The following is a 226,613-nucleotide window of genomic DNA, read 5'->3' as shown; positions in this document are numbered from 1 at the left end:
CGCGCCTGCTGCACAAATACCGCTGGATCGCCTATATCGGCCTGCTGATCATTCTCTACGTCGCTGTGAACATGCTGCTCGGCGGCGCAGTGCAGCAGTTTCCCGACCATTTTGCCTTCCTGGCGCCCTGGTTCGGGCCGGACGGCCACTGACGCTTGTTAGGGGGGAAACGTGGCCGGTCGCCTTGCTCCGGCCGACCGGCGGTTTGCTTCTGTGCCGAAGCGTGCTATTGCGCCGCGCGAAATGGCTCGAAGCCGCGCCCGTAGATCGAAATGCAGAGCCTGAGGCTCAATCCTCGATCTCGCCCTCACCTCTTGGAAAACAAAGTTTATGTCCGCCCCACGCGTCAGTTTCGTCAGTCTTGGATGCCCGAAAGCGCTCGTCGATTCCGAGCGCATCATCACGCGGCTCCGCGCCGAAGGCTACGAGATCGCGCGCAAGCATGACGGCGCCGACCTCGTCGTCGTCAACACCTGCGGCTTCCTCGATTCCGCCCGCGACGAGTCGCTCAACGCCATCGGCTCCGCCCTTTCCGAAAACGGCCGCGTCATCGTCACCGGCTGTCTCGGCGCCGAGCCGGAGGTCATCCGCGAGAAGCACCCCAATGTGCTGGCGATCACCGGCCCGCAGGCCTATGAGAGCGTGATGGCGGCTGTGCATGAAGCGGCTCCGCCCAGCCACGATCCCTATGTCGATCTGTTGCCGCCGCAGGGCGTGAAGCTCACCCCGCGCCACTACGCCTATTTGAAGATCTCCGAGGGCTGCAACAACCGCTGCACCTTTTGCATCATCCCGGCGCTGCGCGGCGATCTTGTCTCGCGCCCGGCCGCGGACGTGCTGCGCGAGGCCGAAAAGCTCGCCAAGGCCGGCGTCAAGGAGATCCTCGTCATCTCGCAGGACACCAGCGCCTACGGCGTCGACATCAAGTACCAGACGTCGATGTTCGGCGATCGCGAGGTGCGGGCGAAATTCCTCGACCTCGCCGAGGAGCTCGGCAAGCTCGGCATCTGGATCCGCATGCATTATGTGTACCCCTACCCGCATGTCGCCGATGTCATTCCGCTGATGGCGGAAGGAAAGATCCTTCCCTATCTCGACATTCCCTTCCAGCACGCCTCGCCGCAGGTGCTGAAGAACATGCGCCGCCCAGCCCATGGCGAAAAGACGCTGGACCGCATCCGTGGCTGGCGCGAGGTCTGCCCGGATCTCGCCATCCGCTCGACCTTCATCGTCGGCTTCCCCGGCGAGACCGAAGTCGATTTCCAGATGCTGCTCGACTGGCTGGATGAAGCCAAGATCGACCGCGCCGGCTGCTTCAAATACGAGCCGGTCAAGGGCGCGCGCTCCAACGATCTCGGGCTCGAGCAGGTGCCGCAGGAAGTCAAGGAAGCGCGCTGGCACCGCTTCATGCAGCGCCAGCAGAAGATCTCGGCAACGCAACTCGCCAGGAAGGTCGGCATGCGCCTGCCGGTGCTGATCGACGAGGCGCATGGCGCATCCGGCAAAGGCCGCACCAAATACGACGCGCCGGAGATTGACGGCTCCGTGCACATCCAGTCGCGGCGGCCGCTGCGGGCCGGAGAGATCGTCACGGTCAAGATCGATCGCGCGGATGCGTACGATCTTTATGGCTCGGCGGCCTGACAGCTTGCGCGAAGCTGACATTTCCAATGAAAAAGGGCGCCCCGGGGGCGCCCTTTTCCGTTTCGGTTCCGCGACTTGCCGTTTATTGCGGCAGCTTGTCGTCGATGCCTTTGACGTAGAAATTCATGCCGAGCAGCGTGGCGTCGTCGGCAACCTCGCCGTCCTTCAGCCAGGGCGAGCCGTCCTGCTTGGACACCGGGCCAGTGAAGGGGTTCCAGCCGCCGGCGATCTTCTTCTCGGTCGCCTCGGCCATCGCCTTCACATCGTCAGGCATGTTGGTGTAGGGGGCGAGCTTGACCGCGCCATCCTTAATGCCCAGCCACACATTGTCAGGCTTCCAGGTGCCGTCGAGCGCCGCCTGCACGCGGCTGATATAGTACGGGCCCCATTCGTCGGTCAGCGAGGTCAGCTGCGCGTGCGGCGCGAACTTGATCATGTCGGACGACTGGCCGAAGCCATGCAGCTTGCGCTCCTCGGCGACCTGCAGAGCGGCGGTCGAGTCGGTGTGCTGGACGATGATGTCGGCGCCCTGGTCGAACAGCGCCTTGGCGGCATCGGCTTCCTTGCCCGGGTCGAACCATGAGTTCACCCACACGATCTTGACCTTGAAGTCGGGATTGACCGACTGCGCGCCGAGCATGAAGGAATTGATGCCCATCACCACTTCCGGGATCGGGAAGGAGACGATGTAGCCGGCAAGGCCCTTCTTCGATTCCTTGGCCGCGATCTGGCCGAGCACGTAGCGGCCTTCATAGAAACGGGCGTTGTAGATGCCGAGATTGTCGCCGGTCTTGAAACCGGTGGCATGCTCGAACATCACCTTGGGGAACTTCTTGGCGACCTTCACTTCGGCATCCATGAAGCCGAAGGAGGTGCCGAAGATGATCTTGCAATTCTCGCGCGCCAGGCGCTCGAAAGCGCGGTCGGCGTCCGGGCCTTCCGACACGTTTTCGAGATAGGCGGTCTCGACCTTGTCGCCGAGCGCCTTCTCGACCTCGAGCCGGCCCTGGTCGTGCTGATAGGAGTAGCCGAAGTCGCCGATCGGACCCGTGTAGACCCAGCAGGCCTTCAGCTTGTCGGCGGCCTCGGCGGTTGCCGCCAGCGACAGGGCCGCGGTCGTGGTGATCAACGCAATAAGCAGTTTTTTCATTGTGTTACCTCTCTGAGTTAAGCCTTGGAGCTTCCCGTCTTTTTGTTGTTGTCAACGATCCGGAACAAATGGCTGCCCCAACGAAGCCGGCGTGTTCATCATGGTCAGCCGCTTGTTGCGCGAGATTAGAACGAGAACCACGATGGTTGCCAGATAGGGCAGCGAAGAAAGAAACTGCGAAGGCACCGGAATGCCAAAAGCCTGTGCATGAAGCTGGCCGATCCACACCGCGCCGAAGATATAGGCGCCGGCCAGCACCCGCCACGGGCGCCAGGAAGCGAACACCACCAGCGCCAGCGCGATCCAGCCGCGGCCAGCGCTCATGTTCTCCACCCATTGCGGCGTGTAGACCAGCGACAGGTGGCCGCCGGCAAGGCCGGCGCTGGCGCCGCCGAAGATCACGGCGAGATAGCGGTAGCGGATGACCTTGATGCCGAGCGCGTGCGCCGAGGTATGGCTGTCGCCGATCGAGCGCAGCGTAAGCCCCGTGCGTGTCCTGAACAGGAACCACATCACCGCCGCGGTCAGCGCGATCGAGATGTAGAACACCGGATCCTGGCCGAAGATCAGCTTGCCGACGATCGGGATCGAGCTGATCCCGGGAATGTCGAGGTTGGGCAGCCTGACGCCCGGCTGGCCGACGAAGCTGGTGCCGATCATGCCAGAGAGGCCCAGGCCAAGCAGCGTCAGCGACAGGCCGGTCGCCACCTGGTTGGTCGCGAGCGACAGCGTCATGACGGCGAACAGCAGCGAGAACAGCGCGCCGACGATAATTGCGGCAAGCAGGCCGATCCACGGCGATCCGGTCAGATACCCTGCGCCGAAACCGCCCACGGCGCCCATGATCATCATGCCCTCGACGCCGAGATTGAGCACGCCGGAGCGCTCGACCACCAACTCGCCGATCGCCGCGATCAGAAGCGGCGTCGCCGCGGTCGCGATGGTCAAAAGGATATTGACGGTGATGTCCATCAGCGGGCCTCCCCGAGCTTGGGCGCTGCTTCGAGCGCCGCGCCCTTCGGCTTCGTCAGCGCCATGCCGATCAGGCGGATGCGGTAGTGGATGAGCGTGTCGCAGCCGAGCACGAAGAACAGAAGCATGCCCTGGAAGACCCGCGCCACCTTGTCGGAAATGCCGAGCGCGCTCTGCACCGCCTCGCCGCCGAGATAGGTCAGCGCCAGCACCAGGCCCGCCGCGACGATGCCCAGCGGATTGAGGCGCCCAAGGAAGGCGACGATGATGGCGGTGAAGCCGTAGCCGGGCGAGATCACCGGCTGCAGCTGGCCGATGGCGCCGGACACCTCCGAGATGCCGGCCAGACCGGCCAGCGCCCCGGACAGAAGGAAGGCGAAGAACACCATCTTGTTGAAGCCGAAGCCGGCAAAGCGCCCTGCCCTCGGGCTTGAACCCAGCACGCGGACCTCGAACCCTTTCAGCATGCGGCTCATCATCAGCCAGATCGCTACCGCGGCGACCAGCGCGAAGACGAAACCCCAATTGGCGCGGCCGGCATCGGGCATCAGCTCAGGCAGCACGGCGGAATCGCCGAACTGGATGGTTTGCGGGAAGCCGTGGCCTTGCGGATCGCGCCACGGGCCGCGCACCAGCCAGTCGAGGAAAAGCTGCGCGACATAGACCAGCATCAGGCTGGTGAGGATCTCATTGGTGCTGAAGCGCGTCTTCAAAAGCGCCGGGATCGATGCGTAGAAGGCGCCGCCGACCATGCCCAGCAAAAGCATCAGCGGGATTACCAGCGGGCCTTCGAATTGCGGGAACAACACCGGGATGATCGAGCCGAAGATCGCGCCGAAAATGAACTGGCCTTCGGCGCCGATGTTCCAGATATTGGCCTTGTAGCAGACCGACAGGCCGACCGCGATCAGGATCAGCGGCGCTGCCTTGATCGCCAGCTCATGCAACTGCCAGACCTGGCTGATCGGCTCAACGAAATAGATCTCGAAGGCGTTGAGCGGATTGACGCCGAGCAGCGCAAACATGATGGCGCCGGCAATGATCGTCAGCGCGAAGGCGATGAAGGGCGACAGCATCGAGAACAGCGCCGAGCGCTGCGGGCGTTTGACGAGTTCGATGCGCATCATGCGACCTCCAAGCTGTGTTCGGCATGTCCGGGCTCGGCGCCGCCCATCAACAGGCCGACCTTCTCGAAAGTCGCCTCGGCGATCGGCAGCGGCGTCGACAGTTCTCCGTTGTGCATGACGGCGATGGCGTCCGACAGTTCGAACAATTCGTCAAGGTCCTGGCTGATGACCAGGACAGCGGAGCCGCTCCGGGCGAGCTCGATCAAAGCCTGGCGAATGTGGGCGGCCGCACCAGCGTCCACGCCCCAGGTCGGCTGGTTGACGATCATGACGCTGGGCCTGCGGTCGAGCTCGCGGCCGACAATGAATTTCTGCAAATTGCCGCCCGACAGCGCGGCGGCCTCCGGATCGGGTGCGCTCTTGCGCACATCCATGGCTTTAATGATGCGCTGGGCGGCGCTATAAACCGCGCCGTTCTTGACCGTGCCGCCCGAACCGACGAAAGCCTTGCCGTCGGTGGCGTGACGAGACAGAAGCAGGTTCTCTGAAAGCTTCATGCGCGGCGCCGCGCCATGACCGAGCCGCTCCTCCGGCACGAAGGCGGCTCCCATCAGCCGCCGGCCGGTGATCGACAGGCCGCCGGCATCCTTGCCGCGGATGCGCACGGAACCGGCATCCTGCTGCAGCACTTCGCCGGAGACGGATTCGAAGAACTCGCCCTGGCCGTTGCCGGCGACGCCGGCGATGCCGATCACTTCGCCGGCACGTACGGTGAGGTTGATGTTCTTCAGTGGGATGGCGAAGGGCGTGGCCGGCTTGCGGTTGAGGCCGCGGATTTCAAGCAGCGCCGGCGCCGTTTCGATGCCTTCCGCCGGCGCACGCACCACCGCCTTGACCTCGCTGCCGACCATCATGCGGGCAAGCGATGCGGCTGTCTCCTCACGTGGATTGCAGTGGCCGACGACCTTGCCGTGGCGAAGCACCGTAGCGCGGTCGCAGATGCGTTTGACCTCTTCCAGCCGGTGCGAGATGTAGAGGATCGACTTGCCTTCCGAGCGCAGGCGCTCCAGCGTCTCGAACAGCTTGTCGGCCTCCTGCGGTGTCAGCACCGAGGTCGGCTCGTCGAGAATGATGAGCTGCGGCGTCTGCAGCAGGCAGCGGATGATCTCGATGCGCTGGCGTTCGCCGACGGAGAGATCTCCGACCAGCGAGTCCGGATCGAGCGGCAGTCCATAGCTGAAGGACAGCGCCCTCGCCTTCGCCGCAATGGTGCTGATCGGCGAACCGTCATTGAGCGAAAGCGCGATATTCTCGGCCGCCGTCAGCGCCTCGAAGAGCGAGAAATGCTGGAACACCATGCCGATGCCGAGCTTCTTGGCCACGCCCGGGCTGGTGATCTTGACCAGCTTGCCGTCCCAGAAGATCTCGCCCGAGTTCGGCTCGAGCGATCCGAACAGCATTTTGACCAGCGTCGACTTGCCAGCGCCGTTCTCGCCGAGCAGCGCGTGGATCTCGCCCTTTGCGATGTTGAGATCGACGTGATCGCACGCCGTCAGCGTGCCAAAAACCTTGGTAAGGCCACGAACTTCGAGCAGGTTCGCCCTGTCATGATTTGCACTCACAGTGCCTCCCATCCAGTTTCCCGGATATGTTCTGTGTTCCCGCGATCATGGTATGCGCGGCCGGCTCCCATCGGAAAGCAGCACCCAACTTGAAAGAGCTTCAAGAATTTCAGCGGAAACTCAAGGGCTAAGATAGATCTCTTGAGAACAACGGCAAATCCGCATCGTTTTTCAGGCAAGCCGTGCCTTCGGGCACGGCAAGCCGCCGAAAAACAAGGCAGCCGGATAGAGCAAGGTGCCGAAGGGCGTAAAGCGGTTTTCCGTCCGGAATTGCGATAGAGCGGTACTTCGCTTCCGCGAAGCTCTCTAAGGAATGAGGATAGTCGTGCCCGTGGTCTTGCGCGCTTCGAGATCAGCTTGCGCCTTTGCGGCGTCCTTCAGCGCATAGCGCTGGTTGATCTTGATCTCGACGGCGCCGCTCCTGACCACGTCGAAAAGTGCTTCGGCCGACTTCACCAGATCCTCGCGCCTGGCATTGTAGACGAAGAGCGTCGGCCGGGTCGCGTAGAGCGAGCCCTTCTGCGCCAGCAGCGACATCGAGAAAGGCGGGATCGGCCCGGACGACTGGCCGAAGCTGACGAACATGCCAAGCGGCCGCAGGCAATCGAGCGATGCCGGAAAAGTGTCGGCGCCGACGGAATCGTAGACGACGTCGCATTTCTTCCCGCCGGTAAGCGCCGCGACGCCGGCGACGAAATCCTGCTCCTTGTAGTTGATGACATGATCGAAGCCATGCGCCCGGGCGAGCTCGATCTTGTCGGCGGAGCTCGCGGTGCCGATCACGGTTGCGCCAAGATGCTTTGCCCATTGGCCGAGGATCAGCCCGACGCCGCCGGCGGCTGCGTGGTAGAGGATCGTGTCGCCGGCCTTCACCGGGAAGGTCCGGCGCAACAAGTATTCGGCCGTCATGCCCTTCAGCATCATCGCCGCCGCCTGCTCATCGCTGATGCCGTCCGGCACTTTGACCACGCGGTCTGCGGCGATCACCCGTTGCTCAGCGTAGGCCCCGACATTGACGGCATAGGCGATGCGGTCGCCTGGCTTCAGCCAATCAACACCGGCGCCGAGCGCCAGCACGACGCCTGCCGCTTCGCCGCCCGGGATCAGCGGAAAACCGCCGAGCGGCGGGTAAAGTCCGGAGCGATAATAGACATCGATGAAGTTGAGGCCGATCGCCGTGTGCCGGATCAGGATCTGGCCTTCTCCCGGCTGGCCGGGATCGGCATTTTCATAAGCCAGGACTTCGGGGCCGCCATTGGCGTGGATGCGGATTGCCTTGGACATCGCTCAACTCTCTGAAGGCTACGTGCACGATCTGGAAACATGATTCCGAAAGGGAGAACCGATTTTCGGAAAATCATGCGCCGATAGACGGCTAGGGCCAGGATGACCATTCAGCCAAAAATATCCTGATCCAGGATCAGGGCTTCTTGGCGCCCAGATTGGGAAACATCTGCATGACGCCCCCGATGCAGGCGAGATAGAGGCCGGTGATTGTGATGCCGATCTTGGTGAAATCGCTGACCTGTTCCCCCAGTACGCCGATCTTGTCATAGAAGGCGGCGAGTGCCGCCTGGGCCAGCGCCAGCGCGCCGAAGGCGCACCACAAAAGCGTCATGCCGAGATTGACCGGCCTCAGCCGCACGACACGCACCGGATGGATGAAATTGATCGGCACGAAGGTCAAAATGCCCGCAACCACCACAACAGCGAAAGATACCCATTGCCCTGGTTCGATGACGAAGAGCGTGAACACCACCATGTTCCAGACAACCGGGAACCCCTTGAAGAAGTTCTCCTTCGTCTTCATGCCGGTGTCGGCATAGTAGATCGCGCTGGAGACGACGATGATGGCCGCCGACAGGAAGGATAGATTCTCGCCCATGAAGCCGCGCTGATAGAGCGCGAAAGCCGGAATGAGCACGTAAGTGACATAGTCGATGATGTTGTCGAGGAGTTCGCCCGACCATGTCGGCAGGATTTCCTTGACCTCGAGCTTCCTGGCGATCGGGCCGTCGATACCGTCGACGAACAGCGCCAGCCCCAGCCACCAGAACATCGCCGTCCAGCGTTGCTCGCTTGCCGCCACCAACGACAGGAAGGCAAGGAACGACCCCGACGCGGTGAGCAGATGCACGGAGAACGCTCGCGCCTGCGGCCACGTCACCTTCTTCTTCGGCAACGGGATCCGTTGCGCGATCTTCTTGGCTGCCTTGCCGGCCCTTGTGTTCTTGCTCACGGTCCCCGCCAGTCCAGCTTGCAGATTTCGGCCGAGCGGCCGGCGAAATTCCAGTTGCGGCCGAAGGCGCGCATCTTGCTCTTGTCGGACTTTGCCACGATGATCTCCGGCGCGATCCAATATTCGGAATTGGTAATCACCGTATCCTTCTCACGGTCCTTGCCGGGAATGGGCGTCACCGCGCCGTCGACAATCTTGGGAATCTGGAAGACGCGTGTCCTGTCGCGGGTCTCGTAGGTAATCGGCACCTGCTCGACGCCGAGGAATTTCCCGACGAGGATCGACAGCAGCGAGGTGGTGCCGCCGGCCTTGCCGGTGAAGATCTTGGTCAGCGCCTTCACCGCATAGATCGAGGCGCGCTTGTCGATGAACAGGCCGGCCGTCCAGTTGCCGCGGCTCATATAGCCGGGAATTTCCATGATCAGGCCGAGATTGAGGCCGGAAAGCTCGACCTCGCCGAAATGGCCCGCATCGATGCGGAAGCCTGCCCAGGTCTGGCAGTAGCCCTCGGTCGGCGGATGGCTGCCGAGCGACAGCACGCAGGGACAAAAAACCGTGCAATTGCAGGAGAGTACCAGCTCCCCTTTCATTGCCCAGCTTTGGTCGGTCATCGAATTCTCCCTCACGCCGAAACTAATAGCAGGGCAGCCGCCCACACAAGCAGTATCGCACCGGCAACCCGGCTGACCACCCTGCCGGCGGTCTGTTTCTCGGTCAGGGTGAACAGGCCGATCAGCGCCATCCAGAAGACGTTCATCGCCCCGACGGCGAACATCACCAGCATGAGCGCCCAGCAGCAGCCGAGGCACCAGACACCCTGTTCCAGGCCGAGCCGGAAGATGTGGCCCGGTTTCGCGCTCCAGTTGGCGAACAGGATCGAGAACGGGTTGCGGCATTTTTCCAGGCATGCCTGTTTCAGGCCACTGAATTGATAGAGGCCGGCGACAAGCAGCGCGGCGGCGCCGGCGAGGCCGACGGCAGGATCGAGCATCCGGCCGGAACCGGCAAAGGCGTAGGCCGCGAGCGTCAACGTGGTGAAGCCGACGGATGCGGCAAACCATGTTGCAAGGTATCCGGCGACAAGCACCAGCGGATGAACGACGGGCTCGCCCTTGATCCTCGCGGTATCGGCGATTTCGCAATAGATGCGGACCAGCGGCGCCGCCGAAGGCAGCATCGTCGCCACGGCCATCAGGAACCACATCAGCACAAGCGCCGATGCTTGCAGGCCGGTCGGGCCGGCAAGCGGCGCCGGCACGAGGCAAAGAGCGAAGAACCGGTCGAGAAAATCCGGCAACGGCAGGCTCGGCAGATTTTTCAGCAGCATGTCGCCTGGCGCGCCGGCGGGGCGGCTTTCGGCACCGCGGATCGCCATTGCGCCGAGAAGGAACCACGCAAAGGCTATGCCGATGCCGATGGTGAGCATGACAGCGAGGCGCGGGCTGCGCGCCACGCCCGCCGTCGCGCGGCCGGCGCGGTCGAGATGGCTGAAATCATGCTGTTCGCCGCTCATTGCAATCGAATGGGCTGAATCGCCGCGTTGATCAAGCCGGCCGATCTGACCTATATCCCGATAAAGGCCCGACGGGGTCGCCTCGCATTGTGGAAGCCTTGGCGTGGAGCACAACGACAAAGCCCGCATCCTGGTTGCCGGCAGCGGTCCTGCCGGCCTGATCGCGGCGCTCGGCTTTGCCGAGGCCGGTTTCGGCGTGACGCTGGTCGGCCCTGAGGTCAACACCGCCGACGGCCGCACCACGGCCCTCATGAATCCGGCGCTGAAGGTCCTCGACCGGCTGGGTGTCCTTGCCGAACTGAGGACGCAGGCCGCGCCGCTCAAGGCGATGCGCATCGTCGACGCCACAAGGCGGCTGATCCGAAGCCCAACCGTCACCTTTCGCGCCAGCGAGATCGGCGAGGAACAGTTCGGGCTCAATTTGCCGAACAAGGCTCTCATCCCCATCCTCGCCAGGGCCGTTTCAGCTCATGGTCGCATTCATTGGCTGAAATCCACCGTCGAGTCCTGGAATCTTGACGCCGACCGGGCCCATGCAAGGCTGGCCGACGGCAGCGAAGTCTCGGCATCGCTGGCGGTCGCCGCCGACGGGCGCCTGTCTCCGGCGCGGGAAGCCGCCGGCATTCGCGCCTCCGCGCGGCCCTATCCGCAGTCGGCACTCGTCCTCAATTTCGGCCACCGCAGCGAGCATGGCTTCGTCTCGACCGAATTCCACACCGAAACGGGGCCGTTTACGCAAGTGCCGCTGCCCGGCAGGCGCTCCAGCCTTGTCTGGGTGGTGAAGCCGGAGACGGCGCAGGAGCTTGCGGCGCTCGACGATGCAGCCCTGTCGGGCCGCGTCGAGGAACAGATGCAGTCGATGCTTGGCCGCGTCTCAGTCGAGCCGGGCCGCCAGGTCTATCCCTTGTCGGCGGCCTCGCCCGGCCGTTTCGCGCAAAACCGCGTGGCGCTGGTCGGCGAAGCGGCGCATGTGTTTCCGCCGATCGGCGCCCAAGGCCTCAACCTCGGCATCAGGGATATCGAAGATCTGATTGGAATCGCGAGTGAAAACAGCGGTGATCCCGGATCGCGCCGGACCCTCGCCGCCTATGACACAAGGCGCCGGCCCGACATATGGGCGCGCAGCGGCGCGGTGAACCTGCTCAACATGTCGCTCTTGTCCGATATGCTGCCGGCGCAGCTGGCGCGTAGCGCCGGCCTCAATGCGCTGGGCAGCTTCGCGCCGCTGCGTGCCTTCTTCATGCGCGAGGGGCTGCGGCCCGGCAGCGGTTTTCGCGCGATTGCCGGCGGCCTAAGGAAAGAGGTTGGCCGTTAGGATTCCGTGCCGGATCGCATAAAGCAGCGCGGTCACCGTCACCACCGAAAAGCGTGTCGTGATCAGCACGCTGGCCGAGGCCCGCTGCACCCACACGCCGTACTGCTGCGCGATCACGAAGACATTGATCGCCGTCGCTGCCTCGTTGCTTCGTCCGAGGTCGAGGACTTGGCTATTGAATTGCGGCAGCGCCTGCGCCAAATAGGCCCAAGCCGAAAGTCGGGGTCGATTTTTGGCTGCGTGACGTGTAAATTCAAGGTCTTAGGCGCCTTGTGCGCAGCCTCGAAAGGCGCCTCGGAACCTAAGTGGTGAACGTGATGAAGACGGCCAAATTCTCGATCGGGCAAGTGGTTCGCCACAGGCTGTTTCCGTTCCGCGGCGTGATCTTCGACGTCGACCCCGAATTCGCCAACACCGAGGAATGGTACGAAGCCATTCCGGCCGACGTGCGCCCGCGCAAGGACCAGCCTTTCTACCATCTTCTGGCGGAGAATTCGGAGACCGAATACATCGCCTACGTGTCCGAGCAGAACCTGCTCGAGGACCGGTCGGGCGAGCCGGTGCGGCATCCGCAGATCGGCGAGATGTTCGACAAGCTGCCGGATGGCCGCTACGAGCCGAAGCGCCAGTCGAAGCACTGAAGCGCGAAAGCACATCGCCCAAGGAGTTTAGCGCGTCGACAACAAAAAAGCGGAGCATTTGCCCCGCTTTTTTGTTCCGAGAAACGCGCTTGCGCGATCAGTTCGCGGTCTTGGCCTTGTCCTGCTCGTCCTTGAGCTTTTTGGCGAAGTCCTGGTTGTTCTTGGCGACGAAGTCCTGCAGCTTCTTCTGCCGGTCCTCGATGTCCGACTGCTGCAGCGGCGGGCCGTCATAGGCGCCGCTGAAGCCGGTGAGCGCGATCTTGATCGGGTTCGGCTGGTTCTGAAAGTTGATCGAGGTGAGCGTGATGCCCTGCCCCTTCTTGAAGGAGGCGACGAGCTGGTCGCTCAGCGGCACTTCCGCCACGCAACGATCCGGGAAGCAGATCACATAATCGAGCTTCTGCGCCTTGCCGGCATCGATCTGCAGCGCAATGCCCGGAGGAACGAGGCGGCCGGTCGGGACCGTGACCTGGAAGACCTTGCGGTTCACCTTGCCCTTGAGCTCGATCAGGCTGACGCCGGTGACGAGCTGGCCATTGCCGGCGGTGACGATGTTCTGCACATTGCAGATGTCGACGTCTTCCTGCTTGGTGCAGGCCTTGAACCAGCCCTGCGGGATCTGCGGCTGCTGTTGGGCCGAGGCGGTGAAAAGCCCGGCGCCCAGAACGCCGACCACGCCTGCGGCCAGCACCGAAAGGCGGTACGCGTTGATCGTCATATGGTGCACTTTCCTCTCAAATGATCCCGGGAACCGGCTTCTTCGTGCCGTGTGGTCCAGCTACCTGTTGCCCAAATGAGGCAACAGGATGACTTCGGAGCGCGTGTTACACTGCCAGCGGCGTCGAATCCAGCCCGGTTTCCGCGATTTCTTTGCGGTTTAGTGTCAGTGGGAAGAGTGCGGTCGGCGATGGAGCGGCTGAACCCGATTACCATTGGCGCGCCGATTCAATCGGATGGCGAAATGCTCTACGGTGCATGGCGAATCACAAAGCCGCCCGGCAAGGAGACGGTCATGGACCGCGTTCTCGTTCGGCTGATCGCCGCGACGTCGTTTCTGGCCCTTTCGCTCCTTCCGGCACAGTCGGAGCCGAAGCACGGCATCGCCATGCAGGGCGAGCCGGCGCTGCCGCCCAATTACCAGCATTTCGACTACGTCAATCCGGACGCGCCGAAAGGCGGAAGCGTCACCTATTGCGTCGTCGGCTCCTTCGACAACCTTAACCCCTTCATCCTGAAAAGCCTGCGCACCACCGCGCGCGGCATGATCGATACGGTTTACGGCAATCTCGTCTTCGAGCCACTGATGCAGCGCAACTATGACGAGCCCTTCAGCCTCTACGGACTGCTTGCCGACAGCGCCGACATGGATCCGGATCGCAAGAGCATCGAGTTTCATCTGAACCCCAACGCAAAATGGTCGGACGGCCAGCCGGTGACGCCGGAGGACGTGCTGTTCACCTATGACGTCTTCGCCGAGAAGGGCCGCCCGCCCTACAGCGATCGCATGAGCATGATCGCCAAGCTGGAGAAGACCGGCGAGCACAGCGTGAAGTTCACCTTCAATGACAAGGCCAACCGCGAATTCCCGCTGATCGTCGCGCTGACGCCGATCGTTCCGAAGCACGCCTTCGACAAGAACACTTTCGACAAGACCACGCTGAAGCCGCTGATCGGCAGCGGCCCCTACACCGTGGACAAGGTGCTGCCGGGACAGCGTATCGTCTTCAAGCGGAATCCGGATTACTGGGGCAAGGACCTCCCGTCCAAGCGCGGCTTCGACAATTTCGACCAGGTCACCATCGAGTATTTTCTCAACGCCAACGCCAAGACGGAAGCGTTCAAGAAAGGCATCTGCGCCCTCGACGACGAGACTGATCCGGTCAAGCGCGAGCGCGACATCGATATTCCGGCCTTCCGAAGGGGCGATGTGAAGGAAGAATATTTCAATACCGGTATTCCCCCTGTGGTGACCGGCTTCCTGTTCAACACCCGGTTGCCCAAATTCGCTGATCCCGTGGTCCGCCGCGCGCTCGGCATGCTCTATGACTTCGAATGGACGAACAAGAACCTGTTCGGCGGCAAGTTCAACCGCACCGTGAGCTATTGGCAGAATTCCGAATTGTCCGCGCTCGGCCACCCAGCCGACGATCGTGAAAAGACGCTGCTTGCGCCCTATCCTGGCCGCGTGCCGCCCGATGTGATGGACGGCACCTGGCGCCCACCCGTGACCGATGGTTCGGGCCAGGATCGCAAGGTGCTCAAGGCCGCCTTCGAATTGCTGAGGAGCGCGGGCTTCCACGTGCAGGACGGCAAGATGCTCGACCCGCAGGGAAACCCTTTCGGCTTCGAGATCCTGACCTCCTCGCAGGATGAAGAGCGGCTGGCGGCCATCTACCAGCGCACGCTGGAAAAGATCGGCATCGAGGTCCGCATCCGTACGCTCGACGGCGACCAGATCCAGTCGCGCAAGCAGCGTTTCGACTTCGAGGTTCTGATCGGGACAAGCGGCTTCAGCAATTCACTGTCGCCGGGCAGCGAGCAGGTCGGCCGCTGGGGGTCGGTCGCGGCGAAAACGGAAGGATCGTTCAATCTCGCCGGCGTCGCCGATCCTGCCATCGACGCCGCGATAGACGCCATGCTGAACGCCCGCACCAAGGAGGACTATGTCGCGGCGGTGCGTGTCCTCGACCGGCTGCTGATTTCAGGCAACTACATGGTGCCGATGCAATACAACACGCAGCAATGGCTCGCCTATTGGAGTTATCTGGAACATCCGCAAAAGACCCCCATATTCGGCTATCAGTTGCCGACCTGGTGGCGAAAGCCCAACTGACGCCCGAGCATGATGCCGAAAAGTGTGAAGCGGTTTTCGGACGACATCATGCTCTACGATAGAGACCCAACCCAATCGGGACCGAACAGGAGACGAGCATGAGCGCCGAGAACTCGATCACCGTCGACGTGGTGTCCGATGTCGTCTGTCCCTGGTGCTTCATCGGCCAGAAGCGTTTGGATAAGGCCATTGCTGCTGCAAGCGGCATCGACGTGCAGGTCCGCTGGCGGCCATTCCAGCTCGATCCGACCATTCCGCAGACAGGCATGGACCGCCGCCAATACATGCTTGGCAAGTTCGGCAGCGAGGAACGCATCCAGCAGATCCACGCGCGCATCGAGCCGCTCGGCGAAGCCGAGGGCATCCATTTTGCATTTGGCGCCATCAAGGTCGCCGCCAACACTCTGGACGCTCATCGCGTCATCCGCTGGGCGGGCGCTGCCGGCGAGGACGTGCAGAACCGGCTGGTGCGCCGCCTCTTCCAGCTGAATTTCGAGGAAGGCGCCAATATCGGCGACCATGCCGTGCTGGTGACGGCCGCCAGCGAGGCAGGCATGGATGCGTCCGTGGTCGAGACGCTGCTGCCGACCGATGCCGACGTCGAGGCCGTCCGCAACGAGATCGCCACCGCCTCGCGCATGGGCATCACCGGCGTGCCCTGCTTCCTGCTCGAAGGCAAATACGCGGTGATGGGCGCGCAGGATGCCGACACGCTTGCCGACGCGATCCGCCAGGTGGCCCAGGCCAAGGCGCGCGGCGAATTGGAAACCGCCGCAGGCTGAGCGTTCCTTCTACGCAATTCCCGACGGAAAGCCGTCGCGCACTTTTCCTGGATTGCTCCTACCTGACAGTCGGCTCGCCAAAACACGATCTGGTGAATCGCCCTGGAGACGGCGCTGAGCTAAAACCCGGAAGAGTTTAGCTGATTTGAGGGGCACCGAATGGCGGTCAGGCGTCGCGCATTACTGCTGTTGTGCTTGCCTTTCGCTCTCGGGCTCCCGCTGACATTGCAGCGCGTGTCCGCGGAGGAAGCCGTCATGTCGGCGACTTTTGAAGGCAAACCCTGGACAGCGTCTTTCACCATGGCCCAGACGATGCAGATGGGCGGCAAGCCGGTGCTGAACTTGTCGGGAGCCGAGCAGGGCTCGCCGACCAGGACCTTCAATTCGATGCTGGTGCTCAAGGATCCGAACGACCTTGCCGGCAGCTATAAGCTCAAGACCGGGTCAGCCGCGAACAGCGCTAATTTCAATATGCTTGATTCCGGCGCCATGGTCGGCCTTGTCCGTTTTGCCAGCGGCGAGATCGTCATCGACAAATACGACGCAGCCGCAAGGACCATTTCCGGTCATTTCAGTGCCTCGGGAAAAGACGAATCGGGCAAGCCTGAAGGGCTCACGGACGGCAAATTTTCGGGCATTCCGGTCACCGCGCAGTAGCCATTTCGGCTGAACGGCGCCTCTTTTTCGTTCACAAACCCGTGTTTTTTGCTTCCCCTAGGGAAGCTTTTCGCCGGCTGACTCAATTGCCCTTAACGCCCTGGAATAAAAGCCAAAATCAGCTCGATGAAGGGTCTTCCGGCACCGGCCTCCTGTTGCCCCCGCGCCACGGGGGGTAACCTTGTTCACATTCTCCGCCAGAAAATTAATGGAAAATGATCAATTGGTGTTACCCTGTGTAACAAAACTAAGAAAGGTTTGGGCGGGATCGTGATTCGGGTCGGTAGACCGCGACGTACAATACCGGAGCCAATATCCAGCGAGGCAAAGACCTCGTCTCTGACGCCGGTATCGTCGATGCGTACATTCTGGGGGCTGATGCGAGCCTACTGGTTTTCCGACCGGTGGAAGGAAGCCTGGACCCTCACCATCGTCATCGCACTGCTGACGGCGCTGTCCAGCAAGGCTGGCGTCTGGTTTGCCGTGGCGCTGGGCGAGTTGGGCAATTCGATCGCCTTCCTGCACGACGCCGCCAACACTCACCCCTTGCAAACCATTCTGGCCAATGCCGGCATATTGGTGCTGCTGGTGCTGCTGAAGGATGCCGGCCTTACCGGCGTGCGCAATCTCGTTTCGACGACTTTGCACCGCAAATGGCGGGGCTGGCTGAACAACCAATTCAACCAGGCCCTGCTCGACGGCAACCATACCCATTTCCATGCGCAGCACGGCTCGGCGGCGGGCGGCATCGTCGCTCCGGACAATATCGATCAGCGCATCCAGGAATCGATCAAGGACATGACCGGCGGCGCTATCGGGCTTGCCATGGGCGTCTTGGGTGTGGCGACTTCGCTTTATTTCATCGGCGAAAACCTGATTGGATCCTCGGTCGAGGTCAAAGGCCTGGAATTCCTGGGCAGCTACGGCACAGCGGTGCTGGCTTTCCTTGCCGTCGCCACCTACGTGCCGCTGAACACCTGGATCGCCATCAAGCTCGGGCGATTGCTCGAGCGGCTCAACGTGCGCATGCAGCAGGCCGAGGGCAGCTACCGCAGCGAGCTGACGACATTCCTGCGCCGCAGCTTCCACGTCGCCGCCTCGCATGGCGAGGGCGTGCAGAAATCGATGCATGACAGGCTTTATGTCGATATCGACAAGACGTGGGGGCGGCTCAATATCGTCAACACGAGCTACACGTCATTCGAGCTGATCTACAATTTTGTCGGCGCCCGTATCGTTGCCTACGCCCCGGGCCTCGTGTCGTTCATCCACAACCGTCTCGACTACAAGGGTTACATCACCGGCTCCGAAATGGTCGCCCAGTTGATCAGCCAGTGCTCGTGGTTCATCCATGTGATGCCGGCGATTGCGACGCTCAGGGCCAACAGCCAGCGCGTGACCGAACTCGCCGACGCCATCGAAAACGTCCAGCATCCGCGCGAATTCTATCAGCAGACCGGCCGCTCCGATTTCAGCTACGCCAGCCAGAATCCGGTGTTCGGCCTGACCATCCAGAAGCTCGAACTGGCGCATCAGGGCGAGGATGCGACGCCCTTCCTCAGTGCCGCCAATCTGCGCTTCCGCCGCGGCGAGTGGACCTTCCTCAAAGGCGAGTCCGGCTGCGGCAAGACTTCGCTGATCAAGGCGATCAACGGCCTGTGGCCCTACGGCCGCGGCACCATCGTCTTTCCCGAGGGCGTGACGAGCTTCTACGCCGCGCAGGAAGTGAAGCTGCAGCAGGTCTCGCTGAAGCAGCTCGTCTGCCTGCCGGGTTCAGAGGGCGATCATAGCGACACGCAGGTTGCGGCCGCCCTGCACAAGGCCGGTCTCGGCGACTTCATCGGGCACCTGGCCGACGAAAGCCGCGAGGGCAAGATCTGGGACCAGGTGCTTTCGGGCGGCCAGAAGCAGAAGCTGGTGGTCGCGCGCATCATCCTGCAGCAGCCGGGACTTCTCTTCCTCGACGAAGCGACCGGTGCGCTCGACCCCGAAGGCAAGATCGCCTTCCATCAGGCGATCAAGGACAATTGCCCGAACGTCACCGTCATTAGCGTCATGCACGAGGCGGTGGCGCCGCGCTCGCTCTCCGGCGAGGAGTTCTACCATAGCGTGGTTTCGATCGCCGACGGCGTGGCCACCAAGAAGCCGCTTGCGCCCAGCCTGCCGCGCGAGCTCACCACCATTCTCACCCAGCCCCGGCCGGTCGAGGACAAGTGGCTGCGCTTCCGCCGGCTGAAGCAGAAATAGCAGTTATACCAAGCCTTTGACCGGCGACCGTGACCCGGCTTGGGCTGTCTTCAATCACAGTCTCGCGATCCGGCCTGCCCGCATTCATTTTCAGCGCCCTTCGCGATTGACTCGGCAAAAACCGCTTCTATGTTGCGCCCGCTCGCCAAATTCAAACTCGAACCCCGCGAGCAGAAAGGTCAACCCGCCATGCCTGGCGACAGTCACAGTCGAACGCAACCGCCGTCCGCCCTGACGTGACCTGACGGCTCACGTCCTGCCGGACGGCATGGAGTGAGCCATGAATGAATTCGCACCTGTATTGGACGACGAAGCCGTCGCCGTAGCCCGTGTTCTTGCCAACGATCACGTCGCCGACGTCGTCGAAGCCCTCAACCACGAGCCCCGCGAGACAGCCATCGAGCTTCTCTGCGCCGTGCCGTTCGAGCGGCTGGTCGAGATTTTCGACCAGCCCGAGCTCGAGGCAGCACCCGAGCTTGCCGAGGCCCTGCCACGCCCGAAGGCGAGCAAGCTCCTGACCGCCATGTCGGTCGACCGCGCCGCCGACATCCTGCGCGAGCTGGACGAACCGGCCCGCTCGGAGCTGCTCGGCGCCTTGGCCCCGCCGCTGCGGGCGACGCTGCTGTCCATCCTGGGATACCCGGAAGGCAGCGCCGCCTCGATCATGACGACGGAATTCGTCAGCGTGCCTTCGGACTGGACTGTCGGCCGCACGCTCGACTACATCCGCAAGGTCGAGCGCACGCGCGAAACCATCTACGCCATCTACATCGTGGATCCGGACACGCAGCTCCTGCTGCGTTCGACCGGATTGCGCCGGCTGATCACCGGCAACTCCGAGGATTCGATCCTGTCGGTGGCACCCGACCGCATGCCGGTGACGGTGACCCCGCTCACCGATCGCGAGAACCTGGCGCAGACCATCTCCAAATACGACCTGCTGGCCTTGCCTGTCGTCGACCACGGCAGGATCCTCGGCATCGTCACCGTCGACGACATCATCGACGCGATGATCGAGGAGACGACCGAGGACGTGCATCGTTTCGGCGGCATGGAGGCGCTGGACGAGCCCTACATGAAGATGGGTTTCCTCGCCATGATCCAGAAGCGCGCCGGCTGGCTCTGCGCGCTGTTCCTTAGCGAGATGCTGACGGCCAACGCCATGCAGAGCTACGAGGGTGAGCTGGAGAAGGCGATCGTGCTGACGCTGTTCATCCCGCTGATCATGAGCTCCGGCGGCAATTCCGGCTCGCAGGCGACGTCGCTCGTCATCCGCGCGCTGGCGCTGCGCGAGATCGGGCTGCGCGACTGGTGGCGCGTGGCGCTGCGCGAGTTGCCGACCGGGGTGGTGCTCGGCTCGATCCTCGGCATCGTCGGCATCTGCCGCATCGCGCTCTGGCAACATTTCGGCCTCTACGACTACGGTCCGCACTGGATGCTAATTGCGGCGACGGTGGGCGCCGCGCTGGTCGGCATCGTCACCTTCGGCTCGCTGTCTGGATCGATGTTGCCCTTCGCGCTGAAGCGCATCGGCTTCGACCCGGCAAGCGCCTCGGCGCCGTTCGTCGCCACGCTGGTCGATGTCACCGGGTTGGTGATCTACTTCTCGGTGGCGCTGGTGATCCTGCGCGGCACATTGTTGTAGAAGCGCTACATAACCCGTTGCCGGCCATGCCGGCGGCGGGTTGTCTCTTGCAGACCAGCTGAATGTCAGACCCGTTCGCCGTTCTTCACGCGATAGGTCGGCTTGTACATCGTCACCAGCTCCTCGGCCGCGGTCGGATGTACGGCCATGGTGCGGTCGAAGTCCTCCTTGGTGAGGCCAGCCTTCAGCGGGATGCCGAGAAGCTGTGCCATCTCGCCGGCATCGGGGCCCAGAATATGGGCGCCGATCACCTTCCTGGACGCTCCGTCGACCACCAGCTTCATCAGCATCTTCTCGTCGCGGCCGGACAGCGTGTGCCGCATCGGACGGAATGACGAGCGATAGATCTCGACGTCGGGGAAGCGCTTGACCGCGTCGTCTTCCGACAGGCCGACGGTGCCGATCTCCGGCTGCGAGAACACCGCCGTCGGTATGGTGTCGTGATCCGGCGCGGTCGGATTGTCCTTGAAGGCGGTCTCGATGAAGCACATCGCCTCGTGGATGGCAACCGGCGTCAGTTGCACGCGATGGGTGACGTCGCCGATCGCCCAGATGTTGTCGACATTGGTGCGTGAGTATCGGTCGACCACGATCGCGCCCGTCTTGCCGAGTTCGATGCCGATGCCTTCCAGGCCCATATTCTCGGTGTTGGGAATACGCCCGATTGCCAGCATCACCTGGTCGACCGTCAGTGTTTGGCCGGAAGACAGCAGCACGTCCAGCCTGCCCTCCGGGGTTTTGCGCACCCGTTCCGAAACCGCCGGGCAGAGGATCTTGATCCCCTTTTTCTGCATGGTCTCATGCAGCGAGCGGCGCAGATCCATGTCGAAGCGGCTGAGTATTTCCTGGCCGCGATAGACCAGCGTGGTGTCGACGCCCAGGCCATGGAAAATGTTGGCGAATTCGACGGCGATGTAGCCGCCGCCCTCGATCATGATCGCCTTCGGCAGCTCCTTGAGATCGAAGGTCTCGTTGGAGAAGATGCAATATTCATGGCCTGGCAGCGCCGGATGCGGCGCCGGACGGCCACCGGTGGCGATCAGGATCTGGTCGGCGCTGACCGTGCGGTCCTCGGCAACCAGATAGATGCTGTGCGCGTCGACGAGCACTGCGCGTGAATGAAAGGTCTCGCCGCCGGCGCCTTCGACATTCCTCTTGTAGATCGCCTCGAGCCGCGCGATCTCCTTGTCCTTGTTGGCGACCAGCGTCTGCCAGTCGAAGCTCGCCTCGGGCACGGTCCAGCCATAGCCGGCGGCGTCGGCGAAATGTTCGGGAAATTGCGAAGCATAGACGTAGAGCTTCTTCGGCACGCAGCCGCGGATGACGCAGGTGCCGCCGAACCGGTACTCCTCGGCGATGGCGACCCGCTTGCCGAGGGCCGCCGCCACCCGGGCCGCTCTCACCCCGCCTGAGCCGCCGCCGATGACGAACAGATCATAGTCATAAGCGGCCATCGCTTGGGCTCCTGCGGATGAGAAAGTCGGGGGTCACAGGTAGGCTGCCAAGCGGCAAAAGAAAAGCCCGGGGAACCCGGGCTTTGTGGTCCAGTGGCCGTGGGCCTGTGATGCGGATCAGTTCTGCGAGTCGTCCGCAGGAGCCGAATTGTCGGCCGGAGCGGCGCCGTCGGCGGGCGCCGTGGCGGCCGGAGCCGGTGCTGCCGGTGCCGCCGCCTTGGCTGCGGCCGCGAGCGTCTCGCCAACCTGCTGGGCGAGGTCGCGGGCTACGCCGTTTTGCCAGATGTCGGCGGCCTTCACGAGGTCACGTGTCACCGCGGGGCCGCTATCCAGCAGCTTCTTGCCGGCTTCCGAGCTGTAGAAGGCGGCGATGTCATTGAGGTCTTTCTCGGAGAAAACCTTGGCATAGGCCAGGGCCGCCTCCTTTTCGAGGTCGGCGCGCCGCGAAGCCATGCCGAGCGCCTTCTCAGTCACCGTCTTGCCGATCAGCTCCTGCATGTCGGGGTTCTTCTGGATGAGCTGTGATTCCAGTGCCGCTGCCGCCTGTGGCAGGATGTTGTCGAACGAGTCCGTGGCGTGGATCGCCGCGACCGCCGCGCGGGCGGCCTTCAAATGCGATTCGCTGACGTCCTGTGCAAACACCGGCGAGGACAGCGCAAGAACGGCCGAGGCCGCCAGAAGCGTCGAAAGGCGGCGAACTCGTTTAGACAACATCATAGTCGGTAGAACTCCCTGGTTTCAGGCTGCATGGACGGTTTCGATACCGTCGCCGCCGGCGATGATGGCCGTTGACGCCAGCCCGATGAATAGACCGTGCTCGACAACGCCTGGAACGGCGAAGAGAGCATTCGAAAGCGCTCTTGTATCCGGAATGCGGCCAAAAGATGCATCGAGGATAAAGTGGCCGCCGTCTGTAACAAATGGCTGGCCCCCCGTCATCCTCAATGTAACCGGGCCGGAAAGGCCGAGCTTCGTCGCGGCGGCTCCAACCGCGATCTCGGTGGCGCGCAGGCCGAACTGGTTGACCTCGATCGGCAGCGGGAACCGGCCGAGGGTCTCGACCAGCTTGGACTTGTCGGCGATGACGATCATGCGCTCGGACGCCGCCGCGACGATCTTCTCGCGCAGCAGCGCGCCGCCGCCCCCCTTGATCAAGGTCAGGTCCAGGTCGACCTCGTCGGCGCCGTCTATCGTGAGGTCGAGCTCCGGCGTGTCTTCCAGTGTAGACAGAGGAACGCCGAGCTCACGGCAGAGCGCCGCGGTGCGCTCGGAAGTCGGCACGCCGATGATCTTGAGGCCGGTCGCAATCTTCTCGGCCAGCAGCCGCACGAATTCTTCCGCCGTAGTGCCGGTGCCGATGCCGAGCCGCATGCCGCTGCCGACATGGGCGAGCGCGGCCCGCGCGGCTTCGACCTTCAACTGCCTTGCATCCATGGGGAGCCCCGATTTCGCCGGTTTCGCGCGCCTCCTAGCATTTTTGCCTGACCCGTCAAAGGCTCCTGTTAAAGGCTCTGTGGACCGATCGAGGCTTCTTGCTTGAGCCCGGCCCAACCTGTATCGGCTGCGGCAATTCAATCGCTGCAGGAGCTCTCCATGCCACGCCCGATCATCGTCTTCGACCTGGATGGAACGCTGATCGACACCGCGCCCGACCTGCTCGACAGCCTCAACCACAGCCTGGCGGCAAGCGATCTTGCCGCTGTCGACGAAGCCGGCTTCAGGCGCTTCGTCGGTCATGGCGGGCGCGTCATGATCGAACGCGCGCATGCCGCGCAGAACAAGGCGCTGATGGCCGAGGAGCACGACCGGCTGCTAAAACTATTCCTCGACCATTATACGCTGAACATTCCCGGCAAGTCCCGCCCCTACCCCGGCGTGATCGCCGCCCTCGATCGTTTCCAGGCCGCCGGCTACCTGATGGCTGTCTGCACCAACAAATATGAAGCGAATTCCGCGACGCTGATCGGCGCGCTTGGCATGTCGAACTATTTTGCCGCGATCTGCGGCCAGGACACCTTCGCCTTCCGCAAGCCCGACCCGCGCCATCTCACCGAGACAATCCGGCTCGCCGGCGGCGATCCCCACAACGCCGTGATGGTCGGCGATTCGCAGACCGACATCGACACCGCCAAGGCGGCCGGCATTCCGGTGGTCGCGGTCGACTTCGGCTATACCGATCGCCATGTGCGCGAATTCGAGCCCACGCTTGTGATCTCGCATTTCGACACGCTGACGCCGCAACTGGCGCAACGGCTGATCGCCGCGGCGGGTTGAGCGGAGCTCGGAATTGGACGGTTGAGAAACCGGAAACCGGTCCGCGCGATAAGCTTGACACATTGCCTTGACTTCGCGCACTCGCCTCCCTTATATCGCGGCTCGCTTCGACCTTCGGGCCACAGGCGGGCGATTAGCTCAGCGGGAGAGCACACCCTTCACACGGGTGGGGTCGCAGGTTCAATCCCTGCATCGCCCACCATCCAACTCACTGATTGGGTTGGATGATCCAGCCTACCAATTCACAATCATCGCTATTTGCGCAGCCGGGCTTAGATGCCGCAGGCGCCTAGATCAGCCCTCGCCTCACATTCATGCGCGTCACGGCCGTCACCAGAATGGCGCCGGTCATGAAATAGAGCGTGGCGATGATATGGCCTTGATGGAAATGCAGCCCGGCAAACAAAAGGGCTGTGACCACGGCAAGGAAGGCGATGACGCGGGAGAATGCATCGGGCATGGGGCGACCTTGTGCAATGTGTTGAGCCGGCCGCCCTCATTCAGCCGCTCGCTCCATAAAGCGGTTTTCGATTTTTCGCAATCGACTCGGTGGCAGGCTCTCAGGCAAGATCCACCTCGACCCACAGTCCGCCCGGCCCGCGCCCCGCATCGCGCGGTGCGCTGCGCACCGCCTGAATCGAACCGGATGGCGCGGCAAAACCCGGCTTGCCGTCCTTGTCGGCCAACCATGGATCGTCGGCGCGGATGACGCGGCCCTTTGTCTTTGTTTCGAGCGCGGTCAGGATGCCATCATAGGGCATCTCGCCCCAGTGCACTTTCAAGGCGTCGACCTTGTTGGTGGGGATGAAGGCCGACAGGTCAGCGCTGGTCAGCAGATCGAAACCCTGTTTCTGCGGCGTGGCGTTCTGGCTGCCGTGATGGGCGACCTTGAGATAGACGGTACGCGCCAGAAGATCGGCCGACGTGACGGTGCCCTGCCCGACCGGCCATGTCAGATCCTTCCAGCTCAGCCAGTTGCCGATCTGGGCGTCGCCCGGGAACAGCAGCACCCGGCCCGAGTCGGTGAGCTCGAAGGCAAGCACCAGGCTGGTGTTGTTCACGCCGCGGTCGAGCTGCAAAGCAAGGTCGGCGGCGATCCCCATCCAGTCGGCGTCGATGCGCCGCCAGGACTGGTCGCGGTCTTCCATGGATGCCGCAGCTGAAACCGGCCCGGAATAGTGCTTGCGGACAAAGGCGGCGATGTCGATGGCCGGGTCGCTGCCCTTGTCGCCTTTCAGCGCCGCGGAAAGCGGCGTGCCGACATTGCGCTCGAACGGACTGAGCTCGTCGACGTAACCGGCATCGATCGCCTCGTTGATCTTGAGGCCGCTCGTCAGCGCCCGCGCGTACGGGCCGCCGCTGGCCAGCGGGAACATCTCGCTCGCCCTTTCCTCCAGCCGGAGCGCCGCCTTGTCGCGCGGCGGGCCGAGCACATAGACGCGCAGGTTGGGCAATGCGTCGATCGTCACCGGTGGCTCGCCGGGCTCGAAATAGGTCGGCGAGGGTTTTTGCGAAAGCCTGGCGGCAGCGTCGCGGGCCGAGCGCACCCGCTCGCCGGCAGCGCCGAACTGGAAGCCGAGCACCGATTGCAGGCCGTCGCGGACACCGGCCATGTAGGCGCTGAGCCCCTGCATTGCGTCGAGCTTCTGACCCACGCCTTGCAGCGCGGCGATCGCCTGGCCCTTGAACTTGTCGAGCTCCGCGGCCTCGGCGTCGGCGGGATTTTCGGTCCACGCCATCCAGACGTCGCCAACGACAAAATCCTTGAAAAGGTCCTTGGCGGTCAGGAAGCCGGAGACATGATCCCAGTGTTCGTGCGTGACGACGAGAATATCGATCTTGCCGCCGGTCTCTTTCTTGAGGTCGGCGACAATGTCGGCGACCAGCGCCGGGCCGCCCGCGATCGAAACATGGATGCCGCAATCGATGAGCATGCGGAAGGGCTTTCCATCCGCCTTCTTGAACGTGAGCAGATGGCAATCGCCGATGCCCTGGCAATAATGCCGCACGGTAACGCCCGATACCGGAGTCGCGGCCGTTTTTGCCGGCCTAGTCCTCGTCGCCGGCTTTCTAGACATGGTCGTCGTCTCCGTCGCTGGCATGCAGCAAGGCAAAGGGCTCCGACACTTCGCCGCCGAAATAGAGCGCTCTCAGCGGCGACAGGTAATTGGCCGCCATCGTCCCGGCCTGACGCCTCTGCCGGTCCGTGCTGCCGGTGTTCTTGATGATGGAGTAGCGGATCTCCTCGAACCCCTCGCGCGGGTCGATGATGATCGTGGCGCCGCCGCGGAACCAGAAGAAGCCGTCGCCCTTGACCATCCCTTGCGGCATCGCCGTGCCGTCCAGCGCAATTGGAATGCGCTGCTGGATCACGGCCACCACCTCGACACGGAAGGAGCCGTCCGGCTCGACGCGGCGCGTCGGGCGCACGCTGTAGATGTCGAAGGTCGTCTCGCCTTTCTTCGCCGCGTGCATGATCGTGCCGTCCTCATTGTAGCGCGGCAGGTCGGGCAGCAGGCCGAACTGCTTGTAGAGGTCCGGATCGGAGGCGAAGGCCTTGTGCATCGCCTTCCACAGCGCATAGCGGTTCCTGTCGTTGAGCGCGAAGATCTCGGCCCGCTTCAATTTCTGGTTCCAGCCGAGGTCGATCTTGCTGAGCAGACCCTTCAGCCAGGGAGGCGACGGGTCTTCCGGCGCGCTCCAGGCGAGCGTCTCCTCCGAGATAGTGCGAACGTCGCGCGGCAGAAGCCATTTGCGGAACGATTCCAGGAAGGCCAGGCGATAGTGGAACGGATCGTCCGGGTAAGCGTCGCGGTCGGCAGTGATCAGCGCGCGCAGATATTCTCCGAAGGTGATATCGACGGAAGGGCAATAGTCGAGCGCGCGGATGCACATGGTCAGCATCTGCCTCGCGGTCTTGGCGACCTCGTCAGTCAGGCGTTCGACCAGGCTCGGATGCAAGGTTCCCGCCGGCAGGATGCCGGAGCCGCCGGTGGCAAGCTGGATCAGATCGTCGGTCCGCCGGTCGACGATCGCCAGGAAGGCCTGGTAGACGGCGAAAACCAGGATCGAGCCGCGGTCATGCGCCTCGAAGGTCTTATCGTAGTCGAGGTCGGCCATGCCGGCGCCGCCATATTCGCGCAACGGCCCGGCCCTGCCGCTGCCTTCGCCGAACTGTTTGGCTATACCGGAAAGCAGCGAGGCGGCCGACAATTCGCCCCTCGCCTTGCCGATTTCGAAGCTGACCAGTTCCTTCAGCGTAAAATGCTGAAACAGCGCGACGATATCGGCGAAGGCCTCATGGAAGGCCGGCACATCCGGGTTGGATGCTTCCTGGAAGCGGCGATGCAGCCCGTCGAGCAGCGCATGCGACATCTCATGCGCGACGATATCGCTCGACAGGCACGAGAACACCGTCGTTCCAGGCGTGGTGACGTCGCCTTCATTACTGGTCGCCGGGAAATAGCCGAACAGCAGCGCCTTCTTTTCCGGGCTGTAATAGGCATTCTCGGCGCGCAACGCATGCGGGTAGATGCGCAGGCGCGGCGCATAATGCGCCTTCACCGTCATGTCGCCGGTCCGACCGGGTGCCTCGGCGTAATGCGGCGCCCACAATGCCCGCCGGCCGAGGGCGCGCTCGAAATGGCCGATCGTGGTCATGGCGACAGCGTAGACCATCTGCTGGTGGAATTTCGGATTACCTTCCGAAGGCGACAGGCCGTCCTGCGCCAGAAGCACCTTGTCGTTGAGGTCGACCGGATCATAGACGCGGTCGGACGCGGGATCGACATCGACCACTTCGAGATATTCGCCGATCGGACCGGGCAGCAGCGGCTTGTCCGTCGCCGGCTCGTCGTCCCACGGCACCGAAAGTGTTGCCTGGTAGACCGAAACCGAATCCAGCCGCTTGGCGACCGACGGATCGAGCGCGTAGATGCGCAGGCGCCGTTGCGGCGGCGGCAGCGGCCGCGGCTTGCGCCTGATGGCCGGCGCGGGGCCCATAACCGGTGCGGGAACCGCTGCGCTGACGCCGGGCCGGCCGAGCAAACCTTCCAGAAACGCCTTGAGCGGTTTCGACGGTTTGCCCTGGTCGAGCGCCGCTTCGAGGAAGCGGTTGCGTGCCGCGGCCGAAACTTGATCCGGATCGCCGTCCGGGTCGGCGATCGTCTGCTCGATTGCCGCCGTGGCTTGCGCCATCTGCGTCAGCTCCAGCGCAAACATCATTCGCTGCCGCAGCGTCGGCGGCGATAGCGGCGCCAACGAATTCCCGCCGGTCAGAAGGTCGAGCCAACTCCATGTGTAGGTGGCGGGGGCGAGCTTCGTCAGGCTCTCCGCCGCCGGCGGCAGGAAGTCCAGCGCATCGAGAGCCCGCAACACGCCCTGCCCGATCTTCTCCTTCGTCTCCGTCGCATCCATCTTGGCAGTCGATTTCAGGGCCTTCGCGAACAACGCCTTGCGTACCGCCTCTATTCGCATCCAAGGCTGAGGATAATTCTTCACCACGTCCCAATGCTCGGCCAACCAGAGTGCGGCCGCGGCGGCGACCTGCGGGGTGGCCGCCGACGTGCCGTTGCCGTCCATGTCGACCACCTTGCGGCAATCGATTTCGGCCCAGGGCACGTTCGGCGTGTAGGCGCCGAGCGCCGTGTTCATCTTGGAAGGCGGCCCGTAATTGCCTTGCATGGTGCCGAGAGCGAGCCCGGCATAGGCGCGCCCGTCGCCCATCACGCCGCATGCCGCAAGCACCCGGTTGTAGCGGGCCGGATAGACGATGCTGCGCGGCGTGATGATAAAATTGTTGCCGGCCGCCGTGACCATGACCATGCCGTGCTCGTAGGCAAGATTGACGGCATCGACCAGGGCCTGCGAGGCGAGGCCGCCCATGCTCATCGACAGCACCTGCGCGCCCTGCTGGCGCGCATAGTCGATACCTTGCACCATAGTGCCGGTGGTCAGCCGCACCACCCAGTCGGCGATGCGCACCGGCAGGATCTTCGCCAGCGGCGCGCCGCCGACGAAATCGGTGAAACCCGGCCAGTGCGGCGAGGAGCCGTCGAGCTTATTGCCGGCAAGCAGGCTGAGCGTGCCGGTGCCATGGCCGCGATTGCTGGTGAGCGTGCCTGCCGGAGCGTGGTCGGCCGCGTTGTCCGGACCGGTCCCGTCGTCGACGAAGTTGCGTTGCTGCGCTGTAAGAAGCCCGGCCGGAAGGGTCTGGTGTCCCGGATCGAACCCGGTATCGAGATGGGCGATGGTGATGTTGGCCTGCTTGGCGCCCACCCTGTTGCGCGCCGCTGCGAACTGGCTGAAGTCAGGCGCGGCATTCCAGGCGATGCGCCCAGCGACCACCGCCTGTCCGCCCTGCGGGTCCTGATCGTCGAAAGCGCAGACGGGACTGGCGCTCGCCGCCATGCCGCGGTCGCCGGCGCCGTTCCTGTAATCCCATTGCTGCTGGATATTGGGCTCCACCGCGAGCACCTCGCCGCCTGCGGCCGCAAGCGTTGGAGTCCGGCCAAGAAGATCGTGGGCGTGGTCCCAGGGATTGTCCGTATCGGCGGCATCCGTGGCCAACCGCAGCCAGGTGGCGCCGCGATCCCCGGCCGCGGCCGGACCTGCGCTATCGACACCGGGCGGGAGAGCGAGGATCGGTTCGGCTTCGATCCCGCCAATCCGGAGCGGCCCGCCTCGCACCGCGAGTCCCGCGCCGTCGCCACGAACCTTGACAAGGAGTCCCTTCACGGCTGCCACGGCGTGCCCCTCCCCAACGCGAACCATGGCGCCGACCATCCGCTCCAGTCAAGCCAAGGTTCCTGCCATGCTTCGATTGATCTCTTTGCCGACTAGCAATGATGCAGCCTGTCTTTCAAAGCAAAGCCGACCGAGACATGAACCCGCATATTTCAGAAACGACAGTCGCTCCGCCGGACATGTATATCTGTGAGCGCCTTCACATACGCCGAACAGGATCTGCGCGCAGATACTGCACCTGGTTTCTCGAAAAGAAATTTCGATCACCTAGCCATTTTCAGATTTGCTGTCTGCGCGCATGGGCACCTCCCACCCAAGCGCGCGGACGGCGTTCCCAAGGATCGGCCCGCAACCGCCAGTGCGCCCGGTCTCCTTACAGTTTGCCGGCTTGTCCAATTTCGGCGTGTCGGGCGTGACATCGGAATCTCCGTCCGCCGCCCGCCGAATTCCGCCAGCCACCACAGAAGGAGACGACGCTTTGATCGAGCACGTACTTATCCTACAATTTCCGCTTAACGAGAGGCGGAATCGTATCATGGCTACAAACGGCGCGGACGACAGGAACCTGCCGCGCCTGGCGCGCATCGACCCGCGCCAGTTCGACCTGCTGTTCGGCGGCTGCAAGCTGGAGCGCTATGCCGCCGGCCAGCATTTGTTCGTCCAGGAGGATGCGTCCGACCGCATCTACGGCGTGATGAGCGGCACCGTCGAGATTTCGCTCTATTCGCCGGGCGGGCAGAAGCTGGTGGCCAACATCGAGCTGTCGCGCAGCTTGGTCGGCGAGATCGGGGCGCTGGACGGGCGTCCGCGCACGGCGACCGCCATATGCCTCACCGCCTGCGAACTGGTTTCGCTGAGCCGGACTCAGCTCTTCGACCGCATCGAGAAAAACCCGCCTCTTGCCCGCGCGATGATCGAATTGCTGTGCGCAAGGCTGCGATGGGTCAGCGGCGAGCTGGGCGATCAGGCCTTTTTCGGCATCGAGGCCAGGCTGGCAAAGCGGCTGGTGTTCCTGAGCGGCGTCATGGCCGATAGCGCCGGCTGGATTCCGATTTCGCAGTCGGAGCTCGGCGAATTCCTCGGCGCGACGCGCGAATCCGTCAACAAGACGCTGAACGATTGGCGCAACCGCCAGATGATCGCCATCAAGCGCGGCGGGTTGCGCATCACCAACGTCGCCGCGCTGAACCACATCGCCGAATCGCAGGACGACGACTGAACATCAGGCTCGGCGACTTTCGCCACAGCTCCACCGGTTCGTCGCATCCGAGAAAACTCAGCGCGCCCTGTCACAGCCGCGAAATCAGATAGCGCAGCGCCGAGCGGCTCGGCATGAAGAAATAGCCGCCCCCTTTGGTGGTGACGAACTGCGGCACATTCTTGAGCACGGTGACCTTTTCCCAGGACGGGATCGAGAAGCGGCCGCCGCCGCGCGCGCCGATCGTCGGATCGGTTTCGCCGACCAGGCCCTGGAACGAGTTCGATGAGACCCATGTCTGCTGGATGAACTCGTATTGGCGCTCGATGTCGGCGTTGAGGCACATGAAGAGCAGCCCCTTCTCGGTCTTTCCGCCTCTGCCCTTCTTCTCATAGGTGCGGCCGACGCGTAGGATGCGGTGGCGCTTGCCGATCCTGATCTGCGTCTCCCGGTCCTCGCCGAGCGAATCGCGCGGGTTGGAACGGCGTATGTGGGAGCCGAGCGGACAAGCGTGCCCTTGCGGATCCTCCGCGCCAAGCGCGAAATCATTGTCGACGCCGCGGCCCGGACGCCCGTTCGGATTGCGCACCAGCGAACTGCCATCCTGCCAGCGGCCGAGCATCTTTGCCGCCACCCAGCGCGGCGTGATGGCCGCATCGCCGGTCTCGTGGGCGACCTGAACGGCGGCCTGCCGGCAATAATCGTCGAACAATTCGACATGCTGCTCGAACTGCCGCACGACGAGGAAGGTGCCGTTGCGGCCGAAATCGCGCGGCGGAGGCGGCTGCCCCGGGATCTGACGGTTGCGCCGCACCTGCGACAGGATCCCGGTGCGGTCCAGCGCCGCCTCGACCGACGGCGAAGCTGGATAGAAGCCATGCTCGTCGCGATAGCCGAACAGGAACTCGCCGGGCGCGACGAGATGCATGGGCGCGGCTCCCTTGGCGGCGCGCGCCGTGCCGCGAACGATCGGCTGCGAGACGCCGTCGACGAAACCGAAATGCTCGACCGCCCGCTTGCCGTCGCGCCGCACCATCAGCGGCAGTTCGGCGGTCACGGACATGCCCGCGCCCGTCGTCTGTCGCTTCATGGCCGCGATCTCGGCTTTCAGCGTGGCCGGCGTCTCGGCGTAGCAGACGATGACGAGGTCGACGGGATTTTTGGGCGAGCCCCACTGCCATTTGTCTGGAGCGTCGGGGCCGGTATCGTTGAGGATGCGGCTGCGCTCGGGCGTTCCCATGCCCTGGCGGAAAGCCACGGGGAACGTGTCCAGCGGCCGGTCGTCGACGCCGCCCTCGAGGCCCAGCCGGCGCAGGCCGTTGGGGCCGAACGCCACCGTCATGGCACGGCCGGCCGGCACGCCGTCGCCGAAGCTGGTTTTTTCAGTCACGAAGTCGAGCCACGCCTTGCGCTTCGCCGCCGGCAAACCGTCCGGCACCTCGATCGCAAGCATATGCGCATGGCCGAGCGCGCCGAACGGCCCGAAGAAGATCGACTGGATTTCCCCGGATTCCAGCTCTTCGAGCGGCGCAGACGCCGGTCCAGCCAGGCTGGTCGCGTCCGCCGGCCGCGCTTGCGGGCGTGGAAGCGAACCGAAGAGGCTCAGCCAGTCGCGCGCCTCGTTGCCGGTGGCCGAGGCGATGCCGCGCCTGATCCTGGAGTTGATGCGGATGCGGGTGGTGTTGAGATGCGGATAGGCGCTGTACCAGAACAGCGTCGGCACCTGCTGGCGCCGCGCCCAGCGCTTGAAACGATCGCCGTCGCGCGCGCCGTCGAGGAACAGCCAGCGCGTGCGCGGATAGCCTTCGGTGTTGCTCCACACGCCGGTCAGACCGGCCGCGGCCTTGGCGATGAAATCCTCGAGATAGCTTTCCCAGCTGCCGCCGTAGTTGGAGAAGAACACCAGCCTGTCGGTGCCGGGCAACAGCACCCAGCGGGCGAAATGAATGGTGTTGATGGTGGCAAGGAAGCCCGGCCGGAATACCTTCTGCGCCGATATCGAGATGAGATAGAAGGAGAGCCGCAGCGCCAGCCGCCGCAAGATCCCCCTCTTCATCGTCGAGATCGCCGTCAAATTGTTCTGCGCGGCGTGGTCCTCCTTCGCGAGGATCTTTTCGAGCGCGCTCACATCGACAGGCGTGTTCGCCGGCCGGTCCTTGTCCTCGAGCCGCCGCAGCGCCAGGAAGCAAAGGCCGACGAGAAGGATCAGGATGGCCAGCAGGCCGAGCACCGAAAGCAGAAGCGCGGCGCCGGCGATCGCGACATTGGCGAAGGTGACGCCATGCGGATTGCCGAACACGAGCACATAGGTCATGCGCCAAAAGGCGAGAACGACGAGCGCGACGGTGGCGAACATCGCCGGCGTCAAAAGCGTCGTTGTCAGCGCACGCGACCAGTGGCCCGGCGGCCTTTCCAGCAGGCTTTCGGCGGCCTCGAACGCCCAGCCGAATTGCCCGAGGCAGCGCACATGCCGGCGCGCCTCGGCCAGCACGTCCATCGCGTTGCCGGTGCCCGCGCGCGGCTTCTCGACGATCTCACGCACGCTGTCGGCGAGCTTGGCCTCGGCCAGGATCCGCCTCACGGAATGTCCCGGCGTGCCGGAGAAAACCAGCCCGGCCGCGCTGCCGAACGAGGGCGATATCTCTATGTGGTTGCGCTTCAGGAAGTCCTCCAGCGAGCCGCCGTCCGGCAGGCCACAGACATCCCTGAAGATCGGCCGCAGCCGATGCCCGATCGATTGCGCAATGGCGGCAACGACGTCGTCGGTGCTGCCGTCGCCGGAGATTTCGAACACCAGCGCGCCGGTCTCGGTCCCGGTTTTCTCGTCCTTGCCGGTGGGAGCGACGGCCAGGCTGGTGAAATGAATGGTGCCGGCCTTGTCGAGCGCGGCGCTGAGTTCGCCGATCGCCGGATTGCCGAGATCCGCAACCTTGTCGCGCACCGCATCGAGCGGCACCGGGCGGGTGATCGGGCAGACCACCGTCACCATCGATTGATCGGCGATGCGGCAAAGCGGCGAGCGCTCGAAATCGACCTTGAGGCTTGCCGGATAGGCGCCGACACTGACCATCTTGCCGGCCCTGCCCCGTGCGCGGGCGAGCTTCGGTTTGCTGAACAGGGCGCGGACGCATTCGCCGATCTGGATGCGGGCGATCTCGGCGCCGATGCACAGATGGATGCCGTAGCCGAACACCATGTAGTCGCGATGCGGGCGAGACGTATCGAACTCGTTCGGCCGCTGCACGATGTCCGGATCGAACATGGCTGAAAGTGTCGCCGGCATCACCACTGTTCCGGCCTTGACCAGGCGCTCCCGGCGCGTGCCCTTGCCGATGACCGCGTCACGCCTCGTGTAGCGCCATGGCCCGATCCAGATCGGCTTGAAGCGCATGGCCTCCAGCACGGCCCGGTCGAGCTTGCCGGTATCGCCGGCAGCGACAGCCTGATCGATGGCTTGCCGCGCATCGCTGCGCGACAGGATCACATCCAGGCAGTTGCTGCCGGCAAGCACGTTGGTTGGCACAAAGCCGGCGACCATGCCGAGCATGATGGAATGGATGTCGGGCAGCGACAGGCGCCCCTGATCCATCAGCGCGACCAGGCGGGCCAGCGGCCGGTCGTCCCTGCCCGCCCTTTCCCTGACCGCGGCGATCGAGCGGTCTATGACCTTGATCAGGCGATCGCCGCCGACCACGGCAAGCTGGCGCGTGGTGGGATTTGCCGTCGGGTCGGAGAAGAACAATGCGCTGAGCGCAATCGACCAGTCTGCGAATTCGGTTTCGTCGTCGATCTCAAGGCCGAAATAATCGCGGCAGATGCGCACCGGCACGATCTTCATCAACCCGGCGACGGCATCGAAACCGGGGCTGGCGCCGGTTACGATATCGCGCGAATGGCGCTCGGCGATCGGCCGGACGATGGCTTCGACTTCCGCTGGCGGGAAAGCGCTTAGCACCGCCGATTTCATTTGCCGGTATGCGGCGCCGTCCTGCATACCGAGAATGAAATTCGAGCCCCGGGCGAGTTCGGCCATTTCCGGCCCGTAGGGCGTCTCGAACTCATTGCCCCGCTCCAATATGTCGCGCACATCCGCGCCCTTGGTGACGAGCAGGAAATTGCCGAAGCCGAGATTAGGCCAGAAACGGCGCAGCAGCGACAGCAGCCAGCGCGGATCGCTAAGAAGAAAGCCGGCGATGCGGGAAGCAATGCCGCTTTTAGAACGCAGGCGGTTGATGTCGAAAGGCGGCATCTCGACGACTGGACGCTGGCTCTTCTGAGCGGCGCGGACGGCGGCGAAGTATTTTAAAGTGATCATCGCGTTCAAGCCCCCCGGCTATCCACGTCAATGCGATGCCGGCATTATTCTGGCCTAAGTTTGCATCGGTCTGGCGTATGTGAACTCGCTCACAGTCATTTGTTGTCGGCCCCGGCGATCATGCGGCAGACTTGGCCAGATCAAAATTGCCGATCAGGAAATTGTTCTTGGCCGGGTCGACGAACGGTATCCAGCGTATCCTCTGCTCGGAAAAATCGGGATGCCTGGTCATGAAAATCGCAAGCTCGCGCGCCGCTTCGTCGCGCCGGCCGCTTCTCATCAGCGCGCCTATCTTCAGGAATCTGGCATAGAAGTAACCCGGCGACAGGTTGAGCGAGCGCTCGGCCGTGGCGATCGCAGCCTGCCAGTCCTCGACGAAGCAATAGGCCGCGGCCAGTTCCCCCAGATTGTGGAAGCGATAAAGGTCGAACGGGCTCAATCGCTCGGTATCGAGGAAGAACGGGATCGCGCTGATCGCATCGCCAAGCAAAAGGTGCGCGCTGCCCATGGCCGAACGGGCGAAGGCAAAGCTCGGATTGATGTGGATCGCTTCGGCCAGATGCTCGGCCGCCAACGCCGGCAGGCCGCGCATGATGTCGGCGGCGCCGAGATAGGCATGCGGACGCGCATCGAGGCTGTCCATCAGAAGCGCCTTGCGCGCAAGCGTCTCGACTTTCTCCAGATCGTCGCTGTCGCCGAAACGCAGCCATGCCCGCCAGAAATACCACCATGCGAGCTCGTTGAGCACGGCGCTTGAATTCGGATCTTCCTGATAGGCCTTGTCGAAGAAGTCGAGCGCGATTTCGGTATCGCGACGTGTCCGCCTGTTCATGTGCCAGCGGCCGCGCCTGACCAGTTGCCAGGTTTCGAGGCTTTCCCACGGCACCTGGAACGTGCGCGCCTGCTCGGCACGATCGACCTCCTTGTCGAGGATGGAAACGATCTCACTGCCGATCTGGTCGCGCAGGCTGAAGATGTCGACGAGATCGCGGTCGAAGCGCTGCGACCAGACCAGGCGCCCGTTCGAGGTGTCGGTGAGCGACGTATTGAGGCGGATCTGCCTGTCGGAGCGCGCCAGCGTGCCGCTGACGATGTAGCGGGCGCCGAGCGCATTGCCGATGAGCCTTGTGCCCAGGCTGTCGTCGCGAAACTGGAAGCTGGACCCCTTGGCGATGACGGAGAGCCAGCGCGTGTTGGAAAGGCCGTATATGATGTCCTCGGCGATGCCGTCCGCCATATAACCGACATCGGGTTCGCTTCCGTTGCCCTGGAACGGCAGCACCGCGATTGCAGGGGGGCCTTTGGCGATCGGCCTGAAATGGCCGGGCGTGGCAGGGATGGAAGCGAAGGAAGCCGTCGCCGCGGGGCCGTTTCCGCCGCGGCCGGCGATCAGGACCCGCACCGGTAGGGCGATATTCTTCAGGCTGAATTCGCCGAGATCGGTGAAGACGGCCGACGTCTTGTCCTTCACGTGATGCCACGTCGTCGCCGAGATGGCGACGCCATCATGCGGTGCGAATTCCTGCAGCCGGGCTGCGATATTCACGTCGTCACCGTAGAGACGGCCTTCCCGGACGATAACGTCGCCGGTGTTGATCCCGGCCCGAAACGGCATGCGCATGTGCTCGTCGACCGCGGCGTTCAGCGCCACGATCCGGTCCTGGAAATCGAAGGCCGCCCGCAGGGCTTCGATCGGGTTGCCGAATTCGGCCATGATGCTGTCGCCGGCATCGCCGAACGTGCGCCCGCCAAAGGCGCCGCAACTGTCGGAGATGATGTCGCGCCTCTCCTCGAAGGCGGCGACGGCAAGCTCGTCGTCGATGCCCATCAGCCGGGAGAATCCTACGGCGTCGATCGAAATGATTGTCGCAAGCTGACGGGTATAATTCCGTTCAGCCATGATCGAGCCCCCAGTCCCCGCTTCCAGTCCAGAACAGGCGACCTGCGCTCAAAAAGAAACGCGTCGCCGTCTGCCGATGGATATCACCGGCAGGTCCGGCGCGCCGTTGCCACCCTGTTGTGATCAGAATTCTATCAGGGTCTTACCGAAAGCTCTACTACGAACAGCTAATATGACGAACTCCCCATACGGCGCATGGTTAGTCGTTCGTTACATCAGGCGACACATCCATATCACGCCCCTACCTTTTGAAATCAAACAGGCTTTCGCGCCGGGCAATGCTGGGTTGGTTACGAGCGGACATGGATCGGCCGCTCCGAGGCAAACGCCCCGGAAAGCGTTATTCTTACGCGGCGGAACCAACCTGCCCACGTGCGAGTTTCTGACCGCACCCGCCAACACGAGATCTGAGGGCTCTCATGCGCACTGTTGTTTTGGCAACCGGTATCGCGGCCTGCCTTGCCGGCGGATCGGCCTTTGCGGCGGACGACCGGCCACTGCCTCCGCAAAATGCCAAGAAACTCTCGGAGATCGTCGCCAAGGTCGAGCACCGCACCGACTTTCGCTATGTGAAGGAGGTTGAATGGGACAGCGACGGCTACACCATCACCTACTACACCACGGACAAGGCTAAGGTCCAAATCACCTACGATCCCGTCAGCGGCGAACCCAGATAGACCCCGCCCGCCCGCGGCCATTCCGCCAGACCTGCTAGGGCAAATGGCCCCTGCCCGATCCCCGGCATCTGTGTGTTAGAGCATGATCCCGACAAGTGGGAACCGGTTTTCGGAGAAGACCATCTCCAACAAAGCTAGCGCCTGAATACTCCTGTGCCGCGCTCCGACTGGTTGATCGCCGGGCGCGACGCCGGCTTCCGCCGGCCGTTGATCCACTGCTCAGCTTGACGGCGCGCGCACCGCTTCGGTCGTGTCCAATGCCTGCATCAGCTTGGAATCGCGGCCATAGACGTCGTCGAAATACTCGACCTTGCCGGACATGTCCGGCCAAGCGGTGAAATAGGCGACATAGACCGGAATGACGCGCGTGACATTCTCGGTCGAATGGCCGTGCTTCAGCTTCTCGGCGATGTCGTCGACCGTGGTGCCCAGCACGGCGGCGGCCATGCCGCGCGGATCCTGCAACCGCACGCAGCCATGGCTGAGCGCGCGCATGTCGCGCGCGAAGAACGACTTCTGCGGCGTGTCGTGCATGTAGATGGCATGCTTGTTGGGGAAGAGGATCTTCAACTCGCCCAGCGCATTGGCCTCGCTCGGCTGCTGACGCACGCTGAACGGAATGTTGGCGCCATAGGCACCCCAATCGACCGCCGCCGACGGGATGCGCTTGCCGCTACTATCCGTCACCTCATAGCCGGCGCGGTCGAGATAGCCCGGATCGCCGCGCAGCCTTGGCAGCATCTCGTTGACGATGATCGACTGCGGCACGCCCCAATAGGGATGGAAGTCGACCTGCTTGATCTGGTTGTAGAAGAAGGCGGTCTGGTTGGTGACCCGGCCGATGACCGCGCGGGTCTTCAGCTTCTCTTCGCCGTTGTCGATATAGCTGGCGGTGAAGGCCGGCTGGTTGATGAAGACGCGCGGGCTGCCGAGATCCGACGGCATCCAGCGCAGTTCCTCGAGCGCCACCTTGACCTTCTCGATCTTGTCGGCCTTCGACGCGCCGGACAGCGAAGTCACGGTGCGCGGGCCGATGACGCCGTCGCCCTTCATGCCGGCGCGCTGCTGCACGGCCTTGATCACCGGCACCAGCTCGGGTTCGTAGACCTCGCTCTTGCCTAGCCTGGCGAGCACCTCGCCGTAGCTGCCGCCCATCTCATCATCGAGACTGCGGGCGATCAGCGTCAGCAACTTTGGCAGTTCCGGGCTGCTCTCGCCCGGCTTGAGCAGCAATTTGGGATCGACGACGATCTCGTTTTCCTCACTGGCCTCGAGCGCCTCCAGCTCGACGCGCAGCGCCTGGTACTCGGCATTCTGCGGATGCCGCGATTCAAGATAGGTGCGGACCTCCTGAGTATGCGCCAGCGTCTTCAGCGCGCCTTCCAGATCGAAGGGCTTGGCCGGGAAATCGTAGTAACCGGTCATCCGGTTGGGGTCGACGCGGCCGCTCTGGGCATCATGCGCATAGCGCAGCACGCGCGCCGACAGCGCCACCTCGAAGCGGACCAGTTCCTTGGTCCGTTCTTCCGGTGTGGCGGCGGAACTGGCGGCAGCCGGGACATCGACGGAGTAGTCGGCCGGCGTCAGGCCGTAACTCGCCGCCTCGCCCAGGACGCGCACCGCATCCTGCGCACGGCTGTTGGGGGCATTGTCGCTCACCCAGATGAAATCCGGATTGGCCGAATAATAGGCGACCAGCGCTTTGGCGATATCCGGCTCGGCAAACAGCTCGTAATCGCTCAAGCCTGCAAGGGCATCACGGAAGCTGTTGCTCGTCACCGATGGGACAAAGGCGGCGTCCTGCGCGGTCGTCGGCTGCGGCGCCGGCAGCAGCGATTTGAAATCGACCCGCACAAGCTTGTCGGCCCTGTAGGTGTTGTAGGTTGGGCTGCTGATTCTGACGCCGCCACCATCCTCTCCGGCCGGCCGCACCTTGCGCGGCTTTGGCGGCGGCGGAAACTCGCCTTGCGGGTTGTGCCGGATGCCGCCGCCGAACAGCATGTCGAACAGCCCTTGCGCGCTTGCCAACTGCTGCCCGAGGGCAAGCGTCGCCGCGATCGCGATCGGCAGGACGGCCTTTTTGTTCCCGAGGATTTTCATGCTTCACCCGCACCGGTTGAAACCGGTTCCCGTTCCACGCCGCTGGACGGTCCCGCCCTCCGCAAGGCGGATGTATGACGTGACTATACCGATTCATACTGATTTCGTTAAGCTTCCATAAATTTTCGGGGCCGTGTTGCAGAACGGTTTCACATCATCGTGAGACCCAAAGCGGCGATTGCTCCGGCCCCCACGCGCTCGCAAAGGTGTCGAAAAACAATCAGGCGTTGGCGCCGCCATCTATGGTCAACGATGCCCCCGTGACGAAGCGTCCTTCAGGGCCTGCCAACCAGGCCACCATTCCCGCGATCTCCTCGGCCTCGCCGAAGCGCGGCGTCGCCATCTTCCGACGCTGGTGCTCCGCATGTGGCCCGTTGGCGGGATTCATGTCGGTGTCGGTGGATCCCGGATGAACAATGTTGGCGGTGATGCCGCGCGGACCGAGGTCGCGCGCCAGGGCCTTCGTCAGTCCGATCAGCGCCGCCTTGCTGGTCGAATAGGCGCTGAGGCCCGGATCCGTCACGCGCTCGGCCAGATTGCTGCCGATCGAGATGATCCTGCCGCCATCCGCCATATGCCGCGCAGCGGCTTTGGAAGCGACGAAAGGCGCTCTGAGATTGACCTCCATGCTCTCGTCGAAATCGGCGAGCGACAAGGTGTCGATCGGCGCGGCGCGCCAGATGCCGGCACTGTTGACCAGGATATCGAGCCGCCCAAATGCATCCATCGTCTCATCGACGGCGCTCTCGATCGCGCGGGCATCGCGGCCATCGGCCCTGATGGCGATGGCACGCCCACCGGCCGCTTCGATTTCATTGACCACGATGCGCGCCTGCTCCCCGCCATTCACATAGGTCAAGGCGACATTCGCGCCGTCACGCGCCAGTCTTTTCGCGATTGCCGCGCCGATACCGCGGCTGCCGCCGGTGACGAATGCGGCCTTGCCGCGCAACTGGTTGGAAGACATCGGATTCTCCTTAATGTAACGATCGATACATAAATACCTGCCAAGCTTGCCGGATGCCGTCAAGTGAATTATGTATCGATCAACACAGAAAAGAACCAACAGAAGGACATCATGCCGGAAAGAGGCCGCCCGCGAAGCTTTGATCGAGCGTCTGCCTTGCGCCGCGCAATGGAGGTTTTCTGGGCGAAGGGCTATGAGGGCGCGTCGCTGAGCGACCTGACCGCGGCCATGGGCATCAATTCGCCCAGCCTCTATGCCGCCTTCGGCAGCAAGGAAGCGCTCTTTCTTAAGGCGACTGACCTCTACACGCGCAGCGAAGGCACCGACATCTGGTCGACGCTGGAAGAAGCTCCGACCGCGCGGCTTGCGATCGAAGGCTTCTTAACCCAGACCGCCCGGGCCTACGCGCAGACCGACCGGCCGCAGGGTTGCCTCATCGCGCTCGGAGCCTTGCATCAGGATTCGACGCAAGGGCTGATCTGCCAGGATCTGCGCCGCCGCCGTGCCGAAAATCAGACGGCGCTTGAAAGACGTCTGGGACGGGCCGTGGCTGAAGGCGAGCTGCCTGCCGACTTCGACTGCCAAGCCGCAGCCACCTTCTTCGCTACTGTACAGCATGGCATGTCCATCCAGGCGCGAGACGGCGCAACCCATGCCGCCCTTATGGCGACCGTTGCCGGCGCTATGGCGGCGTGGACGACGATGGCCGGCGCCAACGCCTGACCCCGTGACAAACGCAAGTCTTTGTGATCGAAATTTCGGTGGCCGCAGCGAGCGTGGCCGGGAGGATTTGCCGTGAAGAAAGGTTATCGCCAGCTTCTCGACGAGGCGAATGCCGAGATCGAGGTCGTGTCGCCGGAGGAGGCAGCGGGGCTGCTGGAGGATGACGAGACGATTTTTGTCGATCTGCGCGACCCGCGCGAGGTCGAGCGCGACGGCAAGATTCCCGGCGCCAAGCATGTGACGCGCGGCATGCTGGAATTCTGGATCGATCCCGAAAGCCCGTATCACAAGACGTTCTTCGCCAGCGGCAAGACGTTCGTCTTCTTCTGCGCCGGCGGCTGGCGCTCGGCGCTTGCCACCAAGACGGCGCAGGACATGGGCCTGACACCGGTCAAGCATATCCTCGGCGGCTACACCGCCTGGAAGGCGGCCGGCCTGCCCCTAGAGCCGGGGCGGAAAAAGAAGGCGGACTGATACGCTGATTAGGGTGTGTTGAGATTCAGGTTAGGCCGAGCCGAGAACGATGATTTCCGAGAACCGGAGCGGAGCGTACTTGAAGTACGCGAGCACCGGAAGCGGAGGAAACCATCGTTCGCAGGCCGGCATCACCTGAATATCAACGCAGCCTAGTGCAGGGCCGTTTCCCGCTGCCCAGTCACGAAGCCGACAGAGCGCGCGACTACATCCCTGTCGGCGAGGATACGGCGGTGGCCGAGCCCGTCGGCCCAGTGCAGATGGACATGTTCGCCGGCGCCCGCATAACGCTTGGCATGGTCGGCATGAACCTCGCGATCGTCCGGCGCGTGGATGACCAGTGTCGGCACCGATGCTGCGGCCAGTTGGCGATCGCCGGTGAATTCGCTGAGCGGCCGCCCGGACAGATGCTTCACCCGGTCCGCCATGGCGACGCGCGAGCGCGGCCCGACATTCATCATGCGGCTGAAATCGTCGAAGATCGCGGGCAAGGAGCTCGGCGCGGCAATCAGCACCAGCTTTTGCGCCGGAAGCGGCGGCATGCCCTTGACCGACGCCGCGACGGCATTGGCGGCAATCGCGCCGCCGAAGGAGTGGCCGACGACGGCGGCAAAGGGGCCGAACCATTCGCCGGCGACCCGCGCCGCGTCCACGGCAGTCACCATGTTGAGATGGCGGCCGGGCGAATGGCCATGCCCGGGCAGGTCGAGCGAAACAACCTTGTAGCCGGCGCCGCGAAACCCTTCGATCAGGGCACGCATATATTCGGTGCGCGAGCGCCAGCCATGGATGACGAGCACCGTGCCGCGCGACTCCCTGCCCGGCTCCGGCCGGAATTCATGCACCGCGACGCAATCCGTCCTGGTCTTCAGCCTGTGATGGCGCGCCTCGGCCATGAAGGCTGAGGCTCGTTCGACAGCCCGGCGTTCGCCGTCGCTCAAGGCCTTGACGCTCGGTGTGCGGCAAAACAATTCGAACGCGGCGCGGCCGCTAAGACGCGGCGCAACATGCTCGGCCGCGCCAAAAACGCCCCGGATGACCTTCATTCCAAATGATGCCATATTGGCAGTCCATTCATTCGTTCAAGCATGAACATAATAGTTCAAACATGAACATTAAGCAAGAGCTGCCCTGGGACAATCCTCGCTTTCGCAACTGGGTTGCGGTGGCGCGCGCCTGCCATGTGCTGGAGCGCACCCTGGCGGTGAAGCTCGCCCCGCTCGACCTCAAGCCGGCGCAGCTCGACGTGCTGATGAACCTTTACCGCCACCCCGGCATGTCGCAGCACGACCTTGCCCGCAAGCTCTTGGTCGGCCGCTCCAACATCACCATGCTGTTGCCGCAGCTGGAAATCCGCGGCCTGTTGCGCCGCGAAGGCGACGAGAAGGACAAGCGCGTGCTGCGGCTGAACCTAACCGAGGCGGGCGAGGCCCTGCTGATGAAGGCGTTGAAAGTGCACATGGCGCTGATCGAGAAGGCGATGAGCCAGTCGACGCCGGAACAGTGCGACATGATCGGCGAGCAGATGCGCAAGATCGCCGACGTGCTGAAGGAAGCCTGAGCACAGGTTTGCTGAGACTTGGCTTAGGTGTGCTGAGATTTCGGTCAGGCCGAGTCGAAAATGGTGGGTTCCGAGAACCGGAGCGGAGCGTGCTTAAAGTACGTGAGCACCGGAAGCGCAGGAACCCGCCATTTGCAGGCCGGCCTCACCGAATATCGGCGCACCTGTCACCACATCGTCTTCTTGGCTCTTTCCGGCCATTCCTGGTCGTACTTCTGGCCGTCGATGTTCTTGCGGCTGGTGATCTCGAGGATCTGGCCGGGCGTCGGCAGCGACTTCGGGTCGACATGCCGGGCCGGGTTCCAGAGCTCCGAGCGCACGATGGCCCGGGCGCACTGGAAATAGACCGTGTCGACATCGATGACGGTGACGGAGCGGGCCGGCTTGCCGTCGACCATGAAGGACGCGCAAAGCTCGGCATCGGTCGTGATATGGGCGCGGCCGTTGATGCGCAGCGTGGTGCCCGAGCCCGGCACCAGAAAGAGCAGCCCGACGCGCGGATCGCGAATGATGTTCTTCAGCGAATCGGCGCGATTGTTGCCGCGCCTGTCAGGCACCATCAGAGTCTTGTCATCGACAATGCGCACGAAGCCAGCGAGATCGCCGCGCGGCGAGCAGTCGAGGCCCTCGGACCCGCTCGTCGCCAGCGCCACGAAGGGCGAGGCCTCGATGAAGGCGGCATATTCGGGAATCACATGGTCGAGTTCCTTGACGACCGAAGCCTCGCCCGGCAGGCCGTAGAGGGCCTCGAGCTGTTCGACGGATGTGATGCGCGACATCTCTTTCGTCTCCTGACCTTTTGCCGGCGCTACTCCATGTCCATGACGCCTTGACGACAGCCGGCATTGGATTGCCACGCGCCGGGCTAGCGATCCCGGCTCATCCCCTTCTCGGCCAGCTCGGCGAGATAGGCGTTCCAGCGCTCGTCCTTTTCGTGGCCGAGCGTATGCAGATAGTTCCAGGTGAAGATGCCGGTGTCGTGGAAATCATCGAAGGTGATGCGCACCGCATAATTGCCGACCGGCTCGATCTTGAGGATCGCGACATTTCGCTTGCCCGGAACTGTCACCCGCTGCTCCGGCGAATGGCCCTGCACTTCCGCCGATGGCGAGGCCACGCGCAAGAACTCCGCCGGCAATTCGAACGGCTGATGTCCCGGAAAGGTCACGGTCAGCAGCTTGCGGTCTTTCGAGACCCTGAGTTCCTTTGGCGCGGTCATCACTGTCCTGTGTGGGTTGCGCCCTTCCCTACGCCGCTTTGCACGATCCGGAAAGACCGGTGCCAATGCATGTCGCCCAGAAGTGTGCAGCGGTTCTGGGACAAACGACATGCATCGGACAAACACTTCAGCCAGCCGACACGCGATGTCGGTCGGGGAATGTTACCAAAGATCAAGAGCTTCTATCTTGAATGCGGCATTGGATCGTATCACATAGCTGTATATAACGACGCCGCTCAGGCCACGGGAAGCGCTTGCAATGGACATGATCGACCCCTTCGGTCGCACGATCAGCTACCTTCGCGTGTCGGTCACCGACCGCTGCGATTTCCGCTGTACCTATTGCATGGCCGAGGACATGACCTTCCTGCCGAAGAAGGATCTGCTGTCGCTCGAGGAGCTTGACCGGCTCTGCACCGTTTTCATCGAGAAAGGCGTCAAGAAGCTCAGGCTGACGGGCGGCGAGCCACTGGTGCGCAAGAACATCATGCATCTGGTGCGCCAGCTGTCGCGGCATCTGGAGAGCGGCGCCCTGGAAGAGCTGACGCTGACCACCAACGGCTCGCAGCTGTCGCGCTTCGCAGCCGAGCTCGCCGATTGCGGCGTCAAGCGCATCAACGTCTCGCTCGACACGCTCGATGCCGAGAAATTCCACCAGATCACGCGCTGGGGCAATTTCGGCAAGGTGATAGAGGGCATCGACGCCGCGCAGAAGGCCGGGCTGAAGATCAAGCTCAATGCGGTCGCGCTGCGCGACTTCAACGATGCCGAAATCCCCGAGCTGATGCGTTGGGCGCATGGCCGCGGCATGGACCTCACCCTCATCGAGACGATGCCGATGGGCGAGATCGAGGCCGACCGCACCGACCAGTATCTGCCGCTGTCGCTGCTGCGCGCGGCGCTGGAGCGCCAGTTCACGCTCGCCGACATTCCTTATAAGACCGGCGGCCCTGCCCGCTATGTCCATGTCACGGAGACCGGCGGCCGGCTCGGCTTCATCACGCCGATGACGCATAATTTCTGCGAAAGCTGCAACCGCGTGCGGCTCACCTGCACCGGCACGCTCTATATGTGCCTTGGGCAGGAGGACGCCGCCGACCTCCGGGCGCCCCTGCGCGCCTCCGAAGGCAACGAACTGCTCGGCGAGGCGATCGACGAGGCCATCGGCCGCAAGCCCAAGGGCCATGACTTCATCATCGACCGCCGCACCAGCCGCCCTTCGGTGTTGCGGCATATGAGCGTCACCGGCGGCTGATTTTTTCCACGATTTGGTGCAGAATCACCTTCGGTCATTGACCAAAGGGGGGATTATGCAACGCCTGCAGCGCATCGGTTGGTCGTCGGTAGCGGCCATCTTGTCCCTGTCGACAATCATGACGACGACCGCAACGGCCAAGCCCTTCACTTACGTGAATGCGCGGTTCGGCCAGTCATGCACATTTCCCGACGACATCTTCGATCAGCCGATGCCCGAACCGGAAAACGGCGATGGGCAGCAATGGCTTAGCGCCGATGGCGCCAGCCTGACCTGTTCCGGCATCTATAATGTCGACAACGACACCCCGAAAGGTTTCGTCGATGAGGAGAAAGCCCGCACCGAGCCGAACTACAAGGTCACCTATAGCAAGACCGGCAAGAACTGGGCGGTGCTTTCCGGAACCAAGGACGGCAAGATCTTCTACGAACGACGCTTGTTCGGAAAGGACGACGTCGTCCGCACCATCTGGATCGAATACCCCGCCGCGCTCAAGGCGAAATACGACGCGCTGGCCGGCTCGATCGCCAAGAGCCTGCGCGGCCCTTGAGGTCAACCTGGCCGCACTGAAAATAAAGCGCTGGCGTCGCCTTCCACCCGATTTACCGCCGGCCTTTTCCAGCCTAGCCTTCGCGCGCGATTTTCGCTCTAGGGGGAGTGCCCATGCGCACATTCATGCTTTCATTTGCAATGCTTGGGGTTGCTTCCGTATCGGCCGCGGCTCAGTCGATCGGCGGCACCTACACCGTCGCCGGCACCAATTTCGACGGCTCGAAATATGGCGGCGAGGCAACCATCACGCTGACCAGCGACACGACCTGCACGATCCATTGGGAAACCGGCGGCTCGACCTCGGACGGTATCTGCATGCGTAACGACGATGCGTTTTCCGCCGGCTATGCGATGGGCAAGGAAGTCGGTCTCGTCGTCTACAAGATCGAGAAGGACGGCTCCCTGCACGGGCTGTGGACCATCGCCGGCCAGAACGGCAACGGCACCGAAGTGCTGACGCCGAAGTAAGTCTTCCAAAGCTCGGCCAATCGATCTCACGGCCACGCGGAAATTCGTGGCCCATTTCTTTGCCGTTGCTGTTTTCCGGCTGCCTGCTAGACGCTGATCTAGAATTAAATTCGGAAACGCCTTTGCCCCTTTCGCCAAATCTGCGCGGCGCGCTGTTCATGGTCGTGGCCATGGTCGGCTTCACCTTGAACGATGCGATCACCAAATTCTCGTCCGAATCGATGAACATGGCGCAGGTCATGCTGGTGCGCGGCGCCTTCGCGTCCCTGTTCGTCGGCCTGCTCGCCTGGCGGCGCGGCGCGCTTGCCAATCCGGCCGCCATGCTGCAGCCGTTGGTGGCGACGCGCGTGGCCGGCGAAGCCGGCGCCACGGTATCGTTCCTGATCGCGCTTGCGCATTTGCCGATCGCCAACGTCTCGGCCGTGCTGCAGGCGCTGCCGCTGGCGGTGACCATGGGCGCGGCGCTGTTCTTCGGCGAAGGTGTCGGCTGGCGGCGCTGGCTCGCCATTGCCGTCGGCTTCGCTGGCGTGATGATCATCGTGCGGCCGGGTTTCGAGGGCTTCAGCGTCTACTCGCTGCTGGCATTGGCGAGCGTCGCCTGCTGCGCGGTGCGCGACCTCGCCACCAAGCGGATCCCAGAGGCGATCCCGACCATGCTGGTGTCGACGGCGACCGCGCTTGCCATGACCGTGCTGGGCGCGCTGCTTTTGTCGCCTATGGGCGGCTGGATGCCGATGAGCGGCAGGGCGACCACGCTGCTGGCCCTGGCAGCGGTGCTGGTGCTGATCGGCTATCAGTTCATCATCATGGCGATGCGCTCGGGCGACATCTCCTTCATCGCGCCTTTCCGCTACACGGCCCTGCTCTGGTCGATCCTGCTCGGCCTCGTCATTTTCGGCGACGTCCCCGACCTGCCTATGATCGTCGGCGCCGCCATCATCATCGGCTCGGGCCTCTATGCGCTCTACCGCGAGCGCATCGTTGGCAGGCAGCAACCTGCCGCCGAAAGCACTGGACCCGACATGGCGCCGGACGGCATATAGGCCGATGGACCGAAATGTCGCAGGGATCATTCTGGCGGGAGGCCAGTCGCGCCGAATGGGCGGCGGCGACAAGCCATTGCTTTCGCTGGGCAATGAGAGGCTGATCGATCATGTCGCGCAACGCTTGAAGCCGCAGGTTGCGGTCCTGGGGCTCAACGCGAACGGCGATCCGGCGCGGTTTGCCGCCATGGACCTGCCGGTGCTCGAAGATACGGTGCCAGGCCATGCCGGGCCGCTGGCGGGCATTCTCACCGGCCTCGAATGGGCGACGAGGCAAACGAGCTGCCGGTGGCTGATGAGCGCCGCCGGCGACACGCCGTTCTTCCCCGACGACCTCGTCGAGCGCCTCGCAGCCGCAACCCGCGGCCGCCCCGGCGCGATCGCCGTCGCCAGTTCGGACGGCAGATGGCACCCGACCTTCGCGCTGTGGCCGCTCGGCCTGCGCGACGCCCTGCGCCATTTCCTGGTCGATGAGGACAACCGGCGGGTTTCCTCCTTCATGGAACGCCAGGGCTATATCGAGGTCGAGTTCCCCACGATCGACGCCGACAACCAAACGATCGATCCGTTCTTCAACGTCAACACGCCGGACGACCTTGCGGCGGCGGAGCGTCTGTTGCAAAGCCTCAGGCCATGAGACGCGTATTCGGCATCACCGGCTGGAAAAACTCCGGCAAGACGACCCTGACGGAAAAGCTGGTCGCCGAGCTGGTGGCGCGCGGCTGGACGGTTTCGACGGTCAAGCACGCCCATCATGACTTCGACATCGACAAGCCGGGCACCGACAGCTTTCGCCACCGCCAGGCGGGCGCGACGGAGGTCGCCATCGTCTCCGGACGGCGCTGGGCGCTGATGCACGAATTGCGGGGCGAGGACGAGCCGACGCTGGACGATATCCTGGCGCGGCTGTCGCCCTCGGACATCGTGCTGGTCGAAGGCTACAAGCGCGAAGCGCACAAGAAGATCGAGGCAAGGCGGCTCGAAGCCAAGGACCGGACGCCGCTTTCGGCCAACGATCCCAACATCGTCGCGGTCGCCGCCGACTTTCCGGTCGAAGGCGAGAGCCTGCCGGTTTTCGACCTCGATGACACGAAATCGATAGCCGACTTTGTCGAGCGCAGCACAGGTCTCGTCGCTCAAACCAAGTAACGCAGCGGCACGTCCTGATTGTCGTTTACCGTTGATTTGCGGTTGCTTTTTTCTTGGAAAGAGTGGGAGTATCCGCCCCAGCGGGCGGTCAGGAAACGACCGCCCACAAGAGCCGCACGGGACAGCGGCCATGACAATATGAGAGGATTATCATGCGTATTGCACTGCGTATCGCGCTTGCCGCTTCGGCCGCGCTGCTGACACTCGGCGTCGCCCAGGCTCAGGAAAAGACCCTGAGGATCGGCACCGAAGGCGCGTACCCGCCCTTCAACAACCTGACCTCTGACGGCCAGCTTGTCGGCTTCGACATCGATATCGCCAAGGCGCTCTGCGACGAGATGAAGGTGAAGTGCACCTTCGTCGCGCAGGATTGGGACGGCATCATCCCGGCGCTTCAGGCCGGCAAATTCGACGCCATCGTCGCCTCGATGTCGATCACGCCCGAGCGCCAGGAAAAAGTCGACTTCACCCACAAATACTACAACACCCCGTCGGCCATCGCCGTGCCGAAGGATTCGCCGGTCAAGGGTGTGACCAAGGAAGACCTCGCCGGCAAGACCATCGGCGTCGCCACCACCACCACGCACTACAACTATGCGTCGAAGACTTACACGGACAGCACCATCAAGGGCTATCCGAGCAGCCCCGAGGAGCAGGCTGACCTGGCCAATGGCCGTCTCGATGCAATCGAGGACGACATCGTCGTGCTGCAGCAGTGGCTGGATTCGCCGGACGGCGCCTGCTGCAAGATCCTCGGCCAGCCGTCGCCGCAGCCGGTCGAGATTTTCGGACCGGGCGCCGGCATTGCCGTGCGCAAGGGCGAGACCGATCTGGTCAACAAGCTGAACGCCGCGATCGACGCCATCCGCAAGAACGGAAAGTACAAGGAAATCAACGACAAGTACTTCAAGTTCGACGTCTACGGCGCCGAATCCTGATCGACAAGCCAAGGGCGGCGAGGCATCCCTCGCCGCCCTTAAATCCTTCCGGGATCGCCACGGAGACACGACCCGTCAATGCCGGCCCAAAGCATTTGGACACTTCTCAGCTGGGGACCGGATGGCTGGAGTGACGACATTGCGTCTGGCGTGCTGGTCACCATAGCACTGGCGCTCGCCACACTGCCGATCGGCCTGGTGATCGGCTTTTTCGTCGCCTTCGCCAAGCAGCATGAAGAGCCGTCGCTGCGCCTGGCCGGCAACATCTACACCACGGTCTTTCGCGGCCTGCCGGAACTGGTGACGCTGTTCCTGTTCTTCTTCGGCATGCCGCTACTGCTGCAATATCTCGTGCGGCTGTTCAATCCGGACGCAACGATCGACGTCAACAGCTTCGTCGCCGGCATGATCGTGCTGGCGCTGATCTTCTCCTCCTACGCCAGCGAGGTGTTCCTCTCCGCGTTCCGCGCCGTTCCGAAAGGCCAATATGAGGGTGGCTACGCCATTGGCCTGTCGAAATGGCAGACGATGCGGCTGGTGATCCTGCCGCAGCTGATACGTATCGCTTTTCCGGGCCTCGAGAATTGTTGGCTGAGCCTGCTCAAGGACACCTCGCTGGTTTCGGTCGTCAATCTGGCGGAGACCCTGCGCCAGTCCGGCGTGGCGGCGCGCGTCACCAAGCATTCCTTCCTCTTCTACAGCGTCGCGGCGCTGATCTTCCTGGCGCTGGCCGTCCTGTCGTCGATCGCCACGAGCTACATCCTGCGCTATCTCGGGCGGAGGGAAGCGCGATGAGCGTCAGCCAGGCCATCGCCATCGACAAGCCGCCGCCGCAAGCGCGCGGCTGGCCGCGGGTCCGCATCCTCGGCTACGCGCTGGTCGGTGTTTGGGTACTGTTCGGTGCCGGCATCCTCGCCTACCTGGTCTATGCCTGGAACGCCGAATTCTTCGCCCGATATGCTCCCGCCTATCTGCAGGGCCTCGGGACCACCCTATCGCTGGTGAGTATTTCGATGGTCGTTGGCGCGCTCCTGTCGCTTCCGGTCGCCTATGGCCGCATGTCGAAGAACCCGTTCCTGTCCGGGCTCGCCTATTGCTACGTCTATTTCTTCCGCGGCACGCCGCTGCTCGTGCAGACCTACCTGGTCTATTACGGCATCGGCTCCTTCCGCCCTGAGCTTGAGACGGTCGGACTGTGGTGGTTCTTCCGCGAGGCCTTCTATTGCGGCGTCTTTGCCTTCTCGCTCAACACCGCCGCCTACCAAGCGGAAATCCTGCGCGGCGCCATCGAAAGCGTGCCGCGCGGCCAATGGGAAGGTGCGGCTTCGCTTGGCCTGCATAAATTGCAGACGCTGCGCAAGGTGGTCTTGCCGCAGGCGATCATCGTCGCACTCCGGCCCTACGGCAATGAACTCATCCTGATGATCAAGGCCTCGGCGATCGTCGCCATCATCACGGTCTACGACCTGATGGGCAACGCCAAGCTCGCCTATGCGAAATCCTTCGACATCCAGGCCTATATCTGGGTGGCGATCGTCTATCTGGTGATGGTCGAAATCCTGCGCCACGGCGTCGAGTGGATCGAGCGCCGCATCACCGTCCATCTGCATCGATAATGCATGTCGCCTAAAAGTGCGCAGCGGTTTTAGGGGAAACGACATGTATAAAACAAAGACTTAGATTGCCGCCCCGACCGCCTGCACCAGCCGATGCAGCGCTGCGTGCCTTGACGAATTTTTCGCATGGCCTAGACCTTCCGCCACTGGAAACTGTGTTTTGTTGGAAGGCAGGCTTATGGCATCGGTTGCATTTCTCGGTCTTGGCGTCATGGGCTATCCGATGGCCGGGCACCTCAGGAACAAGGGCGGCCATGACGTCACCGTCTACAACCGCACCAAGGCCAAGGCCGAGCAGTGGGTGGCCCAGCATGGTGGCAAACTGGCGCTGACGCCGGCGGAAGCTGCCGAAGGCAAGGACTTCGTCTTCTCCTGCGTCGGTAATGACGATGATCTGCGCTCGGTCACGACCGGCGCGAACGGCGCCTTCGCCGCGATGAAGAAGGGTTCCGTCTTCATCGACAACACTACCGCCTCGGCCGAGGTGGCGCGCGAGCTCGACGCTGCCGCGCGCAAGGCGGGCTTCTCCTTCCTCGATGCGCCGGTGTCCGGCGGCCAGGCCGGCGCCGAGAACGGCGTGCTGACCGTCATGGTCGGCGGCGATGAGGCCGCCTTCGACAAGGCGAGGTCCGTCATCGACGCCTATGCCCGCATGGTCGGCCTAATGGGATCGGCCGGTGCAGGCCAGTTGACAAAGATGATCAACCAGATCGCCATCGCCGGCCTGGTCCAGGGCCTGGCCGAGGGCATCCATTTCGGCAAGAAGGCCGGTCTCGACATCGACAAGGTCATCGAGGTGATCTCCAAGGGTGCGGCCGGCTCCTGGCAGATGGAGAACCGCCACAAGACGATGAATGCCGGCAAATATGATTTCGGCTTCGCCGTCGACTGGATGCGCAAGGATCTGGGCATCTGCCTGGCGGAGGCCAATCGCAATGGTGCCAAGCTGCCGGTGACGGCATTGGTCGACCAGTTCTACAAGGATGTGCAGGACATGGGCGGCAAGCGCTGGGACACGTCCTCGCTGCTGGCGCGCCTGGAAAGATAGGCGAAAATGCCCCTGCCCGATCCGAGCTGGAGCGCCGACGACATCGTTGCGCATTTGCGCGCGATCGGCACCGACGAAAACCGGGCGGGCATGGCGCGCTTCGGCCTCAACACCACCAGCGCGCTCGGCGTCGGCAATTCGCAATTGCGGCCGCTGGCGCGCAAGCTGAAGAAAAACCACGAGCGATCGCTTCTGCTGTGGGACAGCGGTGTCCGCGAAGCGCAGCTGATGGCGGCCTTCACCGGCGAGCCTAAGAAGGTCGATATCGATCAATGCCGGCGCTGGGCCGCGGATTTCGACAGCTGGGAGATCGTCGACACTGTAGCGGACCTCTTTGCAGAGACGCCATTCTGGCGTGAATTGATGGACGAGTTCGCCGAAGACGACCGCGAATTCGTTCGGCGCACCGCCTTTGCCATGTTGGCCTGGAGCGCGGTGCATCTCAAGAAAGAGCCGGACGCGACGTTCCTTGCCTATCTGCCGCTGGTCGAGAAACATGCCGGCGATCCGCGCAATTTCGTCAGCAAGGCGGTCAATTGGGCGCTGCGGCAGATCGGCAAGCGCTCGATGAGCCTGCACGCCCCTGCCCTTGCGCTGGCGGAAAGATTGGCGGCATCGTCGGACAAGACGGCGCGCTGGATCGGCAAGGATGCGGTGAAGGAATTGACGGATGCCAAACAGCTCGCAAGGCTCGCAGCTGCAAGAACCTGACCTTGCCGGGATTCGCTTCGTCGAGGTGACGCGAGAAACGCGCGATCGTTTCGAAGATCTGTTCGAGCAGCCGGGCGCGCCGAAATATTGCTGGTGCATGGCCTGGCGCCATTCCAGCCGCGAGCACATCGAGAACGACGAGAAGAAGCGCCTGATGACGGCGCTCATCGATGCCGGCACTCCCGTGGGCATCGTCGCCGAGTTGGACGGCAAGCCCGTGGGCTGGTGCTCGGTCGCACCGCGCGAGACATACCGGAAACTTTCAAAACAGCAGGACGACACCGAGACCGGCATATGGTCGATCGTCTGCTTCTATGTGCCGAGAGCCTTGCGCGGCGGCGGATTGGCCTCCGCCCTGCTCGATGCGGCAATCGACCATGTGTTCAGCAAAGGCGCGCGCGTCATCGAAGCCTATCCGGTCGACGAGGCAGCACCAAGCTACCGCTTCATGGGCTTTCGCGACATGTTCACCGCGCGCGGCTTCCATGAGACCGGAACCGCCGGCACGCGCCGACATGTGATGCGGCTAAGCCGTTGAGCCCGGACTGGTCACGACGCTTTTACTCGATTCCGGAAATCGGCTGGCGGAGGATGGAGCAATCATGAGCAAGCGTTTCAATTCATGCCCAGCGCTGGTGGCCGCGCTCCTTATCGCAGCCACGGGAGCCGATGCGGCGGCCGATGTCGCGCATATCTTCTGGAAGGACCTGCGCCCCCCGACGCAGGCCGTCGCCGAGGACGCTAACCTGCCGATGATCGCGGCAAAATTGCCCGATCATGGCGAGACCTTGTCGCTCAATCTGCAGGACAAGACCATACAATTAGCCGGCTATGCATTGCCGGTCGATCGCGAGGGCGACCTCGTCTACCAGTTCCTGCTGGTGCCGTGGACCGGTGCCTGCAGCCACATGCCGACGCCGCCGCCGAACCAGATCGTGCTGGTGACGCCGGCGCATCCCTACAGGATGAAAGAGGCTTATGAGCCGGTCGCCGTCACCGGCGTGCTGAAGCCCGGCATGGAGAAAAGCCAGCTTTTCATCCTCGACGGCGTCTCGATCGTCCAGTCCGGCTACACGGTGCAAAGGGCCGAGGTGACGAGCGTCGACAGCGTGCCGGACACCGTGACGCTGCCGGTCAACTCGCCGTGGAATTTCCTCAACAAGAAGAAGAACTAAGGCCTGCCGGCCTGGCCTGGCGTCTACGCCGCGTTCGCGCCTGATTCCTTGTCCAGAACCATGTAATCGAGCGGAATTTCGGTCGTGTATTTGATCTGCTCCATGGCGAAGGACGACGAGACGTCGCGGATCTCGATCTTGGCGATCAGCCGCTTGTAGAAGGCGTCGTAAGCCGCGATGTCCGGAACCACCACGCGCAGGAGGTAATCGACGTCGCCGCTCATGCGGTAGAACTCGACCACTTCCGGGAATTCCTGGATGACCTCGGAGAAGCGCCGCAGCCATTCATGGCTGTGCGAATTGGTGCGGATCGACACGAAGACGGTGACGCGCACATTGACCTTCTCATGGTCGAGGATGGCGACGCGCCGCTTGATGACGCCCTCCTCCTCGAGCTTCTGGATGCGCCGCCAGCACGGCGTGGTCGACAGGCCGACTTTCTTGGCGACATCTGCGACCGCGAGCGTCGCATCCTCCTGCAGGAGGCGGAGAATTTTTCTATCGAGGCGATCCATGGGAGGCTCCAGGGGAATAGTTTGGCTATAATCCCTTTTATCCGAGCCTTTCACAAGAAAGAAATTCTGCCGATGGCGGTAAAAGCGAGTGATTTCTTGCAGGATGCCTAATCGATGCGATAGCGGATTTCCGACCTGAGAAAGGGCAGCAAATCCATTTCAAACCAGGGATTCTTCTTCAGCCAGCCGGTGTTTCGCCAGGACGGATGCGGCAGCGGCAGCACTTTGGGCACGGCCGTTCCATCCCATATGGCGCGCCAGTTCCTGACCGTCTCGGTCAGCGACGGCAGCCGTGCCGTGCCCATATGCCATGCCTGCGCGTAGCCGCCGATGGTCAGCACGAGGTCGATCTGCGGCATCAGCGCCATCAGGTCCGGCCGCCAGGCCGGTGCGCATTCGCGACGCGGCGGCAAGTCGCCGCCCTTGGCGTCCTGGCCGGGAAAGCAAAAGCCCATCGGCACGATGGCGAACTTTTCTGTGTCGTAGAATTCCTGCGCGCTGACGCCGAGCCAGTTTCTCAACCGATCCCCCGAGGCATCGGTGAACGGCATGCCCGACACATGCACCTTGGTGCCCGGCGCCTGACCGGCAAGCAGGATCCGCGCCGCGGAGGACGGCTGCAGCACCGGCCGCGGCTCATGCGGCAGGGGCCGGCCGTGTGGCTCGTCGACGCAGATACGGCAGGCCCGCACCCTTTCGGTGAGGCGCTCCAGCGCTTGTCTCATATCGGGCGGGTTGTCCAATTTCTGTCGCTCAGGCCGTCGCGCTCGGCCGGCTTGTAAGCGCCGCATACCAGCGCAGCACGTTCGTGCATTCTTCCGGCACCTTGATGCGGGCCGGCTTCATGAAATCGATGGCGATCATGCCGGTGATGTCGGCGACCGAATAGGCATCGCCGGCGGCGAATTCGCGCTCCGCCAGTTCGTCGTCGAGCAGGTGCAGGAATTCGATCGCCTTCGGCTTGTTGGCCTCGCCCCATTCCGGAATTTGCGGCACTTCCCATTCCTTCATCGCCGGATGGATGTGCCGGAACGCCGCGGTGACGCTGCTCATCAGGTTCAATTCCAAGCGTCTTTGCCACATCTCGACTTTTGCCTTGCCGAGCGCGCCCTTGCCGAACAGCGCGGGCTCGGGATGCAACTCCTCGAAATAGCGGCAAATGGCGATCGATTCGGTGATGATGGTGCCGTCGTCGAGCTCGAGCACCGGCAGGCGTCGTAGCGGATTGCGCTCAGCCACCTGCCCGCCGCGATGCTCCAGCGCGCCCATGTCGACGGGCACCAGCGGTACCGTCAGCCCCTTCTCGGCAAGGAAAACACGCACGCGCCGGGGATTGGGCGCGCGGCCACCGTCGAACAGCTTCATTCCATCCTCCAGCTTCTCCACCGGATCATAGGGCGCGGGCCCGCCCATCACCAGAAGCGAAAAAATTCCCGCAACGCATCGCCGAACGAGGCCAGCACGCCGTGCTTTCTCTCGACCGGCGCGTCATGATGGCTGTCGCGCCAGTCCTGCGGCTCTTCGAAAGTGCCGGCCCAGATGCCGACCTTGGCCGCTCTCGCCACCGCTTCCTCGGCTTCGAAGCCGCCGAAGGCAACCGCCCATCCGGCCTGCACCTGGGCCCGGTTTAGGTCGGTGTCGCCTGCCCTGCAATCGCCGAGCAGCCGGCCATAGCGGTCGCGCTGCCAGCCGCTGCAGACAACAGGCCTGCCGGCGATCAGGCGTACCAGCGACTGCCGCGCCAGTTTACCGCAGGGATAGTCGGCGCCGGCCTTCCGGCAGGTCTGCTGATATTCCGGAGCGTCGATGCCGCGCATGCGGATACGCTCGGCGCCGAGCGTGATCGAATCGCCGTCATTGACGATTGCCGTGCCTTGCTCCTTGCGTGTCTCGAAGCGGTCGAGCCGCGCCGCCACCAGGATGAGCAACCCGAGCAAGAGGAAGCCCAACCCATAGTCCAGCAGCTTGCGCCAGAGGCTGCGCGGCGGGCTCGCCGCATAGCGTCGGCGCGGTCCTCGCGGCCCGAAACGGCTCATATGGCAAACAGTCTCTTAATCATTCGAACGTAGCTTAACGAACTGAAAATCGCTGCGCGCAGAAATTGAAGTCCGTATGCCTTTGCTACGCTCGAACACAGCGGATAAATTCATTGTGGACCGCCGTAAACCGCACCGCAACAGCGATGTGGCGCGCGCGGTGCGCAAGACGCGCGACCGCCTTTCGCAGCAGGCGGGCAGCCTCGATTTCGACCGTGAACTGCTGAAGCTGCATGCGCGCGCCATGGTGGTCAGCGCGGTCGCGATCCCCTTGCTCGTGCTCGCGGTGGCAGCCATCGGCCGGCTGGCGGGCCTGGACAGCCAGATCGCCATCTGGGCCCTGTCGACGCTGCTTTGCTACACGATCGTCGCTTTCATGGCGCGTCGCGTGGAGCGGACCGAAGCGGCCGAACTCGACCCGGTGCAGACGCGTCGCGACTTCCTGATCGGCCATTTCCTCTGCGGCCTTGGCTGGGCGTGGTTCGCCTGGTTCGGCTGCGCCACATGCCAGATCGACCAGTTCAATGTGGCCAAGGCCATGGTGCTGCTGATCGCAATGGCGACGACCGCCGTGATGGCCTCCTCGCTTGGCGGCGCGTTGTTCGCGACCTTTGCCATTCCCGTTGCCATTTATGTCTACACCGTCATCCGCCTGTGGACGCCGATCGAAGCCACGATGGCGGCCTTGCTCATCGCGGCGCTTCCCTTCTTCGGTTACGTCGCGCGTCATCTCAATCAGGCTTCGCTGATGGTGCTGTCCTTCCGTTCGGAGAAGGATGCGCTGATCGCCGAATTGGAGACGGCGAAATCGATGTCGGACGAAGCAAGGCGGCGCGCCGAAGACGCCAATCTGGCGAAATCGCGCTTTCTCGCCTCGATGAGCCACGAGCTCAGGACGCCGCTCAACGCCATCCTTGGCTTCTCCGAAGTGATGGCCAATGAAGTGCTGGGGCCGATGAACAATCCGACCTACCGCGACTATGCCCATGACGTGCACGAGTCCGGCCAGCACCTGCTCGACCTGATCAACGAGATCCTCGACCTGTCGCGCATCGAGGCCGGCCGCTACCAGCTCAACGAGGAACCGGTCGTGCTGGTGACCATCGTCGAGGACTGCTGCCACATGATGGAGTTGCGCGCCCGCAACAAGGACATCCGCATCATCCAGGAGTTCGAGGAGACCTTGCCGCGCCTCTTCGCCGACGAGCGCGCCGTCAGGCAGATCACGCTCAATCTTCTCTCCAATTCGATCAAGTTCACCCCGTCCGGCGGCGAAGTGCGCGTGCGTGTCGGCTGGACCGCCGGCGGCGGCCAGTACATTTCGGTCAAGGACAACGGCCCGGGCATACCGGAAGAAGAAATCCCGGTGGTGCTTTCCGCTTTCGGCCAGGGCTCGATCGCCATCAAGAGCGCCGAACAGGGAACCGGCCTCGGCCTGCCGATCGTGCAGGGGCTGCTTGCCATGCATGGCGGCGAGTTCGAGCTTCATTCCAAGCTGCGCGAAGGCACCGAGGCGATCGCCATCTTCCCGTTGAGCCGGGTGATGGAGGAATTGCCGGCCTTGCCGACCAAGACGGTCGTCGCGCGTGGGCGCCGCTGAAGCAATTTCCGCCGGGCGCTAAAGCCGGACAGCCATCGCCATGCCGGAACTGGTCAATGCCGCGGCCTTGACGATACCGGCGGCAAGAGCGGCCCCTACCCCTTCGCCATGGCCGATGCCGAAATCGAGCAGCGGCCGCAGCCCGAGCCTTTCGGCCGCCTTGGCGTGGCCAGGCTCCGGCGACAGGCTGGCAAGCAGACAATGATCGAGCGAGCCTGGATTGCTCGCATAAAGGACAGCCGCCGCCGCAGTCGCCGCGAACCCGTCGAGCAGGACAGGGATCTTCTCCATGCGCGCCGCGAGAATGGCGCCGCAGATCGCCGCGAATTCGCGTCCGCCGACCCTGCGCAAGGCCTCGAGCGGATCGCTCATATCCGGGCCATGGAATGCCAGCGCCCGATCGACGACCTCGGCCTTCCGCGCGATCATCGCTGCGTCGGCGCCCGCGCCTGGGCCAACCCAGTCGATGCCGTTGCCACCGAACAGCGCGGCGAAAAGCGCGGCCGCGATCGTCGAATTGCCGACCCCGAGATCGCCAAGGCACAGAAGGTCGGCGCCGCCCGCGACCGCCTCCATGCCGAAGGCCATGGTTGCGGCGCAGCCGCGTTCATCGAGCGCGGCCTCCTCGGTGATGTCGCCTGTGGGGATATCCAAAGCGAGGTCGAAGACTTTCAGGCCGAGATCGTTGGCGATGCAGACCTGGTTGATGGCGGCGCCGCCGGCGGCGCAGAGCTCGACCTCATTGGCGGTCGCCGCCACCGGCCGCGGCGAGATGCCGTGCCTGACGGCGCCGTGATTGCCGGCGAAGATCGCCATCAGCGGCCGGTTGATCACCGGCGGTGCCCGCCCGCTCCAGGCGGCAATCCAGGCTGCGATGTCCTCGATGCGCCCAAGCGATTCTTTCGGCTTGTCCGCCTTGGCAAACAGGGCGCGGACACGCGCGCCCGCCGCATCATCGGCCGGCGGCAGCGCCGCCAGGAGGCTTCGGAAATCGTCGAAAGGCTTAGCAGGCATTTATGTCGATCGCGCTTCGTTGCGGAAATCGCAAGCGGCATAGCCGCCTTCTCCACCCGGCACAACCGCCTGGACGATGCCGCGAACGCGCTGCCTTGCGGCGCAATGCGGAGGGCTTGCATTGCTCCGGCGGTTGCACCATGTGGAATAAAGCCAAGAGAACAGCATGACCGCCATCGAATCCCCCTGCATCCTGGTCTGTTCGATCGATATGAAAACCGGCTTCTGCTTCGGTTGCGGCCGCACGCGCGACGAGATTTCCGCCTGGCTCGCGATGACCCCCGAAACGCGCCGCGCGGTGATGGCCGAACTGCCGGCGCGGCTCAAAACGGTGGAGCGGCGGCCGCGCCGCGAAACCCGCCGAACCCGCATGGCGCGCGAGCGCGGCGTTTTGTGAGAAGAAACCGATGAATCGGCTGTTCTGGATCGTCATGGCGGTGATCGGCGCCGGGGTCGTGCTGCTCATGCTCAACAATTCGGCCGGCCACACCTTCGGTATGAACAACAACGATTTCGGCCGGCTGATCTGGGTCGGCGTGCTGGTGATGGTGATCGGCGCGAGCCTGCTCCGCTCCGGCCGGCCGCTGGGCGACATGGCACGCAATATCGGGGTCTGGGCCGCACTGATCCTCGTGCTGATCGCCGGCTACCAGTATCGCTACGAGTTGCAGGATGTGGCGAACCGCGTGACCGCCGGCCTTGTCCCGGGCAGTCCGCTGGCGCTCGGCGTGGAGAATGGCCGCCCGACCGTCACGCTCGACAAAGCCGAGAACGGCCATTTCGAAGCCCGCATCCTGGTCAACGGCACGCCGGTGCGCGCCGTGGTCGACACCGGCGCGACCAGCACGGTGCTGACGTCCGAAGATGCTCAAGCCGCGGGGTTCAACCCGGCGGCGCTCAGCTACAGCGTAGATGTCGCCACGGCCAACGGCATGGCGCGCGCGGCGACGGTCAGGACCGACGAGGTGGCGATCGGCGGCATCGTGCGCAAGGACATGTCGGTGATGGTCGCCGCGCCCGGCATGCTGGATCAAAGCCTGCTCGGCATGAATTTCATCGGCTCGTTGTCGGGCTTCGACGTGCGCGGCGACCGCATGATTTTGCGGGACTGATATTGCCGGGAAGTACTCGGCGGTTCCGCGGCAACGACATCGCTTGAGGCGCCTGAATCCGTTTCGGGCGTTTCTTCAGCCGAAGTCAGGCTGCTTCGGCTTCCGCCTCGAAATCGACTGCCGAAAACGCGCTCTTCAACACCTCCACCCCGGCTCCGGGCTTGTTTGCGTCGGTGGAAAGAATCTGCCGGAAGCGGCGCGCGCCGGGCAAGCCGTGGAACAGCCCGACCATATGGCGGGTGATGTGGCCGAGCCGCCCGCCCCGCTCGATATGGCGCGCGGCATAGCCGGCCATGGCGTCGATCAGCGCCGAATAGTCGAAGGCGGCAGGTGCCTCGCCGTAGAAAGCGGCATCGATGCCGGTCAGGATCCCCGGCGTATGATAGGCCGCGCGGCCGAGCATCACGCCATCGACATGGGAAAGATGCGCCGACGCCTCGGCGAGCGACTGGATGCCGCCGTTGATGCCGATGAATTCGTCCGGCTTTCCGGCTTTCAACCGATAGACGCGCGGATAGTCGAGCGGCGGGATCTCGCGGTTCTCCTTGGGACTCAATCCCTCCAGCCAGGCCTTGCGGGCGTGCACCCAGAGCGCATCGGCGCCGGCGGCGAGCACGCCGTCGGCGAGCGTGTCGAGAGCGGATTCCGGATCCTGATCGTCGACGCCGATACGGCACTTGACCGTGACGGGGATTTTCACCGAAGCTTTCATCGCCGCGACGCATTCGGCGACCAGAGCCGGCGTCTTCATCAGGCAGGCACCGAACGTCCCCGACTGGACGCGGTCGGACGGACAGCCGACATTGAGGTTGACCTCGTCATAGTCGAAGGTCTCGCCGATCCGCGCGGCCTCGGCAAGTTTTATCGGATCCGATCCGCCAAGCTGCAATGCAACCGGGTGCTCGACATCGTCGAAACCGAGCAGTCTTTCGCGCGCGCCATGGATGACCGCGTCCGCCACCACCATCTCGGTGTAAAGCAGCGCGCGGCGCGTCAGCTGACGGTGGAAGAACCGGCAATGCCGATCCGTCCAATCCATCATAGGCGCAACGGCCAATCTATGCTCTTGATTTTTCAGCATTTTTCTCTTTATCATCAAATTCTTAGCACTTAGCGGGCCAACCCGAATTTACGCCAGAGTACGACCCTTTTCGCCACGTTTCGATCTCTCAGTGCGCACGGAGCGCACACAAAAAATGGCCACTTACACAAAGCTCTTGTCCGGTTCCTGGCGCGTGCAAGTCCGTCGCAAAGGTCGCTACGTCAGCGAGACTTTTCTACGCCGTGACGACGCACGCCGCTGGGCGACCGAAACCGAGCGCCAAGTCGATCGTGGCGAGACGCCGACGAAGTCCCGCATAGCGTGTCTTAAGACCTTCGGCGAGCTCATCGACCTCCATATCGACGACATGTGCGATGTAGGCAAGTCCCCTCGCCGCTCCAAGGCCGCGGCCCTCGATATGATCCGGAGACATCTTGGCAAGAGCAGCATCGCAGCGCTCGATCGCGAACGGCTCACTCAGTTCGGCCGCGGGCGCGCTGCCCAGGGTGCCGGCCCGATGACGCTCGGTGTCGACATCGGCTTCGTAAAGCTTGTCCTGTCTCATGCTGCGGCCGTCCACGGGTCTACCAGTCAAGGTGGAACCCGTCGATCTCGCCCGTACCGCACTTAAGCGCCTCGGCCTTGTCGGCAAGGGGGTGTGAGCGCGACAGGCTAATCGCTCACTTCGATTCAAACCCACCAAGGAATCCGGCTTCGAATTCGACCCGCAGTTCGTCTTGGCGTCCGAGATAACGAGGCGAAAGGTGCATCGGGTAGGCGGAGATCGCGCCGGCTTGCCTGGCGATTGCACCCGCCTGCGCGGCGGTCAGATGTTTCTTCACTGCGGCGAGGTTCCGGTCTGCCTCCAGGAACCCGGCTTCGATGAAAAGCCGATCGGCGCAGCGTGCCAAGTTGGAGAGACGTGTCACATTCTCCGGATGGAACGCCAAATCGGTTGCATATACGATGCGTTGACCATGCCCACAGACCATGGCTCGGTCCCGCAGCAGTTCCCCAAGCGTCACCTTCCTGCCCGCATTCGGCGTGAACTCAGTAGCCGCGTCGGCGCCGCGTCGCACCGCCCGTTTCGCGTTCGTGAGCCAAAGTCCGACGGGAAAGCCAAGCTCGTCCAGGCGCGACCTGTGCACGTTGACCCGCAGCTTTTCCTGGAAGGCGAAAGCCAAGCAAGGAATGCCGTGATCGAGCGTAACCGCTTCGACGGAAAACTCCGGATCATCCAAGGGGATCCGAGTGCTCGTGTTCCGCCATCCCTCCCGCTCGAAGGCCCTGCGCGCCCGGAAAGCGGCCGCGGTGGCAAACCCTTCTTCTGTCCAGTCGGAGGCGAAGATCGTAAAGTCGTGCGACCCTTCGTTAAGGAGATTCCAGGTGTAGGCCCTCAACTTGGCCTCGACGGCAGCCGCCAACCCGGGCGGGCCGATGATATGGACCTGCTTCTCACGATAGAGCGACACCCCGAGCAGACGATCAAAACCGCTGAAGTGATCCATGTGCATGTGCGACACGAACACGTGCGAAACGCGCAGGATCTCACGCGGTGAAAGCGCCGACAGATCTCCAAGGTCAAAGAGGATTGCCTTATCGCCGAAGCAAAAATCGAGAAGCAGTGCCAGCTCGGAGAACGGCTCGTTTACCCGGCGCGGCTGGACGAGAAGCGTCATGACTGGGAAGGCAAGAGTTGCATCCCCAAAATCCAGACGCTTGCCGATCGTTCCGCCCGCCGGTCCAAATAGGCTGTGGGGACGCGCATGGCGTCTGCAAGGTCGAATGTGTCACTCGGCATCTCAGCCTAGCGAAAACTCGTCCGAGGAACCGTGGTTGATGTCGAGCCCAGAACGGAACGTGCCGCTGCCAGGGTCATCGATCTTGGCGTCCAGATCGGTCAGAGCTTTGTCGAAGCTGGTGGTCTGGTCGTTATTGTAGCCCTGGTTAGGGATCGTCATCAAATCGATGTTTGCGGCCCTGTCCCTTTGCAGAACTGAACTCGGACGTGAGACTGGTGATCTCCTCCAGCTTCGCGTCGGTCGCCGACCGCCCGAAGGTGTAGATAGCCACCTGAAACTGCTTGGCAAACTGCTTCGTGTCGGCGGCTGTGTCCATCAACGCCTGGGTCGCCCGCCGAACCACGTCGATCCGCATCGTCACGCCAAGGCTCTTTGCCAGATTGTAGTAGTTGTTTTCGTTGTTGGTCTCGTGGCAGGCGAAGCCACATTTGTCCTGCGTTTTCGAGACCATCGTCGTGACGTCCGCCGGCGTCGCCCCAATGCCTCGAGGGCGTGTTGTCCAACAACATATAGAAATCGACGAAGTAGTCAGTGGTGATCGCCTCCGAAGCGCCGCCCGATATGTTCACCTTCTCGACGCCGACAATCCCCATGAACGCGGTCCGCATGGTCGCATGGAAGGAGACGTTCGACGTCACCTTCAGTCCTGATTTGTCAACGGACGCAACCACCGTCTCAAACTGGCCAAGATCCTGTCCCTAAGATTGTCCGAGAACAACGCCTCCGCATCGGCCTTTCCCTCTGGAACAGGGCCATCGCCGGACATTTCGATCGCGGCCGTAACGCTGGGCGAGTTTTTCGAGATAGAGCCTACCACCGCAGCATCTGCTGCGTTCTGAAGGCGCGATTTGAGGCTGTAGGCGGCTGCGAAGTCCAGGCCAAAACCCACGCCAACAATGAGGGGGATGAGCAGATGCGCGGTAACGATCGCAACATGGCCAGACCTGTTACGTCCGAAGCTATATTACCGTTAGAAAAGAATTGACCTCCAATCATTAGATTGAATGCCGAGCTAACAGTCTTGGCATAAATAGAATTGTAACACCAAGCCTGTGGCATGGGATTTCTAGGACACTGCAAGCTGATGCAGGGACAATTCGCGCATCAAAATGCATTCTATCGCAATCGCGCACCCCTGTTCTTGGCGAGCTTTCTTTGCGTTACCTGTCTTTGGCGTGGTGATTTTCGTCTGCCGTGCCGGGCTAGTTGCACAAGATGTCTGAGAGAGATCTTAACCAGATACGTGCAGACTTCGGTAAGCGCCCGGTCATAGCAGCTCGACATCGGCGCCGAGCATTTCGGCGGCATGTACCCCGGGTGATCGTGGCCACGGCCAGGCCGCCAGTCTCGAACCTGATCGGGATGCCAGTTCCAGCGGAGAAGGTGGTCAATGCGATTGGCCGGATGATCGCTGACGCGGCCGATCAGGTTGGGGAGAGGCCTCCGGATTAATGCGGTTCAGCTGTGGATCTGGTGTCCGCCTACATCGCAAATGACCCGGTTCCGGTCAGCGAACTCCCTGCCCTGTTCGGCCAGGTTCGTCGAGCATGCGAAATCCGGCACCGCAAAAGAGAAGCTCTGATACGCCGTGTCTCGCGTTTTTGTGACATGTCCGTCTCGCCGCTATGGACTCTTTCGAAGGAAGAGCCACCCCCAACTCCCAAGATTTTCAGAACGGAGCGGTCATGAACTTTCGCTGAATGGAGCCTTCAGCCTCCGTTCTGGACCACCCTCCTACAAACGGACCGTTCAACCCGCGGTCCCCCTGCCGCATTGAAGGAGAAGTCCCATGATCCCTACCTCAGTCGTCGCCGCAGCCCTTGCCGCCTTGGTCGGCTTCACCGCCGCGGCGCCCGCCATGGCCAACGACGTCAACATCGAACAATATGGCTGGCGCAATTCCGCCGGCGGCGGCCAGCACGGCTATCGCAACCGCATTCATGTCTACCAGGATGGCCGCTTCAACACCGCGATCGGCCAGCAATATGGTCATCGCAACCGGTCGGTGATCGGGCAGCAGGGCATCAACAATTACGGTGCAACCTATCAGTACGGCAACCGCAACGCCGCGGGCATTGCCCAGTTCGGTTCGAACCACACCGCGATCCTGACGCAGGACGGCAACGGCAACATCGCAGCCGGTGTCCAGGTCGGCCACGGGTGCAATGCCGATGTCAGCCAGGGTGGCAGCGGCAATGTCGCCGCCTTCGTCCAGGACTGCCCCTGAGCCATGGACAGCCGGCAAGAGTGTTGCCGGCCACCATCTTGCAATCGCGAGGACATCATCCATGACCAGATTTGACAAGCGAACAGCAGCAGCATCGGCCGCGCTCCTGGCTGTCATCGTCGCCGGCGCGACCGCCGCAACGGCCAGCAAGGATGGCTCGAATGCCGGGCCCCTGCGATGCGAGATCCGGGACACGCTGCAAGGCGACGCTATCCTGCTGGAGCCCGTGGTTTATGCCGACAGGAAAACCACCGGCACCTACACCGTCAGCGTCTCCGGGGGCGGCACGTCCGGCTCCGCCAGTATCAGCCAGGGCGGCGCCTTCGAGGTCGGTCCCGGCAATCCCGCGTCACTCGGCCGGATGAGTGTGGGAGCCAATGGCGCTGCCTACGACGTCAAGCTGAAAGTGACCGCAGGCGCGGCGAGCGTCAGCTGCGTCAAACAGGTGTCCGGCGCTACCTGAGCGTCGGCTGTCCTCGAGGATCGAAAGAAGGGCTCTGGGCAACCGGAGCCCTTCCCCTTTTACACGATGGGTCTCCTTCCGAAGTGATGCAAAAAAATATTTAAGGCCTCGGCGGTTCCGTCGACGGCCGCGCCGCTCCAGGTCTTGAACCGCTGCTGAACGAACCCTTCCGTCACGGTTCAGCTTCGCCGTGCGACCGTGGCTCATCAGATGATGAAGCCACAAGGAGAGGCATCATGAACCGCCAGGTCACAAAACTTATCGCCGCCATCGCGCTCGCGAGCGCCATCGGCCTGCCCCTTTTTTCCGCTCCGGCGAAGGCGGGCGGTTCGATCGGGTTCTACTACTCGCCTCCGACGGCTCGCGATGCGCGGGCGCTGGATCTCGGCCTGCGCGCCTATTCGGTCTACAAAGGGCTGCGCAGCGGCGCCCATATCAGGCAGCGCGGGTGGAACAATCGTGCCGGCATAGGTCAGGATGGGGCCGGCAATCTCGGCATAATTCGACAGGAGGGCAGCGGACACTCCGCTACCCTGCGGCAGGACGGCAACGACAATTCCTACGGTGTCTTCCAGTTTGGCCGAAACACCGACGCCAATGTCGCGCAGGCCGGCGACGGGCAGAGCGGCGCGGCTCTCCTGTTTGGATGGTAGGCAAGAAATCGCCTGGTAGCGGATGCGTGACGACTGTCCGGCACGCATCCGACGGCGCTGCGAAGCGCGATCGGCCTAGGAAGCGATAGGCCAATCGAAGGTCGGCTTTCGGGGAATGCGAATTCGAAATTGAACGTCCGCGATAGGCGCAAAGCGGTCATCATCGTCTGAGCCGTTCAATGGCAGCTTCGGCTCGTCACGACGAGAAGTCCGCGGTGACGGCGCCGGCATTCTCCTTAGGTCTCGATCCGATGGGGTAGCGAACGCAACAAGCTGTTGCACAACTCTGCTATCTATTAACGTCCATGCCCGACCCGACCTGCCTCGCCCCTAAAGAAGTCATCGCTCGCTATCGCTGCCAGGTTAGCGTTGAGACGCTTCGCATTTTGCGTTGCATGCGGATCGCGCCATCCCTCCAGAACCAGATCATAAGTCATTGTTAAACAACATGAATCCATTCATAGCGGTTTGATGCACAACCTTCCAATCCCGAACCCGACGCTCCTTCGGGCTCGGGATCTAGTCCTACGGGGACACACGTCGCCGTCCTGCTTCCTTGATGCTTTGCCTTCCCTTAAAATCCCTATCGGACACAGAGGAGTTCCGCCGTGAGCGAAGATGCCTTCAACATGTCGATCCGCAAGTTCCTGAAGGAAGTCGGCGTCACGTCCCAGCGCAAGATCGAGGAGACGGTGCGCGAAAAGCAAATCGGCAGCAAGAAGTTGAAGGTCCGCATGACTCTCACGGCGGAAGGCACCGGCCTCAACCACGTGGCGGACGGCGAGATCGAACTTCCATGAGAGGGGCGAAGTCGTCCGGCCGAACCGACAGCGTTTCCAGCGGCGCGGCGTCACTCAACCCCGGTTGTCTCGGATGGGAAGTGGGGCGGGGCCGAGGCCCCATATACGCGCCCCTGACGCGGCGTCTCGCTCCGGCACGTTTGGTCGCAAGATGCGCCTGATGAAGAGCCCTTTCGCGCCCCTCACAAGAGGTTTGCGTTGCTGATCTTTGGTCCAGTCATCCACGGCGGTGCTGTGGGCACGTCCTCGATCACGCCAACCTTGCGGGCCCAAGCCATAAAGGCCTTGTGCGCGGCCTCGACTGGTTTGCGACCATCATAGGCCGAGTAGCACGCTTCGCAGGCCGCCGCGTGAAGCAGGCCACGTCTCTCCACAGGCCATTCTTCCAAAAACTCAATGGCATCCATCACGCAGTCGATCTTTTGGATGTAGCCATTCTCGCCTACGAAAACCGGCTGCTTGAAAGCATCACTTTCCATGGTGACCTCCCTTCAACAACTGACTCCGTTGGTCGTTTCCGCAGATGCACCGGTAATATTCGAACATCTGCACGCCGGCTGGAGACCAAGAGAAAAGATTGGAAGGAGCTCTTTTCGGTTCAAGAGGATCCCGCGAGACCTCACCAGCAGCACCTGAATGCTACAGTGAGCATCGATGGCAGGCCCTGCTGCCCGGGTTGCTAAGAGCAAACGAGCAGCGGCACCAGACCCTCGTGCCGTTCGCCGAGATAGCAGACGACGCGGTCGCCGACGCGCTCGAAATTGAGGTCGACCTTCGCCTCGCCCACGGCTAAGTGCCGGACATCCTCCATCCACCCGATCGCTGCGCACGGCGAATCCCACATGCGTTCGACGAACTCGTCATCCCCCGTGCGATCGGCATAGGACCAAGCCAGGTAGACACAGAGCGGAGTGGTGTCGACGCCGCCGTAGTAGCGGCCGAACGGCAGCTCGCGCAGCACGGCAGCGCGCCCGCCTAGCCGCGGCCTCGCCGGGCCGGCGACCGAACAACAAGCCTTACGAGATCGCACCGCACAGCTCGTCGAGCATCAGATTGCCGTTATCAGCCGTCCACTGGCGCTCGAAGTCGGTGTGAGCGGCCAGCCTGTCGCCGCCAGTGCCATGGCCTTGCCGGAGCGGCTCAAGCGAACCCCTCTCGGCGCGCAGCTTCATCAGATCGTTCACGGACTTCCGCGAAACCCCGAAAATGACGCGACGCCTCTCGGTTCCAAAGTTGGGGATGTATCGACGAGCACCAACTACCCTAGGGTTTGGCTTGCCAGAGCATAGGTCTTCGGCCCAGCCGAGCGGACTTCGTAAAAATCGGCGAGGCGTTTGCCCAGCGACATGGTCAGCACGGTGTCGAAAACCGGCATTCCGGCGTGCGATAGGAAGGCAGCGAACTCGCCGTTGTGCATGTGAGTGTCAACTCTGAGGAAAGACCCAGAGTGATCGGCTACATGCGGCCGGACAATCGCAACCGCATCAGCATCGCTTTCGGCCACGACCGGTCCTATGACATGGCCTCGCCCGAATGGCCGGCAGAGCGCGAAAGCGTTCAGCTTGTCATTCTTGAAAAGACCATATCCGGTCGAGTGTGCGAAGAGCCTTTCGATAAGCGCTGTCCGCCTCACTCCAAACCCCGCCGCGTCGAGAGCGACCGCTGCCGGAATATCGCCTGCGTCCAAAGTCCGGACGTCGCTGCCCGCCTCCGTGCGGCTGCCTGCCGTTGGGACGCGGGCGATGCCCTGGCATTGATATACGGTCTTCTCCGGGTGGAAGTCGAGCGAGAGATAAAGCCGCCGCGCAGCACGCGTCGCGTTGAGACGCAGATCGCGCCCGGGAATCTTGTCGAAGACCCGCTTCATCAGCCACTGCGCCGCCCCGAGCGTCTGAAGCCGTGGCGAGGTGATGACCATGCCGACGGTCGCGAAGCCGGCGCCATGCCCGAACCACATCGCTGATCCCAGAACCCGGCCGATCTCATCGAGAGCCACGAAGCCTTGGCCCGTTTCACGCAGGAATTGCCAGTCTTCTGCCCGATGCGGCCAGCCCACAGACAGCGAGAGCGCATGCAATCGGTCCAGTTCAACCCCTTTGATGTCGGCGATCCGCACCGAGAAGGCATCGATTTTCAAGCTTTCGGCCGGCTTCAATTCCTTGCCTCTGAAAGATTGCGTAACGGGTGACATACAACGTCCCTGCCCTTGCCTACGCTAAACAACCGGACCGATACGATTTGCTCGAATGACGCATGCCAACGCAAGATTCAACTGAAACACTTCCGCTTTCGGCACGCAATCGCGAAGCAAAGCGCCCACCCTCTGCGGCAGTTCTGCAGCTATGGCCGTCGGTCCTGAGCCCGGCGAACCCAAAACGCCTTGAGGGCTGGAATGGACGTCTTCGACATCCTCGACCGTCTCGTCGCCTTTCCATCGGTCGCCGGCAAGGCGAACGGCGATATTGCAGGCTGGATAGAGGCCTATCTCGCCAAACATGAAACCAAGGTCACTCTTGTTCCGGGCCCCGACGGCGACCGTTCCAATCTTTTCGCCACGATCGGTCCAGCCGATGTTCCGGGTTATATCCTGTCAGGACACATGGATGTCGTCCCCGCTTGCGAGCCGCAATGGAGCTCGTCCCCTTTCGCGCTGCGTCGGGACGGTAACCGACTCTACGGACGCGGCACGACTGACATGAAGGGATTCTTGGCCGCCGCGCTTGCGGCCGCGCCCCTGCTCGCGGGACTGCGCCTCGCCCGACCGATCCATCTCGCCTTCTCCTATGACGAGGAGATCGGGTGCCGCGGCGTGCCGCACCTGATAGCACGCCTTTCCGAGTTTTGCGCCAAGCCGCTCGGCGTCATCGTCGGCGAGCCGAGCGGCATGCGCGCCGTGCGCGGCCACAAGGGCAAGGCGGCCGCCCGCGTGACCATAAGGGGGCGCTCAGGCCATTCCTCTCGCCCCGATCTAGGCCTCAACGCCATCCATGCGATGGCTGATGTCCTGAGCACGGCCGTGAGCGAAGCCGGAGGGCTGACGCACGGCCCATTCGATGCGGCTTTTGAGCCCCCCTATTCCTCGCTGCAGGCCGGCGTGATCGCCGGCGGCCAGTCGGTCAACATCATCCCCGATACCTGCACGATGGATCTGGAGGCGCGCGCCGTACCCGGCATTGATCCGGCCAGCCTGCTCGCGCCCGTCAAAACGAGGGCCGGGGCCATTGCCGCCAGAGGCTATCGTGTCGAGTGGACGCCGGTCAGCGCCTATCCGGCACTGTCGCTACCGCAGGACGCGCCGCTGGCGGCACTGTTGCAAGAGCTGACCGGCCAGACGCCGCTCGCCGCCGTCAGCTACGGCACCGAGGCCGGGCTGTACCAGGCCGCGGGGCTGGACGCGATCATCTGCGGCCCCGGCGACATCGGCCGCGCCCACAAGCCGGATGAATACATCTGCGCCAGCGAACTTACCGCCTGCCGGCAGATGATCGAGGCACTGGGCGCGCGTTGCGTGGCCTGAAGGAGCAGCCGGAATGACCTTCCTGTTCAACTCCGATGCGCAGCGCGCTGAGATTTTCGCTGATGCCTTCGCCCGCGAATTCCCCGAGCTGCCCTTCGCGATGGACCCGGCGACGGTCGATCCCGACGCCGTGCGCTATCTGATCACCTGGACCGTTCCGCAGGAGCTTGCCCGCTACAGGAATCTCGAGATCCTGTTTTCCATCGGTGCCGGCGTCGACCAGTTCCGCTTCGATGCAGTGCCGGCAAGAGTGAAGATCGTGCGCATGATCGAGCAAGGCATTGTGCGCATGATGCAGGAATATGTGACGCTCGCCGTGCTCGCTCTCCACCGCAACCTGCCGGCCTATCTGGCACAGCAGCGCGCCGGACAGTGGCGCGACATCCCGCAACCCCAGGCAGAATTGCGCCGGGTCGGCGTGCTCGGTCTGGGCCAGCTCGGCCAGGCCGTCCTCGACCGGCTGAAGCCCTTCGGCTTTCCGCTCGCCGGCTGGAGCCGCTCGCCCCGGCAGATCGAGGGCGTGGCCTGTCATCATGGCGAGCTCGGATTGGAGCAAATGCTGGCAACCAGCGACATACTGGTCTGCCTGCTGCCATTGACCGAGGAGACGCGTGGGTTCCTTAATGCCGGTCTGTTCGCGAAATTGCCCGAGGGCGCGGCTCTCGTTCATACGGGTCGAGGCCCGCAGCTCGACCACGAAGCGCTTGTCGCGGCGCTCGATCGCGGTCATCTCGCGTCGGCGATGATCGACGTGACCGATCCCGAACCGCTGCCCGCGGGACATTCGTTCTGGTCGCATCCGAAGATCATCCTGACTCCGCACATAGCCAGCGTCACCCAACCCGTGACCGCCGCGCAGGCCGTCATCGACAACATCAAGCGTCACCGCGCCGGGCTCGATCCCATCGGGCTCGTCGACCGCTCGCGCGGTTATTGAAATTCAACTGGAAAGGAAATCCTTTGTCCCTCCTCAAGTCCATCGATATCAACCCGGTTTTCCCGCCGCGCGAATCCAACGCGCTGCCCGAGCGGCTGATTGCCGGCGACCCAGCCTTCAAGACCTGGGCGCAGGATGTCGCCAAGGACGACCTCGTCCACACCGGCGTCTGGGAGGCGACACCGGGCGAGACGCGCTCGATCAAGGGCGACAAATTCGAGTTCTGCCACATCGTCTCCGGCGTGGTCGAGATCACGCCCGACGCCGGCGAAACGGTGACCTACCGGGCCGGTGACAGCTTCGTCATGAAGCCGGGCTTCACCGGTGTTTGGAAGACCATCGAGACGGTGCGCAAGATCTACGTCACGGTGGGCTAGCGAACGTCCGCGCAGGCCACGACCTCCGCGGTAGATTTTGCCGTCTCTTGTCCCCAGCACGCAACATTCGTCGGCGGCGGATCACCGAACAGTGCAAGCTGCGTGCCGGCACGGGCTAGGCTCAGGCCGATGCTACCAAGTGGTTTGCCCATGAGCCTGAGTTTCAATCCCGACACAATTTCTCTGCCCGTCGGCCATTTCATCGGTGGCGAGTTGATTTCGGCCGAGGGCGCGATCGAGATGCGCCGTCCCTCCGACGGCAAACCCTACGTCACCTGCCCCCTTGCCGGCAGCAACATCGTCGATCGCGCGGTGGAGAGCGCCAAAGCGGCGCTGAAGTCCAGCAACTGGGGCGGCGTCCGGCCGCGCGAGCGCACCAGGGCGCTTCAGGCCTGGGCCGATCTGATGGAAGCGGAAGCCGAAACGCTCGCCAGGATCGAGGCACTGTCCTCGACCCGCCCCGTGGGCCAGCTCGTCGCCGGCGACATCGCCGTGACCGCCGAGCAGATCCGCTTCTTTGCCGAGTTCGCCGACAAGGAAGGCAGCGAGCTCGCGCCGACCGACGACGCCAGCCTCGGCATGATCATAAGCGAGCCCTATGGCGTGGTAGGCGCGATCACGCCGTGGAATTTTCCGATCTCGATGGCCGGCTGGAAACTCGGCCCGGCGCTGGCGGCCGGCAATGCCGTTGTGCTGAAGCCGTCGGAAATGACGCCCTTCTCGGCTATCTACATGGCAGAGCTTGCGGTCAGGGCCGGCCTGCCGGCGGGGCTGATCAACGTGGTGCTCGGCGACGGCCCGACGACCGGCACGGCGCTCACCGCTCATCCCGAGATCGCCAAGGTCAGCTTCACCGGCTCGACCCGTGCAGGCTCGGCCATCATGGAGAACGTCGCGCGCACCGGCGTCAAGCCGATGACGCTGGAGCTCGGCGGCAAGAGCCCGCAGCTCGTCTTTGCCGATGCCGATCTCGACAAGGCGGCGGCAGCAATCGCCGGCAGCGTCACCTTCAATGCCGGCCAGGCCTGCGTGGCCGGCACGCGCCTGATCGTCGAGAAGGGCGTGGCCGACAGGCTGACGGCCTCGATCCTGGAAAAGATGAAGGCCGTGAGGCCCGGCCCGACCTGGGAGGAGACGACGCAGTATGCGCCGATCATCTCGGAACGGCAGCGGGCGCGTGTCGACGGCATCGTGCGGGCCGCTCTCGCCGCCGGCGGCGAATGCCTGATCGGTGGCGGGGCAATGGAAGCTCCCGGCTATTTTTACGAACCGACGCTGATTGCCAATGTCAGTCAGGACAATCCGGCGATCGTCGAGGAGATCTTCGGCCCAGTCCTGACCGTCCAGACCTTCGACACCGAGGAGGAGGCGGTGGCGCTGTCCAGCCATCCAACCTACGGGCTGGCCTCCGGCCTGTTCACCGCCGACCTGTCGCGCACGATCCGTTTCGCGCGCAGGCTCGAAGCAGGCACCGTCTGGGTCAACCGCTATAGCCGCTCGCGCGACCACATCCTGCCGACTGGCGGCTACAAGCGCTCCGGCATCGGCAAGGACCTTGGCCGCGAGGCCTATCTCGCCAACCGCAGGACCAAGAGCGTCCTGATCAGCCTGTGAAGAGATGCCCATGAAGTCCTATTCGATCGCCCTGATCCCCGGTGACGGCATCGGCCGTGACGTCACCGCCGCTGCCTGGACGGTGCTGGAAACAGTGGCCAAACAGGGAGACTTTTGCCTTGCGGGCACGGAGTTCCCCTGGTCCTGCCGCTTCTTCAAGGAAACCGGCCGCATGATGCCGGAGGACGGCATCGAGACCTTGCGCCGCTTCGACGCCATTCTTTTCGGCGCGGTGGGATGGCCGGCGGAAGTGCCGGATTCCGTTTCGCTGCACGGGCTGCTGCTGCCGATCCGTAAGGCCTTCGTGCAATACGCCAATATCCGGCCGCACCGCCTGCTGCCAGGCGTCAGAGGTCCGCTGCGGGCCGAGAGCTTCGACATTCTCTGCATCCGCGAGAACACCGAAGGCGAGTATTCCGGCGCCGGCGGGCGCGTGCATCAGGGCACGCTGGACGAAGTCGCGGTGGAGACCGCGATCTTCACCCGCGCCGGTGTCGAGCGCATCCTGCGTTTCGGCTTCGAGCAGGCGCGATCACGGCACGGCAAGCTCGCCTCCGTCACCAAGTCCAATGCGCAGAAATACTCGATGGTGTTCTGGGACGAGATCACCCGCAAGCTGGCGGCGGAATATCCTGATGTCGCCGTCACCAGCTATCATGTCGACGCGCTCGCCGCGCGCATGATCATGGCGCCGGAAAGTCTCGACGTGGTCGTCGCTTCCAATCTCTTCGGCGACATCCTGACGGATATCGGCGCGGCGATCCAGGGCGGGCTCGGATACGCGGCTTCCGCCAACATCAACCCCGACCGCTCGGCGCCGTCGATGTTCGAGCCAGTGCACGGCTCCGCGCCCGACATCGCCCATCTTGGCATCTCCAATCCGATCGCCACCATCTGGTCCGGCGCCATGATGCTCGATCACCTCGGCGAGAAGGATGCAGCCGGCCGCGTCATGAAGGCGCTCGAGGCGACAACAGCGCAAGGCATTGGCACCGCCCCCGGCACGGAAAGCACGCAAGCCATCACCGCGGCCGTCGTCTCGGCGCTCACCTGATTTGCGAGGTCGTATTGATGAAAAGCCTGAATGACAAAGATCTCTTCCGCGAGGCCGGCCTGATCGGTGGGAAATGGGTCGCAGCAGGTTCCGGCAGAACGGTCGATGTGATCGATCCGGCAACACAGCTATCGGTCGGCACAGTGCCCGACATGGCTGGTCCGGAGACCCGCGCGGCCATACAGACGGCGGCTTGCGCCTATCAGGATTGGAAAAAGAAGACCCAAGCCGAACGCGCCGCCCTGCTGGAGGCCTGGCATGGCCTGATGGTCAAGCATCTGGATGATCTCGCGCTGATCCTGACGACGGAACAGGGCAAGCCGCTGGACGAGGCCAGGGGCGAGATCCGCTACGGCGCCTCCTTCGTCAAATGGTTCGCCGAGGAGGCGCGCCGCATCAACGGCCATACCATTCCCGCGCCCACGGCCGACCGCCGCATTATCGTCCTGAAGGAACCCGTCGGCGTGTGCGGCATCATCACGCCGTGGAATTTTCCCAACGCGATGATCACCCGGAAAGTCGCGCCGGCGCTGGCCGCCGGTTGCACGGTGGTCATCAAGCCGTCCGAGTTCACGCCCTATTCAGCACTGGCGCTCGGCGTGCTCGCCGAACGGGCGGGCATTCCGGCCGGCGTCATCAACATCGTCACCGGCATGCCGGCCGAGATCGGTAACGAGATCATGGCGAACGAGACCGTGCGCAAGATTTCCTTCACCGGTTCGACCAGGGTCGGTTCGCTGCTGATGCGCGGGGCGGCCGACGGCGTCAAACGGCTCAGCCTCGAGCTCGGCGGCAACGCGCCCTTCATCGTCTTTGACGACGCCGATCTCGACCTCGCCGTCGAAGGCGCGCTCGCGTCGAAATTCCGCAATGGCGGCCAGACCTGTGTGTGCGCCAACCGCATCCTCGTTCAGGCTGCAGTCTATGAAGACTTCGCCGCCAAGCTCAGCGCCCGCGTCAACGCGTTGACGGTGGGACCGGGCACGCAGCCCGGCGTCGCGATCGGACCGATGATCAACATGGCGGCGGTCGAGAAGATCAGTCGGCACGTCGAGGACGCGCTCGCCAAGGGCGCGACGATCGTCACCGAGAAGCCGGTGCTGCCGGAGGGTCCTCAGTATGTAGCGCCGCTGGTGCTGACCGGCGCCACGGCCAGGATGCAGCTCGCCGGCGAGGAAACGTTCGGTCCGGTCGCACCGCTTTTCCGTTTCGAGACGGAAGAGGAGGCGATCGCGCTGGCCAACGGCACGCCCTATGGGCTTGCATCCTACTTCTACACCGAGAGCCTGAAGCGGGCCTGGCGCGTCGGCGAGGCGCTGGAGTTCGGCATGGTGGGTCTCAACACAGGGTCGGTCTCGATGGAGATAGCCCCCTTTGGCGGCGTCAAGCAGTCCGGCCTCGGGCGCGAGGGCGCGCAGGCCGGCATCGAGGAATATCTGGAGATGAAGAGCTTCCACATGGGCGGGCTGGGCTAAGCCCAGCCCCGATCACTGGATCCGGTCGAGCGCCTTGTAGTAGAGACCGACCATCGGCAGAAACCAGGGCTTGCCGGAATAGCCGGGAATGGCAGGCCACTCGAGCCCCTTCATCGGATTGCGGTCCGCGCGGCCGAGCATGGCATCGGCCATGATCATGCCGAGCTGGGTGGAGAGCTGTGCGCCGTGGCCGGAATAGCCCATAGCGTACCAGACCCCGTCATGGTAGCCGGCCCGCGGGAACCGGTCCTTGGTCATGTCGACCAGCCCGCCCCAGCAATAGTCAATCTCGACGTTGGCGAGCTGCGGGAAGATCGCAGCGAGGCTTGCCCGCAATATCTGTCCGCTCTTGGCGTCGGAGCGTTGGTCCGATGTCGCCGAGAAGCGGGCGCGGCCGCCAAAGATCAGGCGCTTGTCCGGCGAAAGCCGGAAATAGTTTCCGATGTTCATCGAGGTTACGCATGTCCGGTTGCCCGGCATGGTCGCGGCGATCTCGGCGTCGCTCAGCGGCCGCGTGGCGATGATGAAGCTGCCGACAGAGATGATCCTGCGCCGGAAATAGCCAAAATTCGGCGTGGTGTAGGCGCCGGTCGCCACCAGCACATTGTCGGCGCTGATGCGGCCGCGGGAGGTGGTCAGCTGATGCCGCGTGCCGGACTGCCTGTGATCCGTCACCGCCGCATTCTCGTGGATAAGGGCGCCATGTCGAACCGCGGCTGTCGCCAGCCCAGCCACATAGCGGCCCATATGCATCATGGCGCTTTTCTTCGACAGCATTGCGCCATGGAAGGGCGAGCCAATCTCGGGTTTGAGATCGACCGCTGAAAGCAGCGCCGTATCCGGATCCACGTCGGCATGGACGGCTTCGAAGTTGCGGGCGATCGCTTCGAAATGCTGCGGCTTGGAGGCGAGCTTCAGCTTCCCGGCGCGGCGGAAGCTGCAGTCGATGCCTTCCTCGGCGACCAGGGCCTCGATGGTGTCGACGGAATCGTCCAGCGCCCGGTAGAGGGCGATCGCGCGTTCCTTGCCTAGCTCCGCCTTGGCCGAAAGGTAGCTGTGGGCGAGACCGTTGTTCAGGTGTCCGCCATTGCGCCCGGACGCCCCCCAGCCCACCCGCTCCGCTTCCAGCACGGCCACCTTGACGCCGGCCTTCGCCAGCTGGCGCGCGGCGGCGAGACCGGTGAAGCCGCCGCCGATGATGGCGGCGTCGTAGTGTCCCTCGACCGGACCTTGCATGCCGCCGGAAAAAACAGGGGCGGTGTCGTGCCAGTAGGAGACCAGCTTCATTTGCATCTCGTGAGTTTCAAAGCCCGACCACGGCTGGAAGACCGGAAATGTCGGCGATCTCGACGTAGCCGTAATAGGGATTGGCGGGCTCATGGCCGCGATTGACCCAGACCTTGTTCTTGATGCCGAGGTCGTGGGCCGACATCAAGTCGTAGCGGAAGGAGGACGAGCAGTGAAGAACGTCCTCCGGACCACAGCCCAGCCTGTCGAACATGTGTTCGAAGGCCTTGAAGCGTGGCTTGTAGGCCTGCGCCTGTTCGGCCGTGTAGACGGCGTGGAACGGTGCGCCGAGCTTCTCGACATTGGACATGATCTGCGCGTTCATGGCGTTGGACAGGATGACCAACGGGATTTCCTTGGCGACCTTCGCCAGGCCTGCTGGAACGTCGGCATGCGGGCCCCAAGTCGGCACGCGCTCATAGACCATCCTGGCGTCATCCGGGCTGAAGGCGACGCTGTTGCGCTTGCAGGCGCGCTCGAGAGCATTGTGGATGACGTCGGCATAAGGTTTCCAGTCGCCGAGGATCTCGTCCAGCCGGTAAGCCGCGAAGTTCTTGATGAACTCCTGCATGCGCGGCGCATCGAGCCGGCTGCCATAGAGGTCGCGCGCCGCTTCCGCCATCTGGAAAAAGGTCAACGTGCCGTAGCAGTCGAAGGTGATGTATTTGGGCCTGAAGGAAGCCATGTCTGTCGATCTCCAGTGGAAGCACATCCGCGTGCGGATGTTTTTCATCATAGGCCGGCCGGGAGCGAGCCAGCTGACCGAAATTCGCCTTGCAAAAGCAGAAAGTTCCGTATCCGCTGGCCTGTTTGGCACGCTGTAGCACTCTGCAGCCGATCCAGAGGGGTCGGTCGGCGGCCCGCGGCGCATCCGCTGCCGCCCGCGCCAGCACAAGATGCGGCGTACCCCCTGCGCAAAGGCGAATGATACTGCCGAAGTCGAAACCTTCAGACGATCTGCGGCGCACGGATGAACGAGACTTGGAGCCAGACGCAAAGGTGCCTCATGCAGCAAGGCGAGATCGAACTCCAGGGCTTTAGGCCCGATCATATCGAGGGCGCAGTCGCGCTTTCTCGCCAGGAGAATTGGCCGCATCGCCCGCAGGACTGGCAGATGGCGCTGCAACTCTCCAGCGGCGCGGTCGCGCTCGACGACCGGGGCCGGGTCACCGGGACCATCCTGGTAACGCCCTACGGCGGCGATTGCGCCATGATCAACATGGTGATCGTCGACAGAAACGCGCGGGGCAAAGGGCTCGGGCGCCGGCTCATGGAACAGGCCTTTGCTCTTGCCGGCGACCGTCCACTGCGACTTGTCGCGACAAGCGACGGCATGCCCCTTTACGAGAAGTTGGGCTTTGTGCCCTCGGGCACGATTCTTCAGCACCAAGGCCAGGTGGCAGCGCTTGAGACTCCCGACGGTGTGGAAGCCGCGGGCACCCGCGATCTGCCGGAAATCAAGGCCCTGGACCGTGACGCCTACGGCGCCGACCGTGAAGCTCTGATCGGTGTGCTGGCCGAGCGGGGTGAATTCGCGGTCATCCGCCGCGATCGCGCTATCAACGCCTATGCCGTGATCCGCCCGTTCGGACGCGGTGAAGTGATTGGCCCGGTCATCGCGGGCAGCGCCGCGGACGCCAAAGTGCTGATCAGCTACTTCGCCGCGTCGCGCCCCGGCGCGTTCTTGCGCGTGGATACCGACAGCCGCACCGGCCTCGCCGGCTGGCTGACCGAAATCGGCCTCGCCCATGTCGGCGGCGGCGTCGCCATGGACCGTCCTGCCAGGAATGGGCCGGAACAGGCCAGACCAAAACTTTACGCCCTCGCCAACCAAGCGCTCGGCTAGTCCGGAGGATAACAATGCTCGCCAATTCCCTGATCGAACTCGACCGGGCCCATCTCATCCATCCGGTCGCCTCCTATCGCGGGCATGAGGCGCTCGGCGTGCGGGTGCTGAAATCGGCGAAGGGCGCTACCGTGACAGATGCGTCCGGCAGGCAACTTCTCGATGGCTTCGCCGGGCTATGGTGCGTGAATGCCGGCTACGGTCACGACAGCATCGTCGAGGCGGCGGCCCGGCAGATGCGCGAGTTGCCCTACGCCACCGCCTATTTCGATCTCGGCTCGGAGCCTGCCATCCGGCTCGCCTCGGAGTTGGCGGAGCGCGCGCCCGGCGATCTCAACCACGTCTATTTCACGCTCGGGGGATCGGACGCGGTCGACAGCACGATCCGGTTCGTCCGGTATTACTGGAATGCCAGAGGCGAGGCTCAACGCGACCAGTTCATTTCCATTGAGCAGGGTTATCACGGATCGTCGGTGGTCGGCGCGGGCCTGACTGCCCTGCCCGCCTTCCATGCCGGTTTCGGCATTCCTTTCGAATGGCAGCACAAGGTTCCTTCCCCCTATCCCTATCGCAACCCGGTAGGCGAGGATGGTAACGCGATCATCGCCGCATCGCTTGCGGCGCTGAAGGCCAAGATCGAGGAGATCGGGCCGGAGCGGGTCGCCGCCTTCTATGCCGAGCCGATCCAGGGCTCGGGCGGCGTCATCGTCCCGCCGAAGGGCTGGATCAAGGCCATGCGCGAGCTCTGCCGCGAATACGGCATCCTGTTCATCGCCGACGAGGTGATCACTGGTTTCGGCCGCACCGGTCCCCTGTTTGCCTGCACGGAAGAGGATATCGTTCCCGACTTCATGACAACCGCGAAGGGCCTGACCTCGGGCTATGTCCCGATGGGCGCCGTGTTCATGGCTGATCATGTCTACAACGTCATCGCCGATGGCGCGGGTGCTTCCGCGGTCGGCCACGGCTACACCTATTCCGCCCATCCAGTCAGCGCCGCCGTCGCGCTCGAGGTGTTGAAGCTCTATGAAGAAGGCCTTCTGGAGAACGGCGCCAGAGCTGGCGCCCGCCTGATGACGGGGCTGTCAGGGTTGAACGACCATCCGCTGGTCGGGGACGTCCGCGGTCGCGGCATGCTTGCCGCGATCGAGCTGGTGGTCGACAAAAAGAAGAAAACGCCGCTTCCACCCTCGGCCATGCCGGCGCGGCGCGTCTTCGACAGGGCTTGGGACAATGGCCTCATCATCCGCGCCTTCGCGCACGGTGTTCTCGGCTATGCCCCTCCGCTGTGCTGCACCGACGGCGATATCGACGCGATCATCGAGCGCACGCGCCGGACGCTCGACCAGACACTCGACGACCCGGACGTCCGCCAGGCGCTGGCATGAGATGAATATGTCGTGTCTCGAAATATCGCTGGGGCCGACGATTTCGCAATTTTGTGCCGCTACCTCGCGCCTTTTCGGCGAATCCAACGTGGGGGAAGTGCCAGACTGCTTTTTAAGACAAGGCCAGAAGGCCCGAATTTCCGGGCTTTTGAAAAAGGCCGACGCCCCGGACAGCACGGAATTTTGTTCTGTTCAGCATGAGTAATTCGGCCGCGCGCAGAGGAGAGCCAGTCTTGGCCAGGGGCTTTAACGAATTCAAATACATGACCTTCGACGTGGTCGGCACGCTGATCGACTTCGAAGGCGGCATCACGACCTGCCTGGCCGAGATCGCCGCGGAGGCCGGTGTTCCCATAGACGGCGAAGAAGCGCTCGCCCTTTACCGGCAGGCCCGCTACATGCCCGACGCGAACCTTTTTCCCGACGATCTCGCGCGTGTCTACATGGTCATCGCACCGCGGCTCCGCCTGCCGGCCGAGGAGAAATGTGGCGCCCGCTTCCGGGATTCGGTGAGCCGCTGGCAAGGCTTCTCCGACAGCAGGGCGGCGCTGGCCGAGCTTGCGAAGTCCCATAAGCTGATCGCCATGACCAACGCCCGGCGCTGGGCTCTGGACCATTTCGAGAAGCAGCTCGGATCACCTTTCTTCGCCACCTTCACCGCCGACGACACCGGCGCCGAGAAGCCGGACCCCGCCTTCTTCCAGAAGGTCTTCAACTTCGTGTCGTCCCGCGGCGACAGCAAGGACGACATCCTGCACGTCGCGCAAAGCCAGTACCACGACATCGGCATATCAAGATCGCTCGGCATGACCAATTGCTGGATCGAGCGCCGCCACGCCCAGAAGGGCTATGGCGGCACGATAGAGCCCGAGCGCTTCACCGCGCCGGACTACCACTTCACCTCGATGGCCGCTTTCGCCGCGGCTGTGCGGGAAAGCCTAAAGGAACGAACCTGAGCTTAAAACCCGGAAAGCCGCATCAAGACGCGCATGCCGGCCAGACAACAGAAAGGGGAATGACATGACCGACAAGATCACGAACTGGACCGGAGCAGACGATGCGATGGTCGAAAATGCCATCAGGCGAGGCGCGAGCCGCCGCGAACTCCTCAAGATGCTGCTGGCAGGCGGCGCCGCGTTTGCCGCGGGTAGCGTGGTGCTCGGCCGCGCCACCAATGCCGTCGCCGCCACGCCGGTCTCAGGCGGAAACCTCAAGGCGGCCGGCTGGTCGTCCTCGACCGCGGACACGCTGGATCCGGCCAAGGCGTCGCTTTCCACCGACTATGTCCGCTGTTGCTCGCTCTACAACCGTCTGACCTTCCTCGACAAGGATGGCAAGACGCAGATGGAGCTGGCCGAAAGCTTCGACAGCAAGGATGCCAAGACCTGGACGGTGAAGCTGCGCAAGGGCGTCACCTTCCATGACGGCAAGGACTTCACCGCAGACGACGTGGTCTTCTCGCTGAAGCGTCACCTCGACAAGGCGGTCGGCTCCAAGGTCGCCAAGATCGCCGCGCAGATGACCGGCTTCAAGGCGGTCGACAAGTCGACCGTCGAAATCACCCTCGCCGACCCGAATGCCGACCTGCCGACCATCCTGGCGCTCCATCATTTCATGATCGTAAAGGACGGCACCACCGACTTTTCCAAGGGCAACGGCACGGGCGCTTTCGTGCTGGAGACCTTCGAGCCGGGCGTGCGCTCGGTGGTCACCAAGAACAAGAACTACTGGAAGTCGGGTAAGCCCTATCTCGACTCCTTCGAATTCATCGCCATCAGCGACGACAGCGCGCGCGTCAACGCGCTTTTGTCCGGGGATATCGGCTTTGCCGCCTCGATCAATCCGCGCGCGATGAAGCTCATCGGCGGCCAGCAGGGTTTCGAACTGTCGAAGACGACCTCGGGCAATTACACCGACCTTAACATTCGGCTCGACATGGATCCCGGCAACAAGGCCGACTTCGTGGCCGGCATGAAATATCTCGTCAACCGCGAGCAGATCGTCAAATCGGCATTGCGCGGCCTTGGAGAGATCGGCAACGACCAGCCGGTCTCGCCGGCGAACATCTTCCACAACGCCGACCTCAAGCCCAAGGCTTTCGATCCGGACAAGGCGAAGTTCCACTTCCAGAAGGCAGGCGTGCTCGGCCAGTCCATTCCGGTGATTGCCTCCGACGCCGCCACCTCCTCGATCGACATGGCCGCGATCATCCAAGCGGCCGGGGCGGATATCGGCATGAAGCTCGATGTCCAGCGCGTCCCCTCCGACGGGTACTGGGACAATTACTGGCTCAAGGCGCCGGTCCATTTCGGCAACATCAATCCGCGCCCGACCCCGGACATCCTGTTCTCGCTGCTCTACGCATCCAACGCGCCGTGGAACGAAAGCCAGTACAAGTCGGAGAAGTTCGACAAGATGCTTGTCGAGGCGCGCGGCTCCCTCGACCAGGCCAAGCGCAAGGAGATCTACGACCAGATGCAGACGATGGTGTCCGAAGAGGCGGGCACCATCATCCCGGCTTATATCTCGAACGTCGATGCCCTCTCCAGCAAGGTGAAGGGTTTGGAAGCGAACCCGCTTGGTGGCATGATGGGCTACGCAATGGCCGAGTATCTCTGGCTCGAAGCCTGAGAGGCGCCTGCCGGGGGGCCGGTCAGCCGGCCCCCCGGCACCGCATTGAGCAAGATTTCGGCCGAACGCAACCGCAGGAGCCTCCATGACGTCTGGGGTTTTGAACCTCGTGGTGAAGCGGCTGGGGATCGCGCTCGTCACGCTTCTGATCGTGCTCTTCGCCGTGTTTTTCGCCACCAGCATGCTGCCTGGCGACACCGCATCGATCCTGCTCGGCCAGGCGGCGACGCCGGAGGCGGTCGCCGGCCTGCGCGAGGCCATGCACCTCAACGATCCGGCGATCCTGCGCTTCCTGCGCTGGCTTCTCGGCCTGCTGCATGGCGACCTCGGCACGTCCTATGCCAACAACATGCCGGTGGCAGCGCTGATCGGTGGCCGCCTGGTCAACACCATGAAGCTCGCCGCCATCACCACGCTCTTGTCCGTGCCGCTGGCGCTGACGCTCGGCATTACCGCCGCGATGCTGCGCGGCTCGCTCTATGACCGCGCCGTCACCGTGGTTTCGATCGGCGTGATCTCGGTGCCGGAGTTCATGGTCGCGACACTGGCGGTCCTGCTCTTCGCGGTCTATCTCAAATGGCTGCCGGCGTTGTCGTCGGTCAACGAGGCGCATTCGCTGACCGATGTCGTGCGCATCTATGCCATGCCGGTGATCACGCTCACCTTCGTCATCTCCGCGCAGATGGTACGCATGACGCGGGCCGCGGTCATCGAAACGCTCTCCACGCCCTACGCCGAGATGGCGCTGCTCAAGGGCGCCTCGCGCGGCCGCATGGTGCTGAAGCACGCGCTTCCCAATGCGCTCGGCCCGATCGTCAACGCGGTTGCGCTGTCGCTCTCATATCTGGTCGGCGGCGTCATCATCGTTGAGACAATCTTCAACTATCCCGGCATCGCCAAGCTGATGGTCGATGCCGTCGCGACACGCGACCTGCCACTGATCCAGAGCTGCGCGATGATCTTCTGCCTCGGCTATCTGCTGCTCATCACGGCCGCGGACATTGTGGCCATCATGTCCAACCCGAGGCTGAGATGACGATGGCACGCGGTGCAGCCTCTCGACGATCCCTGCTCGGCCACAGCTACAATCTTGTCGGCGTCGTGGCTTCGCTGGTTATCCTGGCGTGGACGCTGGTCGCCATCTTCGCGCCCTACATCATCCCGCATCCGATCGGCGACATCGTCGATGACGACTATTTCGGCCCAATGCGCCAAGGCCTGTGGCTGGGCTCGGACTATCTCGGCCGCGACATGCTCTCGCGGGTGCTGATCGGCGCGCGCTACACCGTCGGCATATCGCTTGCCGCCGTCTGCATCGCCTGCTTTTCAGGTGTCGTGCTCGGCATGGTCGCAGCCGTCACCGGCGGCTGGTTCGACACCTGCCTCAGCCGCTTCCTCGATGCCATGAACTCCATCCCCAGCAAGCTGTTCGGGCTCGTCGTCGTTGCCGCGGTCGGCTCGTCGATCCCGGTGCTGATCCTGACGCTTGCGGTCATCTATATCCCAGGCGCCTACCGTTTTGCCCGCGCGCTCGCCGTCAACATCAACACCATGGACTTCATGACCGTCGCCCGCGTGCGCGGCGAGAGCACCGCCTATCTCATCGGGTCGGAGATCCTGCCCAACATCATCCGCCCGGTGCTCGCCGACTTCGGCCTGCGCTTCGTCTTCATCGTGCTCCTGCTCTCCGGCCTCTCGTTCCTGGGGCTCGGGCTGCAGCCGCCGCTCGCCGATTGGGGCGCACTGGTGCGCGAGAACATCGGCGGCCTACCGTTTGCGGCGCCGGCAGTGATTGTGCCGTCGCTGGCGATCGCCAGCCTCACCATCAGCGTCAACCTGCTGATCGACAACCTGCCGCAGAAGATCAGGGACAGGGACACATGACCAATCTCGTCGAGGTGAGGAACCTGAGGATCGAGGCGAAGACCGATTCCGGACGGATCGTCGAACTCATCAAGGGCGTCAGCCTCGACATCGCCGACGGCGAGATCGTCGCACTGATTGGCGAGAGCGGCTCCGGCAAGACGACGGTGGCGCTCTCGCTCATGGGGTACGCACGCCCCGGCTGCCGGATAACCGGCGGCGAGATCAATGTGAACGGCAAGAACATGGCCGCACTTTCCGAAAAGCAGCGCGCCAGGCTGCGGGGCACCGACATTGCCTATGTTCCACAAAGTGCCGCGGCCTCGTTCAATCCCTCGGCGACCATCATGGAGCAGGTGATCGAGGTTACGCGCATCCACAGGCTGATGCCTCCTGAGAGGGCGCGAAAGCGCGCTGTCGAGCTGTTCAGGGCCTTGTCGTTGCCGGATCCGGAACGGATCGGCGCCCGTTATCCGCACCAGGTTTCCGGCGGCCAGTTGCAGCGGCTGTCGGCGGCCATGGCGCTTATCGGCGATCCCAAGCTGGTCATCTTCGATGAGCCGACGACGGCGCTGGACGTGACGACGCAGATCGACGTGCTGAAGGCCTTCAAATCGGTCATGCGGGCGGGTGGGATAGCCGGGGTCTATGTTTCCCACGATCTCGCCGTCGTCGCCCAGATCGCCGATCACATCGTTGTGCTGAAGGGCGGCGAAGTGCAGGAGACCGGCAGCACGCCTCAGATTCTTTCGGCCGCGCAGCATCCCTACACGCGTGAACTGCTGGCTGCCTTCGAGCCGAAGCCGCGGCAAGCGCAGGCGCACGCATATGCCGGCGCGAAGCCGTTGCTGCGCATCGACAATGTGACGGCCGGCTATGGCGCGGTGCGAGATGATGGACTGCCACTTATCCGGGCCGTCAATGCCGTCAGTCTGGTCGTCGAGAAGGGCCGCAACCTCGGCGTCATCGGCGAATCCGGTTGCGGAAAATCGACGCTTGCGCGCGTCATCGCGGGCATCCATCCGGCAACGGCCGGCGATATCATCTTCGACGGCAAGCAACTGGAGCGCGCCGCAAGCAAACGCAGCCAAGACCAACTGCGCGAGATGCAGATCGTGTTCCAGTATGCCGATACCGCGCTCAATCCGGCCAAGCCGATCGAAGACATCATCTCCCGCCCGCTGGCCTTCTACCACGGGATCAACAGGCAGGCGCGCTCGAAGCGCGTTGACGAACTGCTCGACATGGTTCGCCTGCCGAGAGCGCTGCGCTATCGTCGTCCATCGGAGCTCTCGGGCGGCCAGAAGCAGCGGGTGAACTTTGCGCGCGCTCTGGCCGCCGATCCCAAGCTCATAATCTGCGATGAAATCACCTCGGCGCTCGACACGGTGGTGGCGTCCGCCGTGATCGAGCTTCTCAAGGAGCTGCAGCGCGAGCTGGGGCTCTCCTACATCTTCATCAGCCATGACCTCTCGGTCGTCGAGGCTATCTGCGACGAGATCATGGTGATGTACAATGGCGAGCGGGTGGAGCAGATCACGCCCGACAAGCTGAAGGCGCCCAGCCACCCCTATTCCAAGCTTCTGTTCTCCTCCGTGCCGAAGCTCGATCCGACCTGGCTCGACGGGCTCGTCCGCGACCCCGAACTGGTCAGCACGTACGGCCACCGCTAAGCAAAGGGCCGAGCCTCACATCGGAAACGGGTTGGGCAACGGCGTATGCGCCTTGACGACGGGAGACTTCAGCACCACACAGCTGAAACACTTGTCAATGCCGATATCCATGTCGGTCAAGGCGCTCCATGAGCGCCTTCACCGACACTACAATTGCGAACAGATCCGGTAGGCCTCGTAGATCGACGAGTAGATATCCCGGCTGGCAACCGCGTCGCCAATGCGATGCAGGACGAATGATCCGGCAGCTTGGGTACCATGGTCTTCCCTCGCCCTCGCTCCCGTCATAAGGGCGATGTCGGTGATGCCGTTGTTGGCGGAGCGGACGCGCAGTTCCTGGTAGGTGTCTTCCATGGGCACCGTGCCGCGCTCAACAATGAGTTGCGCCGCGGTCATTTCCGTCTCCGCGCCGGTGAGCTCGTGCCGGAACATGGCGGCGATGCCGTTGCCTTGGCGCGCCGCCTTGACCAGGCGCAGGTCGCCGACGACACGGATGCTCAGTTCCGAGGCAAGTTTGCGGAAACTCACCCTGTCCGGATAAGGCGTCTCGATCGCCAGGGTGTCGTCCGCTATGGCCAGGCTGACCGCGCGCCCCAGGCGTGCCAGGTGGAGGGCGCAGGAGATGGCGACCTGACGTCCGGTTTCATCGTAGATCAGCACATCGTCCTTGGCTGGCACGGCTCCGGTCAGAAGGTCCCAGACGCTGTCGCAGTGTTCGGCGCCGTCCAGCCACTCCATGTCGGGAATGCCGCCGGTGGCAACGATGACGGCGTCCGGCTTGCCGGCAAGGACGAGTTCGGCATCCGCATAGGTGTTGAGACGGACTGCGACGCCGAGGCGTGCGAGTTCGTCGACACGCCAGTCGACGATGCCGATGAGATCCTTTCGGTCATAGGCAGAGGCTGCAATGAGTACCTGCCCGCCAAGCCGCGCTCCGGCCTCCAGCAAGGTCACTTTGTGCCCACGCTCGGCCGCGACCCTTGCCGCCTCCATGCCACCCGGGCCGCCGCCGACCACGACCACCCGTTTCGGGGTTTCGGCCCGCTCGATGATGTGGCTGACCATGGTTTCGTGACCGCTGGCCGGATTGTGGATGCACTGCACCTTCTTATAAAGGCAGTAGGACGCTCCGACGCACGGGCGGATGCGGTCTTCCTCTCCCCGCATCACCTTGTTGACGATATCCGGGTCGGCGATGTGCGCCCGCGTCATGCCGACCAGGTCGACAAGATTCTCCCGGATCGCATGCCGGGCCGTGGCTACGTCCCTGATGGCGGCGGCATGGATGACGGGCAGTCTCGTTTGCCGCTTGAACTCTCCAACCAGCGACAGAAACGGCGCGCTCTTGGTAAACATGCCAGGCATGTTCTGCTCGGCCAGCGAGAGGTCGGTGTCCATGCGGCCGAAGATGCAGTTGAAGAAATCGATGTGGCCTTCCCGCTCGAACAAGCGGGCGAAGGCAAGGCATTCATCGAAATCCGATCCGTCATCCACCGCCTCGTCAATGACGAAACGGATGCCGACGGTGAAGTCGTTACCGACCGCTCGGCGGATCGCCTCGTGGACCATCAGGCCGAAGCGCGCCCGGTTTTCCAGCGAGCCGCCAAAAGCGTCGCTGCGCTTGTTTGTTCGGCGCGACAGGAATTGGCCGATCAGATGCCCGCCGGTGACGGTCTCAATGCCATCCAGACCGCCGTCGAGACAGCGCCTGGCGGCACTCGCGTAATCCTTGATGATCCTGTCGATGTCCGCGGCGTCCATCTCCTTCGGAAAATTCCTGTTTCGCGCCTCGCGCACGCGCGACGGCGCCACTGGCGCCAGCCAGTTTCCGGCATAGGCGGTGGCGCGCCGGCCGAGATGCGAGACCTGGCACATCACGGCTGCGCCATGACGATGGATCCGCTGCGACAGCGACTGGAGATGGGGAACTATGCGATCGCTCGAAAGGGCCAACTGGCCGCCGCCCCAGCTCGAATCGGGTGACGTCATCGCCGAGCCGCCAGCCATGGTCATGGCCAGGCCGCCGCGCGCCTTCTCCTCATGATAACGCTGGTAGCGTTCGAGCGGCAGGCCGCCTTCGTCCAGCATCGAGGCATGGCTGGTGCTAACGATGCGGTTGCGCAGCATCAGGCCCTTCAGCCGAAAGGGCTGAAGCAGGGGATCGCTGGATGTCTCGCCTGCTCGAGGTCCTGCTGCACTCACGTTCTGCTCCCACCCATTCATGATGGTTATAGTTCGCCATTTGCAGGGAGGCAGAAAGCTTGAAAATTATTGAGGCAGCTATACGCTGAGCGTATGGCCGGTTTTGCAAAACTAGTTCCATCCGCACGCGGGCTACTTGTCTTCGAAAGTGCCGTCCGGACGGGCAGCTTCACGGCGGCCGCGCGCGAGTTCAACGTCACGCAGCCGTCGATCAGCCGCAGCATCGCCCAGCTGGAGAGCGATCTTGGCGTCGCTCTTTTCACGCGGGGGCGAACAGGGCTGGCTCCAACCCCGGAGGGACGCTCTCTCTATTCGGCCGTAAGGGAGGGGTTCGACGGCATCGAAGGGGTTATCGGCACGATCAAGAAGAACGGCGCCGCAAAGCCGGTCGTCACTCTTTCGCTTTCGAGCTCTCTCGCAACCTATTGGTTTGTTCCGAGGTTGGGGACGTTCAACATGAGATTCCCCGATGTGGACCTGAGATTTGAATTGATCGCGGGGGTCTTGCGAGGGCCCGCCGAGAATGTCGACCTTGCCACACGAATCCTGGCCGACGACGATAGGCATTATCATCGCTGGCCCTTCTGTCCGGAAATTATCGTGCCGGTGTGCAGCCCATCCTATTTGTCGACCCACGGCCATTTGATGCATGCCGGAAACGGGGAAGGTCATGTCCTGCTTCATCTGACCGACGCCAAGGAGCAGTGGCGGGACGCCTGGGGCAGCGTGGCGGACCGCAAGACCAGCCGGGCAAAGTGGCTGGAGTTCTCGGACTACGCGGTCGTCCTTCAGGCGGCGATGAACGGCGAAGGCGTGGCGCTCGGCTGGCTCAGCAACGTTTCAAGGGCGTTGCTCCAGGGAACGCTTGTTCCGGCATCGGACAGGCAGATCAACACCGGTCGAACCCATCAGCTGATTGCGCCATGCTCACGGCCGCCACGACCGATCGTGTCCGACATCCGCGCCTGGATGATTGCCGAGATGCAAGCCGAATTGAAAGCGCTGCATCCTATATTGCGGCCCGGCATACTGTAACGGACCGCAGTCAGTGCGCGGCCATCGCCGACTACATCGGAAACAGGCTGGGCAGCGGCATGTGCGCCTTGACGATCGGCGACTTCAGCACCACGAAACTGAAATACTTGTCGATGCCGATGTCCATGTCGGTCAGCCGTTCCATGATCGTCTGATACTCGCTGATGCCGGCGGTCATGAATTTCATCAGATAATCGTAGCCGCCAGAGACAAGGTGGCATTCGATGACCTGGTCGATCTTCTCCACCACGGCGAGAAAACGGGCGAAGTCGACCTGGCGATGGTTCTTCAAGGTGATCTCGGTGAACACCGTCAGCGTCTGGCCGAGCTTGCCGATATTGACCTGCGCGGAATAGCCCTCGATGTAGCCTTCCGACTGGAGTTTTTTCACCCGCATCAGGCACGGGCTCGGCGACAGATGCACCAGATCGGCCAGTTCGACATTGGTAATGCGGCCGTTCTTCTGCAATTCGTGCAGAATCTTGATGTCGATCCGATCCAGTTTCATGGCCGTCTCCACATAACGCACGAGACAGCACAAAATGCCGCGCTGCCAATAGCCATCGACACTACCACAGCCCACCGGCCTGTCCATCGCATCGGACACCGCTTTGAAACGCATCGGCTCCCGATTTCGACGGGACTGGCGGAATAAAATTCTGCCTCGCTCTCAACTGCAGCAGCGCCTGCCTGCGCAACGCGGTAGATTGAAGCCCCAAGGCGGAGAGGATCATGCGCGCGCCGCTGCAGCAAATCGAGACTTCGAGCGAACTGCCGCAATCCGCGGACGCGGTGGTCATCGGCGGCGGCATTGTCGGCGTCTTCGCGGCCTATTACCTGGCGCGGCGCGGCATGAGGGTGGCGCTCGTCGAAAAGGGACGCATCGGCGCCGAGCAGTCTTCCCGCAACTGGGGCTGGTGCCGCCAGCAGAACCGCGACGCCCGCGAGCTGCCGATGGCGACCCGCAGCCTCGATCTCCTGGAGCGCTTCGCGGCCGAAAGCGGCGAGGAGACCGGCTTCCGCCGCTGCGGCCTGCTTTATCTCAGCAATGACGAGGCGGAGCTGGCAGGCTGGGCGCGCTGGCGCGACTTCGCCAGGGCAGCCGGCGTCACCACGCATATGCTCGACAGTCGCGAGGCCAGCGAGCGCGGCCGCGCCACGGGCCGGACGTGGAAGGGCGGCGTCTTCTCGCCCACCGACGGCACCGCCGATCCGTCGCGCGCCGCGCCCGCGGTCGCCCGCGCCATCCTCAAGCTTGGTGGCAGCGTGCACCAGAATTGCGCCGCGCGCGGCATCGAGACCGAAGGCGGGCGATTGAGCCGCATCGTCACGGAAAGCGGGGCGATCCGCACGAAGGTGGCGGTCCTAGCCGGCGGCGCCTGGGCCTCCTCCTTTTGCCATCAGTTCGGCTTCCGCTTTCCGCAAGCCTCGATCCGCTCCTCGATCCTCTCCGTCTCGCCCGGGGTGGACGGCCTGCCGGACGCACTGCACACGGCGCGCATCTCGGTCACGCGCCGTGGCGACGGCGGCTATACGCTCGCCATAAGCGGTCGCGGACGCGTTGATGTCACGCCGCAGCAGCTGCGCTTCTCGTCGCATTTCGTGCCGATGTTCCTGAAGCGCTGGCGAAGCTTGGCGCCCGGCGGGCTGCAAGGCGCGCTCTCGGGGCACGAAACGCTGAAACGCTGGCGGCTCGACCGGCCGACGCCGATGGAGCGCATGCGCACACTCGATCCGGTCCCGAACCAGGCGACGATCCGGCTGACGCACGCCCGCGCGCTCGAACTTCTGCCCGATCTCAGAAAGACCAGGATAAGTGCTGCCTGGGCCGGCTATATCGACAGCACGCCGGACGGCGTGCCTGCCATCGGCCAGATTGATGCCGTTCCAGGGTTCTTCCTGGCTGCCGGATTTTCGGGACATGGCTTCGGCATAGGATCGGGCGCCGGACATCTGGTGGCCGATCTCGTCACCGGGTCGGAGCCAATTGTCGACCCGAGATCCTACAATCCGCAGCGCTTCGATGCTTCCTCCTGGGGTAAGGTCGCCGATTTCTAAGGCTCGCCACCACTTTCGCGCTCGCATCAGCCCTCCTGGAGAAAAACGCCGACGGGCGCGGGCCGCACAGGCGCCTGTGCGCGAAACCGGCCGACATCCTTTGGCGCGCATCCGGCCCGCGCCGTGATGACTTCGACGGCGGCCAGCAGGCAATAGCGTCCCTGGCAGCGGCCCATGCCGACGCGCGACAGCGATTTCACTCGGTTGGCCTCGCCGCCGCCATGCTCCACGCTCTCACGTATGCTTCCAGCGGTCACGTTCTCGCAGCGGCAGACGATCGCATCGTCGGGGAGTGCCCGGGCCATCGCCTCCAGCCACGGAAAGGCAACGGCCAGACCGCGCGCGAACCGCTCGAGCCGCTTGAGCTTGCGCAGGTCAGCGCCGGTGGCGGGCGCCGCAATTCCGAGATCGGACAGGCACGCTGCCGCGGCGAGACGGCCCCCAATCTCCGCGGCGTCCGCGCCGAAGAGACGAGTTCCATCGCCCGCAAGATAGAGGCCGTTGCCGGCCCGCCCCATCTCGTCGATCTTCGGCAGCCATTGCCGCCATTGTTCGTCATAGGTGAAGGCGCATCCGGCGATGTCGGCTAGATGCGTCTCCGCGCGCAGATGCCAGCCCATGCCGATCATGTCGCAGGCGGTCACGCGTTCGCGGTCGCCGGCATCGCGCCAGCGAACCGCCACCACGCCCGACCCGTCGGCTTCGATCCGTTCCAGCGTCACCCCCGCATGATAGCGGCCGCCGAGCCTTGTACGCAGGGCCAGTCCGCGCAGCGCGACAATCGGGCGGGCGGAAAGTTCCCAAAACCCCCGCATCTGCTGACGCCAGGGAGAGGTATCCAGTACCGCCGCCACATCCGCGCCAGCCTTAAGCAGCTGCGCGCCGACCAGCGTCAGCAAAGGCCCCGATCCGATCAGCACCATACGCCGCCCGAGCGCCACGCCCTGCACCTTGAGCGCGATCTGCGCAGCACCCAGGCTGTAGACGCCGGCGTTCTGCCAGCCTGGAACGGGGGCGACGCGGTCGGACGCGCCGGTGGCCAGCACCAACCGGTCGTAGCCGATCACCTGCAGGCCGCCTTCCCCCAGCACATGCAGCCGCCCCTCATGCACGGCAATAACCGACCTGCCGGCGCAATGGGTGAGTCGCCCCTCGCCTACCAGTTGGTCGAAGAGCGCGTGCAGCGCGCGCCTTGGCCGCCTCGGTTCCATAGAGCTGCTCGGGCGTGCGGGTAAACCCGGCAGGCGGGCGACGATAGATCTGGCCGCCTGCGCGCTGCCCCTCGTCGATCACGATCGGATGGAAGCCGGCATCGACCAGCGTCGCGGCGGCACGTATGCCGGCAGGACCGGCGCCCACGATCACGATGCGCAGCGCTGCGGCCTCGCTCACGGCCAGCGCTCCGGCGGCGTCGTGCGCAACCGCATGCCTTCGGCGGCAACCGTGGAGCAGGCCCGCAGGCGCAGTCCCTCTTCCTGCCACACCCAGCAATCCTGGCAGGCTCCCATCAGGCAGAAGCCCGCGCGGGGCTCGGGTCCAAACTCGGATGTTCGCAACGTGCGTCCCGAAGCCAGCATAGCCGTCAGCACGGTGTCACCGGCCAGCGTGCGACACATTTGTCCGTCGAGAAAGAAACGCACCTCTGCCCGGTCGCGCTCCGCCAGCCGGACGATGCGGCCCGCCGTGATCATTCGGCAGCCTGTTGCAAGGCTTGAGGACGCGGCAGTTCGGGAAAACGCTCGCAGACGGCATCGAAGGCCGCCTGAACGCCCTCCGGCCCGGAGCGTCCCTTCATGCGGCGGAAGACCTCGGTCTTGGCGAAGAACCGCCAGTGGATCGGCAAGGCGTCCAGGAAGGAGTGGAGCCGGTCATAGGCGGCCGGCGTCCAGTGCATTTCGTAGCCGTCGCGCTCGGGGCCGAAATGGAAATGGCCGGTGGCGGGCTCCCGCTGCGCGCGCAGCCGCGCCGTCGCTTCCTCGTCGACCGCGCTGCCGCGAAAGATGACGCCATAGTCACGCTCGGCCGCTGTCGCCGATACATAGCCGCGCCGCACGTCCTGCGCGACCTGCCACGGCTCACGCTGACAGGGATTGCCACGCCCACCGCCCCCGGCGGAGCGGATTTCCAGCACGTCGCCTGGCTGCAACACCGCCGTGTCGATGTTGCCCAGCCGCCGCTCATGCTCGGTCCCCGGATTGACGACCATGTCCGAAAGGCCGGCCGCCTTGCCGCCCAGCACGCCCCAGGGACGGAAGAAGCTGCGGTCGCGGTTGCGCGCCGTGATCCTGGAGTCGGGTGCGAAGACACGGAAGGCCATCTCGGTCGCCAGCCCGCCCCGCCAGCGCCCCGCGCCGCCGCTATCCTCGGCGAGGCCATATCTGACGAATTCGACCGGGGTCTCGGTCTCGGTGATCTCGATCGGCGTGTTCTTCAGATAGGCCGCATCCGCGCCCGAACCGTTCGTGCCGTCGCGATGCGGCATTGCCCCGCCGCCGCCCACCACCGGGTTCACCGCCGCGATGACGGTGCGGCTGGTGCGCTCGTCCGTCGTCATGACGTTGATGATGCAGTTGTTGCCGGCCGGCGCAGCGGGCAGCCGCTCCGGCACGGCCTGCGAGAAAGCGCCGAAGATGACCGACCGCAACCGGGCGCAGGTGAGCGAGCGCATGCCCACGGCGGCCGGGTGGACCGGATTGAGCACCGAACCGAGGGGCGTGATGCAGGTAAACGGGCGGGTGAGGCCCGTATTGAGCAGGATCTTCGGGTTCAAAGTGTAGAGCACATAGTAGACGCCGACCAGAAGCATCGTGTGGCGCGGGTCGCCGCCCGAGGGCACGTTGAGCGAGGAGCCGAGCTGCGGATCGGAGCCGGTGAAGTCGAGCACCGCCTCGTCGCCCCTGATCGTCAGCGTCAGCTTCAGCCGGCAAGGATTGGCCTCGACCGAATCCTCGTCGGCATAGTCGGCGAATTCCCATGTGCCGTCGGGCATGCCGCGCAGCACGTCGCGCGCCTGCGCCTCCGCATGGTCGAGAAGCGCGCAAACGCCTTCGACGAAGCCGGCCTTGCCGAACTTCCGCACCATCGCCTGGATCTTGCGTTCGCCGGTGCTGAGTGCGCCGACCAGCGCCTTGATATCGCCGATGTTGAGGTCAGGCTTGCGCACATTGGTGCTCATGATGCGCAGGATCGTCTCGTCGAAGACGCCCTCCCTCATCAGCTTCATCGGAGGAAAGCGGATGCCTTCCTGATGGATTTCGGTCAGCGCGCGGCTCAGCGAAGCCGGCACCGCCCCGCCCATGTCGGTGTTGTGGATGTGCCCTCCAGTCCAGGCGACGATCTCGCCGCCGACGAAGACCGGTTTCCACAAATGCGTGTCGGGCGCGTGCGTGGCGACGTGGCCGGAATAGGGATCGTTGGTGAAGGCGACGTCGCCCGGCCGGTAGTCGCTGACCATCGCGATGGCGCGATGATAGGAAAGTCCCGGATACCAGGTGGCGCCGAGTTCCATCGGCACGGCGAACGTCGCCCCCGAACGGTCCATCAGCATTACGGTAAAATCCTGAGTCTCCTTCACAAAGGCAGAGTGCGCGGTGCGGTGCAGCGTGTGCGCCATGTTCTCGGCGGCCGCGCGGGCGTGGTTCGCCAAAACCTGAAGGTTTGTCCGGTCGAACATCGCATCACTCCGGGAAGGTCAGCAGAAGGTTGAGATGGCGGTCGACCCGTGCCTGCGCTCCCGCGGGGATCGCAAACGTGGTGTCTTCCTGAACGACCACGGCAGGCCCACGGAACGTGCTGCCAGGCATGAGGGTCTGCCGGTCGTGAAGGTCGACGGTCTCGACGCCGAGGCCCGTATAGACCGGGAGCCGGCGCGTCGGATTGGCCGGGGCGTCGACCTCATCGGTTTGCGGGAAGGAAAGTTTCGGCCCTGCGCCTATGGCGGACAGCCGGATGTTCACAAGCTCAATATCGCCGTCCGGATCGTGAAAATCGTAGAGCTGCTGATGGGTGAGGTGAAAAGCCTCCACGATCGCCGCCATATCGCCATCCGCCAGCCATTGCGGCGAAAGGACGACTTCGATCTCATAGCTCTGGCCGACATAGCGCATGTCGCAGAAGAGATTGAGTTCCGCGGCCGCGCCATGCCCCTGCGCTGCGAGCCAATGACGCCCCTCACCCGCAAGCGCTTCGAAGGCCTCGCGGATGGTGGGAAGCGACGCTGCGGACAGCGGGCTGAAGATCGTGCGGATGAAATCGCCGCGCAGATCCGCCACCAACCCGCCGAGTGCCGAGACCACGCCGGGGCGGCGCGGCGCCATCACGCGTTTCATGCCGAGTTCGCGGGCAAGGAAGGCGCCGAGCATCGGGCCGCCGCCGCCGAAAGGCATCAGCGTGAAATCGCGCAGGTCGACGCCAGCGCGCGAGGCGAGCTTCTCGACCTCCACGAACATTTCCGACACCGCGATGTCGATGATTGCCTGCGCGGTCTGCTCGACCGTGCGGCCGAGCCGGGCGGCAAGCTCGCCGAGCGCGCGATGCGCCAATCCAGTATCGATCCGGAGCTGGCCATAGGCCATCTCGCTGTGGCCGAGCCAGCCGCATACCACCATTGCGTCAGTCACCGTCGCCCGTTCGCCGCCGCGGCCGTAGCATGCCGGTCCCGGTGCCGAGCCAGCCGATTCCGGCCCGACCCGCAGCACGCCTTGCGCATCGACACTGGCGATCGAGCCGCCGCCGATGCCGATCGAGCTCACCGACACAGACGGGATGTGGAGCGGGAATTCGCCGATCAGCTCGCCGGTCCCGAACTGCGCCTCGCCGTCTATGATCAGCGCGAAGTCGGCCGACGTCCCGCCGATGTCGAGGGTAAGGATCTTGTCCTCGCCGGCCTGACGCGCCAGCCACGAGGCGCCGATGACGCCGGAAGCCGTTCCCGACAAAAGCATATTCACGCAAGCGCGCTTGCCTTCGGCGGCGTTCATCAGCCCGCCATTCGATTTCGTCAGCATCGGGCGCGCCGGCACGCCGCGGCTCTTCAGCCGCTCTTCCAGCGCCGTCAGATAGCTCGAGACCCGCGGATGGACATAGCCATTGAGAATGGCCGTCGAGCTGCGTTCATACTCGCGGATGACCGGCCACACTTCGGCAGAGGTGAAGACGAAGACGTCCGGTGCCAGACGGGCGATCGTGGCCTTGACCGAGGCTTCCTGCGCGGCATTGCGCCAAGCATGGAGGAAGGACACGATGATCCCTTGCGCTCCGTTCAATTTCGCCGCAGCGACCGCGCTTTCCACCGCCGCCATGTCCGGCGCTTGTGATTCACTCCCATCGGCACGCATGCGGGCTGGAATGCCGAAGACCATGTCGCGCGAGATCAGCGGATCGGGCCGCGAGCAGAACAGTGAATACATGTCCGGCATTCGCAGCCGCGCGAGCTCGATCACGTCCTCGAAGCCGGCATTGGTGAACAGCGCCAGCGGCGCGCCCTTGCGCTGGATGATCGTGTTGATGCCGACAGTCGTGCCGTGCACGAAGCGCGTTACACAGGCCGGGTCAAAGCCCTCGCGCTCGGCCAGAAGGGTGAGTCCCGTCATCAGCTCGGCGCCTGGATCTTCCGGCGTCGTCAGCACCTTCAGCGACGTGACGCGGCCGGAGCTTGCTTCGAGCGCGCAGAAATCGATGAATGTCCCGCCAATATCGACGCCGACCTTCCAGTCAGCTTCATTCTGCACCTCGTCCGCCGCGATGGCACCTTCCATGATGCGTCCCTTCCTGTCTGCCGACCAAAACTCGCACGAGCGGACGGTCAGCGTCCAAGACGGATGAGGGGGAAGGATATAAGTCCTGCTTATGCCTTGGCGCGATGCTCACCCAGAACGGCGGAACAGGCCGTACGGATTTCCTCGCGCATCATCTCGTCGGCGCGCGACAAGGCCCGGGCACGCGACGTGAGCAGCGCGATCGGAAATTCCGGTCCGGCCGCCAACGGCCTGACAGCAAGGCCGGCGAACTGGCGCCAGGGAAGCAGCGCGTCGACGAGGCCGACGCCCAAACCGGCCTGGACGAAACCGATCGCGGAGATAGAGGCGTCGATCTCCAGCGACGGTGATAGCGCCACACCTTGCGCGCGGGCCGCGTGGACCAATTCGTCGGCGGGACGGGTGTTTCCGCGATAGGAGATCAGCTCTTCTGCGGCGAGGTCGGCAAGCGTCAGCTCGGCTTTCTTCTGCAGTGAATGCCCGGCAGGCAGCAGGCAGACGAAGCCGACGCTGCCGATCACCTCCGCTTCGATATCGGGAGGCAGCCGATCGTCCAAGGCCACACCCAGGCTGGCGTCGCCGGCGCGCAGCATGTCGACGATCGCGGCGATCGGCGCGCTATGGGAACGCAGCAAGATCTCCGGGTGCTGCGCCCGGAATGCGGTGAAGGCGCGCGGCAATATCGCCATGGCCGGCGGCGGCGAAGCCGCGACCCGCACCAGCCCTGTCCGCCCGAGACGCAGGTCGGTGGTCTTGCGGCGCAAACCTTCCAGCCCCGCCGACAGCCGCTCGGCATCAGCGAAGATCTCGAGCGCCTCAGGCGTCGGCCGCAGCCGGCCCTTGACCCGTTCGAACAAGGTGAAGCCAAGTTCGTCCTCGGCATGAAGAAGGATCTGGCTGAGCGCGGGCTGTGAAATGTTGAGCATCCGCGCCGCGGCCGTCACCGTGCCTGCGCGCATGACGGCGATGAACACTTCAAGCTGACGGGCCCGCAAATCCGAACTCCATAGGTCGAGCTTATGGCTTCCGCCCAAACTCATCTTTGACGCAATGTCGCGGCGCCGACAAGATGGATGGGTCCAAGGATCTGCCGCTCTGCGCTAAGGAATGACTATGGATGTGATCGTGCTGGGCGGCGGCCTGATGGGGACGGCTTCGTCCTATTTTCTCGCCAGGCGTGGCGCGCGCGTGACGCTGATCGAGCGCAACCGGGTCGGCAGCGGGGCGACGGTCGCCTCTTTCGGCAACATCCGGCGAAGCGGGCGGCATCTCTCCCAGCTTCCCCTGGCTCACCGCTCGCTCAGGCTTTGGGGTGAGGCCGAAAAGCTGCTTGGCCGCGACGTGGAGTTCCGCGCCACCGGCCATATCCGGCTGATCTTCGATGAGGGCGGTCTGGCCGACATGCGGGCCTATGCCGAGACCGCGCGCCCCTGGGGGCTGGAGCTGGAGGAACTTAGTCCGCGCCAGATCCATGCGCGCTTTCCTGGCCTCGGTCCCGACGCTATCGCCGCGTCGTTCTCACCACAGGATGGCAGCGGCAATCCGCGGCTGATCGCACCGGCCTTCGCTGAAGCGGCTCGCAAGCTTGGCGCGACGATCGTCGAGGATGCAAGGATCGAAAAGATCCAGCGCACGGACTCCGGTTTTCGCATCGCCAGTTCAAAGGGCGCCTTCGCCGGGGCGTGTCTGCTCAACACCGCCGGGGCCTGGGGCGCGCGCATTGCCGCGCAGTTCGGCGAAGCGGTTCCGCTGGACGCCCGAGGACCCCAGATGGGGGTGACCGAGCCGCTGCCTTATCGGATTCTGCCGGTTGTCGGCATCTGGACCCGCGACAGGGAGCATGGCGCCTATCTGCGCCAAGTCGAGCGTGGCAACATCGTCTTCGGCGGCGCGGCCGAAAGGGTTTCGGTGGACCTCGATCCGGGCCATGCGGCCGCTGACCCGATGCGCTTGCCGGCGCAATTGCGCGCGGTCGCGCGGCTCCTGCCGGCAATCGCAAAGGTGGCTGTCATCCGCACCTGGTCTGGTTGCGAGGGCTATGTGCGCGACATGCTGCCGGTCATGGGGCGTTCCATGACGACGCCGGGCCTGTTCCATGCCTTCGGCTTCAGCGGACATGGCTTTCAGCTCGGCCCGGGCGTCGGCGAGGCAATGGCCGAACTGATCACGACCGGCCGTTGCGAAACGCCGCTCGACGATTTCAGCGTCGATCGCTTCAACCGGCACCCGGATTGAGGACGGCGCCTGGTGTTCGATTAGAACAGGCGCCGGAGCGCGCCGCCATCTCGCTCGGCAAGAGCGCCCGTTTCTACCGCGTCCAGGCATTTGCCGTTGGGGGCGCGCTGATGGGCTTCGCCGGGGCTGTGCAGGCGCATTTCATCGGCTTCATCGCGCCCGACAATTATGCGCCGATGCTGACCTTCCAAGTCTGGGTCATGCTGATCGTCGGCGGTTCCGGCAGTAACATCGGCGCCCTCGTCGGCTCGATCCTCGTCTGGGCGATCTGGGCCGGCTCGGGCGCGCTCACCGCCACGCTCTTCGCCCCCGAGCAGCAAGCACGCGCCGCCTCCCTCCAGATCGTGGCGATCGGCGTTATGCTATGCCTGATCTTGCTGTTTCGGCCCAACGGTCTGTTCGGCAACATGACGCAGCGCCGTCGCTTCCGGCTCGGACAACGAAAGCCGTCATGAACGACATCTCGCTTTGGCATGCGGTCGCGCGCAACCGGCGGCACCGGCCCATCCTGGATGGCGCCCTCGATGCCGACCTGGCGATCGTCGGCGGCGGCTTTTCCGGCCTGTCGGCCGCATTGCACGCGACCCAGAAAGGACTCTCCGTCGCCCTCCTTGAAGCACAGATCCTGGCCTGGGGCGCAACAGGCCGCAATGCTGGCTTCGTCGTGCCGAATTTCGCCAAGAAGGACCCGGCCGACATCGTGGCGCAGCTTGGCGCCGAGCGCGGCGAAAGGTTGATCAACCTTGCCTGTGGCAGCGGCGATCTGGTCTTCGACCTGGTCCGGCGCCATGCGATCGATTGCGCGGCCGACCGGAGCGGCTGGATCCAGCCTGCGCCGACGGCGCAGGCTTTCGCGAAGGTCCAGGCGCGCGCCCGGCAATGGGCGGCCAGGGGATGCCCAGCCGTCATTCTAGATCGGGACGAGGTGACGGCCCTGACCGGCGTCAAAGGGTATGCAGGCGGTTGGATGGATCGCTCCGGCGGGGTGATCAACCCGGTCGAATATGCGCGCGGCCTGGCAGACGCCGCCGAAGCTCAAGGCGCGCGCATCTTCGAGAACACGCGCGTCCGAAAGATCGCTCGCGAGGCCGACGGCTACCGGTTGGCGACCGAGTGCGGATCGGCCCGTGCGGGCAAGGTTTTCGTGGCGGCCAACGCCTATGGCGGCGATCTCTTTCCGCAGCTGGCGCGAACATATTTTCCACTGCGCATCTTCCAGCTGGCGACAAAACCGTTGCCGGCGTGGTTTCGCGGCCGCCTGCTTCCCGGCAATCAATGCGTCTCGGATACGAGGCGAAATCTCTTCACCTTCCGCTTTGACGCCGAGAACCGGTTGATCAGCGGTGGAATGCATGTTTTCGGACCGGGCTCCGAACAGCGTGTGCCCCGCGCAATCCACAGGCGGCTTGCCGAAAAACTCGATCTGCCGGATATCTCGCCGATCGAATATGCCTGGTCCGGAATGGCCGCCGTGGCGCCCGATTTTTTGCCGCATCTTGTCGATCTTGGTCCCGGCATGATCGCCGGGTTCGCCTGCAACGGGCGCGGCATCGCGATGACGACGGCGATGGGCGGTGTCGTGGCCAGTTGGGCGGCGGGTGCCGACCCGGACAGCCTGTCCATTCCCTATGCCCGCCCCGGCGTTATACCTTTTCACGCCGTGCTCAGGCATGCGCCGAACGCGCTGCTTCCGTTGAGCATGCTTCGCGACCATCTCGACGAGGACAAGGCCTCTTAACCTTATGTCTCGCGATGCTTTCTTCGCCCTTGATGAAAACGGTCGGTACACTCACTCAACTGCATGGCGCCGAGCGCCTGTGTTTACTGGCCCGCTGATCTGGATTTGTCCAGCGGGTGTTTGACCGCTTGTGCGATCGGCGCCGCCTAGCCAAGGAGACCGGGAACAGCGTGAATTCCTGGCCATAGAGAGGTTTTGAACCTTCGATGATGGCACTACCCGACGAAGTTGACCCGCTGCGAGCGCTTTCGAAGCGCCGCAGGGCACAATCGTCTGGATCAACCCGCTTCTTGTGAGCAAGAACCCATCCAACTAATCGGCTACTCGTCTATTTCTAGTGCCTCATGCTTGGGCTGCCGATGCCATACAAGCTGCCTGAGGTCGGTCATATCGACAATCTGACAGCAGACCGGGCACACATAGCTGGTCACATAGTCGCGCGCCTTAGGCTTGTCAGGTCGTTTGCCGAATATCGGTGGCCCGAGATCGGACAATTTCGTCATGGAGATGAAACATTCAAGTTAGCTAAAATGTTCCGCCTGCACGCTTGACATCGCCAATCGGAAGGTGTCCAAAACCGCTCTATTCCGGTCGCTATCGAGCGGCGTTGCGCTGGCGCCGATCCTGATTCACAAACCACTGCCGCTTTTAATGAATCAGCGCCCGGCAAGCGGCCCCCGCTGGCGTGTACCGGCGCCGGCTTGAAGAGATTGGAGCACTCCTGGCAGGGTGAGGACGTGGCCGGGATTACGGTGACGCTGCCGCCGGCCTCGCGCCGAAAGACGACGCCGCCTGCTTCTTGAGGTCGCGGAACTGGCGCGACGCTTCGGAGAGCCTGTGATCCCATTCGGGGTTCGGCACTTGGCCCTCGATCGCCTTGAAATAGACCTGCATCAGCGAGGCGATGGCGAAGGGTTCCATGAAAGCCGCTTTCAGCGCCCAGGCGAACACGATGACCAGCACGAAGCCCCAGCCGCTAAAACGGCCCGGCAGCAAGTAGACGACCGCGCCCGCCGGAGCCAGCATGAGCAGGAAGATGAAAAAGGTGACGCCCGACAGGATGAGCGCCAGCCACACCGCGTTCTTTTAGACCGGCGTTTTGCATTTTGGATGCCGAGGAACTTTTCCCCTTGGACCAAGTTGGATGGTCTTGGTTGGGGAACAAGGCCACAAATCCATGCAAAGTCGTAAGTCCGTCAAGGCCGCGCTTCTCAATCAGATCGATGCGGTTCGGCCCAGTATTTCAGGCGTTCGCCTTGGGGCGGGCGCTTCGGCCGCCAAATAGCAGGAGCGGACTTGAAATTAGCCGACGAGGTCCGCCATAGCTCTGAAGATATCAGCGACCTGGTCCTGTCTGATGTCGTATCTGCACTTCATCGACGAGTTAAGGTCAGCCACGAGTTCGATATTCCCTACATTGCTGGGTACAGCAGCGATGCAACGAAGATTTACATCGACCGACATCTGCCGCGCACCATCAGATGGAGAGGCAAGGACGTGCGCCTCGAACCGTTTCTAGTGTGCCACGAAATTGTTGAAAAAGCTCTCTTGGACGAGTTGCGCCTTCATTATCTGCACGCCCATCAAATCGCCTCGCGCATCGAAAGAGACGCCGTCAGAGGGGCTGGTCTGACCTGGCGACACTACCAAAGCGTCATCAAGGCCCATGAGAAAGCGATCGATGACGAACAGCTTCGCTGCGTGCCGGGGGATTTAGACCTCACGCCTTACAAGGATCTGAAGGATTACCCATTGCTCCGACGCCTGGTTGAAGCATCCCAATAGCTCGTTGCATTGGTATGGTCACGCGGGGCCGGTGATGGCTGTCTCCTGCCGGAGCGAGTACGTTCAATTGGCGGCCTCATTCGCCTGTTGTCTCACTGCATCTATCAGGTCTCGTGTCGCTTGAGCGACCTTGGCAACTGGCAGTCGATGAACGCAGTAGACAGCGCTCGCGTTGCCGTGTTTGCACAAATCGGGCGCAACACATTGGCAAGGCAACGGCGGCTCAACGGTGCGGTGAAGCACCCCCAAAGGCCCCCATATGTCGGGTGGCGTGAGGCCATACAGGCCCACAACCGGGGTTCCGACCGACGCGGCCAGGTGCATTGGGCCGCTCTCGTTTCCCAGAAAGATAAATGCATCTGCAAGCAAAGCAGTTAGTGTCTCAAGCGAGAGCTCCCCAACAACGCTCATCAAAGGTGACATTGCCATATTCAAGATTGCTTGGGCGGTTGCGCTTTCATCAGGTCCACCGACCAGCAGTGACCGCAGGCCCGTCGTTGTATAAACCTCGTCGATTACTGCAGCGAAGCGTTCAGGTTGCCAACGCCGCCCTTCGAACCCTGCTCCAGCGTGTACTGCGATGAAAGCTTTTGTAGCCAGATTGCTTCGCGCCAGAACCTGGGCAGACGCGCTTCGCCCGACTGGTGTGGGTTCAAGCCTCGGTGTCACTTCGCATATTTCTATCCCAAGCGCTTCAAGCGGGGACAGATATCGGTACAAATAGTGTGCGCCTCCATGGCCGCGTGCGTCAGCAAATATGTTGGCAGGCTGAACTTCCCAAAATTTCAGGGGCCTGTCCGGGGGATTGTATCCAACGCGCAGCGGGGCGCCGATTACCCTTTGCATTATCCTTGATGTTTTGGAGTCAGCCACATCGATGGTGAGATCGAATTGTCGACGGCGGAGGTCAGCAGCCAAGCTTGAGTATTCCTTCACTCGCTGAAGTAGGCTTCTACCAGAACTTCGACGGTCGAATCCGATGGCCTCGTCTGCGATATTCTGAGTGACTACGAAGTCTCGCAGACCAGCAGCGCAAAGCATGGCTATAGCAGCGTTTGGGTAAGCGAGGCGCAGATTTCGCACGAGCACGGAGGTCAAAATGACGTCCCCGATGTACTTCGTCTGAATAACGAGAACGGACTTAATAGTCCGCCGATCAACCATCGAAGTATTCAGCGCATCGAACTCCTGAAGGCGGATGATACTGCTCGTTTTCCGGCTCGCATTCCGAGAAATCTTTATCCTATTTTCAACGCTGGAGCCGGCTCATCTTGCTAGTAAAGTTCGGAATAGGCCAATATTGCGGGTTCTCTAAGAAACACTCGTCATGGCATCTGTCCCTGCCACAAGGGCAATCCAGTTTCTGCAGCGAAGTCTCTATCCTCTGCGTAGATTGGCTCTCCTCTTCTCACGACCAGTCGAAGCAAAGCCGCATCTTCGTCGGCGTGATATCGAAAGGCATTTCGGGTGTCGTATCCGTGCCCGGCCTGGGACAGGGAAAACCCGCTGACCACAACAGGAGCGAAACCAGCGAAACGCGCCAGGATGATTGCGAAAACTCCGGTGGAGATTTTCCGGTGCCAACGGCGGGACACATGATATTTGCCGCTAAGCCGCCAGACGATGTTGGCAAGCTGCCATTTGGTAAGCGCTTGCAAGGTGTCATAACGATAGTTGAAGGTGCGACAACCGGCTTTCAGCTTGTCCTCGACGTCCGTCCAAACCGGGATGATCAGATGCTTTGCCTGCCGTCCTTTTAACAAATCACGCTTGTAACAATCCTGCTCGCCCGCACCGACTAAAATGCCGCGACGTATCAGGGCGACATCAGGAACGGGAAGACCGAAGGTTTCCGCCAAAAGCTGGGAAGCGTTGACGGTCACAAGTGCCCAATCGGCACCATGTCCCTCGGGGAGGCGAAAATTCGGCGCCGACCCCATCACCAAAGCCGGACCCGTGACCCTGGGCAAACGAAGAATGGGCTTTGAGAAGGTTGGCAAGTGCTTCAAAAGCGGAGTTTTCATGGGGGAATCTGAACCGCCTGTTCCTCAAACGCGCGCAGAATGCTCTCTTCTCGGCTCCACAATTCGTCCCATTGCGTGGCGCCAGACCAGCCAGCAAACCAAGGACCGCCGAGCGTGTAGTGCGCCAGCGAGACATCGGCGGGGTCGAGTTCCGAAGCCGAAGCCCCTACGAGGTAGTTCCATGCCAAAGGTAATTCCCCGATCTCATGGTCCTCAAGCCATTTGAAGGCGTGGAGGTCACGTCCAGGCCACGTATTGAGCATCTCGTTGGTCAACCGTTTGTTGGACGGATGATCTAGATTCCACAAAACGACCGACGACCAGTTTTTGCGGCGATAAAACGTCTGCGTTTGTCCGTCCATCTTGACCGCTTCGGATTCGCGTTGCCGGTGCTTAACCGCCATAATCGCGTAGGAAGGATCGACTAGGTCGAGCAGCTTGACTGGATCCTTCAGAAACAGGACGTCACAATCGCAGAACATGGCCCAGCCGCCTTGCCTCATGAACGGAACGGCAAAGCGCGATATGGCAAACTCGGTCGCCATCGGTGCCTCGGAAATCGGGCACCAGAGCTTCCCATCACGAACCTCCATCGGTCGCTTCATGATTCCTTGAGCTTCAAGCTCTTTGAGCACGAGTGGCTGTATCTGCAACGGCCTGCTTGTCCGCCGATAGGCGCTCCATCGCGCTACCTCTAGAACTCGGGATTCGCGTGGGTCATACCCAATGTAGATCGGTATCACGTGACAACTCTATAGTTGGTGCGGATTTATTGGAATTAAGCAGGGAACCACTGCAAGCGGAAGACCCGATGTACAGCGGATCACTTCGGCGCGGTCGCGACCGTGCACGGTGAAGGGCATCCATCGCGCTGTCGGGAAAGGTCTCGGCGTAGAAGCGGCTGCGGCCTCCAAATCGCATTCTTTGCCATTGCGTGTTCCTTTCGATCAGGATTCCGTCCTTGTTTCCCACCTACGGCGAGTGGGGGGGAAGGCGGTAGCGCTCTTCCGACTCGAACCCCCGATGGCGAGCGCACGGCTCGACCATCAAGTTTGCCCCAATCCGTGACAGGAAGTCCAATCTCTTTCATAAGCGCGCGCAATTCGGCTGGCAGGCCGGCACTTCAACTCGCCATTGCTCCTGCTCAGGGACGCAGAGTTCTCTTGCACGGATCTGTCCTATGAAAATGGGACTGGCCCGGGTTCCTCTTGCTCAAACAGGCAAGGTGCTGCCCACGGGCTGCAGCCAAGTTCCCTGGTGAATCGGTCCGTGAAATAGCGCACCTGTAACGTCAGCCCGAGCAACGATCAGTCGTCTCTGACTCTCTGCGCATGATCCTGACCGGCGAGCACAGTTTGCTCGGTCGTCGTTGAGAATCCGGGTGACGCGGGCAAAGCCGACAAAGGCTTTTCGCGCTTCCTCGCCCGACATCTTGCCCGACAGTGCCGCCGCAGCAATTCAGCGCGCATTGGTAAACCGGTCCGCGTCTTCCCGTTGGCCATTTCCGCAGGAACACCATCGCCTCGGAGACGCTATCGAGGGCTGCGGTCGGAACATCCGGCGGGACGAACGTTTCCCGCCAGACACAATCCAGAAACATCCAGGAAAAACTCCAGAAATCATTCAAGCGTACAATGCTCAAGAGGGTCAGTTCATCGGCTGCAGCAGTGCTGCACTTGCTCGGGTTTGCGACAAGCGATGCACAGAATCTCGATCAACTTGATGGGTGCGTTGCTCAGCTTGTCGCTTACCGCGGCAGCGACCGGAGTCCCCACCTCAAAGGTGGCCCCGCTCACCCGGACCGAGCGCTGCACCAATCTCAGCCGTCAAGTTGACGAAGCCCTCAAAATGCATGCCGCGGCAACGCAGGTCACCGCGGCGAAGGCTCTTCAAAGAAAGGGAAACCGGTACTGCGCCAAGAAGAAAGAGGCGCAGGGGATCCGTATGTTCGCGAAAGCTTTGAAGCTGCTCGGAGTGACACCCATCGATCCTGATGAGTGACGCTCAAACCCGACTTGCCAAACAAGGAACAGGCACATGAAAAAGTCTCTTCTGTCCGCCGTCGGTCTTGCATTCGCGCTCGCCGTCTCGATGCCAGTTCTCGGTCCTAACGCCGCCGCCGCGGCTACAAAGCCAGCGCCGGCAGCGACGGCCGCAACCAGCTCTGCGCCCGCTTCGGATGCTATGACCAAGAAGAAGCACGTCACGAAGGCCTGCAAGGTGACCAAGAAGCACAAGTGCCCGGTTAAGCACAAGAGGAGCGCCGCGAAGAAGGCAGCCCCCAAGAAGGCCTATTAAGCTTTGCAGTATTGCAAAAGAGGCCATCCATCTCCGCATTTATCTGGATGGCCTTTTTTGTTCCCGCCTGCGGCTGAGTGGGCGCAACTACCGCCTCTTCGCGCTGGTCCACTCTTTTGGTCACGGAGAGGAGCAGGCTGGTTAAACCGAGACAGCCGCCGCGCAGGTCAGGCGCAGCGTTCTCAAATTTGCGAAATGCTGGCTCGCCCTAGCGCCTCAGGGCGTGGACATTGTCCATCGACGCGCCACCCAGCGGCAGCGCCATGTCATCGTCGAGCAGCCGGGTGATCCGAGCAAAGCCGACAAAGGCTTTCCGCGCTTCCTCGGCCGACATCTTGCCCGACAGTGCCGCCGCGCAGCAATTAAGGGCGCATTGATAAACCGGGCCGCGTCGTCCCGTTGGCCATTTCCGCAGGAACACCATCGCCTCGGAGACGCTATCGACTTCCTCCACAGGGTAGCCCTGCCCACGCGCAATTCGCACTGGGGTAAAGAAATGCAAGCGATCCATTGTTATCCTCCCGGTCGACTGCAATGCAGCCGAACCGCAATAAACGCACGTATTGCGAATCAGTTCCAAACAAATTTGGTTGCCGTCGGAAAAGTTTGGAACCAGCCCGCCCGGGCCCGAACGCACCGTCGCGACTCAAGCTCGACGCCCACCGAGATCAGCGGATAAGGGCGATTCTCATTGAATATCTTTAAGGCGAAAGCCGGCAAATGGATTGCTTGCCGGTTCCCCTGCGTCAGGCTTAACCTCCGCGGTTAAACGCGTGAGGGCGCGTTTTTGCAAAAAGGGGAACACATGCAATGACCATTCAAGGCGCATCGCCCGACCTCTACAATGAGGATCTGGCTCCCGCAACGGTCAGGAACTGGGGACCGTTTTCGATCTTCAACGTCTGGACGTCGGACGTCCACAGCCTCTGGGGCTACTATCTGGCAGCCAGCCTGTTTCTGTTCTGCGGCGGTTTCGTCAACTTTGTCATCGCCATCGGCATCGGCTCGCTGATCATCTACGCGCTGATGAACCTGGTCGGCTATGCCGGCGTGAAGACCGGCGTGCCCTACCCCGTGCTTGCCCGCGCCTCCTTCGGTATCTGGGGCGCCAACATCCCGGCCCTGGTGCGCGCCATCGTCGCCTGCTTCTGGTACGGCGCGCAGACGGCCGCGGCGTCGGGCGCGATCGTCGCGCTGCTGACGCGTCTGCAATGGTTCGACGAGTTCAACAAGAGCTCGCACATGCTCGGTCATTCCACGCTCGAGGTGATCTGCTTCGTCATCATCTGGGCGCTGCAGTTGCTGATCATCCAGAAGGGCATGGAAACCGTCCGCCGCTTCCAGGACTGGGCCGGCCCGGCCGTTTGGGTCATGATGCTGATCCTGGCCATTTTTCTTTGTGTGAAGTCCGGCACTTTCGCCTTCACCAGCGACATCCCGATGAATGTGCTGCTGGACAAGACCAAGGACGCCGGCGTTCCGGGCGAGCCTGGATCCTGGACCGCGCTGTTCGCGGTGGCAGCGATCTGGGTGACCTATTTCTCTGCGCTCTATCTCAACTTCTGCGACTTCGCCCGCTATGCGCCGGACAATGCAGCACTTCGCAAGGGCAACATCTGGGGCCTGCCGGTCAATTTGATCCTGTTCTCGCTGGTCGCCGGCGTCACCACGATCGCCGCCTACGACGTCTACCATGAGGTGCTACTGCATCCCGACCAGATCTCGGCCAAGTTCGACAGCTGGTTCCTGGCGGCACTTGCCGCGCTGACCTTCGCGGTGGCGACGCTGGGCATCAACGTCGTTGCGAATTTCGTCTCGCCGGCCTTTGACTTCTCCAACGTGTTCCCGCGCCAGATCGACTTCAAGAAGGGCGGCTACATCGCGGCGCTGATCGCCCTGGTGCTCTATCCCTTCGCGCCATGGGAAGGCAGCGCCGCTTCTTTCGTCAACATCATCGGCGCGACGATGGGACCGATCTTCGGCGTGATGATGGTCGACTACTATCTGATCCGCAAAAGCGAGGTCGACGTCGAGGCGCTCTATCGCGAGGACGGCGAGTTCCGTTTCCAGAGCGGCTGGCATGTCAGCGCCTTCATCGCCGCCGGCATCGGCGCGATCTTCTCCTCGATCCTGCCCAACTTCACCAACTGGCTGCCGTCCTGGTGGGGCGTCTATGGCTGGTTCTTCGGCGTGGCGATCGCGGGCGCCGTCTACTACGTCCTGCGCACCATGGCGCTTGGCGCGGGTGCAAGGACCGCCAAGGCCTGAAACAAGGCAGTAGGCAGCAGGGATCAGGCAATAGAAGATGCCACCCTACTGCCTACTGCCTACTGCCTACTGCCTACTGCCTACTGCCTACTGCCTACTGCCTACTGCCTACCATCTCCGCCAGCCGGCGCACCGTGTTCCAGTTGCGCGACGTGCCGACGCCGAAGCGCTTGTGATTGGCGGCGGCGAGCAGTCGCGAGCTCGGCCGCTCGCGCGAGAAGACAAGCCAGATATCGCCGTCGACCCAAAGCACCTTCTCGTCGCCTGCGGCATAGGCCTGGAGCGCTTCAACGGCATCCGCCGGTGCCGGTTCTCGCATCACGCGCACCGCAACCTGATCGGCCGCAGTCGCGGATTCAGCCGGGAATGGATTGCCGGCCGCAAGCTTCAGCCAGTCCCCGGCACCGCGCACGATGATGTCGACATGGCGGCCGAAGGTCTTTTCGAAGGCCTTTTCCAGTCGCTGCTCGAGCTTTGAGATTTCGCCCGCCCGCGCCTCGAACACCAGATTGCCGGTGGCGACCAGCGTGCGGACGTTTTTCAGCCCGAGGCTTTCCGCCATGGCCTTGAGGTCGGCCATAATCACGCGCCGCCCCTCGCCAAGAATGATGCTGTAGAGCAGCGCGACATAAGTTTGCATGGCCAATGTGCCGGCCGGTCGTTCAAACCAGGCGCGACTGGTCCACCGCGGCCGAAATGAAGCTGGCGAACAGCGGATGCGGGTCGAGCGGCCGGCTCTTCAGTTCGGGGTGATATTGCACGCCGATGAACCAGGGATGGTCGGGATATTCGACCGTTTCCGGCAGCACGCCATCGGGCGACATGCCGGCAAACACCAGGCCGCAATCCTCGAGCCGCTGCTTGTAGTCGATGTTGACCTCGTAGCGGTGCCGGTGACGCTCGGAAATCTGCGTGTCGCCATAGATCTCCGCAATCTTCGAGCCCTTGGCGAGTTCGGCCTGATAGGCGCCGAGCCGCATCGTGCCGCCGAGATCGCCGGTGGCCCGGCGCTTTTCCAGCATGTTGCCCTTCAGCCATTCGGTCATCAGGCCGACGACCGGCTCATCGGTCGGGCCGAATTCGGTCGACGACGCATGGTCGACGCCGGCCAGCGAGCGGGCCGCCTCGATGCAGGCCATCTGCATGCCGAAGCAGATGCCGAAATAAGGCACCTTGCGTTCGCGCGCGAACTTTGCCGCCAGGATCTTGCCCTCGGAGCCGCGCTCGCCGAATCCACCGGGAACCAGGATGCCGTGCACCTTCTCTAGCCAGGGCGTCGGATCCTCCTTCTCGAAGATCTCGCTTTCGATCCAGTCGAGCTTGACCTTGACGCGATTGGCGAGGCCGCCATGCGAGAGCGCCTCGATCAACGATTTGTAGGCGTCCTTGAGGCCGGTATATTTGCCGACGATGGCGATGGTCACCTCGCCTTCCGGATTGTGGATGTGGCTGGAAAGCTTTTGCCACGGCTCCATGCGCGGCTTCGGCGCAGGGTCGATGCCGAAGGCCGCCAACACTTCCGAATCGAGGCCTTCCTGGTGATAGGCCAAAGGCACGTCGTAGATATGCGGCACATCCAGCGCCTGGATCACGGCGCTTTCGCGCACGTTGCAGAACAGCGAAAGTTTTCTGCGCTCTTCCTTCGGGATCGGCCGGTCGGCGCGCACTAAAAGGATGTCAGGCGCGATGCCGATGCCGCGCAATTCCTTCACCGAATGCTGGGTCGGCTTGGTCTTCAATTCGCCGGCGGTCGGGATATAGGGCATCAGCGTCAGATGCACATAGACCGCATTGTTGCGCGGCAGGTCGTTGCCGAGCTGACGGATCGCTTCCAGGAACGGCATCGCCTCGATGTCGCCGACCGTGCCGCCGATCTCGCACAGCACGAAGTCGTAGTCGTCATTGCCGTCCAGCACGAAATGTTTGATCTCGTCGGTGACGTGCGGGATCACCTGCACCGTCGCGCCGAGATAGTCGCCGCGCCGCTCGCGCTCGATAATGTTCTTGTAGATGCGGCCGGTGGTGATGTTGTCCTGCTGGTTTGCCGAGCGGCCGGTGAAGCGTTCGTAATGGCCGAGATCGAGATCGGTCTCGGCACCGTCATCGGTCACGAACACTTCGCCATGCTGATATGGCGACATCGTTCCAGGATCGACATTCAGGTAAGGATCGAGCTTTTTGATCCGCGCGCGATAGCCTCGCGCCTGCAGAAGAGCCCCAAGAGCTGCTGCGGCGATGCCTTTTCCGAGTGAGGAAACCACGCCGCCTGTGATGAATACATATCGCGCCATGGGAGTCATCGCTTAACGCGGCCTGATTGATTCCGCCAGAGAAAAAACCGCCGCGAAGGCTTTTTCCCAAAATGGCGCCGTGCTCCCGAGGGAGGCTTCGCGAAACATGTTGCTCAAAAGTGCAAAGCAGTTTTGGGAGAACGACATGCATCAAAACAAAAGGGCCGGCGATGCCGGCCCTTTCGGCAGTTCGATGGAGGTCGTTAGATAATCACAACCTTCGTGCCGATCTTGACGCGGCTGTAGAGGTCCATGACGTGCTCATTGATCATGCGGAAGCAGCCATTGGAGGCGCTGGTTCCGATCGACTGCGGCGCGATCGTGCCGTGGATGCGCAGATGCGTGTCCTTCTTGCCGTCATAGAGGTAGATGGCGCGCGCGCCGAGCGGATTCTCGCCACCGCCGGGCATGCCATCCTTGTACTGGCCGTAATGCTTCGGCTCGCGCTTCTGCATGTCAAGCGTCGGGATCCAGCGCGGCCATTCCTGCTTGTCGCCGACGGCTACCGTGCCCTTGAACTGCAGGCCTTCGCGGCCGACCGCGATGGCATAGCGGCGGGCAGTGGAAAACGACTCGACGAGGTAGAGGCGGCGTGCACTGGTATCGATGACGATGGTGCCAGGCTCGTAGCCCGAGAAGGAAACATCCTGCGGCACGAATTCCGGCTTCACCTTGAAGGGCCGCTTGGCGGCCTTCTTGGCCAGCGCAGAATCAAGCGCACGGGTCTCGGGCAGGTAATTGATCGAGCTCACCGACGAGCCGCCGAAGAGGCCGGCGAACAGCCCGCCGCTGCTCGTCTGCTTCTGGCCGGGGTTTTCGCTGCGCAGCTCGCCATTGTTGCCCGTGGCCGTGATGTTCATCGCCTCGGCCGGGATCGGCTCGGCGGTCTGGATCGGAGCGATCGGCGCAACCGGCGTCAGCGGCTCGATCACTTTGACGGTCTTCTTGGCAGGCTTGGCGTCGGCGACTTCGGGGCCACCGCTCTTCTTGGCGAGCCACTCCTGGCGCGCGGCATCCGCCTTGGCCTTGGCCGCCTCGCGCATCGCCATCTTGCGGGCATCGAGCGCCTTTTGCTTGGCGGCTTCCTTGTCGGCCGCGATCTTGGCCTCGAGCTTGCTGATCTGCGCAAGATCGTCCGAGCTCGGGTTTTTCTTCTTCTTGAGAAGCCTCAGCTGCGATGCGTCGCTCTTGGCGGCGACAGGAATTGCGTCGGTTTTCTCAACCGACGGGGACGTGGCCAGATTTGCCGGTCCGGCAAGGGCCGTGGAACCCATGCCGAGGACGGCACAGAATCCCAGAAGGATTAAGCTGCGAAGCTGCATGGCGAAGATCCGATTTTCAAAGCAAGTTGCCCACGGCGTCGCCCGGCGCCCCCCAAGGACGCCGAATAGTGCCGCGCGCATTCTATAATCGATTAGCCGTCGTCGCCTCAAGCTGAGGCACGCGCTACGCCCGGTTGAATCTTCGTGATCGGGCGCGCATTTGCCGCGACTGTGTTCAAAGAACCACAGATCACGGCCCGGTGCTTGTCCGGCTACTGGTTCGGAACCTGCGGGGTGACCGGCAGGGTGACGCCATTGTTTGCCGGCGGCGTGGCCGGATTCGCGGGCGCGGGAGCGGCTGGAGCTGGCGTCGTTGCCGGGGCCGGCGCGGTCGTGCCATTGGCGAGCGGCGTGGTCGTCATCGTGCCGCCCGACGGAGCCGCGCTGCCGGCCGGAGCCGCGGGCTTGGAAGTGCCCACCGGCCCATTGGAACCCGGCAGCTGGTTGAGCACGCCCTTGCCCTGGCTGGACGTCGCCGGACGGTCGAGGATGTCGATCGGCTTCTCGCCGTAGCGGGCAAGGATCGATAGCGCCAGCGAGGTTACGAAGAAGGCCGCCGCCAGGATTGCGGTGGCTCGGGTCAGCGCGTTGGCGGCGCCGCGCGCGGTCATGAAGCCGGAACCGCCGCCGATGCCCAGGCCGCCGCCTTCGGAGCGCTGCAGCAGCACAACGCCGACAAGGGCGAGCACGACCATGAGGTGGATGACGATCAGTACGGTTTCCATAATTTATCCTGGCGAGGCCTTGCGCGACCGCGCATATGACCGGTGTTTTGGAGGCGGCTCCTTACAATGCTTTGGCGGCATTTCCAAGCCCGTGGCCGGGAATATGGGAAGCAATGCGGCCAATACAACGATTTATGCCGCGGAAGCCCAGAGACCGTTTCGAAATTCACTCCGGCGAGTCATATGGTGGTGGTTTCGAGAACCGGAGCGCAGCGGACGTTCAGGTCCGTGAGCACCGGAAGCGCAGAAAACGCCGCCAGATGGCCACCGGAGTAGAATTTCCAAATGGTCTCTAGGAGATGTTCATGTAAGCTTCCGCTATCGCCAGGAAGTCGGCCGCCTTCAGGCTGGCGCCGCCGACCAGCGCGCCGTCGACATTATCGACCCCGAGCAGTTCCACCGCATTGGAGGACTTGACCGAGCCGCCGTAAAGAATGCGCATCCTGGCCGCGGCATCGCCGAGCAACCCGATCAGCTTGCCGCGAATATGCGCATGCGCCTCGGCGACGTCGGCCGCTGTCGGGGTCAGGCCGGTGCCGATCGCCCAGACCGGCTCATAGGCGATGATGGTGTTCGCCGCGGTAGCGCTGGTCGGAACCGACCCTTCGAGCTGACGCGACAGAACATCGAGCGTGGCGCCCGCCTCTCGCTCGGCGCGCGTCTCGCCGATGCAGATAATGGCCACAAGCCCCGCCCGCCAGGCGGCCGATGCCTTGGCATGGACCGTCGCATCATTGTCGCCGAACAGTTCGCGACGCTCCGAATGGCCGACGATCACGTGGCTTGCGCCGGCATCCTTGAGCATCTCGGCCGAAATCTCGCCGGTGAAGGCGCCGCTCTCCTTGGGATGACAATCTTCTCCGCCGGCCCGCACCGGCGTGCGCGACAGGATCTCGGCGGCGCGCTGGAGCAAGGTCGCCGGCACGCACACCAGCGCTTCGGTCTCCGCGTCGAGCCCGCTCATGAACCCGTTGCCGATCGACCGCAGCTCGTTGAGCGAGGCGCTGGTGCCGTTCATTTTCCAGTTGCCGGCGACAAGCGGGCGGATTCCAGGGGTCATGGGGCGCGTTCTCCGAGCGACATTAAGCAGCGCCCTCACTACCAAAATCAGGTCACAAAGCAATCGACAGTGGACCGGAAGGGCGCTATTGCGCTTGTTTCAGACTCGGCGCAGGCGAAAATGCGCAAAAATCGGAAGTATGCATGCTTGGTATATTGAGAAGCGCGGCAGGCACTTGGGTCGCGAAGGCGTTGCTGTCCTTGCTGGTGGTGAGTTTCCTCGCCTGGGGCGCGACCACGCGCATGGTGGGAGGCGTGCTGGGCGGTCATCACGCGGTGATCACTGCCGGCGGCACGGAGGTCTCGATCAACGAGTACCGCCTCGCTTACGATCGCCAGCTCAACCTTCTGTCGCAGCAATATGGCCAGCGCGTCACCCAAGAACAGGCCAAGCTGCTCGGCGTCGACAACCAGGTGTTGGCGCAGCTCGTTTCTGGCGCCGTGCTCGACGAGCAGGCGCGCAAGCTCGGGCTCGGCCTTTCCAAGGATCGGCTGGCCGAACTGACGCGCGAGGATCCGGCTTTCAAGGGACCCAGCGGCCAGTTCGATCGTCGGACCTTCGAATATCTTCTGCGCCAGCTCGGCATGCGGCCTGAGGACTACCTCAAGAACCGCGCGCAGGTGGCTGTGCGCCAGCAGATCGTCGAGGCGATTTCCGACGGCCTCAAGGTGCCGCAGACCTTCCTGAAGGCGGTCTCGCTCTACCGCGGCGAGGATCGCACGATCGACTATCTCGTGCTGCCAAAGACGCTTGTGCAGCCGATCGAGGCGCCGTCCGACAGCGCCCTCAATGCTTATTTCGACGCCAACAAGAAGAACTACGCCGCGCCGGAATATCGCAAATTCTCCTATGTCCGGCTGGAGCCCCAGGACATCGCGGATCCGTCCGCCGTGACCGACCAGCAGGTCAGCGACGACTACAAGAAGAACATTGCGCGCTACACGACGCCCGAGATGCGCACCATCGAGCAGTTGGTGTTCAAGACGCCGGATGCGGCGAAGGCCGCCTACGATTCGCTGAAGGCAGGCGCCACTTTCGACAAGCTCATCACCGCCGAAGGTAAGACACCGGCCGACACGCTGCTTGGCACGTTGTCGAAGGACAAGATCGCCGACAAGGCGGTCGCCGATGCGGCCTTCTCCCTCAATGCCAATGAGGTGAGCCCGGTCGTTCAGGGCGCCTTCGGTCCCGTGCTCTTGCGCGTCACAGAGATCAAGCCGCAGGTGGTGAAGCCGCTTTCGGAAGTGTCCGCCCAGATCCGCAAGGACCTGGCGCTCGGCGAAGCAAGCCGGATCCTGCTGGACGTCCATGACAGCTATGAGGACACCCGCGCCTCGGGCGCCTCGCTTGCCCAGGCCGCCGAGAAGCTGAAGCTCAAGGTCGTCACCATCGACGCCATCGACCGGACCGGCCAGCGCCCCGACGGCACGATCGTCAACGATCTGCCGGAATCGGCCACGCTGATCAAGTCGGTGTTCGCGACGGAGCCCAATACCGAGAACGAGGGGCTGACCACCGCGGACAATGGCTTTGTCTTCTACGAGGTGCAATCGATCACGCCGGCGCGCGACCGCACGCTGGACGAAGTCCGCAAGAAGGTCGTGGCCGACTGGACGGAGGCCGAGACCGACAAGCGGCTCAACGCGAAGGCACAGGAATTGGAGAAGCGCCTCAAGGCCGGCACCACGCTCGACGCCATTGCTGGCGAGCTCAAGCTCGAAAAACAGACCAAGCGTGGTCTGAAGCGTGAAGCCGACGATGCCGATTTCGGCAAGGGCGGCGCTGCGGCCATGTTCGGCGTCGGCGAAGGCGGCACCGGTTTGATCCCCTCGCCCACCGGCGACGGCCAGATCCTGTTCAAGGTCGCCGAGGTCTTCGAGCCGGCAGGCGCCGATGGCAGCGCGGTGCCGGACGACGCGCAGAAATCCTTCGGCGCCGGCATGTCCGACGACCTGCTCGACCAGTTGGTGGCGCAGCTGCAGTCGCAATATGCCGTTCGCATCGATCCGAACGCCGTTTCGCAAGCACAGACACGATGAGCGCGCTAAAGACACACATAGCCAAGGTCGCTACCGGCACCGCGCTTTCTTTCGAGGAAGCCCGCGAGGCGTTCGACATCATCATGTCGGGCGATGCGACGCCCGGCCAGATCGGCGGCTTCCTGATGGCGCTGCGCGTGCGCGGCGAGACCGTGAGCGAGATATCCGGCGCGGTCGCGACGATGCGCGCCAAGATGCTGCGTGTCGAGGCGCCGCACGGCGCCATCGACATCGTCGGCACCGGCGGCGACAATTCGCACTCGGTCAACATCTCGACCGCTTCGGCCTTCATCATCGCCGCCGCCGGCGTGCCGGTCGCCAAACATGGCAATCGCGGCCTGTCCTCGCTGACCGGCTCGGCCGATGTGCTGACGGCGCTGGGCGTCAAGATCGATATCTCGCCGGAGCTGATTGGCCGCTGCATCCACGAGGCCGGCGTCGGCTTCATGTTCGCGCCTGCGCATCATCCGGCAATGAAGCATGTCGGACCGACCCGCGTCGAGCTCGGCACCCGCACCATCTTCAACCTGCTCGGACCTTTGTCGAACCCGGCCGGCGTCAGCCGCCAGATGGTCGGCGTTTTCCTGCCGGAATGGATCATGCCGGTGGCCGAGACGCTCAAGGCGCTGGGCGCCGATCACGCCTGGGTCGTCCATGGCGACGGCTATGACGAGATCACCACGACGGGCGAGACCCAGGTGGCGGAGCTTGCCGGCGGCGAGATCCGCAGCTTCACCCTGACGCCGGAAGCCGTCGGCTTGAAGCGGCACACCAAGGAAGAGCTGCGCGGCGGCGACGCGGCCTATAACGCCAAGGAATTGCGCGATATGCTGGGCGGAGCGGCCGGCGCCTATCGCGACACGGTGCTGATGAATGCCGGCGCCGGACTGGTCGTGGCCGGCAAGGCGACGACGCTGGCCGACGGCATCGCGGCGGCGGCGCAGGCGATCGACAGCGGCCGCGCGCTTGGCGTGCTGGACAAGCTCGTCGAAATTTCGAACGGATAAGACCTTGTCGGACATCCTGCGCAAGATCGAAGCCTATAAGCGCGACGAGATCGCGGCGGCGAAGGCGAAGGTACCGCTGGCCGAGATCAAGGCGCGGGCAAAGGATGCCGATGCGACGCGCGGTTTTTTGGCGGCGCTTGAGGCGAAGCGCAGAGCGGGGAGCTTCGGCCTGATCGCCGAAATCAAGAAGGCCAGCCCTTCCAAGGGTTTGATCCGCGCCGATTTCGATCCGCCGTCATTGGCACGGGCCTACCAGAAAGGTGGCGCCGCCTGCCTTTCGGTGCTTACGGACACCCCGTCTTTCCTTGGCGCTCCAGAATTTCTGACCAATGCGCGCAAGGCGGTTTCGCTGCCCGCGTTGCGCAAGGATTTTCTGTTCGACCCCTACCAGGTCTACGAAGCACGGGCCTGGGGCGCAGACGCCATCCTGATCATCATGGCAAGCGTGGACGATGCCCTGGCGAGCGAATTGGAAGCTACCGCTTTCGAGCTCGGGATGGACGCGCTGATCGAAGTGCATGACGAGGCCGAAACGGAGCGCGCGCTAAAATTGTCGTCGCGGCTGATCGGTATCAACAACCGCAATTTACGGACCTTCGAGACCAGCCTTGAGACTTCCGAGCGACTGGCGCCAATGGTGCCGGGCGGCTACCTGCTGGTCAGCGAGAGCGGCATCTTCACGCACGACGACTGCCTCAGGATGCAGAAGAGCGGCATCGGCGCCTTTCTCGTCGGCGAGAGCCTGATGCGACAGGCCGATGTGGCCGCGGCGACGAAATTGCTGCTCACGGGCAAGGCAGCGGTCGAGGCCATCTAAGATGGCCCTCACCCATCTCGGCGCCAAGGGCGAAGCCAACATGGTTGATGTCGGCGACAAGGCCGAGACGACCCGCACCGCGGTCGCCGAAGGTGTTGTCACCATGCAGCCGGAAACGCTGGAGATGATTCTCGCCGGCGACGCCAAGAAGGGCGACGTGCTGGGCACAGCGCGCATCGCCGGCATCATGGCGGCGAAGAAGACGCATGAGCTGATCCCGCTTTGCCATCCGCTGCTTCTCACCAAAGTGGCCGTCGAGATCGAGCCGGACCGCACGCTGCCCGGCCTCAGGGTCACCGCGCTTGCGCGCGTCACCGGCAAGACCGGAGTGGAGATGGAGGCGCTGACCGCAGCCACGGTCGCCTGCCTCACCATCTACGACATGGCCAAGGCGGCGGACCGCGGCATGGTGATTTCCGGCGTCCGGCTGGTCGAGAAGACCGGCGGCAAGTCCGGCGACTACAAGGTGGATGCCTGATGGCCCTGGTTCCAGTCGCCGAAGCGCTCGAACGCTTGCTCGACGACGCGACGCCATTGCCGGGCGAGAGCGTTCCGCTGGCGGACGCGGCCGGTCGGGTTTTGGCGGAACCGGTGGTCGCGCTGCGCCCGCAGCCCCCTTTCAATGCCTCCGCGATGGACGGCTATGCCATGCGCTCCGCCGATGTTGCCGCGGCGCCGGCGCAGCTCGAGGTCATAGGCATGGCGCCCGCCGGACGAAGTTTCTCCGGAGCCGTCGGAAAAGGCCAGGCCGTGCGCATCTTCACCGGCGCGCCGCTGCCCGAGGGCACCGACACCGTCGTCATCCAGGAAAATGTCCGCGATCTCGGCAATGGCAGGATCGAGGTGACGGAACCGACCGCGGAAGGACGCAATGTGCGCCGCCGCGGGCTCGACTTCGTCGAGGGCGACGTGCTGCTCGAAAAGGGCCGCGTGCTCGACGCGGCGGCCCTTTCGCTCGCGGCCTCGGCCAACCACCCTGCCTTGAACCTCGTGCGCCGGCCGCTGGTCGCGATCATCGCCACCGGCGATGAATTGCTACCGCCGGGCAGCACGCTCGGCCCCGACCAGATCATTTCATCGAACGCTTATGGCGTTGCCGCCGCCGCCCAGTCGGTCGGCGCGCGCGTGCTCGATCTCGGCATCGCTGCCGACCGCAAGGAGTCAATCGCCGCGCTGGTCCGGAAAGCGGTCGAGGCGAACGCCGACGTCATCGTCACGCTCGGCGGCGCCTCGGTCGGCGATCACGACCTGATCCACGACGTTCTGACCGGCGAAGGCATGAAGCTCGACTTCTGGAAGATCGCCATGCGCCCCGGCAAACCGCTGATGTTTGGCCGGCTTGGCAATGTCCGGTGCATCGGCCTGCCCGGCAATCCGGTAGCCAGCATCGTCTGCTCGCAACTCTTCCTGAAGCCGCTGCTTGCCCGGCTCGGCGGCCGCGACCACCGGCAAGACCTGCGAACGGCCCGGCTGGGCGCCGCGATGCAGGCCAACGACCTCAGGCAGGACTATGTGCGCGCCTCCGTGCGCGAGGAAGCCGGCGCCCTGGTCGCGACTCCCTTCGGCATCCAGGACTCCTCGATGCTCAGGACGCTCGCGGAGGCCAATGGCCTGATCGTGCGCGAGCCCTTCGCGCCGGCTGCAGAGACCGGCGCCGCATGCAGCGTGCTGATGTTACGCTGAACAAATCGTCAACAAATTCACTAAACTTTAAACGGTTGCGGAACACAACTGGAACAGATAGTGTTTGTTCTGGGTTTGTTTTTCTGATTCTGGTTTCAGAACCCGTGGGGGCCGCCATGCTGACGCGCAAACAACATGAACTTCTGATGTTCATCCACGAAAGGCTGAAGGAAAGCGGGATTCCGCCGTCTTTCGACGAGATGAAGGAAGCGCTCGACCTCGCCTCCAAGTCTGGCATCCATCGGCTGATCACGGCGCTGGAGGAACGCGGCTTCATTCGCCGGCTGCCGAACCGGGCGCGCGCGCTGGAAGTGCTGCGCCTGCCAGACTCGATCGCCCCCGGCCTCAATGCGGCGAAGAAGTTTTCGCCAAGCGTCATCCAGGGCAGCCTGGGTCAGAACAATCTCAGCCGTCAGGTGAAACCGGCGGTGCCGTCGCGCACCCCGGCGCCGAGCAATGACGACGATGCCGGCTCTGCCGTGTCCATTCCGGTGATGGGCCGCATCGCCGCCGGCGTGCCGATCGACGCCATCCAGCACCAGACGCATTCGATCACAGTGCCGCCGGACATGATCGCCGGCGGCGAGCATTATGCGCTGGAGGTCAAGGGTGATTCGATGATCGAGGCCGGCATCTTCGACGGCGATACCGTCATCATCCGCAATGCCAACACGGCAAGCCCGGGCGAGATCGTGGTGGCGCTGGTCGACGACCAGGAAGCGACGCTCAAGCGCTTCCGCCGCAAGGGTGCCTCGATCGCGCTCGAGGCGGCCAACCCTGCCTACGAAACCCGCATCTTCGGGCCGGATAGGGTGAAGGTGCAGGGCAAGCTTGTCGGGCTGATCCGTCGCTACTGAGCAACTCCGGGAAACAAGCTGCTGCGTACTTTTTGTGGAATTGCAGCGATCTATTGATCTGGTTCCGGGGACTTTGCACCCGTCCTCTCAGGTTTTTCATAAGGCGGCAGCCCCCTCGCCTCGCGGGCGTATTTCCGTTGCTCGTGCCAGGGTCGATATGGTTCTTCGACCGCGTAGCGAATAGTTGGCCGCGCGGTTGCCGATTGCGGATCGAAGAAAACAGCGGCGCTGCCGTCGCGCGCCAGCTGTCGCTTGGTGACGACAAGCACGCGTGGATCGCGGCAGGGGTTGTAGGCGGTGGCGTCATTGATGACGATGAGGTCGGCGAAGCCGCAGGCCGGCCGGGCGCTGTCGCGGTTTTCGGCGAGCGCGACGATGGCACCGGATGGATGCCGGCCGATGCAGAGATCACCTGTGCAGTAGAAGGGCGAGCCGGACGGCAGGTCGACGGGGTCGGCTATGTCCACCGCATCTTTGGCGAATGTCTCCGGTGGCACGATGTCCTCCGCTTTCAGCGCCCGTTTCCAGTTGTCGGTGGTGAACTCGTTGGGGCGTGCGCGATTGACGGCAAGCTCGCCGCCGCCGATCGGCATCGCCACCAGATGCGCGTCCTCCGAGATGAGCACATCCGGCGTGCGGACATGCGGAATGGCCAGCAGTGCGGCAAGCGCGAAGGGAACAGCGGCTAGCCTTAGCCAGGTGGTGGCCATCGTCGCGATGACCAGCGCGATCGTCGCCAGCAGCACCGACTGGATCGAGATCAGCCCGACGGCGTCGACAGGTGAGCGCTCGGAGATCCATGCCGAGATGGCGATCATTGCCGTCAGCCCCTTGCCCATCACATAGAGGAACGGCCCGTCGAAGCCGAAGGGCATGGCCAGCGCGCTCAACACCGCGAACGGCATGACGATCAGCGAGACGATCGGCATGACCGCCAGATTGGCGAGCAGGCTGAGCGGCGAGACGCGCTGGAAATGCCAGATCGCAAACAGCAATGTCGCGCTCCCCGCGATGAGCGACGTCACGGCGGCGCCGCCCACGCCAACCGCCAGTTTTCGCGACAGGAACCCAAGGAACGAACGCTTTGCCGGCGGCGCGGTCGTTTTGCCGGCGCGGTAGTCCGCAAAGCCCGCATAGGCGCCGACCAGGGCGGCGGTGGCGGCAAAGGACATCTGGAAGCTCGGGCCAACCACCTCATGCGGCGAGACAAGGATGACAGCGATGGCCGAGATCGCCAGGTTGCGCATGGTGAGCGCCGCGCGGTCGAAGAGCACGGCGGCGAGCATTACGGCGAGCATGATGAAGCTTCGCTCGGCCGCCACCACGATGCCGGAGATGACGAGGTAAGCGGCGATCGAGACTAGCGCGATTCCAGCAGCATATTTCTTCACCGGCCGCCGGGACGAGAAATCCGGAAACAGCGCGAAGGCGCCGCGTAGAAGCATCATGATCGTGCCGGCGACCAGCGCCATGTGCAGGCCGGAGATCGAGATGATGTGATAGATGCCGGTGCGCCGCATCGACTCGTTGATCGCTTCCGGAATGCCGGCGCGCACGCCGACGATCAGCGCCGCCGCGATTTCGCCTTCGGACCCGCCGATGCTGCTCCTGATGTGATCGGCGATGCCTTCGCGCGCGTTTTCGACTGCCGACGCGACGCGCGCGCCAAAGGGTGCCTCCATTGGCGCAATCAGCTTCGGGTCACCCAGGAAAAAGCCGCTGCCGCCGATGCCGGCAAAGTAGCTGTCGAAGGAAAAGTCGTAGCTGTCCGGCCGAACCGGGCCTGTCGGCGGCAGCAGCTTGGCATAGCCGGTCAGCATCGATCCGGCCGTCATGCCGGGCGGGATCCTGCGTGCCGACAGCCTGACGCGGTCCGGCGCGTAGCGCAGCTTCGGACGCTCCGTTGAAATCAGATCGATGGTCAGCCGGACGCGGCCGTTGGCCATCGCTTCGGCGATGACGAGGCGGCCCGTCAGCCGTGTCTGGATTTCGGACCCCAGCATCGGGGTCGCCATCCGCCAGGTCTCTACTTTGGCCGCGAGAAAGCCCAGGGCGCAGAAAAGCGCCGCCATGAAGAGAAGATGCGTTCTCTGCCAGGAGCGCGACACCGCCGCGCAGACAGCCATCAGAGCCACCGCTGCAAGCGGCCTGTAGAGGTCCGGCTCGGTGCTCAGCGAAAAATAGTAGATCACGCCGGCTGCAAGGAACACCGGCACCAGCAGAAAGCCGATGCCACGGTCGAGCTCAGTGGCGGCAGCGACCGCAACGCTTCGGCGCAGCGCAGGAAGCGAAACGCGGCCAAGCTGTTTGCGGATCCTGTCGGCGATAGCTCTTGGCGAGGCTGGCTGCAGCGCACCACCGCCGGGCGGCGGTAGCTCGGCGGGTGGATGGAGTTCCGGAAGCGAAAGCGGCGCTTCTTCGGCCGGCGCGGCACGGGCAAACATCAGGCGCTCGCTGACGCCAGCTGTCGTTTCCCCGCCCTCCTCCGCACCCCGGCCACGTCCAGCCATCGGGTCTGCCCCTTGCGCCCCAGACCGCCTATGCTACATGAACGCCGACCGCGCGAAAGCCCGCGCGAAATATGCCGTTTCAGTGCTTCTTCGAGAGTTCAATGTCCAACAAGGTCGTCACACGTTTTGCCCCCTCGCCCACAGGCTACCTGCATATTGGCGGGGCGCGCACGGCGCTGTTCAACTGGCTCTACGCCAAGCACACCGGCGGCACGATGCTTTTGCGTATCGAGGACACCGATCGCGAGCGTTCCACAGAGGCCGCCACGGCGGCCATTCTCGACGGTCTGACCTGGCTTGGGCTTTCCTGGGATGGCGACGCCGTCTCGCAGTTCGAGCGCGCGCCGCGCCATCGCGAAGTGGCCGAGGAGCTCGTGCGCATGGGCAAGGCCTATTACAGCTATGAGACGCCGGCGGAGCTGGAGGCGATGCGCGAGGCAGCTAGAGCCAAGGGCCTGCCGCCGCGTTACAACGGCCAGTGGCGCGACCGCGATCCGTCCCAGGCGCCGGCGGGCGTCAAGGGCGCAATCCGCATCAAGGCGCCAACCGAGGGCGAGACGGTCGTGCAGGACCGCGTGCAGGGCGAGGTGCGATTTCCCAACAAGGACCTCGACGATTTCATCATCCTGCGCTCGGACGGCAACCCGACCTACATGCATGCCGTCGTCGTCGACGACCACGACATGGGCGTCACGCATATTATCCGCGGCGACGATCACCTGACCAACGCCGCGCGCCAGACAGTGATCTACAACGCCATGGGTTGGACAGTGCCGTCGATGTCGCACATCCCGCTGATCCATGGCGCGGACGGCGCCAAGCTGTCGAAGCGGCATGGCGCGCTCGGCGTCGAGGCCTATCGCGCCATGGGCTATCTGCCGGAGGCCCTGCTCAACTATCTGGCGCGGCTCGGCTGGAGCCATGGCGACGACGAGGTGATGTCGATCAAGGACATGATCGCCTGGTTCGACATCGGCGACGTCAACAAGGGCGCTGCCCGCTTCGACTTCGCCAAGCTCGAGGCGCTGAATGGCGTGCATATGCGCAAGATGGACGATCGCACGCTGTTCGATATCTTCCTCGCCACTCTGCCCTATCTCGAAGGCGGCCCGGCGCTCGCAGCAAAGCTCGATGAGAAGCGCAAGGCACAGCTGCTTGCCGCCATGCCCGGCCTCAAGGAGCGGGCCAAGACCCTGGTCGAGCTGGTCGACGGCGCGGGTTACCTGTTCGCCGAGCGGCCCTTGCCGCTCGACGAGAAGGCGGCGGGCTTGCTCAGCGCGGATGCGCGCGCGATTCTGCGCGGCGCCCATGGCGCGTTGTCTTCCATCCAGGGCGACTGGAGTGCCGCTTCGGCGGAGACTTCAATCCGCGAGTTTGCGCAGGCCGGCGGACACAAGCTCGGCGCGGTGGCGCAGCCGCTCAGAGCCGCGCTGACCGGCCGCAGCACCTCGCCCGGCGTGTTCGACGTGCTGGCCGTGCTGGGCCGCCAGGAAAGCCTGGCGAGGATTGCAGATCAAATCGATTAGGAGCGAACTGGCCCAAGAAGATTGGCATTGAAAGGTGTGTTTCGCAGTGCAACATTAGGCCTTGGCCCAATCTGGCACGCACCTCCTAAAATGCGGTGGCGAGTTCGCGCATTCCGGTGATTTCGACGTGTCGTTTGCAGGAATTGCCTTGCCGGCATGAGGAAACATAAAGGAGTTTGGGAATGAGCGAAGCTGCGACAAAACTGGAATCTGGCGGCAAAGCGCACGAGTCGACCGCCAGGCTCGAGCTCGCCGGCAAGACGCATGAATTCAAGGTGCGAAGCGGGTCGACCGGGCCTGACGTCATCGACATTGGCGCGCTCTACAGCACCACCGGCGCCTTCACCTACGATCCGGGCTTCACGTCAACGGCAAGCTGCGAGTCGGCAATCACCTTCATCGACGGCGATGCCGGCATCCTGCTGCATCGCGGCTATCCGATCGACCAGCTTGCCGAACATGGCGACTTCCTCGAGGTCTGCTACTTGCTGCTCTACGGTGAATTGCCGACCAAGGCGCAGAAGGAGGATTTCGACTACCGCGTGACGCGCCACACCATGGTGCACGAGCAGATGTCGCGCTTCTTCACCGGCTTCCGCCGCGACGCGCATCCGATGGCCGTGATGTGCGGCGTGGTTGGCGCGCTGTCGGCTTTCTATCACGACTCGACCGACATCTCGGACCCGTATCAGCGCATGGTCGCCTCGATGCGCCTGATCGCCAAGATGCCGACCATCGCGGCGATGGCCTACAAATACCATATCGGCCAGCCCTTCATTTATCCGAAGAACGATCTCGGCTTCGCGGCCAATTTCCTGCACATGTGCTTTGCCGTGCCGTGCGAGGAGTACAAGATCAATCCGGTGCTGGCGCGCGCGATGGAGCGCATCTTCATCCTCCACGCCGACCACGAGCAGAACGCCTCGACCTCGACGGTTCGCCTCGCCGGCTCTTCCGGCGCGAACCCCTTCGCCTGCATTGCGGCCGGCATCGCTTGCCTGTGGGGTCCGGCGCATGGCGGCGCCAACGAAGCGGCGCTGAACATGCTGGGCGAGATCGGCCATGTCGATCACATTCCGGAGTTCATTGCCCGCGCCAAGGACAAGAACGACCCGTTCCGGCTGATGGGCTTCGGCCACCGCGTCTACAAGAACTACGATCCGCGCGCCAAGATCATGCAGAAGACCGCGCATGAGGTATTGGGCGAGCTCGGCATCAAGGACGATCCGCTGCTCGACATCGCGATGGAGCTGGAGAAGATCGCGCTGACCGACGAGTACTTCATCGAAAAGAAGCTCTATCCGAATGTCGACTTCTATTCCGGCATAACGCTGAAGGCGCTCGGCTTCCCCACCACCATGTTCACCGTGCTGTTCGCGGTCGCGCGCACCGTCGGCTGGATTGCCCAGTGGAAGGAAATGATCGAGGACCCGCACCAGAAGATCGGTCGCCCGCGCCAGCTCTACACCGGCGCGACGGAACGCGATTACGTGCCGATTGCTAAGAGATAGGGAATAGTGAGTAGGCAATAGGAAGTAGAAAGAGAGCCCCTACTGCCTACTGCCTACTGCCTACTGCCTTCCTGATACACCCCATCACCACTTCGGCGGCGATCTCGCCCGAGGGACGCTCGGTCGCCATGCGCCGGGCAATCTCGGCGAAGCCCGCCTTTTGCCAGGCGCGCATGCCGGTGTCGGCAAACAGGGCCTCCAGCTGCCTGGCGAGATTTTCCGGGCGGACATACTGGTCATAAAATTCCGGAACCAGCGCGAGGTCGGAAATGAGGTTGGGCAGCAGCGCCGACCATGTCGTCACCATATGCTGCAGAAGCTGACGCGCGATCGGGTCGAGCTTGTAGCAGGACACCATCGGAACGCCGGCAAGCGCCAGCTCGAGCGAAACCGTTCCAGACGCGATCAACGCCGCATCGGCCTTGCCGAAGGCCTGCCATTTGCGCTCCGGCTCGGTGATGATTTCCGGCTCGTCGTCCCAGCTCTGGACCGACGCCTTCACCAGCTCGGCGACATGCGGCACTGTCGGCAGGATGAGGCGCAGGCGATGGCCGCGCTGGCGCAGCGCCGACATCGCTTTGCCGAACGGTTCCATCAGCCGGCGGACCTCGCCGGGGCGCGAGCCGGGCAGCACCAGCAGCGTCTTGACGCGGTCCTCGGAGAGATCGCGCGGCTGGCCCTGCGCCCTGGCGGCGCCGAGCACGCCCGGATCCTGCGTCAGCCGGTGACCGACATAGGTGCCGGGGGGGCCGCCAAGACGGGCAAGCGCCTTCACCTCGAATGGCAGGATGCAGAGGATATGGTCGACATATGGCTTCATGGCCACTGCCCTGCCCGGCCGCCAGGCCCATACGCTTGGGCAGACATAATGGACGATCGGGATGGCCGGTGCTGCCGCGCGGACCTTCCTCGCGACGCGCAGCGAAAAGTCCGGACTGTCGATGGTGACGAGGCAATCGGGCCGCTCGGCCGCAATCATCGCCGCCGTCTGGCTGATCCGGCGCATCAGCCGTGGCAGGTCGCGCAGCACCGCGCTGAAGCCCATCAGCGCGATCTCGCTGCCGTCGAAAAGCGGCGTCAGCCCCAGTTGCTGCAGATGCCGGCCGCCAATGCCCACAAGTTGCACTTTGCGGCCGGTCGTGCGCTCGAGCGCCCGCACGATGTCGGCGCCGAGCAGATCGCCGGATTCCTCCCCAGCGACTATCGCGAGCTTGAGCGGCTTGTCAGCGACCATTAGCCGGCTCCCCATTGGCCAACTCCGTCGCAGGCAGGCCGACGATGAACAGGCCAAGCGCATTGGCGCGCGCGAGCGTTTCCGGGCCTTCGAGAATAAGCGAGCGGCCAGCTTCCAGCGCAATGCCGGCCAGTCCGGCGGCATGCGCAGCCTCGACCGTCTGCGGACCGATCGAGGGCAGGTCGGCACGCAACTCCTGGCCGGGCTTCGCGCATTTGACAAGGACGCCGCGCCTCTTGCCGGCGAGCCTGCCGTGGCCGCGCAATTCCCTTGTCCGCTCGAGCAGCGCGGCGGTGCCTTCCACCCCCTCGAGCGCTATCGCCCGACCGCCGATCGCGATCGCCGCCTGTCCGATGTCCAGCGCGCCGATGGCCTTGGCCGCCGCGCGCCCGGCCCCGATATCGCGCCAATCCGATTGCTTTGGCGCCGTGACCGTCAGCGTACCCTTGCCGGTGGCGAGTTCCGGCACGACCTCATGCGCGCCGACGACCGTGATGCCGCGCTTCTCCAATCCGCGCGTGATGACCTTCAAAAGCCCGTCATCGCCGCGCGCCAGCGCCATGACCACGGAAGGGATTATCGCCAGCAGGCCAAGGGTCGGGCGGATCTTGGCCAGCCGAGGCCTGCGCCGGATCTCGCCGGCCATAACCAGATGGCTGATATTGTGGCGCTTCAGCAACGGAACCAGGGAGCCGACATCTTCCAGCGCGAGCGTCGCCTGCTCGTACTTTGCGAAATCCGCCTCGCGATCGACTTCGCCTTCGGCCATGATGATGAAGGGCGAATGTCCCTGCCGCTTCAGCCCCTCCGCCACTTCGACCGGCAAGCTGCCGCCACCGGCGATGATGCCGACCTTGGAGCCGGGCGCGAGTGCAAGCCGTGCTTGGGCGGGCTCAGCCCTCGTCATCGCCATCATTGTCGTCACCGCCCCTCAACGGCGGCATGGCATAGTGCCGCTTGCCGCCGCTGGCGATGAAGTCGATCATCTTCATGGCGGCAGGAGACGAGGAGGCGAATTCCGCCCTGGCGAGCTCGATATTCTCGGCGACGCTGCGGGAACGGTCGAAAATCGACCGATAAACCTTGCGCAGCAGATAAATCTCCGAGCGCGGCAAGCCGGAACGCTTGAGCCCGATGATGTTCAGGCCACGCAGCTTGGCGCGATTGCCGGCGGCGATCGCATAGGGAATGATATCGCCGACCACCGCCGAGCAACCGCCGATGAAGGCGTTGTCGCCGATGCGCACGAACTGGTGAACGGCGGTCAGTCCGCCGATATAGACGTTGTCGCCGATCTCGCAGTGGCCGCCGAGCGTCGCGCCATTGGCGAAGGTGGCGTTCTTGCCGACGACGCAGTCATGGGCGATGTGGGCATAGCCGAGGAAATTGCCGTTGGCGCCGACACTCGTCTCGCCACGGCTGGAATCCGTGCCGACATGCATCGTGACACCTTCGCGGATGGTGCAGTTCTCACCGATAATGAGCGTGGTGCGCCCGCCCTTGTGCTTGGTGTTCTGCGGCGGCGCGCCGAGCGTCGCCACCGGATAGACCTTCGTCCCTGCCCCGATGGTCGTGGCGCCCATCACCGACACATGGCTGACCAGTTCGACGCCGTCGGAGAGAATTGCATCGGGCCCGACATGGCAGAAGGGTCCAACGCGGACGCCTCTGCCGAGCCGGGCTCCTTCTTCGACGACCGAGGAAGGATGAATAGATGTCTCGACTTTCATGGGCATTTCAAATCGTCAGCCGGTAACCATCATGGCCGAAACCTCGGCTTCGGCGACTTTCGCGCCATCGACCATCGCCTCGCAGGCGAATTTCAGCAGATTGCCGCGTTTCTTGATCTTTTTGACGTGGATCCTGAGCTGATCGCCCGGAACCACCGGTTTGCGGAACTTCGCATTGTCGATGGTCATGAAATAAACCAGCGAGGGCTTTTCCGTGTTCAGGCTGCGAATGCATATCGCGCCGGCGGTCTGGGCCATGGCCTCGATGATGAGCACGCCGGGCATGACCGGCTGCTGGGGAAAGTGGCCTTGGAAATGCGGCTCGTTGATGGTCACGTTCTTGATGCCGACGGCAGAGTCGTCGCCGTCGATCTCGACGATACGGTCGATCAGCAGGAACGGATAACGGTGCGGCAGGAGCTTCATAAGCCCCATGATGTCGACCGCCTCGAGTGTCGTTGCCACCATGTCAGCCATTTCCGTCGCCCTGCTTGCGCGTCCTGGCCATCTTGCGCAGCATCGCTATCTCGCGCATGGCTTCCGCCATGGGCTGCGCCGGGTAACCTCCCCAGACCTCGCCTGCCGGCACGTTGTTCATGAATCCACTTCTCGCAGCAAGCTTGGCCCCCGGGCCGATGGTCAGATGATCGGCGAGACCGACACCGCCACCCATCGTGACATTGTCGCCGACGACGACGGAACCGGAAATACCCGAAAGCCCGGCTATAATGCAATTGCGGCCGATGCGAACATTGTGGGCGATCTGCACCAGATTGTCGATCTTGGTGCCTTGGCCGATGATGGTGTCCGCCATCGCGCCGCGATCGACGGTCGAATTGGAACCGATCTCGACATCGTCCTGGATGATGACGCGGCCGATCTGCGGCACGCGTTCCGGTCCTTTGGCGCCGCCGACGAAGCCGAAACCGTCCTGGCCGATCCGGGCGCCGCCATGGATGATGACGCGATTGCCGATAAGCGCATATTGAATGCTGGCGCCGGGGCCGATGAAGCCGTCGCGGCCGATCTGGCAGGAACGGCCGACAACGGCGTGGGGCGCAACGACCGTGCCGCTGCCGATGGACACGCCGGGGCCGATCACGGCGCCGGCCTCCACGATCGCCCCGTCTTCGATATGCGCGGATGGATCGATAAACGCATGCGTCGATATGCCGGTTTCTCCGGTCATTGGCCCCGGTGTCGCGGCTTGCGGAAACAACAGGCGTCCGACCATCGCGAAAGCTTGTTGCGGACGTGGATGCATAAGCACGGCGATGCCCGACGGTGCCTTGCTGGCGAAATCGGCAGGGCACAGAACCGCGGCCGCCCTCAGCGAGGGCATGAGCGTGAAATTACGCTTGCCGTCGACAAAGACGAGCGCGCCGTTGCCGCCTTCACTGGCGGGAGCCAGCGCCTCGATGGCAATTTCGGCCTGAGCGGAATCGAGCAGGCTGGCGCCGGTCAGATTCGCGACCTCGCCAGCCGTATACCGGCGTGAAGGCGCGAAGAACACCGGATCGGTCATTCCAGAAGCAATATCCAGCTGGGTCGGATTAGTCCACTCCGGGCCGTCAGACCGGCCCGGAACGATCGCGACCGCGAAATTAGAAGCGGGTCGCAATACCGAAGTTGAATTCCTGCGTTTTGTCGGTCGACTCTTTCTTGACCGGAATCGCATAGTCGATGCGGATCGGACCGAACGGCGAAGCCCACATCAGGCCAACACCGACCGAAGCGCGAAGCTTCATGCCAGCCGAGTCTGAATCGACGCCGACAAGCTTGTTGCCATAAAGCGTCGCCGCATCGGCAAATACCGCGCCGCGCAGCCCGAAGCTCTCCGGAATAACCGGAAGCGGGAACTGGGCCTCAGCCGAAGCATTGAAGTATGTCGAGCCGCCGAGATGGTCTCCGCTGGTTCCAGAAGCCACCGGGCCGATGCCGCCATATTCGAAGCCTCGGATCATACGGTCGTTGCTTTGGAAATAATCAAAGATGCGCAGATCATTGCTGCCGTAGCCCGCGATATAACCCGCCCCACCTGAGATGAGACCAACCAAGTCAAGCTGTTCCGACAGGGTCTGGTAAACGCTCGCACGCCCGGTCAACTTCACCCACTTGGCATCGCCGCCGAGGCCGGCAAACTCAGTGCTGCCGGTGATGTAGAGACCCTCATGCGGGTTCTTCATATCGTCGATGGTGTTGTAGACAAGGCCCAGGCTGACAGACGACTTCAGCCACGGGCTTTCTGCAATACCAGCTTGAATTGGCGGAGAAACATTGCACTTCGTTGTATCTAGCGCACCATTGGTCAAGCAATGGTCTGGGTAATCATACTTTTCCTGCGAGATGTTATACGCCAGCTGCGTCGAAATGCTGTCGGTGATCGGCAGGCCGAACCGAACCGTCGCACCAGTGACGTCAGTGTCGTAGTGGTCATACTCGCGGGTCGACTTGTAGATATCGAAGCCCGCCGCGATGCGCCGTCCGAGGAAATAAGGCTCGGTGAAGGAAACGGCGAAGTCGCGCGAATGCTTGCCGCCGCCGGCCGACAGCTTGATGTATTGGCCGCGGCCGAGGAAATTGCGTTCGGTGATCGAGCCTTCGATCGACGGTCCGGGCGTGTCGCCGCCTGTCGAATAGCCGGCGCCGACCGAGAATTCGCCGGTCGACTTCTCGACCACGTTGACCACCAGCACGACCTGGTCAGGCGCCGAGCCCGGAACCGTCGAGATGTCGACGGACTGGAAATAATCAAGGGCTTCCAGCCGCTTCTTCGCGCGCTGGATGAGCACCTGGTTGAAGGCGTCGCCTTCGCTGACATCGAATTCGCGACGGATGACATAGTCGCGCGTGCGGTCGTTGCCGCGGATTTCGATGCGCTCGATATAGGCCTTGGTGCCCTGGTCGATGGTGTAGACGACCGAGATGGTGTGGTTCTCGAAATTGCGGTCGCCGCGCGGCGTCACCTGGGCGAAGGCATAGCCCGAGCCCGCGACCTTCTCGGTCAAGGCGACGATCGAATCCTCGACGTCCTTGGCGTTGTAGACGTCGCCCTTGTGCGTTTCGACGACCGATTCCAGCGACTTCGAATCGACTTCAGGAATGGTGCTTTCCACGCTGACGTCGCCGAACGTATAGCGATCGCCCTCCTGCACGGTGATGGTGACCGTGTATTTGTTGGTGGTGTCGTCGAGCTCGCCGACGGCCGAGACGACTTGGAAGTCGGCATAACCGTGATTGTAATAGAAGCGGCGCAGCAGCTCCTGGTCGGCGCGCAGCTTGTCCTCGTCATAGACGTCGTCGCGCAGCACGAAGGACAGCCAGGACGAGCGCTTGGTGTTGATGACATCCGACAGGCGGCGACTGGAAAAAGCGTGGTTGCCGACGAAATTGATCGCCGCGATCTGGGTGCGGCCACCTTCGTTGATGTTGAAGACCACGTTCACGCGGTTGTCGCCAAGATCCATGACCTGCGTGGTCACCGCGGCATCGTCGCGGCCGATGCGCTTGTAGGCCGTCTTGATCGCCTCGACATCAGCGTCCAGCGCCTGCTGCGAGAAGGTCGCACGCGGCTTCAGCTGGATAGCGGCCTGAAGCGCGTTGTCCTTCAGCTTCTTGTTGCCCTGGAACAGGACCTGGTTGACGACCTTGTATTCGGAAACCTTGACGACAAGGCTCGAACCGACCTGGTTGATCCGGACATCCGAGAACAGCCCGGTGCCGAACAGCGCCTTGACGGCGTCGTCGATATCGGAGCTGGAGAAAGGCTTGCCCGGCTTGATCGCAATGTAATTGCGGATCGTCTCGGCATCGACGCGCTGGTTGCCGCTGACCTCTACCCGCGAAATGACCGCGGCTTCGGCCACGGATGTGGCGGCCAACTGCACTGCGAGCGCGCCTGGCATGACCAGAGCGGCGGACAAAGCCGCCGCGGAAGCGGCGCTCAGAAACTTGGATGCTGCCTTCATCGGGCTTTTGTACCTTTTTCTCGTAGTCCCCACGGCGAGAAAACCGGACGTGCGGTATTTTCCCTTACCGTATTAACCGGATTTTCCCTACACGCAAGGCTCCCGGTTAATTTGTATTTACTTAACCGTACCGCGTGGCTTTCGCGTCACGCATATCCCCACGCATGGTAAACGGCATCTCAATATGACCGGCGCTGAAGCCAAATTTCTTCATGATTTCAGCACCCAAACAGATCGTTCCAAAAAACGAAGCCCATGAATCCGAGCACCAGGAACAGCCCGGTCCGATAGGCCATCTCCATCATTCGCTCCGACACGGGCCGCCTAATGACGGCCTCCACGCCGTAGAACAACAGATGGCCGCCGTCGAGGGGGGGAATCGGCAGGAGATTGAGAAATCCTATTCCGACTGACAGAAATGCAACAAGCTGCACCAGCCACTCGAAGCCGAGCTTGGCTGCCTGACCCGACATCTTCGCGATCTTGATCGGGCCACCCAGCTGGCATTTGTCCTCGCGCCCAAGCGCAAAGCGCTGCAGAAACTGGCCGGTGCGCTCGATCACATGCCCGGTTTCTTCGACCGCCGCCACGACGGCGCCGGCTGGCGTATAGGAGATCAAGCGCGGCTGGCCGAGCTCGGCATTGTTGACGACGCCGATCACCGCGACCTTGACCTTGTTGCCCAGTGCATCCTGCTGCTCCATGGGCTCCGGGGTCGCCGTAACGTCGATTTCCTTACCGTCGCGCAGCATGGTGAAGGTGATGGCGTCGCCCGCCCTCCCCGAAACCAGCCGCTGCACGTCGGCGAAAGTCTCCACCTTGCTGCCGTCGACTCTAACGAATCGGTCGCCTGGTTGGATTCCGGCTTTTTGCGCCGGGCTGCCGGCCGTGACTTCGGCCACCGTCGGCTCCAGGACCGGGCGGCCATAGAGGGAAAACAGCACCGCAAACACGGCAATCGTCAGCAGGAAATTGAACAGCGGCCCCGCGACGACGGTGGCGGCGCGCTTCCAGATGGGCTGCGTATGAAAGGCGACCTCACGCTCAGCTTCCGTCAGCGATTCGAGCTCTTCCGTGCCCGGCTGGCTCGACGTCGCATTCATGTCGCCGACGAATTTGACGTAGCCGCCAAGCGGAATGACGCAAAGCTTCCAGCGCGTGCCGCGACGGTCGTAAAAACCGAAGAGCTCAGGGCCGAAGCCGATGGAGAAAGCCTTCACGCCGATGCCGCACCAGCGGCCGACCAGATAGTGGCCCATCTCGTGGACGAACACGACCACGGTCAGCACGAACAAAAACGGCACGAGCGTGCCAAGGACGAAGCCTTGTGTGCTGAAGACCGCGTGAAAGATGTCGTTCAAGTCATGCCCTCAAATTCGCCCGCACGCGACATTCCACCGCGACTGTGGCATCAATCCGGGCGAATCGGTGGCGCGCGCCATTTTTCGCCTTACTGCTTACGTCGTTCAGTTTGGAAAAAGCCCCAATGCCGGATGCTCGGCGCCCGCCGCGACCCAGCCTATGACGTACAGCGCGAACGCGGCCGCGACAAGCCCGTCCACCCTGTCCATGACGCCGCCATGACCGGGAATGAGGCTGCTGGAATCCTTGGCGCCGTGCCGGCGCTTGACCCATGATTCGAACAGGTCGCCGATCTGCGAAACGATCGAGAGCGCCAGCGCGACGAGACCAAGCTGGACGAGATTGCCGGCGCCGGCCGCAATTGCGAGCAAAACTCCGGCGATAACGCCGCCGACCGCGCCGCCCAGCGCGCCGCTTTGCGTCTTGCCGGGCGAGATCGATGGTGCAAGTTTCGGGCCGCCGACCGCGCGGCCGACGAAATAGGCCGCTATGTCGGTCGCCCAGACGACGGCGAACAGGAAGAGAATCGCAATCAGCCCGGAATGATTGTCGTCACGGAGATAGGCGAGCGAAAAGCCGGAAAGAGCCGCATAGGCCACCCCGGAGGCTTCCCAAGGCGCTGCCCCCCTGATCCGGGCGGCAATGGCCGCGACCGCCACAAGGATTGCGATAAGGAGGAGCAGCCACAAGGCCGGTAAGCCGGTGATCAGTGCGCCGATGAAGATCACAATCAGCGCTTCGGGCAGGAAGCCGAGCGCCGCGCCGTTGCCGGGGCGCGCCATGCGCGTCCATTCATAGAAGATCAGCGCCGCTATTCCCGCGCAGAACAGCCGAAACGGCACTCCGCCGAGCCAGGTGAGCGCAAGCGTCAGAGCCGCCATCACGATTGCCGAGATGACGCGCTGCTGGAGGTTGCTCATTCCTGGCGGCGCCTAAAGCGCGACATCGCGGGCGGCGAGCCCGCCGAAGCGTCGTTCACGGCCAGCAAAGTCGCGCAGGGCATCGGCCAGATGCTCGCGGCTGAAGTCCGGCCAGTAGCAAGGCAGGAAGACAAGCTCGCTATAGGCGGCCTGCCAGAGAAGGAAGTTCGACAGCCTGAGCTCGCCGCTGGTCCGGATCACCAGTTCGGGATCAGGAATGCCCTGCGTGTCGAGCGATGCCGCGAAGCTTTCGGCCGTGATCGCGTCGCTCGCCATGTCGCCGCGCGCGACGGCATCCGCCAGCTTGCGAGCGGTGCGCACGATCTCATCGCGGCCGCCATAATTGAAGGCGATCACCAGCGTCAGCGCCTCGTTGCCGGCGGTCAGCGATTCGGCGTCCTGCAACAGGCCCCTGATGTCGGGCTGCAGACCTTCCTTGTCGCCGATCACCCTCACCCGCACCCCGTTCTGATGCAGTTCGGCGAGATCGCGGCGAATGAACAGCTTCAAAAGACCCATGAGGTCGCTGACCTCGGATTTCGGTCGCGACCAGTTCTCTGAGGAAAAGGCGTAGACGGTCAGATAGGAGACGCCGAGCTCCGGCGCGGCGCGGACCGTCTTGCGCAGAGCCTCGACGCCGGCGCGGTGCCCGGCAAGGCGCGGCAGGCCGCGCGCCTTGGCCCAGCGTCCGTTTCCATCCATGATGATCGCGACATGCGCGGGCGTTGCCATAGTCTCGCTTTCGAGCCGGAAAATCCCGACCCTAAACCTGCATGATTTCAGCTTCCTTATCGGAAAGCAGGTGATCGATGGTGCTGATCATCTCGTCGGTCAGCTTCTGGACCTGGTCGGACCGCTTGCGCTGATCGTCTTCGCTGATGGTGCCGTCCTTCTCAGCCTTCTTGAGGAAATCCATGCCGTCGCGGCGGACATGGCGCACCGCGACGCGCGCGTTCTCGGCATAACCATGCGAAATCTTGACCAGTTCCTTACGACGCTGCTCGTTGAGTTCGGGCAGCGGGATCCTCAGCGTGGTGCCGTCGACGATCGGATTGAAGCCCAGATTGGCTTCGCGGATGGCGCGGTCGACCGCGCTGACCATCGACTTGTCCCAGACCGACACCGAAATCATGCGCGGCTCCGGCACCGAGACATTGGCGACCTGGTTGATCGGCATCGCAGTGCCGTAGGCCTGCACCTGGACGGCGTCGAGCAGGTTGCTGGAGGCCCGGCCGGTGCGCAACGAAGCCAGGTCATGTTTGAAGGCGGCGATCGCCCCGTCCATGCGTCGCTTCAGGTCTTCGTACTCGCCACTCATGATCATCTCCTCGACCCGTTCGCCGGGTTCACTGTTTCTATCGTCGTTCGGTTCGCGGTTCCGCAGTCGCTCAGCGGATCCCGACGCCTGTTACTTGTCCGTGACGACCGTGCAATGGCCGCCGCCCCTCAGAATATCGCCGAAACCACCTTTTTCGTGGATCGAATAGACGATTATCGGAATGTTGTTTTCGCGCGCAAGTGCAATCGCGGCCGTATCCATGATCGCAAGCCCGCGTTTGATGACTTCGGCGTGGCTGATGCGGTCGAAGCGGACAGCGTTCGGGTCTTTCTTGGGGTCGGCCGAATAGACGCCGTCGACCTGCGTGCCCTTGAACAGCGCATCGGCGCCGATCTCGGCGGCGCGAAGGGCCGCGGCAGAATCGGTGGTGAAGAACGGATTGCCGGTGCCGCCGGCGAAGATAACCACCTTGCCCTGGTTCATATAGGCCGTCGCCTGGCGCTGCGAAAAGCTCTCGCAAAGTTCCGGCATGGCGATCGCCGAAAGCACGACGGCGTCGACGCCGATCTTGTTGAGCGAGGTGCGCAGCGCCAGCGAATTGATGACGGTGGCGAGCATGCCCATGTGGTCGCCGGTGACACGGTCGCCGCCTTTCGAGGCCACAGCCACGCCGCGAAAAATGTTGCCCCCGCCGATGACGACACCCACTTCGACGCCCAGCGCGCGCGCCTCGGCAATGTCTGCAGCGATGCGGTCGACCACCGAGACGTCGATGCCGAAATGCTGCTCGCCCATCAACGCTTCGCCGGAAGCTTTCAGCACGACACGTCGATAGAGGGGCTTCACCGTCATCTCATTCCTCGAAATCTCGGCGCGGCAAATTTGGAGGCAAACCGCCCCCGCTTCATCCGGCGATGCTGTCATGACGGGTTGACCCGATACACGAAGGGCGCGACGATGTCACGCCGCGCCCTCGTGCAAAATTCCAGGCTTTTTCGGTCGGTAGCCGCCTCTTTGATCAGTTGCCATCTTTTGATCAGTTGCTTGAGATGCTGACCGCCTCGCCTTCGATGATGACCGCGGGCGAATAACCTACCGGCTTGTCTCCCGTCACCGCGCCGCCGGTCACCCGGACCTGGATCTCGGAGCCGAAATAGGAATGCGGGAACGGCGCAGGCGTGGCGCTGACCTTTTCCAGCCGCGCGCGAAGCTCTGCGGGAATCGAAAAATCGAGCGCGCCAAGATTGTCCTCGAGCTGGTTGAGCTTCGTCGCTCCAAGGATGACGGAAGCGATGCCTGGCTGCGTCGCCACCCAGTTGAGCGCGACCTGGGCCATGCTGCGGCCGAGTTTGCCCGCCACCTTCTCGAGCTCCGCCACGATCGCCCAGTTGCGGTCGCTGAACTTCTGGAAACCAGGATGCGTGGTGTTGCGGAAACCGTCGAGCCTGCCGGCGTTTCCGGCTTGCGTCGGCCTGTATTTGCCGCTGAGTAGGCCGCTGGCCAAAGGGCTCCACACCATGATGCCAGCGCCATGACGGGTGGCGAAAGGCACATATTCATGTTCGATGGCGCGCTCGGCGAGCGAATATTCGAGCTGCAGCGCCGAGACCGGCTCATAGCCGCGCAATTCGGCGATTGCCTGGGCGCGGCCGGCATACCAGGCCGGCACGTCGGAGAGGCCGATATGGCGCACCTTGCCGACGCGAACGAGGTCGTCCAGCGTGCGCAGCACCTCCTCGGCCGGAGTGATCCTGTCCCAGACATGCAGAAGGTAAAGATCGATATAGTCGGTGCCGAGCCGTTTCAGCGAGGCGTCCACGGCCCGCATGATGTTCTTGCGGCCGTTGCCCCCGGCATTCGGATTGCCGGCTTCGGAATTCATGGTGAATTTGGTGGCGATGACCGCCTTGTCCCGCAGGCCGCGCTCGGCCACGAACTCACCGAGCCAGGTCTCGGCAGTGCCAGCGGTATAAAGGTCCGCCGTATCGAAGAAGTTCCCGCCCGCTTCGACATAGGCGTCGAACATCGCTCGGGCCGTGTCCCTGTCCGCGCCCCAGCCCCATTCGGTGCCGAAGGTCATGGTGCCGAGCGCCAGCCGGCTGACGCGCAGGCCGCTATTGCCAAGCGTGTAATAGGTCATGGTCATGGTTGGTCTCCCGATTCTGAACTGATTTGCTGCCGGTCACTGGCCGGGGGTCGCCTTGACCCAGGGATTGCCGCGCTCATGCGTTATCCGGAAGGTGAAGCCGTCGACCTTCCAGCCGGCAGCCGAGCGTGTCAGGTGGTGCTCATAGGTGCCCCAGACTTCCCAGAGCGGATCGCCATTGCCTTCCATCCGGTTCCAGGCATAGCCGTTGGAGCGGACAGTCGCGGCATCGGCTTCGAGCACGACCTGATGGTTGGTGCGAAGATGCAGGCTGGTCTTGCTGCCCTTGAGGTTGCCCGCCCAGGCGCCGATCAGGTCGTCGGACGCGATATTGGCCGCGGGCTGCCCGGACAGGCTGCTGAAATCGGCGGTGACACGCTCGGCGAAATAGCTGCGCGCCAGCTTCCAGTCCTGCGCATCCACCGCGCGGTCGATGGCGTCGGCGATGCGGATGACGGCACGCTCATCGGCAAGCGCCTTCCAGCCGGCCGGTTCGGCACCGCCGGCATCGACCGGCGCCAGCGCCATGCCTGCCGCAAAAGTTACATGTCTCAACGCGTTCATTTCGTCTCTCCTTGGCCATCAGCCCGCCGCCGATGTGTTGACGCCAATATGAGACGGCTCAGGAGTATCGATAAGATTGCACTGTTCGCAAAGACTGTGCGATATTATTCATGAATGGATCGCGATCTGCTCACGCACCTGCCGGTCATCGTCGCCGTGGCGCGGCGCGGCGGCTTTGCGCTTGCCGCGGCTGAGCTCGGCATGAGCCCGTCTGCCGTCAGCCATGCGGTGCGGCTGGTGGAAGAGCGCATCGGCCAGCCGCTCTTTGCGCGTACGACGCGCAGCGTCTCGCTGACGGAAGCCGGCAAAGCGCTGGTGGAGACCGCGGCCCCTGCCCTGCAGGACATCGCCGAGCGGATGGATCGCATTCGCGGCGTGAAAGGAAGGCCGGCCGGCCTGCTCAGGATCAACGCCTCCAACATAGCGATCCCCTTGGCGGTGACGCCGGTGGTCGCGGCGATGGCCGAACGTTATCGCGATGTGACGGTCGAAATCGTTGCCGACCAGGGACTTATCGATATCGTGGGCGAAGGTTTCGACGCCGGCATCCGGCTGGGTGAAATGATCGCGCAGGACATGGTCACCGTCAGGATGACGCCGCCGTTCAAAGCCGTGATCGTCGCTTCTCCCGCCTATGTCGGAAAGCACGGCCGTCCGCGCGACGTGGCCGATCTCGCCAATCATAACTGCATCGGCTACCGGCTGGTTCGGTCCGGCGCGCTTTACCGTTGGGACCTGAACGACAACGGCAAGGATGTCGTCGTCGAAACGCGCGGCACGGCCATTGTCACGGATTCGCTTGGCGCCATCGATCTGGCGCTGGCCGGCGTCGGGCTCGCCTACGTCTTCGAGCCGCTGGTGCGCGCCGACCTTGCCGCCGGTCGCCTTGTCCAGATCCTGCCGCAGACGGGGATCGAGGAGCCGGGACTCTTCCTTTATTTCCCGCGCCGCGCGTCGATGGCGCCGAAGCTGAGGGCTTTTATCGATACCGCACAAGAAATCGGCCGGGCATCCATGCGGACACCCGGCCGAGTTGCCTGAGCTCGTGAGCTCTTCACCTTGAGGGAAACGCTGCGCGTTTCCCTTGGATCAGAGCTATTTCTTGACCGCAGCCGCGACTTCCGCCGCGAAATCGGTCGTTTCCTTCTCGATGCCCTCGCCCAGCGCATAACGCAGATAGGCGGTGATCTTCGCCGGAGCGCCGATCTCCTTTTCCGCATCCTTCAGCGCCTTCTCGACGGTGACGTCGGGATTGAGCACGAAGGCCTGCTTCAAAAGCACCACCTCTTCATAGAACTTGCGCAGGCGGCCCTCGACCATCTTCTCGATGATGGCGTCCGGCTTGCCGGACTGGCGCGCCTGGTCGGAGAAGATAGCCTTCTCGCGCTCGACAAGCGCCGGGTCGACTTCCTCGGCGGTCAGTGCGACCGGGTTGCTGGCGGCGACATGCATCGCGACCTGGCGGGCAAAGGCGTTGGCCGCATGCTCGTTGCCGGTGGTCTCGATTGCCACCAGCACGCCGAGCTTGCCCAGCCCATCGGCCACCGCATTGTGGACATAGGTCGCCACCGCGCCATGCGGCACGGTCAGCTTGGCCGAGCGGCGGAAATTGATGTTCTCGCCGATGGTGCCGACCGCGTCCTTGACGGTCTCGGTGACCGTCTTGTCGGAGCCCGGGTACTTGGCGGCGGCAACCGCCTCGGTCGCGCCATAGGCGAGCGCGACCTTCGCGATATTGCGGACCAGCTCCTGGAACTGCTCATTGCGGGCGACGAAGTCAGTCTCGGAATTGACCTCGACAATGGCGGCTTCACGCACGCCGGAGTCGACGCCGATCAGGCCCTCGGCGGCAGTGCGGCCAGCCTTCTTGTCGGCCTTCGAAATGCCCTTCTTGCGCAGCCAGTCGACGGCCGCTTCCATGTCGCCGTTGGTCTCGTTCAACGCCGCCTTGCAGTCCATCATGCCCGCGCCGGTCAAGTCGCGGAGTTCTTTGACCTGTGCAGCCGAAATCGTCATTGTCGCCTCTTTGTTTCAAATACGCCGACGCACCATCGGGATTCGATGATGCGCTCGGCAAAAGCGCTTTAGCGCGCCAGCTTATTGGAAAGATGAAGGCCGCGATCCGGCCTTCCTCATCAAGCTTCCGGAGCTTCGGCAGCCGGAGTGTCGAGCGCCGGCTCGACCGGAGCCTCGGCCGAAGCGCCGACGTCGACGCCGAGCGCGCCCTGCTGGCGGGCGATGCCGTCGATGGCGGCCTTGGCGATCAGGTCGCAATAGAGCTGGATGGCGCGGGCCGCGTCGTCATTGCCGGGGATCGGGAAGTCGATCTTGTCCGGGTCGCAGTTCGAATCGATGATGGCCACGACCGGAATGCCGAGGCGCTTGGCCTCGAGGATGGCGATCGCTTCCTTGTTGGTGTCGATGACGAACATCAGGTCCGGCGTCGAGCCCATGTCCTTGATGCCGCCGAGAGCCTTGTTGAGCTTCTCGCGTTCGCGGTCGAGGTTCAGGCGCTCCTTCTTGGTGAGGCCCTGGGCCTCGCCGGCGAGCGTCTCGTCGAGCTTGCGCAGGCGCTGGATCGAGTTCGAGATCGTCTTCCAGTTGGTGAGCATGCCGCCCAGCCAGCGCGAGTTGACATAGTACTGGGCCGAACGCTGCGCGGCATCGGCGACGATGTCGGACGCCTGGCGCTTGGTGCCGACGAACAGCACGCGGCCGCCCTTGGCGACGGTGTCGGACACCTGCTTCAGCGCCTGGTGCAGCAGCGGCACCGTTTGCGACAGGTCGATGATGTGGATGTTGTTGCGGGCGCCATAGATGTAAGGCGCCATCTTCGGGTTCCAGCGGTGGGTCTGGTGGCCGAAGTGAACACCAGCTTCCAAAAGCTGGCGCATGCTGAAATCTGGCAGAGCCATTCTTTAGTTCCTTTCCGGTTGGCCTCCACGGACACAGGCATTTCGGACAGGATGTCCTGATGCCACCGGAGGTTTCAGCCGGATTTCTCCCGGGCAGACACCAAAGTCCGTGTGTGGAATGAGCGCGCATATAGAGGGGAAGTCCCATAAACGCAAGCCGGGTATCGCTTCGCGCATCAACGTGCGGCAATCAGCGCACCGGTGCCGATCATCGCGCCACCAGCGACCCTGTTCATGAGGCGCATGCGCTTCGGGGTTTTGAACCACCCGGCTGCCCGCCCCGCCATCGCGGCATAGAGGCCCATGGTGATGATATTGACGCTGACCACGACAAGGACCACGAGCAGGCCATCGGCGAAGGTCATGGTGTCAAGGTTGAGGATCAGCGGCATGATGGAGGCGTGGAACAGAATCGCCTTCGGATTGCCGAGCGCAATGGATGCGCCGAGAAAAAAGAACCGCGACAGCCGCGCCTGTGTCTGACGAGAGTCGTTCGGTTTCTGGGCGGTGGTCCGCCACATCCTGATGCCGAGAAAGACCAGGTAAGCGGCGCCGGCGTATTTCAGCAAAAGAAAAATCCACTCGAAGGTCTGGGCCAAGGCCACCAGTCCGAGCAACGCCAGGGTGACCAGGACGGCGTCGCCCGCGGCGACTCCCATGCCGGCTATGAAAGCGCGCAAGAACCCACGCGACAGACCATTGCTGATGACCGCGAACATCGCCGGTCCAGGCGTGGCGGCGGCCAAGGAGATCGCGACGCAATAAGCCAGGAACGCCGTCACCGTCATCGTCTTACCTTCCCATTCGGAACCCGCACGCGGCGGAAGATCGCCACGATGTCCTCGCGGCTGCATTCGATCGCCCCAAGCCTCACCGCGCGATCACGCTCGAAGCCAGTGATATCGTAATGCGGCGCCGATGTCTTGGGCGGCCCCTGATAGGACGAGCGCTTAAGGCCTAGCTCGGCGGCAAAGCGATGGAGTTCGTCGGTATTGTCGGCGAGCAGATGGCACCAGCGGTGGCCGGCCCATTTCCAGATCGCCGCATCGACATAGACCGCCATCAGGCCCACCGCATTGGGTGAGCCTCACACATGGCATTCGCAGACCAAGCCTGCAAGCCGGGCCGGCTGCCGTCAGCAAATGCTATTTCGAAGCAGGGCAAGGCTTGGTCTGGTCGAACAGCGACAGGTTCACCAGCTTGCCGGTCATCGAGAACTCGCCATAGTCCATGACGAGGTCGCGCGTGATGCCGTTCTCATGCAGCTTGAAGCTGATCCGGTATTCCGGCACCTCTTCGCCGCTTTTGTCGGTATCGTCGAAATAGGCGATGTCGACCGGCCAGTATTTGTCGGAGGCGAGCTTGGCCAGCGCCGGCGCTTCCGGGTCTGTCTTCTCGGCTTCGGTCTTCTTGCCGACGATGACCGTAGTGGTCATCACCTTGTTGGCGTCCTCGGAGCCGTCGAACAGGTTGGTCTGGTAGAAATTCTCGCCCTTCTCGGCCTTGCCGATCAGCTCGACCAGATGCTGGGTCGGAAACTGCGTCGCCGCGAGCTCGAGACTGTTCTTCTCCGGCTTGTCGATATCGACCTTGAGGCCCTTCGCTTCCCTGGTGGCCGTGCCTTTGACTTCCTTGTCGAGGTTCTGGTCGACAAAGGATTTGGTCACGAAGGAAAAGGTCTTGCCTTCGGCGTCCTCGAAGGTGGTCGTCTGCTGGTCGGTCAGCCTGGTGTTGTCGTTGGTCACGATCTGGGTAACGAAGCGGAACTTGACCGTATAGCCTTCGCAGGCGGAGCCGTTGAACTCGTAGACCATGCGGCCGGTGATGCCGGTAATGCCTGAACGGTCGGAGGCCTTGTTGAGGGTCAGATCGTAGACGGCGCGATGCGCCTGCAGCGCTGGCACAGCAAAGGCCGGTGCCATCGGAAACGCGGCCGAAAGGCAGGCGGCGGCGAGAAAAAGGCGCGTTGCGCGCATGCGTTGCTCCGGTCGTCGCGGCTGTGGGCAGGCCGCAGGGAAAGATGGTCCAGCTTAAAAAAAGTCGTGGCGGAAGCGAGGCAAAAATAGCAATTTCGGCCCGGCCAACGCGGCGTCTTCCAGCAATAGGGAAAACCAATGAGCGAAACAATCGAAAAGCGGCTAAGCGATCTTGGCGTCACCCTTCCGGCCGCCGCCGCGCCCGCCGCCAACTACGTGCCCTATTGCCGCGCCGGCAACACGCTCTTTACTGCCGGCCAGCTGCCGCTGAAGGACGGCAAGCTGCAGGCAAGCGGGTTGCTTGGCCGCGACATCGACACCGCCGCTGGCAAGGAAGGCGCGAAATTCTGCGCCATCAACATCCTGGCGCAGGCCAAGGCGGCGCTCGGCGATCTCGAAAAGATCCGCCGCTTGGTCAAGATCACCGTCTTCGTCGCCTCCGCGCCTGATTTCGTCGAGCAGCATCTGGTCGCCAACGGCGCCTCCGACTTCCTGGTCGCGGTACTTGGCGAGCGCGGCAAGCACGCCCGCTCCGCCGTCGGCACCGCCTCGCTGCCGCTCAACGCCGCGGTCGAGATCGAAGCGATCTTCGAAGTCGAGTGAGGCTTAACATGACCGATCTGTCCTGGCTGATCGCGCGACCTGTCGCGCATCGCGGCTTCCACGACATGAACAAGACCCGCTGGGAGAACACGCTGTCGGCCTTCGCCGCGGCGGCCGAGCGCGGCTACGCCATCGAATGCGACGTCCATATTTCGTCCGACGGCGTCCCGGTCGTCATCCATGACGGCGACCTGAAACGCCTCACCGGCCAGGATGGGTTCGTCTGGCAACGCACCGCGGCCGAGCTGGCGACGCTCAGGATCGGCGGCACCAAAGACCACGTCCCGACGCTCGAGGAGGCGCTCGACCTGATCGACGGCCGCGTGCCGCTGGTGGTCGAGCTGAAAGGCATTCCCGGTCACGACACGGGGCTGGTGGCAAGCGTCGGCCGGCTGCTCAAGCGCTACAAGGGCAAGGTGGCGATCATGTCGTTCGACCACTGGCTGATCCGCGACTTCGCCAAGGATGCGCCGGGCATCCCTGGCGGGCTAACCGCCTATGGCAGGGACAACCAGCTGATCGAAGCGCATTTCGCCATGCTCGCGCACGACCTCGCCTTCACCTCCTACGCCGCCGGCGACCTGCCGAACCCCTTCGTCAGCTTCGTGCGCGAAAAGCTGAAAATGCCCGTCATCACCTGGACGGTGCACGACCAGCCGGCGGTCGACCTCACCTTCAAATATGCCGATCAGATGACCTTCGAGGGCTTTGAGCCTGATCTGGTGAAGGTCGCCTGAGGAATGCCTGAAACGTGACTTGTAGACGCCTGGGTGACGCTTAAATAAGCCCCATGGATCAAGGCGACGATGACGATGGACGGGCAGCGAACGCGGACTATGCGATCCGCGTCGCGGCAGGTATCGGCGCGTTCACCTGCGAGGAATGGGGTGACTTCGCCGGTACCACACGTGGTGACCAAGGAAACGGCTACAACCCGCTGGTTTCATTCGCTTTTCTAAGCGCTCTGGAAGACTCCGGCTGCGCTGTCCGGCGCACCGGCTGGCAGGGTCATCACCTGCGGTTGGAAACCGCGCAGGGCAGGCTTCTCGGCGCCGTCCCTTGTTATCTCAAATCGCACAGCCAGGGCGAATATGTCTTCGACCATGGCTGGTCGGACGCCTTCGAGCGCGCCGGCGGGCGCTATTATCCCAAACTGCAATGCTCGGTGCCCTTCACGCCGGTCACCGGCCCTCGCCTGCTGGTCAGCAAAGGCGAGAATGAAGGCGCCGTGAAGGCCGGCCTCGCCGAAGGCCTCAAACTCGTGACCGACAAGCTCGGCGTCTCTTCCGCGCATGTCACCTTCGCCACAGAGTCCGACGTCGCGACGCTGGAAGCGGCGGGCTTCCTGCATCGCACCGACCAGCAGTTCCATTTTTTCAACGACGGCTTTTCGACCTATGACGACTTCCTCGCCACGCTCGCCTCGCGCAAGCGCAAGGCGATGAAGAAGGAGCGCCGCGAGGCGCTGGTCGACGGCATCTCGATCGACTGGCTGACCGGCAAGGACATCACCGAGCGCGCCTGGGACGATTTCTACACTTTCTACATGGATACCGGCGGCCGCAAATGGGGCCGGCCCTATCTCAACCGGCAGTTCTTCTCGCTGATCGGCGAGCGTATGGCCGACGACATTCTTTTGGTAATGGCGAAGCGGAACGGCCGCTACATTGCCGGCGCCATCAACTTCATCGGCTCCGACGCGCTCTACGGCCGCAACTGGGGCTGCATCGAGGATCACCCCTTCCTGCATTTCGAGGTCTGCTACCATCAGGCGATCGATTTCGCCATCGAGCGCAAGCTCAAGGTGGTGGAGGCAGGCGCGCAGGGCGAGCACAAGCTGGCGCGCGGCTACCGGCCGGTGACCATGCATTCGGCGCACTACATTTCGCATTCCGGTTTGCGCAATGCCGTCGCCGACTATCTTAGGCGCGAGCGGCGCGAGGTCGAACGCATGGGCGAATATCTCGAAGAACACACGCCCTTCCGCAAGGACCTCGAGGAATAGTCGGGCCTCGCCCGCGCGCCATGCCGCTGCGATGAAGAACAGCGCTGACACGTTTGCCGCATCAGACGGCAAATGTCAGCGCTCATGCAATAGCTGGGCGTGCCGTCAAGAACAGCCGATAGTCTTGGCAAAGCGAATGATACCGGCTTGATGCATGCCGTCCAAAACTGCGCGGCGGTTTTGCGGGGAACGACCTGCATGAAAACAGAGACTTAAAGCGCATCGCCTGAATCCATTTCTTAACACGCGCTTTAGCGATCTCGCCTGAGCGCCTTGCCGCCCGGCGGCGGCTTCGCTACACCGGACGACGAATGCAATTGGGAGTGTCACCCCATGGTCGAAGCGTATGATCCCGGCAACATCTTCGCGAAAATCCTGCGCGGCGAGATCCCTTCGCACCGCGTCTACGAGGACGATGCGGTCGTCGCCTTCATGGATGTGATGCCGCAAGGCATGGGCCACACGCTGGTGATGCCCAAGGCGCCGTCGCGCAACATCCTCGACGCCGATCCGGCAACGTTCGGACCGCTGTTCGCGGTCGTCCAGAAGGTGGCCGTGGCGGTGAAAAAGGCCTTCGACGCCGACGGCGTCACCCTCATGCAGTTCAACGAATCTGCCTCTGGGCAGACCGTCTACCATCTCCATGTTCACGTCGTGCCGCGCTTCGAAGGTGTGCCGTTGAAGCCGCATTCCGGCCAGATGGAGAAGCCTGAAGTGCTGGCCGAGAACGCCGATAAAATCCGGGCGGCGCTGGCAAGCTGAACGGCTGGCGCTCAGCCGGCCAGCGGTTGCGCAAGTATCCGGAATGCCGACGGCTCGGGTCCGCTTCGGCGATGCTCGACTTTCCCTGGAGCAATTCCAGGAAAAGTGCGAGCGGTTTTCCGTCCGGAATTGCGTAAAAACAAAGAGATAGAGCGGTTCGGCGTTTCCATGAAACGTTGAAACGCTCTAGCGTAGCGCACCGTTGAGGGGATGACGATTTGTCCGGCTTCCAAGCGGAGCTCCCTTCAACAAAAAGGCCCCGGTACGGGGGCCTTTTGTATTTCAAGCGAGAGCTTGTCAGCCCTTGCGCGGCAGTTGCGGCACAAGGCTGCGCTTGTTGCCGTCCTTGCCCTTCGGCTCCGGTTTCTGCGCCACTGCCTTCTTGGGCGCAGGCTTCTTGGCCACCGCCTTTTTCGGCTTCGGCGCGTCTTCCGGCTCTTCCTTCTTCGGCTGCACGGGCGACTCATCGGCGAGCGATTCGAGCTTCAGGCCGGACTCGCCGGTTTCCTTCTTCTCGACGGTAACACGCACCGTGCCGCCCTTCTTGAGCTTGCCAAACAGCACCTCGTCGGCCAGGGGCTTCTTGATGTGCTCCTGGATGACGCGGCCGAGCGGGCGCGCGCCCATGCGCTCGTCATAGCCCTTGTCGGCCAGCCAGGCGATCGCATCCGGCGACAGGTCGAAGGTGACGCCCCGCTCGGAGAGCTGGGCCTCGAGCTGCATGACGAACTTCTGCACCACCTGATGGATAACCGGCACCGGCAGCGAACCGAACGGGATGATCGCGTCCAGGCGGTTGCGGAACTCCGGCGTGAACAGCCGGTTGATCGCCTCGACGTCGTCGCCCTCGCGCTTGGTCGAGCCGAAGCCGATCGCCGCGCGCTGCGCGTCCGAGGCGCCCGCATTGGTGGTCATGATCAGGATCACGTTGCGGAAGTCGATCTGCTTGCCGTTGTGGTCGGTCAGCTTGCCGTGGTCCATCACCTGCAACAGGATGTTGAACAGGTCCGGATGCGCCTTCTCGACCTCGTCGAGCAGCAGCACGCAATGCGGATGCTGGTCGACGCCGTCGGTCAGCAGGCCGCCCTGGTCGAAGCCGACATAGCCGGGAGGCGCGCCGATCAGTCGCGAGACGGTGTGGCGTTCCATGTATTCCGACATGTCGAAGCGGATCAGCTCGACGCCGAGCGAGGCGGCAAGCTGCTTGGCGACTTCCGTCTTGCCGACGCCGGTCGGGCCTGAGAACAGGTAGGAGCCGATCGGCTTCTCCGGTTCGCGCAGGCCGGCGCGCGCCAGCTTGATCGCCGAGGTCAGCGCGGTGATGGCCGTATCCTGGCCGTAGACGACGCGCTTCAGCTCGATATCGAGCCCCTGCAGCACCTTCTCATCATCCGCCGAAACCGTCTTCGGCGGGATGCGAGCCATGGTGGCGATCGTCGCCTCGATCTCCTTGATGCCGATCGTCTTCTTGCGCTTGGCTTCCGGCACCAGCATCTGCGAGGCGCCGGTTTCGTCGATCACGTCTATCGCCTTGTCCGGCAGCTTGCGGTCGTTGATGTAGCGCGCCGACAGCTCCACCGAGGCCTTGATGGCCTCGCTCGTGTAGCGGACCTTGTGGAACTCCTCGAAATAGGGCTTCAGGCCCTTCATGATCTCGATGGCGTCCTCGATGGTTGGCTCGTTGACGTCGATCTTCTGGAAGCGCCGCACCAGCGCGCGGTCCTTCTCGAAGAACTGGCGGAACTCCTTGTAAGTGGTCGAGCCGATGCAGCGAATGGCGCCCGACGACAGCGCCGGCTTCAGAAGGTTCGATGCATCCATGGCGCCGCCCGACGTGGCGCCCGCCCCGATCACGGTGTGGATCTCGTCGATGAACAGCACCGCGCCTGGATAGTCCTCGAGCTCCTTGACGACCTGCTTCAGCCGCTCCTCGAAGTCACCGCGATAGCGGGTGCCGGCCAACAGCGTGCCCATGTCGAGCGCGAAGATGGTGGCGTCCTGCAGCACTTCCGGCACGTCGCCCTCGACGATGCGCTTGGCCAGTCCCTCGGCGATCGCCGTCTTGCCGACGCCGGGGTCGCCGACATAGAGCGGGTTGTTCTTGGAACGGCGGCACAGCACCTGGATGGTGCGGTTGATCTCGCTGTCGCGGCCGATCAGCGGGTCGATCTTGCCGGCGCGCGCCTTGTTGTTGAGGTTGACGCAGTAGGCCGTCAGCGCGTCCTGCTGCTTCTTCTTGCCGCCATCTTCCTGCGGCTCGGCGCCGTTCTGGCCGCCCTGCTCGTCCTCGGCGCCGCGCGGCGTGCGCGATTCCGAAGCGCCCGGGCGCTTGGCGATGCCATGCGAGATGTAGTTGACCGCGTCGTAGCGGGTCATCTGCTGTTCCTGCAGGAAATAGGCAGCGTGGCTCTCGCGCTCGGCGAAGATGGCGACGAGCACATTGGCGCCAGACACTTCCTCGCGGCCGGACGACTGCACATGGATCACGGCGCGCTGGATGACGCGCTGGAAACCTGCGGTCGGCTTCGAATCCTCGTCATAACCGGTGACGAGGTTGTCGAGCTCGGTGTCGATATAGGTGAGAACGGTGTGCTTGAGCTCGTCGAGATCGACGTTGCAGGCGCGCATGACGGCGGCCGCCTCGGTGTCGTCGATCAACGCGAGCAGCAAATGTTCGAGCGTCGCATACTCATGATGCCGCTCGTTGGCGAATGTCAGCGCCTGATGTAGCGCCTTTTCCAGGCCTTGGGAGAAAGCCGGCATGTTACCTCACTTCTTCTCCATCACGCATTGCAGCGGATGCTGATTCTGTCGGGCGAAATCCATGACCTGGGACACTTTGGTCTCGGCCACCTCGAATGTGTAGATGCCGCACTCGCCCACTCCATGATTGTGAACATGAAGCATGATGCGTGTGGCAGCTTCGCGGTCCTTTTGGAAAAACCGTTCCAGGACGTGAACGACGAACTCCATCGGGGTGTAGTCGTCGTTCAGGATGAGGACCCTATAGAGACTGGGCTTCTTGGTCTTGGTTTTGGTGCGCGTGATGACAGCGGTGCCGCGACCGGGATCGTTGCGGTCACCGTCACTTTGCATTCGCACCACGTCTGCCGTGGCAGTCAAACCGGTCGTCACGTAGTCCAGCCTTTTCGATTCCCCATGCGAGTTCAACATGTAGGTTCTCGATGAACGATTTTAAGCCCTTCTGTTTAGCTGACAATATGGCTAGGTGGGCAAACCTCAGCGAATTTCTCAATCGTGAATGCAGCAAGGCGCATCGGGTTGCGATTGCGCATGAAAAAACCCGGCCGCGTTTCCGCGACCGGGCCCTTTTCGCAGGCCGTCTGGCCGTATCGGCTATGACCGGGCGAAATTACTTCGCCTTGGCGACCACCGATTCGAACGGCTTGTAGGCTTCCTTGGCGAGCTCGGCGTAGAGATTGCCGATCTTGCTGGCCTCGGCCACGAAGCTCTCATAGCTCTGCTTGGCGTAATCGGTCTGGATCTCGATGACCTTTTCGATCGACTTGGCCGAGAACAGCTTCTCGAAAGCGGCGCTGCCGGCCTCCAAGCTCTTCTTGGTGTATTCGCCGGCTTCGGTGGCGATCGCCTGCGCGCCCTTGGTGAGCGAGGCAAAGCTCTTCAGCCCGGTGTCGGCAAACTCCTTGCCGTATTTCGTGAAGTCCTCATAGGTCTGGGTCATTTCATGCTTCCCTTGGTTGAAACGCCCTTTTGGCCCCGGGCGCCCTTGTGCAATGCACCTCAATATATTGTGCGATGCACAAAAGTCAAGAATCCCGTTGGTATGCAGGGGGTTCAGCGCCGGCGGCTGGTAAAATTCGATTAAAGAGAAGCTCGATTTGCCGAAAAATGGTGAACGCGGCGGTTACCATAAACGGATTGGTAACGCTGGGCGCGATAGCTTGGCCGGAAGCGAGGCAGGCACTCCGTTTGCCGCCTCCGGGGCAACGAAAATTCAGGGTAAGTAACGGTGCGTCAGGCGTTGTCGGGGCTGGTCTCCAAATCTTTCTCCCTCAAGGCAATCATGATCGCTGCGCTCGCGATGACGGTTGTCGTCGCCGATGTGGCGTTAGCAATGGCAGCGAGATCCTCGGCCATCGTCGTGGACGCCAAGACGGGCAAGGTGCTCTACTCCGCTGACGCCAATGGCCGGCGCTATCCCGCCTCGCTTACCAAGATGATGACGCTCTACCTCACCTTCGAAGCGCTGGCGAAGGGCAGGATCAGCAAGAGCACCCCGGTTCCGTTTTCCGCGCATGCCTCCGCCGAGGCGCCGACCAAGCTCGGCGTGCGCGCCGGCGGCTCGGTTCCGGTCGAGACCGCGATTCTGTCGATCGTGACCAAATCTGCCAACGACTCAGCGACCGCGCTTGGCGAGATGCTTGGCGGCAGTGAAGACAATTTCGCCCGCATGATGACCGCCAAGGCGCGCCAGCTCGGTATGAACGGCACCGTCTTCCGCAACGCCAACGGCCTGCCCGACCCCGGCCAGTTCACCACGGCGCATGACATGGCGATGCTTGGCATCGCGCTGCGCGAGCACTACCCGCAATATTATGGCTATTTCTCGCAGCGCTCGTTCCTCTACGGGCGTCAGCGCATCAACGGCCACAATCGCCTGCTTGGCCGCATCAAGGGCGTCGACGGCATCAAGACCGGCTACACCCGCGCTTCGGGCTACAATCTCGTCTCCTCCGTCGCCGATGGCGACCGCCGCCTCGTCGCCGTGGTGATGGGCGGCGCTTCCGGCCGCAGCCGCGACAACCAGATGGCCGCTCTGATCAACACCTATCTGCCGCGCGCCTCGACGCGAGGCGGCGGCGATCTCATCGCCAAGGGCAACGACAATCCGACCAAGACATTGGCCAAGGTTTTCTTGCCCAAGCACGACGCGCCGACGCCGGACGCCAAGCCGGCAGCCGACGACACCGTCGTTGCCTCGACCGATGACGTCCAGGACGACACGCAACAGGTCGCCGAAGAGACGAAGCCTGTCATCAAGGTCAAGAACGTGAAGACGGTTGCGGTCGCCGCCATGGTGCCGGCTCCCAAGTCACAGGACACCTCGTCCCAGGTCGTCACCGCCTATGCCGACCCGGCGCCCGCAGCACCCGCGATCGATCCCGTTAAGACGTCGTCAGTGCCCTCCGGCTGGGTGGTTCAGGTTGCGTCATCGCCGACGAAAACGGGAGCCCAGGCGCTGCTCGATCAGACCGCCAAGCAGGCGCCAAAGATCCTGGCTGACGCTTCGGGCTTCACCCTCGCCTTCGACAAGGACGGCACCACCTACTACCGCGCCCGCTTCGGCGGCTTCGGCTCGAAGGACGCCGCCTGGAAAGCCTGCGATGCGCTGAAGCGCAAGAAAATCTCGTGCTACGCCGTCGAGCAGTAGGCGGCCGTTGAAATCTCCCGGAGAGTACCGGCGTCGAAGGAGACTAATCGTGATTGGAGAGCAAGACGTCCTTGGCTTCATTGATTCGCGCCGCCAGGACAGACGTGCCGCCGACATCGGCGTTCAGGCGCTGCATCAGGCGGCGGTGCGCCTTGCGGATATCCGCCGCGGCAGCCCCCGCTTCAAGACCAAGGATCTTGTAGGCCTCCTCCTTAGTCATGGCGCCCGCACCTGGCGCAACACGCAGCCCTTCGCCACCGTGCGGCTGCGCGTCCTTGCGCCAGACGGGAAAACGGCCGTCAAGATACGTCTCTAGGAGCTGGCGGCTCTCCAGATCGGGGCTGAGCTCGCCATAAAGCTGGCGCAGGTCCGTCAGCCCCATGGCCCCAAGCATCTTGCCTTCATAACGCCCGGCCAGAACAAGCCCCTCGAGCCTGCCGCTGTCGTGATCGAGGTCCATTTCGAGCGCGGCGGTCCGCACCGTCGAGTGTTTGGATGCCGCGGCGCGCGCCGGAGGCCGCCTCGTGCGCATCCAGCCGACCCAGGCCAGCGCCGCGAGCAGAAGCAGTCCGCCGATAAGGCTGCGGCCGAAGATCAGCATGGGAGCGCCGACCAGCCCCAGGAAGGCCGGTCCAAGCGATCTCAAACTGCCGGCCATCCTTGCCGCATCCGCACGCACAAAGAGCAATGCGGCGCCGAAAAGCACCACGAGCACCGCTGCCAAAGCGAGGATCACGCCCATCGATTAGCACCGTCGTATCGATTAGCGCCGTCGTACGGATGACCGAGCATAGAAATAGGATGGGACGAAGGTCCCGCGCTTGCAAGTCCCACATCGGACGAGCCGAAGGGCCAGCGCCGGGGACGATCCACAAAGCCGTGCTAAAGCAGACCCAGTTCGGCGAGTTCCAGCCTGAGCTTCGGCGGCATCTCGGCGAGTGCCGCCCTGCCCTTGCCGAGATCGGCCGGCGCATCGGCGGGCTTGAGGTAACGCCAGCCCTGGAAGGCGCGGCGCGGCTGCCAGTCGGTGCGCACCACCTCAGGATCGAGCACCAGATGGCAGCGACCGATCCCTTCATCGTCGGTGAAGGGCCTGATCTCGGTGATCAGTTGCCGGCACTGCACGCTGCCCTTGATCACCCAATAGAGTGAGCCGCCATCAGTGATCTCATCGCCGCGCGTCGGCACCATGCGGGTGGTGTGCCAGTGCTCGGCCGGCTCGCCCGCGCGGCGCCGCTCGTCGAGGCGGAAGGCAATCCACTCTTCGAGATCCTCGACGCTGTCGCAGCCGACGCACAGTTTGATGAGGTTGAGTGACATGCCCCAAGATTTAGCCGCAAGGGTTGACGCGTCAACGCCTTGAGCGACTTCTCCACAGGGCCAGTCTGGCGTCTCGGTAAGACCTCAGCACTCCACCACATTGACCGCCAGGCCGCCGAGGCTGGTTTCCTTGTATTTCTCGTTCATGTCGAGGCCGGTCTGGCGCATGGTCTCGATCGCGGCGTCGAGCGGCACGAAATGCGTGCCGTCGCCCTTGATGGCCAAGGAGGCGGCCGTCACAGCCTTCACCGCGCCCAGCGCATTGCGCTCGATGCAGGGCACCTGCACCAGACCGCCGACGGGATCGCAGGTCATGCCTAGATGATGCTCAAGCGCGATCTCGGCGGCGTTCTCCACCTGCTCGGGCGTGCCGCCCATCACCGCGCAAAGGCCGGCGGCAGCCATCGCCGAAGCGGAACCCACCTCGCCCTGGCAACCGACTTCGGCGCCGGAGATCGAGGCGTTGGACTTGATAATGCCGCCGACGGCGGCGGCCGTCAGCAGGAAGTCGCGGATGCTCGGCTGGTCCGCTTCGGGATGGAAATGCAGCCAATAGCGCAGCACTGCCGGCAACGTGCCGGCCGCGCCATTGGTCGGCGCCGTCACCACGCGACCGCCGGCGGCGTTCTCTTCGTTGACCGCCATGGCGTAGATCGACAGCCAGTCATTGGCGAGCAAGGGATTGGGCCGGTTCTGCTGCCACTGTTCCTGCAGCTTGTCATGCAGTTGCCGCGCACGGCGGCGCACCTTCAGCCCGCCGGGCATGATGCCGTCCTGCGAGAGGCCGCGATCGATGCAGCCCTTCATCGCTCCCCAGATCGCGTCGAGGCCTTCGTCGAGCTCCTCGCGCGACATGTGTTTCTCCTCGTTGGCGCGCTTCATCTCGGCAATCGAAAGCCCGCTCTTTGCCGCCATCGCCAGCATCTCGACGGCATTCTTGAACGGGTACGGCACCTTCTTGCCCTCGGTCGTCACCGAGCCCTTGGCCTTCATGCGCTGCAGCTCTTCTTCGGAAACGACGAAACCGCCGCCGATCGAATAATAGATGCGCTTGAGCAGCAGCCGGTCGGATGCGTCATAGGCATAGAAGGCCATGCCGTTGGCATGGCCGGTCAGCGGCGTCTTGCGGTCGAGCACGAGGTCCTTGGCGGGATCGAAACGGTATGTCGGGTGCCCGGGCGGGGAAATCCGCTTCTCCGCGCCGATGCGGGCGACGATGCCCTCGGCCTCGTCCGGATCGACCGTCTGCGGCGTCTGACCTGCCAATCCCAGGATCACGGCGCGGTCCGAGCCGTGGCCGATGCCGGTATAGGCGAGCGAGCCATGCAGGCTTGCGCCGATACGATCGACTTTCACGCCCGCCGGCCGCGGCCAATCGCCGGTGAGGATCTCATCGAGGAAACGGCGCGCGGCCGTCATTGGCCCCATCGTGTGCGAGCTCGACGGGCCGATGCCGATCTTGAACAGGTCGAAAACCGAAAGGAACACGGGGCCATTGTCTCCTGGAGGCCGATCAAGACTTACATATAGGAATTCCTGTGATGTTTCCGCTGTTTTGCATGTCGCGGCCCGGCGGCTGCCGACCTTGTTTGCTCCGCCAGCGACATCGTCCTCCCGAGAGCTCTCGCGCCCGTCGAAGCGTCGGCCCGGCCCGTGTTACAAGAAGTCATGGGCGACTCACTCCACCTTTCAATGGCAGATCTGGCGGCGTTGATCTTCTTCCTGGCCGTCTGGGTGCTGCACACGCTCGCCTCCGACGGCAGGCTGATCAGCCGCATGTCGCTTACCACGGCAATGAACGCCCAGCGCGAGGCCTGGATGCGCAACATGGCCGAGCGAGAGATTCGCATCGTCGACACCGCCATCATGGGTGGCCTGCAGCAAGGCACCGCCTTTTTTGCTTCGTCTTCCCTGATCGCGCTCGGCGGCTGCTTTGCCCTGCTCGGCGCTTCCGACCGCGTGCTTCAGGTTCTGGCCGACCTGCCCTTTGGCGCGGCTTCGTCGCGCGAAGCCTTCCAGACCAAGGTGTTCGGCCTGGTGCTGATTCTCGCCTTCGCCTTCTTCAAATTCGGCTGGGCCTACCGGCTGTTCAACTATTGCTCGATCCTGATCGGCGCGGTGCCGACTCCGCATGGCCCGGCGTCGCGCAATCCGGTCAGCGAAACGGCGGTGTGGCGGGCGACGCGCATGAACGTGCTCGCCGGCAAGCACTTCAACTCCGGCTTGCGCGCCGTCTTCTTCTCGATCGGCTATCTCGGCTGGTTCGTCGACCCGATCGTCTTCGTCGTGTCGACGCTGGTGCTTCTGGCGGTGCTGGTGCGCCGCCAGTTCTTCTCTGCTGCGCGGCAGGCGGTGCTCGGTCAGCCGCCCGGTCCGGGAAAAGGCTGATCGATGCGGCCGGCGATCCAGTAAGCGATGAGCCCGGTCCATTCACGAAGCGCCTTGGTGGTGATTTCCAGATTGTCGCCGGGGCTCGTGCGGTACAGGCGTTCCCTTCCCGTGGTCCAGTAGTCAACCGGCCAGGGAACTGTGGGAAAGCCGGCCCTGTCGAACAGCGCCTTGGCGCGGGGTATATGAAAAGCCGACGTGACGAGCAGCCAGGTCTCGCCCGGTTTCGGCATCACCAGCCTCTTGGTGAATATAGCGTTCTCGTAGGTGGTGCGCGATTTGTTCTCGAGGACCAGGCGATCGGCGCTTACCCCGAGCGCTGTAAGCAGGCGCGGCGCGGCGTCCGCATCGCCCTCGCCTTCGCCGATCATTTCGAGCGGACCGCCGGTAATGACGACCTTTGCCGTCGGGAACCGTCGGGCCAGCACCGCCGCCTCGACGATACGGTCGCCGCTGGCATTCAATTCATAGCCGCCGCGCACGATATTGACCGCCCCGTCCATGGCGCCGCCCAGCACGACGATACCGTCCACCTTTGCCGGCAGCGGCGGTTTCGGAAAGCGCTCCTCCAGCGGGTTGAGCATCATGACGCCAATCGACGACCATGTCGAAAGCACAAGGATGAGAAAGGCAAGGGCGCTGCCGGTGGTTGCCAAACGCCCACGTCCCATCATGCTGGCAATCAGGCCTACCAGCAGCAGGAAGATCGCCAGGTTGAGCGGCCTGGCGACAAACCAAAAGAGCTTCGACAGGAAGAAGAACATCACTCACCCCGCTGGGTCGCCACTGACCCTGACGGGATTGAGCCTACCACCATTTTTCCGGCTGGAACCTGCCCGCCGCCTGCTCGATGACGTTGGCCGTCTGGAACAGCGTTTCCTCGTCGAACGGGCGGCCGATCAGTTGCAGGCCGAGCGGCAGGCCCTTGCCATCAAGGCCGGCCGGCACCGAAATGCCGGGAAGGCCGGCCATGTTCACCGTCACGGTGAAGATATCGTTGAGATACATCTTCACCGGATCGGAGGCCATGTCCTCGTCGGCGATGCCGAAGGCGGCCGATGGGGTCGCGGGCGTCAGGATGATATCGACGCCGGCGGCAAAGACATTCTCGAAGTCGCGCTTGATCAGGGTGCGCACCTTCTGCGCCTGCAGATAATAGGCGTCGTAATAGCCGGCCGACAGCACATAGGTGCCGATCATGATGCGCCGCTTGACCTCGCGGCCGAAGCCGGCGGCGCGCGTCTTCTCATACATGTCGACGATGTCCTTGCCGGGGACGCGCAGGCCATAGCGCACTCCGTCATAGCGGGCGAGGTTCGACGAAGCCTCGGCGGGCGCCACGATATAGTAAGCCGGCAAGGCATATTTGGTATGCGGCAGCGAGATGTCGACGATCTCGGCGCCGGCGTCCTTCAGCCAGGCAATGCCCTTCTGCCAGAGCGCCTCGATGTCTTCCGGCATGCCGTCGACGCGATACTCCTTCGGAATGCCGACCTTCATGCCCTTGATCGGCTTGCCGATCGCCGCTTCATAGTCCGGCACCGGGCGGTCGACCGAGGTCGTGTCCTTCGGATCGACGGAGGCCATCGATTTCAGCAGGATCGCGGCGTCGCGCACGTCGCGCGCGATCGGTCCGGCCTGGTCGAGTGAGGAAGCGAAGGCAACGATGCCCCAGCGCGAGCAGCGCCCATAAGTCGGCTTGATGCCGACCGTGCCGGTCAAGGCCGCGGGCTGGCGGATCGAGCCGCCCGTATCAGTCGCTGTTGCGCCCGCGCAGAGAAACGCGGCTACCGATGATGCCGACCCGCCGGACGAGCCGCCGGGCACCAATTGGGCGTTGTCCAAGGTCCGCGCCGTCTTCGTGCCGCCGGCGGAAACAAAGCCGCCATCGCCCTGATGCGTCGTCGGCATAACGACCGTATCGACACGCGAGCGCCGCCATGGATTGATCACCGGGCCGTAATAGGAGGTCTCGTTCGACGAGCCCATGGCGAACTCGTCCATGTTGAGCTTGCCGAGCATCACCGCGCCGTCGGCCCAAAGATTGCTGGTCACGGTCGACTCGTAGTGCGGCTTGAAGCCGTCGAGCACGTGGCTGCAGGCCTGGGTGTGGATGCCTTCGGTGGCGAACAGGTCCTTGATGCCGAGCGGAATGCCTTCCAGCGCGCCGCCCTCGTCCTTGGCGAGCCTTGCATCGGAAGCCTTGGCCATGTTGCGCGCCTTGTCGGCGGTGACGGTCACATAGGCATTGAGCACCGGATTGGCGCGATCGATCGCCGCGAGATAAGCCTCGGTGATCTCGGCCGCGGTGATCTCCTTGCCGCGCAGCTTGGCGCGGGCCTCGGAAATGGTGAGATGGGTGAGATCGCTCATCAGGCAAGGCTCTTTTCGTAAAACACCGACCACTCGGAGTCGGGATAATCCAGCACCGGTCCGCAACGCGAGAATCCGGCACGCTCATAGACGGTCCAGGCGGCGGGGTGGCGATCGCCGGTTTCGAGAACCAGGCGGGTCAGCCCTTCCTGCCGGGCGAGCGCTTCGATCCGCCCGACGATTTCGGCGCCGATCTTGCGGCCGCGATGCGAAGGCCGCGTATACATGCGCTTGACCTCACCGGTGGCATTGTCGTGGCGCTTGAGCGCGCCGCAGCCGACGGCAAGGCCGTTGTCGCGGGCGATGAACACCGTCGTATCCTTGTCCGCCATCTGCTCGACGGTCAGGTGATAGCAGTGCTCGGGCGGCGTCAGTTCGAGCAGCGCGGCATTGAGTTCGGCGACCAGCACGCGGACGTCGTCCTGCAAAGGCGTCTCGACGGCGATCTCGACAGCCACGGCCTACTCCACCACCTTCGGAACGAGGAAGAAATTCTCTTCCGTTGCCGGCGCGTTGGCGACGATGTCGGCAGGCTTGTTGCCGTCGGTGACGGCATCCTGGCGCTTCTTCATCTCCATGGGTGTGACCGAGGTCATCGGCTCGACGCCCGAGACATCGACCTCGTTCAATTGCTCGACGAAGCCGAGGATGGCGTTCAATTCGCCGGTCATGCGCTCGGCGTCCTCCTCGCTCACCGCGATACGGGCAAGGCGCGCGACGCGCTTCACGGTCTGAAGATCAACGGACATGTTCTATCGCCTCGGGAAAACCAGTGCGGGCTATAGCGGCGCGGCGCTTGCCGCGCAACATAGATCATGTGGGCTGCGGACAGCCCAGCGTCGCCTCAAGCATGTCTCGCAACGCGCTTTCGGAGAGCGCGGCTCAGATCGTGATCGCCTTGCCGATTTCCGGCAGCGCCACGTTTACGCCCGAACCTTCCATGCCGGCGACGAACTTGTCGGCGGTCTGGTCGATCATCGAGAAGGTGCCGAAATGGCAGGGAACGACCGTATCGAAGCCGAAGAAGCGGCGGCAGGCAAGCGCCGCCACTGCGCCGCCCATGGTGAAGCGGTCGCCGATCGGCACGATGCCGATCTTCGGTTCATGCAATTCGTTGATCAGGCCCATATCGGAGAAGATGTCGGTGTCGCCCATGTGATAGAGCGTCTTGTCCTCGGGGAAGTGCAGGACGAGCCCGCCCGGATTGCCGAGATAGGTGTTCGTGCCGCCTTCGCCGCCGAAAGAGGACGAATGCAGCGCTTGGACGAAGGTCGTGGTGAAAGGGCCGCAATCGACGGTGCCGCCGATATTGCCCGGATTGATCCTGTCGCCGCTGACGCCCTGGCCGACGAGATACATGCAGATCTCGAAATTGGCGACCAGCATGGCGCCGCTTTTCTTCAGCACTTCGACTGCGCCGCTGACATGGTCGTTATGACCGTGGGTCAGGAGCACGTGGGTCACGCCTTCCGCCGGCCCTTCCCAGCCGCCCGTCCAGGATGGATTGCCGACCAGATAGGGGTCGATGAGAATGGTGGCGTCCTTGGTCTCGACGCGGAATGCCGAATGTCCGTACCAGGTCAGTTTCATGAATGCTATCCTCGATTTCTCCGTTGCCGGAAGATAGAACGCTAGTCGCAAATTGAAAGTGGCGCCCTCCTCCCAAACGTCAAAAGGATGTGACGCCTAGATGTCAGAGAAAGCCGTTGGGCATTATTTCAATCGAGGAACTGCCAGGGCGGCTTGCCGACGGCAAGACGCTCGCCGGGCTCGATCTCGGCGACAAGACGATCGGCGTGGCGGTCTCCGATCGCGGGCTGTCCTTCGCCCATCCGCGCCCGGTGATCCTGCGCAAGAAATTTTCGCTGGATGCCGCCCAACTGCTCGCTCAGCTCGACAAGGACAATGTCGGCGCCGTCGTGCTCGGCCTCCCGGTCAACATGGACGGCTCGGAAGGGCCTCGTGCGCAAAAATCGCGCGCCTTCGTCCGCAACATGGCGCCGCTTTCCGACCTGCCCTTCGTGCTGTGGGACGAGCGCCTCTCGACGGTGGCAGCCGAGCGGACACTGATCGAGATGGATTTCTCGCGCAAGAAGCGCGCCGGCAAGATCGATTCGGCGGCCGCCGCCTTTATTCTGCAGGGAGCGTTGGACCGGCTTCAGTCGCTGGGCCGAGCCGTTCGGGGCTGATATCACCCCGCCGGCGCTGCCTTATCCATTCGGCGATGTTGCGCCGGCGGCGGAAGGCCCAAAGCCCCATGAGCAGGAAAAAGTCGAAAACGCAGGTTCGCGCCACCATGCCCGGGATGATAGCCGGATCGACGCCGAGCATCTGGCCGTAGAGCTGGAAAGCGAAATCGTGCACCTGTCGGCTCAGCATCGCGTAGCCGAAATTCATGTCGTTGGCCGACAGGAAGAACCATCCCCAGAAGATGGCCATCGGAGCAGCCCATAATGTGAATATCGTGCGCATCAGCGGCTGCCGCCAGGCTTGTTTTCCGGGCGGCCGGATATGCGGGAAAGGAGCGAACTGTGCGCGGCGCCCATCGCCATGCGCGAGGCGGCGCGAACATCGCCCTCGGGCAAATTCATTGCGGCGAAGGTGGAGCGGCGTTCGGCCAGCACGGCGATGTAGGAGGCAAGCAGCGCCGTCATCTGGATTGCGACGATCATGAACAGGCCGTTTACGCCTTGCGCCACGCCGCCGATGAGGATCAGCGAAAGCAGAAAAGATGCCGAGATGAAGGCTATCCGCGCCACGCTCTCGCCCGCGTCCGGCCTTGCCGCCGCGTTCAGCAGCGTCTCGACGAAGGCCCAGCAGAACAACACCGCGACGGTCAGGAGCGCGATCGAGAGCGGCGCCAGCACGGCAACATTTTCAAGCTCGGGAAGCCGGTGAGCCTGGACTGAGAGGCCAAGCACGCCAAACGCCGCCGCCATGCCGCGGCTGCCGTCCATGCAGATATAGGCAAGCAGGGCGAAAACCACCGCCCAATGTAAGGCCAGAACTGAGCTCAACACGTGCCGCATACGTTTCCCGCTGTCGGAGCTCGGGGAGATCGTGGTTAACCGTCCCCTACTCCAGCATGCGGAGATTGGGCTTTGCATCGGCGCGCCGCAACGGAAACCATTTGTTAAGGTTAACGGCTATCCACAGATCGGCAATCCGCCTCGGAGCATGACGCCGAACGGTGTGAAGCGGTTTTCGGATGATATCCCGCCCTGTCTCCTTGATATGGAACAGGATCAGGTCACCGGCGGATAGAGCGTGTCGATGATCATGCGCGCGTCGTGGCGCGAATCGAGCATGCCGTAGGTGGTGCGCCACTGGCCGCCGAGCCGCGTTTCGACAAAGGCGTCGGCAATCCGCCCTGCCCCCAGCCGGCGCAGCTCCGCCGCCGCGGCCGAAAGCGCCAGCTGTTCGGTGAGCAGGCGCGCCGAGCCCTGGTCGGTCGCGGCGACCTGCATGGCCGCCTTCAGCACGCCGATTGTGCCGCGCCCGCCGGTGCCGAGATCACGGTCGATGCCGGTCAGCACCTCCTCGAACAGGCCGGGCGCGCGGCCGAGCACGCGCAGCACGTCGAGCGCCATGACATTGCCCGAGCCCTCCCAGATCGCGTTGACCGGCGCCTCGCGATAATAGCGGGCAAGCGGCGCTTCCTCGACATAGCCGTTGCCGCCAAGGCATTCCATCGCCTCGTAGAGCAGCGCCGGCGCGATCTTGCAGACCCAGTATTTGACCACAGGCGTCATGGCGCGGGCAAAGGCCGCCTCGCCACGGTCGCTTGCCGCCTCGTCGAAAGAACGCGCCAGCCGGAACGACAGAGCGGTGGCCGCGGCGACATCGAGCGCCATATCGGCCAAAACCCGCTGCATCAGCGGCTGGTCGATCAGGTTTGAGCCGAACACCTGGCGATGGCGCGTGTGATGGATGGCCTCGGCGAGCCCCGCCCGCATCAGCGCCGACGAAGCGACCGCGCAGTCGAGCCGGGTCAGCGTCACCATGTCCATGATCGTCTTCACGCCGGCGCCCGGGTCGCCGACCATCTCGCCGATCGCGTTGACGAACTCCACCTCCGACGAGGCATTCGAGCGGTTGCCGAGCTTGTCCTTCAGCCGCTGGAAGCGGAAGCCGTTGCCGGAGCCGTCACCCAGGATGCGCGGAACGAGGAAGCAGGACAGCCCTTCGGATGCCTGGGCCAGCACCAGGAACGCATCAGACATCGGCGCCGACATGAACCATTTGTGGCCGGTCAACCGGTAGAAGCCGCTTCCGGTGCGCTCCGCCCTGGTGGTGTTGGCGCGCACATCGGTGCCGCCCTGCTTCTCGGTCATGCCCATGCCGAGCGTCAGCCCGGTCTTCTGCACCGGAGGCTTCTGCGTCTGGTCGTACTTGCGCGTCGTCACGCGCGGCGCCCATTCGCGGAAAAGCTTCGGGCTTGCCATCAAGGCCGCCAGCGAGGCGCTGGTCATGGTGATGGGGCACAGATGCCCGGTCTCGAGCTCGGCGGTCAGGTAGAAGCGTGCCGCCCTCACCTGATGGCGGCGGCCGATCTCGGCATCGCCGTTTTCCCACACCGAAGAATGCAGGCCGCCGGCGATCGAGCGGCGCATCAAGGCGTGATAGGCCGGATGATATTCGACCAGGTCGAGGCGACGGCCCTGGCGGTCATGGGTCCGCAATTTCGGCGTGTCGACGTTGGCGAGGCGGGCAAGCTCCTGCGCCTCCTGCGTCATCACGAACCGTCCAAGCCCGTCAAGATCCTTGCGCACGGGATCGGAAAAACGCTCGGCAAGCTGGATGAGCAACGGATCGCCCCGCCACGCATTGCCACCCGTCAAAGGCGGCGGCTGGTTGATCACCTCGTCGGTCACGCCCAATCCTTCAGTTGCCCAATCCTTCAGTTGGCCGAGAGGTCCTGACCATTTCCAAGGCCGCGGTCGCGAATCCGAACCCACTGGGCCTTATAGCCCAAGCCACGGAAGGCGCGCGACGAAAATACCGGGGAGAACGCCCGCAATCCAAAGCTGGCGCTTGCGGCAGGCCGGACCGCACCCTATAGCAGCGCCTTGAGATGACCGACGCTTCGTCCCTGCCGCTCTTCCCGCACCGCCACCTTCTGGGCATCCGCGACCTTTCCCCCGCCGATATCGAGCTGCTGCTAGACCGCGCCGACCGGGCCGTATCGATCTCACGACAACCGGAAAAGAAGACCTCGACGCTGCGCGGCCGCACCCAGATCAACCTGTTCTACGAGGCATCGACCCGCACGCAGTCGTCCTTCGAGCTCGCCGGCAAGCGTCTCGGCGCCGACGTCATGAACATGTCGGTGGCAAGCTCCTCGGTGAAGAAGGGCGAGACGCTGATCGACACGGCGATGACCCTCAACGCCATGCGGCCCGACATCCTGATCATCCGCCACCAATCGGCGGGCGCGGCTGCCCTGCTCGCCCAGAAGGTCGGCTGCTCGGTGGTCAATGCCGGCGACGGCGCGCATGAGCATCCGACGCAGGCGCTGCTCGACGCGCTGACCATCCGCCGCGCCAAGGGGCCGCTGTCGAAGCTGATCGTGGCGATCTGCGGCGACATCCTGCATTCGCGCGTCGCCCGCTCCAACATCATCCTTCTGAACGCACTTGGCGCGCAAGTGCGGGTCGTCGCGCCCTCGACGCTGCTGCCCTGCGGCATCGACAGGATGGGGGTGATCGTGTCGCGCTCGATGGCCGAGGGACTGAAGGACGCCGACGTGGTGATGATGCTGCGCCTGCAGCGCGAGCGCATGGAAGGCGCCTTCGTGCCGTCGATCCGCGAATATTTCCGCTATTTTGGCCTGGATGCCGAAAAGCTGAAAGCCGCCAAGGACGATGCGCTGGTCATGCATCCCGGCCCGATGAACCGCGGCGTCGAGATCGCCTCCGAAATCGCCGACGGGCCGCAAAGCGTCATCCAGGAACAGGTGGAGATGGGTGTCGCCGTGCGCATGGCGGTGATGGAAGCGCTGCTTGACCCGCGCCGCAACCATGAAGGGCGCGGCGCATGAGCGCGACCGTTTTCAGCAAGGCACACATTGTCGACCCCTCGCGCGGCGTCGATGAAATTGGCAACGTGATCGTCGACGGCCGCAAGATCGTCGCGGCTGGGAAAGCCGCATTGAACCAGGGCGTGCCGGAAGGCGCCACCGTCGTCGACTGCGCCGGCAAGACGATCATTCCAGGCCTTGTCGACGCGCGCGTCTTCATCGGCGAGCCCGGCGGCGAGCATCGCGAGACCATCGCCTCGGCAAGCGTGGCGGCCGCAGCCGGCGGCGTCACCTCCATCGTCATGATGCCGGACACCGATCCGGTGATCGACAATGTGGCGCTGGTCGAGTTCGTGCTGCGCACGGCGCGCGACACCGCAAGCGTCAACATCTTCCCGGCGGCCGCGATCACCAAGGGCCTCGAAGGCCGCGAGATGACCGAATTCGGCCTGCTGCGCGAGGCCGGCGCCGTCGCCTATACCGACGGCCGCCACACGATCGCCAATGCGCTGGTGATGCGCCGCGCGCTGACCTATGCCCGCGACTTCGGCGGCGTGATCGCGCATGAAACGCAAGATGCCGACCTCGCCTCGTCCGGCGTGATGAACGAAGGGCTCTATGCGAGCTGGCTCGGCCTGTCGGGCATTCCGCGCGAGGCCGAGCTCATCCCGCTCGAACGCGACCTGGCATTGGCCCGGCTGACCGGCGGAGCCTATCACGCGGCAAAGATCTCATCGGCGATGGCGGCCGGCGCGGTGAACCGGGCAAAGACGGATGGCGCCAATGTCACGGCCGGGGTCGCCATTCACAATCTGTCGCTCAACGAGAACGACGTCGGCGAGTACCGCACCTTCTTCCGGCTGACCCCGCCCTTGCGCGCCGAGGACGACCGGCTGGCGATGATCGAGGCGATCAAGGACGGCACGATCGACATCATCGTCTCCTCGCACGACCCGCAGGACGTCGACACCAAGCGCCTGCCCTTCGCCGATGCCGCCGCCGGCGCGATCGGGCTGGAGACGCTGCTTGGCGCGGCACTTCGGCTCTACCACAATGGCGATGTGCCGCTGCTGCGACTGATCGAGACGCTGTCCACCGCGCCGGCAAAACTGTTCGACCTGCCGGGCGGCACGCTGCAGCCCGGCAGGCCGGCCGATCTCGCGGTCGTCGATCTCGACGAGCCGTGGATCGTCAGCGAAAGCGGCCTGCGCTCGCGTTCGAAGAACACTTGCTTCGAAGGCGCGCGCCTGCAGGGCAAGGTTCTGCAAACGGTGGTGGCGGGCCGCACGGTGTTTACCGCATAGACCAGCCGTCGCTTTGAACTCTGCCGATCCTGCCGCACAGAGTTGCTTGGCGAACCCTTCCGACTCTACCATTATGACCACTGATCCTCGAGCAGGCCAGGGTCTTGCCAACTATGGTTGCATAGCGCACAGTGGCTCAACTTTAGGGCGAGCACCCGCAGACAAAGGAATATGGGGGAGACAATGGGTTACGCGATCGCGCTCGTCTTCGGCTATCTGCTCGGCTCGATCCCGTTCGGGCTCTTGATCACCCGCGCGGCCGGCCTCGGAGATGTCCGCAATATCGGCTCCGGCAATATCGGCGCGACCAATGTTCTGAGGACAGGCAACAAGGGCCTCGCTGCCGCAACGCTGCTGCTCGACGCGCTGAAGGGCACGGCCGCGGCGCTCATCGCCGGGCATTTTTCGCCGAACTTCGGACTGTTGGCCGGCTTCGGCGCCTTTCTCGGCCATCTCTTCCCGGTCTGGCTCGGCTTCAAGGGCGGCAAGGGCGTCGCCACCTATCTCGGTGTGTTGATCGGCCTTGCCTGGCAAGGCATGCTCGTCTTCGCCGTCGTCTGGCTCGCTATGGCGTTCCTGTTCCGCTATTCCTCGCTGGCGGCATTGGCGGCTGCGGTGGTCGTGCCGATCGCGCTCTATTTCACAAGCACGCCGCAGATCGCCGGCCTGTTCGCCGTGATGAGCCTGATCGTCATCGCCAAGCATCGTGCCAACATCTCGCGGCTGCTGGCCGGCACCGAAGGCAAGATCGGGGCGAAGGGATGAGCGCCCTGGCCGCCGGCCCGCGCCTCAGCGACCGGCAGCGGCTTGCCTGGCTTCGCCTGATCCGCACGCCCAATGTCGGCCCGGCTTCGTTTCGCGAGCTGATCAACCGCTTCGGCTCGGCCGAAGCTGCGCTTGAAATGCTGCCGGAGCTGATGATCTCTGGCGGCGCCAGCCGTATCGTCCGCGTCCCCTCCGTCGCCGAAGCCGAAGCCGAACTGGAAGCCGCCCGGCGCGCCGGCGCCCGCTTCGTCGGCATTGGCGAGGCCGACTATCCGCCCTTGCTGAAGACCCTCGACAACCCGCCGCCGCTCCTGGCGGTGAAAGGCGAAGGCGCGGTCTTCCGCTTGCCGGCGGTGGCGATCGTCGGCGCCCGCAATGCCTCGCTGGCCGGCATCAAGATGGCGCGCATGCTGGCAGCCGATCTCGGCCGCGAAGGCTACGCCATCGTTTCCGGCCTGGCGCGCGGCATCGATACCGCCGCGCACAAGGGCAGCGTCTCGACCGGCACTGTCGGCGTTTTGGCCGGCGGGCTCGATGTCCCCTACCCGCCCGAGAATGCCGGCCTATGCGACGAGATCGCCGACCGCGGCGGCGCCATCGTTTCGGAAATGCCGTTCGGCTGGCAGCCGCGCGCGCAGGACTTTCCGCGCCGCAACCGCCTAGTCGCCGGCATGGCGCTTGGGCTGGTGGTGGTCGAGGCGGCGCAGCGCTCCGGTTCGCTGATCAGCGCCCGCCTCGCCAACGAAATGGGGCGGTTGGTCTTTGCCGTGCCAGGTTCGCCGCTCGATCCGCGCGCCGCCGGCTGCAACGCGTTGCTCAAGGACGGCGTTACGCTCGTCACCGAAGCCGCCGACGTTCTCGGTGCGCTGGCGCCGCTTGCCGGCACCCGTCGTCAGCGGACCACGCCCCTTGCCGAGGCGCCCGACATGTCCGCCATGCCGCCGCCCCGCGAAAGCGAACGCGCCGATGTGCTGGAAGCGCTCGGGCCAACGCCGACAGGCATAGACGAGATCATCCGCCACACGGGACTGAGCGCCGCGCAGATTGCGATGGTGCTTCTGGAACTCGACCTGGCCGGACGGCTCGAGCGTCACGCCGGCGGGAATGTGTCGCTCATCACATGACTTGGCGCGTGCGCCCGCAACGCCGATTTCTCTACCGGAACAAATATTTGGACACTTCCGGATTGCCGCGGCGCCACATCACATTGTCGAGGAAATAGTGGTGCACATTGATGAATATCAGCACGATGAAGAAAAACAGCGACGAACCGAGCACCTGCTTGTCGTAGGGGACAAGCGCGGTCAGCACGAACGGGATCAGCCAGAAGCCGAGATAGCCGAGTGCGGCGCCTCCGACGATGAATCCCAGCACCCGCAGCCTGTAGCGGGGGCCAAGCGCGGATAGGATTTTCGGCTCCGGATCCCGCGCCGCATCCAAGACGTCACGCTCGACATTGGTTTGATAGCGCCACACCACGGCCAGATATTGCAGCGAGTGCAGCGCCGGCACCACCAGCAGCCAGAGCGGGTTTATCCTGGCAATCAGGATCCAGAGATAGAGGGACGCGACATAGGCAACGATACCGTTATACGGCAGGCCGCCATTCTTTCGCCAACGGTTGGCCAGCATCATGAGCGTGGCCGCCGTCGATGCGACGGCCGCCGCCAAGGCAATGTCGGTGATCCAAGAAGGCGCGGCGAAGGTGTAATACTGGAACCCGTAATACTGTCCCGCGGTCACCGCCGTGTTGGTGTGCAGCCAGGCCAAGATCCACACCGTGTAGCTGTTGACGAGCAAGACTTTCTTGTCCCGGTCATCGAAGAATTTGCGTTTCAAGACGGCATCGACCATCAGCATGCCGTAGCCCTGCTTGACGTAGTGCCAACCGACGAAGAAGAACATCGCGTTGGCCGCGAGGCCGAGCAGCCGCGTGTTCGACGTCGCCGCGCCATAGGCGAAGAACAGGACCATGATCACCGGAACGACGACGCCGGCGAAAATGTAGCGAAGCTGCAGGCTTCTGTCGTAGCCGTCGCCACGCGCCTTCCGGCCGAAATTGCGATAGAATATCTGGTAGGAATGCGCGAAATGCGGATAGTTCACCAGATAGGCCACGACGACCATCGTCGCAGCCAATGGACCTTCATAATCGCGCGGCACAAAGAACAGCACGGGCAGGATCAGAAACGCGCTGCCGCCGAGCATGAGGAAATCGGCGATCGGGCCGAAGAGATATTTGCCGGGCGGCGTCGCCGCTTTACGGGCGGTGGTCTCTACCGAAAGGTCAAGTGCCATCCTGGAGCCTCCCTCGGGGGGCCGAGTTTAACCATGACCCTGCCAATGGGACAAGTTTGCCGGGGCCGACTCTCATTGGTCTTGGGGAAGGTTACGCCGTTAGGGTAAGGCAGCCCGAGCGATCTTCATCAGCCGCTCTCTGGCTTCTGCCACGCGCTTCTGTTCCAACCTTATGCGGTCGCACAGCGCAAGGTTGATCCCTACGCCACAGTCCTCGTCTAGCATTTCCTTTGCGTGATTGAGAGAAGTCTCTGCGCGCTTTACGCTCTGCCTGGCCCTGGCCAGTTCCAAGTTCAGTACGTCCACTGTATCCGCGTCCCAGATTGCGGTCCCTTCAACAGGGAAACAGCCGCGCGCAAGTTTTTGTTCCGATTGCCGGGGACGCAGACGACACGTCCTGCTTCGGTCGCCCGTATGGAAGCGTCGGCAGGTTTGCTCTGGCATCTATTTGGGTGTTGAAATTTGGTGAGCGCGATGGGATTCGAACCCATGACCTACTGATTAAAAGTCAGTTGCTCTACCGGCTGAGCTACGCGCTCCCGCGGGCTCGAAACGCCGCCCTCGAAATTGCGCGGAACATAGGGAGAGTGCCGCGGCCGGTCAACCGGAAAAAGACGGGCTTCCAAGGCGGATTTTTTGAACGGATTCGAAGGCGCGCCGAGAGTATTTGCGAACGGCTTTCGATGCCTGCGCCAATGGCCCGGCTCCGGGCTACTTTAAAAATCCCTACAATAACAAATCCCTACAATAACAATGGGCTGAAACAATGGACTGATGATGGAACGAGGAACCATTGCAACCGAGGTCCGTTTCGCAAAACAGGGACGTCCCATCAACCATCGAGGAGAAGATCAATGAACAAGATCGCATCGGGCCTGCTGGCAACCGCTCTCTCGGCGTCGTTCGTCGCGGCGGAGATGGTGCCGGTCAATGCTCAGCCAGCTTATGTGCCACAACCCCAGGGCCTGTCGTCGGATGTCCAGACCGTGCAGTATCGGGATTGGAGGAGGCACCGTGCCTTCAACCGGGATTTCTCGCGCCGTGATGGCGCGGTCTACTGGAACGGCCATCGCGGCTATCGTGAATATCGCCGCGGCTATCGCCGGCACGGCGACTATTGGTTCCCGCTGGCAGCCTTCGCCACCGGTGCATTGATCACCGGCGCGATCGTCAACAGCGAGAACAACCGCGTCTATCGCGGCAATTCCCATGTCCAATGGTGCTACGACCGCTACCGCTCTTATCGCGCCTCGGACAACACCTTCCAGCCTAACAGCGGTCCGCGTCGGCAGTGCGTGTCGCCCTATTGACGGCCTTTAGTCAGTACCCAAGGCCTTGACCGACCGAGCCCGCACCGCAAGGCGCGGGCTCTCTCTTTCTGATTTGCTTTGCAACGAACGACCTGGTCAGTTCGCCCATCGTATAGTCTTGAAAACCAAATACAGAGCGCCGCCTTCGCCGCGCGGGGAGCGGTAAGCTCCAAGCGCATTGCAAACCCGAACCATCGCCGCCGTCAGTTCCCAGCCAAATGCTTCCAGGTCACCGCCCGTATCGTCCACATAGGCTTGGGCCAGGTCGTCCACGCCCTTTTCCTCGCCGAAGGACCGCACCAGTTTGGCGTCGCCGAGAAGGTCGCCAGGCAAGTTCGAATTGGCCCACGCCCAGAGCCAATTGCCGGCCTTGGCGCTGGTGGAGCCCGCAATCTGGATTTCCGAAACGACCTTGACGCCACTCTGGTCGGAAAACACCAGTTTTCCCGCCGTCAAGTCGTAGTTATAACGTGACCAACTGCCGAGGCGGAAATCCTTCGCCAGGCGCGCATTCTTGGCCGTGAGCTGTTGGAAGGCCTCATCGCGCCAAGCAGGATACCAATCCGGCTGCATTCCCCTCGCCCAATCCCGTAAATCGCTATCGCACGCTTAGCGTCCTGCGCACCGCATCGCGCCATCCGGCCAGCTTCGCCCCGCGCATTGCGGCGTCCATTTCCGGCTTGAAGCGCCGCTCCAACGCCCAGCTCTTGCCGAATTCCTTAGCTTTCGGCCAGACACCCGCCTTTGACCCGGCAAGCCAGGCCGCGCCCAGCGCTGTCGTCTCCAGGATTGTCGGACGGTCGACCGGCGCGTCGAGAATGTCGGCCAGCCTCTGCATGGTCCAATCGGATGCCACCATGCCACCGTCGACGCGAAGCACCGTCTTGGCCGAGGCGCCTTTCCAGTCCTTGCGCATCGCGTCGAGCAGGTCGCGCGTCTGGAAGGCGACGGATTCAAGTGCGGCGCGCGCAAACTCTGCCGGGCCCGAATTGCGCGTCAGGCCGAAAATCGCGCCGCGCGCATCCGCGTCCCAATGCGGCGCGCCGAGGCCGACAAAGGCCGGCACCAGGTAAACCTGCTGCGCCGGATCGGCGCTCGCCGCGAGCGCACCACTTTGCTCGGCCTTGCCGATCACCTTGATGCTGTCGCGCAGCCACTGCACGGCGGCGCCCGCGATGAAGATCGAGCCTTCCAGCGCGTAGATGGTCGTGCCGTTCAATCGGTAGGCGATCGTGGTCAGAAGCCGGTTCCTCGAGCGTACCAGGTCAGCGCCAGTGTTGAGCAGCGCGAAGCAGCCGGTGCCGTAGGTCGACTTCATCATGCCGGGTTCGAAGCAGGCCTGGCCGATGGTCGCTGCGTGCTGGTCGCCGGCGACGCCGAGGATTCGCATCTCGGCCCCGAAAAGGCTTTTCTCGGTGACGCCGAAATCGTCGGCGCAATCCTTCACCTCAGGCAGGATCGCGGCCGGGATATTCAGGATCGAAAGCAGCTCGTCATCCCAGACATTCTTCTCGATGTTGTAGACCAGCGTGCGCGAAGCGTTGGTCGCGTCGGTGGCGTGCACTTGGCCGCCGGTCAGCCGCCAGATGAGAAAACTGTCGATGGTGCCGGCGAGCAGTTCGCCCTTCTCGGCGCGCTTCCTCGCACCCTTCACCTTGTCCAGCATCCAGGCGATCTTGGTGCCGGAGAAATAGGGGTCGAGCAGCAGGCCGGTCTTCTTCGTGAATGTCTTCTCCAGCCCCTGCTTCTTCAGCTTTTGGCAGAGCGGCGCGGTGCGGCGATCTTGCCAGACGATCGCATTGTGGATCGGCTTGCCGGTCGCCTTGTTCCAGATCACGACCGTCTCGCGCTGGTTGGTGATGCCGATCGCGGCGACATCGGATGCGGTGCGCCCGGCCGCCTTCAGCGCCGATTTCACCGTGGCGAGAACGCTCATCCAAATGTCTTCCGGGTCGTGTTCGACCCAGCCGGAAGCCGGATAATGCTGCGTGAATTCCTGCTGGCCGGTGCCGGCGACTTTCATCCTGTCGTCGAACAGGATCGCCCGGGTCGAGGTCGTTCCCTGGTCGATCGCCAGCACAAAACCGCTCATTCCATCCCTCCACTTCTCATGCAACAGGGGAGACGGCCAAGCCGCCTCCCCCCGCATTTCTGAATGGGCACGTATGCCCACGTTGTGCGCTTACTTCTGCCAGCTCTTGACCAGCTCGTCATAGTTGACGGTGACCGGCTTGTCCTTCTCGTTCTCGACCTTGAGCTGCGGCGCAAGGGTGCCCTTCGAGACGGCGTCCTTGTTCCAGTATTCGAGATCGTGCTCTTCGGCCATTTTCGGTCCGATGTCGCCCTGCACGCCTGACTTCTCGAGGCGGGAGAGCACCTTTTCCTGGTCAGCGCAGAGCGAATCCATCGCTTCCTGCGGGCTCTTGGCGCCCGAGGAGGCATCGCCGATGTTCTGCCACCAGAGCTGCGCCAGCTTGGGATAATCCGGAACATTGGTGCCGGTCGGGGTCCACTGCACGCGCGCCGGCGAGCGGTAGAACTCGATCAAACCGCCAAGCTTCGGCGCCCGTTCGGTGAAGCTCTTGTCGTGGATCGTGGAGTCGCGGATGAAGGTGAGACCGACCTGGCTCTTCTTCACGTCGACGGTCTTCGAGGTGACGAACTGCGCATAGAGCCAGGCAGCCTTGGCGCGGTCGGTCGGCGTCGACTTCAAGAGCGTCCAGGAACCTGCGTCCTGGTAGCCGAGCTTCATGCCGTCCTTCCAATAGACGCCATGCGGCGACGGCGCGACGCGCCACTTCGGCGTGCCGTCATCGTTCACCACCGGCAGGCCGGGCTTGGCCATGTCGGCGGTGAAGGCCGTGTACCAGAATATCTGCTGAGCGATGTTGCCCTGCGAAGGTACCGGGCCAGACTCGGAGAAGGTCATGCCCTGGGCTTCCGGCGGCGCATAGGCCTTCAGCCAGTCGAGGTATTTCTGGATGGCATAGACCGAGGCTGGGCCGTTGGTGTCGCCGCCGCGGGCAACGCAGGAGCCCACGGGCCGCGACTTCTCGTCGACCTTGATGCCCCATTCGTCGACCGGCTTGCCGTTCGGGATGCCCTTGTCGCCATTACCGGCCATGGAGAGCCAGGCATCGGTGAACCGCCAGCCGAGCGACGGGTCCTTCTTGCCGTAGTCCATGTGGCCATAGACCTTCTTGCCGCCGATCTCACGGCCGGTGAAGAACTGAGCGATGTCCTCATAGGCCGACCAGTTGACCGGGACGCCGAGGTCGTAGCCGTATTTGGCCTTGAAGTCGGCCTTGTTCTTCTCGTCGTTGAACCAGTCGTAACGGAACCAATAGAGGTTCGCGAACTGCTGGTCGGGCAATTGGTAGAGCTTGCCGTCCGGCGCCGTCGTGAACGACTTGCCGATGAAGTCGTCGACGTCGAGCATCGGATCGGTGACGTCCTTGCCCTCGCCAGCCATCCAGTCGGTCAGGTTGCGCGCTTGCTGGTAGCGCCAATGCGTGCCGATCAAGTCGGAATCGTTGACCCAGCCGTCATAAAGGTTCTGCCCCGTCTGCATCTGGGTCTGGATCTTCTCCACGACGTCGCCTTCCTGGATGACGTCGTGCGTGACCTTGATGCCGGTGATCGCGGTGAACGCGGGCGCCAGCACCTGGGATTCATACTGATGCGTCGTCAGCGTTTCCGACACCACCTTGATTTCCATGCCGGCGAACGGCTTGGCGGCGTCGATAAACCACTGCATTTGCTTTTCCTGATCGGCGCGCGAGAGCGTCGACAGGTCGCCTATCTCCTTATCGAGAAAGGCTTTTGCTTCATTCATGCCGGCATAGGCATGGCCCGCTCCGAGCAATAGGACAAGGGCGGTCGTCGATGTTAGAAATTGCCGTCGCATGTGTCTCCTCCACTTAGGTTTCAAGTTCGATCCGGAGCGGGCCGCCAGCACGCGGCCGCTCCGGCTATTCCCCCTCTATACGTATCGGAATACGCCAATCGCGTAGACCACGGAGAGAGCGAGAGCCCACCAAAGGTTGGGTCCGACTAGACCCAGCCAAGCGAGATGGATGAAGGCGCTGCCGAGCAGCGAAACGAAGAGGCGGTCGCCGCGCGTCGTCTCGAAGCGCAGCACCCCGACGCGCGGATTGCCGCCGGGCGAAACATATTCCCAAACGCCCATGCCAAAGAGCATCAGCGCAATGACGATGAAGAAGGCGGCCGTCGGCCACGTCCACGCCATCCAGGAGAAGTCGAGATTCATGGCTTAGACCCTCCCCAGGGCGAAGCCCTTGGCGATATAATTCCGCACGAACCAGATGACCAAAGCGCCGGGGATCAGCGTCAGCACGCCGGCGGCGGCGAGCAGGCCCCAGTCCATGCCGGCGGCGGAGACCGTTCGGGTCATGGTGGCGGCGATCGGCTTGGCGTCGGTCGTGGTCAGCGTGCGGGCGATCAGGAGTTCGACCCACGAGAACATGAAGCAGAAGAAGCAGGCGACGCCGATACCGCTGGCGATCAGCGGCATGAAGATCTTCACGAAGAAGCGCGGGAACGAATAGCCGTCGATATAGGCGGTCTCATCGATCTCCTTCGGCACGCCGGACATGAAACCTTCGAGGATCCATACCGCCAAAGGCACATTGAACAGGCAATGCGCCAGCGCTACCGCGATATGCGTGTCGATCATGCCGAAGGCCGAATAGAGCTGGAAGAACGGCAGCGCGAACACCGCCGGCGGCGCCATGCGGTTGGTGAGCAGCCAGAAGAACAAATGCTTGTCGCCGAGGAAGCGGTAGCGCGAGAAGGCATAGGCTGCCGGCAGCGCGACCGCCACCGAGATCACCATGTTCATCACCACATAGGTGATCGAATTGATGTAGCCCGAATACCAGGACGCATCGGTGAAGATGATCTTGTAATTGCGCAGCGTCGGCTCGTGCGGAAAGAGCGTCAGCGAGGAGATGATCTCCTGGTTGGTCTTGAAGCTCATATTGATGAGCCAGTAGATCGGCAACAGCAGCACGATGATGTAGATCGTCGGCACGATCCACCACCAGCGCGATTCCTCGCCGCGGCGGCGCATCAGCTTCGCCACCTCGTCCTGCGACAGCGTGCTGCCTACCTCGGTCACCGCCGCTTCGCTCACGCGCGTCGTCTCGTTGGCGCTCGCCATCTCAGCGCTCCGCGTCGTAATTGGTCATCACGGTGTAGAACACCCACGACAACAACAGGATGATCAGGAAGTAGACCAGCGACATCGCCGCCGCCGGACCGAGGTCGAACTGGCCGAGCGCGGTCTTGACGAGGTCGATCGACAGGAAAGTCGTCGAATTGCCGGGGCCGCCGCCGGTGACGACGAAGGGCTCGGTATAGATCATGAAACTGTCCATGAAGCGCAGCAGCACGGCGATCAGCAACACACGCTGCATCTTGGGCAGCTGGATGTAGCGGAACACCGCCCAGCGCGAGGCGCCGTCGATCTTGGCCGCCTGGTAGAAGGCGTCCGGGATCGAGACCAGGCCGGCATAGCACAGCAGCACCACCAGGCTCGTCCAATGCCAGACGTCCATGACGATGACGGTGACCCAGGCGTCGAACGGATCCTGGACATAGTTGTAGTTGAAGCCCAGCGCGTTGACATAATAGCCGAGCAGACCAATGTCGTTGCGGCCGAACACCTGCCAGATCGTGCCGACGACGTTCCACGGAATGAGCAGCGGCAGCGCCATCAACACCAGGCAGACCGGCACGCCCCAGCCCTTCTTCGGCATATTGAGCGCGATGAAGATGCCGAGCGGCACCTCGATCGCCAGGATAATGAAGGAGAAGATCAGGTTGCGCACCATCGCTTCCCAGAAGCGGTCGGAGTGCAGCAATTCCTCGAACCATTCGGTACCGGCCCAGAAGAAGACGTTGTTGCCGAACGTGTCCTGCACCGAATAGTTGACGACCGTCATCAGCGGGATCACGGCCGAGAACGCCACCAGCACCAGCATCGGCAGGACAAGGAACCAGGCCTTGTTGTTCCAGGTCTTGTCCATTTATGCCCCCATCTCGACGCGCCAGGAATCGGCATAGATGTTGATGCCGGCCGGATCGAAGCGGACTTTTGGCTCGGCCGGCACCTCGTCGTCCTCGCCGATCACCGCAGCGATCTCCCTGCCCTCAAGATTGGCACGAACCACCTTGTGGCGGCCGACATCCTCGACCTTGCTGACCTGCACCGCCATGCCTTCGCGGCCGAGCCGCACATATTCGGGACGGATGCCGAGCTCGACGGCGCCGGCCTCAGCCTTCGGCACGCCCGGCAATTCGATGCGCTGCGCGCCGAGCTTCGCCGTCCTGCCTTCCAGCGCAACCGGAAGCACGTTCATGCCCGGCGAGCCGATGAAATAGCCGACGAAAGTGTGGCGCGGGCGCTCGAAGAGTTCGGCCGGCGTGCCGATCTGGACGATCTCGCCGTCATACATGACCACCACCCGGTCGGCGAAAGTCAGCGCTTCGGTCTGGTCGTGCGTGACATAGACCATCGTGTAGCCGAAGCGGCGGTGCAGCTGCTTCAACTGCGAGCGCAGCACCCATTTCATATGCGGGTCGATGACCGTCAGCGGCTCGTCGAACAGGATGGCGTTGACGTCGGAGCGCACCAGGCCGCGTCCAAGCGAGATCTTCTGCTTCTGGTCTGCGGTGAGCCGGCGCGCCTTCCTGTTCGCCATCGAAGCGAGATCGATCATGTCGAGCGTCTCGCGCACCTTGCGATCGACATCGGCTTCCGGCACGCGGCGGTTGCGCAGCGGGAAGGCCAGATTGTCGTAGACGGTCATGGTGTCGTAGATGACCGGAAACTGGAACACCTGCGCGATATTGCGCTCCTGCGTCGACAGATTGGTCACGTCCCGGCCATTGAACAGCAACCGGCCGTGCGAGGGGTGCAGCAGTCCCGAGATGATGTTGAGCAAGGTGGTCTTGCCGCAGCCTGACGGCCCGAGCAGCGCGTAGGCGCCGCCATCCTCGAAGGTGTGATGCACTTCCTTCAGCGCGAAATCGGAATCCTTCTGCGGGTTGGGCAGGTAGGAATGGCGGATGTGGTTGACCTCGATGCGCGCCATCGTTTGCTCCTCAGGCCGCCAGCTTCGACGCCGTCACGGCGCGGCCGTTATGGTCGAACACCATGATGTGACGCGGATCGATGAATACTTCGACCTCGTCGTCCGTTTCGAAATCGAGAATGCCATGCGCAAGCATCACCCAGCGCGCATCGGCGAAGTCGAGGTGGACGAAGCTTTCCGAGCCGGTGATCTCGGTGATTGTGACCTTGGCCCGCACCGGCACGGCGCTGGCGTTCGGCCGCCCCAGCGACAAATGATGCGGCTGGAAGCCGATCGTGTAGCTTGCGTCCGGGATGCCGTTGAGCTCCGGCGGCACCGGCAATTTGACGCCGCCTTCGAGCAGGAAGTCCGAGCCTTTCTTAGAGAGCACGATGGTGTTGAGAGGCGGATCGGCGAAGGTCCTTGCCGTCACCAGGTCGACCGGCTTGCGGAACACTTCGACGGTCGGGCCGAATTGCGTGACGCGGCCTTCCGAAAGCGTGGCCGTATTGCCGCCGAGCAAAAGCGCTTCGTGCGGCTCGGTTGTGGCGTAGACGAAGATGGTGCCGGTGGCGGCGAAGATCTTCGGCAATTCGGCGCGCAACTCCTCGCGCAGCTTGTAGTCGAGATTGGCCAAAGGCTCGTCGAGCAGCACCAAGCTGGCATTCTTGACGATCGCGCGGGCAAGCGCGGTGCGCTGCTGCTGCCCCCCGGACAGGCTGAGCGGCGTGCGCTCGAGATAGGGCGTCAGCTTCAAAAGCGCCGCCGCGTTGCGCACTTCCTTGTCGATCCTGGCCTGCTCGACGCCGGCGACCCGAAGCGGCGAGGCGATGTTCTCGTAGACGGTCATCGCCGGGTAATTGATGAACTGCTGGTAGACCATGGCGACGTTGCGCTTCTGCACCTTCTGTCCGGTGACGTCCTTGCCGTCGAACCAGACCGAGCCCGAAGTCGGCGCGTCGAGGCCCGCCATCAGCCGCATCAGGCTGGTCTTGCCGGAAAGCGTCGGCCCGAGGAGCACGTTCAGTGAGCCATGCTGAAGCGTCAGCGACACGTCGCGGATATGCTCCTGAGCGCCGACCGTCTTCGTCACGTTCCTCAGTTCCAGCATCACGCCTCCTCCCAGGCCTTGCGCATCAGCGGACGATCCTCATTCCGCCGCCGCGACATGGCGGCTGCTCAGTCCGCGCATGAATTCTTCCAATGCCGCCGTCTGCTCGCGGCTGAAATGCAGGCCGCGCTTGGTGCGGCGCCACAGCACGTCCTCGGCGGTGACCGCCCATTCGTTTTCGGCCAGATAGCGGACTTCCGCCTCGAAAAGGTCGGCGCCGAAATTGCGGCCGAGATCGGCATTCGACTTGGCGAGCCCGAGCAGCTTTTCGGCGCGCGTGCCGTAAAGCCGGGTGAAGCGGCGCGCCAGCCGCTGGTCGAGGAACGGATAGGTGTTCTTCAGCCTGGCGACCTGGGCATCGAAACCGGTCGCCGGAAAATCGCCGCCGGGCAGCGGCGCGTCATGCGTCCACGGCTTGCCACGCTTGCCGAGAAACCCTTCGATCTTCTCCAGCATCGATTCCGCCAGCCGGCGAAAGGTCGTGATCTTGCCGCCGAAAGCGTTGACAAGCGGGGCTGTGCCCTCCCCACCATCGGCCTTCAGCACATAGTCGCGCGTCGCTTCCTGCGCCTTGGAGGCGCCGTCGTCATAGAGCGGGCGCACCGCCGAATAGGTCCAGACGATGTCGGCGCGCTTCACGGGTTGCGCGAAATACTCGCTCGCCGCGGCGCATAGATAGTCGATCTCTGTGTCGGAGATCTTCACGTCATGCGGATCGCCCGGATAGTCGCGGTCGGTGGTGCCGATCAGCGTGAATTCTTCCTCGTAGGGAATGGCGAAGATGATGCGGCCATCCTTGTTCTGGAAGAAATAGGCGCGCGGATCGTCGAACTTCTTGCCGACCACGATATGGCTGCCCTGCACGAGGCGGACATTGTGGACCTCGTTCTGGCCGACGGCGGCCGAGAGCACGTGATCGACCCAGGGGCCGGCGGCGTTGACCAGAAGCCGCGCGCGCACCTCCTCGGTTTCGCCGGTAAGCACGTTCTGCACCTTGACGGTCCAGGTCGTACCGTCGCGCCGCGCGCTGACAACCTTGGTCCGGGTACGAATAATGGCGCCCCGGTCGGCGGCGTCACGCGCATTCAGAGCCACCAGGCGCGCGTCATTGACCCAACCGTCCGAATATTCGAAAGCCTTGCGAAACAATGGCTTGAGCGGCTTGCTGGCCGGATCGCTCGCCATGTCCAGCGTCTTCGTCGCCGGCAAGAGCTTGCGCCCGCCGATATGATCGTAAAGGAACAGCCCGAGCCGGATCAGCCAGGCGGGCCTGAGGCCCTTGGCGTAGGGAAGCACGAAGCGCATCGGCCAGATGATGTGCGGCGCGTTCTTCCATAGAACCTCGCGCTCCATCAGCGCTTCGCGCACCAGCCGAAACTCGTAGAATTCAAGATAGCGAAGGCCGCCATGGATGAGCTTGGTCGAGCCGGAGGAAGTCCCGCTCGCCAGATCGTTCATTTCGGCGAGGTAAACTGAAAATCCGCGGCCAACGGCGTCGCGGGCGATGCCGCAGCCATTGATACCGCCGCCGATGACGAAAATGTCATGGATCGGGAATGCGTCCAAAGGGTCCTCCAACGATTTCGCATTGCACCATTTTTGTGCTTTACGAAACCGTAGCGGGATTATTTCGAACTCAAACCGAATGTCAAACGAAATATCACGGCCGCGTGAGGCAACGGCGATGCGCCCCTACTCAAGCGCCGTCTCGATTAGCCGGACCTCGGTCTCTTCGCAAATCCGGCGGATCGAGGGAATGTCGCAGCGGTCGGTGATGAAGGTGTTCACCTGCGAAAGATGGCCGATTCGAACCGGCGCCGTGCGCTCGAATTTGGTCTGGTCGGAGACCAGGATGACGTGGCGGGCATTGGCGATGATGGCCTGGGCCACCTTCACCTCGCGAAAATCGAAGTCGAGCAGCGCGCCGTCATGATCGATCGCAGAGGCGCCGATGACGGCGTAATCGACCTTGAACTGACGGATGAAATCGACGGCCGCTTCGCCAACGACGCCGCCGTCGGAACCGCGCACCACACCGCCGGCGATCACCACCTCGATCGTGGGATAGATGCGCATCCTATTGGCAACATTGATGTTGTTGGTGATGACCATAAGCCCGTTATGGTGAAGCAACGCCTTGCTGACGGCCTCAGTGGTGGTGCCGATATTGATGAACAGCGAGGCATTGTCCGGGATAAGCCGCGCCGCCGCGCTGCCGATCGCCTCCTTCTCGTCGGCGGCGATTTTGCGGCGGGCCTCGTATTCCATGTTCTCGATGCCGGACGGGAACAGCGCGCCGCCATGGATGCGGGTGAGCAGGCGCTGATCGCACAGATCGTTGAGGTCCTTGCGGATGGTTTGCGGCGTCACGTTGAAATGTGTCGCCAGGTCATCGACCAGCACCCGGCCATGGTCTTTCGCCATCTGGATGATTTCGGCATGGCGTGGCGAAAGAAACATCGCGCGTCCTCCATTTTCGTTTTTTCCGTGTATATCGGAAAACGAAAGCGAAGAAAAGGTATAAGCCGGCTAACGAAAATCATCTGATTGCAAAAGGCAAGCCGGTGCGGAACATGTCTGCTGCCTCAGGATGAGCGCCGCGCAATCTCGGTTATGACGTCGAACGCCGCGTCGACATCGGCCGCCGTCGAGTCGAACTGCCCCGCCTGAAAGCGGATCGCCACGCGCCCATCGACCCGCGTTTGCGTCAGGTAAATGCGGCCATCGGTGTTGATGGCGTCGACCAAGCGCAGATTGTGCTCGTCCGGATCGGCAACTGAAGGCGCTTGGTGCCGGAACGAGAACAGCGAAAGCATGGGCTCAGAGACGAGCTCGAAATCCGGTTCCTTGGCGAGCCGCGCGGCCAATCTTTCACTCCAGGCGACATGATTGCGGATCATGGTGCGCAGGCCCTCGAGGCCATGGGCACGCAGCAGGAACCAAAGTTTCAGGGCGCGAAAGCGGCGGCCGAGCGGCACCGACCATTCCGAATAGTTGATGATGCCGTCGTGACCCAGCGTCTTCAGAAACTCCGGCTTGATGGCCAGCGTGCGCACGAGGTCTTCCGGTTGGCGGACGAACTGAATCGAGCAATCGAACTGCGCGCCCAACCACTTGTGCGGATTGAAGACGATGGAATCGGCGCCTTCGACCCCGGTCCAGAAATGCCGGTATTCCGGGCAGATCATCGCCGATCCGGCCCAGGCAGCGTCGACATGGAGGTAAAGCCCGTGCCGCTTCGCGACCGCTGCCACCGCCGCGATGTCGTCGGTGCCGCCGGTGCTGGTGCCGCCGACGCAAGCGATGATGCCGGCCGGCAGCAGACCGGCTTCGCGATCCGCGACGATCGCAGCCTCGAGTGCGTCCGTATCCATGGCGCGAAAACGTCCGGAGACCGGGATGCGGACAAGGTTGTCCTCGCCGATGCCGGAGACCCAGATGGCACGGTCGATCGAGGTATGGACCTGGTCGGAGGAATAGACGCGCAGCTTCTCCTGCCCTGCCAGCCCCTTTTTGTTGCCCTGCCAGTCGAGCGCTTGCTCCCGCATGGTGAGCACCGCCGCAAGCGTCGCCGACGAGGCCGAATCCTGGATGACGCCGGAAAAGCCCTCGGGTAGGCCGAGCGCCTGGCGCATCCAGTCGACGATGCGCGTCTCGAGCTCTGTCGCCGCCGGCGAGGTCTGCCACAGCATGCATTGCGCGGCCATCGCCGAGACCAGATACTCCGCCACGACCGAAACCGGCGCCGCATTGGCCGGGAAATAGGCGAAGAAGCGCGGATGCTGCCAATGCGTCATGCCCGGCACGATCTTTTCTTCGAAATCGGCGAAGATCTTTTCCATCGGCTCGGGCAATTCGGGTGGCGAGGTCTCGATGGTCCTGAAAATCTCGCCCGGCGCGATTGCCGGCCGCACCGGGCGGTCGCGCAAGCCAGCGCGGTAATCGGCGCCCCAATCGGCCGCCCGCCGCGACCAATCGCGGAATTCCTCATTATCCATTTTCCCTCCCATCGGCCGTCGAAGATACCGGCCGGCCGAACCGCTTTCCGAAAGTCCTACCCCGGAAAATCCGGCAGATTTGAGAAAGCGATTTTCAGGGCGTTGGACCAGCCGTCGGAAATGGTGCGGTAGTAAGGATCATCATGGCCGATCCGTCGGTTCAGCCCCACCCTGAGCGCATCCTGTTCCAGGAACAGCAGATCGAGCGGCAGCCCGACCGAAAGGTTGGATTTCAGCGTCGAGTCGAACGACACCAGAAGCAGCTTCACCGTTTCGGCCAGGCTCATTGTCCGATCATAGGCACGGATGATGATCGGCTTGCCGTATTTCGTCTCGCCGATCTGGAAGAAAGGCGTGTCGTCGGTCGACTCGATGAAATTGCCTTCCGGATAGATCATGAACAGCCTGGGCGGGCTGCCCATGATCTGGCCGCCGAGGATGAAGGAGGCATTGAAGTAGGAATCCGCCTTGTCGCCGCTCGGCGAGGCATGCTCTATCACTTCCTTCACTGTATCGCCGACCAGCCGCACCGTCTGGTACATGGACGGGGTTTCGAGCAGCTTCGGATGACGGTCGCCAACGGCCTTGTTGCGTTCGTCGAGAAGGCTGACCACCGCCTGCGTCGTGGCAAGATTGCCCGCCGACATCAGTACGATGACGCGCTCGCCGGGCTGTTCCCACACATGCATCTTCTTGAAGGTCGAGATCGAATCCATGCCGGCATTGGTGCGCGTGTCGGACATGAACACGAGCCCGCGATCGATCTTGAGGCCGACGCAATAGGTCATGGTCGCTCTTCTGCTAAAGCAATTCCAGGAAAGCGCGCAGCGGTTTTCCGCCCTGAATTGCGTGAAAACAAAGAGATAGAGCGGTTCGGCGATTCTATCAAACGCTGAACCGCTCCAGCGATTCCGGCGCAGATTACTGCTCTACCGTGACGGTGACGGCAAGCTTCTCTTGCGCCTGTCCCAAGAGTATCCCCGACACGGGCGAGGCGTCGCGATAGTCGCGGCCCGTCGCCACCCGCACATAGCGTTCGTCGGGAGAGATACCGTTCGCCGGGTCGAAGGCAACCCATCCGAGCCCGACGACATAGGCCTCGGCCCAGGCATGGCTCGCTGCCTGTTCGACAGCCGCATCCATCATCAGATAGCCGCTGACGTAGCGAGCGGGAAAACCGAGGGCGCCGGCTGCCGCGATGAAGATGTGGCTGTGGTCCTGGCAGACGCCGGACTTCAGCGCCAGCGCTTCCTCCGCCGGCGTCACGACGCTGGTCGTGCCCGGTCTGTAGGCGACGCGTTCGCGGATGGCGCCCATCAGCCGGTGCAATCGTTCGATCTCGGTGCCCTGCCCGGCCGCGCCCGCAAGTTCGCGTATGCCCTCGCCCGCAGTGGTGAGTTGCGTCTGCTGTGCGAACAACCAGAGCGGCGCAAAGCCCTGATGCGGGCCGGTCACGCCCGCCGTGTCATGCGTGGTCACGTCTCCGGCCGCCTCGACGATGATCGAGTTCTGGCCGCTCTCGGCGCTCGCCAGCCGTGTGTCATTGCCGAAATGGTCGGTGAAGCGCACCTCCTCGCGCGCGCCTTCCACCTTGATCGCCCAGGAGCCGACGGTCTGCGTGCGCCCGCTGGAAGGGATCAGGCGCAGCCGCTGCAGCAGATACTGCACCGGCTGATCGTAGCGATACTCGGTGCGATGGGTGATCTTGAGCCGCATAGCGTTCGCCCTCGGCCGTGCTCAATGGAACCGGTAGTCCTGGGCGATCTCGTCGCCCAGCCTGGTGTTGTCGCGAATGAACTCGTGCAGGAACTCGTGCAGGCCATGATCGAATATGTCCTTGATCGAGCCCTTCCTGAGCATCGCCTGGATCTTCTCGGCCGTAGCATGGCAGGCATGGCGCTCGCCGTAATCGTCGGCGAGGAATTTCAAATGCTCGCCGAGGAAGCGATAGCAGAAGGTCAGCGAGCGCGGCATGCGCACGTTGAGGATCAGATAATCGGCGATATTGGTCGGCTTGTAGTCGGCTTCATAAACCCAGCGATAGGAACGGTGCGCCGACACCGAGCGCAGGATCGACTCCCACTGATAGTTGTCCAGCGTCGAGCCGACCCAGGACAGCGAAGGTAGGAGCACATAATATTTCACGTCGAGGATGCGCGCCGTGTTGTCGGCGCGTTCGACATAGGTGCCGAGCTGCGAGAAATCGAAAATCTCGTTGCGCAGCATCGTGCCGTAGAACGAACCGCGGATCAGCGCCGTCTCGCGCTTTATGGCATCGAGCACCGTCGGCAGGTCGCGTTCGTCGATGGGCCTCGCCAGCATGCGCTTGAGCGACATCCAGGCTTCGTTGATGCTTTCCCAAGTCTCGCGCGTCAGCGCCGTGCGCACCATTCGGGCATTGTTGCGCGCCGTCTCGATCGACGACATCGTGCTCGACGGGTTGGAGGTGTCGCGCAGCAGGAAGTCCGAGACGTTGGCGGCGGTGTAGTCCTGGTATTTCTGGCTGAAGGCGATATCCGAACCGGCGCTGAGCAGCACCGAGTTCCACTCTTCGGATGCATCCTGGGTGCGCGTCAGCGCCATGCGCAGGCCGGCATCGACGAGACGCGCCATGTTTTCGGCCCGCTCGATATAGCGGTTCATCCAGTAGAGACCGTTGGCGGTGCGGCCCAAAAGCATATCAGCTTGCTCCAGTGTCGAGCGAATAGCGAATAGCGAGTAGCGAGTAGCGAGTAAAAGACTTCATGACTTTTGCTGCAGGCTCCGGATCATCGAACGTAGCATCTTTCCTATTTCGTCAGTTTGGCCAAGCAAGCTGGCGACCTTCGCTTCGACCATCAGCCCAACCTCTCCGCACAGGATGAGATGTGTCTCCAACTCTTTCAGAGAGCCCTGCGCTACCCGAAGAAATTGAATGAAAGCTCCCGTATTTTCTCTTCCGTGACCTTCCGCAACATTTGCTGCGATGGAAGCCGCCGAGCGTCGTATCTGAGAGGTCATTCCGTACGCTTCGCTGTTCGGAAAATCTTTCGTGGCCGAATAGCAGTCCACGGCCAACCTCAAAGCCGCCTTCCAAACAATCAGATCTCTGTAGGAATTGATTGCCGTCGTATCCCCCTTTTCCTACTCGCTATTCGCTACTCTCTATTCGCTCCTAATCATCCAGCACCCACGTATCTTTCGTCCCGCCGCCCTGTGAGGAATTGACCACCAGGGACCCCTCCTTGAGCGCGACGCGTGTCAAACCGCCCGGCACAATCTGGATACGATCCGAAACCAGCACGTATGGCCGAAGGTCGACATGGCGCGGCGACAGGCCCTTTTCGGTCAGGATCGGGCAGGTCGACAGCGCCAGCGTCGGCTGGGCGATGTAGTTCGAGGGTTTGGCCTGCAGCTTCTTGGCGAACGCCTCACATTCCTTCTTGGTCGCCGCCGGGCCGACCAGCATCCCGTAGCCGCCCGAGCCGTGCACTTCCTTGATCACCAGCTCGCCGATGTGCTCGAGCACATATTTGAGGCTGTCCGGCTCCGAGCAGCGCCAGGTCGGGATGTTGCCGAGGATCGCCTTGCGGCCGGTGTAGAACTCGACGATCTCCGGCATGTAGGAATAAATCGCCTTGTCGTCGGCGATGCCGGTGCCGGGCGCATTGGCGATCGTGATGTTGCCGGCGCGGTAGACGTCCATGATGCCCGGCACGCCAAGCGCGGAATCCGGCCGGAAAGTCAGCGGATCGAGGAAGTTGTCGTCGACGCGCCGGTAGAGCACGTCGATCTGCTTATAGCCTTCCGTGGTTCGCATCGCGACATGGCCGTCGACGACACGTAGGTCCTGCCCTTCGACGAGTTGCACACCCATCTGGTCGGCAAGGAACGCGTGCTCGAAATAGGCCGAGTTGTACGAACCCGGCGTCAGCACTGCGATGGTTGGCGTGCCCTTTGCGCTTTGCGGCCTGACCGCTGCCAGCGACTGGCGCAGCAGCTGCGGATAATTCTCAACCGGCCGAACCTTGATCTTCTGGAACAGCTCCGGAAAGAGCTGCATCATCGTCTCGCGGTTCTCCAGCATGTAGGAGACGCCCGACGGCGTGCGGGCATTGTCCTCCAGCACGTAGAACTCGTTCTCAGAGATGCGGACGATATCGACGCCGATGATGTGGGTGTAGACGCCGGCCGGCGGCCTGACCCCGATCATCTCGGGCAGGAAGGCCTCGTTTCTGGCGATCAGATCCTTGGGCACGCGCCCGGCGCGCAGGATCTCCTGGCGGTGGTAGATATCGTCGAGGAAGGCGTTCAGCGCCTGCACACGCTGCTCGATGCCTTGCGTCAGCCTCCGCCATTCCTGGCCGGAGAGGATGCGGGGGACAATGTCGAAAGGGATCAGCCGCTCGGACGCTTCCTGCTCGCCATAGACGGCAAAGGTGATGCCGGTCTTGCGGAAGACACGCTCGGCATCCTGCATCTTCTGGGTAAGCCTGGCCGGGTCCTGCTCCTTCAGCCAGCGATCGTAAGCCTCATAAGGTCTTCTCAATCCGGAGACTTCCGGAAGCATTTCGTCGAACGCTGCCAATCGCGTACTCCCCTCTGAGGCCATTTCACTGGCCTCGCCGGAGAAAATCAAGCGCAATCGGTGATTTAGGGAAGCCGTGACGGCCACTCTATGCAAATTGCCTAAAATCAAGGCATGGACAGCAAGGCCGGGTCAGTTCCTGCTTCCCGGCGCGGCACAGACAGGCCGGGTCAGAACGCCCGGAAGGTAACGATGGTGAAGGTGTCCTTGATTCCCGGCAGAATCTGCACCCGCTCGTTGACGAAATGGCCGACGTCTTCCTCGTCGTCGATATAGAATTTGGCGAGCAGGTCGTAATTGCCCGCGGTCGAGTAGATCTCGGAGGCGATCTCGGCATCGGCGAGCGCGCTGGCGACCTCATAGGACTTGCCCAGGTCGCACTTGATCTGCACGAAAAATGCCTTCATTGCCCGGTCCTGCCAGCCTGCTTCATGGATAAGCGGCCCTTGTGGCAGACTGCTGCCCGGCTTTCAAGCTTCACGCGCCGCGCACCTCGAAGAGCACCTGGTCCCGCCTCCCGACGCTGAAATGGCGAAATCTGCGCAGCTCGGTGAAACCACGCCATGCCTCGGCGCGTATGTTAGATTCGTTCGCCAAGCGAATTCCGGGAGGCAGGCCATGCGCCGCGCATTGTTCGCACTAGCTCTTGTTCCGATGTTGATAGCCTCGCTCGCCTTTGCCGGCGACGCCGAGATCAAGGCCGCGCAGACGGTCATCGACAGCCAGTTGAAAGCCTTCATCGCCGATGACGGCGCCACCGCCTACAGTTTCGCCGCGCCGAACGTGAAGCAGATCTTTCCGAGCGTCGACACCTTCATGAACATGGTGACGAATGGCTACGCACCGGTACGAAAACCCCAATCCTATTCCTTCGGCAAGGTCGAGGAAACCGGGCCCGGTTCGATCGTCCAGCAGGTGCTGATCGTCGGGCCCGACGGCAAGGACTATGAGGCGGTCTATACGCTGCAGCAGCAGGCGGACGGCAGTTTCAAGATCACCGGCTGCAGCCTGCGCGCTTCAACCTCGGTCAGCACCTGAGCGATCAGAAAAGGGCGAAGCGATTTTCCGTCCGGAATTGCGTCAAAACAAATGGCGGCGTCAAAGCGCCGGAATATCGCCCCGCACCCAGCCTTCGGCGATCTCGGCGGCGCGCGCTTCGAAGGCTTGCGCCTCGATGGCTGCCCGGATGTCCTGCATCAGCTTCTGATAGTAGGACAGATTGTTCCAGGTCAGCAGCATGGCGCCGAGCGCTTCCTGCGAGCGCACGAGGTGATGCAGATAGGCGCGCGAATAATCGCGCGCGGCCGGGCAATCGCTTTCCTCGTCGAGCGGCCGCGGATCGTCGGCATGGCGGGCATTCCTGAGATTGACCTTGCCGCGGCGCGTGTAGGCAAGGCCGTGGCGGCCGGCACGCGTCGGCATCACGCAGTCGAACATGTCGATGCCGCGCGCCACCGATTTCAATATGTCGTCCGGCGTGCCGACGCCCATCAGGTAGCGCGGTCTGTCGGCCGGCAGTTCCGGGCAGGTGATGTCGAGCATCTCCAGCATCACCGGCTGCGGCTCGCCGACCGCCAGCCCGCCGACGGCATAGCCCTTCAGATCCATCGCCTTCAGCGCCTGCGCCGAACGCACGCGCATCGGCGCGCTGTCGCCGCCCTGGACGATGCCGAACATCGCTTTGCCGGGCTGGTCGCCGAACGCGGTCTTGCAGCGCTCGGCCCAGCGCAGCGACAATTCCATGGCGCGCTCGATTTCCTTCGGCTTGGCCGGAAGTGCCGTGCATTCGTCGAGCTGCATCTGGATATCGGAATCGAGCAGTCCCTGGATCTCGATCGACCGCTCCGGCGACATTTCGTAAGCTGCGCCGTCGATATGCGAGCGGAAGGTGACGCCCTGTTCGGTCAGTTTCCTGAGCTTCGACAGCGACATGACCTGGAAGCCGCCGCTGTCGGTCAGGATCGGATATGGCCAGCGCGCGAACTCATGCAGGCCGCCGAGTCTGGCCACGCGCTCGGCGCCCGGCCGCAGCATCAGATGGTAGGTGTTGCCAAGGATGATGTCGGCGCCGACGCCGCGCACCTGATCCATATACATGGTCTTGACGGTGCCGCCGGTACCGACCGGCATGAAGGCAGGCGTGCGGATCTCGCCGCGCGGCATCGAGACGAGGCCACGCCGCGCCTTACCGTCGGTGGCAAGCACGCGGAAGGAAAAAGTCTCAGCCATTGAATTCCTTGTCGTGCACCGGCGCCCCGGGCGCCTGCTCGTCGAGCGACTGCCGGTAGCGGATGCAGCCGCGCATGAATTTCGGCCATGGCGGCACGGCGATCGACGGCTCGGTCTTTTCCGGCAAAAGGTCCCAGAGATCGGGGTGATGCCAGCACAGATCATGCCCGGTCGTGTCGCGATGCGCGCGGATGCCGGCGCGCAGCTTCTTCACCTCCGCGATCAGCGTATCGCGGTCCATTTTCTCGAGATCATCGTCCATCGCTCGTCTCCGCTCGGTAAAGCAGGCTGGCGTCGCCATAGGAATAGAACCTGTAGCGGTTCTCGACGGCATGCGCATAGGCCGCACGCATCGTCTCGAGCCCGCTGAAGGCCGAGACCAGCATGAACAGCGTCGAGCGCGGCAGATGGAAATTGGTCATCAGCATATCGGCCGTGCGGAACCGGTAGCCGGGCGTGATGAAGATGTCGGTGGGTCCGGACCAGGGCTCGATCCTGCCATCCGCGCGCGCCGCGCTCTCGAGCAGGCGCAGCGATGTCGTGCCGACGCAGACGATCCGCCCTCCCCGCGCCTTCGCCGCGTTGAGCGCCGCCGCCGTCTCCGGGCTCACCGAACCGGTCTCGGCATGCATCTTGTGATCGGCCGTGTCGTCCGCTTTCACCGGCAGGAAGGTGCCGGCGCCGACATGCAGCGTGACGAAGCGGCGCTCGATGCCTTTGGCGTCGAGCGCGGCGAACAGCTCCGGCGTGAAATGCAGGCCGGCGGTGGGGGCAGCGACTGCGCCCTCTTCCCTGGCATAGATGGTCTGGTAATCGGCGCGGTCGCGCTCGTCGTCATCGCGCTTCGAGGCGATATAGGGCGGCAGCGGAATATGGCCGACGGCGTGCAGTGCCTCGTCGAGGAACGGCCCGGAAAGATCGAAGCCGAGCAGCGCCTCGCCCGCCTCGCCCTTTTCGAGCACCGTGGCGTCGAGCTGGCCGAGGAAGCAGGAATTCTGATCATGGCCGAAGTGGATGCGGTCGCCGGCGGCGATGCGTTTTCCCGGGCGCATGAAGGCCTGCCAGCGGTTCGGCGCCACCCGCATATGCAGCGTCGCCTCGACCTGCGCCACCGCCTCGCCGCGCTTGCGCATGCCCTTCAGTTGCGCCGGAATAACCTTGGTGTCGTTGAACACCAGCACGTCGCCTTCGCGAAGCAGCGACGGCAGATCGGAGACGATGCGATCCTGCGGCGTTTCGCCCGGTTTGACGACCAGCAGCCTGGCGCTGTCGCGCGGCTCTGCCGGGCGAAGCGCGATGCGCTCCTCCGGCAGGTCGAAGTCGAACAGGTCGACGCGCATCAGTAGAGCCGGATGAGCAGCGCCCCGGCAAGCAGAAGCACGGCGCCGGCGACGCGGCCAAGCGAGATTTCGCGCACCGCCACGCCAAGGAAGCCGGCGCGGTCGATCAGCATGCCGGCGATCAGCTGGCCGGCGACCAGGAAGGCCATGAGCGCCGCCGCGCCGATACGTGGCGTCAGAATCGTCGACAGCGTCACATAGAAGCCGCCGAGCATACCGCCGGCAACGAACAGCCAGGGCGCCGGCGCTTTCCAGTCGAGCGAGATGCCCTGCAGCTTCACCACCGCGACGGCGATGATGCCAAGCACGACGGCGCCGGACAGGAAGGAGAACGCGGCGGCCGCGACCGGAAGGCCGAGGCCCTTTGCCAACTGCGAATTGATCGGCGCCTGGATGGCGATGAAGGCGCCGGACAGGATGCCGAGCAGGGACCAGACAGCGCCCATCATCGTTCCGCCCTTACTTGACGTCTGCCGCGACCTTCAGCGACACGATCTTGTCGGGATCCTGCACCGGCTCGCCGCGCTTGATCTTGTCGACATTCTCCATGCCTTCGATGACCTGGCCCCACACCGTGTACTGGCGGTTGAGGAAGGCGGCGTCGTCGAAGCAGATGAAGAACTGCGAATTCGCCGAGTTCGGATTCTGGGCTCTAGCCATCGAGCAGGCGCCGCGGCCGTGATTGGCGTTGGAGAACTCGGCTTTGAGGTCCGGCTTGTCGGAGCCGCCCATGCCAGCGCGTGACGGCGCGTAGGTGGGCTTCGAGGAATTGCCGAACTTGACGTCGCCGGTCTGCGCCATGAAGCCGTCGATGACGCGATGGAACACCACGCCGTCATAGGCGCCCTCACGCGCCAGTTCCTTGATGCGGGCGACGTGCCCGGGCGCCAATTCAGGGTACATCTCGATGACGACCGGGCCCTTGGTCGTTTCCATGATGAGCGCGTTCTCGCGGTCCTTGATCTCAGCCATGTCGGAAAATCCTTTTGAAAATTGAGGGAGTTACTTGCTGTCGGCGGCGATGCGGACCTTGATCATGCGGTCGGGGTCGCTGACCGTGCCGTTGTCGGCCTCGTCGCCCTTCTTGATCTTGTCGACGAGGTCCATGCCGCCGACCACCTTGCCGACGATGGTGTACTGGCCGTCGAGGTTCGGCGCCGGCGCGAACATGATGAAGAATTGCGAGTTCGCCGAATTCGGGGCCTGCGAGCGGGCCATGCCGACCACGCCGCGCGTGAACTGCTCGCTCTGCGAGAACTCGGCCGGCAGGTCCGGAAGATCGGAACCGCCGGTGCCGACGGCTTGGGGGTTGAAACCCTTCTTCATGTTGCCGAACTTGACGTCGCCGGTCTGCGCCATGAAGCCGTCGATGACGCGGTGGAACGCGACATTGTCGTAGGCGCCGTCACGCACCAGCTTCTTGATCTGCGCGACATGCTTGGGCGCCAGGTCAGGGCGCAGCGCGATGGTCACGTCGCCGTCCTTCAGCGTGATGATCATGGTGTTTTCCTTGTCGGCGGCGACAGCCGGCATGGATGCCGCGAAAAGGCCGGCAAGCACGACAAGGAACGAAGCGAGCTTCTTCAGCTGCATAGGGATCTCCGGGAAAGCCTATCTGGTGAACTTGGCGTTGAGCGCGCCGGCGACGGCCGCTGGCACGAATGGGCGGATGTCGCCGCCCATCGAGGCAATCTGGCGCACGAGTGTGGCGGTAATGGTGCGCACCGAGGGGCTCGCCGGCAGAAAAACCGTCTGCAATTCCGGCGCCATCGTCTCGTTCATGCCGGCCATCTGCATTTCGTAGTCGAGGTCGGTGCCGTCGCGCAGACCCCGGATGATGATCGAGGCGCCGTGCTTGCGGGCCGCATCAATGACCAGCCCATCGAAGGAAACGACCTTGATGCGACCGCCGTCGCGGCCGAACTCGTTCTTGGTTGCCGCCTCGATCAGCTCCACGCGTTCCTCGAAGGAAAACAATGGCTTCTTGCCCGGATGGATGCCGATCGCGGCGTAGACGGTGTCGGCCACCGCCAGCGAGGCTTTCAGCACGTCGAGATGGCCGTTGGTCAGCGGGTCGAAGGAGCCGGCATAGAGGGCGGTGCGTTCGGTCATGGCAGGCTTCTAGAGCAATTCCGGGAAAAGTGTGAGCGGTTTTCCGTCCGGATTGCGCAAAACAAACACATGGAGCGGTTCGCCGTTTCCTTGAAACGGTGAACGCTTTAGCGAGCCTCTCCAACAAAGGCAAATCCCATCGATTGCGCGGCCGTGAACCTTCTCGCGCCGATGAACGACAGATGAACGCGGCAATCACGAACGTTTCACTCAGCGTTCACTAGGTTGCCGCTTCAAGGGATGAAACCAAATCCCCATGTCATCGTTGTAAGCCCAGGAGAACACGCAAATGCTGATCTACATGCTTGCCACTGCAATGACCATCGTGATGCTGATCGCAACTGCATTCGGGTTGCATCAGGAAGCAGCGCGAGTGCGCGTCAAGGCCAATACCAAGCGGCTCGATGGGTTCGCTCATCGCAACGTCTACCGTCGCCACTGATCACCGCTATCTTCGCACCGGCCTTGAGGGCCGGTGAAGCCTGGACGGAACCTACTCGCCTTCGCCCACCTCGTCGGTGCCAGTCTCGCTCGAAGCCACGTCTTCGACCTCCTCATCCGACTGCGGCTCCGAAATCCGCTCCACCGACACAACCTTCTCGCCTTCGGCCGTGTTGAAGATCGTCACGCCCTTGGTGGCTCGGCTGGCGAAGCGTATGCCGTTGACCGGCACCCGGATGACCGTGCCGCCGTCCGAAACCAGCATGATCTGATCGTCATTGCCGACCGGGAAGGTCGCGACCAGGCGGCCGATCTCGGCCGTTTTCGACACGTCGGTGGCGCGGATGCCCTTGCCGCCGCGCCCCGTCAGGCGGAAATCGTAGGACGACGAGCGCTTGCCGTAGCCATATTCGGTCACCGTCAGCACAAACTTTTCATGCGCCTTGAGGAACTCGTAGCGCTCCTCGGAAAGCTCGGCCTCCTCACCAACCTCCTCGTTGGTGAGCGCGATCTCCTCTTCCTCGCCGGCTCCGCCGGCGGCAAGCCTGCGCTCCGCCGCTGCACGCTTCAGGTAGGCTGCGCGCTCGCCGGGTGATGCATCGACGTTCTCGATGATCGACATCGAGATGATGCGGTCGGTCTCGGCCATGGTTATGCCGCGCACGCCGACGGAATTGCGGCTCTGGAAGACGCGCACGTCGGAAACCCGAAAGCGGATACACTGGCCGGAATTCGCCGTCAGGAGCACGTCGTCATTGTCGGTGCAAGTCTCGACACCGAGGATCTCGTCGCCCTCTTCCTCCAGCTTCATGGCGATCTTGCCATTGCGGTTGACCTGGACGAAGTCGGACAGCTTGTTGCGGCGAACGGTGCCGCGCGTCGTCGCGAACATCACGTCGAGCTCGCCCCAGCTGGTCTCGTCCTCGGGCAGCGGCATGATGGTGGTGATGCGCTCGCCCTGCTCGAGCGGCAGCATGTTGATCAACGCCTTGCCGCGCGATTGCGGGTTGCCGATCGGCAGCCGCCAGACCTTCTCCTTGTAGACGATGCCGCGCGAGGAGAAGAACAGCACCGGCGTGTGCGTGTTGGCGACGAACAGCCGGGTGACGAAATCCTCTTCCTTGGTCGACATGCCGGAACGGCCCTTGCCGCCACGGCGCTGCGCCCGGTAGAGCGAGAGCGGCACGCGCTTGATGTAGCCGGAATGGCTGACGGTGACGACCATGTCCTCGCGCTGGATCAGGTCCTCGTCTTCCATGTCCGCCCCGCCGTCGGAGAGCTCGGTGCGGCGCGGCGTGCCGAATTCGTCGCGGACCGCGATCAGCTCGTCCTTGACGATCTGCTGGATGCGCGCGCGCGACGACAAAATATCAAGGAAATCAACGATCTCGGCGCCGATCTTGTTCAACTCATCGGCGATCTCGTCGCGGCCGAGCGCGGTCAGGCGCTGCAGGCGCAGGTCGAGGATGGCACGCGCCTGTTCCTCGGAGAGATTGTAGGTGCCGTCCTCGTTGATGCGGTGGCGCGGATCGTCGATTAGCTTGATCAGCGGCGCGACGTCGTGCGAGGGCCAGCGCCGCTCCATCAACTGCTCGCGCGCCGTCTGCGGGTCGGGCGCGGTGCGGATCAGCTTGATCACCTCATCGATGTTGGCGACGGCAATCGCAAGACCGACAAGGACATGGGCCCGCTCGCGCGCTTTGCGCAGCAGGTATTTCGTGCGGCGGCTGATCACCTCCTCGCGGAAACCGACGAAGGCTTTCAGCATGTCGATCAGCGTCATCACTTCCGGCTTGCCGCCGTTGAGCGCCACCATGTTGGCGCCGAACGAGGTCTGCAGCGGCGTGAAGCGGTAAAGCTGGTTGAGGATGACGTCGGCGACGGCCTCGCGCTTCAGTTCGATGACGACGCGATAGCCCTGACGGTCGCTCTCGTCGCGGATGTCGGAAATGCCGTCGATGCGCTTTTCGCGCACCAGTTCGGCCATCTTCTCGATCATCGCGGCCTTGTTCACCTGATAGGGAATTTCGGTGACGACGATGGATTCACGGTCGTTTCCGCGCTTTTCGATCTCGACGCGGCCGCGCATGACGATCGAGCCGCGGCCGGTAGAATAAGCGCTGTATATGCCGGACCGGCCAAGGACGATGCCGCCCGTCGGGAAATCCGGGCCGGGCACGATCTCCATCAGCGCCGGCAGGTCGATGGCTGGATTGTCGATGATCGCCATCGCTCCGTTGCACACTTCGGCCAGGTTGTGCGGCGGGATGTTGGTGGCCATGCCGACGGCGATGCCGCCCGAACCGTTGACTAGAAGGTTTGGGAAACGCGCAGGCAGTACCTTGGGCTCTTGTTCGGCGCCGTCGTAATTGTCCTGAAAATCGACCGTTTCCTTGTCGATATCCCCCAGAAGCTCGTGCGCGACCTTGGTGAGCCGCGACTCGGTGTAGCGCATGGCTGCAGGCGGGTCGGCGTCGATCGAGCCGAAATTGCCCTGCCCGTCGATCAGCGGCACGCGCAGCGACCAGTCCTGCGCCATGCGAACCAGGGCGTCATAGATCGAGGCGTCACCGTGCGGATGGTATTTACCCATCACATCGCCGACGATGCGCGACGATTTCACATGCTTGCGGTTCCAGTGGTAACCGCCTTCCTGCATGGCATAGAGGATGCGCCGGTGCACCGGCTTCAGGCCGTCACGCACGTCGGGCAGCGCGCGGCTGACGATCACGCTCATGGCGTAATCGAGATAGGAGCGCTGCATCTCCTCGATGATCGAAATCGGCTCGATGCCGGTGGGGCCGCCGTCCGGCCCGCGCGGTGTCTTCTGGTCGGTCAAATCAGGTCACAGTCCAGTCGGGAATCACTCACCGCTTATATAGGATGCCTCGCCGAAACTCCAATATCAGCCCGACTTTTCCAGCGACAATTTTGATGGTAATTTCAAATGGATACCGCTGATTGCGACGATATGGCCACAGTCGTTTTCGCCATGATGCGGCAAGGTCGGCGATGGATCGGGCAAAAACCGCAAGCGCAATGAACCTGGCCTCATGGCTGCCTTTGCGGGCGCTGAGCGGCTGGAGCGTCAGGGACCTCAACGGGGATATGGCGGCCGGCATTACACTGGCCGCGATCGCCATTCCCGAGCAGATGGCGACGGCGCGCCTCGGCGGCTTCGCGCCGGAGATCGGTTTCTTTGCTTTCGTCGCCGGCTCGGTCGCCTTCGCGCTGTTCGGCGCCAACCGCCACCTCTCGGCCGGAGCGGATTCGACGATCACGCCGTTGTTCGCCGGCGGGCTGGCGCTGATCGCCACTTCCGGCTCGCCGCATTATCTGGCGCTCGCCGCCATGCTGGCGCTGATGGTGGGGCTTCTGGTGACGCTCAGTGGCATTTTCCGTCTCGGCTGGATCGCCGATCTCCTGTCCGTGCCAGTCACGACCGGTTTCCTCGCCGGCATTTCCGTCCATATCATCGTCTCGCAACTGCCTTCTTTGCTCGGCCTGCCGGCGGAAAGCGGCGAGACGGTTCGACGCGTTAGTGAAATCGCCGCAGATCTTCATCTCACCAATCCATGGAGCCTTGGGCTCGGGCTCGGCGTGTTCGTCCTCGTCTTCGTCTCGGAGCATATCAGCGCTCGCATCCCGGCGGCTTTGATCGGCATGGCTCTGGCGACGCTTGGCGTCGTCGCCTTCGACCTGAAGAACCGTGGCGTCGAAGTGCTCGGCGCCTTGCCGAACGGGCTGTCGGCTCACGGCATGCCGACCGTCGACTTTCAGGACGCGCAGGCCCTCGTCCCGCTCGCGCTGCTGATCGCCATTGTCGTCATGGTGCAGACGGCGGCCACCAGCCGCTCCTTCGCGCCGCAGGATGGCGACACGCCCGACATCAACCGCGATTTCGTCGGCGTCGGCGCAGGCAGCATCGTGGCCGGCCTGTTCGGTGCCTTTGCCGTCAACGCCAGCCCGCCGCGCACGGCCATCGTTGCCCAGACGGGAGGTCGCTCGCAGCTCTCGGGCCTTATCGCGGCGGCCATCGTCTTGGCGCTCAGCGCTTTCGGCGGCGGCCTGCTTGCCAACGTGCCGCAGGCTGCTTTGGCCGGGGTGCTGATGTTCGTGACCCAGCACATCCTGCGCTGGCAGGTGTTCGCCAAGGTCTGGCGCCAGGCGCCGGTCGAGTTCGCGCTGATCCTGATCACCATGATCGCCATCGTCGTCCTGCCGATCGAAACCGGCGTCGCGATCGGCATCGGCCTGTCGCTGCTGCACGGTATCTGGGGCTCGACGCGCACTGAGCCGATCGAGCTGGCGCAAGTGCCGGGCACGTCGGTCTGGTGGCCGCCGAGCGGTTCCAGCGCAGGCGAGCGGCATCCCGGCGTGCTGGTGGTAGCGTTCCAGGCGCCGCTTTCCTTCATAAACGCCGACCGTTTCAAGCGTGGCCTGAGCGGCCTGATCGAGGCCAGGAGCGAGAATGTGAAGCTGGTGGTGCTGGAGGCCAGCAACATCGTCGAGATCGACTATACCGCCGCGCAGGCGCTGATCGACACCATCCGTCATTGTCGCGACAAAGGCGCGATCTTTGCTATCGCCCGTATGGAATCACTACGCGCCCAGGCGGCGCTGAACGGGTTCGGCATCGCCGAAATCGTCGGTCCGCAACGGATATTCCACAGCGTCGATGCGGCGATCAAAACACTTGGTCCGGGGAAACCGCAACAGCAGGAACAGGATGGAATGCCATGATCGATCCCCGAGAACCCATTGTGACCCCGGTCCCCGTCGAGGAATTGCGGCCGACGCAGATCACGGTCGGCATGCGCGAAGTTGCGTTGAAACGCCAGATGATCCGGGCGCAAGACGCCAAGAACAAGACCGGCACTTTTCTCGGCAAACACATGGTGCCGGTCGTGCTGAGCCCCAAAAGCCGCAACTACGTCACCGATCACCATCATCTCGCCCGCGCCTGCTCGAGGAAGGTGTGAAGGACGTGCTTGTGACCGTGATCAGCGACCTGTCCGCGCTCGCCAAGGACGCATTTCTTTTCGTGCTCGACAATCGCGGCTGGATGCACCCGTTCGATGAGAACGGCCGGCGCCGCGATTACTCGGCTATCCCAAAGACAATTGGCGAGCTGGTCGATGATCCCTACCGAAGCATGGCTGGCGAGTTGCGCCGGCTGGGCGGCTATGCCAAGGACACGACGCCGTTCAGCGAATTCATCTGGGCGGATTTCCTGCGCCGGCGCATCGATCACAATGCGGTGTCGAAGAACTTCGACAAGGCGATGAAGGAGGCTCTGGCGCTCGCGAAGAGCAAGGATGCGGATTATCTGCCCGGCTGGTGCGGGCCGACGTCGGACTGACGGCGGCCGGGGCCTGGCACTGGTGCCCTGGCTGTCGCCACTGTGTCAGTGGCTGCGACTTGAAACGGGAATAAGCCGCTCCAATTGCCTCCCGCAGACCCTGCTTGCGTGTGGAGGTGGCAATGGATGTCCTTTCCCTCAGGACCGGATTGCTTTCCGTTGGAATTCGATTTCTCGCTTTGGCTTCCGTTGCGGTGATCACTTCCGGTCTGGGCGCAGCGCAGGCTGCGCTTCTTGCCCGCGTTCCAGCCGCGCGCGAAATGGCGGTCTGCGGCGACATGCTGTTCGTCGGCACCAAAGGCTCTTCGGTCTATTCCTTGCCGGTGTCCGGGGGGCGCGCCCGAGTGGCCGCCTCCGGATTCTCGGCTGCGAACGGTGTCGCCTGCTCCGGCAATCGTCTGTTTGTAGCCTCGAGGAACAGCGTGACCGCCTTCGACATCGGGAATGACGGCACTCTGAGCGGCAGGCGCGACATACGTCGGGGGTTAACGAACTCGGGGGTCCATAGTTACCGCTATATCCGCGTCGGCCCTGATTCCCGGCTTTATGTCTCGTTGGGTTCACCTTGCAACATTTGTCTGACGCACGGACTGCAAGGCACGATCGTCAGCATGAAGCAGGACGGGTCCGATTTTCGGCGCGCCGCCTGGGGCGTGCGCAATTCGGTCGGCTTCGACTGGAAGGGCGGCGCCATGTTCTTCACCGACAATGGCGCCGACAGAATGGGCGACGACATCCCGCCTGACGAATTGAACGAGCTTCAGCCCAGCGGCTTCTACGGCTTTCCCTATTTCGGTGGCCGAATCCGGCTCAAGGGATTCGAGAACGCGCGGCCGCCCGCGCAGCAGATTGCACCCGTCTTCGAGTTCCAGGCGCACGTCGCAACGCTAGGAATCCATTTCTTCCGCAGTCTCGGTGGCGACGCTTTGGTCGCCGAGCACGGAAGTTGGAACAGGACGGTCCCGGTCGGCCGCGAGGTCGTGCGCGTGCGCTTCCAGGGCGGTCGCCCTGTTTCGGTCGCGACATTCGTCAGAGGGGTTGGTCGCCCCGTAGATGTCAAGGAAGCGCCGGATGGTTCCGTCCTCGTATCCGATGACAGCGGAGGCGCGATTTACGTCTTCAAGCAATGACAATGGGCACCCGAGATACCCGGTCATTGGCGCAGTTGCCGGTCCAAATTAAACGCGTCGGCTCTATCGTATGTGGGATCGCCTGACGCGATACGCACCGGGGGCCTCCCCCATCTCGCGCCGGAACCGGCGGTTGAAGGTCGACAGGTCGTTGAAGCCCGCGTCGAAAGCGATCGTCGAGATCGTCGCGCCGGAGCTGCGCAGCCGCACCGCGGCGCGGTGCAGTCTGGTCCTGAGCAGGAACTGGTAGGGCGTCAAGCCGGCCACCTGCCGGAAAATGCGCAGGAAATGATACGGACTGGTCGCCGTGCAGTCGGCAAGTTCGGTCAGCGAAAGCGGCCGTTCGGCGTTGAGCTCGATCAGCCGCACCGCTTCGGCAACCCGTTTCTGGTCGCGGCGGCTGGGCGTTCGGGTCGCGGCGGCAGACCCGGCCGCAGCCGCGGCGACCGCGCCGGCGATGCGCAGGCCGAGTTCCTCGAACGCGTCGCTGTCGCCTGTCTCCCGCGCCGCCTCCGCCTCGGCGAGCAAAGGCGTCAGCGCCGGCAAGGGCGGCAGGCGCGGATCGGCAAAGCCGAGCCGTTTCGCGCCCGGCACATCGGCCACGACCCGCTCCATATAGGCCGGGGTAAAATGAAACGAGAGGCAGCGGTCGCCGGCGCCGTGCTCATGCCCGCATTCGTAGCAGGCGCCGGGATTGCCGAGCAGGATAGCGCCCGGCGCCAGCATCGCCGTGCCTTGGCGCGTGCGATAGCGGAACATGCCCCTGGTCACTGCGGCAACGCAAAAGCTGCGATGCTCTTCCTCGAATGGTTTGTCGCCGGGGACGGCCGTGCACACCACGTCGGACACCTGCCAACCGTGCCCGGAAGCCAGAGTTTTTTGTGCCGTCGTCATGCCCGAAAGATAGCAATTTTTCCCAAGCGACGAACCCTGCCATGCCCCTATTGCTAGCCCTCTCCTGACAAACGAGGCAGCAACAATGACCGATCCCTTTGCCGAGGCCCTGCACAGCGACGGGCCCAAACCAGACCTCGCCGAAAAGCTGAAGCTCTATGGCCGCTTCGTCGGCGCCTGGACGTTCGATGCCACGCGCATTCTCGAGGATGGGACAAGGCTCACAGGTCGCGGCGAGGTGCATTTCGGCTGGGTTCTGGAAGGCAGGGCCGTACAGGACGTCTGGATCCTGCCCGCTCGCGATGCAGGTCCCTCCCCGTCGCTCGGGCCATGGACCTTTTACGGCACGACATTGCGCGTCTACGATCCCGGCGCCGACGCCTGGCACATCTTCTGGAGCGACCCGCGCAACCAGTATTACAGCCGCCAACTCGGCCGCGCCGGGGATGACACCATCGTCCAGGTCGGCGCCGACGGCACCGGCGCGTCGGTGCGCTGGAGCTTCTCGCAGATCACCGAAAACTCGTTTCGCTGGCTTGGCGAGCGCTCGCATGACGGCGGCACGACCTGGCGCACGGAGGTCGAGTTTTTGGCTCGCCGCGCGACTCCAGCCTGAGCAACCAACCATTTGCAATCATGGAGGAAACAATGCTTGACCATGTCTCGATCGCGTTCGTGACGCCGGCGCTTCGAAACGCTTTTACGACGCAGCGCTGAAGCCGCTCGGCTATTCCTGTCTCAGCCAGTCGCCCGGTTCACTCGGCTACGGTGGCGAGGCAGTCCAGCTTTGGGTGAACGATGCCGGGCGGCCGGTACCGGCTGACGTGGACTCCGGCCTGCATTTCTGCTTCTCGGCGCCGACGCGCGCCGGCGTCGACGCCTTCCATGCGGCCGCATTGCGTGAGGGCGGCACGGACAACGGCCAGCCCGGACTGCGCGCGGCCTATGGCGACAATTACTATGCCGCCTTCGTTGTCGATCCGGATGGCTACCGGCTGGAGGCCTATTGCAGCAATGCCGAATAGCCGGCTGATTTACCTCCCGCCTGTTTCCACCGCCCGGGCTTTGCTCTACCAATTGCGGGGCCTGGGCCTCGCCCGGCGGGAGGGGACCAGCGATGCCGAGTTTCGACAGCCTGTTCAACGCCTTCGTCACCATCCTGGTGACCATCGACCCGCCCGGACTGGCGCCGCTCTTCCTCGCCGTGACGCGCGGCATGAATCGCGAGGAACGTCAGCAGGTTTCGGTGCGCGCCTCGGTGATCGGCTTCCTGGTCATGGCGCTGTTTGCACTTGCCGGCGCCGCGATCCTGTCGGTGTTCGGCATCACGCTGCCGGCCTTCCGCGTCGCCGGCGGTTTTCTCTTGTTCTTCATCGCCTTCGAAATGGTGTTCGAGCGCCGGCAGGACCGCAAGGAGAAGATCGGCGACGTCGCCATCACCAAGGACATGATCCACAACATCGCCGCCTTCCCGCTGGCGATCCCGCTGATCGCCGGCCCCGGCGCGATTTCGGCGACGGTGCTCTTATCGGGACATTTTGAAGGCTTTGCCGCCCAGGCAGCGCTGGTCGGCATCATCTTTCTCTGCCTCGTCATCACCTATCTGGTGTTCGTGCTGTCGGAACGCATCGACCGCATCCTCGGCCAGACCGGCCGCTCGATCCTGACCAGGCTGCTGGGCGTTATCCTGGCGGCGTTAGCGGTGCAGTTCGTGGCCGACGGCGTGAAGGCGCTGATGGCAGCCTGACCGGCTGCGAGGCAGCCCACCTACCGCCCTACCGCCCTACCGCCCTACCGCCCTACTGCCCTATTTTGCCCCCGTCTCGACCACCTCAAAATCATGCGTGATCGTCGCTGTCTTCGCCATCATGGCTGACGCCGAGCAATATTTCTCGATCGACAGATCGATCGCCCTTTTCACCTTGTCGTGCGACAGGGCCCTGCCCTTGACGATGAAATGCAGGTGGATGCGGATAAACACTTTCGGATCGGCCTCGGCCCGATCGGCGTCGAGCTCGACCACGCAATCCTCGACCGCCTCGCGGCCTTTCTCGAGGATGTGGACCACGTCATAGGCCGAGCAGCCGCCGGTGCCGATCAGCACCAGTTCCATCGGGCTCGGTCCAGGCGTCTTGCCGTCCGGCCCGTGCGCGGTGCCCAGCACGACCTTATGGCCGCTGCCTGACTCGCCGACAAAGGTGCGTTCCTCAACCCATTTGATGCGTGCTTTCACGTTGATCTTCCTTAAGAGGTTTCCGTCGCCTACTGACCGAACATTACCGCATGCATGATCCGGCCGGGCAGCAGCGTGAAGATGCCGGCGCCGACAAGCGCGAATAGATAGAGCTTGATCATGGCGCCGCGATGCGCAGCGACCTTATGCGTGTGCGCATACCACGCCGCCAGCGGTACCGTGACCAGCACCAGGATCGACAAAAGATGGATCGGGCTGAACGGACCGATAAGGCGGATCTGCTGGATCCAGAAGCTCGATATCGCGATGACCAGCATCAGCGCCACCCAGGCATAACCCAGCGCGCGCTGACGCACGGTACCCTTCGGCAACGCCAGTTGGGCGCCGCCGATCGCGAGGGCGGCGAAGGCCGCGAAGGCATGCCATGGAATGGGAGGCGGCGCCGACAGAAGCGGTCCGAGCGACATTGCGCCTTCCCTCAAATGCCCGTTTCGAAGCGGTTAGAACGGGATCTCGTCGTCAAGCTCGCGCGACGAGCCGCCACCGCCGCCACCCCTGGGGCCACCACCACCGCGGCCGAGACCTTCATTCGGACCGGACTGGCCGAAATCCGAACCGCGGCTGCCGCCGCCGGAATAATTGCCGACTTGGCCGCCGCCCTCGCCGCGCGCGTCGAGCATCTGCAATTCGCCACGGAATTTCTGCAACACGATTTCGGTTGTGTAGCGGTCGTTGCCGGTCTGGTCCTGCCACTTGCGGGTCTGCAGCTGGCCCTCGACATAGACCTTCATGCCCTTCTTCAGATACTGCTCGGCCACCTTGGCGAGTTGATCGTTGAAGATGACGACATTGTGCCACTCGGTCTTGTCCTTGCGCTCGCCGGTGTTCTTGTCGCGCCAGCTTTCCGACGTGGCGATGCGGATGTTGACGACCGGATCGCCGGAATTCAGGCGGCGGATTTCAGGGTCCGCCCCGAGATTGCCCACCAGAATGACCTTGTTGACGCTACCCGCCATCTTACTTCTCCGCGCTCATCCGAAACAAATTTCAAGTCGCTCACCTTACAGCCTGCGGGCCGCCGCCGCCCGCAAAGGCTGGCTTTTCCCACAAGGTTTTTCGTTCTCTTTTCGTTCTATTCTTGACCGCCCTTTCTGTCAAGGAATGTCGGCAAAGGCAGGGTTTGAACATGCACCTCCATATGGCGATCAAATAAAGGCTTGCCAAATCAATAAGTGTCGACTTATGCTTTATCCATGATTGAAGCAGAAATTTTTCGTGCGCTTGCCGACCCTACCCGTCGCGCCGTCTACGAGCACCTGACCGCCAGCGAGATGAGCGTGACCGAGCTGCGCGCCGGTATGAGCGTGTCGCAGCCGGCGGTCTCGCAGCATCTCGCCGTGCTGCGCGGCGCCGGCCTGGTGGTCGAGCGGCGCGCCGGCCGCAACGCCTATTACCGCGCCGATCCTCAAGGGCTCGATCCCTTGCTCGGCTGGATCGAACGCTACCGCGCCTTCTGGCCGGAACGCATCGAGAAGTTGAAGACGGTTCTGAAGGGAATGGACCAATGACGGCAACCGAAAACACGACGGTCAGCGAAGCGCCGCTCAGCTTCGAATGCGACCTTCCAGATCCGCCGGAAAAAGTCTGGCGGGCGCTGACCCAGCCGGAGCTGCTCGCCGCCTGGATGATGCCGAACGACATCAAGGCGCAAGCAGGCAGCCGCTTCGCCTTTGCCGGACCGCATGCGCCGATCGAATGCGAGGTGCTCGAGGCCGAGCCTGGCAGGCTGCTGCGCTATTCCTGGCGCGAGCGGCCCGGCGCGAAGGATGCGGACCAGCTTCCCGCCTTTGAAAGCATCGTCACTTTCACGCTTGCCGGCACGGCCGCGGGCGGCACGCATCTCAGCATCGTCCATGACGGCTTCGTGCCGGCCGCGCAGCCTCTCGTCGCAGTTTCCGGCGCCGGCTGCGGGCTTTCGCTCGACGCGCGCAAGAACCCCGCCGCCGCCAACGCGCCCTGCATGATGCTGCGCGCGGCCTGACCAAAAGAGGACCGAGGAAAACCGTCATGAGCATTGCCAATCTGGTGCCGATGGTCATCGAGCAATCGAGCCGCGGCGAACGTTCCTTCGACATCTTTTCGCGGCTGCTGCGCGAGCGCATCGTCTTCATCAATGGCGAGATCAACGACAATGTTTCGGCGCTGGTCTGCGCCCAGCTTCTGTCGCTGGAATCCGATCATCCCGACAAAGAGATCTCGCTCTACATCAACTCGCCGGGCGGCATGGTGACCAGCGGCTTCGCCATCTACGACACGATGCAATACATCTCCTGCCCGGTGTCGACGGTCTGCATGGGCTTTGCCGCCTCGATGGGCTCCTTCCTGTTGATGGCCGGCGAACCGGGACGGCGCATCGCGTTGCCCAATACCAGGATCGTGCTGCACCAGCCGCTCGGCGGCTTCCAGGGCCAGGCTTCCGACATCCAGCGCCACGCCGAGGACATTGTGCGCACCAAGCAGCACATGACAGAGCTCTACGCCAAGCACTGCGGCCGGACCTATGAGGAAGTCGAGCGCACGCTCGACCGCGACTATTTCATGAGCGCCGCGGAAGCCAAGGACTGGGGTCTCGTCGACCACGTCTACGACACGCGCAAGAAAGCGGCCTGACGTCGCGGGCAGGCGCGCGGCAATTTGATCGCCGCGCGTCTGGCATCGCTCCAGTTGCATCCCTATAGTCCGCGCATGATCAGGCCCGTTCAGCCCAGACATCTATGCGCTACCCTCGCCGCGCTTGCCGGCATGCTGATGGCCGGCGCTGCGTTTGCCGACGACAGTTCGGCGCAGAAACTGCCCGGCGTCAGCGGCGACTACCGCATCGCCAAGCCGGCGCCGCAACCGGAACCCGATGACGCGCTGCCGGCAGGCAGCGACGGTTCCTTCAAGATCGGCAATACCGATGTCAGGATCGGCGGCAGCATAACGGTCGACATGGCAACGGGTGGCGCTCGGATCCCGAACCACTGATCGCGGAGCGGGTCACACGCGAACACCACAAAATGTAAGCCCCATCCCTGCTGTGCAGACGGATGGGGCTTCATGGATCTGAAATCCAATTTTAGCCGGGAGTGGACTGCCGGCGTTCTGTTTCGGATGCAACGCGGCGTTCAGCCGACGATCCGACTATCGTCTCTGATTGTAGGGCATCGGCGAGTCACGGTTTGTCGGGCTGGCGTTTCAAGTCTACCCTGGCACTTATGCCCGCCGCGGCTCCATCTCGCTGTGGAGCCTCAAGGGACTGTCCGGTGGCGTCATGCTCCGCTCCTTATGTCCATTGCGACAATGTCGTTCGAAGCGCTAATCGCTGTCGCCTGCGGCGTCTCGCAGACCGCCTGTTGGGCGGCGAGGCCATCGAAAGACGGCCGGCTCCGTTGACGGTTTGAGACTGCTCCCGTGAGTTACTGGCGTCAACCGTTGAATAGCCGGTTACCGAAAAATGTGATCGCCTGGAGGTTACGTGCGGGTAAGTCGGGTGGCTCTGCGGAACGAGGCGGTATCGGCGGCACGTATCTCCACAAAGTTTGGGCGACCACAACGATCAACGCGCTTGTTTCCACAACGCTTTGTGCGACTGTTTCCACAGCGCTTTGTCAGGAGCGTGTTCGGCCTTTGTTCTTTCCGCTTGCCGGCTCGCGCGAAAGGCGGTTAAACCCATGATCGGCTTCTTCCGTCGAGGCTGTGGCGTCTCTCGACGTGGCGGCGAAAATACCTACATAGGGGATGGCCGGGACGAACCCGCCCAATCCAGTAAATTCCAGATCTGAGGCGGCGACCGGCGATGGCCGACCAAAAATACCTTTCCATTCGCGGGGCGCGCGAACACAATCTCAAGAACGTCGATCTCGACCTGCCGCGCGACAGCCTGATCGTCATGACCGGACTGTCGGGTTCCGGCAAATCGTCGCTTGCCTTCGACACCATCTATGCCGAGGGCCAGCGCCGCTATGTCGAAAGCCTGTCGGCCTATGCCCGCCAGTTCCTGGAGATGATGCAGAAACCGGACGTCGACCAGATCGACGGCCTGTCGCCCGCCATCTCGATCGAGCAGAAGACCACCTCGCGCAACCCGCGCTCGACGGTCGGCACCGTCACCGAGATCTACGACTATATGCGCCTGCTCTTTGCGCGCGTCGGCATCCCCTATTCCCCGGCCACCGGCCTGCCGATCGAGAGCCAGACGGTCAGCCAGATGGTCGATCGCGTGCTGGCGCTGGAGGAAGGCACGCGCCTGTTCCTGCTGGCGCCGATCGTGCGCGGCCGCAAGGGTGAGTACCGCAAGGAACTCCTGGAACTGCAGAAGAAGGGCTTCCAGCGCGTCAAGGTCGACGGCGTCTTCTACGAGATCGCCGACGTTCCGGCGCTGGACAAGAAATACAAGCACGACATCGACGTGGTCGTCGACCGCATCGTCGTGCGCGGCGATCTGGCGACCCGGCTCGCGGATTCGATGGAGACTGCGCTGAAGCTCGCCGAAGGTCTTGCCGTAGCGGAGTTCGCCGACAAGCCGCTCGATGCCGGCCTGACCGGCGAGGACTCGGTCAACAAATCGAAGAACGAGACGCATGAGCGCATCCTGTTCTCGGAGAAATTCGCCTGCCCGGTGTCCGGCTTCACCATTCCTGAGATCGAGCCCAGGCTGTTCTCCTTCAACAATCCGTTCGGCGCCTGCCCGACCTGCGATGGCCTCGGCAGCCAGCGAGCCATCGATCCCAACCTCGTCGTGCCGGACGAGAACGTCTCTTTGCGCGACGGCGCCATCAGCCCGTGGGCGAAGTCGACCTCGCCCTATTACGCGCAGACGTTGGAAGCGCTCGGCAAGGCCTATGGCTTCAAGCCCGGCGACAAGTTCAAGGACCTGAGCGCCGAGGCCAAAGAAGCCGTGTTGCGCGGCACGGGCGAGCGCGAGATCACCTTCCAGTATGATGACGGCCTTCGCTCCTATAAGACCACCAAGACCTTCGAGGGCGTCATCCCCAATCTCGACCGGCGCTGGAAGGAAACCGAATCCGCCTGGATGCGCGAGGAGATCGAGCGCTTCATGTCGGCCACCCCTTGCCCCGCCTGCAACGGCTACCGCCTGAAGCCGGAAGCGCTGGCGGTGAAGATCGCCGGCAAGCATATCGGCGAGGTCACCGAGATGTCGATCCGCAAGGCCGACCAGTGGTTCACCGATCTGCCGGCGCAGTTGAACGACAAGCAGAACGAGATCGCGGTGCGGGTGCTCAAGGAAATCCGCGAGCGGCTGCGCTTCCTCAACGATGTCGGCCTCGATTATCTGACGCTGTCGCGCAACTCCGGCACGCTGTCGGGCGGCGAGAGCCAGCGCATCCGGCTCGCCTCGCAGATCGGCTCGGGCCTCACTGGCGTGCTCTATGTGCTCGACGAGCCGTCGATCGGTCTGCACCAGCGCGACAATGCGCGCCTGCTCGATACGTTGAAGCACCTGCGCGACATCGGCAACACGGTGATCGTCGTCGAGCATGACGAGGACGCCATCCTGCATGCCGATTATGTCGTCGACATCGGTCCCGCCGCCGGCATCCATGGCGGCCGCATCATTGCGCAGGGCACGCCGCAGCAGATCATGGCCACACCCGCCTCGATCACCGGCAAGTATTTGTCGGGCGAACTCGAAGTGGCGACGCCCGCGGTTCGCCGCGAAGCGAAGAAGAACCGGCGCATCAAGGTGGTCGGCGCGCGCGGCAACAATTTGAAGAACGTGACGGCCGAAATCCCGCTCGGCACTTTCACGGCTGTCACCGGCGTGTCCGGCGGCGGCAAGTCGACCTTCCTCATCGAGACGCTGTTCAAAGCCGCCTCGCGCCGCATCATGGGCTCGCGCGAGCATCCGGCCGAGCATGACCGCATCGAGGGGCTGGAATTCCTCGACAAGGTCATCGACATCGACCAGTCGCCGATCGGCCGCACGCCGCGCTCCAACCCGGCGACCTACACGGGCGCCTTCACGCCGATCCGCGACTGGTTCGCGGGACTCCCGGAGGCCAAGGCGCGCGGCTACCAGCCGGGCCGCTTTTCCTTCAACGTCAAGGGCGGCCGCTGCGAGGCCTGCCAGGGCGACGGCGTGATCAAGATCGAGATGCACTTCCTGCCCGACGTCTATGTCACCTGCGACGTCTGCCACGGCAAGCGCTACAACCGCGAGACGCTCGACGTGCAGTTCAAGGGCAAGTCGATCGCCGACGTGCTCGACATGACGGTCGAGGAAGGCGTCGAGTTCTTCTCGGCGGTACCGGGCGTGCGCGACAAGCTGGAGACGCTGAAGCAGGTCGGCCTCGGCTACATCCATATCGGCCAGCAGGCGACGACACTCTCCGGCGGCGAGGCGCAGCGGATAAAGCTCGCCAAGGAACTGTCCCGCAAGGCGACCGGCAAGACGCTCTACATCCTCGACGAGCCGACCACCGGACTGCACTTCCATGACGTCGCCAAGCTGCTCGAAGTGCTGCACGAGTTGGTCGACCAAGGCAACACGGTGGTGGTGATCGAGCACAATCTCGAAGTGATCAAGACCGCCGACTGGGTGCTGGATCTCGGCCCCGAAGGCGGCGACGGCGGCGGCGAGCTGGTGGCGTCGGGCACGCCGGAAGCGATCGTGCGCGAGAAGCGCAGCTACACCGGCCAGTTCCTGAAGGAGCTTCTGGAACGGCGCCCCGGAGGCAAACGCGAAGCGGCGGAGTGAGCGCGCATTTCGTCGGGAGGGCGCTTGAATGACAATTAGAAGAGCGCTTTCCAGTGATCTCCCTGCCGTTGCCGCGCTGACGACCGCCGCCTATGCGCCCTACACCGCTCTGTTCGGCACCCCGCCGATTCCGGTGACGGAAGACTACGCGCCGCGCATCGAGCGCGGCGAGGTCTGGCTGCTCGAAGAGGACGGAGGACTGGCCGGGCTGATCGTCCTGGAACGGCATCCCGACCACGCCATGATCTTCAGCGTCGCCGTCGCGCCGGCCTTCCAGGGTAAAAAACTCGGCATCAAACTGCTCAACTTCGCCGACGAGCAGGCGCGGTTGTGGGCCGTGCCGGAGGTGCGGCTTTACACCAATTCGCGGATGGAGCGGAACATCGCGCTCTATTCCGCCTACGGCTATCGGGAAACGGGTCGCCGCGCCAACCCACACCGGCCAGGGTGGACCCTGGTCGACATGATGAAGTCGGTCGACCGAGCCGCCTGATCGCATTTGAACGGAGGAGGACGACAATGAGCCAAGGAAAAATCCGCTCCGGCATGGGCGGCTGGACTTTCGAGCCCTGGGACACCTCCTTCTACCCGGACAAGCTCGCCAAGGCCAAGCAGCTCCACTACGCCAGCCGGCAGGTTCCGACCATCGAGGTCAACGGCACCTATTATTCCAGCTTCAAGGAACCGACTTTCGCCAAATGGGCCAACGAAGCGCCGGAAGGTTTCGTCTTCTCGCTCAAAGGTAACCGCTTCGTCACCAACCGGAGGGTGCTCGGCGAGGCCGGCGAATCGATGATGCGCTTCCTGGGCTCCGGCGTTGCCGCGCTCGACGACAAGCTCGGCCCGATTCTGTGGCAGTTCGCGCCAACCAAGAAGTTCGACGCTGACGATTTCGAAGCTTTCCTGAAACTTCTGCCCGAGAAGCAGGACGGCGTGCCTCTGCGCCACGCGCTGGAAGTGCGCCACGACAGCTTCGTCGTGCCGGAATTTCCGGCGCTCGCCCGAAAATACAACGCGGCGATCGTCTATGCCGACCACGCAAAATATCCGGCGATCGCCGATGTCACCGGCGACTTCGTCTATGCGCGGCTGCAGACCGGCAGCGACGACAACCCCGACTGCTACACGCCGAAAGGCCTCGACGAATGGGCGGGACGGGTGAAGACCTGGGCGGAGGGCAAGCAGCCCGCCGACCTGCCGCGCGCCGATCCCAAGACCGATGCGCCGGTCGAGCCGCGCGATGTGTTCGTCTACTTCATCACGGAGGGCAAGGTGCGCGCGCCCTTCGGCGCCATGGCGCTGATGAAGCGGGTGGCCGATTGAAGGGGCGAGCTCCGTCGGAACTTACGGGGCGTCTTGACCGTTTTGCCTTTCTCCCGGGGCCAGGTTTCCATAGCGGTTGAGCGTCGCGGAACAATGGCCCGGGCTCCGGCATCGGGAGAGCCCGAAGAAAGCGAGGTGATATGGCTGTCATCCTCATCGGGGCATTGCTCATTGTCGCCGGCATTGTGTACATGGCGGGTGCGGTCCTCAGGCGAGGGAAACTTAGCGACCCGGCACCTGCAGCCTCGGATCGCCCGATGCCAGACCTGGCAACGCCTGGCCCGACGCTTGAGCCACGCCGGCGCGGTCTCGGTTTCCTCGGCCTGTCGCAGAACTGGCCGGGTCTGCTGATGATGGGGGTCGGCATCATCCTGCTGTTGTTGGTGGCGGTCCTCTGACGCCGCGGAATTATGGCATCTTCACCGCTATCGTAACGTAATCGATACTTCCTTGCTGCACTAATAGACCCACGGCAGGTTGCAGAGACCCGGCGGCGGCAAGGGCGAGTGCATGCTTCTCGACTACAATTCATTGCTGCTGGCGGTCGGCTTCTCCGCAGCCTGCCTCAGCCTCACCTTGTTCGGAACCTGGCTGACCGCCCGTTCCGACAGGTTCCTGCTGACATGGGCGACCAGCGTGCTGGTGGTGGTGGCGGAGGTTTTTGTTTATGACGCCTATATCGATGCGCCCGGAACAGCCCTCGGCATCCTGGCGCTCGCGCTGCTGCTGTTCGGCTTCTCGATGATGTTGGGCGCTGCCCACCAGTTCCGGACCGGACGCTCGCCGCTGCCGCGCATCAGGCTTGGCACTGTCATCTCCTTTGCGCTGGCGTTACCGCCAATGGCGCTCGGCTATGACGGTCTGGGCTTCATGCTTGAGAATTTCCTTGCCGCGCTGCTCCTATTCGGCACCGCGCATGAATATTGGAAGGGTCGCGAGGAGGCCCCGGCGCAACTCGTGGGCGTGGCGCTGCTCTATTCATTGACCGCTGTTTCCTTCGTGCTTTGCGCGGCCGTGCTGGCTTGGGACGGCAAACTCGTCCTCGGCCACGCGCCGAGCAACTGGGCGGAGGATCTGAGCTTGGTCATCGTCATCGCCTCGATGACCGGCATCGGCGCGCTGTCGCTGGCGCTCAACCAGGGGCGGCTCGCGCGCCACCACAAGCATGAGGCCGAGACCGACGTGCTGACGGGGCTGCTCAACCGCCGCGCTTTGTTCGAGCTGCACGGCAAGACGCCGGTCAGTGCCTTCACGGCGGTGGTGGTGTTCGACCTCGATGGCTTCAAGGCGATCAATGACCAGTTCGGCCATGCCGCCGGCGACGAGGTGCTGAAGGTTTTTGCCCAGGTGCTCTCCGCCGACCTGCGCCCGAACGACTCGGTCGCCCGCATGGGTGGCGAGGAATTCGCCATGGTGTTGAGGCGCACCTTGCCAGAGACCGCCGAGGCGACGGCCGAACGTGTCCGGGCCGCGTTCGCCGCGCGCATTGTTGAGACGGAGACCGGGCCGTTGCGCTGCACGGTGAGCGCCGGCTTCGCCTTCGGCAACAGCGATGGCATGAGCTTCGACAAAGTGCTCAGCGCCGCCGACAAGGCGCTCTATGCCGCCAAGCGCGGCGGCCGCAACCGCGTGCTCGACTTCCGCCGTGCCGGTTGAAATTTAGAGCAATTCCAGGAAAGTCTGAGCGGTTAGGCTCGGCGCCTTCGCCGTAGCCGCCCTCAGTGATGGGCGATCACTTCGTTAAATGCGTCGAGATCGACGTAGAAGACCTTGGTCATTTCACCCAGCAGATCATCCTCGTCATAGCCTTGCGACATCAGGATGTTGATCGCCGTCATGATATCGACGCGATCGGTGAGGCGCCGCTTCTGATAGTCCTCGACAAAACGTTCCATCGCCGTCCCCTGGCACGAATCTTTTTGGACGCGTTGACCGACAATCACTGCGGGAAAGCTAGGCAGGCTTGCTTGCCTGGACCTTGCGCGCGGTGACCGCGCGCCTTCCCCCTCATTCGCAACTGATACGGAAAGCGGCCGACTCACCAAGGCCAAGAAAAGACTAGCATGCGGTATTCAACGCACCAGAGCTGGGCTGGGTCAGCGGAGAGAAATACTGGGCTTGCTGGCGCCTCGCGATGTCGAGCGAAGTCGAGAAAACGATTCTAGACTGTCAGAAACTTTCGCACATCCGCCCGGTCCAGGTCTTCGGCGGGACCGGTATGTACGATCTGGCCGCGATCCATGATGTTGACCTCGTCGGCAAGTTCCCGGCAGAAGTCGAGATACTGCTCGACCAGAAGCACGGCGATCCCCGCCTGGTCGCGGAGATAGCGGATGGCGCGGCCGATATCCTTGATGATGGAGGGCTGGATGCCTTCGGTCGGCTCGTCGAGCACCAGGAGCTTCGGCCGCATTACCAGCGCTCTCCCAATGGCAAGTTGCTGCTGCTGGCCGCCGGAGAGATCGCCGCCGCGGCGGCCGAGCATCTGCTTCAAAACCGGAAACAGCTCGAAGACATAGGCCGGAATGTTGCGGTCGGATCGCCGCAGCGGCGCGAAGCCGGACTCCAGGTTTTCGCGCACCGTGAGCAGCGGAAAGACTTCCCTGCCCTGCGGCACGAATGCGATGCCCGACCGGGCGCGATCATATGCCGCGCTCCGGTCGAGCGCCTTCCCCTCGAAGGCAACGCTTCCGCTCGTCAGCCGGTGATGGCCGACGATCGATCTCATCAAACTGGTTTTGCCGACGCCGTTGCGGCCGAGCACGCAAGTGATCTTGCCGGCACCCGCCTTCAGCGAAACGCCGCGCAGCGCCTGGGCGGCGCCGTAATGCAGCGTGGCATTGGAGACTTCGAGCATGGTCAGCCCCTTCTCCAGCGCTTCAGGAAAGCGAAATCGAAACGGCAAAATGGAACCCGCCAGACCATGCTCACCGCCCCAGATAGACTTCGACGACACGCTCGTCCGCCGAGACGAAATCGAGCGTGCCTTCCGACAGCACCGAGCCCTCGTGCAGGCAGGTGACCTTGACGCCGAGCTCGCGCACGAAATGCATGTCGTGCTCGACGACCACCACCGAATGGTCGCGAGCGATGTCCTTGAGCAGGCGCGCGGTCTCCTCGGTCTCGGCATCGGTCATGCCGGCGACCGGCTCGTCGACCAGCAGAAGCTTCGGATCCTGCGCCAGGAGCATGCCGATCTCCAGCCATTGCTTCTGGCCGTGGCTGAGGTTGGCGGCGAGCTCGCCGCGCTTGTCGCCGAGACGGATGATGCCGAGGATGTCGTCGATGCGCCGCGTCTCGGCCGCCGAGCGGCGATGGAACAGCGCGGGGAAGATCGAACGCGGCCCTTTTAGCGCCAGCATGAGATTGTCCTCGACGCTGTGGCTCTCGAAAACCGTCGGCTTCTGGAATTTGCGGCCGATGCCCATCATGGCGATCTCGGCCTCGTCATGCCGGGTGAGATCGACCTCACCGTCGAAGAACACTTCGCCTTCGTCCGGCCGCGTCTTGCCGGTGACGATGTCCATCATCGTCGTCTTGCCGGCGCCATTGGGTCCGATGATCGCGCGCATCTCGCCCTTGTCGAGCACCAGCGACAGGTTGTTGATGGCCCGAAAGCCGTCGAAGGAGACCGAGACGCCGTCGAGATAAAGGATGGTGTTCGACTTGCTCATGTCACTCACTCCGCCGGCTGCGGTTCGGCGCCGGAAGCCGACCAGGCGCCCGGCGTCCCCGCAGCCGAGCGCACGATCTTCGGCTCAGGCAGCTTCTCGGGATCGGCGCCTGCTTCCGCCGCAAGCGAAGCTGAGCGCAGCGCCTTCACCTTGCCGCGCCAGGCATCCCACGTGCCGACGATGCCTTTGGGCAAAAGCAGCGTGACGGCGACGAACAGGCCGCCCAGCGCGAACAGCCAGAATTCCGGCAGCACGCCGGTGAACCAGGATTTGCCGGCGTTGACGAGCAGCGCGCCGAGGATCGGGCCGACGATCGTGCCGCGCCCGCCGACCGCGGTCCAGATCACCACCTCGATCGAGTTGGCCGGGTCGAATTCGCCGGGGTTGATGATGCCGACCTGCGGCACGTAAAGCGCTCCGGCGATGCCGGCCATGATTGCGGAAACGGTGAAGGCAAACAGCTTGACGTTCTCGGCCCGCCAGCCGAGGAAGCGGGTACGGCTCTCTGCGTCGCGCACCGCCATCAGGAGCTTGCCGTATTTGGAGCGCACCATCGCCGCGGTGACGAAGACGGCGAGCGCCAGCATAACGGCGCTCGCCGCAAACAGCGCCGAACGCGTCGCGTCCGCCTGCACGTTGAAGCCCAGAATATCCTTGAAATCGGTCAGGCCGTTGTTGCCGCCGAATCCCATGTCGTTGCGGAAGAAGGCGAGCAGCAGCGCATAGGTCATCGCCTGGGTGATGATCGACAGATAGACGCCGGTGACGCGGCTGCGGAAGGCGAACCAGCCGAAAACGAAGGCGAGCAGGCCGGGCACGGCCAGCACCATCAACGCCGCGAACCAGAAATGATCGAAGCCATGCCAGAACCAGGGCAGTTCCTTGTAATTCAGGAACACCATGAAGTCCGGCAGGATCGGATTGCCGTAGACGCCGCGCGAGCCGATCTGGCGCATCAGATACATGCCCATCGCATAGCCGCCGAGCGCGAAGAAGGCGCCGTGGCCGAGCGAAAGGATGCCGCAATAGCCCCAGACGAGGTCGAGCGCGAGCGCCAGCAGCGCGTAGCAGAGATACTTGCCGATCAGCGCCACGATGTAAGGCGGAACGTAGAAGGCGCTTTGCGGCGAGACCGCCAGGTTGAGCAGCGGCACGATGATGGCCGCCGCGAGCAGCGCCAGGATCGTAACGGCGATCCGGCGATCGGCGCCGAAGAAGCGTTGCGTGATCATGCTTCCACCGCCCTGCCCTTCAGCGCGAACAGGCCGCGCGGGCGTTTTTGGATGAAGAGGATGATCAGCACCAGCATGACGATCTTGCCGAGCACGGCGCCGGCATAGGGCTCGAGGAACTTGTTGACGATGCCGAGCGAGAAGGCGCCGACCAGCGTGCCCCACAAATTGCCGACGCCGCCGAACACGACGACCATGAAACTGTCGATGATGTAGCCGCGGCCGAGATTGGGCGAGACATTGTCGATCTGGCTGAGCGCCACGCCGGCGATGCCGGCAATGCCGGACCCGAGCGCGAAGGTCAGCGCGTCGACCCAGGGCGTCCTGATGCCCATCGAGGCGGCCATGCGGCGGTTGGCGGTGACGGCGCGCATCTGCAGACCCCAGGCAGTGCGCTTCATGACGTAGAGCAGCACCGCAAAAACAAGTAGCGCGAACACCAGGATCCACAGCCGGTTCCAGGTGATGGCCAGTTGGCCGATATCGAACGAGCCCGACATCCAGGATGGATTGCCGACCTCCTGGTTGGTCGGCCCGAAGATGGTGCGCACCGCCTGCTGCAGGACCAGCGAAACGCCCCAGGTGGCCAGGAGCGTCTCCAGCGGCCGCCCATAAAGGAAGCGGATGATGCCGCGCTCGATCGCCAATCCGACCAGTGCGGCGACCAGGAAGGCGAGCGGCAGCGCGATGACCAGCGACCAGTCGAACAGGCCCGGAAACGAGGTACGGATCACCTGCTGGACAACGAAGGTGGTGTAGGCGCCGAGCATCACCATCTCGCCATGCGCCATGTTGATGACGCCCATGACGCCGAAGGTGATGGCAAGCCCGATCGCCGCAAGCAGCAGCACCGATCCCAGTGAAACGCCGTACCAGATGTTCTGGCCGGCATCCCACAAGGCCAGCTTGGAGTTGATGTTGCCGATCGCGGCGGTTGCCGCGTCCTTGACCGCGCCCTGGGCATTGGCATCGACCGAAGTCAGCAACGAAAGCCCGTCGCGGTCGCCGCGCGCGGCGATGATCGAGATGGCCGCGAGTTTGTCGGCTTCGGGCTTGTCGGAAACGAGAACCGACGCCGCGCGCGCCTGCTCGAATAGAGTTTTGACGCCCGGTTCGGCCTCGGCGGCGATCGCGGCATCGAGCGGCTCGATATTCGCCGCATCCGGCGTCTTGAACATGGTCGCCGCAGCGGCGAGGCGCACTCTCGCATCCTTGGCGCGCAGCGTCAGCGTACCCAGGGCATCGCGGATGACGTGGCGGAGCCCATTGTTGACCTTGATCTTGGTGAGATCGGTCTTGGCGGCGTCGGCAGTCTTTTCGCCGCTCAATGGATCGAGCAGCTCGATGCCGTCTCCCGACTCCTTGCCGACAAAGACCTGGGAGTCGCTCTTGCGAATGTAGAGATTGCCGTCGGCCAGCGCCGAAAGCGGGCGCTCGACGGCCGGATCGCCACTGGCGGTCAGCTCGCGCACGACGGCCTCGGTGGCCGAGAAGCCGGTTGCAGCCGCGAATTTGGCGACCGTCGCGCGAAGGTCGGCCTCGGCCCCCTTCGACGGCATCAGTCCAGCCATCGTCAGCAGCAACATCAGACCAATTGCGCGCAGCAGCAGCATAGTCGTCTTCAAGCGGCTTTCTCAAGCAATTCCAGGAAAAGTGTGAAGCGGTTTTCCGTCCGGAATTGCGCAAAACTAGGTTTCGGGAATCTTGCCCGGGCGGGTCAGGAACCTGCCCGGGCTGCGGTCTCGGATCGTGGGGCCACTCCGCGATCCGCCAGACCTGAGGGTCACGGACCAAAGGTCCGGACCGTGGACACGGACCTAGATCCCGACCGGGATCAGTTGGTGCCCTTGCCGCCGCACTTTCCGGTGGCGACGTTGAAGTTGCCGCAGGACAGAGGCGCGCGCCAATCCGAGATCAGGTCCTTGGAATCCGGCAGGTAGTCGGACCATTCGTCGCCCATGACGAGGCCGGGCGTTTGCGAGACGGTCTCGAACTGGCCGTCGGCCTGAATCTCGCCGATCAGCACCGGCTTGGTGATGTGGTGGTTGGGCATCATCGTCGAGTAGCCGCCGGTCAGGTTCGGCACCGAAACGCCGACCATGGCGTCGATGACCTTGTCCGGATCGGTGGTGCCGGCTTTCTCGACCGCCTTCACCCACATGTTGAAGCCGATATAATGGGCCTCCATCGGGTCGTTGGTGGTGCGCTTGTCGTTCTTGATGAACTTGTGCCAGTTGTCGATGAACTTCTTGTTTTCAGGCGTGTCGACGCTTTCAAAGTAATTCCAGGCGGCGAGATGGCCGACCAGAGGTCCTGTATCGAGCCCGGCCAGCTCTTCCTCGCCGACCGAGAAGGCCATGACCGGAATGTCCTCGGCCTTGACGCCCTGGTTGCCGAGCTCCTTGTAGAACGGCACGTTTGCATCGCCGTTGACGGTCGAGACCACGGCCGTCTTCTTGCCGGCCGAGCCGAATTTCTTGATCGCCGAAACCTCGGTCTGCCAGTCCGAGAAGCCGAACGGCGTGTAGTTGACCATGATGTCCTCGGCGGGCACGCCTTTCGACTTGAGATAGGCTTCGAGGATCTTGTTGGTGGTGCGCGGATAGACGTAGTCGGTGCCTTCAAGCACCCAGCGCTTCACCGAGCCGCCATCGGCGCTCATCAAATAGTCGACGGCCGGAATAGCCTGCTGGTTCGGCGCCGCACCGGTGTAGAAGACGTTGCGCTCGCTCTCCTCGCCCTCATACTGGACGGGATAGAACAGGATGTTGTCGAGTTCCGAGAACACCGGCAACACCGATTTGCGCGACACCGAGGTCCAGCAGCCGAACACGGCCGCCACCTTGTCCTTCGAGATCAGCTCGCGTGCCTTTTCGGCGAACAGCGGCCAGTTCGACGCCGGATCTACCACCACGGCTTCCAGTTTCTTGCCGAGCAGGCCGCCCTTGGCGTTTTGCTCGTCGATCAGCATCAGCATGACGTCCTTCAGCGTCGTCTCCGAAATCGCCATGGTCCCCGACAGCGAATGGAGGATACCGACCTTGATCGTATCTTCAGCCGCTTTGGCGGACGCTGAAGCCAGCAGACCGGCCGCGACGACGCCGGCGGACAGGATTTTTGTTATTTTCGCGAAGTTACCCCTCATATGACACACTCCCAAGCTGGTTGTTTTGCATCGCAATATTAGCGGTGCAAGCGACGTGCCAGATAGGAATACGCTGAACTGATTTTCGCGATAACGCAGCGATTACAATTGGTTATTTGATAGCCGCGCAACTGTCGCCTCTACTGCGATGCGGCAGGATTGAGAAAAGTTTACGCACCACTGCCCAGATTTTGTACAAATAATAAAAATGCCCATGATTTCACCACACAGGCAAGGATAGCTTCGTCGGCCCTGTTGCGGGCTCATGGCGAAATGGGGCAAGGTCGCCGTGCAAACGAGCGACGCCATGGCCCTGCGAACAATCCTGACTTTCCTGCTTCTTGTGTCCGCCGCCGGCGGCGCCCGCGCCGATTTTACCGACGGCAAGCTCCCCGACGGCGTCTACCACTGCGAGGTCTACCTGCTCGGCCTGTTCCTCAATCTCGGCGACATCACCATCAAGGGCAGCCTCTACAGCGGCCCGGTGACCTTCGGCACCGCGCCGCCGCCTTACAATTACCAGATGAACCCCAATGGCGAGATCACCTGGCTCGGTCCGCTCGGCGGCTACACCGCCGGCGGCAATTCGATCTCGATGACCCAAGCGACGCTGGACGACCCGAGCGGCCCCTCCTTCGACATCATCATGAAGCAGCAGGACGGCGCCTTCACAGCCTCGACCTGCACCAGAAGATAGCCCTAAATCTAGCTCTCTGCGGCGATTTCGAGCGCCAGCCGGGTCATGTCTGTGAAAAGCGCCTGGCGCTCCGAATAATCGGTGAGCTCGCCAGTGGCGATATGATCGACCACGGTGAGCAGCGACAGCGCCCGCGCACCGAACTGCGCCGCAATCCGATAGAGCGCACTGGTCTCCATATCAACCGCGAGCGCTCCGAGCGCCCTCGGCTCGTCGAACCGCGCGCGGCCGTCGGGATGGTGGAACACGTCGCTGCAGATCGTCAGTCCGGCGCTGCAGGCGATGCCGAGGTCGGCGGCGCGTTGCAGCGCCCGCGCATGCAGCGCCGGGTCCGGCCCGGCCGGCTGGTAAAGCCCGAACACCTGCCCGCTGATTGCACTCTCGGCCCGCACCTGGCTGGAGACGACGACGCCGCGCAGGGGCACGTCTTCCGACAAGCCGCCGCATGTGCCGGTGCGTATCAGCGTTTTGACGCCGTAATACTCCATCAGCTCAAAGGCATAAATCAGGAAAGACGGCGCCCCTATCCCGGTCGCCTGGATGCTGACCGGCTTGCCGCGGAACCGGCCGGTGAAGCCCAGCGCGCCCCTTCGGCGGTTCACGCAGCGTGGCGCCTCGAGAAACATCTCCGCCATCCATTGCACGCGCTCGGGATCGCCCGGCAACAGCACCGTTTCGGCATAGTCCCCCCGGCCCGCCTCGATATGCGGCGTCACGCGCTACCACCCCTGATAGACCCATCCGGCGACCATCATGGCAGGACTGCCGCAATGCGCAAGCGCTGGCTTATTCAGAGCAATTCCAGGGAAGCGCTGAACGTCCTACGATTCCAGAACGTCCTTGACGATCGTCGCCAGTTGCTTGAGCGAGAACGGCTTCGGCAGGAAGCCGAAATGCGCGTCTGCCGGCAGGTTCTTGGCGAAGGCGTCCTCGGCATAGCCCGAGACGAACACGAACTTGATGTCCGGCTGACGCTTGCGCAGCTCGCCGAGCAATGTCGGCCCGTCCATCTCCGGCATCACCACGTCGGACACGATGATATCGACCTTGCCGCCGAGTGCCTCGAACACTTCCAGCGCCTCGACGCCGGACGACGCCTCATGGACGGTATAGCCGCGCGAGGTCAGCGCCCTGACGCCACCCATGCGCACGGCATCTTCGTCCTCGACCAGAAGCACGGTGGCCGAGCCGGAGAGGTCTTTCGCGGTGTCGGCCGGCTTCGCCGGGGAGGCCGCCGCGATCGCCGGCGCTTCGCCGGGTTCGGCCTGCTTCTTCACCTCGGCGATGTGGCGCGGCAGGAAGATGCGGAACACCGTGCCCTTGCCGACTTCGGAATCGCAGAAGATGAAGCCGCCGGTCTGCTTGATGATGCCATAGACCATGGACAGGCCGAGGCCGGTGCCCTTGCCCACTTCCTTGGTCGTGAAGAACGGCTCGAAGATCTTCTTCAGCACGTCTGGCGCGATGCCGCTGCCGGTGTCCTCAACATCGACGAGCACATAGTCGGCCGGCGTCAGCTCGCGGTAGGCGAAGGATTTGCACTCGTCGGCGGTGACGTTGCGGGTGCGCACGGTGAGGTCGCCGCCGCTCGGCATTGCGTCGCGTGCATTGACGGCGAGGTTCACCACCACCTGCTCGAACTGGCCGATATCGACCTTGACCGGCCACAGGTCGCGGCCGTGGTCGATCTTGAGCTTGATGTCGTTGCCGACGAGGCGCGCGAGCAGCATCCTGAGATCGGCCAGAACATCGGTCAGGTTGAGCACCTCCGGCCGCAGCGTCTGCTTGCGCGAGAAGGCCAGCAATTGCCGCACGAGCGAGGCCGCCCGGTTGGCGTTCTGCTTGATATTCATGATGTCGGGGAAGGACGGGTCCGACGGCCTGTGGTTGGTCAACAGAAGGTCGGACGCCATGATGATGGCGGTCAGCACGTTGTTGAAGTCATGCGCGATACCGCCGGCAAGCTGGCCGACCGCCTGCATCTTCTGGCTCTGCGCCATCTGGCCCTCGAGCGCCTTCTGCTCGGTGGTCTCGACCGCATAGACGATCGCCGCCTCCTCGGCGCCTTCGCTGCCCGCGCTGTCGGCGACGGCATTGACGTAGAAGCGGATATGGCGCTCCTCATTGCCGGGCAGCACGGAGTCGATCGGCTCGATATTGGCCTGCCGCTGCCTGGCCTTCTCGAAGGCCGCGGCGAAAGCCGGCCGGTCGCGCTCATGGACGATGGTCTCGAACCGCACCCGCCGGTCGACGGCGTCGCGGTCGACCACAGATGAAAACAGCTGCAGGAACGGCGCGTTGGTGCGCAGGATGCGCCCGTTCGCATCGACGCCGGCAATGGCCATCGGCGTCGAGTTGAAGAAGCGGGTGAAGCGAACCTCGGAGGCCCTGAGCTCCGCGGAAGCGTCCTCGCCCTGGGTGCGGTTGAGGACGATCGTGCGGGTCGGGCCGTTGACGCCTTCACGGCTGGCCGAAACCCGGTGCATGAAGCGCACCGGCAGCGCCTGGCCGCTCATGGTGGTGAGATCCAGGTCGATGACGGCGTTGCGGGTGGTGCCTGGATCGGCCTTGACGGAACGGACCAGCGCCATGCCGTCGCCGGCGATGATTTCCGGCAGCGTGATGGCGCCCGGCGTGAAGGAAGCAAGGTCGATGCCCAGCCACTCGGCGAGCGTGGCGTTGATATAGGTGACGCGGCCTTCCTGATCGGCCGAGAAGAACCCGGCCGGCGCATGGTCGAGATGGTCGATGGCTTTCTGCAGATCGAGGAAGAAACGTTCCTGCTCCGCCCGTTCCTGCGAAATATCGGCGAGCTGCCAGGCCAGCATCGGCAGCCTTTGCCCGGGCATGCTGAAGGCGCGGGCGCGGGCGCGGTACCAGCGCGAGCCGGGCTCGGCGCCGGGCTTGATCGACTGCGCCAGCCGGAACTCGCCGTCGCCCGCCTGGCCGTCGCGCAGGCCGGACGCCAGCCGGTAGATCGTCATCGAGGCTTCGGGAACATCCGACAACAGCCCCTCGACCGTCTTGAGATCGGCGGCCGAGGCGGCACCCGTCATGTCGGCATAGGCGCGGTTGGCGTAGACGACGCGGCCCTTGGTGTCGGTGACCAGCAGGCCCTGCGACATCGAGTCGACGAAGGCTTTCGACAATTCGTCACCGGTCGACCGCGGCGCGATCTGCACGAAACCGATCGCGGTCGCGAACAGAAAGCCGACGCCGATCATGGCGAGCACGCCGAGCATGCCGAGCAGGAAAGGGTCGCCGAGGCGCTCGCGGAAAAGTCCGAAGACGATCGCGGCGCCGGTCAGCACGACGATGAAGACGATGAGCCTGGTGACGGCGCCCGGACGCGTGTTCTGGTCGACGATCGGTACCGGATAGAAATCGCCGCGCGCTTCCTTGGCCATGTTCCCCCTGCTCGTGATTCCGGTGTCCGATGGGCGCGGACGGTCGGTTGAATCACATTCTCCTGTAACGGAAAAGGCCCTGGCCGCAAATGTCCGATAAAATCAACGATTCATGTTTCAAACTGTTCACGATGGGTGATGTGAACTTGCGGTGGGCCGCCGCGGCGGTCTAGTGTCGCCTCACTCGAAAAGGCGATTGGGTGCACCGATGCTGCAGTGGCTGGATAGCGTGGCGGGTCCGGGTTATGTCGCTGCAATCCTGTGGACGTTCGCAGCGCTCATTTTACTTGTCGTCGTCCTGCTCGTCATCAAGGTGGTTCGCAACCTGACCTTCGGCACCTTCGTGGCCGGCGGCAGGAACCGCAAGACGCGCCTTGCCGTCATGGACGCGACCGCCATCGACAGCCATCGCAGGCTGGTGCTGGTGCGCCGTGACGACATCGAACACCTGATCCTGATCGGCGGGCCGACCGATGTCGTGGTCGAGCGCGATATCCGGCTCGCAGCACCCCGCCGGCCGGCGCTGACCGGCGACAGCGGCCAGCAGCAGACAACCGCCGCCGCACGCCCGCGCGCCCCGCAACCGGCACCTCCGCCCCCACCCGCGCCCGTCAGGCAACCGCCGCCGGCCACCCAGCCAGCCGCCGGTTTTGGCGCGGGAGCGGGCGCCGGGGCGTGCGGGCG

219 protein-coding genes, 2 tRNA genes and 8 pseudogenes (1 of these 229 running past the window's edge) are annotated in these 226,613 nt (G+C 63.3%); 99 read left to right on the top strand and 130 right to left on the bottom strand.

From position 1 onward, the window contains the following. Together LB565_RS07430 and rimO are read left to right on the top strand one after the other, a co-directional pair. Positions 1-152: the final stretch of a TerC family protein gene (locus tag LB565_RS07430; RefSeq protein WP_224582475.1), read on the top strand. The gene continues 535 nt to the left of window position 1, outside the view; only the last 152 of its 687 coding nucleotides appear in the window; its start codon lies off the left edge, out of view; the stop codon is at positions 150-152. Positions 153-330: 178 nt separating this feature from the next. Next, positions 331-1,644, top strand: a complete 1,314-nt coding sequence (gene rimO, locus LB565_RS07425; RefSeq protein WP_224582474.1) for a 30S ribosomal protein S12 methylthiotransferase RimO — start codon at positions 331-333, stop codon at positions 1,642-1,644. 82 nt (positions 1,645-1,726) lie between these two features. Here the strand turns inward: rimO and LB565_RS07420 are convergent, their stop codons facing one another. The 8 genes from LB565_RS07420 to LB565_RS07385 form a co-directional block, all read right to left on the bottom strand. Further along, a complete protein-coding gene (locus tag LB565_RS07420) occupies positions 1,727-2,794 on the bottom strand; it encodes a BMP family ABC transporter substrate-binding protein (protein ID WP_224582473.1) in 1,068 nt (355 codons plus the stop codon). Positions 2,795-2,845: 51 nt separating this feature from the next. Beyond that, on the bottom strand, positions 2,846-3,766 hold the full coding sequence (locus tag LB565_RS07415; protein ID WP_224582472.1) for an ABC transporter permease: 921 nt from the start codon (positions 3,764-3,766) through the stop codon (positions 2,846-2,848). Beyond that, a complete protein-coding gene (locus LB565_RS07410) occupies positions 3,766-4,893 on the bottom strand; it encodes an ABC transporter permease (RefSeq protein WP_224582471.1) in 1,128 nt (375 codons plus the stop codon). Before LB565_RS07410 ends, LB565_RS07415 begins: the two co-directional genes overlap by 1 nt. Further along, positions 4,890-6,467 carry an ABC transporter ATP-binding protein gene (locus tag LB565_RS07405; protein WP_224582470.1) on the bottom strand — a complete coding sequence of 526 codons (1,578 nt, stop codon included), beginning with the start codon at positions 6,465-6,467 and terminating at the stop codon, positions 4,890-4,892. The genes LB565_RS07410 and LB565_RS07405 overlap by 4 nt, the downstream gene beginning before the upstream one ends. A gap of 294 nt (positions 6,468-6,761) precedes the next feature. Further along, positions 6,762-7,739, bottom strand: a complete 978-nt coding sequence (locus LB565_RS07400; protein WP_224582469.1) for a quinone oxidoreductase family protein — start codon at positions 7,737-7,739, stop codon at positions 6,762-6,764. Positions 7,740-7,875: 136 nt separating this feature from the next. Continuing rightward, complete coding sequence (gene pcsA, locus LB565_RS07395) at positions 7,876-8,694, bottom strand: phosphatidylcholine synthase (RefSeq protein WP_318012129.1); 819 nt, start codon at positions 8,692-8,694, stop codon at positions 7,876-7,878. Beyond that, entirely contained in the window at positions 8,691-9,305 is a 615-nt protein-coding gene (locus LB565_RS07390) for a DUF1326 domain-containing protein (RefSeq protein WP_224582468.1), read from the bottom strand. Before LB565_RS07390 ends, pcsA begins: the two co-directional genes overlap by 4 nt. An 11-nt stretch (positions 9,306-9,316) precedes the next feature. After that, positions 9,317-10,207 (bottom strand): DUF2182 domain-containing protein, encoded by an 891-nt coding sequence (locus tag LB565_RS07385; RefSeq protein ID WP_224582467.1) that lies wholly within the window; start codon positions 10,205-10,207, stop codon positions 9,317-9,319. Between the two features lie 103 nt (positions 10,208-10,310). On the opposite strand from LB565_RS07385, the gene LB565_RS07380 reads away from it, so the two are divergent. Beyond that, the gene (locus LB565_RS07380) at positions 10,311-11,522 is read left to right on the top strand and encodes a UbiH/UbiF family hydroxylase (RefSeq protein ID WP_224582466.1); all 1,212 of its coding nucleotides are present in this window, start codon (positions 10,311-10,313) and stop codon (positions 11,520-11,522) included. Here LB565_RS07380 and LB565_RS07375 read toward each other — a convergent pair. Further along, positions 11,499-11,657 (bottom strand): annotated as a pseudogene (locus tag LB565_RS07375) (AEC family transporter); the annotation flags it as partial. The gene LB565_RS07380 and the pseudogene LB565_RS07375 sit on opposite strands and share 24 nt — an antisense overlap. Before the next feature lie 182 nt (positions 11,658-11,839). On the opposite strand from LB565_RS07375, the gene hspQ reads away from it, so the two are divergent. Continuing rightward, the gene (gene hspQ / locus LB565_RS07370; protein ID WP_040983419.1) at positions 11,840-12,163 is read left to right on the top strand and encodes a heat shock protein HspQ; all 324 of its coding nucleotides are present in this window, start codon (positions 11,840-11,842) and stop codon (positions 12,161-12,163) included. 97 nt (positions 12,164-12,260) lie between these two features. Here the strand turns inward: hspQ and LB565_RS07365 are convergent, their stop codons facing one another. Then, on the bottom strand, positions 12,261-12,881 hold the full coding sequence (locus LB565_RS07365) for an invasion associated locus B family protein (protein ID WP_095765425.1): 621 nt from the start codon (positions 12,879-12,881) through the stop codon (positions 12,261-12,263). A 294-nt stretch (positions 12,882-13,175) separates the two neighbouring features. On the opposite strand from LB565_RS07365, the gene LB565_RS07360 reads away from it, so the two are divergent. From LB565_RS07360 to mgtE, 5 genes are all read left to right on the top strand, one after another. Beyond that, on the top strand, positions 13,176-14,996 hold the full coding sequence (locus LB565_RS07360) for an extracellular solute-binding protein (RefSeq protein WP_224582465.1): 1,821 nt from the start codon (positions 13,176-13,178) through the stop codon (positions 14,994-14,996). A gap of 98 nt (positions 14,997-15,094) precedes the next feature. Next, a complete protein-coding gene (locus LB565_RS07355; RefSeq protein WP_224582464.1) occupies positions 15,095-15,778 on the top strand; it encodes a DsbA family oxidoreductase in 684 nt (227 codons plus the stop codon). Between the two features lie 255 nt (positions 15,779-16,033). Continuing rightward, positions 16,034-16,435, top strand: a complete 402-nt coding sequence (locus LB565_RS07350; protein WP_263488402.1) for a DUF6252 family protein — start codon at positions 16,034-16,036, stop codon at positions 16,433-16,435. A 357-nt stretch (positions 16,436-16,792) separates the two neighbouring features. After that, positions 16,793-18,682, top strand: a complete 1,890-nt coding sequence (locus LB565_RS07345) for an ABC transporter ATP-binding protein/permease (protein WP_224582462.1) — start codon at positions 16,793-16,795, stop codon at positions 18,680-18,682. Positions 18,683-18,962: 280 nt separating this feature from the next. After that, positions 18,963-20,327, top strand: coding sequence for a magnesium transporter (mgtE, locus tag LB565_RS07340; protein ID WP_224582461.1), 1,365 nt, complete (start codon positions 18,963-18,965; stop codon positions 20,325-20,327). A 65-nt stretch (positions 20,328-20,392) separates the two neighbouring features. On the opposite strand, the gene gor is transcribed toward mgtE, so the two are convergent. The 3 genes from gor to rpiA all read right to left on the bottom strand — a co-directional run bounded on the left by gor (position 20,393) and on the right by rpiA (position 23,215). Further along, positions 20,393-21,781 carry a glutathione-disulfide reductase gene (gor, locus tag LB565_RS07335; RefSeq protein WP_224582460.1) on the bottom strand — a complete coding sequence of 463 codons (1,389 nt, stop codon included), beginning with the start codon at positions 21,779-21,781 and terminating at the stop codon, positions 20,393-20,395. 117 nt (positions 21,782-21,898) lie between these two features. Further along, on the bottom strand, positions 21,899-22,498 hold the full coding sequence (locus LB565_RS07330) for a DUF2059 domain-containing protein (protein WP_224582459.1): 600 nt from the start codon (positions 22,496-22,498) through the stop codon (positions 21,899-21,901). Positions 22,499-22,519: 21 nt separating this feature from the next. After that, a complete protein-coding gene (gene rpiA / locus LB565_RS07325; protein ID WP_224582458.1) occupies positions 22,520-23,215 on the bottom strand; it encodes a ribose-5-phosphate isomerase RpiA in 696 nt (231 codons plus the stop codon). A 159-nt stretch (positions 23,216-23,374) separates the two neighbouring features. On the opposite strand from rpiA, the gene LB565_RS07320 reads away from it, so the two are divergent. Next, the gene (locus tag LB565_RS07320) at positions 23,375-24,055 is read left to right on the top strand and encodes a phosphoglycolate phosphatase (protein WP_224582457.1); all 681 of its coding nucleotides are present in this window, start codon (positions 23,375-23,377) and stop codon (positions 24,053-24,055) included. A 127-nt stretch (positions 24,056-24,182) separates the two neighbouring features. Then, positions 24,183-24,257: transfer RNA gene (locus tag LB565_RS07315), tRNA-Val, on the top strand. An 87-nt stretch (positions 24,258-24,344) separates the two neighbouring features. Here the strand turns inward: LB565_RS07315 and LB565_RS07310 are convergent. The 3 genes from LB565_RS07310 to LB565_RS07300 form a co-directional block, all read right to left on the bottom strand. Beyond that, positions 24,345-24,515 carry a hypothetical protein gene (locus LB565_RS07310; protein ID WP_181164840.1) on the bottom strand — a complete coding sequence of 57 codons (171 nt, stop codon included), beginning with the start codon at positions 24,513-24,515 and terminating at the stop codon, positions 24,345-24,347. A gap of 100 nt (positions 24,516-24,615) precedes the next feature. Further along, positions 24,616-26,133, bottom strand: coding sequence for an MBL fold metallo-hydrolase (locus LB565_RS07305; RefSeq protein WP_224582456.1), 1,518 nt, complete (start codon positions 26,131-26,133; stop codon positions 24,616-24,618). Next, entirely contained in the window at positions 26,126-29,800 is a 3,675-nt protein-coding gene (locus tag LB565_RS07300) for a S8 family serine peptidase (protein WP_224582455.1), read from the bottom strand. Before LB565_RS07300 ends, LB565_RS07305 begins: the two co-directional genes overlap by 8 nt. A gap of 535 nt (positions 29,801-30,335) precedes the next feature. Between LB565_RS07300 and LB565_RS07295 the strand changes: the two genes are divergently transcribed. After that, positions 30,336-31,019 carry a Crp/Fnr family transcriptional regulator gene (locus LB565_RS07295; RefSeq protein WP_224582454.1) on the top strand — a complete coding sequence of 228 codons (684 nt, stop codon included), beginning with the start codon at positions 30,336-30,338 and terminating at the stop codon, positions 31,017-31,019. Positions 31,020-31,089: 70 nt separating this feature from the next. On the opposite strand, the gene LB565_RS07290 is transcribed toward LB565_RS07295, so the two are convergent. Both LB565_RS07290 and LB565_RS07285 read right to left on the bottom strand, forming a co-directional pair. Beyond that, a complete protein-coding gene (locus LB565_RS07290; RefSeq protein ID WP_224582453.1) occupies positions 31,090-35,313 on the bottom strand; it encodes a cytochrome P450 in 4,224 nt (1,407 codons plus the stop codon). Positions 35,314-35,431: 118 nt separating this feature from the next. After that, positions 35,432-37,213, bottom strand: coding sequence for an adenylate/guanylate cyclase domain-containing protein (locus LB565_RS07285; protein ID WP_224582452.1), 1,782 nt, complete (start codon positions 37,211-37,213; stop codon positions 35,432-35,434). Positions 37,214-37,632: 419 nt separating this feature from the next. On the opposite strand from LB565_RS07285, the gene LB565_RS07280 reads away from it, so the two are divergent. Continuing rightward, positions 37,633-37,890, top strand: coding sequence for a PepSY domain-containing protein (locus LB565_RS07280; protein ID WP_224582451.1), 258 nt, complete (start codon positions 37,633-37,635; stop codon positions 37,888-37,890). Between the two features lie 219 nt (positions 37,891-38,109). Here LB565_RS07280 and LB565_RS07275 read toward each other — a convergent pair whose 3' ends face one another. Both LB565_RS07275 and LB565_RS07270 read right to left on the bottom strand, forming a co-directional pair. Beyond that, on the bottom strand, positions 38,110-39,990 hold the full coding sequence (locus LB565_RS07275; RefSeq protein ID WP_224582450.1) for a murein L,D-transpeptidase: 1,881 nt from the start codon (positions 39,988-39,990) through the stop codon (positions 38,110-38,112). A gap of 220 nt (positions 39,991-40,210) precedes the next feature. Next, positions 40,211-40,957 (bottom strand): 3-oxoacyl-ACP reductase family protein, encoded by a 747-nt coding sequence (locus LB565_RS07270; RefSeq protein WP_224582449.1) that lies wholly within the window; start codon positions 40,955-40,957, stop codon positions 40,211-40,213. Between the two features lie 111 nt (positions 40,958-41,068). On the opposite strand from LB565_RS07270, the gene LB565_RS07265 reads away from it, so the two are divergent. Together LB565_RS07265 and LB565_RS07260 are read left to right on the top strand one after the other, a co-directional pair. After that, positions 41,069-41,680 carry a TetR/AcrR family transcriptional regulator gene (locus LB565_RS07265; RefSeq protein ID WP_224582448.1) on the top strand — a complete coding sequence of 204 codons (612 nt, stop codon included), beginning with the start codon at positions 41,069-41,071 and terminating at the stop codon, positions 41,678-41,680. Between the two features lie 72 nt (positions 41,681-41,752). Further along, positions 41,753-42,154, top strand: coding sequence for a rhodanese-like domain-containing protein (locus LB565_RS07260; RefSeq protein ID WP_224582447.1), 402 nt, complete (start codon positions 41,753-41,755; stop codon positions 42,152-42,154). Between the two features lie 152 nt (positions 42,155-42,306). Here LB565_RS07260 and LB565_RS07255 read toward each other — a convergent pair whose 3' ends face one another. Beyond that, positions 42,307-43,215: an alpha/beta hydrolase gene (locus LB565_RS07255; RefSeq protein ID WP_224582446.1), complete on the bottom strand. Its 909-nt coding sequence runs from the start codon at positions 43,213-43,215 to the stop codon at positions 42,307-42,309. A gap of 47 nt (positions 43,216-43,262) precedes the next feature. Here LB565_RS07255 and LB565_RS07250 point away from each other — a divergent pair, with 47 nt between their 5' ends. Continuing rightward, positions 43,263-43,715, top strand: coding sequence for a MarR family winged helix-turn-helix transcriptional regulator (locus LB565_RS07250; protein WP_224582445.1), 453 nt, complete (start codon positions 43,263-43,265; stop codon positions 43,713-43,715). Between the two features lie 167 nt (positions 43,716-43,882). On the opposite strand, the gene LB565_RS07245 is transcribed toward LB565_RS07250, so the two are convergent. After that, positions 43,883-44,494, bottom strand: a complete 612-nt coding sequence (locus LB565_RS07245) for a pyridoxamine 5'-phosphate oxidase family protein (RefSeq protein ID WP_224582444.1) — start codon at positions 44,492-44,494, stop codon at positions 43,883-43,885. Positions 44,495-44,580: 86 nt separating this feature from the next. Continuing rightward, entirely contained in the window at positions 44,581-44,934 is a 354-nt protein-coding gene (locus LB565_RS07240) for a gamma-butyrobetaine hydroxylase-like domain-containing protein (protein WP_224582443.1), read from the bottom strand. 259 nt (positions 44,935-45,193) lie between these two features. Here LB565_RS07240 and moaA point away from each other — a divergent pair, with 259 nt between their 5' ends. From moaA to LB565_RS07175, 13 genes are all read left to right on the top strand, one after another. Further along, positions 45,194-46,189: a GTP 3',8-cyclase MoaA gene (gene moaA / locus LB565_RS07235; protein ID WP_224582442.1), complete on the top strand. Its 996-nt coding sequence runs from the start codon at positions 45,194-45,196 to the stop codon at positions 46,187-46,189. A gap of 55 nt (positions 46,190-46,244) precedes the next feature. After that, entirely contained in the window at positions 46,245-46,739 is a 495-nt protein-coding gene (locus LB565_RS07230; RefSeq protein ID WP_224582441.1) for a hypothetical protein, read from the top strand. Positions 46,740-46,852: 113 nt separating this feature from the next. Next, entirely contained in the window at positions 46,853-47,209 is a 357-nt protein-coding gene (locus LB565_RS07225) for a hypothetical protein (protein WP_224582440.1), read from the top strand. A gap of 122 nt (positions 47,210-47,331) precedes the next feature. Further along, the gene (locus LB565_RS07220; RefSeq protein ID WP_224582439.1) at positions 47,332-48,252 is read left to right on the top strand and encodes a DMT family transporter; all 921 of its coding nucleotides are present in this window, start codon (positions 47,332-47,334) and stop codon (positions 48,250-48,252) included. A 4-nt stretch (positions 48,253-48,256) separates the two neighbouring features. Next, a complete protein-coding gene (gene mobA, locus LB565_RS07215) occupies positions 48,257-48,889 on the top strand; it encodes a molybdenum cofactor guanylyltransferase MobA (protein WP_224582438.1) in 633 nt (210 codons plus the stop codon). Continuing rightward, complete coding sequence (mobB, locus tag LB565_RS07210) at positions 48,886-49,401, top strand: molybdopterin-guanine dinucleotide biosynthesis protein B (protein WP_224582437.1); 516 nt, start codon at positions 48,886-48,888, stop codon at positions 49,399-49,401. The genes mobA and mobB overlap by 4 nt, the downstream gene beginning before the upstream one ends. A 152-nt stretch (positions 49,402-49,553) precedes the next feature. Continuing rightward, entirely contained in the window at positions 49,554-50,339 is a 786-nt protein-coding gene (locus LB565_RS07205; RefSeq protein ID WP_224582436.1) for an ABC transporter substrate-binding protein, read from the top strand. A gap of 78 nt (positions 50,340-50,417) precedes the next feature. Next, complete coding sequence (locus LB565_RS07200; RefSeq protein WP_224582435.1) at positions 50,418-51,134, top strand: ABC transporter permease; 717 nt, start codon at positions 50,418-50,420, stop codon at positions 51,132-51,134. Then, the gene (locus LB565_RS07195) at positions 51,131-51,955 is read left to right on the top strand and encodes an ABC transporter permease (RefSeq protein ID WP_224582434.1); all 825 of its coding nucleotides are present in this window, start codon (positions 51,131-51,133) and stop codon (positions 51,953-51,955) included. The genes LB565_RS07200 and LB565_RS07195 overlap by 4 nt, the downstream gene beginning before the upstream one ends. 178 nt (positions 51,956-52,133) lie before the next feature. Further along, positions 52,134-53,003 carry an NAD(P)-dependent oxidoreductase gene (locus LB565_RS07190; protein ID WP_224582433.1) on the top strand — a complete coding sequence of 290 codons (870 nt, stop codon included), beginning with the start codon at positions 52,134-52,136 and terminating at the stop codon, positions 53,001-53,003. Between the two features lie 6 nt (positions 53,004-53,009). Next, positions 53,010-53,714, top strand: a complete 705-nt coding sequence (locus LB565_RS07185; protein WP_224582432.1) for a DNA alkylation repair protein — start codon at positions 53,010-53,012, stop codon at positions 53,712-53,714. Next, positions 53,674-54,252, top strand: a complete 579-nt coding sequence (locus LB565_RS07180; protein WP_224582431.1) for a GNAT family N-acetyltransferase — start codon at positions 53,674-53,676, stop codon at positions 54,250-54,252. The genes LB565_RS07185 and LB565_RS07180 overlap by 41 nt, the downstream gene beginning before the upstream one ends. Before the next feature lie 64 nt (positions 54,253-54,316). Next, the gene (locus LB565_RS07175; RefSeq protein WP_224582430.1) at positions 54,317-54,889 is read left to right on the top strand and encodes a DUF3299 domain-containing protein; all 573 of its coding nucleotides are present in this window, start codon (positions 54,317-54,319) and stop codon (positions 54,887-54,889) included. Between the two features lie 23 nt (positions 54,890-54,912). On the opposite strand, the gene LB565_RS07170 is transcribed toward LB565_RS07175, so the two are convergent. The 4 genes from LB565_RS07170 to LB565_RS07155 all read right to left on the bottom strand — a co-directional run bounded on the left by LB565_RS07170 (position 54,913) and on the right by LB565_RS07155 (position 57,440). Further along, on the bottom strand, positions 54,913-55,404 hold the full coding sequence (locus LB565_RS07170) for an Lrp/AsnC family transcriptional regulator (RefSeq protein ID WP_006205209.1): 492 nt from the start codon (positions 55,402-55,404) through the stop codon (positions 54,913-54,915). Between the two features lie 107 nt (positions 55,405-55,511). Beyond that, positions 55,512-56,129 (bottom strand): uracil-DNA glycosylase family protein, encoded by a 618-nt coding sequence (locus LB565_RS07165; RefSeq protein WP_224582429.1) that lies wholly within the window; start codon positions 56,127-56,129, stop codon positions 55,512-55,514. A gap of 28 nt (positions 56,130-56,157) precedes the next feature. Further along, complete coding sequence (locus tag LB565_RS07160; RefSeq protein ID WP_224582428.1) at positions 56,158-56,769, bottom strand: glutathione S-transferase; 612 nt, start codon at positions 56,767-56,769, stop codon at positions 56,158-56,160. 47 nt (positions 56,770-56,816) lie between these two features. Further along, the gene (locus LB565_RS07155) at positions 56,817-57,440 is read right to left on the bottom strand and encodes a thermonuclease family protein (protein ID WP_224582427.1); all 624 of its coding nucleotides are present in this window, start codon (positions 57,438-57,440) and stop codon (positions 56,817-56,819) included. Positions 57,441-57,516: 76 nt separating this feature from the next. Between LB565_RS07155 and LB565_RS07150 the strand changes: the two genes are divergently transcribed. Then, positions 57,517-59,040, top strand: coding sequence for a sensor histidine kinase (locus LB565_RS07150; RefSeq protein ID WP_224582426.1), 1,524 nt, complete (start codon positions 57,517-57,519; stop codon positions 59,038-59,040). An 18-nt stretch (positions 59,041-59,058) separates the two neighbouring features. Here the strand turns inward: LB565_RS07150 and LB565_RS07145 are convergent, their stop codons facing one another. Next, positions 59,059-60,054 (bottom strand): nicotinate-nucleotide--dimethylbenzimidazole phosphoribosyltransferase, encoded by a 996-nt coding sequence (locus tag LB565_RS07145; RefSeq protein WP_224582425.1) that lies wholly within the window; start codon positions 60,052-60,054, stop codon positions 59,059-59,061. Positions 60,055-60,220: 166 nt separating this feature from the next. On the opposite strand from LB565_RS07145, the gene LB565_RS07140 reads away from it, so the two are divergent. Next, complete coding sequence (locus LB565_RS07140; protein ID WP_224532266.1) at positions 60,221-60,451, top strand: DUF1289 domain-containing protein; 231 nt, start codon at positions 60,221-60,223, stop codon at positions 60,449-60,451. Between the two features lie 10 nt (positions 60,452-60,461). After that, positions 60,462-61,166 carry a TIGR02281 family clan AA aspartic protease gene (locus LB565_RS07135; protein WP_224582424.1) on the top strand — a complete coding sequence of 235 codons (705 nt, stop codon included), beginning with the start codon at positions 60,462-60,464 and terminating at the stop codon, positions 61,164-61,166. An 85-nt stretch (positions 61,167-61,251) separates the two neighbouring features. On the opposite strand, the gene dusA is transcribed toward LB565_RS07135, so the two are convergent. From dusA to LB565_RS30000, 6 genes are all read right to left on the bottom strand, one after another. Beyond that, the gene (gene dusA, locus LB565_RS07130) at positions 61,252-62,247 is read right to left on the bottom strand and encodes a tRNA dihydrouridine(20/20a) synthase DusA (protein WP_224582423.1); all 996 of its coding nucleotides are present in this window, start codon (positions 62,245-62,247) and stop codon (positions 61,252-61,254) included. 196 nt (positions 62,248-62,443) lie between these two features. Further along, positions 62,444-62,773: a hypothetical protein gene (locus tag LB565_RS07125; RefSeq protein ID WP_224582422.1), complete on the bottom strand. Its 330-nt coding sequence runs from the start codon at positions 62,771-62,773 to the stop codon at positions 62,444-62,446. Positions 62,774-62,888: 115 nt separating this feature from the next. Further along, on the bottom strand, positions 62,889-63,887 hold the full coding sequence (locus LB565_RS07120) for a ribonuclease Z (protein WP_224582421.1): 999 nt from the start codon (positions 63,885-63,887) through the stop codon (positions 62,889-62,891). 123 nt (positions 63,888-64,010) lie between these two features. Next, entirely contained in the window at positions 64,011-64,169 is a 159-nt protein-coding gene (locus tag LB565_RS07115) for a hypothetical protein (protein WP_224582420.1), read from the bottom strand. Continuing rightward, positions 64,156-64,461, bottom strand: a complete 306-nt coding sequence (locus LB565_RS07110; protein WP_224582419.1) for a hypothetical protein — start codon at positions 64,459-64,461, stop codon at positions 64,156-64,158. The genes LB565_RS07115 and LB565_RS07110 overlap by 14 nt, the downstream gene beginning before the upstream one ends. 189 nt (positions 64,462-64,650) lie before the next feature. After that, on the bottom strand, positions 64,651-64,938 hold the full coding sequence (locus LB565_RS30000; protein WP_224582553.1) for a Tad domain-containing protein: 288 nt from the start codon (positions 64,936-64,938) through the stop codon (positions 64,651-64,653). Between the two features lie 861 nt (positions 64,939-65,799). Between LB565_RS30000 and LB565_RS07100 the strand changes: the two genes are divergently transcribed. The 4 genes from LB565_RS07100 to LB565_RS07085 all read left to right on the top strand — a co-directional run bounded on the left by LB565_RS07100 (position 65,800) and on the right by LB565_RS07085 (position 68,153). After that, positions 65,800-66,237, top strand: a complete 438-nt coding sequence (locus LB565_RS07100; RefSeq protein WP_224582418.1) for a curlin — start codon at positions 65,800-65,802, stop codon at positions 66,235-66,237. A gap of 61 nt (positions 66,238-66,298) precedes the next feature. Continuing rightward, entirely contained in the window at positions 66,299-66,700 is a 402-nt protein-coding gene (csgH, locus tag LB565_RS07095) for a curli-like amyloid fiber formation chaperone CsgH (RefSeq protein ID WP_224582417.1), read from the top strand. Between the two features lie 236 nt (positions 66,701-66,936). Beyond that, on the top strand, positions 66,937-67,353 hold the full coding sequence (locus LB565_RS07090) for a curlin (protein ID WP_224582416.1): 417 nt from the start codon (positions 66,937-66,939) through the stop codon (positions 67,351-67,353). Between the two features lie 608 nt (positions 67,354-67,961). Then, the gene (locus LB565_RS07085; RefSeq protein ID WP_224582415.1) at positions 67,962-68,153 is read left to right on the top strand and encodes a DUF6494 family protein; all 192 of its coding nucleotides are present in this window, start codon (positions 67,962-67,964) and stop codon (positions 68,151-68,153) included. A gap of 182 nt (positions 68,154-68,335) precedes the next feature. Here the strand turns inward: LB565_RS07085 and LB565_RS07080 are convergent, their stop codons facing one another. The 4 genes from LB565_RS07080 to LB565_RS07065 all read right to left on the bottom strand — a co-directional run bounded on the left by LB565_RS07080 (position 68,336) and on the right by LB565_RS07065 (position 70,344). After that, a complete protein-coding gene (locus tag LB565_RS07080; protein ID WP_224582414.1) occupies positions 68,336-68,632 on the bottom strand; it encodes a DUF982 domain-containing protein in 297 nt (98 codons plus the stop codon). A 200-nt stretch (positions 68,633-68,832) separates the two neighbouring features. Beyond that, positions 68,833-69,114 carry a hypothetical protein gene (locus LB565_RS07075; protein ID WP_224582563.1) on the bottom strand — a complete coding sequence of 94 codons (282 nt, stop codon included), beginning with the start codon at positions 69,112-69,114 and terminating at the stop codon, positions 68,833-68,835. 55 nt (positions 69,115-69,169) lie between these two features. Next, positions 69,170-69,337 (bottom strand): hypothetical protein, encoded by a 168-nt coding sequence (locus tag LB565_RS07070; protein WP_224582413.1) that lies wholly within the window; start codon positions 69,335-69,337, stop codon positions 69,170-69,172. 74 nt (positions 69,338-69,411) lie between these two features. After that, entirely contained in the window at positions 69,412-70,344 is a 933-nt protein-coding gene (locus LB565_RS07065; RefSeq protein WP_224582412.1) for a GNAT family N-acetyltransferase, read from the bottom strand. A gap of 201 nt (positions 70,345-70,545) precedes the next feature. Here LB565_RS07065 and argE point away from each other — a divergent pair, with 201 nt between their 5' ends. From argE to LB565_RS07035, 6 genes are all read left to right on the top strand, one after another. Then, entirely contained in the window at positions 70,546-71,670 is a 1,125-nt protein-coding gene (gene argE / locus LB565_RS07060; RefSeq protein ID WP_224582411.1) for an acetylornithine deacetylase, read from the top strand. Between the two features lie 13 nt (positions 71,671-71,683). After that, entirely contained in the window at positions 71,684-72,607 is a 924-nt protein-coding gene (locus LB565_RS07055; RefSeq protein ID WP_224582410.1) for a 2-hydroxyacid dehydrogenase, read from the top strand. A 23-nt stretch (positions 72,608-72,630) separates the two neighbouring features. Further along, positions 72,631-72,984 (top strand): cupin domain-containing protein, encoded by a 354-nt coding sequence (locus LB565_RS07050; RefSeq protein ID WP_224582409.1) that lies wholly within the window; start codon positions 72,631-72,633, stop codon positions 72,982-72,984. A gap of 150 nt (positions 72,985-73,134) precedes the next feature. Continuing rightward, a complete protein-coding gene (locus LB565_RS07045) occupies positions 73,135-74,598 on the top strand; it encodes an aldehyde dehydrogenase family protein (protein WP_224582408.1) in 1,464 nt (487 codons plus the stop codon). 10 nt (positions 74,599-74,608) lie between these two features. Continuing rightward, complete coding sequence (locus LB565_RS07040) at positions 74,609-75,652, top strand: tartrate dehydrogenase (protein WP_224582407.1); 1,044 nt, start codon at positions 74,609-74,611, stop codon at positions 75,650-75,652. 17 nt (positions 75,653-75,669) lie between these two features. Then, complete coding sequence (locus LB565_RS07035) at positions 75,670-77,127, top strand: NAD-dependent succinate-semialdehyde dehydrogenase (RefSeq protein ID WP_224582406.1); 1,458 nt, start codon at positions 75,670-75,672, stop codon at positions 77,125-77,127. Between the two features lie 12 nt (positions 77,128-77,139). On the opposite strand, the gene LB565_RS07030 is transcribed toward LB565_RS07035, so the two are convergent. Next, positions 77,140-78,414, bottom strand: coding sequence for an FAD-binding oxidoreductase (locus tag LB565_RS07030; protein WP_318012128.1), 1,275 nt, complete (start codon positions 78,412-78,414; stop codon positions 77,140-77,142). A gap of 16 nt (positions 78,415-78,430) precedes the next feature. Then, complete coding sequence (locus LB565_RS07025; RefSeq protein ID WP_224582405.1) at positions 78,431-79,099, bottom strand: haloacid dehalogenase type II; 669 nt, start codon at positions 79,097-79,099, stop codon at positions 78,431-78,433. On the opposite strand from LB565_RS07025, the gene LB565_RS07020 reads away from it, so the two are divergent. From LB565_RS07020 to LB565_RS06985, 8 genes are all read left to right on the top strand, one after another. Further along, entirely contained in the window at positions 79,098-79,238 is a 141-nt protein-coding gene (locus LB565_RS07020; protein ID WP_224582404.1) for a hypothetical protein, read from the top strand. The two genes, LB565_RS07025 and LB565_RS07020, sit on opposite strands and share 2 nt — an antisense overlap. 182 nt (positions 79,239-79,420) lie before the next feature. After that, positions 79,421-80,260, top strand: coding sequence for a GNAT family N-acetyltransferase (locus LB565_RS07015; RefSeq protein WP_224582403.1), 840 nt, complete (start codon positions 79,421-79,423; stop codon positions 80,258-80,260). 14 nt (positions 80,261-80,274) lie between these two features. Next, entirely contained in the window at positions 80,275-81,648 is a 1,374-nt protein-coding gene (locus LB565_RS07010) for an aspartate aminotransferase family protein (RefSeq protein ID WP_224582402.1), read from the top strand. Positions 81,649-81,845: 197 nt separating this feature from the next. Beyond that, positions 81,846-82,604: an HAD-IA family hydrolase gene (locus LB565_RS07005; RefSeq protein ID WP_411970615.1), complete on the top strand. Its 759-nt coding sequence runs from the start codon at positions 81,846-81,848 to the stop codon at positions 82,602-82,604. Positions 82,605-82,668: 64 nt separating this feature from the next. Next, positions 82,669-84,279: an ABC transporter substrate-binding protein gene (locus tag LB565_RS07000; RefSeq protein WP_224582400.1), complete on the top strand. Its 1,611-nt coding sequence runs from the start codon at positions 82,669-82,671 to the stop codon at positions 84,277-84,279. 85 nt (positions 84,280-84,364) lie between these two features. Further along, positions 84,365-85,315, top strand: coding sequence for an ABC transporter permease (locus LB565_RS06995; RefSeq protein ID WP_224582399.1), 951 nt, complete (start codon positions 84,365-84,367; stop codon positions 85,313-85,315). Beyond that, complete coding sequence (locus LB565_RS06990; protein ID WP_224582398.1) at positions 85,312-86,163, top strand: ABC transporter permease; 852 nt, start codon at positions 85,312-85,314, stop codon at positions 86,161-86,163. Before LB565_RS06995 ends, LB565_RS06990 begins: the two co-directional genes overlap by 4 nt. After that, on the top strand, positions 86,160-87,815 hold the full coding sequence (locus LB565_RS06985) for an ABC transporter ATP-binding protein (protein WP_224582397.1): 1,656 nt from the start codon (positions 86,160-86,162) through the stop codon (positions 87,813-87,815). Before LB565_RS06990 ends, LB565_RS06985 begins: the two co-directional genes overlap by 4 nt. Positions 87,816-87,830: 15 nt before the next feature. Here LB565_RS06985 and LB565_RS06980 read toward each other — a convergent pair. Together LB565_RS06980 and LB565_RS06975 are read right to left on the bottom strand one after the other, a co-directional pair. Continuing rightward, a pseudogene (locus tag LB565_RS06980) lies at positions 87,831-87,935 on the bottom strand (Lrp/AsnC family transcriptional regulator); the annotation flags it as partial. A 27-nt stretch (positions 87,936-87,962) separates the two neighbouring features. Beyond that, a complete protein-coding gene (locus LB565_RS06975) occupies positions 87,963-90,038 on the bottom strand; it encodes an NADH:flavin oxidoreductase (RefSeq protein ID WP_224582396.1) in 2,076 nt (691 codons plus the stop codon). A gap of 72 nt (positions 90,039-90,110) precedes the next feature. Between LB565_RS06975 and LB565_RS06970 the strand changes: the two genes are divergently transcribed. After that, positions 90,111-91,052 carry a LysR substrate-binding domain-containing protein gene (locus LB565_RS06970; RefSeq protein ID WP_224582395.1) on the top strand — a complete coding sequence of 314 codons (942 nt, stop codon included), beginning with the start codon at positions 90,111-90,113 and terminating at the stop codon, positions 91,050-91,052. 31 nt (positions 91,053-91,083) lie between these two features. Here the strand turns inward: LB565_RS06970 and LB565_RS06965 are convergent, their stop codons facing one another. Then, on the bottom strand, positions 91,084-91,560 hold the full coding sequence (locus LB565_RS06965) for an Lrp/AsnC family transcriptional regulator (protein ID WP_224582394.1): 477 nt from the start codon (positions 91,558-91,560) through the stop codon (positions 91,084-91,086). A 224-nt stretch (positions 91,561-91,784) separates the two neighbouring features. Here LB565_RS06965 and LB565_RS06960 point away from each other — a divergent pair, with 224 nt between their 5' ends. Next, positions 91,785-93,110, top strand: coding sequence for an NAD(P)/FAD-dependent oxidoreductase (locus LB565_RS06960; RefSeq protein WP_224582393.1), 1,326 nt, complete (start codon positions 91,785-91,787; stop codon positions 93,108-93,110). A gap of 26 nt (positions 93,111-93,136) precedes the next feature. Here the strand turns inward: LB565_RS06960 and LB565_RS06955 are convergent. The 5 genes and pseudogenes from LB565_RS06955 to LB565_RS06935 all read right to left on the bottom strand — a co-directional run bounded on the left by LB565_RS06955 (position 93,137) and on the right by LB565_RS06935 (position 99,861). Further along, positions 93,137-94,502, bottom strand: a pseudogene (locus LB565_RS06955) (FAD-dependent oxidoreductase). Beyond that, positions 94,499-94,801, bottom strand: coding sequence for a (2Fe-2S)-binding protein (locus LB565_RS06950; protein WP_224582392.1), 303 nt, complete (start codon positions 94,799-94,801; stop codon positions 94,499-94,501). Before LB565_RS06950 ends, LB565_RS06955 begins: the two are co-directional and overlap by 4 nt. Then, positions 94,798-96,783, bottom strand: coding sequence for a hydantoinase B/oxoprolinase family protein (locus LB565_RS06945; RefSeq protein ID WP_224582391.1), 1,986 nt, complete (start codon positions 96,781-96,783; stop codon positions 94,798-94,800). The genes LB565_RS06950 and LB565_RS06945 overlap by 4 nt, the downstream gene beginning before the upstream one ends. Positions 96,784-96,787: 4 nt before the next feature. Continuing rightward, positions 96,788-98,866 carry a hydantoinase/oxoprolinase family protein gene (locus LB565_RS06940; RefSeq protein WP_224582390.1) on the bottom strand — a complete coding sequence of 693 codons (2,079 nt, stop codon included), beginning with the start codon at positions 98,864-98,866 and terminating at the stop codon, positions 96,788-96,790. An 89-nt stretch (positions 98,867-98,955) separates the two neighbouring features. Continuing rightward, complete coding sequence (locus LB565_RS06935) at positions 98,956-99,861, bottom strand: LysR family transcriptional regulator (protein WP_224582389.1); 906 nt, start codon at positions 99,859-99,861, stop codon at positions 98,956-98,958. A 118-nt stretch (positions 99,862-99,979) separates the two neighbouring features. Here LB565_RS06935 and LB565_RS06930 point away from each other — a divergent pair, with 118 nt between their 5' ends. From LB565_RS06930 to LB565_RS06920, 3 genes and pseudogenes are all read left to right on the top strand, one after another. After that, complete coding sequence (locus LB565_RS06930) at positions 99,980-101,101, top strand: NAD(P)/FAD-dependent oxidoreductase (protein ID WP_224582388.1); 1,122 nt, start codon at positions 99,980-99,982, stop codon at positions 101,099-101,101. Positions 101,102-101,136: 35 nt separating this feature from the next. Beyond that, a pseudogene (locus LB565_RS06925) lies at positions 101,137-101,556 on the top strand (branched-chain amino acid ABC transporter permease); the annotation flags it as partial. Continuing rightward, positions 101,553-102,839 (top strand): NAD(P)/FAD-dependent oxidoreductase, encoded by a 1,287-nt coding sequence (locus tag LB565_RS06920; RefSeq protein WP_224582387.1) that lies wholly within the window; start codon positions 101,553-101,555, stop codon positions 102,837-102,839. The pseudogene LB565_RS06925 and the gene LB565_RS06920, both read left to right, overlap by 4 nt. 747 nt (positions 102,840-103,586) lie before the next feature. On the opposite strand, the pseudogene LB565_RS06915 reads toward LB565_RS06920, so the two are convergent. Further along, a pseudogene (locus LB565_RS06915) lies at positions 103,587-103,925 on the bottom strand (hypothetical protein); the annotation flags it as partial. Positions 103,926-104,135: 210 nt separating this feature from the next. Here LB565_RS06915 and LB565_RS06910 point away from each other — a divergent pair. After that, a complete protein-coding gene (locus tag LB565_RS06910) occupies positions 104,136-104,624 on the top strand; it encodes a hypothetical protein (RefSeq protein ID WP_224582386.1) in 489 nt (162 codons plus the stop codon). A 63-nt stretch (positions 104,625-104,687) separates the two neighbouring features. Here the strand turns inward: LB565_RS06910 and LB565_RS06905 are convergent, their stop codons facing one another. The 3 genes from LB565_RS06905 to LB565_RS06895 form a co-directional block, all read right to left on the bottom strand. Beyond that, positions 104,688-105,542, bottom strand: coding sequence for a glycosyltransferase family 9 protein (locus LB565_RS06905; RefSeq protein WP_263488400.1), 855 nt, complete (start codon positions 105,540-105,542; stop codon positions 104,688-104,690). A gap of 407 nt (positions 105,543-105,949) precedes the next feature. After that, positions 105,950-106,648, bottom strand: coding sequence for a hypothetical protein (locus tag LB565_RS06900; protein ID WP_224582385.1), 699 nt, complete (start codon positions 106,646-106,648; stop codon positions 105,950-105,952). Continuing rightward, positions 106,645-107,301: a hypothetical protein gene (locus LB565_RS06895; protein ID WP_224582384.1), complete on the bottom strand. Its 657-nt coding sequence runs from the start codon at positions 107,299-107,301 to the stop codon at positions 106,645-106,647. The genes LB565_RS06900 and LB565_RS06895 overlap by 4 nt, the downstream gene beginning before the upstream one ends. A 1,045-nt stretch (positions 107,302-108,346) precedes the next feature. On the opposite strand from LB565_RS06895, the gene LB565_RS06890 reads away from it, so the two are divergent. After that, positions 108,347-108,649 carry a hypothetical protein gene (locus tag LB565_RS06890; RefSeq protein ID WP_224582383.1) on the top strand — a complete coding sequence of 101 codons (303 nt, stop codon included), beginning with the start codon at positions 108,347-108,349 and terminating at the stop codon, positions 108,647-108,649. Positions 108,650-108,685: 36 nt separating this feature from the next. Next, positions 108,686-108,946: a hypothetical protein gene (locus LB565_RS06885; RefSeq protein ID WP_224582382.1), complete on the top strand. Its 261-nt coding sequence runs from the start codon at positions 108,686-108,688 to the stop codon at positions 108,944-108,946. A gap of 208 nt (positions 108,947-109,154) precedes the next feature. Here the strand turns inward: LB565_RS06885 and LB565_RS06880 are convergent, their stop codons facing one another. Next, positions 109,155-109,457, bottom strand: coding sequence for a DUF982 domain-containing protein (locus LB565_RS06880; RefSeq protein ID WP_095765383.1), 303 nt, complete (start codon positions 109,455-109,457; stop codon positions 109,155-109,157). Positions 109,458-109,756: 299 nt separating this feature from the next. Here LB565_RS06880 and LB565_RS06875 point away from each other — a divergent pair, with 299 nt between their 5' ends. After that, positions 109,757-111,214, top strand: coding sequence for an NCS1 family nucleobase:cation symporter-1 (locus LB565_RS06875; protein WP_224582381.1), 1,458 nt, complete (start codon positions 109,757-109,759; stop codon positions 111,212-111,214). Between the two features lie 94 nt (positions 111,215-111,308). On the opposite strand, the gene LB565_RS06870 is transcribed toward LB565_RS06875, so the two are convergent. The 5 genes from LB565_RS06870 to tpiA form a co-directional block, all read right to left on the bottom strand. Continuing rightward, positions 111,309-111,854 carry a DUF1697 domain-containing protein gene (locus tag LB565_RS06870; RefSeq protein WP_224582380.1) on the bottom strand — a complete coding sequence of 182 codons (546 nt, stop codon included), beginning with the start codon at positions 111,852-111,854 and terminating at the stop codon, positions 111,309-111,311. 22 nt (positions 111,855-111,876) lie between these two features. Further along, positions 111,877-113,514, bottom strand: a complete 1,638-nt coding sequence (locus LB565_RS06865) for a CTP synthase (RefSeq protein WP_318011476.1) — start codon at positions 113,512-113,514, stop codon at positions 111,877-111,879. A gap of 194 nt (positions 113,515-113,708) precedes the next feature. Further along, positions 113,709-114,827 (bottom strand): L,D-transpeptidase, encoded by a 1,119-nt coding sequence (locus LB565_RS06860; protein ID WP_224582379.1) that lies wholly within the window; start codon positions 114,825-114,827, stop codon positions 113,709-113,711. 212 nt (positions 114,828-115,039) lie between these two features. Then, positions 115,040-115,552: a preprotein translocase subunit SecG gene (gene secG / locus LB565_RS06855; RefSeq protein WP_224582378.1), complete on the bottom strand. Its 513-nt coding sequence runs from the start codon at positions 115,550-115,552 to the stop codon at positions 115,040-115,042. Positions 115,553-115,844: 292 nt separating this feature from the next. Beyond that, positions 115,845-116,612, bottom strand: coding sequence for a triose-phosphate isomerase (gene tpiA / locus LB565_RS06850; protein WP_224582377.1), 768 nt, complete (start codon positions 116,610-116,612; stop codon positions 115,845-115,847). 143 nt (positions 116,613-116,755) lie between these two features. Between tpiA and LB565_RS06845 the strand changes: the two genes are divergently transcribed. The 6 genes from LB565_RS06845 to lexA all read left to right on the top strand — a co-directional run bounded on the left by LB565_RS06845 (position 116,756) and on the right by lexA (position 123,015). Then, positions 116,756-118,651, top strand: coding sequence for a peptidyl-prolyl cis-trans isomerase (locus LB565_RS06845; RefSeq protein WP_224582376.1), 1,896 nt, complete (start codon positions 116,756-116,758; stop codon positions 118,649-118,651). After that, a complete protein-coding gene (gene trpD, locus LB565_RS06840; RefSeq protein WP_224582375.1) occupies positions 118,648-119,658 on the top strand; it encodes an anthranilate phosphoribosyltransferase in 1,011 nt (336 codons plus the stop codon). Before LB565_RS06845 ends, trpD begins: the two co-directional genes overlap by 4 nt. Before the next feature lie 4 nt (positions 119,659-119,662). Then, positions 119,663-120,475, top strand: a complete 813-nt coding sequence (trpC, locus tag LB565_RS06835; RefSeq protein WP_224582374.1) for an indole-3-glycerol phosphate synthase TrpC — start codon at positions 119,663-119,665, stop codon at positions 120,473-120,475. 1 nt (position 120,476) lies between these two features. Beyond that, entirely contained in the window at positions 120,477-120,953 is a 477-nt protein-coding gene (moaC, locus tag LB565_RS06830; protein WP_224582373.1) for a cyclic pyranopterin monophosphate synthase MoaC, read from the top strand. Beyond that, positions 120,953-122,158, top strand: coding sequence for a gephyrin-like molybdotransferase Glp (gene glp / locus LB565_RS06825; RefSeq protein WP_224582372.1), 1,206 nt, complete (start codon positions 120,953-120,955; stop codon positions 122,156-122,158). The genes moaC and glp overlap by 1 nt, the downstream gene beginning before the upstream one ends. 116 nt (positions 122,159-122,274) lie before the next feature. Continuing rightward, the gene (gene lexA, locus LB565_RS06820; protein ID WP_224582371.1) at positions 122,275-123,015 is read left to right on the top strand and encodes a transcriptional repressor LexA; all 741 of its coding nucleotides are present in this window, start codon (positions 122,275-122,277) and stop codon (positions 123,013-123,015) included. Positions 123,016-123,065: 50 nt separating this feature from the next. Here the strand turns inward: lexA and LB565_RS06815 are convergent, their stop codons facing one another. Continuing rightward, a complete protein-coding gene (locus tag LB565_RS06815; protein WP_224582370.1) occupies positions 123,066-125,525 on the bottom strand; it encodes a ComEC/Rec2 family competence protein in 2,460 nt (819 codons plus the stop codon). Positions 125,526-125,626: 101 nt separating this feature from the next. On the opposite strand from LB565_RS06815, the gene gltX reads away from it, so the two are divergent. Next, positions 125,627-127,051 (top strand): glutamate--tRNA ligase, encoded by a 1,425-nt coding sequence (gene gltX, locus LB565_RS06810; protein ID WP_224582369.1) that lies wholly within the window; start codon positions 125,627-125,629, stop codon positions 127,049-127,051. 182 nt (positions 127,052-127,233) lie between these two features. After that, on the top strand, positions 127,234-128,562 hold the full coding sequence (gene gltA / locus LB565_RS06805; protein WP_224582368.1) for a citrate synthase: 1,329 nt from the start codon (positions 127,234-127,236) through the stop codon (positions 128,560-128,562). Positions 128,563-128,608: 46 nt separating this feature from the next. Here gltA and lpxB read toward each other — a convergent pair whose 3' ends face one another. The 13 genes from lpxB to LB565_RS06740 all read right to left on the bottom strand — a co-directional run bounded on the left by lpxB (position 128,609) and on the right by LB565_RS06740 (position 141,765). After that, positions 128,609-129,796: a lipid-A-disaccharide synthase gene (lpxB, locus tag LB565_RS06800; RefSeq protein WP_224582367.1), complete on the bottom strand. Its 1,188-nt coding sequence runs from the start codon at positions 129,794-129,796 to the stop codon at positions 128,609-128,611. Continuing rightward, positions 129,786-130,703 (bottom strand): LpxI family protein, encoded by a 918-nt coding sequence (locus tag LB565_RS06795; RefSeq protein WP_224582550.1) that lies wholly within the window; start codon positions 130,701-130,703, stop codon positions 129,786-129,788. The genes lpxB and LB565_RS06795 overlap by 11 nt, the downstream gene beginning before the upstream one ends. Continuing rightward, positions 130,690-131,526, bottom strand: coding sequence for an acyl-ACP--UDP-N-acetylglucosamine O-acyltransferase (gene lpxA, locus LB565_RS06790; RefSeq protein ID WP_224582366.1), 837 nt, complete (start codon positions 131,524-131,526; stop codon positions 130,690-130,692). The genes LB565_RS06795 and lpxA overlap by 14 nt, the downstream gene beginning before the upstream one ends. A 15-nt stretch (positions 131,527-131,541) precedes the next feature. Further along, positions 131,542-132,003 carry a 3-hydroxyacyl-ACP dehydratase FabZ gene (gene fabZ, locus LB565_RS06785; protein ID WP_224582365.1) on the bottom strand — a complete coding sequence of 154 codons (462 nt, stop codon included), beginning with the start codon at positions 132,001-132,003 and terminating at the stop codon, positions 131,542-131,544. Then, entirely contained in the window at positions 131,996-133,051 is a 1,056-nt protein-coding gene (gene lpxD / locus LB565_RS06780; RefSeq protein WP_224582364.1) for a UDP-3-O-(3-hydroxymyristoyl)glucosamine N-acyltransferase, read from the bottom strand. The genes fabZ and lpxD overlap by 8 nt, the downstream gene beginning before the upstream one ends. A 79-nt stretch (positions 133,052-133,130) precedes the next feature. Continuing rightward, positions 133,131-135,494: an outer membrane protein assembly factor BamA gene (bamA, locus tag LB565_RS06775; RefSeq protein ID WP_224582363.1), complete on the bottom strand. Its 2,364-nt coding sequence runs from the start codon at positions 135,492-135,494 to the stop codon at positions 133,131-133,133. A gap of 218 nt (positions 135,495-135,712) precedes the next feature. Next, positions 135,713-136,855: an RIP metalloprotease RseP gene (gene rseP / locus LB565_RS06770; RefSeq protein ID WP_224582362.1), complete on the bottom strand. Its 1,143-nt coding sequence runs from the start codon at positions 136,853-136,855 to the stop codon at positions 135,713-135,715. Between the two features lie 105 nt (positions 136,856-136,960). Continuing rightward, the gene (locus LB565_RS06765; RefSeq protein WP_224582361.1) at positions 136,961-137,776 is read right to left on the bottom strand and encodes a phosphatidate cytidylyltransferase; all 816 of its coding nucleotides are present in this window, start codon (positions 137,774-137,776) and stop codon (positions 136,961-136,963) included. 12 nt (positions 137,777-137,788) lie between these two features. Further along, positions 137,789-138,508, bottom strand: a complete 720-nt coding sequence (locus LB565_RS06760; RefSeq protein ID WP_224582360.1) for an isoprenyl transferase — start codon at positions 138,506-138,508, stop codon at positions 137,789-137,791. Positions 138,509-138,539: 31 nt separating this feature from the next. Then, positions 138,540-139,094: a ribosome recycling factor gene (gene frr / locus LB565_RS06755; RefSeq protein WP_082037291.1), complete on the bottom strand. Its 555-nt coding sequence runs from the start codon at positions 139,092-139,094 to the stop codon at positions 138,540-138,542. Positions 139,095-139,184: 90 nt separating this feature from the next. Next, the gene (gene pyrH, locus LB565_RS06750) at positions 139,185-139,907 is read right to left on the bottom strand and encodes a UMP kinase (protein WP_040987265.1); all 723 of its coding nucleotides are present in this window, start codon (positions 139,905-139,907) and stop codon (positions 139,185-139,187) included. 184 nt (positions 139,908-140,091) lie between these two features. Next, complete coding sequence (locus tag LB565_RS06745; protein ID WP_224582359.1) at positions 140,092-141,201, bottom strand: aldo/keto reductase; 1,110 nt, start codon at positions 141,199-141,201, stop codon at positions 140,092-140,094. 36 nt (positions 141,202-141,237) lie between these two features. After that, positions 141,238-141,765: a nuclear transport factor 2 family protein gene (locus LB565_RS06740; RefSeq protein WP_224582358.1), complete on the bottom strand. Its 528-nt coding sequence runs from the start codon at positions 141,763-141,765 to the stop codon at positions 141,238-141,240. Positions 141,766-141,879: 114 nt separating this feature from the next. On the opposite strand from LB565_RS06740, the gene LB565_RS06735 reads away from it, so the two are divergent. Beyond that, on the top strand, positions 141,880-142,806 hold the full coding sequence (locus LB565_RS06735; protein WP_224582357.1) for a LysR family transcriptional regulator: 927 nt from the start codon (positions 141,880-141,882) through the stop codon (positions 142,804-142,806). 54 nt (positions 142,807-142,860) lie between these two features. Here LB565_RS06735 and tsf read toward each other — a convergent pair whose 3' ends face one another. From tsf to LB565_RS06710, 5 genes are all read right to left on the bottom strand, one after another. Then, the gene (tsf, locus tag LB565_RS06730) at positions 142,861-143,781 is read right to left on the bottom strand and encodes a translation elongation factor Ts (RefSeq protein ID WP_224582356.1); all 921 of its coding nucleotides are present in this window, start codon (positions 143,779-143,781) and stop codon (positions 142,861-142,863) included. Between the two features lie 119 nt (positions 143,782-143,900). Beyond that, complete coding sequence (gene rpsB / locus LB565_RS06725; protein ID WP_224582355.1) at positions 143,901-144,680, bottom strand: 30S ribosomal protein S2; 780 nt, start codon at positions 144,678-144,680, stop codon at positions 143,901-143,903. A 176-nt stretch (positions 144,681-144,856) separates the two neighbouring features. Next, positions 144,857-145,468, bottom strand: a complete 612-nt coding sequence (locus tag LB565_RS06720; RefSeq protein ID WP_224582354.1) for a LysE family translocator — start codon at positions 145,466-145,468, stop codon at positions 144,857-144,859. Then, positions 145,465-145,743 (bottom strand): DUF4031 domain-containing protein, encoded by a 279-nt coding sequence (locus LB565_RS06715; RefSeq protein WP_140841277.1) that lies wholly within the window; start codon positions 145,741-145,743, stop codon positions 145,465-145,467. Before LB565_RS06715 ends, LB565_RS06720 begins: the two co-directional genes overlap by 4 nt. 82 nt (positions 145,744-145,825) lie before the next feature. Next, positions 145,826-146,656: a cell envelope integrity EipB family protein gene (locus tag LB565_RS06710; protein ID WP_224510391.1), complete on the bottom strand. Its 831-nt coding sequence runs from the start codon at positions 146,654-146,656 to the stop codon at positions 145,826-145,828. A 138-nt stretch (positions 146,657-146,794) separates the two neighbouring features. Between LB565_RS06710 and LB565_RS06705 the strand changes: the two genes are divergently transcribed. From LB565_RS06705 to LB565_RS06690, 4 genes are all read left to right on the top strand, one after another. Further along, positions 146,795-147,259 (top strand): RidA family protein, encoded by a 465-nt coding sequence (locus LB565_RS06705; RefSeq protein ID WP_224582353.1) that lies wholly within the window; start codon positions 146,795-146,797, stop codon positions 147,257-147,259. An 8-nt stretch (positions 147,260-147,267) separates the two neighbouring features. Next, positions 147,268-147,996, top strand: a complete 729-nt coding sequence (locus LB565_RS06700; protein WP_224582352.1) for a glycerophosphodiester phosphodiesterase — start codon at positions 147,268-147,270, stop codon at positions 147,994-147,996. A gap of 53 nt (positions 147,997-148,049) precedes the next feature. Then, positions 148,050-149,264: a GNAT family N-acetyltransferase gene (locus LB565_RS06695; RefSeq protein ID WP_224582351.1), complete on the top strand. Its 1,215-nt coding sequence runs from the start codon at positions 148,050-148,052 to the stop codon at positions 149,262-149,264. Positions 149,265-149,597: 333 nt separating this feature from the next. Beyond that, positions 149,598-150,026, top strand: a complete 429-nt coding sequence (locus LB565_RS06690; protein ID WP_224582350.1) for an HIT family protein — start codon at positions 149,598-149,600, stop codon at positions 150,024-150,026. Positions 150,027-150,323: 297 nt separating this feature from the next. Here LB565_RS06690 and clpA read toward each other — a convergent pair whose 3' ends face one another. The 3 genes from clpA to LB565_RS06675 all read right to left on the bottom strand — a co-directional run bounded on the left by clpA (position 150,324) and on the right by LB565_RS06675 (position 153,729). Beyond that, positions 150,324-152,789: an ATP-dependent Clp protease ATP-binding subunit ClpA gene (gene clpA / locus LB565_RS06685; RefSeq protein ID WP_224582349.1), complete on the bottom strand. Its 2,466-nt coding sequence runs from the start codon at positions 152,787-152,789 to the stop codon at positions 150,324-150,326. 6 nt (positions 152,790-152,795) lie between these two features. Next, positions 152,796-153,122: an ATP-dependent Clp protease adapter ClpS gene (clpS, locus tag LB565_RS06680; RefSeq protein ID WP_036258315.1), complete on the bottom strand. Its 327-nt coding sequence runs from the start codon at positions 153,120-153,122 to the stop codon at positions 152,796-152,798. Between the two features lie 277 nt (positions 153,123-153,399). Next, on the bottom strand, positions 153,400-153,729 hold the full coding sequence (locus LB565_RS06675; RefSeq protein ID WP_224582348.1) for a phasin family protein: 330 nt from the start codon (positions 153,727-153,729) through the stop codon (positions 153,400-153,402). Positions 153,730-154,017: 288 nt separating this feature from the next. Here LB565_RS06675 and LB565_RS06670 point away from each other — a divergent pair, with 288 nt between their 5' ends. After that, positions 154,018-155,439: an SPOR domain-containing protein gene (locus LB565_RS06670; RefSeq protein WP_224582347.1), complete on the top strand. Its 1,422-nt coding sequence runs from the start codon at positions 154,018-154,020 to the stop codon at positions 155,437-155,439. 43 nt (positions 155,440-155,482) lie between these two features. On the opposite strand, the gene LB565_RS06665 is transcribed toward LB565_RS06670, so the two are convergent. The 3 genes from LB565_RS06665 to LB565_RS06655 all read right to left on the bottom strand — a co-directional run bounded on the left by LB565_RS06665 (position 155,483) and on the right by LB565_RS06655 (position 158,247). Continuing rightward, the gene (locus tag LB565_RS06665; protein WP_224582346.1) at positions 155,483-156,181 is read right to left on the bottom strand and encodes a molecular chaperone DnaJ; all 699 of its coding nucleotides are present in this window, start codon (positions 156,179-156,181) and stop codon (positions 155,483-155,485) included. 140 nt (positions 156,182-156,321) lie between these two features. Continuing rightward, positions 156,322-156,759, bottom strand: coding sequence for a DUF1489 family protein (locus LB565_RS06660; RefSeq protein ID WP_224510413.1), 438 nt, complete (start codon positions 156,757-156,759; stop codon positions 156,322-156,324). An 84-nt stretch (positions 156,760-156,843) separates the two neighbouring features. Next, entirely contained in the window at positions 156,844-158,247 is a 1,404-nt protein-coding gene (locus tag LB565_RS06655) for an L-serine ammonia-lyase (RefSeq protein WP_224582345.1), read from the bottom strand. Between the two features lie 180 nt (positions 158,248-158,427). Between LB565_RS06655 and LB565_RS06650 the strand changes: the two genes are divergently transcribed. Further along, positions 158,428-159,147 (top strand): DUF599 domain-containing protein, encoded by a 720-nt coding sequence (locus LB565_RS06650; RefSeq protein WP_224582344.1) that lies wholly within the window; start codon positions 158,428-158,430, stop codon positions 159,145-159,147. Here LB565_RS06650 and LB565_RS06645 read toward each other — a convergent pair. From LB565_RS06645 to LB565_RS06625, 5 genes are all read right to left on the bottom strand, one after another. Further along, on the bottom strand, positions 159,120-159,911 hold the full coding sequence (locus tag LB565_RS06645; protein ID WP_224582343.1) for a YdcF family protein: 792 nt from the start codon (positions 159,909-159,911) through the stop codon (positions 159,120-159,122). The two genes, LB565_RS06650 and LB565_RS06645, sit on opposite strands and share 28 nt — an antisense overlap. A 43-nt stretch (positions 159,912-159,954) precedes the next feature. Then, positions 159,955-161,520 carry an amidase gene (locus LB565_RS06640; RefSeq protein ID WP_224582342.1) on the bottom strand — a complete coding sequence of 522 codons (1,566 nt, stop codon included), beginning with the start codon at positions 161,518-161,520 and terminating at the stop codon, positions 159,955-159,957. After that, positions 161,520-161,978 (bottom strand): GNAT family N-acetyltransferase, encoded by a 459-nt coding sequence (locus tag LB565_RS06635; protein ID WP_224582341.1) that lies wholly within the window; start codon positions 161,976-161,978, stop codon positions 161,520-161,522. The genes LB565_RS06640 and LB565_RS06635 overlap by 1 nt, the downstream gene beginning before the upstream one ends. 3 nt (positions 161,979-161,981) lie before the next feature. Beyond that, complete coding sequence (gene gatC / locus LB565_RS06630) at positions 161,982-162,269, bottom strand: Asp-tRNA(Asn)/Glu-tRNA(Gln) amidotransferase subunit GatC (RefSeq protein ID WP_224582340.1); 288 nt, start codon at positions 162,267-162,269, stop codon at positions 161,982-161,984. Between the two features lie 133 nt (positions 162,270-162,402). Beyond that, on the bottom strand, positions 162,403-163,110 hold the full coding sequence (locus tag LB565_RS06625) for a metal-dependent hydrolase (protein ID WP_224582339.1): 708 nt from the start codon (positions 163,108-163,110) through the stop codon (positions 162,403-162,405). Between the two features lie 116 nt (positions 163,111-163,226). Between LB565_RS06625 and ruvX the strand changes: the two genes are divergently transcribed. Next, positions 163,227-163,709: a Holliday junction resolvase RuvX gene (gene ruvX / locus LB565_RS06620; RefSeq protein WP_224582338.1), complete on the top strand. Its 483-nt coding sequence runs from the start codon at positions 163,227-163,229 to the stop codon at positions 163,707-163,709. Here ruvX and LB565_RS06615 read toward each other — a convergent pair. The 3 genes from LB565_RS06615 to LB565_RS06605 form a co-directional block, all read right to left on the bottom strand. Beyond that, positions 163,651-163,992: a DUF6105 family protein gene (locus LB565_RS06615; RefSeq protein ID WP_224582337.1), complete on the bottom strand. Its 342-nt coding sequence runs from the start codon at positions 163,990-163,992 to the stop codon at positions 163,651-163,653. The two genes, ruvX and LB565_RS06615, sit on opposite strands and share 59 nt — an antisense overlap. Then, complete coding sequence (locus tag LB565_RS06610) at positions 163,992-164,549, bottom strand: hypothetical protein (RefSeq protein ID WP_224582336.1); 558 nt, start codon at positions 164,547-164,549, stop codon at positions 163,992-163,994. The genes LB565_RS06615 and LB565_RS06610 overlap by 1 nt, the downstream gene beginning before the upstream one ends. Before the next feature lie 216 nt (positions 164,550-164,765). Continuing rightward, complete coding sequence (locus tag LB565_RS06605) at positions 164,766-166,394, bottom strand: DNA alkylation response protein (RefSeq protein ID WP_224582335.1); 1,629 nt, start codon at positions 166,392-166,394, stop codon at positions 164,766-164,768. A gap of 200 nt (positions 166,395-166,594) precedes the next feature. Here LB565_RS06605 and LB565_RS06600 point away from each other — a divergent pair, with 200 nt between their 5' ends. From LB565_RS06600 to dprA, 4 genes are all read left to right on the top strand, one after another. Continuing rightward, a complete protein-coding gene (locus tag LB565_RS06600) occupies positions 166,595-167,560 on the top strand; it encodes an aspartate carbamoyltransferase catalytic subunit (RefSeq protein WP_224582334.1) in 966 nt (321 codons plus the stop codon). Beyond that, the gene (locus tag LB565_RS06595; protein ID WP_224582333.1) at positions 167,557-168,843 is read left to right on the top strand and encodes a dihydroorotase; all 1,287 of its coding nucleotides are present in this window, start codon (positions 167,557-167,559) and stop codon (positions 168,841-168,843) included. Before LB565_RS06600 ends, LB565_RS06595 begins: the two co-directional genes overlap by 4 nt. Before the next feature lie 183 nt (positions 168,844-169,026). Then, positions 169,027-169,608 carry a glycerol-3-phosphate 1-O-acyltransferase PlsY gene (gene plsY / locus LB565_RS06590; RefSeq protein ID WP_224582332.1) on the top strand — a complete coding sequence of 194 codons (582 nt, stop codon included), beginning with the start codon at positions 169,027-169,029 and terminating at the stop codon, positions 169,606-169,608. Further along, positions 169,605-170,732, top strand: coding sequence for a DNA-processing protein DprA (gene dprA / locus LB565_RS06585; protein ID WP_224582331.1), 1,128 nt, complete (start codon positions 169,605-169,607; stop codon positions 170,730-170,732). The genes plsY and dprA overlap by 4 nt, the downstream gene beginning before the upstream one ends. 31 nt (positions 170,733-170,763) lie before the next feature. Here dprA and LB565_RS06580 read toward each other — a convergent pair whose 3' ends face one another. Next, entirely contained in the window at positions 170,764-171,906 is a 1,143-nt protein-coding gene (locus tag LB565_RS06580) for a hypothetical protein (RefSeq protein ID WP_224582330.1), read from the bottom strand. A 463-nt stretch (positions 171,907-172,369) separates the two neighbouring features. Then, positions 172,370-172,445, bottom strand: a tRNA-Lys gene (locus tag LB565_RS06575). A 315-nt stretch (positions 172,446-172,760) separates the two neighbouring features. On the opposite strand from LB565_RS06575, the gene LB565_RS06570 reads away from it, so the two are divergent. Further along, a complete protein-coding gene (locus LB565_RS06570) occupies positions 172,761-173,216 on the top strand; it encodes a BA14K family protein (protein ID WP_224582329.1) in 456 nt (151 codons plus the stop codon). A gap of 96 nt (positions 173,217-173,312) precedes the next feature. On the opposite strand, the gene LB565_RS06565 is transcribed toward LB565_RS06570, so the two are convergent. The 17 genes from LB565_RS06565 to LB565_RS06485 all read right to left on the bottom strand — a co-directional run bounded on the left by LB565_RS06565 (position 173,313) and on the right by LB565_RS06485 (position 190,396). Continuing rightward, complete coding sequence (locus LB565_RS06565) at positions 173,313-173,789, bottom strand: DUF6882 domain-containing protein (RefSeq protein WP_224582328.1); 477 nt, start codon at positions 173,787-173,789, stop codon at positions 173,313-173,315. A 25-nt stretch (positions 173,790-173,814) separates the two neighbouring features. Further along, a complete protein-coding gene (glpK, locus tag LB565_RS06560) occupies positions 173,815-175,308 on the bottom strand; it encodes a glycerol kinase GlpK (RefSeq protein WP_224582327.1) in 1,494 nt (497 codons plus the stop codon). A 90-nt stretch (positions 175,309-175,398) separates the two neighbouring features. Then, positions 175,399-177,123, bottom strand: a complete 1,725-nt coding sequence (locus LB565_RS06555) for an ABC transporter substrate-binding protein (RefSeq protein ID WP_224582326.1) — start codon at positions 177,121-177,123, stop codon at positions 175,399-175,401. Positions 177,124-177,198: 75 nt separating this feature from the next. Continuing rightward, a complete protein-coding gene (locus LB565_RS06550) occupies positions 177,199-177,486 on the bottom strand; it encodes a DUF2160 domain-containing protein (RefSeq protein WP_224582325.1) in 288 nt (95 codons plus the stop codon). A gap of 3 nt (positions 177,487-177,489) precedes the next feature. Further along, complete coding sequence (locus LB565_RS06545) at positions 177,490-178,398, bottom strand: carbohydrate ABC transporter permease (RefSeq protein ID WP_224511931.1); 909 nt, start codon at positions 178,396-178,398, stop codon at positions 177,490-177,492. Between the two features lies 1 nt (position 178,399). Next, entirely contained in the window at positions 178,400-179,266 is an 867-nt protein-coding gene (locus LB565_RS06540; RefSeq protein ID WP_140545839.1) for a carbohydrate ABC transporter permease, read from the bottom strand. After that, on the bottom strand, positions 179,267-180,334 hold the full coding sequence (locus LB565_RS06535; RefSeq protein WP_224582324.1) for an ABC transporter ATP-binding protein: 1,068 nt from the start codon (positions 180,332-180,334) through the stop codon (positions 179,267-179,269). A gap of 10 nt (positions 180,335-180,344) precedes the next feature. After that, the gene (locus LB565_RS06530) at positions 180,345-181,424 is read right to left on the bottom strand and encodes an ABC transporter ATP-binding protein (RefSeq protein WP_224582323.1); all 1,080 of its coding nucleotides are present in this window, start codon (positions 181,422-181,424) and stop codon (positions 180,345-180,347) included. Positions 181,425-181,463: 39 nt separating this feature from the next. After that, positions 181,464-182,990 carry a glycerol-3-phosphate dehydrogenase gene (gene glpD / locus LB565_RS06525; RefSeq protein ID WP_224582322.1) on the bottom strand — a complete coding sequence of 509 codons (1,527 nt, stop codon included), beginning with the start codon at positions 182,988-182,990 and terminating at the stop codon, positions 181,464-181,466. Positions 182,991-183,116: 126 nt separating this feature from the next. After that, positions 183,117-183,884 (bottom strand): DeoR/GlpR family DNA-binding transcription regulator, encoded by a 768-nt coding sequence (locus tag LB565_RS06520; protein WP_224582321.1) that lies wholly within the window; start codon positions 183,882-183,884, stop codon positions 183,117-183,119. 125 nt (positions 183,885-184,009) lie between these two features. Next, positions 184,010-185,422 carry a pyridoxal phosphate-dependent decarboxylase family protein gene (locus LB565_RS06515; RefSeq protein WP_224582320.1) on the bottom strand — a complete coding sequence of 471 codons (1,413 nt, stop codon included), beginning with the start codon at positions 185,420-185,422 and terminating at the stop codon, positions 184,010-184,012. A 56-nt stretch (positions 185,423-185,478) separates the two neighbouring features. Beyond that, entirely contained in the window at positions 185,479-186,210 is a 732-nt protein-coding gene (locus LB565_RS06510) for a peptidase (protein WP_224582319.1), read from the bottom strand. A gap of 133 nt (positions 186,211-186,343) precedes the next feature. After that, on the bottom strand, positions 186,344-187,138 hold the full coding sequence (locus LB565_RS06505; RefSeq protein WP_224582318.1) for a transglutaminase domain-containing protein: 795 nt from the start codon (positions 187,136-187,138) through the stop codon (positions 186,344-186,346). A gap of 21 nt (positions 187,139-187,159) precedes the next feature. Then, a complete protein-coding gene (locus LB565_RS06500) occupies positions 187,160-188,101 on the bottom strand; it encodes an alpha-E domain-containing protein (protein ID WP_224582317.1) in 942 nt (313 codons plus the stop codon). Positions 188,102-188,164: 63 nt separating this feature from the next. After that, complete coding sequence (locus LB565_RS06495) at positions 188,165-188,524, bottom strand: four helix bundle protein (RefSeq protein WP_224582549.1); 360 nt, start codon at positions 188,522-188,524, stop codon at positions 188,165-188,167. A 52-nt stretch (positions 188,525-188,576) separates the two neighbouring features. Next, positions 188,577-189,989 (bottom strand): circularly permuted type 2 ATP-grasp protein, encoded by a 1,413-nt coding sequence (locus tag LB565_RS06490; RefSeq protein ID WP_224511945.1) that lies wholly within the window; start codon positions 189,987-189,989, stop codon positions 188,577-188,579. Positions 189,990-190,159: 170 nt separating this feature from the next. Continuing rightward, positions 190,160-190,396 (bottom strand): Lrp/AsnC ligand binding domain-containing protein, encoded by a 237-nt coding sequence (locus LB565_RS06485; protein ID WP_040995065.1) that lies wholly within the window; start codon positions 190,394-190,396, stop codon positions 190,160-190,162. A 211-nt stretch (positions 190,397-190,607) separates the two neighbouring features. Here LB565_RS06485 and LB565_RS06480 point away from each other — a divergent pair, with 211 nt between their 5' ends. After that, positions 190,608-191,027, top strand: a complete 420-nt coding sequence (locus tag LB565_RS06480) for a DUF4864 domain-containing protein (RefSeq protein WP_224582316.1) — start codon at positions 190,608-190,610, stop codon at positions 191,025-191,027. 60 nt (positions 191,028-191,087) lie between these two features. Here the strand turns inward: LB565_RS06480 and tgt are convergent, their stop codons facing one another. From tgt to coaD, 7 genes are all read right to left on the bottom strand, one after another. Beyond that, on the bottom strand, positions 191,088-192,218 hold the full coding sequence (tgt, locus tag LB565_RS06475; RefSeq protein ID WP_224582315.1) for a tRNA guanosine(34) transglycosylase Tgt: 1,131 nt from the start codon (positions 192,216-192,218) through the stop codon (positions 191,088-191,090). Further along, complete coding sequence (locus LB565_RS06470; protein ID WP_224511948.1) at positions 192,211-192,480, bottom strand: hypothetical protein; 270 nt, start codon at positions 192,478-192,480, stop codon at positions 192,211-192,213. Before LB565_RS06470 ends, tgt begins: the two co-directional genes overlap by 8 nt. Further along, positions 192,470-193,558, bottom strand: a complete 1,089-nt coding sequence (gene queA / locus LB565_RS06465; protein ID WP_224582314.1) for a tRNA preQ1(34) S-adenosylmethionine ribosyltransferase-isomerase QueA — start codon at positions 193,556-193,558, stop codon at positions 192,470-192,472. Before queA ends, LB565_RS06470 begins: the two co-directional genes overlap by 11 nt. Continuing rightward, positions 193,558-194,007: a DMT family transporter gene (locus LB565_RS06460; RefSeq protein WP_224582313.1), complete on the bottom strand. Its 450-nt coding sequence runs from the start codon at positions 194,005-194,007 to the stop codon at positions 193,558-193,560. The genes queA and LB565_RS06460 overlap by 1 nt, the downstream gene beginning before the upstream one ends. A gap of 10 nt (positions 194,008-194,017) precedes the next feature. Continuing rightward, positions 194,018-194,530, bottom strand: coding sequence for a peptidylprolyl isomerase (locus LB565_RS06455; RefSeq protein WP_095765300.1), 513 nt, complete (start codon positions 194,528-194,530; stop codon positions 194,018-194,020). A gap of 30 nt (positions 194,531-194,560) precedes the next feature. Then, the gene (locus LB565_RS06450; RefSeq protein ID WP_224582548.1) at positions 194,561-195,091 is read right to left on the bottom strand and encodes a peptidylprolyl isomerase; all 531 of its coding nucleotides are present in this window, start codon (positions 195,089-195,091) and stop codon (positions 194,561-194,563) included. Positions 195,092-195,169: 78 nt separating this feature from the next. After that, positions 195,170-195,670 (bottom strand): pantetheine-phosphate adenylyltransferase, encoded by a 501-nt coding sequence (coaD, locus tag LB565_RS06445; RefSeq protein WP_224582312.1) that lies wholly within the window; start codon positions 195,668-195,670, stop codon positions 195,170-195,172. 289 nt (positions 195,671-195,959) lie between these two features. On the opposite strand from coaD, the gene LB565_RS06440 reads away from it, so the two are divergent. After that, complete coding sequence (locus tag LB565_RS06440) at positions 195,960-196,112, top strand: hypothetical protein (RefSeq protein WP_095765297.1); 153 nt, start codon at positions 195,960-195,962, stop codon at positions 196,110-196,112. A 51-nt stretch (positions 196,113-196,163) separates the two neighbouring features. On the opposite strand, the gene gyrA is transcribed toward LB565_RS06440, so the two are convergent. Beyond that, entirely contained in the window at positions 196,164-198,950 is a 2,787-nt protein-coding gene (gene gyrA / locus LB565_RS06435) for a DNA gyrase subunit A (protein ID WP_224582311.1), read from the bottom strand. 200 nt (positions 198,951-199,150) lie between these two features. On the opposite strand from gyrA, the gene LB565_RS06430 reads away from it, so the two are divergent. The 3 genes and pseudogenes from LB565_RS06430 to LB565_RS06420 all read left to right on the top strand — a co-directional run bounded on the left by LB565_RS06430 (position 199,151) and on the right by LB565_RS06420 (position 202,603). Further along, a complete protein-coding gene (locus LB565_RS06430; RefSeq protein WP_224582310.1) occupies positions 199,151-200,854 on the top strand; it encodes a SulP family inorganic anion transporter in 1,704 nt (567 codons plus the stop codon). Further along, a pseudogene (locus tag LB565_RS06425) lies at positions 200,851-201,473 on the top strand (ParB-like protein). Before LB565_RS06430 ends, LB565_RS06425 begins: the two are co-directional and overlap by 4 nt. A gap of 122 nt (positions 201,474-201,595) precedes the next feature. Next, a complete protein-coding gene (locus LB565_RS06420; RefSeq protein WP_318012131.1) occupies positions 201,596-202,603 on the top strand; it encodes a PQQ-dependent sugar dehydrogenase in 1,008 nt (335 codons plus the stop codon). Positions 202,604-202,666: 63 nt separating this feature from the next. Here LB565_RS06420 and LB565_RS06415 read toward each other — a convergent pair whose 3' ends face one another. Then, positions 202,667-203,497, bottom strand: coding sequence for a helix-turn-helix transcriptional regulator (locus LB565_RS06415; protein ID WP_224582309.1), 831 nt, complete (start codon positions 203,495-203,497; stop codon positions 202,667-202,669). Between the two features lie 85 nt (positions 203,498-203,582). On the opposite strand from LB565_RS06415, the gene LB565_RS06410 reads away from it, so the two are divergent. The 3 genes and pseudogenes from LB565_RS06410 to LB565_RS06400 all read left to right on the top strand — a co-directional run bounded on the left by LB565_RS06410 (position 203,583) and on the right by LB565_RS06400 (position 205,244). Continuing rightward, positions 203,583-204,113 (top strand): hypothetical protein, encoded by a 531-nt coding sequence (locus LB565_RS06410; RefSeq protein ID WP_224582308.1) that lies wholly within the window; start codon positions 203,583-203,585, stop codon positions 204,111-204,113. A gap of 32 nt (positions 204,114-204,145) precedes the next feature. After that, a pseudogene (locus tag LB565_RS06405) lies at positions 204,146-204,522 on the top strand (VOC family protein). 92 nt (positions 204,523-204,614) lie between these two features. After that, on the top strand, positions 204,615-205,244 hold the full coding sequence (locus LB565_RS06400) for a MarC family protein (protein ID WP_224582307.1): 630 nt from the start codon (positions 204,615-204,617) through the stop codon (positions 205,242-205,244). Between the two features lie 60 nt (positions 205,245-205,304). On the opposite strand, the gene LB565_RS06395 is transcribed toward LB565_RS06400, so the two are convergent. From LB565_RS06395 to ssb, 3 genes are read right to left on the bottom strand one after another with little or no spacing between them, the layout of a single operon-like run. Beyond that, positions 205,305-205,730 (bottom strand): OsmC family protein, encoded by a 426-nt coding sequence (locus LB565_RS06395; protein ID WP_224582306.1) that lies wholly within the window; start codon positions 205,728-205,730, stop codon positions 205,305-205,307. Positions 205,731-205,759: 29 nt separating this feature from the next. Continuing rightward, a complete protein-coding gene (locus tag LB565_RS06390; RefSeq protein ID WP_224582305.1) occupies positions 205,760-206,158 on the bottom strand; it encodes a DUF2306 domain-containing protein in 399 nt (132 codons plus the stop codon). 33 nt (positions 206,159-206,191) lie between these two features. Then, positions 206,192-206,707 carry a single-stranded DNA-binding protein gene (gene ssb / locus LB565_RS06385; protein ID WP_224582304.1) on the bottom strand — a complete coding sequence of 172 codons (516 nt, stop codon included), beginning with the start codon at positions 206,705-206,707 and terminating at the stop codon, positions 206,192-206,194. A 237-nt stretch (positions 206,708-206,944) separates the two neighbouring features. Between ssb and LB565_RS06380 the strand changes: the two genes are divergently transcribed. The 9 genes from LB565_RS06380 (at position 206,945) to LB565_RS06340 (ending at position 215,430) form a co-directional block, all read left to right on the top strand. Next, positions 206,945-207,259 (top strand): ArsR/SmtB family transcription factor, encoded by a 315-nt coding sequence (locus LB565_RS06380; protein ID WP_224582303.1) that lies wholly within the window; start codon positions 206,945-206,947, stop codon positions 207,257-207,259. Next, the gene (locus LB565_RS06375) at positions 207,256-207,732 is read left to right on the top strand and encodes an SRPBCC domain-containing protein (protein WP_224582302.1); all 477 of its coding nucleotides are present in this window, start codon (positions 207,256-207,258) and stop codon (positions 207,730-207,732) included. Before LB565_RS06380 ends, LB565_RS06375 begins: the two co-directional genes overlap by 4 nt. 26 nt (positions 207,733-207,758) lie before the next feature. Then, positions 207,759-208,361, top strand: a complete 603-nt coding sequence (locus tag LB565_RS06370; protein ID WP_411970613.1) for an ATP-dependent Clp protease proteolytic subunit — start codon at positions 207,759-207,761, stop codon at positions 208,359-208,361. A 75-nt stretch (positions 208,362-208,436) separates the two neighbouring features. Further along, positions 208,437-208,718 carry a hypothetical protein gene (locus tag LB565_RS06365; RefSeq protein ID WP_224582301.1) on the top strand — a complete coding sequence of 94 codons (282 nt, stop codon included), beginning with the start codon at positions 208,437-208,439 and terminating at the stop codon, positions 208,716-208,718. A gap of 811 nt (positions 208,719-209,529) precedes the next feature. After that, positions 209,530-212,451: an excinuclease ABC subunit UvrA gene (gene uvrA, locus LB565_RS06360; protein ID WP_224582300.1), complete on the top strand. Its 2,922-nt coding sequence runs from the start codon at positions 209,530-209,532 to the stop codon at positions 212,449-212,451. Between the two features lie 28 nt (positions 212,452-212,479). After that, complete coding sequence (locus tag LB565_RS06355; RefSeq protein WP_224582299.1) at positions 212,480-212,944, top strand: GNAT family N-acetyltransferase; 465 nt, start codon at positions 212,480-212,482, stop codon at positions 212,942-212,944. A 26-nt stretch (positions 212,945-212,970) separates the two neighbouring features. Further along, positions 212,971-213,774: a DUF72 domain-containing protein gene (locus LB565_RS06350; protein ID WP_224582298.1), complete on the top strand. Its 804-nt coding sequence runs from the start codon at positions 212,971-212,973 to the stop codon at positions 213,772-213,774. A 140-nt stretch (positions 213,775-213,914) separates the two neighbouring features. Further along, positions 213,915-214,172 carry a hypothetical protein gene (locus LB565_RS06345; protein ID WP_224582297.1) on the top strand — a complete coding sequence of 86 codons (258 nt, stop codon included), beginning with the start codon at positions 213,915-213,917 and terminating at the stop codon, positions 214,170-214,172. Between the two features lie 112 nt (positions 214,173-214,284). Next, the gene (locus tag LB565_RS06340) at positions 214,285-215,430 is read left to right on the top strand and encodes a GGDEF domain-containing protein (protein ID WP_224582296.1); all 1,146 of its coding nucleotides are present in this window, start codon (positions 214,285-214,287) and stop codon (positions 215,428-215,430) included. A 62-nt stretch (positions 215,431-215,492) separates the two neighbouring features. Here LB565_RS06340 and LB565_RS06335 read toward each other — a convergent pair whose 3' ends face one another. From LB565_RS06335 to urtA, 6 genes are all read right to left on the bottom strand, one after another. Continuing rightward, complete coding sequence (locus tag LB565_RS06335) at positions 215,493-215,669, bottom strand: hypothetical protein (RefSeq protein ID WP_224582295.1); 177 nt, start codon at positions 215,667-215,669, stop codon at positions 215,493-215,495. A gap of 266 nt (positions 215,670-215,935) precedes the next feature. Beyond that, positions 215,936-216,631, bottom strand: a complete 696-nt coding sequence (gene urtE, locus LB565_RS06330; protein ID WP_224582545.1) for an urea ABC transporter ATP-binding subunit UrtE — start codon at positions 216,629-216,631, stop codon at positions 215,936-215,938. Between the two features lie 70 nt (positions 216,632-216,701). After that, on the bottom strand, positions 216,702-217,448 hold the full coding sequence (gene urtD, locus LB565_RS06325; RefSeq protein ID WP_224582294.1) for an urea ABC transporter ATP-binding protein UrtD: 747 nt from the start codon (positions 217,446-217,448) through the stop codon (positions 216,702-216,704). A gap of 5 nt (positions 217,449-217,453) precedes the next feature. Continuing rightward, complete coding sequence (gene urtC / locus LB565_RS06320) at positions 217,454-218,680, bottom strand: urea ABC transporter permease subunit UrtC (protein WP_224582293.1); 1,227 nt, start codon at positions 218,678-218,680, stop codon at positions 217,454-217,456. Then, positions 218,677-220,293, bottom strand: a complete 1,617-nt coding sequence (gene urtB / locus LB565_RS06315) for an urea ABC transporter permease subunit UrtB (protein ID WP_224582292.1) — start codon at positions 220,291-220,293, stop codon at positions 218,677-218,679. Before urtB ends, urtC begins: the two co-directional genes overlap by 4 nt. Before the next feature lie 221 nt (positions 220,294-220,514). Then, positions 220,515-221,825, bottom strand: a complete 1,311-nt coding sequence (urtA, locus tag LB565_RS06310) for an urea ABC transporter substrate-binding protein (protein WP_224511994.1) — start codon at positions 221,823-221,825, stop codon at positions 220,515-220,517. A gap of 307 nt (positions 221,826-222,132) precedes the next feature. Between urtA and LB565_RS06305 the strand changes: the two genes are divergently transcribed. Next, complete coding sequence (locus LB565_RS06305; protein ID WP_224582291.1) at positions 222,133-222,522, top strand: hypothetical protein; 390 nt, start codon at positions 222,133-222,135, stop codon at positions 222,520-222,522. Between the two features lie 8 nt (positions 222,523-222,530). Here the strand turns inward: LB565_RS06305 and LB565_RS06300 are convergent, their stop codons facing one another. Together LB565_RS06300 and cckA are read right to left on the bottom strand one after the other, a co-directional pair. Then, the gene (locus LB565_RS06300; protein ID WP_224582290.1) at positions 222,531-223,238 is read right to left on the bottom strand and encodes a DeoD-type purine-nucleoside phosphorylase; all 708 of its coding nucleotides are present in this window, start codon (positions 223,236-223,238) and stop codon (positions 222,531-222,533) included. Between the two features lie 105 nt (positions 223,239-223,343). Next, positions 223,344-225,929, bottom strand: a complete 2,586-nt coding sequence (gene cckA / locus LB565_RS06295; protein WP_224582289.1) for a cell cycle histidine kinase CckA — start codon at positions 225,927-225,929, stop codon at positions 223,344-223,346. 208 nt (positions 225,930-226,137) lie between these two features. Here cckA and LB565_RS06290 point away from each other — a divergent pair. After that, positions 226,138-226,613: pseudogene (locus LB565_RS06290) on the top strand (flagellar biosynthetic protein FliO); the annotation flags it as partial.

Source organism: Mesorhizobium sp. CA14, from assembly GCF_020165195.1.
Taxonomy (GTDB): Bacteria; Pseudomonadota; Alphaproteobacteria; order Rhizobiales; family Rhizobiaceae; genus Mesorhizobium.
The sequence above is the reverse complement of the archived record's forward strand: the minus strand, read 5'-3'. Positions and strand labels throughout refer to the sequence as shown.

Coding starts and splice junctions, on each gene's coding strand:
- rimO (WP_224582474.1), top strand. CDS start 331: ATGTCCGCCCCACGCGTCAGTTTCGTCAGTCTTGGATGCCCGAAAGCG.
- LB565_RS07420 (WP_224582473.1), bottom strand. CDS start 2,794: ATGAAAAAACTGCTTATTGCGTTGATCACCACGACCGCGGCCCTGTCG.
- LB565_RS07415 (WP_224582472.1), bottom strand. CDS start 3,766: ATGGACATCACCGTCAATATCCTTTTGACCATCGCGACCGCGGCGACG.
- LB565_RS07410 (WP_224582471.1), bottom strand. CDS start 4,893: ATGATGCGCATCGAACTCGTCAAACGCCCGCAGCGCTCGGCGCTGTTC.
- LB565_RS07405 (WP_224582470.1), bottom strand. CDS start 6,467: ATGGGAGGCACTGTGAGTGCAAATCATGACAGGGCGAACCTGCTCGAA.
- LB565_RS07400 (WP_224582469.1), bottom strand. CDS start 7,739: ATGTCCAAGGCAATCCGCATCCACGCCAATGGCGGCCCCGAAGTCCTG.
- LB565_RS07390 (WP_224582468.1), bottom strand. CDS start 9,305: ATGACCGACCAAAGCTGGGCAATGAAAGGGGAGCTGGTACTCTCCTGC.
- LB565_RS07385 (WP_224582467.1), bottom strand. CDS start 10,207: ATGAGCGGCGAACAGCATGATTTCAGCCATCTCGACCGCGCCGGCCGC.
- hspQ (WP_040983419.1), top strand. CDS start 11,840: ATGAAGACGGCCAAATTCTCGATCGGGCAAGTGGTTCGCCACAGGCTG.
- LB565_RS07365 (WP_095765425.1), bottom strand. CDS start 12,881: ATGACGATCAACGCGTACCGCCTTTCGGTGCTGGCCGCAGGCGTGGTC.
- LB565_RS07360 (WP_224582465.1), top strand. CDS start 13,176: ATGGACCGCGTTCTCGTTCGGCTGATCGCCGCGACGTCGTTTCTGGCC.
- LB565_RS07355 (WP_224582464.1), top strand. CDS start 15,095: ATGAGCGCCGAGAACTCGATCACCGTCGACGTGGTGTCCGATGTCGTC.
- LB565_RS07350 (WP_263488402.1), top strand. CDS start 16,034: ATGTCGGCGACTTTTGAAGGCAAACCCTGGACAGCGTCTTTCACCATG.
- LB565_RS07345 (WP_224582462.1), top strand. CDS start 16,793: ATGCGTACATTCTGGGGGCTGATGCGAGCCTACTGGTTTTCCGACCGG.
- mgtE (WP_224582461.1), top strand. CDS start 18,963: ATGAATGAATTCGCACCTGTATTGGACGACGAAGCCGTCGCCGTAGCC.
- gor (WP_224582460.1), bottom strand. CDS start 21,781: ATGGCCGCTTATGACTATGATCTGTTCGTCATCGGCGGCGGCTCAGGC.
- LB565_RS07330 (WP_224582459.1), bottom strand. CDS start 22,498: ATGATGTTGTCTAAACGAGTTCGCCGCCTTTCGACGCTTCTGGCGGCC.
- rpiA (WP_224582458.1), bottom strand. CDS start 23,215: ATGGATGCAAGGCAGTTGAAGGTCGAAGCCGCGCGGGCCGCGCTCGCC.
- LB565_RS07320 (WP_224582457.1), top strand. CDS start 23,375: ATGCCACGCCCGATCATCGTCTTCGACCTGGATGGAACGCTGATCGAC.
- LB565_RS07310 (WP_181164840.1), bottom strand. CDS start 24,515: ATGCCCGATGCATTCTCCCGCGTCATCGCCTTCCTTGCCGTGGTCACA.
- LB565_RS07305 (WP_224582456.1), bottom strand. CDS start 26,133: ATGTCTAGAAAGCCGGCGACGAGGACTAGGCCGGCAAAAACGGCCGCG.
- LB565_RS07295 (WP_224582454.1), top strand. CDS start 30,336: ATGGCTACAAACGGCGCGGACGACAGGAACCTGCCGCGCCTGGCGCGC.
- LB565_RS07290 (WP_224582453.1), bottom strand. CDS start 35,313: ATGATCACTTTAAAATACTTCGCCGCCGTCCGCGCCGCTCAGAAGAGC.
- LB565_RS07285 (WP_224582452.1), bottom strand. CDS start 37,213: ATGGCTGAACGGAATTATACCCGTCAGCTTGCGACAATCATTTCGATC.
- LB565_RS07280 (WP_224582451.1), top strand. CDS start 37,633: ATGCGCACTGTTGTTTTGGCAACCGGTATCGCGGCCTGCCTTGCCGGC.
- LB565_RS07275 (WP_224582450.1), bottom strand. CDS start 39,990: ATGAAAATCCTCGGGAACAAAAAGGCCGTCCTGCCGATCGCGATCGCG.
- LB565_RS07270 (WP_224582449.1), bottom strand. CDS start 40,957: ATGTCTTCCAACCAGTTGCGCGGCAAGGCCGCATTCGTCACCGGCGGC.
- LB565_RS07265 (WP_224582448.1), top strand. CDS start 41,069: ATGCCGGAAAGAGGCCGCCCGCGAAGCTTTGATCGAGCGTCTGCCTTG.
- LB565_RS07255 (WP_224582446.1), bottom strand. CDS start 43,215: ATGGCATCATTTGGAATGAAGGTCATCCGGGGCGTTTTTGGCGCGGCC.
- LB565_RS07250 (WP_224582445.1), top strand. CDS start 43,263: ATGAACATTAAGCAAGAGCTGCCCTGGGACAATCCTCGCTTTCGCAAC.
- LB565_RS07245 (WP_224582444.1), bottom strand. CDS start 44,494: ATGTCGCGCATCACATCCGTCGAACAGCTCGAGGCCCTCTACGGCCTG.
- LB565_RS07240 (WP_224582443.1), bottom strand. CDS start 44,934: ATGACCGCGCCAAAGGAACTCAGGGTCTCGAAAGACCGCAAGCTGCTG.
- moaA (WP_224582442.1), top strand. CDS start 45,194: ATGGACATGATCGACCCCTTCGGTCGCACGATCAGCTACCTTCGCGTG.
- LB565_RS07230 (WP_224582441.1), top strand. CDS start 46,245: ATGCAACGCCTGCAGCGCATCGGTTGGTCGTCGGTAGCGGCCATCTTG.
- LB565_RS07225 (WP_224582440.1), top strand. CDS start 46,853: ATGCGCACATTCATGCTTTCATTTGCAATGCTTGGGGTTGCTTCCGTA.
- mobA (WP_224582438.1), top strand. CDS start 48,257: ATGGACCGAAATGTCGCAGGGATCATTCTGGCGGGAGGCCAGTCGCGC.
- mobB (WP_224582437.1), top strand. CDS start 48,886: ATGAGACGCGTATTCGGCATCACCGGCTGGAAAAACTCCGGCAAGACG.
- LB565_RS07205 (WP_224582436.1), top strand. CDS start 49,554: ATGCGTATTGCACTGCGTATCGCGCTTGCCGCTTCGGCCGCGCTGCTG.
- LB565_RS07200 (WP_224582435.1), top strand. CDS start 50,418: ATGCCGGCCCAAAGCATTTGGACACTTCTCAGCTGGGGACCGGATGGC.
- LB565_RS07195 (WP_224582434.1), top strand. CDS start 51,131: ATGAGCGTCAGCCAGGCCATCGCCATCGACAAGCCGCCGCCGCAAGCG.
- LB565_RS07190 (WP_224582433.1), top strand. CDS start 52,134: ATGGCATCGGTTGCATTTCTCGGTCTTGGCGTCATGGGCTATCCGATG.
- LB565_RS07185 (WP_224582432.1), top strand. CDS start 53,010: ATGCCCCTGCCCGATCCGAGCTGGAGCGCCGACGACATCGTTGCGCAT.
- LB565_RS07180 (WP_224582431.1), top strand. CDS start 53,674: ATGCCAAACAGCTCGCAAGGCTCGCAGCTGCAAGAACCTGACCTTGCC.
- LB565_RS07175 (WP_224582430.1), top strand. CDS start 54,317: ATGAGCAAGCGTTTCAATTCATGCCCAGCGCTGGTGGCCGCGCTCCTT.
- LB565_RS07170 (WP_006205209.1), bottom strand. CDS start 55,404: ATGGATCGCCTCGATAGAAAAATTCTCCGCCTCCTGCAGGAGGATGCG.
- LB565_RS07165 (WP_224582429.1), bottom strand. CDS start 56,129: ATGAGACAAGCGCTGGAGCGCCTCACCGAAAGGGTGCGGGCCTGCCGT.
- LB565_RS07160 (WP_224582428.1), bottom strand. CDS start 56,769: ATGAAGCTGTTCGACGGTGGCCGCGCGCCCAATCCCCGGCGCGTGCGT.
- LB565_RS07155 (WP_224582427.1), bottom strand. CDS start 57,440: ATGAGCCGTTTCGGGCCGCGAGGACCGCGCCGACGCTATGCGGCGAGC.
- LB565_RS07150 (WP_224582426.1), top strand. CDS start 57,517: ATGCCTTTGCTACGCTCGAACACAGCGGATAAATTCATTGTGGACCGC.
- LB565_RS07145 (WP_224582425.1), bottom strand. CDS start 60,054: ATGCCTGCTAAGCCTTTCGACGATTTCCGAAGCCTCCTGGCGGCGCTG.
- LB565_RS07140 (WP_224532266.1), top strand. CDS start 60,221: ATGACCGCCATCGAATCCCCCTGCATCCTGGTCTGTTCGATCGATATG.
- LB565_RS07135 (WP_224582424.1), top strand. CDS start 60,462: ATGAATCGGCTGTTCTGGATCGTCATGGCGGTGATCGGCGCCGGGGTC.
- dusA (WP_224582423.1), bottom strand. CDS start 62,247: ATGCTGAAAAATCAAGAGCATAGATTGGCCGTTGCGCCTATGATGGAT.
- LB565_RS07125 (WP_224582422.1), bottom strand. CDS start 62,773: ATGAGACAGGACAAGCTTTACGAAGCCGATGTCGACACCGAGCGTCAT.
- LB565_RS07120 (WP_224582421.1), bottom strand. CDS start 63,887: ATGACGCTTCTCGTCCAGCCGCGCCGGGTAAACGAGCCGTTCTCCGAG.
- LB565_RS07115 (WP_224582420.1), bottom strand. CDS start 64,169: ATGACGATCCCTAACCAGGGCTACAATAACGACCAGACCACCAGCTTC.
- LB565_RS07110 (WP_224582419.1), bottom strand. CDS start 64,461: ATGGTCTCGAAAACGCAGGACAAATGTGGCTTCGCCTGCCACGAGACC.
- LB565_RS07100 (WP_224582418.1), top strand. CDS start 65,800: ATGATCCCTACCTCAGTCGTCGCCGCAGCCCTTGCCGCCTTGGTCGGC.
- csgH (WP_224582417.1), top strand. CDS start 66,299: ATGACCAGATTTGACAAGCGAACAGCAGCAGCATCGGCCGCGCTCCTG.
- LB565_RS07090 (WP_224582416.1), top strand. CDS start 66,937: ATGAACCGCCAGGTCACAAAACTTATCGCCGCCATCGCGCTCGCGAGC.
- LB565_RS07080 (WP_224582414.1), bottom strand. CDS start 68,632: ATGGAAAGTGATGCTTTCAAGCAGCCGGTTTTCGTAGGCGAGAATGGC.
- LB565_RS07065 (WP_224582412.1), bottom strand. CDS start 70,344: ATGTCACCCGTTACGCAATCTTTCAGAGGCAAGGAATTGAAGCCGGCC.
- argE (WP_224582411.1), top strand. CDS start 70,546: ATGGACGTCTTCGACATCCTCGACCGTCTCGTCGCCTTTCCATCGGTC.
- LB565_RS07055 (WP_224582410.1), top strand. CDS start 71,684: ATGACCTTCCTGTTCAACTCCGATGCGCAGCGCGCTGAGATTTTCGCT.
- LB565_RS07045 (WP_224582408.1), top strand. CDS start 73,135: ATGAGCCTGAGTTTCAATCCCGACACAATTTCTCTGCCCGTCGGCCAT.
- LB565_RS07040 (WP_224582407.1), top strand. CDS start 74,609: ATGAAGTCCTATTCGATCGCCCTGATCCCCGGTGACGGCATCGGCCGT.
- LB565_RS07035 (WP_224582406.1), top strand. CDS start 75,670: ATGAAAAGCCTGAATGACAAAGATCTCTTCCGCGAGGCCGGCCTGATC.
- LB565_RS07030 (WP_318012128.1), bottom strand. CDS start 78,414: ATGAAGCTGGTCTCCTACTGGCACGACACCGCCCCTGTTTTTTCCGGC.
- LB565_RS07020 (WP_224582404.1), top strand. CDS start 79,098: ATGTCTGTCGATCTCCAGTGGAAGCACATCCGCGTGCGGATGTTTTTC.
- LB565_RS07025 (WP_224582405.1), bottom strand. CDS start 79,099: ATGGCTTCCTTCAGGCCCAAATACATCACCTTCGACTGCTACGGCACG.
- LB565_RS07015 (WP_224582403.1), top strand. CDS start 79,421: ATGCAGCAAGGCGAGATCGAACTCCAGGGCTTTAGGCCCGATCATATC.
- LB565_RS07010 (WP_224582402.1), top strand. CDS start 80,275: ATGCTCGCCAATTCCCTGATCGAACTCGACCGGGCCCATCTCATCCAT.
- LB565_RS07005 (WP_411970615.1), top strand. CDS start 81,846: ATGAGTAATTCGGCCGCGCGCAGAGGAGAGCCAGTCTTGGCCAGGGGC.
- LB565_RS07000 (WP_224582400.1), top strand. CDS start 82,669: ATGACCGACAAGATCACGAACTGGACCGGAGCAGACGATGCGATGGTC.
- LB565_RS06995 (WP_224582399.1), top strand. CDS start 84,365: ATGACGTCTGGGGTTTTGAACCTCGTGGTGAAGCGGCTGGGGATCGCG.
- LB565_RS06990 (WP_224582398.1), top strand. CDS start 85,312: ATGACGATGGCACGCGGTGCAGCCTCTCGACGATCCCTGCTCGGCCAC.
- LB565_RS06985 (WP_224582397.1), top strand. CDS start 86,160: ATGACCAATCTCGTCGAGGTGAGGAACCTGAGGATCGAGGCGAAGACC.
- LB565_RS06975 (WP_224582396.1), bottom strand. CDS start 90,038: ATGAATGGGTGGGAGCAGAACGTGAGTGCAGCAGGACCTCGAGCAGGC.
- LB565_RS06970 (WP_224582395.1), top strand. CDS start 90,111: ATGGCCGGTTTTGCAAAACTAGTTCCATCCGCACGCGGGCTACTTGTC.
- LB565_RS06965 (WP_224582394.1), bottom strand. CDS start 91,560: ATGAAACTGGATCGGATCGACATCAAGATTCTGCACGAATTGCAGAAG.
- LB565_RS06960 (WP_224582393.1), top strand. CDS start 91,785: ATGCGCGCGCCGCTGCAGCAAATCGAGACTTCGAGCGAACTGCCGCAA.
- LB565_RS06950 (WP_224582392.1), bottom strand. CDS start 94,801: ATGATCACGGCGGGCCGCATCGTCCGGCTGGCGGAGCGCGACCGGGCA.
- LB565_RS06945 (WP_224582391.1), bottom strand. CDS start 96,783: ATGTTCGACCGGACAAACCTTCAGGTTTTGGCGAACCACGCCCGCGCG.
- LB565_RS06940 (WP_224582390.1), bottom strand. CDS start 98,866: ATGGAAGGTGCCATCGCGGCGGACGAGGTGCAGAATGAAGCTGACTGG.
- LB565_RS06930 (WP_224582388.1), top strand. CDS start 99,980: ATGGATGTGATCGTGCTGGGCGGCGGCCTGATGGGGACGGCTTCGTCC.
- LB565_RS06920 (WP_224582387.1), top strand. CDS start 101,553: ATGAACGACATCTCGCTTTGGCATGCGGTCGCGCGCAACCGGCGGCAC.
- LB565_RS06900 (WP_224582385.1), bottom strand. CDS start 106,648: ATGAAAACTCCGCTTTTGAAGCACTTGCCAACCTTCTCAAAGCCCATT.
- LB565_RS06890 (WP_224582383.1), top strand. CDS start 108,347: ATGCACAGAATCTCGATCAACTTGATGGGTGCGTTGCTCAGCTTGTCG.
- LB565_RS06885 (WP_224582382.1), top strand. CDS start 108,686: ATGAAAAAGTCTCTTCTGTCCGCCGTCGGTCTTGCATTCGCGCTCGCC.
- LB565_RS06880 (WP_095765383.1), bottom strand. CDS start 109,457: ATGGATCGCTTGCATTTCTTTACCCCAGTGCGAATTGCGCGTGGGCAG.
- LB565_RS06875 (WP_224582381.1), top strand. CDS start 109,757: ATGACCATTCAAGGCGCATCGCCCGACCTCTACAATGAGGATCTGGCT.
- LB565_RS06870 (WP_224582380.1), bottom strand. CDS start 111,854: ATGCAAACTTATGTCGCGCTGCTCTACAGCATCATTCTTGGCGAGGGG.
- LB565_RS06865 (WP_318011476.1), bottom strand. CDS start 113,514: ATGACTCCCATGGCGCGATATGTATTCATCACAGGCGGCGTGGTTTCC.
- LB565_RS06860 (WP_224582379.1), bottom strand. CDS start 114,827: ATGCAGCTTCGCAGCTTAATCCTTCTGGGATTCTGTGCCGTCCTCGGC.
- secG (WP_224582378.1), bottom strand. CDS start 115,552: ATGGAAACCGTACTGATCGTCATCCACCTCATGGTCGTGCTCGCCCTT.
- tpiA (WP_224582377.1), bottom strand. CDS start 116,612: ATGACCCCTGGAATCCGCCCGCTTGTCGCCGGCAACTGGAAAATGAAC.
- LB565_RS06845 (WP_224582376.1), top strand. CDS start 116,756: ATGCTTGGTATATTGAGAAGCGCGGCAGGCACTTGGGTCGCGAAGGCG.
- trpD (WP_224582375.1), top strand. CDS start 118,648: ATGAGCGCGCTAAAGACACACATAGCCAAGGTCGCTACCGGCACCGCG.
- moaC (WP_224582373.1), top strand. CDS start 120,477: ATGGCCCTCACCCATCTCGGCGCCAAGGGCGAAGCCAACATGGTTGAT.
- glp (WP_224582372.1), top strand. CDS start 120,953: ATGGCCCTGGTTCCAGTCGCCGAAGCGCTCGAACGCTTGCTCGACGAC.
- lexA (WP_224582371.1), top strand. CDS start 122,275: ATGCTGACGCGCAAACAACATGAACTTCTGATGTTCATCCACGAAAGG.
- LB565_RS06815 (WP_224582370.1), bottom strand. CDS start 125,525: ATGGCTGGACGTGGCCGGGGTGCGGAGGAGGGCGGGGAAACGACAGCT.
- gltX (WP_224582369.1), top strand. CDS start 125,627: ATGTCCAACAAGGTCGTCACACGTTTTGCCCCCTCGCCCACAGGCTAC.
- gltA (WP_224582368.1), top strand. CDS start 127,234: ATGAGCGAAGCTGCGACAAAACTGGAATCTGGCGGCAAAGCGCACGAG.
- lpxB (WP_224582367.1), bottom strand. CDS start 129,796: ATGGTCGCTGACAAGCCGCTCAAGCTCGCGATAGTCGCTGGGGAGGAA.
- LB565_RS06795 (WP_224582550.1), bottom strand. CDS start 130,703: ATGACGAGGGCTGAGCCCGCCCAAGCACGGCTTGCACTCGCGCCCGGC.
- lpxA (WP_224582366.1), bottom strand. CDS start 131,526: ATGAAAGTCGAGACATCTATTCATCCTTCCTCGGTCGTCGAAGAAGGA.
- fabZ (WP_224582365.1), bottom strand. CDS start 132,003: ATGGCTGACATGGTGGCAACGACACTCGAGGCGGTCGACATCATGGGG.
- lpxD (WP_224582364.1), bottom strand. CDS start 133,051: ATGACCGATCCGGTGTTCTTCGCGCCTTCACGCCGGTATACGGCTGGC.
- bamA (WP_224582363.1), bottom strand. CDS start 135,494: ATGAAGGCAGCATCCAAGTTTCTGAGCGCCGCTTCCGCGGCGGCTTTG.
- LB565_RS06765 (WP_224582361.1), bottom strand. CDS start 137,776: ATGAGCAACCTCCAGCAGCGCGTCATCTCGGCAATCGTGATGGCGGCT.
- LB565_RS06760 (WP_224582360.1), bottom strand. CDS start 138,508: ATGGCAACGCCCGCGCATGTCGCGATCATCATGGATGGAAACGGACGC.
- frr (WP_082037291.1), bottom strand. CDS start 139,094: ATGAGTGGCGAGTACGAAGACCTGAAGCGACGCATGGACGGGGCGATC.
- pyrH (WP_040987265.1), bottom strand. CDS start 139,907: ATGACGGTGAAGCCCCTCTATCGACGTGTCGTGCTGAAAGCTTCCGGC.
- LB565_RS06745 (WP_224582359.1), bottom strand. CDS start 141,201: ATGACCATGACCTATTACACGCTTGGCAATAGCGGCCTGCGCGTCAGC.
- LB565_RS06740 (WP_224582358.1), bottom strand. CDS start 141,765: ATGAACGCGTTGAGACATGTAACTTTTGCGGCAGGCATGGCGCTGGCG.
- LB565_RS06735 (WP_224582357.1), top strand. CDS start 141,880: ATGGATCGCGATCTGCTCACGCACCTGCCGGTCATCGTCGCCGTGGCG.
- tsf (WP_224582356.1), bottom strand. CDS start 143,781: ATGACGATTTCGGCTGCACAGGTCAAAGAACTCCGCGACTTGACCGGC.
- rpsB (WP_224582355.1), bottom strand. CDS start 144,680: ATGGCTCTGCCAGATTTCAGCATGCGCCAGCTTTTGGAAGCTGGTGTT.
- LB565_RS06720 (WP_224582354.1), bottom strand. CDS start 145,468: ATGACGGTGACGGCGTTCCTGGCTTATTGCGTCGCGATCTCCTTGGCC.
- LB565_RS06715 (WP_140841277.1), bottom strand. CDS start 145,743: ATGGCGGTCTATGTCGATGCGGCGATCTGGAAATGGGCCGGCCACCGC.
- LB565_RS06710 (WP_224510391.1), bottom strand. CDS start 146,656: ATGCGCGCAACGCGCCTTTTTCTCGCCGCCGCCTGCCTTTCGGCCGCG.
- LB565_RS06705 (WP_224582353.1), top strand. CDS start 146,795: ATGAGCGAAACAATCGAAAAGCGGCTAAGCGATCTTGGCGTCACCCTT.
- LB565_RS06700 (WP_224582352.1), top strand. CDS start 147,268: ATGACCGATCTGTCCTGGCTGATCGCGCGACCTGTCGCGCATCGCGGC.
- LB565_RS06695 (WP_224582351.1), top strand. CDS start 148,050: ATGGATCAAGGCGACGATGACGATGGACGGGCAGCGAACGCGGACTAT.
- LB565_RS06690 (WP_224582350.1), top strand. CDS start 149,598: ATGGTCGAAGCGTATGATCCCGGCAACATCTTCGCGAAAATCCTGCGC.
- clpA (WP_224582349.1), bottom strand. CDS start 152,789: ATGCCGGCTTTCTCCCAAGGCCTGGAAAAGGCGCTACATCAGGCGCTG.
- clpS (WP_036258315.1), bottom strand. CDS start 153,122: ATGCAAAGTGACGGTGACCGCAACGATCCCGGTCGCGGCACCGCTGTC.
- LB565_RS06675 (WP_224582348.1), bottom strand. CDS start 153,729: ATGACCCAGACCTATGAGGACTTCACGAAATACGGCAAGGAGTTTGCC.
- LB565_RS06665 (WP_224582346.1), bottom strand. CDS start 156,181: ATGGGCGTGATCCTCGCTTTGGCAGCGGTGCTCGTGGTGCTTTTCGGC.
- LB565_RS06660 (WP_224510413.1), bottom strand. CDS start 156,759: ATGTCACTCAACCTCATCAAACTGTGCGTCGGCTGCGACAGCGTCGAG.
- LB565_RS06650 (WP_224582344.1), top strand. CDS start 158,428: ATGGGCGACTCACTCCACCTTTCAATGGCAGATCTGGCGGCGTTGATC.
- LB565_RS06645 (WP_224582343.1), bottom strand. CDS start 159,911: ATGTTCTTCTTCCTGTCGAAGCTCTTTTGGTTTGTCGCCAGGCCGCTC.
- LB565_RS06640 (WP_224582342.1), bottom strand. CDS start 161,520: ATGAGCGATCTCACCCATCTCACCATTTCCGAGGCCCGCGCCAAGCTG.
- gatC (WP_224582340.1), bottom strand. CDS start 162,269: ATGTCCGTTGATCTTCAGACCGTGAAGCGCGTCGCGCGCCTTGCCCGT.
- LB565_RS06625 (WP_224582339.1), bottom strand. CDS start 163,110: ATGAAACTGACCTGGTACGGACATTCGGCATTCCGCGTCGAGACCAAG.
- LB565_RS06615 (WP_224582337.1), bottom strand. CDS start 163,992: ATGCGCACGATATTCACATTATGGGCTGCTCCGATGGCCATCTTCTGG.
- LB565_RS06610 (WP_224582336.1), bottom strand. CDS start 164,549: ATGCGGCACGTGTTGAGCTCAGTTCTGGCCTTACATTGGGCGGTGGTT.
- LB565_RS06600 (WP_224582334.1), top strand. CDS start 166,595: ATGACCGACGCTTCGTCCCTGCCGCTCTTCCCGCACCGCCACCTTCTG.
- LB565_RS06595 (WP_224582333.1), top strand. CDS start 167,557: ATGAGCGCGACCGTTTTCAGCAAGGCACACATTGTCGACCCCTCGCGC.
- plsY (WP_224582332.1), top strand. CDS start 169,027: ATGGGTTACGCGATCGCGCTCGTCTTCGGCTATCTGCTCGGCTCGATC.
- dprA (WP_224582331.1), top strand. CDS start 169,605: ATGAGCGCCCTGGCCGCCGGCCCGCGCCTCAGCGACCGGCAGCGGCTT.
- LB565_RS06580 (WP_224582330.1), bottom strand. CDS start 171,906: ATGGCACTTGACCTTTCGGTAGAGACCACCGCCCGTAAAGCGGCGACG.
- LB565_RS06570 (WP_224582329.1), top strand. CDS start 172,761: ATGAACAAGATCGCATCGGGCCTGCTGGCAACCGCTCTCTCGGCGTCG.
- LB565_RS06565 (WP_224582328.1), bottom strand. CDS start 173,789: ATGCAGCCGGATTGGTATCCTGCTTGGCGCGATGAGGCCTTCCAACAG.
- glpK (WP_224582327.1), bottom strand. CDS start 175,308: ATGAGCGGTTTTGTGCTGGCGATCGACCAGGGAACGACCTCGACCCGG.
- LB565_RS06555 (WP_224582326.1), bottom strand. CDS start 177,123: ATGCGACGGCAATTTCTAACATCGACGACCGCCCTTGTCCTATTGCTC.
- LB565_RS06550 (WP_224582325.1), bottom strand. CDS start 177,486: ATGAATCTCGACTTCTCCTGGATGGCGTGGACGTGGCCGACGGCCGCC.
- LB565_RS06545 (WP_224511931.1), bottom strand. CDS start 178,398: ATGGCGAGCGCCAACGAGACGACGCGCGTGAGCGAAGCGGCGGTGACC.
- LB565_RS06540 (WP_140545839.1), bottom strand. CDS start 179,266: ATGGACAAGACCTGGAACAACAAGGCCTGGTTCCTTGTCCTGCCGATG.
- LB565_RS06535 (WP_224582324.1), bottom strand. CDS start 180,334: ATGGCGCGCATCGAGGTCAACCACATCCGCCATTCCTACCTGCCCAAC.
- LB565_RS06530 (WP_224582323.1), bottom strand. CDS start 181,424: ATGCTGGAACTGAGGAACGTGACGAAGACGGTCGGCGCTCAGGAGCAT.
- LB565_RS06520 (WP_224582321.1), bottom strand. CDS start 183,884: ATGTTTCTTTCGCCACGCCATGCCGAAATCATCCAGATGGCGAAAGAC.
- LB565_RS06515 (WP_224582320.1), bottom strand. CDS start 185,422: ATGGATAATGAGGAATTCCGCGATTGGTCGCGGCGGGCGGCCGATTGG.
- LB565_RS06510 (WP_224582319.1), bottom strand. CDS start 186,210: ATGACCTATTGCGTCGGCCTCAAGATCGATCGCGGGCTCGTGTTCATG.
- LB565_RS06505 (WP_224582318.1), bottom strand. CDS start 187,138: ATGCGGCTCAAGATCACCCATCGCACCGAGTATCGCTACGATCAGCCG.
- LB565_RS06500 (WP_224582317.1), bottom strand. CDS start 188,101: ATGCTTTTGGGCCGCACCGCCAACGGTCTCTACTGGATGAACCGCTAT.
- LB565_RS06485 (WP_040995065.1), bottom strand. CDS start 190,396: ATGAAGGCATTTTTCGTGCAGATCAAGTGCGACCTGGGCAAGTCCTAT.
- LB565_RS06480 (WP_224582316.1), top strand. CDS start 190,608: ATGCGCCGCGCATTGTTCGCACTAGCTCTTGTTCCGATGTTGATAGCC.
- tgt (WP_224582315.1), bottom strand. CDS start 192,218: ATGGCTGAGACTTTTTCCTTCCGCGTGCTTGCCACCGACGGTAAGGCG.
- LB565_RS06470 (WP_224511948.1), bottom strand. CDS start 192,480: ATGGACGATGATCTCGAGAAAATGGACCGCGATACGCTGATCGCGGAG.
- queA (WP_224582314.1), bottom strand. CDS start 193,558: ATGCGCGTCGACCTGTTCGACTTCGACCTGCCGGAGGAGCGCATCGCG.
- LB565_RS06460 (WP_224582313.1), bottom strand. CDS start 194,007: ATGATGGGCGCTGTCTGGTCCCTGCTCGGCATCCTGTCCGGCGCCTTC.
- LB565_RS06455 (WP_095765300.1), bottom strand. CDS start 194,530: ATGGCTGAGATCAAGGACCGCGAGAACGCGCTCATCATGGAAACGACC.
- LB565_RS06450 (WP_224582548.1), bottom strand. CDS start 195,091: ATGCCGGCTGTCGCCGCCGACAAGGAAAACACCATGATCATCACGCTG.
- coaD (WP_224582312.1), bottom strand. CDS start 195,670: ATGACCGAACGCACCGCCCTCTATGCCGGCTCCTTCGACCCGCTGACC.
- LB565_RS06440 (WP_095765297.1), top strand. CDS start 195,960: ATGCTGATCTACATGCTTGCCACTGCAATGACCATCGTGATGCTGATC.
- LB565_RS06430 (WP_224582310.1), top strand. CDS start 199,151: ATGAACCTGGCCTCATGGCTGCCTTTGCGGGCGCTGAGCGGCTGGAGC.
- LB565_RS06420 (WP_318012131.1), top strand. CDS start 201,596: ATGGATGTCCTTTCCCTCAGGACCGGATTGCTTTCCGTTGGAATTCGA.
- LB565_RS06415 (WP_224582309.1), bottom strand. CDS start 203,497: ATGACGACGGCACAAAAAACTCTGGCTTCCGGGCACGGTTGGCAGGTG.
- LB565_RS06410 (WP_224582308.1), top strand. CDS start 203,583: ATGACCGATCCCTTTGCCGAGGCCCTGCACAGCGACGGGCCCAAACCA.
- LB565_RS06400 (WP_224582307.1), top strand. CDS start 204,615: ATGCCGAGTTTCGACAGCCTGTTCAACGCCTTCGTCACCATCCTGGTG.
- LB565_RS06390 (WP_224582305.1), bottom strand. CDS start 206,158: ATGTCGCTCGGACCGCTTCTGTCGGCGCCGCCTCCCATTCCATGGCAT.
- ssb (WP_224582304.1), bottom strand. CDS start 206,707: ATGGCGGGTAGCGTCAACAAGGTCATTCTGGTGGGCAATCTCGGGGCG.
- LB565_RS06380 (WP_224582303.1), top strand. CDS start 206,945: ATGATTGAAGCAGAAATTTTTCGTGCGCTTGCCGACCCTACCCGTCGC.
- LB565_RS06375 (WP_224582302.1), top strand. CDS start 207,256: ATGACGGCAACCGAAAACACGACGGTCAGCGAAGCGCCGCTCAGCTTC.
- LB565_RS06370 (WP_411970613.1), top strand. CDS start 207,759: ATGAGCATTGCCAATCTGGTGCCGATGGTCATCGAGCAATCGAGCCGC.
- LB565_RS06365 (WP_224582301.1), top strand. CDS start 208,437: ATGATCAGGCCCGTTCAGCCCAGACATCTATGCGCTACCCTCGCCGCG.
- uvrA (WP_224582300.1), top strand. CDS start 209,530: ATGGCCGACCAAAAATACCTTTCCATTCGCGGGGCGCGCGAACACAAT.
- LB565_RS06355 (WP_224582299.1), top strand. CDS start 212,480: ATGACAATTAGAAGAGCGCTTTCCAGTGATCTCCCTGCCGTTGCCGCG.
- LB565_RS06350 (WP_224582298.1), top strand. CDS start 212,971: ATGAGCCAAGGAAAAATCCGCTCCGGCATGGGCGGCTGGACTTTCGAG.
- LB565_RS06345 (WP_224582297.1), top strand. CDS start 213,915: ATGGCTGTCATCCTCATCGGGGCATTGCTCATTGTCGCCGGCATTGTG.
- LB565_RS06340 (WP_224582296.1), top strand. CDS start 214,285: ATGCTTCTCGACTACAATTCATTGCTGCTGGCGGTCGGCTTCTCCGCA.
- LB565_RS06335 (WP_224582295.1), bottom strand. CDS start 215,669: ATGGAACGTTTTGTCGAGGACTATCAGAAGCGGCGCCTCACCGATCGC.
- urtE (WP_224582545.1), bottom strand. CDS start 216,631: ATGCTCGAAGTCTCCAATGCCACGCTGCATTACGGCGCCGCCCAGGCG.
- urtD (WP_224582294.1), bottom strand. CDS start 217,448: ATGAGCAAGTCGAACACCATCCTTTATCTCGACGGCGTCTCGGTCTCC.
- urtC (WP_224582293.1), bottom strand. CDS start 218,680: ATGATCACGCAACGCTTCTTCGGCGCCGATCGCCGGATCGCCGTTACG.
- urtB (WP_224582292.1), bottom strand. CDS start 220,293: ATGCTGCTGCTGCGCGCAATTGGTCTGATGTTGCTGCTGACGATGGCT.
- urtA (WP_224511994.1), bottom strand. CDS start 221,825: ATGAGGGGTAACTTCGCGAAAATAACAAAAATCCTGTCCGCCGGCGTC.
- LB565_RS06305 (WP_224582291.1), top strand. CDS start 222,133: ATGGCCCTGCGAACAATCCTGACTTTCCTGCTTCTTGTGTCCGCCGCC.
- cckA (WP_224582289.1), bottom strand. CDS start 225,929: ATGGCCAAGGAAGCGCGCGGCGATTTCTATCCGGTACCGATCGTCGAC.